The 227,801-nt window shown below is 72.3% G+C and carries 221 protein-coding genes, 2 tRNA genes and 3 pseudogenes; 141 read left to right on the plus strand and 85 right to left on the minus strand.

What is annotated here, in order from left to right:
- Positions 1–126 precede the first annotated feature (126 nt).
- From FIP57_RS04005 to FIP57_RS04015, 3 genes are all read left to right on the plus strand, one after another.
- On the plus strand, positions 127–1,104 hold the full coding sequence (locus FIP57_RS04005; protein WP_148572214.1) for a GNAT family N-acetyltransferase: 978 nt from the start codon (positions 127–129) through the stop codon (positions 1,102–1,104).
- 26 nt (positions 1,105–1,130) lie between these two features.
- Positions 1,131–2,153 (plus strand): YihY/virulence factor BrkB family protein, encoded by a 1,023-nt coding sequence (locus FIP57_RS04010; protein ID WP_148572216.1) that lies wholly within the window; start codon positions 1,131–1,133, stop codon positions 2,151–2,153.
- A gap of 83 nt (positions 2,154–2,236) precedes the next feature.
- Positions 2,237–2,863, plus strand: coding sequence for a DUF5701 family protein (locus FIP57_RS04015; protein WP_148572218.1), 627 nt, complete (start codon positions 2,237–2,239; stop codon positions 2,861–2,863).
- A gap of 201 nt (positions 2,864–3,064) precedes the next feature.
- Here FIP57_RS04015 and FIP57_RS04025 read toward each other — a convergent pair whose 3' ends face one another.
- A complete protein-coding gene (locus FIP57_RS04025) occupies positions 3,065–4,063 on the minus strand; it encodes a YihY/virulence factor BrkB family protein (protein ID WP_148572220.1) in 999 nt (332 codons plus the stop codon).
- Between the two features lie 55 nt (positions 4,064–4,118).
- On the opposite strand from FIP57_RS04025, the gene FIP57_RS23050 reads away from it, so the two are divergent.
- Entirely contained in the window at positions 4,119–4,283 is a 165-nt protein-coding gene (locus tag FIP57_RS23050) for a hypothetical protein (protein WP_162529673.1), read from the plus strand.
- A 9-nt stretch (positions 4,284–4,292) separates the two neighbouring features.
- Here FIP57_RS23050 and map read toward each other — a convergent pair whose 3' ends face one another.
- Positions 4,293–5,060 (minus strand): type I methionyl aminopeptidase, encoded by a 768-nt coding sequence (gene map, locus FIP57_RS04030; protein WP_148572222.1) that lies wholly within the window; start codon positions 5,058–5,060, stop codon positions 4,293–4,295.
- A 192-nt stretch (positions 5,061–5,252) separates the two neighbouring features.
- Here map and FIP57_RS04035 point away from each other — a divergent pair, with 192 nt between their 5' ends.
- Positions 5,253–6,290 carry an LLM class F420-dependent oxidoreductase gene (locus FIP57_RS04035; protein ID WP_148572223.1) on the plus strand — a complete coding sequence of 346 codons (1,038 nt, stop codon included), beginning with the start codon at positions 5,253–5,255 and terminating at the stop codon, positions 6,288–6,290.
- 21 nt (positions 6,291–6,311) lie between these two features.
- Here FIP57_RS04035 and FIP57_RS04040 read toward each other — a convergent pair whose 3' ends face one another.
- On the minus strand, positions 6,312–7,874 hold the full coding sequence (locus FIP57_RS04040) for a phospholipase D family protein (protein ID WP_238993266.1): 1,563 nt from the start codon (positions 7,872–7,874) through the stop codon (positions 6,312–6,314).
- Positions 7,875–8,244: 370 nt separating this feature from the next.
- On the opposite strand from FIP57_RS04040, the gene FIP57_RS23940 reads away from it, so the two are divergent.
- The 3 genes from FIP57_RS23940 to FIP57_RS04055 are packed head-to-tail and all read left to right on the plus strand — an operon-like array spanning position 8,245 to position 10,642.
- Positions 8,245–8,718, plus strand: a complete 474-nt coding sequence (locus FIP57_RS23940; protein ID WP_238993267.1) for an AMP-binding enzyme — start codon at positions 8,245–8,247, stop codon at positions 8,716–8,718.
- 42 nt (positions 8,719–8,760) lie between these two features.
- Complete coding sequence (locus FIP57_RS04050) at positions 8,761–9,003, plus strand: hypothetical protein (protein ID WP_148572227.1); 243 nt, start codon at positions 8,761–8,763, stop codon at positions 9,001–9,003.
- A 49-nt stretch (positions 9,004–9,052) separates the two neighbouring features.
- Entirely contained in the window at positions 9,053–10,642 is a 1,590-nt protein-coding gene (locus FIP57_RS04055) for an LLM class flavin-dependent oxidoreductase (RefSeq protein WP_148572230.1), read from the plus strand.
- A 15-nt stretch (positions 10,643–10,657) separates the two neighbouring features.
- On the opposite strand, the gene FIP57_RS04060 is transcribed toward FIP57_RS04055, so the two are convergent.
- On the minus strand, positions 10,658–11,182 hold the full coding sequence (locus tag FIP57_RS04060) for a crotonase/enoyl-CoA hydratase family protein (RefSeq protein WP_338039890.1): 525 nt from the start codon (positions 11,180–11,182) through the stop codon (positions 10,658–10,660).
- Between the two features lie 150 nt (positions 11,183–11,332).
- On the opposite strand from FIP57_RS04060, the gene FIP57_RS23550 reads away from it, so the two are divergent.
- Positions 11,333–11,605, plus strand: coding sequence for a hypothetical protein (locus tag FIP57_RS23550; RefSeq protein ID WP_203231090.1), 273 nt, complete (start codon positions 11,333–11,335; stop codon positions 11,603–11,605).
- A 3-nt stretch (positions 11,606–11,608) separates the two neighbouring features.
- Here the strand turns inward: FIP57_RS23550 and FIP57_RS04070 are convergent, their stop codons facing one another.
- The gene (locus FIP57_RS04070; protein ID WP_148572232.1) at positions 11,609–12,130 is read right to left on the minus strand and encodes a gamma carbonic anhydrase family protein; all 522 of its coding nucleotides are present in this window, start codon (positions 12,128–12,130) and stop codon (positions 11,609–11,611) included.
- 49 nt (positions 12,131–12,179) lie between these two features.
- Between FIP57_RS04070 and FIP57_RS04075 the strand changes: the two genes are divergently transcribed.
- On the plus strand, positions 12,180–13,205 hold the full coding sequence (locus tag FIP57_RS04075; protein ID WP_148572233.1) for an NADPH:quinone reductase: 1,026 nt from the start codon (positions 12,180–12,182) through the stop codon (positions 13,203–13,205).
- A 45-nt stretch (positions 13,206–13,250) separates the two neighbouring features.
- On the opposite strand, the gene FIP57_RS23945 is transcribed toward FIP57_RS04075, so the two are convergent.
- Complete coding sequence (locus FIP57_RS23945) at positions 13,251–13,562, minus strand: hypothetical protein (RefSeq protein ID WP_238993268.1); 312 nt, start codon at positions 13,560–13,562, stop codon at positions 13,251–13,253.
- On the opposite strand from FIP57_RS23945, the gene FIP57_RS23950 reads away from it, so the two are divergent.
- A complete protein-coding gene (locus FIP57_RS23950; RefSeq protein ID WP_275266134.1) occupies positions 13,554–13,745 on the plus strand; it encodes a 2Fe-2S iron-sulfur cluster-binding protein in 192 nt (63 codons plus the stop codon). The genes FIP57_RS23945 and FIP57_RS23950 overlap by 9 nt on opposite strands.
- 6 nt (positions 13,746–13,751) lie before the next feature.
- Here the strand turns inward: FIP57_RS23950 and FIP57_RS04085 are convergent, their stop codons facing one another.
- The 3 genes from FIP57_RS04085 to FIP57_RS04095 all read right to left on the minus strand — a co-directional run bounded on the left by FIP57_RS04085 (position 13,752) and on the right by FIP57_RS04095 (position 16,673).
- Positions 13,752–15,158, minus strand: a complete 1,407-nt coding sequence (locus FIP57_RS04085; protein WP_203231045.1) for a WS/DGAT/MGAT family O-acyltransferase — start codon at positions 15,156–15,158, stop codon at positions 13,752–13,754.
- Between the two features lie 94 nt (positions 15,159–15,252).
- Entirely contained in the window at positions 15,253–15,909 is a 657-nt protein-coding gene (locus tag FIP57_RS04090; RefSeq protein ID WP_148572236.1) for an MBL fold metallo-hydrolase, read from the minus strand.
- A gap of 41 nt (positions 15,910–15,950) precedes the next feature.
- A complete protein-coding gene (locus tag FIP57_RS04095; RefSeq protein WP_162529674.1) occupies positions 15,951–16,673 on the minus strand; it encodes a maleylpyruvate isomerase family mycothiol-dependent enzyme in 723 nt (240 codons plus the stop codon).
- A 95-nt stretch (positions 16,674–16,768) separates the two neighbouring features.
- Here FIP57_RS04095 and uvrA point away from each other — a divergent pair, with 95 nt between their 5' ends.
- From uvrA to FIP57_RS04165, 13 genes are all read left to right on the plus strand, one after another.
- Complete coding sequence (gene uvrA / locus FIP57_RS04100; RefSeq protein WP_148572240.1) at positions 16,769–19,756, plus strand: excinuclease ABC subunit UvrA; 2,988 nt, start codon at positions 16,769–16,771, stop codon at positions 19,754–19,756.
- A 97-nt stretch (positions 19,757–19,853) separates the two neighbouring features.
- Positions 19,854–20,327 carry a Rieske (2Fe-2S) protein gene (locus FIP57_RS04105; protein WP_148572242.1) on the plus strand — a complete coding sequence of 158 codons (474 nt, stop codon included), beginning with the start codon at positions 19,854–19,856 and terminating at the stop codon, positions 20,325–20,327.
- A 24-nt stretch (positions 20,328–20,351) separates the two neighbouring features.
- Positions 20,352–20,741 carry an ankyrin repeat domain-containing protein gene (locus FIP57_RS04110; RefSeq protein ID WP_148572244.1) on the plus strand — a complete coding sequence of 130 codons (390 nt, stop codon included), beginning with the start codon at positions 20,352–20,354 and terminating at the stop codon, positions 20,739–20,741.
- 161 nt (positions 20,742–20,902) lie between these two features.
- Positions 20,903–22,273, plus strand: coding sequence for a fibronectin type III domain-containing protein (locus FIP57_RS23055; protein WP_162529675.1), 1,371 nt, complete (start codon positions 20,903–20,905; stop codon positions 22,271–22,273).
- A gap of 139 nt (positions 22,274–22,412) precedes the next feature.
- Positions 22,413–24,425, plus strand: a complete 2,013-nt coding sequence (uvrC, locus tag FIP57_RS04125; RefSeq protein WP_148572249.1) for an excinuclease ABC subunit UvrC — start codon at positions 22,413–22,415, stop codon at positions 24,423–24,425.
- Positions 24,426–24,428: 3 nt separating this feature from the next.
- Positions 24,429–25,319, plus strand: a complete 891-nt coding sequence (gene rapZ, locus FIP57_RS04130) for an RNase adapter RapZ (protein ID WP_148572250.1) — start codon at positions 24,429–24,431, stop codon at positions 25,317–25,319.
- Complete coding sequence (locus tag FIP57_RS04135; RefSeq protein ID WP_275266130.1) at positions 25,312–26,277, plus strand: gluconeogenesis factor YvcK family protein; 966 nt, start codon at positions 25,312–25,314, stop codon at positions 26,275–26,277. The genes rapZ and FIP57_RS04135 overlap by 8 nt, the downstream gene beginning before the upstream one ends.
- 120 nt (positions 26,278–26,397) lie before the next feature.
- A complete protein-coding gene (gene whiA, locus FIP57_RS04140; RefSeq protein ID WP_148572251.1) occupies positions 26,398–27,378 on the plus strand; it encodes a DNA-binding protein WhiA in 981 nt (326 codons plus the stop codon).
- 85 nt (positions 27,379–27,463) lie between these two features.
- Positions 27,464–28,459 (plus strand): type I glyceraldehyde-3-phosphate dehydrogenase, encoded by a 996-nt coding sequence (gene gap, locus FIP57_RS04145; RefSeq protein ID WP_148572252.1) that lies wholly within the window; start codon positions 27,464–27,466, stop codon positions 28,457–28,459.
- 19 nt (positions 28,460–28,478) lie between these two features.
- A complete protein-coding gene (locus tag FIP57_RS04150; RefSeq protein ID WP_148572253.1) occupies positions 28,479–29,669 on the plus strand; it encodes a phosphoglycerate kinase in 1,191 nt (396 codons plus the stop codon).
- 22 nt (positions 29,670–29,691) lie between these two features.
- Positions 29,692–30,486, plus strand: a complete 795-nt coding sequence (gene tpiA, locus FIP57_RS04155; protein ID WP_148572254.1) for a triose-phosphate isomerase — start codon at positions 29,692–29,694, stop codon at positions 30,484–30,486.
- A 48-nt stretch (positions 30,487–30,534) separates the two neighbouring features.
- Positions 30,535–30,777, plus strand: a complete 243-nt coding sequence (gene secG / locus FIP57_RS04160) for a preprotein translocase subunit SecG (protein ID WP_148572255.1) — start codon at positions 30,535–30,537, stop codon at positions 30,775–30,777.
- A 36-nt stretch (positions 30,778–30,813) separates the two neighbouring features.
- Positions 30,814–31,176, plus strand: a complete 363-nt coding sequence (locus FIP57_RS04165; protein ID WP_148572256.1) for an RNA polymerase-binding protein RbpA — start codon at positions 30,814–30,816, stop codon at positions 31,174–31,176.
- Positions 31,177–31,295: 119 nt separating this feature from the next.
- Here the strand turns inward: FIP57_RS04165 and FIP57_RS04170 are convergent, their stop codons facing one another.
- Positions 31,296–32,027: an AIM24 family protein gene (locus FIP57_RS04170; protein WP_148572257.1), complete on the minus strand. Its 732-nt coding sequence runs from the start codon at positions 32,025–32,027 to the stop codon at positions 31,296–31,298.
- Positions 32,028–32,150: 123 nt separating this feature from the next.
- On the opposite strand from FIP57_RS04170, the gene FIP57_RS04175 reads away from it, so the two are divergent.
- Positions 32,151–32,621 carry a hypothetical protein gene (locus FIP57_RS04175; protein WP_148572258.1) on the plus strand — a complete coding sequence of 157 codons (471 nt, stop codon included), beginning with the start codon at positions 32,151–32,153 and terminating at the stop codon, positions 32,619–32,621.
- A 3-nt stretch (positions 32,622–32,624) separates the two neighbouring features.
- On the opposite strand, the gene pgl is transcribed toward FIP57_RS04175, so the two are convergent.
- From pgl to tkt, 6 genes are all read right to left on the minus strand, one after another.
- A complete protein-coding gene (gene pgl / locus FIP57_RS04180; protein ID WP_148572259.1) occupies positions 32,625–33,353 on the minus strand; it encodes a 6-phosphogluconolactonase in 729 nt (242 codons plus the stop codon).
- Positions 33,350–34,273, minus strand: coding sequence for a glucose-6-phosphate dehydrogenase assembly protein OpcA (locus tag FIP57_RS04185; RefSeq protein ID WP_148572260.1), 924 nt, complete (start codon positions 34,271–34,273; stop codon positions 33,350–33,352). The genes pgl and FIP57_RS04185 overlap by 4 nt, the downstream gene beginning before the upstream one ends.
- A gap of 1 nt (position 34,274) precedes the next feature.
- Positions 34,275–35,795: a glucose-6-phosphate dehydrogenase gene (zwf, locus tag FIP57_RS04190; RefSeq protein ID WP_148572261.1), complete on the minus strand. Its 1,521-nt coding sequence runs from the start codon at positions 35,793–35,795 to the stop codon at positions 34,275–34,277.
- Complete coding sequence (locus FIP57_RS04195; RefSeq protein ID WP_148572262.1) at positions 35,792–37,438, minus strand: glucose-6-phosphate isomerase; 1,647 nt, start codon at positions 37,436–37,438, stop codon at positions 35,792–35,794. Before FIP57_RS04195 ends, zwf begins: the two co-directional genes overlap by 4 nt.
- Positions 37,435–38,580, minus strand: coding sequence for a transaldolase (gene tal, locus FIP57_RS04200; RefSeq protein WP_148572263.1), 1,146 nt, complete (start codon positions 38,578–38,580; stop codon positions 37,435–37,437). The genes FIP57_RS04195 and tal overlap by 4 nt, the downstream gene beginning before the upstream one ends.
- Before the next feature lie 93 nt (positions 38,581–38,673).
- Positions 38,674–40,773: a transketolase gene (gene tkt / locus FIP57_RS04205; RefSeq protein ID WP_148572264.1), complete on the minus strand. Its 2,100-nt coding sequence runs from the start codon at positions 40,771–40,773 to the stop codon at positions 38,674–38,676.
- A gap of 211 nt (positions 40,774–40,984) precedes the next feature.
- On the opposite strand from tkt, the gene FIP57_RS04210 reads away from it, so the two are divergent.
- A complete protein-coding gene (locus tag FIP57_RS04210; RefSeq protein WP_238993270.1) occupies positions 40,985–41,905 on the plus strand; it encodes a heme o synthase in 921 nt (306 codons plus the stop codon).
- Between the two features lie 67 nt (positions 41,906–41,972).
- On the opposite strand, the gene FIP57_RS04215 is transcribed toward FIP57_RS04210, so the two are convergent.
- Genes FIP57_RS04215 through FIP57_RS04225 form a run of 3 tightly spaced genes read right to left on the minus strand, consistent with a single transcriptional unit; the run spans position 41,973 to position 44,658 of the window.
- The gene (locus tag FIP57_RS04215) at positions 41,973–42,908 is read right to left on the minus strand and encodes a COX15/CtaA family protein (RefSeq protein ID WP_148572266.1); all 936 of its coding nucleotides are present in this window, start codon (positions 42,906–42,908) and stop codon (positions 41,973–41,975) included.
- A complete protein-coding gene (locus FIP57_RS04220; RefSeq protein ID WP_238993271.1) occupies positions 42,899–43,690 on the minus strand; it encodes an ABC transporter permease in 792 nt (263 codons plus the stop codon). The genes FIP57_RS04215 and FIP57_RS04220 overlap by 10 nt, the downstream gene beginning before the upstream one ends.
- On the minus strand, positions 43,687–44,658 hold the full coding sequence (locus FIP57_RS04225; RefSeq protein WP_238993272.1) for an ABC transporter ATP-binding protein: 972 nt from the start codon (positions 44,656–44,658) through the stop codon (positions 43,687–43,689). Before FIP57_RS04225 ends, FIP57_RS04220 begins: the two co-directional genes overlap by 4 nt.
- 113 nt (positions 44,659–44,771) lie before the next feature.
- Between FIP57_RS04225 and FIP57_RS04230 the strand changes: the two genes are divergently transcribed.
- From FIP57_RS04230 to FIP57_RS04275, 10 genes are all read left to right on the plus strand, one after another.
- Positions 44,772–45,515, plus strand: coding sequence for a helix-turn-helix transcriptional regulator (locus FIP57_RS04230; protein ID WP_238993273.1), 744 nt, complete (start codon positions 44,772–44,774; stop codon positions 45,513–45,515).
- Between the two features lie 35 nt (positions 45,516–45,550).
- A complete protein-coding gene (gene sufB, locus FIP57_RS04235) occupies positions 45,551–46,951 on the plus strand; it encodes a Fe-S cluster assembly protein SufB (protein WP_148572540.1) in 1,401 nt (466 codons plus the stop codon).
- A gap of 91 nt (positions 46,952–47,042) precedes the next feature.
- Positions 47,043–48,194, plus strand: coding sequence for a Fe-S cluster assembly protein SufD (gene sufD / locus FIP57_RS04240; protein ID WP_238993274.1), 1,152 nt, complete (start codon positions 47,043–47,045; stop codon positions 48,192–48,194).
- Positions 48,195–48,243: 49 nt separating this feature from the next.
- Entirely contained in the window at positions 48,244–48,576 is a 333-nt protein-coding gene (locus FIP57_RS04245) for a non-heme iron oxygenase ferredoxin subunit (protein WP_148572267.1), read from the plus strand.
- Between the two features lie 51 nt (positions 48,577–48,627).
- Complete coding sequence (gene sufC, locus FIP57_RS04250) at positions 48,628–49,404, plus strand: Fe-S cluster assembly ATPase SufC (RefSeq protein WP_148572268.1); 777 nt, start codon at positions 48,628–48,630, stop codon at positions 49,402–49,404.
- A 1-nt stretch (position 49,405) separates the two neighbouring features.
- Complete coding sequence (locus FIP57_RS04255) at positions 49,406–50,671, plus strand: cysteine desulfurase (protein ID WP_148572269.1); 1,266 nt, start codon at positions 49,406–49,408, stop codon at positions 50,669–50,671.
- Between the two features lie 2 nt (positions 50,672–50,673).
- Positions 50,674–51,153, plus strand: coding sequence for a Fe-S cluster assembly sulfur transfer protein SufU (gene sufU, locus FIP57_RS04260; protein ID WP_148572270.1), 480 nt, complete (start codon positions 50,674–50,676; stop codon positions 51,151–51,153).
- The gene (locus FIP57_RS04265; protein ID WP_148572271.1) at positions 51,150–51,515 is read left to right on the plus strand and encodes a metal-sulfur cluster assembly factor; all 366 of its coding nucleotides are present in this window, start codon (positions 51,150–51,152) and stop codon (positions 51,513–51,515) included. Before sufU ends, FIP57_RS04265 begins: the two co-directional genes overlap by 4 nt.
- Before the next feature lie 9 nt (positions 51,516–51,524).
- Positions 51,525–52,154, plus strand: coding sequence for an acVLRF1 family peptidyl-tRNA hydrolase (locus FIP57_RS04270; protein ID WP_162529676.1), 630 nt, complete (start codon positions 51,525–51,527; stop codon positions 52,152–52,154).
- 29 nt (positions 52,155–52,183) lie between these two features.
- Positions 52,184–52,642: a nitroreductase family deazaflavin-dependent oxidoreductase gene (locus FIP57_RS04275; RefSeq protein ID WP_148572272.1), complete on the plus strand. Its 459-nt coding sequence runs from the start codon at positions 52,184–52,186 to the stop codon at positions 52,640–52,642.
- Positions 52,643–52,669: 27 nt separating this feature from the next.
- Here the strand turns inward: FIP57_RS04275 and ypfJ are convergent, their stop codons facing one another.
- On the minus strand, positions 52,670–53,626 hold the full coding sequence (ypfJ, locus tag FIP57_RS04280) for a KPN_02809 family neutral zinc metallopeptidase (protein ID WP_148572273.1): 957 nt from the start codon (positions 53,624–53,626) through the stop codon (positions 52,670–52,672).
- A gap of 183 nt (positions 53,627–53,809) precedes the next feature.
- Here ypfJ and FIP57_RS04285 point away from each other — a divergent pair, with 183 nt between their 5' ends.
- From FIP57_RS04285 to FIP57_RS04310, 6 genes are all read left to right on the plus strand, one after another.
- Positions 53,810–55,408, plus strand: coding sequence for an ABC-F family ATP-binding cassette domain-containing protein (locus tag FIP57_RS04285; protein WP_148572274.1), 1,599 nt, complete (start codon positions 53,810–53,812; stop codon positions 55,406–55,408).
- Between the two features lie 140 nt (positions 55,409–55,548).
- Positions 55,549–57,417, plus strand: a complete 1,869-nt coding sequence (locus FIP57_RS04290; RefSeq protein WP_203231048.1) for an ABC transporter ATP-binding protein — start codon at positions 55,549–55,551, stop codon at positions 57,415–57,417.
- The gene (locus FIP57_RS04295; RefSeq protein ID WP_148572276.1) at positions 57,417–58,172 is read left to right on the plus strand and encodes an SDR family oxidoreductase; all 756 of its coding nucleotides are present in this window, start codon (positions 57,417–57,419) and stop codon (positions 58,170–58,172) included. The genes FIP57_RS04290 and FIP57_RS04295 overlap by 1 nt, the downstream gene beginning before the upstream one ends.
- A gap of 52 nt (positions 58,173–58,224) precedes the next feature.
- Positions 58,225–59,502 carry a PP2C family protein-serine/threonine phosphatase gene (locus FIP57_RS04300; protein ID WP_203231049.1) on the plus strand — a complete coding sequence of 426 codons (1,278 nt, stop codon included), beginning with the start codon at positions 58,225–58,227 and terminating at the stop codon, positions 59,500–59,502.
- A gap of 100 nt (positions 59,503–59,602) precedes the next feature.
- Entirely contained in the window at positions 59,603–60,070 is a 468-nt protein-coding gene (locus FIP57_RS04305; RefSeq protein ID WP_148572277.1) for an STAS domain-containing protein, read from the plus strand.
- Between the two features lie 58 nt (positions 60,071–60,128).
- Positions 60,129–61,865, plus strand: coding sequence for a DEAD/DEAH box helicase (locus FIP57_RS04310; protein ID WP_148572278.1), 1,737 nt, complete (start codon positions 60,129–60,131; stop codon positions 61,863–61,865).
- Positions 61,866–61,869: 4 nt separating this feature from the next.
- Here FIP57_RS04310 and FIP57_RS04315 read toward each other — a convergent pair whose 3' ends face one another.
- Positions 61,870–62,640: an SURF1 family cytochrome oxidase biogenesis protein gene (locus FIP57_RS04315; RefSeq protein ID WP_162529677.1), complete on the minus strand. Its 771-nt coding sequence runs from the start codon at positions 62,638–62,640 to the stop codon at positions 61,870–61,872.
- Between the two features lie 61 nt (positions 62,641–62,701).
- On the opposite strand from FIP57_RS04315, the gene moaA reads away from it, so the two are divergent.
- Positions 62,702–63,703 (plus strand): GTP 3',8-cyclase MoaA, encoded by a 1,002-nt coding sequence (gene moaA, locus FIP57_RS04320; RefSeq protein ID WP_420846677.1) that lies wholly within the window; start codon positions 62,702–62,704, stop codon positions 63,701–63,703.
- Positions 63,704–63,816: 113 nt separating this feature from the next.
- Here the strand turns inward: moaA and FIP57_RS04325 are convergent, their stop codons facing one another.
- Both FIP57_RS04325 and FIP57_RS04330 read right to left on the minus strand, forming a co-directional pair.
- Positions 63,817–64,014, minus strand: a complete 198-nt coding sequence (locus tag FIP57_RS04325) for a hypothetical protein (RefSeq protein WP_148572281.1) — start codon at positions 64,012–64,014, stop codon at positions 63,817–63,819.
- Entirely contained in the window at positions 64,011–64,316 is a 306-nt protein-coding gene (locus tag FIP57_RS04330) for a DUF3099 domain-containing protein (protein WP_148572282.1), read from the minus strand. The genes FIP57_RS04325 and FIP57_RS04330 overlap by 4 nt, the downstream gene beginning before the upstream one ends.
- 113 nt (positions 64,317–64,429) lie before the next feature.
- Here FIP57_RS04330 and FIP57_RS04335 point away from each other — a divergent pair, with 113 nt between their 5' ends.
- The 4 genes from FIP57_RS04335 (at position 64,430) to FIP57_RS04350 (ending at position 66,839) form a co-directional block, all read left to right on the plus strand.
- Positions 64,430–64,657: a dodecin gene (locus tag FIP57_RS04335; protein WP_148572283.1), complete on the plus strand. Its 228-nt coding sequence runs from the start codon at positions 64,430–64,432 to the stop codon at positions 64,655–64,657.
- 72 nt (positions 64,658–64,729) lie between these two features.
- Positions 64,730–65,434, plus strand: a complete 705-nt coding sequence (fabG, locus tag FIP57_RS04340) for a 3-oxoacyl-[acyl-carrier-protein] reductase (RefSeq protein ID WP_203231050.1) — start codon at positions 64,730–64,732, stop codon at positions 65,432–65,434.
- A gap of 50 nt (positions 65,435–65,484) precedes the next feature.
- Positions 65,485–66,255, plus strand: coding sequence for an enoyl-ACP reductase FabI (fabI, locus tag FIP57_RS04345; RefSeq protein WP_148572284.1), 771 nt, complete (start codon positions 65,485–65,487; stop codon positions 66,253–66,255).
- Between the two features lie 74 nt (positions 66,256–66,329).
- Positions 66,330–66,839, plus strand: coding sequence for a SixA phosphatase family protein (locus tag FIP57_RS04350; RefSeq protein ID WP_148572285.1), 510 nt, complete (start codon positions 66,330–66,332; stop codon positions 66,837–66,839).
- A gap of 6 nt (positions 66,840–66,845) precedes the next feature.
- On the opposite strand, the gene serB is transcribed toward FIP57_RS04350, so the two are convergent.
- Both serB and FIP57_RS04360 read right to left on the minus strand, forming a co-directional pair.
- On the minus strand, positions 66,846–68,108 hold the full coding sequence (gene serB / locus FIP57_RS04355) for a phosphoserine phosphatase SerB (RefSeq protein WP_148572286.1): 1,263 nt from the start codon (positions 68,106–68,108) through the stop codon (positions 66,846–66,848).
- A 13-nt stretch (positions 68,109–68,121) separates the two neighbouring features.
- The gene (locus tag FIP57_RS04360; protein WP_238993275.1) at positions 68,122–68,922 is read right to left on the minus strand and encodes a hypothetical protein; all 801 of its coding nucleotides are present in this window, start codon (positions 68,920–68,922) and stop codon (positions 68,122–68,124) included.
- Positions 68,923–69,022: 100 nt separating this feature from the next.
- Between FIP57_RS04360 and FIP57_RS04365 the strand changes: the two genes are divergently transcribed.
- The 4 genes from FIP57_RS04365 to FIP57_RS04380 are packed head-to-tail and all read left to right on the plus strand — an operon-like array spanning position 69,023 to position 72,249.
- Positions 69,023–69,829: an ABC transporter ATP-binding protein gene (locus FIP57_RS04365; RefSeq protein ID WP_148572287.1), complete on the plus strand. Its 807-nt coding sequence runs from the start codon at positions 69,023–69,025 to the stop codon at positions 69,827–69,829.
- A gap of 9 nt (positions 69,830–69,838) precedes the next feature.
- Positions 69,839–70,309 carry an NfeD family protein gene (locus FIP57_RS04370; protein WP_148572288.1) on the plus strand — a complete coding sequence of 157 codons (471 nt, stop codon included), beginning with the start codon at positions 69,839–69,841 and terminating at the stop codon, positions 70,307–70,309.
- A gap of 39 nt (positions 70,310–70,348) precedes the next feature.
- On the plus strand, positions 70,349–71,473 hold the full coding sequence (locus FIP57_RS04375) for an SPFH domain-containing protein (RefSeq protein ID WP_148572289.1): 1,125 nt from the start codon (positions 70,349–70,351) through the stop codon (positions 71,471–71,473).
- Positions 71,470–72,249, plus strand: a complete 780-nt coding sequence (locus FIP57_RS04380) for a sulfite exporter TauE/SafE family protein (RefSeq protein WP_148572290.1) — start codon at positions 71,470–71,472, stop codon at positions 72,247–72,249. Before FIP57_RS04375 ends, FIP57_RS04380 begins: the two co-directional genes overlap by 4 nt.
- Positions 72,250–72,266: 17 nt before the next feature.
- Here FIP57_RS04380 and FIP57_RS04385 read toward each other — a convergent pair whose 3' ends face one another.
- Positions 72,267–73,670, minus strand: coding sequence for a cation:dicarboxylate symporter family transporter (locus FIP57_RS04385; RefSeq protein ID WP_275266131.1), 1,404 nt, complete (start codon positions 73,668–73,670; stop codon positions 72,267–72,269).
- 61 nt (positions 73,671–73,731) lie between these two features.
- Positions 73,732–74,739, minus strand: coding sequence for an alpha/beta hydrolase (locus FIP57_RS04390; protein ID WP_148572291.1), 1,008 nt, complete (start codon positions 74,737–74,739; stop codon positions 73,732–73,734).
- Between the two features lie 54 nt (positions 74,740–74,793).
- On the opposite strand from FIP57_RS04390, the gene FIP57_RS04395 reads away from it, so the two are divergent.
- Complete coding sequence (locus FIP57_RS04395) at positions 74,794–75,288, plus strand: NUDIX domain-containing protein (protein WP_238993276.1); 495 nt, start codon at positions 74,794–74,796, stop codon at positions 75,286–75,288.
- Between the two features lie 34 nt (positions 75,289–75,322).
- Here FIP57_RS04395 and FIP57_RS04400 read toward each other — a convergent pair whose 3' ends face one another.
- Positions 75,323–75,853, minus strand: coding sequence for a YbhB/YbcL family Raf kinase inhibitor-like protein (locus tag FIP57_RS04400; RefSeq protein WP_148572292.1), 531 nt, complete (start codon positions 75,851–75,853; stop codon positions 75,323–75,325).
- Between the two features lie 146 nt (positions 75,854–75,999).
- Here FIP57_RS04400 and cobA point away from each other — a divergent pair, with 146 nt between their 5' ends.
- From cobA to FIP57_RS04415, 3 genes are all read left to right on the plus strand, one after another.
- A complete protein-coding gene (gene cobA, locus FIP57_RS04405; RefSeq protein WP_148572293.1) occupies positions 76,000–77,238 on the plus strand; it encodes a uroporphyrinogen-III C-methyltransferase in 1,239 nt (412 codons plus the stop codon).
- Complete coding sequence (locus tag FIP57_RS04410) at positions 77,238–78,044, plus strand: TrmH family RNA methyltransferase (protein WP_148572294.1); 807 nt, start codon at positions 77,238–77,240, stop codon at positions 78,042–78,044. Before cobA ends, FIP57_RS04410 begins: the two co-directional genes overlap by 1 nt.
- 62 nt (positions 78,045–78,106) lie before the next feature.
- Entirely contained in the window at positions 78,107–79,318 is a 1,212-nt protein-coding gene (locus FIP57_RS04415; protein ID WP_162529678.1) for an AI-2E family transporter, read from the plus strand.
- Here FIP57_RS04415 and def read toward each other — a convergent pair.
- Positions 79,270–79,887: a peptide deformylase gene (def, locus tag FIP57_RS04420; protein ID WP_148572296.1), complete on the minus strand. Its 618-nt coding sequence runs from the start codon at positions 79,885–79,887 to the stop codon at positions 79,270–79,272. The genes FIP57_RS04415 and def overlap by 49 nt on opposite strands.
- 88 nt (positions 79,888–79,975) lie before the next feature.
- Between def and FIP57_RS04425 the strand changes: the two genes are divergently transcribed.
- The 3 genes from FIP57_RS04425 to FIP57_RS04435 all read left to right on the plus strand — a co-directional run bounded on the left by FIP57_RS04425 (position 79,976) and on the right by FIP57_RS04435 (position 83,456).
- Entirely contained in the window at positions 79,976–81,322 is a 1,347-nt protein-coding gene (locus tag FIP57_RS04425) for an acyl-CoA dehydrogenase family protein (RefSeq protein ID WP_148572297.1), read from the plus strand.
- Complete coding sequence (locus FIP57_RS04430) at positions 81,322–82,530, plus strand: acyl-CoA dehydrogenase family protein (protein WP_148572298.1); 1,209 nt, start codon at positions 81,322–81,324, stop codon at positions 82,528–82,530. The genes FIP57_RS04425 and FIP57_RS04430 overlap by 1 nt, the downstream gene beginning before the upstream one ends.
- A 92-nt stretch (positions 82,531–82,622) precedes the next feature.
- A complete protein-coding gene (locus FIP57_RS04435) occupies positions 82,623–83,456 on the plus strand; it encodes an SDR family oxidoreductase (RefSeq protein WP_148572299.1) in 834 nt (277 codons plus the stop codon).
- A gap of 190 nt (positions 83,457–83,646) precedes the next feature.
- Here the strand turns inward: FIP57_RS04435 and galK are convergent, their stop codons facing one another.
- Entirely contained in the window at positions 83,647–84,765 is a 1,119-nt protein-coding gene (gene galK, locus FIP57_RS04440; protein WP_148572300.1) for a galactokinase, read from the minus strand.
- Between the two features lie 50 nt (positions 84,766–84,815).
- Here galK and FIP57_RS04445 point away from each other — a divergent pair, with 50 nt between their 5' ends.
- Positions 84,816–86,255 (plus strand): GuaB1 family IMP dehydrogenase-related protein, encoded by a 1,440-nt coding sequence (locus FIP57_RS04445; RefSeq protein ID WP_148572301.1) that lies wholly within the window; start codon positions 84,816–84,818, stop codon positions 86,253–86,255.
- A 4-nt stretch (positions 86,256–86,259) separates the two neighbouring features.
- Here the strand turns inward: FIP57_RS04445 and FIP57_RS04450 are convergent, their stop codons facing one another.
- On the minus strand, positions 86,260–86,997 hold the full coding sequence (locus FIP57_RS04450; RefSeq protein WP_238993305.1) for a LysR family transcriptional regulator substrate-binding protein: 738 nt from the start codon (positions 86,995–86,997) through the stop codon (positions 86,260–86,262).
- Positions 86,904–87,395, minus strand: a complete 492-nt coding sequence (locus FIP57_RS04455) for a nitroreductase family deazaflavin-dependent oxidoreductase (RefSeq protein ID WP_238993277.1) — start codon at positions 87,393–87,395, stop codon at positions 86,904–86,906. The genes FIP57_RS04450 and FIP57_RS04455 overlap by 94 nt, the downstream gene beginning before the upstream one ends.
- 55 nt (positions 87,396–87,450) lie before the next feature.
- Here FIP57_RS04455 and FIP57_RS04460 point away from each other — a divergent pair, with 55 nt between their 5' ends.
- On the plus strand, positions 87,451–88,956 hold the full coding sequence (locus FIP57_RS04460; RefSeq protein WP_148572302.1) for an FAD-dependent oxidoreductase: 1,506 nt from the start codon (positions 87,451–87,453) through the stop codon (positions 88,954–88,956).
- Here FIP57_RS04460 and FIP57_RS04465 read toward each other — a convergent pair.
- The 6 genes from FIP57_RS04465 to gdhA form a co-directional block, all read right to left on the minus strand.
- Positions 88,953–90,743 carry a selenocysteine-specific translation elongation factor gene (locus FIP57_RS04465; RefSeq protein ID WP_148572303.1) on the minus strand — a complete coding sequence of 597 codons (1,791 nt, stop codon included), beginning with the start codon at positions 90,741–90,743 and terminating at the stop codon, positions 88,953–88,955. The genes FIP57_RS04460 and FIP57_RS04465 overlap by 4 nt on opposite strands.
- Positions 90,744–90,754: 11 nt before the next feature.
- On the minus strand, positions 90,755–92,089 hold the full coding sequence (gene selA, locus FIP57_RS04470; protein WP_148572304.1) for an L-seryl-tRNA(Sec) selenium transferase: 1,335 nt from the start codon (positions 92,087–92,089) through the stop codon (positions 90,755–90,757).
- A gap of 10 nt (positions 92,090–92,099) precedes the next feature.
- A complete protein-coding gene (locus FIP57_RS04475) occupies positions 92,100–94,352 on the minus strand; it encodes a heavy metal translocating P-type ATPase (protein WP_148572305.1) in 2,253 nt (750 codons plus the stop codon).
- On the minus strand, positions 94,349–94,564 hold the full coding sequence (locus FIP57_RS04480) for a heavy-metal-associated domain-containing protein (protein WP_148572306.1): 216 nt from the start codon (positions 94,562–94,564) through the stop codon (positions 94,349–94,351). Before FIP57_RS04480 ends, FIP57_RS04475 begins: the two co-directional genes overlap by 4 nt.
- A gap of 71 nt (positions 94,565–94,635) precedes the next feature.
- On the minus strand, positions 94,636–96,309 hold the full coding sequence (locus FIP57_RS04485) for a hypothetical protein (protein ID WP_148572307.1): 1,674 nt from the start codon (positions 96,307–96,309) through the stop codon (positions 94,636–94,638).
- 65 nt (positions 96,310–96,374) lie between these two features.
- On the minus strand, positions 96,375–97,718 hold the full coding sequence (gene gdhA, locus FIP57_RS04490; protein ID WP_148572308.1) for an NADP-specific glutamate dehydrogenase: 1,344 nt from the start codon (positions 97,716–97,718) through the stop codon (positions 96,375–96,377).
- 107 nt (positions 97,719–97,825) lie between these two features.
- Here gdhA and FIP57_RS04495 point away from each other — a divergent pair, with 107 nt between their 5' ends.
- Entirely contained in the window at positions 97,826–99,070 is a 1,245-nt protein-coding gene (locus tag FIP57_RS04495) for a fatty acid desaturase family protein (RefSeq protein WP_148572309.1), read from the plus strand.
- A 27-nt stretch (positions 99,071–99,097) separates the two neighbouring features.
- Here FIP57_RS04495 and FIP57_RS04500 read toward each other — a convergent pair whose 3' ends face one another.
- The 13 genes from FIP57_RS04500 to FIP57_RS04550 all read right to left on the minus strand — a co-directional run bounded on the left by FIP57_RS04500 (position 99,098) and on the right by FIP57_RS04550 (position 111,691).
- The gene (locus FIP57_RS04500; protein ID WP_148572310.1) at positions 99,098–99,517 is read right to left on the minus strand and encodes a hypothetical protein; all 420 of its coding nucleotides are present in this window, start codon (positions 99,515–99,517) and stop codon (positions 99,098–99,100) included.
- A gap of 22 nt (positions 99,518–99,539) precedes the next feature.
- Positions 99,540–100,256, minus strand: a complete 717-nt coding sequence (locus FIP57_RS04505) for a DUF2652 domain-containing protein (RefSeq protein WP_148572311.1) — start codon at positions 100,254–100,256, stop codon at positions 99,540–99,542.
- A complete protein-coding gene (locus tag FIP57_RS23060) occupies positions 100,253–101,101 on the minus strand; it encodes a cyclic nucleotide-binding domain-containing protein (RefSeq protein ID WP_162529679.1) in 849 nt (282 codons plus the stop codon). The genes FIP57_RS04505 and FIP57_RS23060 overlap by 4 nt, the downstream gene beginning before the upstream one ends.
- Positions 100,999–101,937: an MFS transporter gene (locus FIP57_RS23065; RefSeq protein ID WP_162529680.1), complete on the minus strand. Its 939-nt coding sequence runs from the start codon at positions 101,935–101,937 to the stop codon at positions 100,999–101,001. Before FIP57_RS23065 ends, FIP57_RS23060 begins: the two co-directional genes overlap by 103 nt.
- A 56-nt stretch (positions 101,938–101,993) precedes the next feature.
- Positions 101,994–102,158, minus strand: a complete 165-nt coding sequence (locus FIP57_RS23070) for a hypothetical protein (protein ID WP_162529681.1) — start codon at positions 102,156–102,158, stop codon at positions 101,994–101,996.
- Positions 102,159–102,210: 52 nt separating this feature from the next.
- Positions 102,211–102,921, minus strand: a complete 711-nt coding sequence (locus FIP57_RS04515; protein ID WP_148572313.1) for a gamma-glutamyl-gamma-aminobutyrate hydrolase family protein — start codon at positions 102,919–102,921, stop codon at positions 102,211–102,213.
- Positions 102,922–102,928: 7 nt separating this feature from the next.
- A complete protein-coding gene (locus tag FIP57_RS04520; RefSeq protein WP_148572314.1) occupies positions 102,929–103,696 on the minus strand; it encodes a 3-oxoacyl-ACP reductase in 768 nt (255 codons plus the stop codon).
- A gap of 33 nt (positions 103,697–103,729) precedes the next feature.
- A complete protein-coding gene (locus tag FIP57_RS04525) occupies positions 103,730–105,091 on the minus strand; it encodes an aldehyde dehydrogenase family protein (RefSeq protein WP_148572315.1) in 1,362 nt (453 codons plus the stop codon).
- A gap of 23 nt (positions 105,092–105,114) precedes the next feature.
- Positions 105,115–106,479, minus strand: coding sequence for a glutamine synthetase family protein (locus FIP57_RS04530; RefSeq protein ID WP_148572316.1), 1,365 nt, complete (start codon positions 106,477–106,479; stop codon positions 105,115–105,117).
- A 43-nt stretch (positions 106,480–106,522) separates the two neighbouring features.
- Positions 106,523–107,278, minus strand: coding sequence for a FadR/GntR family transcriptional regulator (locus FIP57_RS04535; RefSeq protein WP_238993278.1), 756 nt, complete (start codon positions 107,276–107,278; stop codon positions 106,523–106,525).
- Positions 107,275–108,846, minus strand: a complete 1,572-nt coding sequence (locus tag FIP57_RS04540) for an amino acid permease (RefSeq protein ID WP_148572317.1) — start codon at positions 108,844–108,846, stop codon at positions 107,275–107,277. Before FIP57_RS04540 ends, FIP57_RS04535 begins: the two co-directional genes overlap by 4 nt.
- A gap of 160 nt (positions 108,847–109,006) precedes the next feature.
- Positions 109,007–110,560 (minus strand): peroxidase family protein, encoded by a 1,554-nt coding sequence (locus tag FIP57_RS04545; protein ID WP_148572318.1) that lies wholly within the window; start codon positions 110,558–110,560, stop codon positions 109,007–109,009.
- Positions 110,561–110,767: 207 nt separating this feature from the next.
- On the minus strand, positions 110,768–111,691 hold the full coding sequence (locus FIP57_RS04550; protein ID WP_148572319.1) for an NADP-dependent oxidoreductase: 924 nt from the start codon (positions 111,689–111,691) through the stop codon (positions 110,768–110,770).
- A gap of 222 nt (positions 111,692–111,913) precedes the next feature.
- On the opposite strand from FIP57_RS04550, the gene FIP57_RS04555 reads away from it, so the two are divergent.
- Entirely contained in the window at positions 111,914–112,936 is a 1,023-nt protein-coding gene (locus FIP57_RS04555; RefSeq protein ID WP_148572320.1) for a WD40 repeat domain-containing protein, read from the plus strand.
- A 70-nt stretch (positions 112,937–113,006) separates the two neighbouring features.
- Here the strand turns inward: FIP57_RS04555 and FIP57_RS04560 are convergent, their stop codons facing one another.
- Entirely contained in the window at positions 113,007–114,860 is a 1,854-nt protein-coding gene (locus FIP57_RS04560; RefSeq protein WP_148572321.1) for a putative bifunctional diguanylate cyclase/phosphodiesterase, read from the minus strand.
- Between the two features lie 101 nt (positions 114,861–114,961).
- Positions 114,962–115,056, minus strand: a tRNA-Sec gene (locus FIP57_RS04565).
- Between the two features lie 36 nt (positions 115,057–115,092).
- Here FIP57_RS04565 and selD point away from each other — a divergent pair.
- The 7 genes and pseudogenes from selD to FIP57_RS04600 all read left to right on the plus strand — a co-directional run.
- Positions 115,093–116,108 (plus strand): annotated as a pseudogene (selD, locus tag FIP57_RS04570) (selenide, water dikinase SelD); the annotation flags it as partial.
- A 56-nt stretch (positions 116,109–116,164) separates the two neighbouring features.
- Positions 116,165–116,728 carry a molybdopterin-binding domain-containing protein gene (locus tag FIP57_RS24605; protein ID WP_148572323.1) on the plus strand — a complete coding sequence of 188 codons (564 nt, stop codon included), beginning with the start codon at positions 116,165–116,167 and terminating at the stop codon, positions 116,726–116,728.
- Positions 116,729–116,740: 12 nt separating this feature from the next.
- Positions 116,741–119,554: pseudogene (gene fdh, locus FIP57_RS04580) on the plus strand (formate dehydrogenase); the annotation flags it as partial.
- A complete protein-coding gene (locus tag FIP57_RS04585; RefSeq protein WP_203231051.1) occupies positions 119,554–120,519 on the plus strand; it encodes a 4Fe-4S dicluster domain-containing protein in 966 nt (321 codons plus the stop codon). The pseudogene fdh and the gene FIP57_RS04585, both read left to right, overlap by 1 nt.
- Entirely contained in the window at positions 120,516–121,577 is a 1,062-nt protein-coding gene (nrfD, locus tag FIP57_RS04590) for an NrfD/PsrC family molybdoenzyme membrane anchor subunit (protein ID WP_203231052.1), read from the plus strand. Before FIP57_RS04585 ends, nrfD begins: the two co-directional genes overlap by 4 nt.
- A 112-nt stretch (positions 121,578–121,689) precedes the next feature.
- Positions 121,690–122,976, plus strand: a complete 1,287-nt coding sequence (locus tag FIP57_RS04595; RefSeq protein WP_203231053.1) for an L-lactate MFS transporter — start codon at positions 121,690–121,692, stop codon at positions 122,974–122,976.
- A gap of 50 nt (positions 122,977–123,026) precedes the next feature.
- Positions 123,027–123,440, plus strand: a complete 414-nt coding sequence (locus FIP57_RS04600; protein WP_148572326.1) for a pilus assembly protein CpaE — start codon at positions 123,027–123,029, stop codon at positions 123,438–123,440.
- On the opposite strand, the gene FIP57_RS04605 is transcribed toward FIP57_RS04600, so the two are convergent.
- Positions 123,428–124,321 carry a L,D-transpeptidase family protein gene (locus FIP57_RS04605; RefSeq protein WP_148572327.1) on the minus strand — a complete coding sequence of 298 codons (894 nt, stop codon included), beginning with the start codon at positions 124,319–124,321 and terminating at the stop codon, positions 123,428–123,430. The genes FIP57_RS04600 and FIP57_RS04605 overlap by 13 nt on opposite strands.
- Positions 124,322–124,441: 120 nt before the next feature.
- On the opposite strand from FIP57_RS04605, the gene FIP57_RS04610 reads away from it, so the two are divergent.
- The 9 genes from FIP57_RS04610 (at position 124,442) to FIP57_RS04650 (ending at position 134,493) form a co-directional block, all read left to right on the plus strand.
- Complete coding sequence (locus FIP57_RS04610; RefSeq protein WP_148572328.1) at positions 124,442–125,488, plus strand: FUSC family protein; 1,047 nt, start codon at positions 124,442–124,444, stop codon at positions 125,486–125,488.
- Between the two features lie 34 nt (positions 125,489–125,522).
- Positions 125,523–126,743: an MFS transporter gene (locus tag FIP57_RS04615; protein ID WP_203231054.1), complete on the plus strand. Its 1,221-nt coding sequence runs from the start codon at positions 125,523–125,525 to the stop codon at positions 126,741–126,743.
- 125 nt (positions 126,744–126,868) lie between these two features.
- Complete coding sequence (locus tag FIP57_RS04620) at positions 126,869–128,068, plus strand: fibronectin type III domain-containing protein (protein ID WP_148572329.1); 1,200 nt, start codon at positions 126,869–126,871, stop codon at positions 128,066–128,068.
- A 182-nt stretch (positions 128,069–128,250) separates the two neighbouring features.
- Entirely contained in the window at positions 128,251–128,670 is a 420-nt protein-coding gene (locus FIP57_RS04625) for a hypothetical protein (RefSeq protein WP_148572330.1), read from the plus strand.
- A gap of 159 nt (positions 128,671–128,829) precedes the next feature.
- Positions 128,830–130,050 (plus strand): excalibur calcium-binding domain-containing protein, encoded by a 1,221-nt coding sequence (locus FIP57_RS04630; RefSeq protein WP_148572331.1) that lies wholly within the window; start codon positions 128,830–128,832, stop codon positions 130,048–130,050.
- Positions 130,051–130,149: 99 nt separating this feature from the next.
- Entirely contained in the window at positions 130,150–130,500 is a 351-nt protein-coding gene (locus FIP57_RS04635; protein WP_148572332.1) for a hypothetical protein, read from the plus strand.
- A gap of 104 nt (positions 130,501–130,604) precedes the next feature.
- The gene (locus FIP57_RS04640; protein ID WP_148572333.1) at positions 130,605–131,168 is read left to right on the plus strand and encodes a hemerythrin domain-containing protein; all 564 of its coding nucleotides are present in this window, start codon (positions 130,605–130,607) and stop codon (positions 131,166–131,168) included.
- 131 nt (positions 131,169–131,299) lie between these two features.
- Positions 131,300–132,910: a M20/M25/M40 family metallo-hydrolase gene (locus FIP57_RS04645; RefSeq protein ID WP_148572334.1), complete on the plus strand. Its 1,611-nt coding sequence runs from the start codon at positions 131,300–131,302 to the stop codon at positions 132,908–132,910.
- A gap of 113 nt (positions 132,911–133,023) precedes the next feature.
- Positions 133,024–134,493: a gamma-glutamyltransferase gene (locus tag FIP57_RS04650; RefSeq protein ID WP_148572335.1), complete on the plus strand. Its 1,470-nt coding sequence runs from the start codon at positions 133,024–133,026 to the stop codon at positions 134,491–134,493.
- 16 nt (positions 134,494–134,509) lie between these two features.
- Here FIP57_RS04650 and FIP57_RS04655 read toward each other — a convergent pair whose 3' ends face one another.
- The 8 genes from FIP57_RS04655 to FIP57_RS04690 all read right to left on the minus strand — a co-directional run bounded on the left by FIP57_RS04655 (position 134,510) and on the right by FIP57_RS04690 (position 141,030).
- Positions 134,510–135,298 (minus strand): amino acid ABC transporter ATP-binding protein, encoded by a 789-nt coding sequence (locus FIP57_RS04655; protein WP_148572336.1) that lies wholly within the window; start codon positions 135,296–135,298, stop codon positions 134,510–134,512.
- Positions 135,285–135,956 carry an amino acid ABC transporter permease gene (locus FIP57_RS04660; protein ID WP_203231055.1) on the minus strand — a complete coding sequence of 224 codons (672 nt, stop codon included), beginning with the start codon at positions 135,954–135,956 and terminating at the stop codon, positions 135,285–135,287. Before FIP57_RS04660 ends, FIP57_RS04655 begins: the two co-directional genes overlap by 14 nt.
- Positions 135,957–135,994: 38 nt before the next feature.
- Positions 135,995–136,828: an amino acid ABC transporter substrate-binding protein gene (locus FIP57_RS04665; RefSeq protein WP_148572337.1), complete on the minus strand. Its 834-nt coding sequence runs from the start codon at positions 136,826–136,828 to the stop codon at positions 135,995–135,997.
- Between the two features lie 619 nt (positions 136,829–137,447).
- Positions 137,448–138,695 carry an NAD(P)/FAD-dependent oxidoreductase gene (locus tag FIP57_RS04675; RefSeq protein WP_148572338.1) on the minus strand — a complete coding sequence of 416 codons (1,248 nt, stop codon included), beginning with the start codon at positions 138,693–138,695 and terminating at the stop codon, positions 137,448–137,450.
- A 25-nt stretch (positions 138,696–138,720) separates the two neighbouring features.
- Positions 138,721–139,053, minus strand: coding sequence for a TraR/DksA C4-type zinc finger protein (locus FIP57_RS04680; RefSeq protein WP_148572339.1), 333 nt, complete (start codon positions 139,051–139,053; stop codon positions 138,721–138,723).
- A gap of 128 nt (positions 139,054–139,181) precedes the next feature.
- The gene (locus FIP57_RS23075) at positions 139,182–139,358 is read right to left on the minus strand and encodes a hypothetical protein (protein ID WP_162529682.1); all 177 of its coding nucleotides are present in this window, start codon (positions 139,356–139,358) and stop codon (positions 139,182–139,184) included.
- A gap of 47 nt (positions 139,359–139,405) precedes the next feature.
- The gene (locus FIP57_RS04685; protein WP_148572340.1) at positions 139,406–140,059 is read right to left on the minus strand and encodes a response regulator; all 654 of its coding nucleotides are present in this window, start codon (positions 140,057–140,059) and stop codon (positions 139,406–139,408) included.
- The gene (locus FIP57_RS04690) at positions 140,056–141,030 is read right to left on the minus strand and encodes a HAMP domain-containing sensor histidine kinase (RefSeq protein WP_238993279.1); all 975 of its coding nucleotides are present in this window, start codon (positions 141,028–141,030) and stop codon (positions 140,056–140,058) included. The genes FIP57_RS04685 and FIP57_RS04690 overlap by 4 nt, the downstream gene beginning before the upstream one ends.
- Before the next feature lie 105 nt (positions 141,031–141,135).
- Here FIP57_RS04690 and FIP57_RS23080 point away from each other — a divergent pair, with 105 nt between their 5' ends.
- The 5 genes from FIP57_RS23080 (at position 141,136) to FIP57_RS04710 (ending at position 146,603) form a co-directional block, all read left to right on the plus strand.
- Positions 141,136–141,288: a hypothetical protein gene (locus tag FIP57_RS23080; protein WP_162529683.1), complete on the plus strand. Its 153-nt coding sequence runs from the start codon at positions 141,136–141,138 to the stop codon at positions 141,286–141,288.
- Entirely contained in the window at positions 141,285–142,922 is a 1,638-nt protein-coding gene (locus FIP57_RS04695) for a potassium/proton antiporter (protein ID WP_148572341.1), read from the plus strand. The genes FIP57_RS23080 and FIP57_RS04695 overlap by 4 nt, the downstream gene beginning before the upstream one ends.
- 59 nt (positions 142,923–142,981) lie before the next feature.
- Entirely contained in the window at positions 142,982–143,437 is a 456-nt protein-coding gene (locus tag FIP57_RS04700; protein WP_203231056.1) for a Fur family transcriptional regulator, read from the plus strand.
- A 43-nt stretch (positions 143,438–143,480) separates the two neighbouring features.
- Positions 143,481–145,766, plus strand: a complete 2,286-nt coding sequence (gene katG, locus FIP57_RS04705; protein WP_148572342.1) for a catalase/peroxidase HPI — start codon at positions 143,481–143,483, stop codon at positions 145,764–145,766.
- A gap of 129 nt (positions 145,767–145,895) precedes the next feature.
- Positions 145,896–146,603: a DNA alkylation repair protein gene (locus FIP57_RS04710; RefSeq protein WP_148572343.1), complete on the plus strand. Its 708-nt coding sequence runs from the start codon at positions 145,896–145,898 to the stop codon at positions 146,601–146,603.
- A gap of 857 nt (positions 146,604–147,460) precedes the next feature.
- On the opposite strand, the gene FIP57_RS04715 is transcribed toward FIP57_RS04710, so the two are convergent.
- A complete protein-coding gene (locus tag FIP57_RS04715) occupies positions 147,461–148,045 on the minus strand; it encodes a hypothetical protein (protein ID WP_148572344.1) in 585 nt (194 codons plus the stop codon).
- 233 nt (positions 148,046–148,278) lie between these two features.
- Here FIP57_RS04715 and FIP57_RS23085 point away from each other — a divergent pair.
- The 10 genes and pseudogenes from FIP57_RS23085 to FIP57_RS04760 all read left to right on the plus strand — a co-directional run.
- Positions 148,279–148,788, plus strand: a pseudogene (locus tag FIP57_RS23085) (universal stress protein); the annotation flags it as partial.
- A complete protein-coding gene (locus tag FIP57_RS23555; protein ID WP_203231091.1) occupies positions 148,785–148,925 on the plus strand; it encodes a universal stress protein in 141 nt (46 codons plus the stop codon). The pseudogene FIP57_RS23085 and the gene FIP57_RS23555, both read left to right, overlap by 4 nt.
- A gap of 199 nt (positions 148,926–149,124) precedes the next feature.
- Positions 149,125–150,273: an ABC transporter ATP-binding protein gene (locus tag FIP57_RS04725; protein ID WP_148572346.1), complete on the plus strand. Its 1,149-nt coding sequence runs from the start codon at positions 149,125–149,127 to the stop codon at positions 150,271–150,273.
- A gap of 10 nt (positions 150,274–150,283) precedes the next feature.
- Entirely contained in the window at positions 150,284–151,408 is a 1,125-nt protein-coding gene (locus tag FIP57_RS04730; RefSeq protein ID WP_148572347.1) for an ABC transporter substrate-binding protein, read from the plus strand.
- Between the two features lie 30 nt (positions 151,409–151,438).
- Positions 151,439–152,296, plus strand: coding sequence for an ABC transporter permease (locus FIP57_RS04735; protein ID WP_148572348.1), 858 nt, complete (start codon positions 151,439–151,441; stop codon positions 152,294–152,296).
- A complete protein-coding gene (locus tag FIP57_RS04740; protein ID WP_203231057.1) occupies positions 152,293–153,288 on the plus strand; it encodes an ABC transporter permease in 996 nt (331 codons plus the stop codon). Before FIP57_RS04735 ends, FIP57_RS04740 begins: the two co-directional genes overlap by 4 nt.
- Positions 153,285–155,561: a propanediol/glycerol family dehydratase large subunit gene (locus tag FIP57_RS04745; RefSeq protein WP_148572349.1), complete on the plus strand. Its 2,277-nt coding sequence runs from the start codon at positions 153,285–153,287 to the stop codon at positions 155,559–155,561. Before FIP57_RS04740 ends, FIP57_RS04745 begins: the two co-directional genes overlap by 4 nt.
- Positions 155,558–155,917, plus strand: coding sequence for a diol dehydratase small subunit (locus FIP57_RS04750; protein WP_148572350.1), 360 nt, complete (start codon positions 155,558–155,560; stop codon positions 155,915–155,917). The genes FIP57_RS04745 and FIP57_RS04750 overlap by 4 nt, the downstream gene beginning before the upstream one ends.
- On the plus strand, positions 155,914–157,617 hold the full coding sequence (locus FIP57_RS04755; RefSeq protein ID WP_148572351.1) for a diol dehydratase reactivase ATPase-like domain-containing protein: 1,704 nt from the start codon (positions 155,914–155,916) through the stop codon (positions 157,615–157,617). The genes FIP57_RS04750 and FIP57_RS04755 overlap by 4 nt, the downstream gene beginning before the upstream one ends.
- A complete protein-coding gene (locus tag FIP57_RS04760; RefSeq protein ID WP_148572352.1) occupies positions 157,614–158,369 on the plus strand; it encodes an SDR family NAD(P)-dependent oxidoreductase in 756 nt (251 codons plus the stop codon). The genes FIP57_RS04755 and FIP57_RS04760 overlap by 4 nt, the downstream gene beginning before the upstream one ends.
- Positions 158,370–158,372: 3 nt before the next feature.
- Here the strand turns inward: FIP57_RS04760 and FIP57_RS04765 are convergent, their stop codons facing one another.
- Together FIP57_RS04765 and FIP57_RS04770 are read right to left on the minus strand one after the other, a co-directional pair.
- Positions 158,373–159,605, minus strand: a complete 1,233-nt coding sequence (locus FIP57_RS04765) for a PucR family transcriptional regulator (RefSeq protein WP_162529685.1) — start codon at positions 159,603–159,605, stop codon at positions 158,373–158,375.
- A gap of 96 nt (positions 159,606–159,701) precedes the next feature.
- Positions 159,702–159,785: transfer RNA gene (locus tag FIP57_RS04770), tRNA-Leu, on the minus strand.
- A 115-nt stretch (positions 159,786–159,900) separates the two neighbouring features.
- Here FIP57_RS04770 and FIP57_RS04775 point away from each other — a divergent pair.
- The 3 genes from FIP57_RS04775 to FIP57_RS04785 all read left to right on the plus strand — a co-directional run bounded on the left by FIP57_RS04775 (position 159,901) and on the right by FIP57_RS04785 (position 162,027).
- Positions 159,901–161,235, plus strand: a complete 1,335-nt coding sequence (locus FIP57_RS04775) for a M20/M25/M40 family metallo-hydrolase (RefSeq protein WP_148572354.1) — start codon at positions 159,901–159,903, stop codon at positions 161,233–161,235.
- Between the two features lie 3 nt (positions 161,236–161,238).
- Positions 161,239–161,664, plus strand: coding sequence for an alternative ribosome rescue aminoacyl-tRNA hydrolase ArfB (arfB, locus tag FIP57_RS04780; protein ID WP_148572355.1), 426 nt, complete (start codon positions 161,239–161,241; stop codon positions 161,662–161,664).
- A 120-nt stretch (positions 161,665–161,784) separates the two neighbouring features.
- A complete protein-coding gene (locus FIP57_RS04785; RefSeq protein ID WP_148572356.1) occupies positions 161,785–162,027 on the plus strand; it encodes a DUF5703 family protein in 243 nt (80 codons plus the stop codon).
- Between the two features lie 9 nt (positions 162,028–162,036).
- On the opposite strand, the gene FIP57_RS04790 is transcribed toward FIP57_RS04785, so the two are convergent.
- The gene (locus FIP57_RS04790) at positions 162,037–163,020 is read right to left on the minus strand and encodes an aldo/keto reductase (RefSeq protein WP_148572357.1); all 984 of its coding nucleotides are present in this window, start codon (positions 163,018–163,020) and stop codon (positions 162,037–162,039) included.
- 106 nt (positions 163,021–163,126) lie between these two features.
- On the opposite strand from FIP57_RS04790, the gene FIP57_RS04795 reads away from it, so the two are divergent.
- Positions 163,127–163,957 (plus strand): undecaprenyl-diphosphate phosphatase, encoded by an 831-nt coding sequence (locus FIP57_RS04795; protein WP_238993280.1) that lies wholly within the window; start codon positions 163,127–163,129, stop codon positions 163,955–163,957.
- Between the two features lies 1 nt (position 163,958).
- On the opposite strand, the gene FIP57_RS04800 is transcribed toward FIP57_RS04795, so the two are convergent.
- Positions 163,959–164,936 (minus strand): magnesium and cobalt transport protein CorA, encoded by a 978-nt coding sequence (locus tag FIP57_RS04800; protein ID WP_148572358.1) that lies wholly within the window; start codon positions 164,934–164,936, stop codon positions 163,959–163,961.
- Between the two features lie 38 nt (positions 164,937–164,974).
- Between FIP57_RS04800 and FIP57_RS04805 the strand changes: the two genes are divergently transcribed.
- From FIP57_RS04805 to FIP57_RS04815, 3 genes are read left to right on the plus strand one after another with little or no spacing between them, the layout of a single operon-like run.
- Positions 164,975–165,709: an MSMEG_4193 family putative phosphomutase gene (locus FIP57_RS04805; protein WP_148572359.1), complete on the plus strand. Its 735-nt coding sequence runs from the start codon at positions 164,975–164,977 to the stop codon at positions 165,707–165,709.
- A 9-nt stretch (positions 165,710–165,718) separates the two neighbouring features.
- Positions 165,719–166,291 (plus strand): DUF3090 domain-containing protein, encoded by a 573-nt coding sequence (locus FIP57_RS04810; RefSeq protein ID WP_148572360.1) that lies wholly within the window; start codon positions 165,719–165,721, stop codon positions 166,289–166,291.
- 40 nt (positions 166,292–166,331) lie between these two features.
- The gene (locus tag FIP57_RS04815; protein WP_238993281.1) at positions 166,332–167,153 is read left to right on the plus strand and encodes an SCO1664 family protein; all 822 of its coding nucleotides are present in this window, start codon (positions 166,332–166,334) and stop codon (positions 167,151–167,153) included.
- Here FIP57_RS04815 and FIP57_RS04820 read toward each other — a convergent pair.
- The gene (locus FIP57_RS04820; protein ID WP_238993282.1) at positions 167,150–168,106 is read right to left on the minus strand and encodes an NAD(P)/FAD-dependent oxidoreductase; all 957 of its coding nucleotides are present in this window, start codon (positions 168,104–168,106) and stop codon (positions 167,150–167,152) included. The genes FIP57_RS04815 and FIP57_RS04820 overlap by 4 nt on opposite strands.
- Positions 168,107–168,186: 80 nt before the next feature.
- On the opposite strand from FIP57_RS04820, the gene FIP57_RS04825 reads away from it, so the two are divergent.
- Positions 168,187–168,768, plus strand: a complete 582-nt coding sequence (locus tag FIP57_RS04825) for a helix-turn-helix domain-containing protein (RefSeq protein ID WP_148572362.1) — start codon at positions 168,187–168,189, stop codon at positions 168,766–168,768.
- Between the two features lie 23 nt (positions 168,769–168,791).
- Complete coding sequence (gene mshC / locus FIP57_RS04830) at positions 168,792–170,015, plus strand: cysteine--1-D-myo-inosityl 2-amino-2-deoxy-alpha-D-glucopyranoside ligase (protein WP_148572363.1); 1,224 nt, start codon at positions 168,792–168,794, stop codon at positions 170,013–170,015.
- A 7-nt stretch (positions 170,016–170,022) separates the two neighbouring features.
- Here mshC and FIP57_RS04835 read toward each other — a convergent pair whose 3' ends face one another.
- Positions 170,023–170,874: a PAC2 family protein gene (locus FIP57_RS04835; RefSeq protein ID WP_148572364.1), complete on the minus strand. Its 852-nt coding sequence runs from the start codon at positions 170,872–170,874 to the stop codon at positions 170,023–170,025.
- A 105-nt stretch (positions 170,875–170,979) separates the two neighbouring features.
- Here FIP57_RS04835 and metH point away from each other — a divergent pair, with 105 nt between their 5' ends.
- Positions 170,980–174,726 (plus strand): methionine synthase, encoded by a 3,747-nt coding sequence (gene metH, locus FIP57_RS04840; protein ID WP_148572365.1) that lies wholly within the window; start codon positions 170,980–170,982, stop codon positions 174,724–174,726.
- 41 nt (positions 174,727–174,767) lie between these two features.
- On the opposite strand, the gene FIP57_RS04845 is transcribed toward metH, so the two are convergent.
- Genes FIP57_RS04845 through FIP57_RS04855 form a run of 3 tightly spaced genes read right to left on the minus strand, consistent with a single transcriptional unit; the run spans position 174,768 to position 178,806 of the window.
- On the minus strand, positions 174,768–176,921 hold the full coding sequence (locus FIP57_RS04845) for an iron ABC transporter permease (protein WP_148572366.1): 2,154 nt from the start codon (positions 176,919–176,921) through the stop codon (positions 174,768–174,770).
- 23 nt (positions 176,922–176,944) lie between these two features.
- Positions 176,945–177,979, minus strand: a complete 1,035-nt coding sequence (locus FIP57_RS04850; protein ID WP_148572367.1) for an iron-siderophore ABC transporter substrate-binding protein — start codon at positions 177,977–177,979, stop codon at positions 176,945–176,947.
- Between the two features lie 29 nt (positions 177,980–178,008).
- Complete coding sequence (locus FIP57_RS04855) at positions 178,009–178,806, minus strand: ABC transporter ATP-binding protein (RefSeq protein WP_148572368.1); 798 nt, start codon at positions 178,804–178,806, stop codon at positions 178,009–178,011.
- A gap of 121 nt (positions 178,807–178,927) precedes the next feature.
- Between FIP57_RS04855 and FIP57_RS04860 the strand changes: the two genes are divergently transcribed.
- The 10 genes from FIP57_RS04860 to FIP57_RS04905 all read left to right on the plus strand — a co-directional run bounded on the left by FIP57_RS04860 (position 178,928) and on the right by FIP57_RS04905 (position 188,653).
- Positions 178,928–179,572 (plus strand): HAD family hydrolase, encoded by a 645-nt coding sequence (locus FIP57_RS04860; protein ID WP_275266135.1) that lies wholly within the window; start codon positions 178,928–178,930, stop codon positions 179,570–179,572.
- 131 nt (positions 179,573–179,703) lie between these two features.
- Positions 179,704–180,114 carry a hypothetical protein gene (locus FIP57_RS04865; RefSeq protein WP_148572370.1) on the plus strand — a complete coding sequence of 137 codons (411 nt, stop codon included), beginning with the start codon at positions 179,704–179,706 and terminating at the stop codon, positions 180,112–180,114.
- A gap of 74 nt (positions 180,115–180,188) precedes the next feature.
- Positions 180,189–181,475 carry a sensor histidine kinase gene (locus tag FIP57_RS04870; protein ID WP_148572371.1) on the plus strand — a complete coding sequence of 429 codons (1,287 nt, stop codon included), beginning with the start codon at positions 180,189–180,191 and terminating at the stop codon, positions 181,473–181,475.
- Positions 181,472–182,116, plus strand: coding sequence for a response regulator (locus FIP57_RS04875; RefSeq protein WP_148572372.1), 645 nt, complete (start codon positions 181,472–181,474; stop codon positions 182,114–182,116). The genes FIP57_RS04870 and FIP57_RS04875 overlap by 4 nt, the downstream gene beginning before the upstream one ends.
- Positions 182,117–182,268: 152 nt before the next feature.
- Entirely contained in the window at positions 182,269–183,882 is a 1,614-nt protein-coding gene (locus FIP57_RS04880) for an ABC transporter substrate-binding protein (protein ID WP_148572373.1), read from the plus strand.
- Positions 183,883–184,002: 120 nt separating this feature from the next.
- Positions 184,003–185,028: an ABC transporter permease gene (locus FIP57_RS04885; RefSeq protein WP_148572374.1), complete on the plus strand. Its 1,026-nt coding sequence runs from the start codon at positions 184,003–184,005 to the stop codon at positions 185,026–185,028.
- Entirely contained in the window at positions 185,028–185,999 is a 972-nt protein-coding gene (locus FIP57_RS04890) for an ABC transporter permease (protein WP_148572375.1), read from the plus strand. Before FIP57_RS04885 ends, FIP57_RS04890 begins: the two co-directional genes overlap by 1 nt.
- A 2-nt stretch (positions 186,000–186,001) precedes the next feature.
- Positions 186,002–187,051, plus strand: a complete 1,050-nt coding sequence (locus FIP57_RS04895) for an ABC transporter ATP-binding protein (protein WP_238993283.1) — start codon at positions 186,002–186,004, stop codon at positions 187,049–187,051.
- The gene (locus FIP57_RS04900; protein ID WP_148572377.1) at positions 187,035–188,369 is read left to right on the plus strand and encodes an ABC transporter ATP-binding protein; all 1,335 of its coding nucleotides are present in this window, start codon (positions 187,035–187,037) and stop codon (positions 188,367–188,369) included. Before FIP57_RS04895 ends, FIP57_RS04900 begins: the two co-directional genes overlap by 17 nt.
- Before the next feature lie 95 nt (positions 188,370–188,464).
- Positions 188,465–188,653: a hypothetical protein gene (locus tag FIP57_RS04905; protein WP_148572378.1), complete on the plus strand. Its 189-nt coding sequence runs from the start codon at positions 188,465–188,467 to the stop codon at positions 188,651–188,653.
- A 6-nt stretch (positions 188,654–188,659) separates the two neighbouring features.
- On the opposite strand, the gene FIP57_RS04910 is transcribed toward FIP57_RS04905, so the two are convergent.
- Positions 188,660–189,571, minus strand: coding sequence for a RecB family exonuclease (locus FIP57_RS04910; RefSeq protein WP_148572379.1), 912 nt, complete (start codon positions 189,569–189,571; stop codon positions 188,660–188,662).
- A gap of 85 nt (positions 189,572–189,656) precedes the next feature.
- On the opposite strand from FIP57_RS04910, the gene FIP57_RS04915 reads away from it, so the two are divergent.
- From FIP57_RS04915 to arc, 3 genes are all read left to right on the plus strand, one after another.
- A complete protein-coding gene (locus FIP57_RS04915; protein WP_238993284.1) occupies positions 189,657–190,805 on the plus strand; it encodes a site-2 protease family protein in 1,149 nt (382 codons plus the stop codon).
- A 31-nt stretch (positions 190,806–190,836) separates the two neighbouring features.
- Positions 190,837–191,823, plus strand: coding sequence for a tRNA (adenine-N1)-methyltransferase (locus FIP57_RS04920; protein WP_148572381.1), 987 nt, complete (start codon positions 190,837–190,839; stop codon positions 191,821–191,823).
- A 142-nt stretch (positions 191,824–191,965) separates the two neighbouring features.
- A complete protein-coding gene (arc, locus tag FIP57_RS04925; protein WP_148572382.1) occupies positions 191,966–193,720 on the plus strand; it encodes a proteasome ATPase in 1,755 nt (584 codons plus the stop codon).
- Positions 193,721–193,788: 68 nt separating this feature from the next.
- On the opposite strand, the gene FIP57_RS04930 is transcribed toward arc, so the two are convergent.
- The 4 genes from FIP57_RS04930 to FIP57_RS04945 form a co-directional block, all read right to left on the minus strand.
- Positions 193,789–194,139 carry a hypothetical protein gene (locus FIP57_RS04930; protein ID WP_148572383.1) on the minus strand — a complete coding sequence of 117 codons (351 nt, stop codon included), beginning with the start codon at positions 194,137–194,139 and terminating at the stop codon, positions 193,789–193,791.
- A gap of 95 nt (positions 194,140–194,234) precedes the next feature.
- Complete coding sequence (locus FIP57_RS04935; protein WP_148572384.1) at positions 194,235–194,696, minus strand: aminoacyl-tRNA deacylase; 462 nt, start codon at positions 194,694–194,696, stop codon at positions 194,235–194,237.
- Positions 194,689–195,315, minus strand: coding sequence for a class I SAM-dependent methyltransferase (locus tag FIP57_RS04940; protein WP_148572385.1), 627 nt, complete (start codon positions 195,313–195,315; stop codon positions 194,689–194,691). Before FIP57_RS04940 ends, FIP57_RS04935 begins: the two co-directional genes overlap by 8 nt.
- Positions 195,315–195,860 (minus strand): NUDIX hydrolase, encoded by a 546-nt coding sequence (locus tag FIP57_RS04945; RefSeq protein WP_238993285.1) that lies wholly within the window; start codon positions 195,858–195,860, stop codon positions 195,315–195,317. Before FIP57_RS04945 ends, FIP57_RS04940 begins: the two co-directional genes overlap by 1 nt.
- 55 nt (positions 195,861–195,915) lie before the next feature.
- Here FIP57_RS04945 and dop point away from each other — a divergent pair, with 55 nt between their 5' ends.
- The 7 genes from dop to FIP57_RS04975 all read left to right on the plus strand — a co-directional run bounded on the left by dop (position 195,916) and on the right by FIP57_RS04975 (position 201,726).
- Positions 195,916–197,427 carry a depupylase/deamidase Dop gene (gene dop, locus FIP57_RS04950; protein ID WP_148572387.1) on the plus strand — a complete coding sequence of 504 codons (1,512 nt, stop codon included), beginning with the start codon at positions 195,916–195,918 and terminating at the stop codon, positions 197,425–197,427.
- Between the two features lie 205 nt (positions 197,428–197,632).
- On the plus strand, positions 197,633–197,785 hold the full coding sequence (locus tag FIP57_RS23095; protein WP_162529686.1) for a hypothetical protein: 153 nt from the start codon (positions 197,633–197,635) through the stop codon (positions 197,783–197,785).
- 127 nt (positions 197,786–197,912) lie between these two features.
- Positions 197,913–198,110, plus strand: a complete 198-nt coding sequence (locus FIP57_RS04955) for a ubiquitin-like protein Pup (RefSeq protein WP_148572388.1) — start codon at positions 197,913–197,915, stop codon at positions 198,108–198,110.
- A 62-nt stretch (positions 198,111–198,172) separates the two neighbouring features.
- Positions 198,173–198,949: a proteasome subunit beta gene (gene prcB, locus FIP57_RS04960; protein WP_148572560.1), complete on the plus strand. Its 777-nt coding sequence runs from the start codon at positions 198,173–198,175 to the stop codon at positions 198,947–198,949.
- A gap of 37 nt (positions 198,950–198,986) precedes the next feature.
- Positions 198,987–199,766 (plus strand): proteasome subunit alpha, encoded by a 780-nt coding sequence (prcA, locus tag FIP57_RS04965; RefSeq protein ID WP_148572389.1) that lies wholly within the window; start codon positions 198,987–198,989, stop codon positions 199,764–199,766.
- Positions 199,766–200,305, plus strand: a complete 540-nt coding sequence (locus FIP57_RS04970; RefSeq protein ID WP_148572390.1) for an NUDIX hydrolase — start codon at positions 199,766–199,768, stop codon at positions 200,303–200,305. The genes prcA and FIP57_RS04970 overlap by 1 nt, the downstream gene beginning before the upstream one ends.
- Positions 200,306–200,325: 20 nt before the next feature.
- Positions 200,326–201,726, plus strand: a complete 1,401-nt coding sequence (locus tag FIP57_RS04975) for a CapA family protein (protein ID WP_148572391.1) — start codon at positions 200,326–200,328, stop codon at positions 201,724–201,726.
- On the opposite strand, the gene FIP57_RS04980 is transcribed toward FIP57_RS04975, so the two are convergent.
- The gene (locus FIP57_RS04980) at positions 201,713–202,702 is read right to left on the minus strand and encodes a M28 family peptidase (protein ID WP_238993287.1); all 990 of its coding nucleotides are present in this window, start codon (positions 202,700–202,702) and stop codon (positions 201,713–201,715) included. The genes FIP57_RS04975 and FIP57_RS04980 overlap by 14 nt on opposite strands.
- Positions 202,703–202,761: 59 nt before the next feature.
- Here FIP57_RS04980 and pafA point away from each other — a divergent pair, with 59 nt between their 5' ends.
- The 9 genes from pafA (at position 202,762) to FIP57_RS05025 (ending at position 212,226) form a co-directional block, all read left to right on the plus strand.
- Positions 202,762–204,123, plus strand: a complete 1,362-nt coding sequence (pafA, locus tag FIP57_RS04985; RefSeq protein WP_148572393.1) for a Pup--protein ligase — start codon at positions 202,762–202,764, stop codon at positions 204,121–204,123.
- Between the two features lie 98 nt (positions 204,124–204,221).
- Positions 204,222–205,181, plus strand: a complete 960-nt coding sequence (locus FIP57_RS04990; RefSeq protein WP_148572394.1) for an FKBP-type peptidyl-prolyl cis-trans isomerase — start codon at positions 204,222–204,224, stop codon at positions 205,179–205,181.
- A gap of 49 nt (positions 205,182–205,230) precedes the next feature.
- A complete protein-coding gene (locus FIP57_RS04995) occupies positions 205,231–206,202 on the plus strand; it encodes a helix-turn-helix transcriptional regulator (protein WP_148572395.1) in 972 nt (323 codons plus the stop codon).
- On the plus strand, positions 206,199–207,185 hold the full coding sequence (locus tag FIP57_RS05000; RefSeq protein WP_148572396.1) for a helix-turn-helix transcriptional regulator: 987 nt from the start codon (positions 206,199–206,201) through the stop codon (positions 207,183–207,185). The genes FIP57_RS04995 and FIP57_RS05000 overlap by 4 nt, the downstream gene beginning before the upstream one ends.
- A 106-nt stretch (positions 207,186–207,291) precedes the next feature.
- Positions 207,292–207,579 (plus strand): Sec-independent protein translocase subunit TatA, encoded by a 288-nt coding sequence (gene tatA, locus FIP57_RS05005; RefSeq protein ID WP_148572397.1) that lies wholly within the window; start codon positions 207,292–207,294, stop codon positions 207,577–207,579.
- A 61-nt stretch (positions 207,580–207,640) separates the two neighbouring features.
- Complete coding sequence (tatC, locus tag FIP57_RS05010; RefSeq protein WP_148572398.1) at positions 207,641–208,522, plus strand: twin-arginine translocase subunit TatC; 882 nt, start codon at positions 207,641–207,643, stop codon at positions 208,520–208,522.
- A complete protein-coding gene (locus tag FIP57_RS05015) occupies positions 208,522–208,899 on the plus strand; it encodes a hypothetical protein (protein WP_148572399.1) in 378 nt (125 codons plus the stop codon). Before tatC ends, FIP57_RS05015 begins: the two co-directional genes overlap by 1 nt.
- Positions 208,900–208,927: 28 nt before the next feature.
- Entirely contained in the window at positions 208,928–209,467 is a 540-nt protein-coding gene (locus FIP57_RS05020) for a hypothetical protein (RefSeq protein ID WP_203231058.1), read from the plus strand.
- Positions 209,464–212,226 (plus strand): DEAD/DEAH box helicase, encoded by a 2,763-nt coding sequence (locus FIP57_RS05025; protein ID WP_148572400.1) that lies wholly within the window; start codon positions 209,464–209,466, stop codon positions 212,224–212,226. Before FIP57_RS05020 ends, FIP57_RS05025 begins: the two co-directional genes overlap by 4 nt.
- A 5-nt stretch (positions 212,227–212,231) precedes the next feature.
- Here FIP57_RS05025 and FIP57_RS05030 read toward each other — a convergent pair whose 3' ends face one another.
- Both FIP57_RS05030 and FIP57_RS05035 read right to left on the minus strand, forming a co-directional pair.
- Positions 212,232–212,837 (minus strand): maleylpyruvate isomerase N-terminal domain-containing protein, encoded by a 606-nt coding sequence (locus tag FIP57_RS05030; RefSeq protein ID WP_203231059.1) that lies wholly within the window; start codon positions 212,835–212,837, stop codon positions 212,232–212,234.
- Positions 212,837–213,274: an Lrp/AsnC family transcriptional regulator gene (locus FIP57_RS05035; RefSeq protein WP_148572402.1), complete on the minus strand. Its 438-nt coding sequence runs from the start codon at positions 213,272–213,274 to the stop codon at positions 212,837–212,839. Before FIP57_RS05035 ends, FIP57_RS05030 begins: the two co-directional genes overlap by 1 nt.
- Positions 213,275–213,356: 82 nt before the next feature.
- Here FIP57_RS05035 and FIP57_RS05040 point away from each other — a divergent pair, with 82 nt between their 5' ends.
- Complete coding sequence (locus tag FIP57_RS05040) at positions 213,357–214,295, plus strand: 5'-3' exonuclease (RefSeq protein ID WP_338039889.1); 939 nt, start codon at positions 213,357–213,359, stop codon at positions 214,293–214,295.
- Here the strand turns inward: FIP57_RS05040 and FIP57_RS05045 are convergent.
- Entirely contained in the window at positions 214,292–215,710 is a 1,419-nt protein-coding gene (locus tag FIP57_RS05045; protein WP_238993288.1) for a KamA family radical SAM protein, read from the minus strand. The genes FIP57_RS05040 and FIP57_RS05045 overlap by 4 nt on opposite strands.
- A gap of 135 nt (positions 215,711–215,845) precedes the next feature.
- Here FIP57_RS05045 and kdd point away from each other — a divergent pair, with 135 nt between their 5' ends.
- The 7 genes from kdd to FIP57_RS05080 all read left to right on the plus strand — a co-directional run bounded on the left by kdd (position 215,846) and on the right by FIP57_RS05080 (position 223,033).
- On the plus strand, positions 215,846–216,916 hold the full coding sequence (gene kdd, locus FIP57_RS05050) for an L-erythro-3,5-diaminohexanoate dehydrogenase (RefSeq protein WP_203231060.1): 1,071 nt from the start codon (positions 215,846–215,848) through the stop codon (positions 216,914–216,916).
- Positions 216,913–218,505, plus strand: a complete 1,593-nt coding sequence (gene kamD, locus FIP57_RS05055) for a lysine 5,6-aminomutase subunit alpha (protein WP_148572403.1) — start codon at positions 216,913–216,915, stop codon at positions 218,503–218,505. Before kdd ends, kamD begins: the two co-directional genes overlap by 4 nt.
- Positions 218,502–219,293, plus strand: a complete 792-nt coding sequence (gene kamE / locus FIP57_RS05060) for a lysine 5,6-aminomutase subunit beta (protein ID WP_148572404.1) — start codon at positions 218,502–218,504, stop codon at positions 219,291–219,293. The genes kamD and kamE overlap by 4 nt, the downstream gene beginning before the upstream one ends.
- The gene (kal, locus tag FIP57_RS05065; protein WP_148572405.1) at positions 219,290–219,685 is read left to right on the plus strand and encodes a 3-aminobutyryl-CoA ammonia lyase; all 396 of its coding nucleotides are present in this window, start codon (positions 219,290–219,292) and stop codon (positions 219,683–219,685) included. Before kamE ends, kal begins: the two co-directional genes overlap by 4 nt.
- 440 nt (positions 219,686–220,125) lie before the next feature.
- Complete coding sequence (lnt, locus tag FIP57_RS05070; protein ID WP_148572406.1) at positions 220,126–221,736, plus strand: apolipoprotein N-acyltransferase; 1,611 nt, start codon at positions 220,126–220,128, stop codon at positions 221,734–221,736.
- A complete protein-coding gene (locus FIP57_RS05075; protein WP_238993289.1) occupies positions 221,733–222,515 on the plus strand; it encodes a polyprenol monophosphomannose synthase in 783 nt (260 codons plus the stop codon). The genes lnt and FIP57_RS05075 overlap by 4 nt, the downstream gene beginning before the upstream one ends.
- Positions 222,512–223,033 carry an FxsA family protein gene (locus tag FIP57_RS05080; protein ID WP_148572407.1) on the plus strand — a complete coding sequence of 174 codons (522 nt, stop codon included), beginning with the start codon at positions 222,512–222,514 and terminating at the stop codon, positions 223,031–223,033. Before FIP57_RS05075 ends, FIP57_RS05080 begins: the two co-directional genes overlap by 4 nt.
- Before the next feature lie 22 nt (positions 223,034–223,055).
- On the opposite strand, the gene FIP57_RS05085 is transcribed toward FIP57_RS05080, so the two are convergent.
- The 3 genes from FIP57_RS05085 to FIP57_RS05095 form a co-directional block, all read right to left on the minus strand.
- Positions 223,056–223,433 carry an RNA polymerase-binding protein RbpA gene (locus FIP57_RS05085; protein WP_148572408.1) on the minus strand — a complete coding sequence of 126 codons (378 nt, stop codon included), beginning with the start codon at positions 223,431–223,433 and terminating at the stop codon, positions 223,056–223,058.
- 252 nt (positions 223,434–223,685) lie between these two features.
- The gene (locus FIP57_RS05090; protein WP_148572409.1) at positions 223,686–225,023 is read right to left on the minus strand and encodes an MFS transporter; all 1,338 of its coding nucleotides are present in this window, start codon (positions 225,021–225,023) and stop codon (positions 223,686–223,688) included.
- On the minus strand, positions 225,020–225,892 hold the full coding sequence (locus FIP57_RS05095) for a glycerophosphodiester phosphodiesterase family protein (RefSeq protein ID WP_238993290.1): 873 nt from the start codon (positions 225,890–225,892) through the stop codon (positions 225,020–225,022). The genes FIP57_RS05090 and FIP57_RS05095 overlap by 4 nt, the downstream gene beginning before the upstream one ends.
- A 41-nt stretch (positions 225,893–225,933) precedes the next feature.
- On the opposite strand from FIP57_RS05095, the gene FIP57_RS05100 reads away from it, so the two are divergent.
- Positions 225,934–226,209, plus strand: coding sequence for a TFIIB-type zinc ribbon-containing protein (locus tag FIP57_RS05100; RefSeq protein WP_148572410.1), 276 nt, complete (start codon positions 225,934–225,936; stop codon positions 226,207–226,209).
- A gap of 54 nt (positions 226,210–226,263) precedes the next feature.
- Here the strand turns inward: FIP57_RS05100 and FIP57_RS05105 are convergent, their stop codons facing one another.
- Positions 226,264–227,790, minus strand: a complete 1,527-nt coding sequence (locus tag FIP57_RS05105; protein ID WP_148572411.1) for a helix-turn-helix domain-containing protein — start codon at positions 227,788–227,790, stop codon at positions 226,264–226,266.
- Positions 227,791–227,801: the final 11 nt, after the last annotated feature.

Raw genomic sequence — 227,801 nt, forward strand, 5'->3', positions numbered from 1 at the left:
GGCTGCCGCCCCCCACCTAGCCGCGGCGCCGCGGGGCGGGGCGCCCGGCCCCCCCCGGGGCGCCACGTCCGGTCCACCGCCGAAAATCAGTTTGGCGCAGCGGGAGTGTGGGAGCACCCTGACCGCATGGACATCCGCCCGTTGGACCCCGACGACGCCGCCGCCGTCGCCGCGGCAGCGGGCGTGATCAGCGCGGCCGAGGCCGCCGACGCTCCGTGGCAGTGGCCGGTGACCCCCGAGCGGCTCCGCGGCGTCCTCCTCCACGGCTTCGACCTCGAGACGCCGACCCCGTTCCTCGGGTACGACGGTGAGCAGCCGGTGGCCTTCGGAGCGCTGCACCTCAGCGAGTGGGACAACCTCGACGTCGCCTGGTGGGAGGTGCAGGTCCACCCGGCACACCGCGGGACGGGCGTGGGGACCGCGATGCTCCGCCACCTCGAGAAGACCGGCGTCGAGGCAGGTCGCACCTCGTTCGGCTCCGAGGCGTGGGAGGGCAACCCCGGGGTGGCGTTCGCCCTCCGGCACGGCTACGAGCAGCGGAGCAGCGAGATCCTGCGCCGCCAGCACCTCGCCGAGCTCGACCTCGACGAGATCGACCGGCTCCACCGGGAGGCCGCCGAGGCAGGGCGCGACTACGAGCTGCTCCGGGTGTCGGCGGTGCCCGAGGACCTCCTCGAGCAGTTCGCCGAGCTCGCCGCCTCGATCAACGACGCCCCGCTCGACGACCTCGATCTCGAGGACGAGGTCTACGTGCCGCAACGGGTGCGCAACTACGAGGAGGCGTGCCGTCGGCGGGAGATGACCCTGTACCGCGTGGTCGCCCGCCACCGGGGGACCGGCGAGCTGGCCGGTCACACCGCCGTCGTGGTCGACCGGCTGGCCCCGACGATCGGCTACCAGCACGACACCTCGGTCGCGCGGAAGCACCGCGGCCACCGGCTCGGGCTCCTGCTGAAGGCCGAGCAGGTGCGGTGGCTCCTCGACGTCGAGCCGCAGCTTCGGACGGTCGACACCTGGAACGCCGAGTCGAACGACCACATGATCGCGGTCAACGAGGCGCTGGGCTACCGGTGGACGGCGCGCGAGCTGGCGTTCCAGAAGTAGGGCGCACGATCACGTAGCCTCACCGCGTGGCCCTGAACGTCCGGCGTGTGGACGAGTTCCAGCGTCGGCACCCGTTCATCGGCTTCCCGCTGGCGGTCGCGTACAAGTTCTTCGACGACCAGGGTCCCTACCTCGCCGCCATCCTCACCTACTACGCCTTCGTGGCGATCTTCCCGATCATGCTGATCGCCTCGTCGGTGCTCGGCTTCATCCTCCAGGGCGACGAGGAGCTCCAGGCCCAGCTGTTGGACTCGGCGCTCCGCCAGTTCCCGATCGTCGGCACCCAGCTCGGTCGGCCGGAGGGGCTGGAAGGAAGCACCGGCGCGGTCGTCATCGGTGCTCTCGCGGCCCTCTACGGCTTGCTCGGGCTGGGCCAGGCCGCGCAGCACGCCCTCAACGTTGTCTGGGCGGTCCCGCGCAACAGCCGGTTCAACCCGTTCGTCGGCCGGTGGCGCGGCTTCGTGTCGATGGCGCTCGCCGGGCTCGTGGTGGTGGCGGTGGCCACCGTCTCCGCCCTGAGCGGCAACCTGGGATCCCTCGGGTTCGAGGTCGACGCGCTGCTCCGCTGGATCGGCACCGTGCTCTCGGTGCTCCTGACGGCGGCCGTCCTCGCGCTGATGATGCGCTACACCACGGCGCACCGTCCGTCGTTCCGCACCAACCTGCCGGGAGCCCTCGTCATCGCCGTCCTCTGGCACGTCCTCCAGGTCGCGGGCGGGGAGTACGTCCGCCGGGTCGTCACCGCCGCCAGCGAGATGAACAGCGTCTTCGCGCTGGTGCTCGGCCTGGTCGCGCTGCTCTTCCTCGCCTCGTCGATGGCGGTGATCGGTCTGGAGGTGAGCGTGGTCCGCAACCAGCGGCTCTACCCCCGGGCGCTGCTCACCCCGTTCACCGACGCCGTCGACCTCACCGACGCCGACCGGCGGGCCTACGCGTCGTACGCCAAGGCCCAGCGCCACAAGGGGTTCGAGCGCGTCGAGGTCATCTTCGACGAGCGGGGGACGAAGCGACGTGCAGCCCCCGAGGAATCCGCCCCGCCCGGCCCCTGATCGGGCCGAGCTGCACGTCCGAGTGACCTCCCGGGTTGGCGCACGTGGGTAGCGTTGCTCGCCGATCACGCGGAGGAGGCAGCATGCAGGGTGCGGTGCGGGTCGACGTCCGGGTCAAGCAGCTCGCGGAGGCAGGTGTCGCCGGGCTCGCCGGCGTCCCGGAGGACGAGCTGGAGGCGATGGCCCACGGGCTCGAGGTCGCTGACGGCGACGTGCTGGCGGTGCACCCGTCGCTGGTGCCGGCCGGCGCGCTCGCCGGGCTGCTGCGGCTGGGGGAGAAGCCCGGGTTCGTGCTCGAGGACATGACCGACCTCGACGAGTTCGTGCCCGTCGAGGGGATGGTCGTGCCCGACCGTCCGCTCTACGTCGTCCGCGACGTGGCCCGCGGCGACGAGATGGCCAACTGGAGCCCCGACGAGGCGGCACCCGCGATCGCGGCCGCCGGTCGCTCGCCGCTGACCGTCAGCGAGGGGATCTCGTGGCTCCTCCAGCAGCCGGAGGCGCTCGAGAAGAACCGCTGCTTCATGACGATCGGCTCGCGCAAGCCGAAGGGCAAGGGGCTCGACACACGCGTGCCCGCGCTCTGGATCAGCGGCGGCACCGGGCGGGACGGCAAGGAGCGCCGGGGAGCGCCGAAGGTCGGCTGGTGCTGGGCCGGGAACCGGCACACCTGGCTGGGGTTCGCCTCGACCGCCGGTCGCGCCGGCTGACGTTCAGGCCAGCAGGGCGGAGCCGGCGCGGAGCCGGGCGGCGGCCTCGGTGACAACGCCGTCGACGAGCTCTTCGCAGGTCGGCAGCGAGTCGAGGAGGCCGACGACACGCCCGTCGAAGAAGCCGCCAGCGGTGGGAGCCGGCCGAGGTCGGGCCGCAGTTCGCGAGCTGCTCGCGGAGGCGGTGCCCCCGGAGCCCGTCTACGGCGCTGGGTGAAGCCCCTGGTCGGGGACCTCGGTGCGGTGCGGGCGGCCAGGGTCGTCGTACACGGGGTCGGGGTGGCCGGCACGGCATGCCTCCAGCTGGGCGCACACGGCCGCCCCGTAGAAGAGCGCGACCGACGACAGCAGCGCCCAGAGCAGGAGGGCGAACACCCCTGCGAGCGGGCCGTAGATGTCGCCGAACGAGCCACTGAGCCGCACGTAGAGGGCCAGCCCAGCGGTGGCCGCCATCGCCAGCAGGACCGCGACACCTGACCCCAGCGCCAGCCAGCTCAGCGAGGGCTGCCTGCGGCGAGGCGCGTGGTCGAGCAGCACGGCGACGGTGGTCACCACGAGCACGATCCCGACCGGCCAGCGGGCGATCTCCCACCCGGTCTCCGTGGTGCCGCTCCAGCCGTACTCCTCCACCATCGCCTCCGCGAACGCGCCTCCGGCGACCAGGAGCAGGAATCCGAGCGCGACGGGTGCGGCGAGCAGCGCGGCCAGCACCGCGGCCCGGCCGTACTTCGCGGCAGCGGGCCGGTCCCTGCGGATGCCGTAGATCCGGTTGAGCCCGCGTTCGACCTGGGCCATCGCCGTCGTCATCGACAGCAGGGCGAAGGCGAGACCGAGCACGAGGGCGACCTCGCCGGCATCCTCGCTCGCATCGGCCCCGCCCAGTGCGCCGGCCAGGGCGTCCTGCTGCCCGCCGCCCGGGCTCACGGCCTGCACCGTGCTGGCGATCACCCGGGCCGGCTGCTCGGCGTCGACGTCGGCGGCGAGCCCGGTCAGCGCGAGCAGGAACGGCACGACCGCGAGGCACCCCTGGAGGGCGAGGGCCCGGCTGTTGGTGAACCCGTCGCCGTAGCGGAACCGGCGGAAGGAGTCGACCGCCAGACGCCGGATCCCCACCTTGGAGACCTCGTCCCACGCATCTTCGGCATCGAGCTCGTCACCGTCCATCTCGACGGTGACCGGGACGGTGCGCGCGGTGGTCATGGGCCAGCATGGCGCACCCGGCGCCGTCCCGAGCGGGTGAGGTCAGACCCGCTCGATGATCGTGCCGCTGGCCATGGCGCCGCCAGCGCACATCGTCACGAGCGCGTTGGTCCCAGCTGCGTTCGGGGGCCACGGGGCGCACTACTACATCGGCGCGAACCACCGGCTGCGCCACGCCTGGATCAACGGCATCAAGGTGCTCCGGGTCGACTACCGCTGACCCGGACGGTCAGTCGCGGGCGGTCAGGATCAGTGGTCCGTCCTCGGTGATCGCGACCGTGTGCTCCATGTGCGCACCGCGCGAGCCGTCGGCGCTGCGCAGGGTCCAGCCGTCGCGGTCGGTGTAGATCTTGTCGGTCGACTCGAGCAGCCAGGGCTCGATCGCGATGACCAGCCCGGGCTTGAGCGGGTAGCCCCGCCCGGCGCGCCCGTCGTTGGGGATGTGCGGGTCACCGTGCATCGTCCGCCCCACGCCGTGGCCACCGAACTGGGTGTTCACCGAGTAGCCCTCGGCCTTCGCGACCCCGGAGATCGCCGCGGAGATGTCACCGATCTTCTTGCCGGGCTGGGCGGCGGCGATGCCAGCCTCGAGGCACCGGGTCGTGACGTCGATCAGCCGGAGGTCCTCCTGCCGAGGTGTCCCGACCACCATCGAGATCGCCGAGTCGGCGACCCAGCCATCGACCGAGCAGGCGAAGTCGAGGCTCAGCAGGTCGCCGTCCTCGAGCACGTAGTCGTGCGGGAGGCCGTGGAGCACCGCGTCGTTCACCGACGTGCAGATCACCTTGCCGAACGGGCTCGCCCCGAACGACGGGTGGTAGTCGATGTAGCAGGACTCCGCACCGCGGTCGCGGATCATCTGGTGGGCCAGCTCGTCGATCTCGAGGAGATTCATTCCGACGTCGACCTTCCCGGCCAACGTGGTGAGCACCTCGGCGACGAAGCGCCCCGCGGGACGCATCTGCTGGATCTCGGTGGGGGTACGTAGCTCGATCATGAGGAGGCCAGGCTACCGGGCCGCCCGGGCCCGCCCGGTCAGACCGGCTTGTCGGCCCCCACGGCCCACGTCGCGAGGACTGCGACCCGCCCCCGTAGGCGTGGCCGAGCGCCTTCCGGGCGTCCGGCGCCTGGTGGCAAGGGTCGTGGAGGTCCCAGCAGCCCCAGCGGGGCCCGTGGCAGGGTGGCGGCCATGAAACTGGGACTGCAGCTCGGGTACTGGGGCGCGCAGCCGCCGCAGGGCGTCGGAGAGCTGGTCGCTGCCGCCGAGGAGTCCGGCTGGGACGCCGTGTTCACCGCCGAGGCGTGGGGGAGCGACGCGTTCACGCCGCTCGCCTGGTGGGGACGCGAGACCAGCCGGCTGCGGCTCGGGACCTCGATCGTCCAGATGTCCGGACGCACCCCCACCTCGATCGCCATGCACGCGCTGACCCTCGACCACCTCTCCGGTGGCCGGGTGGTCCTCGGCATGGGCGTCTCGGGGCCGCAGGTGGTGGAGGGGTGGTACGGCCAGCCCTTCGCCAAGCCGCTGGCCCGTACCCGCGAGGTGGTCGAGATCATCCGCAAGGTCCTCGCGCGCGAGGAGCCGGTGACGGCTCCCGGCCCGCACCACCCGCTGCCGTACGACGGCGCGGGCGCGGTCGGCCTCGGCAAGCCGCTGAAGTCGATCGTCCACCCGCTCCGCGCGGACCTGCCGATCTGGCTCGGCGCCGAGGGGCCGAAGAACGTCGCCCAGACCGCAGAGATCGCCGACGGGTGGATCCCGATCTTCTACTCACCGGCCAGCGCGGAGATGTACCGGCCGTGGCTCGACGAGGGGTTCGCGCGGCCGGGGGCGCGTCAAACGCGGGAGACCTTCGAGATCGCCGCGACCTGCCACCTCGAGGTCACCGACGACCCGGCCGCCGCCCTCGAGGCGCTGAAGCCCGTGACGGCCCTGTACATGGGCGGGATGGGCGCCAAGGAGCAGAACTTCCACAAGAACGTCTTCGACCGGATGGGCTACGCCGACGTCACCGAGCAGGTCCAGGAGCTCTACCTCGCCGGCCGCCGGGACGAGGCCGCGGCGCTGGTGCCCGACCGGCTCGTCGACGAGCTGCACGTCGTCGGTGACCCCGGGAAGGTCCGCGAGCGGATCGCCCAGTGGGAGGAGTCGGGGGTCACGACCCTGCTGCTGAGCTGTCGCTCGGCCGACGAGGTGCGCCGGGTGTCCGAGGTCGTCCTGGGCTGAGCCCGTCACCGCCGAGCGCCGTCAGTACCGGCCGCGGAGCCGGAGCCGCCACGGGCGGCCGTCCGGGTCGTGCAGCGCGAGGTACGGCGCCAGCGCGGCCACCCCCGCAACCGGACCGAGCTCGGGCGGCACGAGGCGGCGCAACCTTCCCGGCGGTCGGGCCCCGACGCGGCCGGACGAGTGCCACTCGTCGAGCGCCGCCGCGCTCCGCGCGAAGGCCCGGAACATGGCGGCAGGGTCGACGTCGGGGTCCGGCCGGCCGAGGTGCTCGGCGGCGAGTCGCAGCCGCAGGTCACGGGCGAAGGTGCCCGCCTCGTCGACCACGGCGGCGCTCAGCTCCGAGTCGTGGGTCCAGGAACGGCGGTTGAAGTTGTCGGAGCCGATCGTCGCCCACGTGTCGTCGACGATGCAGGTCTTGGAGTGCACGTAGACCGGTGTCCCCGCAGGGTTCTCGATCCCGTAGAACGCGACGCGTCCGGGTGCCGCCCGCATCATCTCGAGCATCGCCCGGCGGCGGCCGAGAAGCTCCGGCGGGCGCGCGAAGGAGCCCTCGACGTCGGGGTGCAGGGGCAGCACCGCCACGACCAGCAGCTCCGGGTGCTCCCGGAGCGTCCGGGTGAAGACGTCGCCGACGTGGTGGCCCCAGAGGTACTGGTCCTCGACGTAGACCAGGCGGCGGGCGCTGAGCAGCGCCTTGGAGTAGCCGCGGGCGACGCTGCGCTCGCCACCCGGCGCGAACGGGTAGTCGGGGCGGAACCGCAGGTTCGGGTAGGTCCGCAGCAGCTGGACCGCGTGGGTGCCGCCCTCGACTGGAGGTGGGGGCGGCCACTGCTCGGGCATCGGGTCGGGGCGGAGGTCGAGGCCGCGGACCCGGTCCCGCAGCCGGTGGACCGGGTTGCGGCTCAGGGGCGCCGGGTCCTCCCACCTCTCCCGGAAGACCGTCTCGACGTCGTGCACCGCAGGTCCGCTGATCGCCGCCTGGACGTCGTGCCAGGGCGGGGTCGGCATGTACTCCGACGCCATCGCGAAGACCTGGGGATCGCCACGGTGCTCGGCGTCGTCGCGGCGGGAGTGGCACAGGTCGATCCCGCCGACGTAGGCCACGTCGCGGCCCGGGTCGTCGCGGTGCCGGATGACCAGGAGCTTCTGGTGGTGCGAACCGCCCACGCGGACCCGCATGTCGAGCAGCACCTCGGCCCCGTGGCGCTGCAGCGTGCGCCCGAGCAGTCTGTTCTCGTCGGCGGTCATGCCGAACCCGTCCCAGTGCGAGCGCCAGACCAGCCCGCGCACGTCCACACCGCGCTCGTCGGCGCGGGCGAGGACGTCGGCGACCTCGCTGCCGGGCGCGTCGGTCAGCCGCTGGTCGGCGTCGCCCTGCCAGTCGGTGAAGAGGACCAGGTCTCCCGGCCGGGTCGCCTCGAGCCGCTCGTGGAGCTCGGCGAAGTACGTCGCGCCGTGCACCAGCGGGCGGACCAGGTTGCCGGTCGACCACGCCTGCTGCCCTGGGTGGCGGGCGTCGAGCCGGGTGCTCGGGTTGCCGCGCTCCTCCTCGGTGAGGAACCAGTGCGGCAGCGGACTCGTCACCCGCCCATCCTGCGCCTGTCCACCACGCTGGGCCGCCGTTGCCACGGGATAGAACACGTTCTAGTGTCGGGCCACGAACGCCCTCACCAGCGGCCCCCACCTCGGCCACCTGCTGGCCGGCGCGCTCGCGCGCCACCGAAACGACCCGGTGCTCCACGTCGAGGGGCAGGTGCTGACCGGGCAGGAGCTCGGCCGACGAGATCAGCCGCTACGTCGGGGCCTTCGAGTCGCTGGGGCTGGGTACGGGCAGCGCGGTCGGGATGCTCGCGCTCAACCGTCCCGAGGTGCTCAGCGTGATCGGGGCGGGGCAGATGACGGGGCTCCGGCGGACGGCGCTCCACCGCTGGGGTCGATCGACGACCACGCCCACGTGCTCGCCGACGGCTACCGGCAGCTCCCCGACGCGACCGCCGAGACGTCCCGCGACGGCTGGCTGCGGACCGGCGACGTGGCCCGGGCCGACGAGGACGGGTTCTGGTACCTCGTCGACCGCACCAAGGACATGATCGTCACCGGCGGCTTCAACGTCTTCCCGCGAGAGGTCGAGGACGTGGTCGCCGAGCACCCGGCGGTCGCGCAGGTCGGCGTCGTCGGCGTCCCCGACGAGAAGTGGGGCGCGGCGGCGACGGCGGTGGTCGTGCTCCGCCAGGGGCACCCCCGGGACGAGGCCTCGGTCGCCACCCTGACCGCCGAGATCCAGGCCGTGGTCAAGGAGCGAAAGGGATCGGTGCAGGCGCCGAAGCAGGTCGTCGTCACCGAGTCGCTGCCGCTCACGGCTTTGGGGAAGCCGGACAAGAAAGCCCTGCGGGCAGTGTTCTGGGAGGACCGCTCCCGCGCCGTCTGACCGGCTCGTGTCGGGTGCGGCCCGATCGGGTAGGGGACCGGCATGACGATCCCGGACCCAGACGCAGACTTCGTGCAGCAGGTCCTCGCCTCCGCACGGCGGCTCCTCGACGCCGAGGGCACCCCGCCGGAGGTCACCGACCTGCAGATCGCCGACGACACCGGCCTCGAGCTCCCCACCGTGCGTGCCGTGCTCCTCGCCGAGGAGGGCAAGCGGGTGACGATGAACCGCTCGGAGGTGGAGGACGAGCCCTGGGTGGTCGGCCGGGCCGAGCCCCTCGGGTGATCCTGGCTCGGGCGTGGCACCCTTGAAGCAACAACTTCAAGGAGACGCGATGCCCGACCTCGGCCACGACCTGCTGTTCGGCACCTTCCTGACGCCGCGGGCCGACGAGCCCGACCGCGTGGTCGCGCTCGCCCAGCTGACGGAGCAGGCCGGTCTCGACCTCGTCACGGTCCAGGACCACCCCTACCAGGCGCGGTTCCTCGACACCTGGACGCTGCTCTCCGTGATCGCCGCCCGAACCACCACCGTGCGGGTCGCCCCCAACGTCGCCAACCTGCCGCTGCGGACACCGGCCGTGCTGGCCCGGAGCGCTGCGAGCCTCGACCTGCTCACCGGCGGGCGGATCGAGCTCGGCCTCGGCGCGGGGGCCTTCTGGGACGCGATCGCGGCGATGGGCGGTCCACGGCGGACACCGGCCGAGAGCGTCGAGGCCCTCGAGGAGGCCATCGCGGTGATCCGGGGCGTGTGGGACACCAGCGGCCGGTCGGTGCGCGTCGAGGGCACCCACTACACGGTCAAGGGGGTGCACCCGGGCCCGGCGCCGGCGCACGACGTCGGCATCTGGGTCGGCGCTTACAAGCCGCGGATGCTGCGGCTCACCGGGCGGCTGGCCGACGGGTGGCTGCCGAGCAGCTCGTACGCCGGCCCCGAGACGCTGCCGGGGATGACCGACGTGCTCGAGGAGGCCGCCCACGCAGCCGGCCGTGAACCGAAGGACGTGCGGCGGCTCTACAACGTCGACGGCCGGTTCCAGCAGCGGTCCGCCGGCTTCCTCCAGGGGCCGCCCGAGCAGTGGGCGGAGCAGCTCGCCGAGCTGACCCTCACGGTCGGCACCAGCACCTTCATCCTCGCCGGCGACGACCCCGACGCCATCCGGCGCTTCGGCGCCGAGGTCGCGCCCGCGGTCCGTGAGCTCGTCGAGTCCGCAAGGGCGGTCGAGCCTGTCGAGACCACCGAGCCTGTCCAGGCCGCACGGGTGGTCGAGCCTGTCGAGACCACCGCTCCCGACGAGGTGGTCTCGACAGGCTCGGCCGACGTGAGCGCCTTCCCCGTCGCCCCCACACCCGACGACGGAACGCGGCTCAGCGAGCGGACGGTCTGGGACGAGAGCACCCGTCCGACCGGGCCGGCGCCGGATCCCGACCGCAGCTACACCCCGCACGAGCAGGCCGCGGGGCAGCACCTCGTCGACGTCCACGACCACCTCCGCCAGGAGCTGGCCCAGCTCCGCGACCTGGTCCAGCAGGTGGCGGCCGGCGACGCCGACCCGGGGGTCGCCCGGTCGCACATCGCCACGATGACGATCCGTCAGAACCGGTGGACGGTCGGGGCCTACTGCGCGTCGTACTGCCGGGTGGTGACGACGCACCACACGATCGAGGACCGCAGCATGTTCCCGCACCTGCGCCGCGCCGACCCGCGGCTCGCGCCGGTGATCGACCGGCTCGAGGAGGAGCACCACGCGATCCACGACGTGCTCGAGGAGGTCGACCGCGCGCTCGTCTCGTTCGTCGCGGGTCCCGAGGGGGTGCGGACCGTGCAGGGAGCGGTCGACCTGCTCAGCGACACGCTGCTGTCGCACCTGTCCTACGAGGAGCGTGAGCTCGTCGAGCCGCTCGCGCGGCTCGGGTTCGCCTGAGCCCGCCGCGCAGGGTCAGCGCCCCTGGAACTCCGGCTTCCGCTTCTCCATGAACGCCTCCGGGCCCTCCTTGGCGTCGGCGCTGGCGAAGACCCGGGCCCCGACCTCGGCGTCGGCCTTCCAGCAGTCGTCCTCGTGGAGCCCCTCGCTGTCGCGGATCGTGCGCAGCACCGCCTGCACGGCGAGTGGGCCGTTGGCGGCGATCGCCTCCGCGATCTCGAGCGCCTTCTCCAGCGCCGTGCCGTCGGGCACCACGTGGCCGACCAGCCCCAGCTGCTTGGCCTCGTCGGCGCGGACGTGCCGACCGGTCAGCAGCAGCTCCGCCGCCACCGTGTAGGGGATCTGGCGGGGGAGCCGCACCGCCGAGCCGCTCAGCGGGTAGAGCCCCCACCGGACCTCGGAGACGCCGAACCGCGCGCTCTGGCCGGCCACCCGGATGTCGGTGGCCTGCAGGATCTCGGTGCCGCCGGCGATCGCCGGACCCTCGACCGCCGCGACGAGCGGCTTCGTGAGCCGGAACCCCTTGAGCAGGGACTTGATCCGCGACGGGTCGAACCGCCATCCTCGAACTTCTCGCGCTGGGGTGGCTCTCGGTCATCGCCGAGAGGTCCGCCCCCGCGCAGAACGCACCCCCGGCGCCGGTGAGCACCGCGACCCGGATCCTCGTTCACGCGGTCCCAGGCGTCGCTCATGATCGCGAGCATCTCGCCGGAGAGGGCGTTGCGCTTCTCGGGCCGGTTCATCGTCACCACGAGCGTGTGGCCGACCTGCTCGACGAAGGCGTGCGGCTCGGGCATCGGGACCCTCCTGCGGTCCGGTCCGGAGCGGACCGTGATCTCGATGCCGGTCGGCCAGATCGTCGGGTCGATGAGCTCGGTACGTCCGGTCGCCGCGGTCATGGCCGACCTGGTCACCGGCTTCGAGGACACGGTCGCGCGGCTCGACAAGCTCCGCAGCGCCTGAGGCTCACAGCTCGGCGATGCCGCGCTTGTGCAGCTGCGCAAGCTGCCGGTAGCCGGCCGGGTTCGACCGCACCCACTCCTCGGTGGTGCCCGTCAGCGGGCCCCGCACCTTCGCCGGCTGCCCCATCGCGACCACCTCGTCGGGGAGCTCGGCGCCGGCGGTGACCAGCGACCCGGCGGCCACCAGGGTCCGGCGGCCGACCACGGCGTCGTCGAGCACCGTCGTCCCGTTGCCGACCAGCGCCTCTTCACCGATCGTCGCGCCGTGGACGACGCAGAGGTGGCCGATCGTGGCGCCGGGACCGATCTCGCAGCGGCCGCCGGGGCGCGCATGGAGCACGCTGCCGTCCTGCACGTTCGCACCTGCACGCACGACGATCGGGCCGGCATCACCGCGGAGCACGGCGTTGTACCAGACCGAGGCCTCCTCCTCGACGGTGACGTCGCCGATCAGCACGGCGGTCGGGGCGACGAAGGCGGAGGGCGCGACGGTCGGGCTGGTGCCCTGGAACGAGTAGAGCGGCATGGCGGCACGCTAGCCGCACGTCTTCGCGGGCCCGGGCTACGGTCGCACCATGCGAGCGATCAGCTACTCCCGCACGGGATCCCCCGACGTCCTGGTCCTCGAGGACCGACCGGTGCCCGAGCCCGGACCCGGCGAGGTCCTCGTCCGCATCCACCGCTCCGGGGTCAACCCGACCGACTGGAAGTCGCGCCGCGGCGCGGAGCCCGGCACCCCCGTCGACCCGGCCCAGGTGCCCAACCAGGACGGGGCCGGCGTCGTCGAGGCGGTCGGTCAGGGGGTGCAGGAGACGTGGCTCGGGCAGCGGGTCTGGGTCTGGGAGGCGGCGTACGGACGGCCCGCCGGCGGCACCGCGCAGGAGTACGCCGCCGTGCCCGCCCGCCAGGTGGTGCTGCTCCCGGACCACGCGTCGTTCGACCTCGGCGCGGCGCTCGGGATCCCGTTCCTCACCGCGCACCGGTGCCTGACCGTCACCGAGGGCGGGCCGAGGCGGCTCGGCCCCGGGACGCTGCAGGGGCGCACGGTGCTCGTCTCCGGCGGGGCGGGTGCAGTGGGCAACGCGGCGATCCAGCTCGCCCGCTGGTCCGACGCCACCGTGCTGACCACGGTCTCCAGCCCCGAGAAGGCGCACCTGGCCGCGCGGGCGGGTGCGGACCACGTCATCGACTACAAGCGCCAGGACGTCGTCGCCGAGGTGCGCGCGATCGCCCCGCACGGCGTCGACACGATCGTCGAGGTGGCCGCCGCCGCAAATGCCGAGGTCGACGCCGGCGTGGTGGGGCAGCACGGCTCGGTCGCGGTGTACGCCGACGACGGTGGCGCGCCCCTCACCTTGCCGGTCCGCCCGCTGATGGTCCCCAACGCCCGCTGGCAGTTCGTGCTCGTCTACACCGCGCCGGACGGCTGGAAGGAGCAGGCTCTCCAGGACGTCTCGGCCGCGGTCCTCGACGAAGCGGTGGCCATCGGGGAGGAGGTCGGGCTCCCGGTGCACCACTACCCCCTCGAGCGCACGGCCGACGCGCACGCCGCCGTCGAGGGCGGAGCCGTCGGCAAGGTGCTGGTCGACGTCACCGACTGACGGCCTCTCGCCCGGTCATCGCGAAACGGGTGACGAACGACGTGTTCAGGCGCTCCTGGGCGGTCGTTCGTCACCCGTTGCCGGCGGGCGGCCGAGGCTCCTGGCGAGCCGGTGAGCACCGTCGTACTCATGGAGGGCGTTCGTGCCCTCCAGCCACAGGTCGGCCCGCGCGACCTCGTCACCGGCTGCGTCGAGGAGCACGTACTGCGGCTGCACCGCAATCCCGCAAGCCACGTGGAGGATCCGCGGCAGGGTCTCCCAGGGCGACTCCGATCGACCGTCGGCGAGCTCGAGGGCCTGGCGCAACGACGGAGCACCGCGTCGACGACGGGCCGCCGAGACCTGCAGCTGGTCCACGAAGCCGCAGCCCGTCACGCACGTGCAAGGCACTGCTCGGCCTGCGCCTGCATCGTGCTCGACGGCGAGGTCACGATGAAGGCCAACGACGTGCTCGACGACGACGACCTCGTCGACGGCGTCAGGCTCGCCTGCCAGTCGCTCCCGGTGACCGACACCGTGATGGTCACCTACTCCGGCTGAGCCGCCTCACGGCAGGCCCAGCGCCTCCTCGAGCTCCTGGAGCGCCTCGCCGCTGTAGACCGCGACGCGCTGCAGGTGAGGGAGGCTGTCGCGGCACCCGGTGAACCCGATGCAGAAGCAGTCGGCGTTGCTGATGCCGGTGATGTTGAGCGCCTGGCCGTGGAACAGCAGGGACAGCGGGTAGTACTCCTCCAGCCGCGAGCCGTTGTAGTAGCGGGGCTCCCGCAGCCCGGGCACGTTGGAGACCACCAGGTTCGCGTCCGGCGGGCCGAGGCCACCGACGCCGAGCACGGCCTGGCCGAGGAAGGGCCCCATCAGCACCGCGGTATAGGTGTCCATCAGCGTCGTGCCGGCCTCGGGCAGCCGGTCCTTCGCGGCGCGCGTGGACTCGTGGACCACGCGGATCCGATCGAGCGGGTCGGCGATGTCGGTGCCGAGCGAGGCGTAGAGGAAGGTGATCGAGTTGCCGACCCCCGCGCCGCCCTCGGGCCGCACCGACACCGGGACGTTCGCGGTGAGTGCCGTCGAGGGGAGCGCGCCGAGCTCGTCCAGGTAGCGGCGCAGGGCGCCACCGACGATCGCCAGGAAGACGTCGTTGATGCTGCCCTCGGCCGCCTTCGCCACGCGCTTGAGCCGGTCGACCTCGTAGATCTGGGTCGCGAAGCGGCGCGGCGCCTGGATCCGGACGTTGAGCGCCGAGCGGGGCGCCCGGAAGGGGACGGCCCGGTCCCCGACGTGGAGCCCGGTGGCCGACTCGGCGTACGTCTTGGCAAGCGAGCCGACGACGGAGCGGGCGCTGCGCACGATCGCGAAGGGGTCGAAGCCGTCGTCGAGCTTCTCCTCGCGCTTGCGGTCGAGGTGCGCCACCCCCGACTGGTCGGGGCCGCTGGTGCCGACCGCCCACGGCGGCAGCATGTCCCGGTCGTCCGGGTCGACCGAGAACATCCGCCGCGCCAGCCGGACACCCCCGACGCCGTCGATCTGCGAGTGGTGCACCTTCATGTAGAGCGACCACTTGCCGGGCTCGACACCCTCGATGACGTGGCACTCCCACAGCGGGTAGCGGCGGTCGAGCCGGCTCGTGTGCAGCCGGGAGACCAGCACGCCCAGCTCGCGCTGCCCGCCCGGGCTCGGCACGGCGGAGTGGCGCAGGTGGTAGTCGAGGTCGATCTCGTCGTCCGTGAGCTCACCCCAGCGGGGGAGCCCCGGCCCTCGCAGCACGTAGTTGAACGGCGGCCGGAAGGTGCGGACGGTCCGCCAGTGGTTGACCAGGTCCTCGAGGTAGCACTCGTCGGCGTCCTCCGGCATCGAGAACGTCGCCAGCATGCCGACGTGCATCGGGGTGCGCCGCGACTCCGCGAACAGCCACGCGGCGTCGTTGATCTTGAGGATCCTGCCGGGCAGTCCGAGCACGCTGCTCCTCCTGGGCTCGAGGGGCTCGCAGTCTCCTACCGCCCTGCGCTGCTCCGCAAACGACCGCAAACGACGCCGGGCCGTGCGAGTCAGGTCACCAGCCGCGGGCCTCCCACTCGGCGAGGTGCGGTCGCTCGGCGCCGAGCGTCGAGTCGTTGCCGTGGCCCGGGTAGAACCACGTCTCGTCCGGGAGCCGGTCGAAGATCTTGGTCGAGACGTCGCGGAACAACGACCGGAAGTTGTCGGCGTCGCCGAAGGTGTTGCCGACGCCGCCCGGGAAGAGGCTGTCACCGGTGAAGAGGTGGGGCGTGCCCGACGGGTCGTCGTACAGCAGCGCGATCGAGCCGGGCGTGTGGCCGACGAGGTGGATCACCTCGAGCGAGCAGGCCCCGACCTGGATCGTGTCCCCGTCGCGCACCGGGTGGGTGGTCGGCACCGGGATCCCCTCGACGTCGTCGGCGCCCGCGTAGGTGTCGGCGCCGGTGGCGGAGCAGACGTCGGCGAGCGCCTGCCAGTGGTCCCAGTGCTGGTGGGTGGTCACGATCGAGGCGAGCCCGCCCTCACCCACCAGGGCCATGATCCGGTCGGGCTCGGCAGCCGCGTCCACGAGGAGCTGCTGGTCGGTGCGGCGGCACCGCAGCAGGTAGGTGTTGTTGTCCATCTCGCCGACGGACATCTTGCTGATCATGAGCTCGGGGAGCTCGCGCACGTCGGACGGGCCGCCCTGGGTCACCTTGCCGTGGTACGTCATGCGAGGGTCATCTCCGCTCTCGTCTCCGGTCGTCTCCGGTCTCACCGCCACCGCCCGACCTCGGGCAGCGTGCCAGCAGAGCATGCCAGCCCGGTGCCGTCGCCCCGACCGAGGAGCCACCACACGAGGTCCGGCGCCGTCCCGCGGACCGTCGGTCCGTCGCTGCCGACCTCGATTCTGCGCTCGAGGTCCTCGGCTTCAAGCACGAGGTCCCAGCCGTCCGCGTCGAGCTCGCGCCGACGCCGCTCGAGGAGCAGCTCGAGGAAGGCGACGGGCCAGTCGCCGGGGGAGTAGCCCAGCCCGAGGTCGGCGTGGTGCACCTCGACCTCCACCCAGCGCAGCATCCCGACACGGGCGACCTTGAACTGCTGCGACCCGGGGGTCCGCGAGACGAGGGCCGCACCGCGGTCGGCCGGCAGGCCGCGGGCTGCGCGTTCGAACCGCGCCGACGAGGCCTCGGCGTCCTGCACCAGCTCTTCGACCGGCCGCCCGGCACCGGCCTCGACGTCGGCGTCGCGCTGCTCCTGCGAGGCGTACATGGGGCGCTCCTCGCCGGTCAGCGCCCAGTGCAGCAGGTTGCCGAGAGCGTCGGCGTTGCGGCTGACGTGGGTGACGACGTGGCCGCGCGTCCACCCCGGCAGCAGGGAGGGCGCCCGGGCCTCGGCGTCGGTCAGCGCGTGCAGGGTCGCCAGGTACCGTGAAGTGGCCACCACCGTCTCCTCGACGTAGGGCACGCCCGACGGCCCTCCGGTCCCAGCGGTCATGCGATCCATCCAACCCGGAGTGTCGGGCTTGTGCCAGAGCGGTGCCGTGGCGAACACTTGTTCGAACACAGACGACGACGGCAGGACACTCACCGGTGGCAGACCAGCTCATCATCCGCGGGGCGCGGGAGCACAACCTCAAGGACGTCTCGCTCGACCTGCCGCGCGACTCCCTCATCGTCTTCACCGGGCTCTCTGGCTCCGGCAAGTCGAGCCTCGCCTTCGACACGATCTTCGCCGAGGGCCAGCGGCGCTACGTCGAGTCGCTGTCGGCGTACGCCCGGCAGTTCCTCGGCCAGATGGACAAGCCCGACGTCGACTTCATCGAGGGGCTGTCGCCGGCGGTCTCGATCGACCAGAAGTCGACCTCGAAGAACCCCCGCTCCACGGTGGGCACGATCACCGAGGTCTACGACTACCTCCGGCTCCTCTACGCCCGGGCGGGCCGCCCGCACTGCCCGACGTGCGGCGAGCCGATCTCTCGGCAGACGCCGCAGCAGATCGTCGACCGCATCCTCCAGCTCGAGGAGGGCACCCGCTTCCAGGTGCTGGCCCCGGTGATCCGCGGCCGCAAGGGGGAGTACGTCGACCTCTTCCGCCAGCTCCAGACCCAGGGTTTCTCGCGCGTGCGGGTCGACGGCGAGACCCACCTGCTCACCGAGCCGCCGACGCTGGAGAAGCAGAAGAAGCACACGATCGAGGTCGTCGTCGACCGGCTGGCCGCGAAGGCGAGCGCCAAGCGCCGGCTCACCGACTCGGTCGAGACCGCGCTCAACCTCGCCGGCGGGCTCGTGGTCTTCGACTACGTCGACCTGCCGGCCGACGACCCCCACCGCGAGCAGCGGTTCTCGGAGCGGATGGCGTGCCCCAACGAGCACCCGATCGATACCGACGAGCTCGAGCCGCGGTCGTTCTCCTTCAACTCGCCCTTCGGTGCGTGCCCGGAGTGCCACGGCATCGGCACCCGGATGGAGGTCGACCCCGAGCTCGTCGTCACCGACCCGTCGGCCACCCTCGCCGAGGGCGCGGTGACCCCGTGGACGGGCGCGCACGTCGCCGACTTCTTCCAGCGGCTGCTCGGGGCGCTCGGCCAGGAGCTCGGGTTCGACCTCGACACCCCGTGGGAGAAGCTCCCGGCGAAGGCCCGCAAGTCGATCCTCGACGGCCACCCGACGAAGGTGCACGTCAAGCACCGCAACCGCTACGGCCGCGAGCGCTCCTACTACACCGCCTTCGAGGGGGTCCGCCCCTACATCGAGCGGCGCCACCGGGAGGCCGAGTCCGACACCAGCCGGGAGCGGTTCGAGGGCTACATGCGCGAGGTGCCGTGCCCGGTCTGCGAGGGGTCGCGGCTCAAGCCGGTGTCGATGGCGGTCACGATCGGCGGCCGCAACATTGCCGAGGTCTGTGCGATGTCGATCGACGAGACCTCGCAGTTCCTGCGCACGGTCGAGCTCTCGCCCCGTGAGCGGCAGATCGCCGAGCGGGTGCTCAAGGAGATCCAGGACCGGCTCCAGTTCCTCCTCGACGTCGGGCTCGACTACCTCTCGCTCAACCGCCCCTCGGGGTCGCTGTCGGGCGGCGAGGCGCAGCGGATCCGGCTCGCGACCCAGATCGGCGCCGGGCTCGTCGGCGTCCTCTACGTGCTCGACGAGCCCTCGATCGGGCTCCACCAGCGCGACAACCACCGGCTGATCGAGACGTTGCTGCGCCTCCGCGACCTCGGCAACACGCTGATCGTGGTCGAGCACGACGAGGACACGATCCGCATCGCCGACTGGGCGGTCGACATCGGTCCCGGCGCCGGCGAGCACGGCGGCCAGGTGGTCCACTGCGGCACCGTCGAGGAGCTGTTGAAGCACCCGGACTCGGAGACCGGGCTCTACCTCTCCGGCCGCAAGCAGATCCCCGTCCCGGAGGTGCGTCGGCCGCGGACCCCAGGCCGGGAGCTCAAGGTCGTCGGCGCCAAGGAGCACAACCTCAAGAACATCGACGTCTCGTTCCCGCTCGGCCAGTTCGTCGCCGTCACCGGGGTCAGCGGGTCCGGGAAGTCGACGCTGGTCAACGACATCCTCTACACCGCGCTCGCCAAGCAGATCTACAACGCCCGCACCGTCCCGGGCCGGCACCGCCGGATCGAGGGGCTGGAGAACGTCGACAAGGTGATCCACGTCGACCAGTCGCCGATCGGCCGCACCCCGCGCTCGAACCCGGCGACGTACACCGGGGTCTTCGACCACGTGCGCAAGCTCTTCGCCTCGACCCCCGAGGCGAAGATGCGCGGCTACCAGCAGGGGCGATTCTCGTTCAACGTCAAGGGCGGCCGCTGCGAGGCCTGCTCCGGCGACGGCACGATCAAGATCGAGATGAACTTCCTGCCGGACGTCTACGTCCCCTGCGAGGTCTGCCACGGCGCGCGGTACAACCGCGAGACGCTCGAGGTGCACTACAAGGGCAAGACGATCGCCGAGGTCCTCGACATGCCGATCGAGGAGGCCGTCGACTTCTTCGAGGCGGTCCCGTCGATCAGCCGCTACATGCGCACCCTGGTCGACGTCGGGCTCGGCTACGTCCGGCTCGGCCAGCCCGCCCCGACCCTCTCCGGCGGTGAGGCGCAGCGGGTGAAGCTCGCCACCGAGCTCCAGCGCCGCTCCACGGGGCGCACGATCTACGTGCTCGACGAGCCGACGACGGGGCTGCACTTCGAGGACATACGCAAGCTGCTGGTGGTGCTGAGCCGTCTCGTCGACCAGGGCAACAGCGTGCTGGTCATCGAGCACAACCTCGACGTGATCAAGACCGCCGACTGGATCATCGACATGGGTCCCGAGGGCGGCAACCGCGGCGGCACGGTCGTGGCCGAGGGGACGCCCGAGGAGGTCGCGGAGAACCCGGACAGCCACACCGGGCGGTTCCTCAAGCCGCTGCTCGAGGGCCAGCTGCGGACCACGTCGAGCCCCAACGGCAAGCCGCGCAAGGCCGCTGCCACGAAGAGCGCAAAGGGCACGACCGCGAAGCGGACGGCGGCGAAGAAGAGCGCATCGACCCGGCGCACGGTCGCCAAGGAGAAGGCCGGGCGCTGACCCGGCGCGGGGGTACTAGCACCATCGGACACCGGTTGCGAACCCCGGTTGTCACTAGGGTGGTCCTCGCCGACCGACGACGACCGTGAGGACAGCGATGACCGACCGAGACCTGACCCGACGCGCCTTCGGCAGCGCCGCCCTCCTCGGGGTGGCGGCACCCGTGCTCGCGGCGTGCGGTGAGGACGAGCCGTCCTCCACCAGCGGCTCGACGTCCTCCGGCACGCCGTCGGGGGACGGCTCCCCGAGCGGCGGCGGTGATGGAGGTGGTGGCGGCTCCGCAGCCGGCGGGCTGGTGGCCGCCGCCGACGTGCCGGTCGGGGGTGGCGTGGTCCTCCAGGACGAGGAGCTCGTCGTCACCCAGCCCAGCGAGGGCACCTTCAAGGGGTTCAGCGCGATCTGCACCCACCAGGGGTGCCTGGTCGCCGGCGTCGCCGACGGCGAGATCAGCTGCAACTGCCACGGCAGCGTCTTCTCCGCCGACGACGGCAGCGTCGTCAACGGCCCCGCGACGAGCGCTCTGGAGGAGGTCACCGTCAAGGTCGACGGCGACCAGGTCACCCGCGGCTGAGCCACCGCCGACTACGGTGGCGCGGTGACCGAGCACCTCACCCCCGACGAGCTGGCCTTCCTCCAGTCCGCCTTCGAGCTCGCCCGCGAGGGCGACACCGACCAGCTGGCGCAGTACGTCGACCAGGGGCTGCCGGTGAACCTCACCAACTCCGCCGGCGACACCCTGCTGATCCTCGCGGCCTACCACAAGCACGAGGAGCTGGTCCGGGCGCTGCTCGAGCGCGGTGCCGACCACGCCCGCGTCAACGACCGGGGCCAGACCGCGCTGGCGGCTGCCGTGTTCCGCCAGGACGCCGGCATCGTCAACGCCCTGCTCGATGCGGGCGCCGACCCGCAGCTGGGCCCGAAGTCGGCGGTCGCGATCGGCGAGCTCTTCGACCTCCCGGAGATGCTCGCGCTGCTGCGCCGGTGAGCCACAGCGGACTAGGCCACAAGACCTGAATCGGCGGGACTTTACGCCTAGGCGCAGGGTGACGTGAGTCATGTTTGGGTTTTTCGCGGCAATAGTCGCATTTGCCTCCGTAGCGTCATTTGGGTACCCCCTTCGACCCCCCTAGAAAGGGACGTTCACCCATGCGTTACCCGCACCTCGCAGCCGTCGGGCTCACGGCCATCGCAGCGATGTCCGTCGCCCTGCCCGCTGCTTCCGCGGCCGTCGCCCCCTCGGCGCCGGCGTCCTGTTCCGCCACGGCGACCGCCGGTGGAGGCCTTCGCGTCACCTGGACGCAGCCGACGTCGAGTGGGAGCTCGCGCGTTTCCGGCTACAAGATCGCCGAGCAGGGCTACGCGAAGCCCGTCGTCTCGGTGAAGGCCTCGGCCCGGTCCACGGTCTGGACCAAGAAGCTCCGTGACACCAAGGACATCCGGTTCACGGTGCGAGCGGTGAGTGCCGTCGGCAAGTCCAAGACCTGCACCACCGCGGCCCTCGGCGGGACGGCGGATCCCGCTGAGCCGGCCCCGGCGCCTGCTCCCGCCCCCGCCCCGGAGGCCCCTGCTCCCGGCACCTCCGAGCCCGCCTCGGAGGCCGCGGCGCTCCTGCCGTACACGGCGGAGTCGTTCTTCAAGTCGCGCGTCGACGGGGCCGACGTCCCCGTGGACGCCGCGCGCACCGCGTCGTTCCACGCCTTCATGCGCTCCCACCCCGACCAGGGCGGCGCCGGGATCACCTGGCCCAAGGTCAACATGAACGAGAAGTGGGCGATGAGCTACCACGTCGGGCGCGCAAGCGACCCCGTGTGGCGACTCAAGGGCGGCAACACCTCCGACCCCCGGCTCCGCATCCTGACCACCCAGGGGTTCCACATGGCCGACTCGGTGGCCGACTCGTTCCCCACCGGGGACCAGGACCGTCCGGGCGTGATGGTCGACCCCGTGTTCGGCTACACCGCGCAGTTCGCCGACGCCGTGCCGGACAAGGCGACCCGCACGATCACCGTCTCCAACGCGGGGATCATGTGGCACTCCTCGAACGGCCTCGACCACCGCAACCCCGTCAGCGACGACAGCCGCAACTTCTCCTCGCGTGGGCGGATCCTCGACGCAATGGTGATCCGGCGCGACGTGCTCGACCGTGCGATCGCCGAAGGAACGGGGCTCGGCCACGTCCTGCACCTGTTCTTCGTCGAGACGAGCACCGCGGACGGCTTCGCGCACCCCATGGTCGGTGACGAGAGCGAGAACTTCGGGTGGGGCGCGGAGGGCGAGCGCATCCGTATCAAGCCCGGTATCGACCTGGCTGCGCGCGGGCTCTCCGGCGCCTGCCTCGCGGTCGCCCGCACGATGCAGGAGAACGGCGCCTACATCGGCGACAACTCCGGCTCGGCCACCCAGATCAAAGCCTCGCAGCCCGCGGCCTACGCCGGGACGAACCTCGGCACGGATTGCATGAAGGGCAAGGTCTCGTTCGACGACTTCGAGGTCGTCAAGCTCGGCTGGAGCCGCTGAGGGCTCAGCCCCGGCCAGGGCGTCGCGCCTTCCTGCGGCCCCGTCGTCCGCTGCTCGCGGATGGCGGGGCCGTCTGCGTCACAGGTCCGGCGCCTTGCTGGCCCACGTCCCGTCGGAGGGCGCCCGTAGGGTTGAGGACGTGGCTGACCCCTCGACCTACCGACCGGCAACGGGGTCGATCCCGACCTCTCCGGGGGTCTACCGGTTCAAGGACGCCCGTGGCCGGGTGATCTACGTCGGCAAGGCGAAGAACCTGCGCGCCCGGCTCTCGTCGTACTTCCAGGACGTCGCCAACCTGCACCCGCGCACCGCGACGATGGTGACCACCGCGGCGGGCGTCGAGTGGACGGTCGTCGGCACCGAGGTCGAGGCGCTTCAGCTGGAGTACTCCTGGATCAAGGAGTTCGACCCGCGGTTCAACGTGAAGTACCGCGACGACAAGTCGTACCCGTGGCTGGCGGTGACCGTGGGGGAGGAGTTCCCTCGGGTGATGGTGGGGCGTGGCGCCAAGAAGAAGGGGGTCCGCTACTTCGGCCCCTACTCCCACGCGTGGGCGATCCGCGACACCGTCGACCAGCTGCTGCGGGTCTTCCCGATGCGCTCGTGCTCCAACGGCGTCTTCAAGCGCTCCGCGCAGGTCGGCCGCCCCTGCCTGCTCGGCTACATCGACAAGTGCGCCGCGCCGTGCGTCGGCCACGTCAGCGCGGAGGAGCACCGCGCGATCGTCGACGACTTCTGCGACTTCATGGCAGGCCAGACCGGCGGCTTCGTCCGGCGGATCGAGAAGGAGATGTACGCCGCCAGCGACGCCCTCGACTTCGAGAAGGCCGCCCGGCTCCGCGACGACCTGGGAGCCCTCAACCGGGCGCTGGAGAAGCAGGCGGTCGTCCTGGGCGATGGCACCGACGCCGACGTGGTCGCGTTCGAGGACGACCCGCTCGAGGTGGCCGTCCAGATCTTCCACGTCCGGGGCGGCCGGGTCCGCGGCCAGCGGGGCTGGGTCGCGGAGAAGACCGAGGACACCGACCTCGGCGGGCTCGTCGAGCGGTTCCTGCTCCAGCTCTACGCCGGCGAGTCGGGTGACGCCGTGCCCCGGGAGATCCTGGTGCCCGAGCTCCCGGAGCCCGACGACACCGAGGCGCTCGAGCAGCTCCTCACCGAGCTCCGCGGCAGCCGGGTCCGGCTACGAGTGCCGCAGCGCGGCGACAAGCGGGCGCTGATGGAGACCGTCCAGCGCAACGCCAAGCAGGCGATGGCGTTGCACAAGACCCGCCGCGCCTCCGACCTGACCACCCGCAACCAGGCCCTCGAGGCGATCCAGCAGGCGCTCGGCCTCCCCGAGGCGCCGCTGCGCATCGAGTGCTACGACATCTCCAACCTGCAGGGCACCGAGATCGTCGGGTCGATGGTCGTCTTCGAGGACGGGCTGGCCCGCAAGTCGGAGTACCGCCGCTTCGTCGTGCGGTCGCTCGAGGGGCAGAACGACGTCGGCGCGATGCACGAGGTGATCACCCGCCGGTTCCGCCGGCTGCTCGACGAGCGGGTCGAGCACCCCGACCTCGGCGTCACGGGCGACGGCACCACCGGGGCGGGCGAGGCGCCCGCCGAGGACACCGCCGGGCCGTTGCTCGTCGACCCCGACACCGGACGGGCGCGGAAGTTCTCCTACGCCCCGGGGCTGGTCGTGGTCGACGGCGGCCCGCCGCAGGTGGCGGCGGCCCAGCGGGCCCTCGACGAGCTCGGCATCGACGACGTCCCGGTGTGCGGGCTGGCCAAGCGGCTCGAGGAGATCTGGCTCCCGGGCCAGGAGGACCCGGTGATCCTGCCGCGGACCAGCGAGGCACTCTTCCTGCTGCAGCGGCTCCGCGACGAGGCGCACCGGTTCGCGATCACCCACCACCGGTCCCGGCGGTCGAAGAGCATGGTGGAGAGCGTCCTCGACGACGTCCCCGGGCTCGGCGAGGTGCGCCGCAAGGCGCTGCTCAAGAGGTTCGGGTCGCTGAAGAAGGTGCGGGCGGCCGGCGTCGACGAGATCGCGGCGGTGCCCGGCATCGGTCCCGGGACCGCGCAGGCGATCGTGGACGCGCTGGCGAAGCACGGCGCCAAGGGGCCGGCGAGTGTCAACATGGCCACCGGCGAGATCGAGGAGTAGACGATGGCGCAGGTCGTGGAGGAGGAGCGCGAGCTCGAGCACGGGGACCTCGTGGTGGTCACGGGGATGACCGGCGCCGGCCGGAGCACGGCGGCCAAGGAGCTCGAGGACCTCGGCTACTTCGTCGTCGACAACCTGCCGCCCGCGCTGGTCCGCGACGTCGTCCGGATGGTCGACGAGTCGCACGGCCCCGACCAGTCGATCGCGGTGGTCGTCGACGTACGGTCCGGCTCCTTCTTCGAGTCGCTCCGGGAGGTGCTCGCCGAGGGGGTGACCCACCGGCGCACCACGCTGCTCTTCCTGGAGGCCGACGACGACGTCCTGGTCCGCCGCCAGGAGGCCGCGCGACGTCCCCACCCGCTCCAGGCCGGGGGCCGGCTGCTCGACGGGCTCGCACAGGAGCGCAAGGTGATGTCCGACCTCCGTGGCCACGCCGACCTGGTCATCGACACCAGCGACCTCAACGTCCACCAGCTCACCGCCCGCATCGCCCGCGCCTTCGGCACCGAGGAGCGGCTCGCGCTCAAGGTCACCGTGGTGAGCTTCGGGTTCAAGTACGGCATCCCGGTCGACGCCGACTACGTCGCCGACATGAGGTTCCTGCCCAACCCGCACTGGGTGCCGGAGCTCCGCCCGCGCACCGGCCGCGAGCGCGACGTCTCCGACTACGTGATGTCACAGGCGGGGGCCGCTGAGTTCCTCGAGCGGTTCGTCCCGCTGGTGGTCGACGTCGGACGGGGTTACCTCCGCGAGGGCAAGCGGTTCATGACGGTCGCCGTGGGGTGCACCGGCGGCAAGCACCGGAGCGTCGCGATGGCGGAGGAGATCTGCCTCCGCCTCTCTGACCACGGACTCGACGCGAAGGCGACCCACCGTGACCTCGGACGTGAGTGAGCCGCCCGGACCGCTGTCCGCGCGAAAGGTGGTCGCCCTCGGCGGCGGCCACGGGCTCTCCGCCACGCTGTCCGCGATGCGCCGGGTCGTCGACGACCTGACCGCGGTGGTCACCGTCGCGGACAACGGCGGTTCGTCGGGGCGGCTGCGCCAGGAGTTCGGCTGCCTCCCGCCGGGCGACCTCCGGCAGGCGCTCGCCGCGCTGTGCGGCGACGAGGACTGGGGACGGACCTGGGCCAGCGTCCTCCAGCACCGCTTCGCCACCCGCGGCGACCTCGACCAGCACGCCCTCGGCAACCTCCTCATCGTCGCCCTCTGGGAGCTGCTCGGTGACCACGTCGACGGGTTGGACTGGGTCGCCCGCCTCCTCGGCGCGCACGGCCGGGTGCTGCCCATGGCGCAGGTGCCGCTCGACATCGTCGCGACCGTCGAGGGCGCGGACCCCACGCTGCCGGGCCGGCTGTCGGAGGTCCGCGGGCAGGTCGAGGTGGCGACCACGCCCGGCGCCGTCTCCGAGGTGATGCTCGACCCGCCCGACCCGCCGGCCTGCCCGGAGGCGGTGAAAGCCGTGGGGGAGGCCGACTGGGTCGTGCTCGGCCCGGGCTCCTGGTTCACCAGCGTCATCCCGCACCTGCTGATCCCGGAGCTCCGCCGGGCGCTCGAGTCCTCCCCGGCCCGGCGGCTGGTGGTGCTCAACCTCGCTCCTCAAGCCGGGGAGACCGAGGGGTTCTCGCCCGAGGCACACCTCGAGGTGCTCGCGGACCACGCTCCCGACCTGCGGCTCGACGTGGTCCTGGCGGACCGGGGGTGCGTCCCCGACGAGGCGGTGCTGCGCCGTACGGCCGGTCAGCTGGGGGCCCGGCTGGAACTCGCCGACGTGGCTCTCGGGGACGGCTCGGCCCGTCACGACCACGCCAAGCTGGCAGCCGCCTTTTCCCGTGTCCTGCAAGGGACGTAGGGTGGCCGGACCCTTTGACTGCTGCCCCCGCCCGTACGCCTCTCACCCCCTCCGGCGCGCGGTGCGCGCGGGCACAGGGGCAAGCGATGCGGGAGGCGCGGCAGTGACAGGATCGGACGCATGGCGATGACGGCACAGGTGAAGGCAGAACTCGCCAGCATCCCGGTCACGAAGACCTGCTGCCGCAAGGCCGAGGTCTCCTCGATGCTCCGGTTCGCCGGAGGGCTGCACATCGTCAGCGGCCAGATCGTCGTGGAGGCCGAGCTCGACACCGGCGCCGCCGCGCGCAGGCTGCGCCGGGACATCGCGGAGATCTACGGCCACGGCTCCGACGTGGTCATGGTCGCCGGGCACGGCATCCGCAAGAACAGCCGCTACGTCGTGCGGGTGGTCAAGGAGGGCGAGGCGCTGGCCCGTCAGACCGGCCTCCTCGACGGCCGCGGCCGACCCGTCCGGGGGCTGCCGCCGCAGGTCGTCTCCGGCGGCAACTGCGACGCGGTCGCCGCTTGGCGGGGCGCCTTCCTCGCCCACGGTTCGCTGACCGAGCCCGGCCGCTCCTCGGCCCTCGAGGTGACCTGCCCGGGGCCCGAGGCCGCGCTGGCGCTGGTCGGCGCCGCCCGCCGGCTCGGGATCAGCGCCAAGGCCCGCGAGGTCCGCGGGGTCGACCGCGTCGTGATCCGCGACGGGGACGCGATCGGCGAGCTGCTCACCCGGCTCGGCGCCCACGAGTCGTTGATGGCGTGGGAAGAGCGCCGGATGCGTCGCGAGGTGCGGGCCACCGCCAACCGGCTCGCGAACTTCGACGACGCGAACCTCCGCCGCTCCGCGCGTGCGGCGGTCGCCGCCGGGGCGCGCGTCGAGCGGGCCTTGGAGATCCTCGGCGACGAGGTGCCCGACCACCTCAAGCTCGCCGGGTCGCTGCGGCTCGAGCACAAGCAGGCTTCGCTCGAGGAGCTCGGCCAGCTCCACGACCCGGTCCTGACCAAGGACGCGATCGCCGGGCGGATCCGACGGCTCCTCGCGATGGCCGACAAGCGCGCCCAGGAGCTCGGCATCCCGGACACCGAGGCCAGCCTCACCCCGGACATGCTTGCCGAGTGAGACCGCTCGACCCGACGGGGGTAGGGTCGGAGCTGCCCGGCCGGCCCGGGACCGACCAGGAACTCACCTCCGGAGGAGACCCGTCTTGACCGTTCGCGTAGGCATCAACGGATTCGGCCGGATCGGCCGCAACTTCTTCCGCGCAGCCCTTGCCGCCGGCTCCGACATCGAGATCGTGGCGGTGAACGACCTCACCGACAACAAGACCCTCGCGACGCTGACGAAGTACGACTCCACGCTCGGTCGGCTGGCCCAGGAGGTCTCGTCCACCGACACCGAGATCACCGTGGGGGACAAGTCCTTCAAGGCGTTCGCCGAGCGCGACCCCGGTGCGCTGCCCTGGGGTGACCTCGGCGCCGACGTCGTCATCGAGTCGACCGGCTTCTTCACCGACGCTGAGAAGGCGAAGGCCCACCTCGCCGGTGGCGCGAAGAAGGTGATCATCTCCGCGCCGGCGAAGAACGAGGACGTCACCGTCGTGGTCGGCGTCAACGACGGCGACTACGACCCCGCCAGCCACAACATCATCTCGAACGCCTCCTGCACCACGAACTGCCTGGCGCCGATGGCCAAGGCCCTCAACGACGGGCTGGGCATCGAGCAGGGGCTGATGACGACGATCCACGCCTACACCGGCGACCAGAACCTGCTCGACGCCCCGCACAAGGACCTGCGTCGCGCGCGGGCGGCCGCGATCAACATCGTGCCGACCTCCACCGGCGCCGCGAAGGCCATCGGGCTCGTGCTGCCCCAGCTCAAGGGCAAGCTCGACGGCTACGCCCTCCGGGTGCCGACCCCGACCGGCTCGGCCACCGACCTCACCTTCACCGCCGCCCGGGAGACCAGCGTGGAGGAGGTCAACGAGATCGTCCGCGCCGCGGCCGACGGCAAGATCCTGCGCTACAGCGAGGACCCGATCGTCTCCACCGACATCACCACCGACCCGGCGTCCTGCATCTTCGACGCCCCGCTGACCAAGGTCATCGGCAACCAGGTCAAGGTCGTCGGCTGGTACGACAACGAGTGGGGCTACTCCAACCGGCTCGTGGACCTCGTCGAGCTCGTCGGCGGCTCCCTCTGACGCGGACGGGGACGCGACCGTGGTGACGATCGACGACCTCGGCGACCTCCGCGGCAAGCGGGTGCTCGTCCGCTCCGACCTCAACGTGCCGCTCGACGGCAGCACGATCACCGACGACGGGCGGATCCGGGCGAGCCTGCCGACGATCCGGCAGCTCCGCGACCAGGGCGCCCGGGTCGTCGTGACGGCGCACCTCGGGCGGCCCAAGGGGGCGCCGGACCCGAAGTACTCCCTCGCCCCGGTGGCCGAGCGGCTCGGCGAGCTCCTCGAGGACGCGGTGCTCTTCGCCTCCGACACGGTGGGCGAGAGCGCCCGGTCCACGGTGGACGCGCTCGCCGACGGCCAGGTGGCGGTGCTGGAGAACGTCCGGTTCAACGCCGGGGAGACCAGCAAGGACGACGCCGAGCGCCAGGCCTTCGCCGAACAGCTCGCCGCCCTCGCCGACGTCTTCGTGAGCGACGGCTTCGGCGTCGTGCACCGCAAGCAGGCGAGCGTGTACGACGTGGCGAAGCTGCTCCCGCACGCCATGGGCGGGCTGGTGGCGAGCGAGATCGAGGTGCTCCGGCGGCTGACCGAGGAGCCGGAGCGCCCCTACGTCGTCGTCCTCGGCGGCTCGAAGGTCTCCGACAAGCTCGGCGTCATCGACAACCTGCTCGGCAAGGCCGACCGGCTGCTGATCGGCGGGGGCATGGTGTTCACCTTCCTCAAGGCCCAGGGCCACGAGGTCGGCAGGAGCCTCCTCGAGGAGGACCAGCTCGACACCTGTCGCGAGTACCTCCAGCGGGCGGCGGACACCGGCGTGGAGATCGTCCTCCCCACCGACGTGGTCGTCGCGCCGGAGCTCTCCGCGGACGCGCAGCCGACCGTCGTACCCGTGGCGGAGATGCCGGCCGACCAGCTCGGGCTCGACATCGGCCCCGACTCGGCGAAAGCGTTCGCGGCGAAGGTCGCCGACGCCCGCACCGTCTTCTGGAACGGCCCGATGGGCGTCTTCGAGATCGACGCCTTCGCCGCGGGGACCCGCGCGGTCGCCCAGGCGCTGACCGAGGTCGACGGGCTCTCGGTGGTCGGCGGCGGTGACTCCGCGGCCGCCGTCCGGCAGCTCGGCTTCGACGAGGCGGCGTTCGGCCACATCTCCACCGGCGGCGGTGCCAGCCTCGAGTACCTCGAGGGACGCGCCCTGCCCGGCATTGACGTCCTCACCGACTGACCGACCCCAAGGAGACCCTTCGATGGCGTCCTCGCGCCTGCCCCTGATGGCCGGCAACTGGAAGATGAACCTCAACCACCAGGAAGCGGTCGTCCTGGTGCAGAAGCTGGCCGCCGCGCTTGCCGACAAGAAGCACGACTTCGGCAAGGCGGAGGTCGTGGTGCTGCCCCCGTTCACCGACCTGCGCACGGTGCAGACCTGCGTCGACGGCGACAAGCTCCCGATCAAGTACGGCGCCCAGGACGTCTCCGCCCAGGAGAGCGGCGCCTACACCGGCGAGGTCGCGGCGTCGATGCTCGCCAAGCTCGGCTGCTCCTACGTCGTGGTCGGCCACTCCGAGCGGCGCCAGTACCACGCCGAGACCGACGAGGTCGTGAACGCGAAGGCCAAGAAGGCGATCGAGCACGGCATGACGCCGATCGTCTGCGTCGGCGAAGGGCTCGAGGTCCGCAAGGAGGGGCGTCAGGTCGAGCACACCCTCGCCCAGGTCGAGGGGTCGCTCGCCGGGCTCACCGCCGAGCAGGTGGCGTCGCTGGTCGTCGCCTACGAGCCGGTGTGGGCGATCGGCACCGGCGAGGTGGCGACCCCCGACGACGCCCAGGAGGTCTGCGCCGCGATCCGCGGGAAGGTCGCCGAGGACTGGGGCCAGGAGGCCGCGGACGCCGTCCGGATCCAGTACGGCGGGTCGGTCAAGGCGGCCAACGTCGCCGGCATCATGGCGAAGGCCGACGTCGACGGCTGTTTGGTGGGGGGTGCCAGCCTGGACTACGAGGAGTTCGGTGGCATCTGCCGCTTCTACGACATGCCGACCCTCTGACCGTTCTGCATCCCGTCACGCCCGAGGCGTGGGTTAGGCTCTGACACCGTGATCATCACCCTCACCGTGCTGCTCGTGCTCACGAGCTTGCTGCTGACCCTGCTCGTCCTGCTCCACAAGGGGCGCGGCGGCGGGCTCTCCGACATGTTCGGCGGCGGCATGTCGAGCGGGCTCGGCGGCTCGTCGGTGGCGGAGCGCAACCTCGACCGGATCACCATCGGTGCCGGCGTCATCTGGTTCGCGTGCGTGGTGGCTCTCGGGCTGTTGTTGAAGATCGAGCACGGCGGCTGAGCCGGCTCGACACACCCTTGTTCAGAGGAGAGCAGAGTGGCAGCTGGCGGCGGGAGCGCGATCCGGGGGAGCCGGGTCGGAGCAGGACCGATGGGAGAGGCCGAGCGGGGTGAGGCCGCTCCACGCCAGCGCGTGGTGTACTTCTGCGCCCACCGGCACCAGTCCGAGATCGCCTTCGCGATGGACGCGGTGGTGCCGGACTCCTGGGACTGCCCGCGGTGCGGGCTGCCGGCCAGCCTCGACTCGGAGAACCCGCCTCCGCCCCCGAAGATCGAGCCCTACAAGACGCACCTCGCCTACGTGAAGGAGCGGCGCAGCGACGCGGAGGCCGCCGAGATCCTCGACGAGGCGCTCAAGACGCTGCGTGACCGGCGCAAGCGCGGCGAGATCATCTTCTGACCCTCCATCTCCCACCGGCCCAAAAACCCATGGTGCCCTAGGAAACTGGTGCTCCCCACAGGTCGTGGTCGATGGGGAGCACCAGAGTCCCATGGCACCATGGGAATCCGCGGCGAGGCTCAGCCGCCGAGCAGCCCGCCGAGGCCGCCGGACTTCTGCTGCTGGCCCTGCTGCTGGTGGCCGCCGTCGACCACCGACTCGCTGGGCTGGACGAGCACGTAGCCCTGGCCGCCGAACGCCATCTGCAGGAGCTCGCCGGTGCCACCGCGCACCAGGGACTTGATGCCGCCGGTGTCGACGCGGATGTCCATCGAGACGCCCGCGGTCCACATGACGACCGCCTCCGCGTCGGCGAAGGTCGGCGCGCTGGCCACGTCGAGCGCGACCGGGTCGCCCTTGGTCGTGAGCGCGACGTAACCGGTGCCGCGCAGTGCCACGTTGTAGAGCCCGCCGGTCATCGCCGCACCACGGGCCTGGACCCGGTGGATGTCCCACTCGATCGAGGAGGAGAACGCGAGGATGTTGTTGCCGTTGACCGAGATCGCGTCGTTCTCCAGGTAGATCACCTGGACCTCCGAGGCGAGGTCGGCGACGAACAGCTCACCCTGGCCGGTGCACTGCATCATGTCGACGCCCTCACCGGTCATCTGCTGCTTGAGCCACTTGCCGACGCCGCCGGAGCCCTTGTTCTCGAAGCGCACGTCGCCCTGGTAGGCGACCATCGAGCCGGTCTTCGCCCAGACCGGGCCGTAGCCCATCTGGATCTTCAGCATCTTCTTGTTCTGCAACGAGAACGGGTCCTGGGACGCGTTCTCCTTGTAGTCGCTGAACAACGAACCGTGGATGGCCATGGTCACCTTTTCTGTGGTCGTGTTGCCGTGGATCGTCCTGCCGTTCGGAAAGGAGCCCGCACATCGTGCCGTGATACGTTCCGCCGCAACAGCGGCCGAAGGGCCCGCGTTCGAGGAGGGTTCATGGGGTTCCTGGACAAGGCCAAGCAGGCTGCGAACGACCTGGCTGCCAAGGCGGACACCGCGCTCGCCGGCTCCGGGATGGGCGGTTCCGGGCTCAGCGCCGGCCCGTCGCCGGAGCGGTGCTTCCGCGACCTGGGGGTGCTGGCCTACCTCGAGGCGACCGGCCGCCAGGCCGACCCCGCCGAGCGTGAGCGGCTCCTCGGCGCGCTGCGCGAGGCCGAGTCGCGCGGGCCGCTGAACCTCCACCTCCAGACCGCCGCGCCCGCCCCGGGCACCGTCCCGCCGCCTCCGGGTGCCGCGGCCCAGGGCGCGCCCCCGCCCCCGCCCGGCGCTGCCGCGACGCCGCCGCCCCCGTCGCCGGGTGCGGTGATGCCCGCCCCGCCGGCCTCCGCACCGGTTCCCGAGGCCCCGGTCCAGCCGACGGCGCCGCCGCCCCCGCCGCCGTCCTGGGCTGCCGGCGACCAGGGCTGACGCTCAGCGCAGGAGCCTCGCGGCCGCCTCGTCGACGAACCAGGTCGTGGACTCGAGCCCTCGCGGGCCCGCGGACGGCGTCGTGTCGACCGGGGCACCGCCGACGGAGCGGGCTACGGCCTCGGCCTTGCCCTCGCCGGCGACCACGAACAGCACGTGCCGTGCCCGCCCGAGCGCCGTCATCCCCAGCGAGATGCGGGTCGGCGGCGGCTTGGGGGAGTCGGTGACGGGCAGGACGTACGCCGGGGAGTGAACCTCGGGACGGCCCGGGAAGAGCGACGCGCAGTGGCCGTCCGGGCCGATCCCGAGCATCAGCACCTCGAACCACGGCTCGTCGTCCGCCAGCGCGTCGACGACCGCCCGCAGCTCGGCGTCGTACGACGCGGCCGCCGCGGTCACGTCGGGGTGGCCGGCGTCGGAGGCCGGCATCTCGTGGACCTTCTCCGGGGGCAGCGGCACCCGGGAGAGCAGGTCCTGGCGGGCCTGCCCGGCGTTGCGCTCCTCGTCCGCTGCGGGGACGTAACGGTCGTCGCCCCACCAGAGCTCGACCCGGTTCCAGTCGACCGGCTCCTCGGCGAGCAGCGGGTGGACGGTGCGAGTGAGGGTGCCGCCGGTGAGGACCAGCCCGGCCGGGCGACCGGCGGGGGCGGCGGCGAGGAGCCTGGTCACCTCGGGCACGACCAGCCGGGCGACCTCCGCGTCGTCGGCGCCCCGCACGACCCGCTCGGTCATCCCGCGCCCTGGCTCCGCGCGGCGTCGCGGCGGAGCCGGCGCACGGTCGCGGCGTACACGTCGTCGGGGTCGAGCCGGCGCAGCTCCTCGGTGAGCAGCTCGACGATCCCGCGGCGCCGGAGCGCCACCGGACGGTCGGGCTGGCCGGGCACCGACAGGGTCGCGAGCCGACCGTCCTTGCGGCTGACCCGGATGTCGCCGGACCGCGTGGTGAGCACGACCTCGGTGATGCCGGGGCCGCGCGAACGCTTCCGGGTGACGGGTGCCTTGAGCCGGTCGGTGAGCCAGGCCCCGAGGAGGTCGGCGCTGGGGCTGACGTGCTCCGCGCTGACGCTGATCGCCCTGACCTTCTCCTCGACGTCGTCCATCGCCGTGGCGAGCAGCGCCCGCCAGGGGGTGATCCGCGTCCAGGCCAGGTCGGTGTTGCCGGGGGCGTAGCTGTGGCACTGGGTCAGCAACGCCTTCGACCTGGCCCGGGGAGCCTGCGCGGCGTCGGTGATCCGCCGGGAGCCCAGCCGACCCAGCGGGTCCGACGCCGGGTCCTCGGGGGCCGCCGTGGGCCACCAGACGACCACGGGAGAGTCGGGGAGCAGCAGCGGGAGGACCACCGACTCGGGGTGCTCGACGACCTCGCCGGTCAGCCGCATCAGCGCTCGCTCGCCAGTGGTGCCGGACCCGGCCTTGATGTCGGCGTCGATGCGGGACGGGCCCCGCTTCGAGCCCAGGATGACGCCCAGCCGGCGGGACGGGTGCTCCTTCGAGGCGTCGCGGGCGGCGTGCAGGGCGTCCTCGGCGACGTCCTCGGGGACGACGATCACCATCGTCATCACCATGTCCATCGCCGGGCTCCCGGCGGCGCGGCGCGCGTCGACGAAGGCAGCAGCCACCGCCGCGGCGTCGGTGTCCTCGAGGATGCTCATCTCAGGGTCGCCTCCAGGCGCGGCCGTCGCGGGCCAGCATCGCGTCGGACGACGCCGGTCCCCAGGTGCCGGCCGGGTAGAGCTCGGGCTTCCCGCGCTCCGCCCAGTGCTCCATGACCGGATCGAGGATCCGCCAGGACTGCTCGACCTCCTCGTGGCGCGGGAACAGCGGCGGCTCGCCGAGCAAGACGTCGAGGATCAGCCGTTCATACGCCTCGGGGGAGGCCTCGGTGAAGCTTCCGCCGTACGCGAAGTCCATGTTGACGTCGCGGATCTCCATGTGGGTGCCGGGGACCTTCGAGCCGAAGCGGAGCGTGACGCCCTCGTCGGGCTGCACGCGCACGACGAGCGCGTTCGCACCGAGCGTCTCGGTGGCCTCCCGCCGGAACGGCAGGTGCGGGGCGCGCTTGAACTGGATCGCCACCTCGGTGACCCTCCGGCCGAGCCGCTTGCCGGTGCGGAGGTAGAACGGCACGCCGGACCAGCGGCGGTTGTCCACCTCCAGCCGGAGAGCGGCGTACGTCTCGGTGCGGGAGTCCGCGGGGATGTCCGGCTCCTCGTGGTAGCCGGGCACCTTGACCCCGCCGGCCCACCCGGCGGCGTACTGCCCGCGCGCGGTCGCGCGGTCGAGCCGCCGGGGGAGCGTCACCGACTCCAGCACCTTGAGCTTCTCGATGCGCAGCGAGCGGGCGTCGAAGGAGGTGGGCTCCTCCATCGCGGTGAGGGCGAGGAGCTGGAGGAGGTGGTTTTGGATGACGTCGCGCGCCGCACCGATCCCGTCGTAGTAGCCGGCGCGTCCGCCGATGCCGATGTCCTCGGCCATCGTGATCTGCACGTGGTCGACGTAGTTGGAGTTCCAGAGCGGCTCGAACATCATGTTGGCGAACCGCATCGCCAGGATGTTCTGGACGGTCTCCTTGCCCAGGTAGTGGTCGATGCGGAACACCGACTCGGCGGGGAAGACCTCGCTGAGCACGTCGTTGAGCTCGCGCGCCGACGCGAGGTCGTGGCCGAACGGCTTCTCGATGACGACCCGGCGCCAGGTGCCCGGCCGCTCCTCGGCGAGGCCGTGCTTCTTGAGCTTGCCGATGACGTCGCCGAAGAAGCGGGGCGGGATCGAGAGGTAGAACGCGTGGTTGCCCCGGGTGCCGCGCAGCTCGTCGAGCTCGTGGATCGTCTGACGGAGCCGGTCGAACGCCTCGTCGTCGTCGAAGTTGCCGGGGACGAAGCGCACCCCCTCGGCGAGCTGGTCCCACACCTCCTCGCGGAACTCCGTGCGGGCGTGCTCCTTGACGGCGTCGTGGACGACCTGGGCGAAGTCCTGGTCCTCCCAGTCGCGGCGCGCGAACCCGACGAGCGAGAAGCCGGGCGGGAGCAGCCCCCGGTTGGCCAGGTCGTAGACCGCCGGCATCAGCTTCTTGCGCGCGAGGTCACCGGTGACCCCGAAGATCACCATGCCGCAGGGTCCCGCGACCGCCGGGAGCCGGCGGTCGTTGGGGTCCCGCAGCGGGTTGCGGCTCACGAGCCGGCCGGTCCGGGTCCCCCGAGCGCCTCGAGGAGCCGCTCCAGTCCGCTGCGCTGATCGGTCAGGTGGAGTCGGAGCACCGGCCGTCCCCGGTCGGCGAGCACCTGCGCGTCACCGGCGGCCTGCGCGGCGACGAGCGTCGCGAAGCCGAAGTCTCGACCCGGGATGTCGAGGTCCTCCGCCGGCTCGGCGGTCACCTGGAGGTAGACCCCGACTGGGGGACCGCCCTTGTGGAACTGGCCTGTCGAGTGGAGGAACCGCGGCCCCCAGCCGAAGGTCACCGGCCGCCGCGACCAGCGCGCGAGCGACTCGCGGACCTCCTCGAGGCGGGCGTGCTCGGTCCGGTCGAGGTACGCCATCACCGCGAGGTAGCCGCGCTCCTCGTCGACCTGGCCGAGCAGCCGGTCGACCGCCTTGGCCACCGTGGTGGCGCCGTCGCCGAGCCATGCGTCGTCACCGACCGTGCTGATCAGCACCGGGCCGTCGGCCGTGCCGGCCGCGCCGCCCTCGGGCGGGGACTCCAGCAGCGCCCGGGCGGCCTTTTTGGCGCTCTCCACGTCGGGCTGGTCGAAGGGGTTGATCCCGAGCAGCCGGCCGGCCACCGCGGTCGCGACCTCCCAGAGCAGGAGCTGGGCACCGAGGCTCCCGGCGACCTGCACGGCCGAGTCGCCCGCGGGGTCCGAGGACGCGTCGGCGACGTCCCCGACGAGCCGGACCACCGTGGCGTCGGCCGGGGGAGCGGTGACCTCCGGGGAGCCGGTGCCGCCGACCACCACGGGGAGGAGCCCGGTGCCGAGCTTCCCGGTGCTCTCGGCGATCAGCTGCTCGGCCCAGGCGGCGAAGCCGCCCAGCCCGGAGCCGTCGTCGACGAAGACGAGCTTGTCGCGGAGCGGGTCGGTGCCCCCGAGCGCGGCGCCGAGCCGGAGCCCGGGGTTGCCGTCGTCGTCGGCGGCAAGCAGGTCGGCCACCGACTCCGCCTCGTCGAGCAGCGCCTCCACGTCGGCGCCTGCCAACCCGCTCGGGACGAGGCCGAACGCGGTCAGCGCAGAGAAGCGTCCGCCGACCGAGGGGTCGGCGTTGACCACGCGGAACCCGGCGGCACGCGAGGCGTCGTCCAACGGGCTGCCGGGGTCGGTGACCACGACGATCCGGCCGGCGGCGTCGATCCCGGCCTCCCGGAAGGCCGCCTCGAACGCGCGGCGCTGGGAGTCGGTCTCCACCGTCGAGCCCGACTTGGAGCTGACCACCACGACGGTGCGCTCCAGGTCGGTGCCGACCGCGTCGCGGACCTGGTCGGGGTTGCTGGAGTCCAGCACCACGAGCGGCACGTCCGCGGTCGCGCAGATCACCTCGGGGGCGAGCGACGAGCCGCCCATGCCGCAGAGCACGACGCGGTCGAGCCCCTGCCCGGCCAGCTCGTCGCGGAGCGCGGCGATCTCGCCCACCAGCGGGCGGGAGCTGCGGTGCAGCCCGACCCAGCCCAGCCGCTTCGAGGCCTCGTCCTCGGCGTCCGGGCCCCAGAGAGTGGCGTCGCCGGCGAACAAACGGCTCGCGAACGAGCCCTCCACGAGCTCCGTCACGTGACGCGCGACCGCGTCGGCGGCAGCCCCGGTGGCGACCACCTCGAGGCTGCTCGTCACAGGGCGCCCTTCTCCGCGCTGGCCTTCATCTGCCCCTCGACGGTCTCGACCAGCTCGTTCCAGCTGGCCGCGAACTTGTCCACGCCCTCCTGCTCGAGGGTCTCGATGACGTCGTCGTACTCGATGCCGAGCCGTTCGAGCGCGGCCATCACCTCGCGGGCGTCGTCGTACTCGCCCCGGACCCGGTCGCCCTCGACCTCGCCGTGGTCGGCGAAGGCCTCCATCGTCTTCTCCGGCATGGTGTTGACCGTGCCGGCGGTGACGAGGTCGGTGACGTAGAGGGTGTCGGAGTAGTCGGGATTCTTGACACCGGTCGAGGCCCAGAGCGGTCGCTGCGGGTTGGCCCCGGCCTCGGCCAGCGCGGCGAACCGCTCGCTGCCGAAGACCTGCTCGTACTTCTCGAAGGCGAGCCGGGCGTTCGCCACCGCCGCCTTGCCGCGGAGGGCGAGCGCCTCGTCGGTGCCGATCTTCTCGAGCCGCTTGTCCACCTCGGTGTCGACGCGGGAGACGAAGAAGGAGGCGACCGAGTGGACCGTGGAGAGGTCGACGCCGGTGTTCTTGGCGTTCTCCAGGCCGGCGAGGTAGGCCTCCATGACCTGCTCGTAGCGGGCGAGCCCGAAGATCAGCGTGACGTTGACGCTGATCCCGTCGCCGATCGCCTCGGTGATCGCCGGCAGCCCCTCGTTGGTCGCCGGGATCTTGACCATGAGGTTGGGGCGGTCGACCTTGCGCCAGAGGGTGCGGGCCGCCTCGATGGTTCCCTCGGTGTCGAAGGCCAGCGCCGGCGCGACCTCGATCGACACCCGGCCGTCGGTGCCCCCGGACTTCTCGAAGACCTCCTCGAGCACGTCGCAGGCGTTGCGCACGTCGTCGGTGGTCAGCTCGGTGATGACGTCCTCGACGCCCGCGCCGCCTCGGGTGAGCCCGCCGACCTGGTCGTCGTAGCGCTCACCCTTCGCCAGGGCGGAGGCGAAGATCGTCGGGTTGGTGGTCACCCCGACGACGTGCCGGTCCGAGACCAGGCCGGCGAGGTTCCCGGTCTCGATGCGCTCCCGTGAGAGGTCGTCGAGCCAGATCGAGACGCCGGCGGCGGACAGCTCCGCGAGTCGGTCCCTGGCGCCGTTCGTGGCTGCTTCGGTCATGTTCCCCTCCGTGGTGCTGTGGTCGGACCGTGCCCGGAGGCACCCGGGACAAACGGTCGGAAACGGTGCGGTGGTGGTCTGCGGGTCTCCTCCTCAGGCGCCCGCGGCGCGGATGCTGTCCTCGGCCGCACTGACGACCGTGGCGGCGGTGAAGCCGAACTTCTCGAACAGCTCGGTGTACTGGGCGCTGGCGCCGTAGTGCTCCAGCGAGACGGTGCGGCCGGCGTCGCCGACGACGTCGCGCCACCCCTGGGCGACGGCGGCCTCGACGGAGACGCGCGCCCTGACCTGCGGCGGGAGGACGCTGTCGCGGTAGGACTGGTCCTGGGCGTCGAACCACTCCCGGCACGGCATCGAGACGACCCGGGCGGCGATGCCCTTCGCGGCCAGCTGCTCACGGGCCTCGACGGCGATCTGGACCTCGGAGCCGGTGGCGACGAGGACGACGTCGGGGGTGCCCTCGGTGTCGAGCAGCACGTAGGCGCCCCGGGCGACCCCGGAGGCGTCGGCCCAGTGCTGGCCGTCGACGTCGCCGCGCGGGAACGTCGGCAGGTTCTGCCGGCTCAGGCACAGCGCGTGGGGCCCGGTGGGGTTCTCGAGAACGGTGGCCCAGGCGGCGACGGTCTCGTTGGCGTCGGCCGGGCGTACGACGGACAGGCCGGGGATCGCGCGCAGGGCGGCGAGGTGCTCGACCGGCTGGTGGGTCGGGCCGTCCTCGCCGAGGCCGATCGAGTCGTGGGTCCACACGTAGGTGACCGGCAGCTGCATGATCGCCGCGAGCCGGACGGCGGGGCGCATGTAGTCGGAGAACACCAGGAAGGTCCCGCCGTACACCCGGGTGCCGCCGTGCAGGGCGATGCCGTTCATGACCGAGCCCATGGCGTGCTCGCGGATCCCGAAGTGGAGCACCCGGCCGTAGCGGTCGCCGCTGAACTCCTTCGTGGAGTGCTCGGACGGGAAGAACGACGGCTCGCCCTTGGGGGTGGTGTTGTTCGAGCCGGCGAGGTCGGCCGAGCCGCCCCACAGCTCGGGGAGCGCCGGCGCGATCTTGGTGAGCACCTCGCCGGACGCCTTGCGGGTCGCGACGCCCTTGGGGTCGGCCTCGAAGGTCGGCAGCGCGTCGCGCCAGCCGTCGGGGAGGGTACGGGTGGCGAGCCGGTCGAGGAGCGCCCTCCGCTCGGCGTTGGCCTCGGACCACCGCTCGAAGTCGCCCTGCCAGGCGTCGTGCGCGGCCTTGCCGCGCTGGACCAGCCCGCGCGTGTGGGCGATCACGTCGTCGTCGACCTGGAACTGCTGCTCGGGGTCGAACCCGAGCAGCTCCTTGGTGGCGGCCACCTCGGCCTCACCGAGCGCGGAGCCGTGGGCGGCACCGGTGTTCTGCGCGTTGGGGGCAGGCCAGGCGATGATCGTGCGGAGGTTGATGAAGCTCGGCCGGTCGGTGACCTCCTTGGCCGCCTGGATCGCGTCCCAGAGTGCCTGCACGTCCTCGGCGTACTCGGTGCCGCCGTTGGTCCAGTCGACGTCCTGCACGTGCCAGCCGTAGGCCTCGTAGCGCTTCGAGACGTCCTCGCTGAACGCGACCGCGGTGTCGTCCTCGATGCTGATCTTGTTGTCGTCGTAGATCACCACGAGGTTGCCGAGCTGCTGGTGGCCGGCGAGCGACGACGCCTCCGCCGAGACGCCCTCCTGCAGGTCGCCGTCGCTGCAGATGACGTAGACGTGGTGGTCGAAGACGCTCTCACGGTCGGGGGCGTCGGGGTCCAGGAGGCCACGCTCCCGGCGGGCCGCCATGGCCATGCCGACGGCGTTGGCGACGCCCTGGCCCAGGGGACCGGTGGTGGTCTCGACCCCCGCGGTGTGGCCGTGCTCGGGGTGGCCGGGGGTGCGGCTGCCCCAGGTGCGGAGCCGCTTGAGGTCGTCGACGTCCAACCCGAAGCCGCCCAGGTAGAGCTGGACGTAGAGGGTCAGGCTCGAGTGGCCGCACGACAGCACGAACCGGTCGCGGCCGATCCAGTCGGGGTCCGACGGGTCGTGGCGCATCACCTTCTGGAACAGCAGGTACGCCGCAGGGGCGAGGCTCATCGCCGTCCCCGGATGGCCGTTCCCCACCTTCTGCACCGAGTCCATCGCGAGGACTCGCGCGGTGTCGACCGCCTTGCGGTCCAGGTCAGTCCACTCCAGGGGTGTGCTCACGCCGTAGGGGTCCTCTCGTCGGTCGTCGTGTCGAGCCTACTTCCCGGTGGTGACCGGCGGCACGCCCGTCCGACGGGGTGCGCGGCTGCCCCGGCGGCCCACGGGGACTAGACTGCCCACCGTCGCGCCGGCCACCCTCGCGGGTGCCACCCGGGCGCGGTGGTCCCACCCCCGAGTGCTCGAGGACGTCGTGACGGCTGTCGAACCCCAGGTGAGCCTGCCTCTGCAGGCACCCTCCCGGCCTCGGCTCCGCGACGTGCTCTCCGCCTACGTCGGGCTGACCAAGCCGCGGATCATCGAGCTGCTCCTGCTCACCACCGTCCCGGTGATGTTCCTCGCCGAGCGCGGGGTGCCGGACGTCTGGCTGGTCGTCGCCACCGTCGTCGGCGGGACCTTCTCGGCCGGCAGCGCCAACGCGCTCAACTGCGTCTACGACCGCGACATCGACGAGCGGATGCGCCGCACCCGCCGCCGCGCCCTGCCGCGCCACGTCGTCACGCCACGGGCGGCGCTGGTCTTCGGCCTCGCCCTCGGGGTCGTCTCGACCGTCATGCTCGGCGTCTGGGTCAACTGGCTCTCGGCCGCGCTGGCCCTGGCCGCCAACGTCTTCTACGTCGTCGGCTACACGATCCTGCTCAAGCGGCGCACCAGCCAGAACATCGTCTGGGGCGGCGCCGCCGGTTGCTTCCCCGCCCTGATCGGTTGGACCGCGGTGACCGGCGAGCTCGCCTGGGCGCCGGTCGTGCTGTTCATGGTCGTCTTCTTCTGGACGCCCCCGCACTTCTGGGCGCTGGCGCTCCGCTACCGCGACGACTACGCCGCGGCGGACGTCCCGATGCTCCCGTCGGTGGCCCCCGCCGCGACGGTCGGCAAGCAGATCGCGGCGTACGCCTGGGTGACGGTGGCGACCTCGCTGCTGCTCTGGCCCGTCGCCGGCACCGGGTGGCTCTACCCGGTCGCCGCCGCGGTCCTGGGCGCCGCGTTCGTCGTGGAGGCCCACCTGCTCCACCGGCGCACCAAGCAGCCGGTCGCCGTGGCCGCCATGCGTCCGATGCGACTCTTCCACTGGTCGAACATGTACCTCTCGCTGCTCTTCCTCGCGGTCGCGCTGGACCCGCTGCTCACCCGCTGACCCACTCCGCCGACCCGGCGCATCCTGCCTGGCTCTGGATGCCGAACCGGCGCGTCGTCGTGCGGGGTCAGGCGGGGAGCGGAGCTGGTGTACGCCGGCGGGTGCCCAGCACCACCCAGGTCATCGCGGCGGCGAAGAGCGCGGAGCCCAGCAGGTGGAGCGCGACGAGGACGACCGGCAGGTCGGTGAAGTACTGCACGAAGCCGACGGTGCCCTGCGCCAGCTCGACGACGAGCAGCAGGGTGGCGGCGTCCCTCGCGCGCGGAGGCGCGTCGACCGCCCGCATCACGAGCACCGTCGCGATCGTGAGCCCGAGGACCAGGAAGACGAAGTCGGTGTGGAGCTGGCTCATCGCCCGCGGGTCGAGCCCGTTGCGGGGGGCGTCGACGTCGCCGGCGTGCGGGCCGCTGCCGGTCACGACGGTGCCGAGGTAGATCACGACCCAGCCGACCGCGAACAGCAGCCAGGTGAGCCACCGGACGGGCTCCGGGACGGTGGGTTCCGCAGGCCCGTCAGCCTCCCCGACGCGCTGCAGCAGCAGTACGGCGAGGCAGATCATCGCCATCGACACCACGAGGTGGAACGCGACCGTCCACGGGTTGAGGTCGGTGAGCACCGTGATGCCGCCGATTACCGCCTGGGCGGGGACGCCGAGGGCGAGCACGGCGGCCAGCCAGGTCAGCGAGCGGCGCCCGACCCTCCAGGCCACGACGAAGGTGGCGATCGCGACGGCGGCGATCAGGAACGTCACCAGCCGGTTGCCGAACTCGATGGCGGCGTGGATCGTCATCGCCCCGTGCGGGGTGAAGGACTCCTCGGTGCACCGCGGCCACGTCGGGCACCCCAGACCGCTGCCGGTGAGCCGGACGACGCCGCCGGTGACGACGATCAGCACGTTGACCACGAGGGTGGCCACCGCGAGGGGCCGGAGCCACCGCTCGGCGCGGGTCGGCTCGGGAGCCGTCTCTGCGGTCGCCGGTGGCAGGTCGTGGGTCACTCCCATGTGAACGTCCTCGCGGTGAGCAGGGTCCCGATCGCGGCCCAGGCGACGAGCACGAGGGCAGGACCGGAGGGGAAGGTGCCGTCGACCAGGGCTTCGCGGAGCCCCTCGCCGAGCGCGCCGGAGGGCAGCCAGCCGACCACGTCGGAGAACCGCCCGTAGGTCTCGGCGGGCACGAGCACGCCGCCCCCGGCGGCGAGCAGCAGGTAGACGAGGTTCGCCGCAGCCAGCGTGGCCTCCGCACGTAGCGCGCCGGCGACGAAGAGCCCCCAGGAGGCGAACGCCGCGGTGCCGAGGACGGCCACGACGAGGGCGCCGACGAGCGACCTCACCGAGAGCTCCGGGGACCAGTCGAGGAACAAGGCCGCGCCGCCCACGACCACCACCTGGAGCAGCTGGACCAGGAGCAGCGCCCCGACCTTGCCGAGGAGCAGCCCGTGACGGGGGAGCGGCGAGGAGCCGAGCCGCTTCAGCACGCCGTACCGACGCTCGAAGCCGGTCGCGATCGCGAGCGAGGTGAACGACGTGGACATCACCGCGAGGGCGACGACCCCCGGGGTGAGCTGATCGATCGGGGTGTGGGTCAGCGACAGGTCGAGGTAGCGGATCGCCGCCACGCCGCCGAAGAGCACGAGCAGGGGGATGACCAGCGCCAGCAGCAGCTGCTCGCCGTTGCGCAGCAGCAGCCGCGCCTCCATCCGGGTCTGCGCCAGCACCTGGTGGCCGAACGGCGCCGAGCCGGGGCGGGGCGCGAAGGTGCCCCCGGTCGTGGTGTCGAGGCTCACGCGGCCAGCCCTCGTCCGGTCAGCTCCAGGAAGACGTCCTCGAGGGTGCGCTGCCCGAGGCTCAGCGACTCCGGGAGGACGTCGACCTCCTCGCACCAGGCGGAGACCTTCCCGAGCGTGGTCGCGTCGGCCGGACCGGTGATCAGCATGCTGTAGGCGTTGACCTGGCTCACCTCGGTCTCCGGGCCCAGGACCCGCCGCAGCGACTCCGGGGCGTGGTCGGGGAAGGGCCGGGTGACGACGAGCTTGATCGTGCTGATCCCGGGGCCGCGGGTGAGCTCGAACGGCGACCCGCTGGCGATCATCCGGCCGTGGTCGATGATGTGGACGGTGTCGGCGAGCCGCTCGGCCTCGTCCATGTAGTGGGTGGTCAGCACGGTCGTGACCCCGTCGCCGCGCAGCTCCTCGAGGAGCGCCCAGGTGTCGCGGCGCGACTGCGGGTCCATCCCGGCGGTCGGCTCGTCGACGAAGAGCAGCTCGGGCCGCCCGACGACCGCCATCGCGAGCGACAGCCGCTGCTGCTGGCCCCCCGAGAGCCGGCGGTACGGCGTGCGCCCGCACTCGGCGAGCCCCAGCCGGTCGACCAGCATGGGCACCGGGAGCGGGTGGGCGTGGAGGGCGGCGATGTGCCGGAGCATCTCCTCGGCGCGGACCCCGGTCCAGGCGCCGCCGCTCTGCAGCATCACGCCGATTCGGGGGAGCAGGTGGCGCCGGTCGGCCTGCGGGTCGAGCCCGAGGACCCGGACGGTGCCCTGCTGGGCCTTGCGGTACCCCTCGCAGGTCTCCAGCGTGGTCGTCTTGCCGGCGCCGTTGGGGCCGAGGACTGCGGTGATCGAGCCCCGGGCGACCTCGAGGTCGAGCCCGTCGACCGCCACCTTGTCGCCGTACGCCATCCTGAGGCCGCGGATCTCGACCGCCGGAACGGTGCCCGAGGCGGCGCTCGAGGAGGATCGGGGCACGGCAGGCACCCCCTGAGTCTAGGTTCCGCCGCGTGGCCACCGCGCCGTGGCCCGGACGCCGCGAGACCGGGTTAGGGCAGCCTTATTTGAACGGCTCCGAGCATTAACGACACAATGGCGTTGTGGAAATCGACGCACTGGCTCACGTCCACGGGGAGGCGGGCACCGACGCCCCCACCCGTGAGCGGGTCGCGCGATCCATCCTGGAGCACGGTCCCAGCACGGCGGCGGACCTCGCCGAGCGGTTGGGGCTGACCCCCGCGGCGGTCCGCCGGCACCTCGACCACCTGGTCGAGACCGGGGCGGTCGAGCCCCGTGACCAGCGGCCGCGCGGCAACCGCGGTCGCGGGCGGCCGGCGAAGGCGTTCGCCCTCACCGAGGAGGGGCGCGACCAGTTCGAGCAGCACTACGACGACCTCGCGGCGCAGGCGCTGCGGTTCCTGCGCGAGACCGGGGGCGACGAGGCGGTCGCCGCCTTCGCGCGGAGCCGGCTCGAGGGGCTCGAGCAGCGGATCCTCGCGCTCCGCGAGGAGGAGCCCGATCTCACACCGTCCGAGGCCCTCGCCCGGGCGATGAACGAGGAAGGATTCGCGGCGTCGGTGCGTTCAGTACCCGTGGGGGAGCAGCTGTGCCAGCAGCACTGCCCCGTGGCGCACGTCGCTCACGAGTTCCCGCAGCTCTGCGAGGCCGAGACCGAGCTGATCTCGCGGGTCGTCGGACGCCACGTCCAGCGGCTCGCGACCATCGCGCACGGGGACGGGGTGTGCACCACGAGCATCCCCGCACCGCTGGCCGTACGACGATCCACCAGCACCACACCTGACCGAGCACGCACCACCGCAACCAACGAGAGGCGGTCCACCTGATGACCTCCACCGAAGCGCCGAACCTGATCGAGGCGATGAACCCCGAGCTCCAGGGGCTGGGGCGCTACGAGTACGGCTGGTCGGACCCGGACGTCGCGGGCGCCTCGGCGCAGCGCGGCCTCAACGAGGCCGTCGTCCGCGACATCTCGCAGCGCAAGAACGAGCCGCAGTGGATGCTCGACCTGCGGCTGAAGGGGCTCAAGCTCTTCGACCGCAAGCCGATGCCGCACTGGGGCGCGGAGCTCGACGACATCGACTTCGACAACATCAAGTACTTCGTCCGCTCCACCGAGAAGCAGGCGACGTCCTGGGACGAGCTGCCCGAGGACATCAAGAACACCTACGACAAGCTCGGCATCCCGGAGGCGGAGAAGCAGCGGCTGATCGCGGGTGTCGCGGCGCAGTACGAGTCCGAGGTCGTCTACCACAAGATCCGTGAGGACCTCGAGGAGCAGGGCGTCCTCTTCCTCGACACCGACACCGCGCTCAAGGAGCACGAGGAGCTCTTCAAGGAGTACTTCGGCACCGTGATCCCGGTGGGCGACAACAAGTTCTCCGCGCTCAACACCGCGGTGTGGTCCGGCGGCTCGTTCATCTACGTGCCGAAGGGCGTGCACGTCGAGATCCCGCTGCAGGCCTACTTCCGCATCAACACCGAGAACATGGGCCAGTTCGAGCGGACGCTGATCATCGTCGACGAGGACGCCTACGTGCACTACGTCGAGGGGTGCACCGCGCCGATCTACAAGACCGACTCGCTGCACTCCGCGGTCGTCGAGATCGTCGTGAAGAAGGGCGCGCGCTGCCGCTACACGACCATCCAGAACTGGTCGAACAACGTCTACAACCTGGTGACCAAGCGGGCCACGTGCGAGGCCGGCGCCACCATGGAGTGGGTCGACGGCAACATCGGCTCCAAGGTGACGATGAAGTACCCCGCCGTCTACCTCATGGGCGAGCACGCCCGCGGCGAGACGCTGTCGATCGCGTTCGCCGGCGAGGGGCAGCACCAGGACGCCGGCGCGAAGATGGTGCACGCGGCGCCGCACACCTCGAGCTCGATCATCAGCAAGTCGGTGGCGCGCGGCGGTGGCCGCACGTCGTACCGCGGGCTGGTGCAGGTCAACGAGGGCGCCCACCACTCGAAGTCGAACGTGCTCTGCGACGCGCTGCTCGTCGACACGATCAGCCGGTCGGACACCTACCCCTACGTCGACGTCCGCGAGGACGACGTCTCCATGGGCCACGAGGCCACGGTCTCGAAGGTGTCCGAGGACCAGCTCTTCTACCTCATGTCGCGCGGCATGGAGGAGGACGAGGCGATGGCGATGATCGTCCGCGGCTTCGTGGAGCCGATCGCCAAGGAGCTCCCGATGGAGTACGCCCTCGAGCTCAACCGCCTCATCGAGCTGCAGATGGAAGGCGCGGTCGGCTGACGCTGTCCGCTCCACCCCCTGCACGTGGTGACGTCTGCGCGAATCCAAGGAAAGAGAAGCATTTCAAGTGACTGTGACTGAGGCGCCGAACGTGGCGTCAGCCGTCGAGACCACGAAGGTGGCGTCGCACCTGCACGCCAACCCCTCGTACGACGTGGCCGACTTCCCCAAGCCCAACGGCCGTGAGGAGGTCTGGCGGTTCACCCCGGTCAAGCGGCTCGGCGGGCTGCTCGACGGCGAGCCGTCGGACAAGCACCTCGACATCGAGACGACGCTGCCCGAGGGGGTGACGCTGACCTCGATCTCCACCGAGGAGGCCCGTGACCTGGGTGAGCTGGCGCCGACCGACCGGCCCTCGGTGCTCGCGGTGGCCAACGCCGGGGGAGCGGTGCTCCTCGACGTGCCTGCCGACACCGAGGTCGACGAGCCGATCATCGTCCGGCTGCGCGGCTCCTCGGCCGACGACCTCGTCTGGGGCCACGTCGTGGTCCGGATCGGCCGGCACGCCAAGGCGTCGGTTGTGGTCGACCACAAGGGCAGCGCGCGGTACGCCGCGAACACCTCGATGCTCGTCGGTGACGGCGCCCAGCTCACGGTCGTCTCGCTGCAGGACTGGGACGACGACGCCGTGCACCTCGGCCGCGACGCGATCCGCGTCGGCCGGGACGCCACCGTCCGCCACTCCGCGATCAGCTTCGGCGGCCTCGTGCGGCTCAACGTCGAGGTGCAGTACGACGGTCCGGGCGGCTCGGCCGACCTCTATGGGCTCTACTTCGCCGACGCGGGGCAGCACCTCGAGCACCGGCTGTTCGCCGACCACACCGCCCCCCGCACCCGCAGCAACGTCGTCTACAAGGGCGCGCTGCAGGGCGAGGGCGCGCACACGGTCTGGATCGGCAACGTGCTGATCCGCAAGGTGGCCGAGGGGATCGAGACCTACGAGCAGAACCGCAACCTCGTCCTCACCGACGGGTGCCGCGCCGACTCGGTGCCGAACCTGGAGATCGAGACCGGCGAGATCGAGGGCGCGGGCCACGCGTCCACGACCGGGCGCTTCGACGACGAGCAGCTGTTCTACCTGCAGTCGCGCGGGATCGAGGAGGACGAGGCGCGGCGGCTGGTCGTGCACGGTTTCTTCAACGACATCATCCGCAAGATCGGCATCGAGGGGCTCGAGGAGCAGCTGATGGCGACCGTCGAGGCCGAGCTCGCGAAGAACGTCACCGGCAAGGAGATTCTGTGATCACCCCACGACGCTGCTCGCTGCGCTCGCACCGCCGCGGGGACCCCGAATGACCTTCACCCGGGCCTGCGGCGTCGCCGACCTCGAGGACGGCAAGCCGCTCGCGGCCACCGTCGACGGGGTCGACGTCGCGCTCGTCCGCGACGAGGGCACCGTCTACGCGATCCGCGACCGGTGCTCGCACGCCGAGATCCCGCTTTCCGAGGGGGACGTGGACGGCTGCCTCATCGAGTGCTGGCTGCACGGCTCCGCCTTCGACATGCGCGACGGGGAGCCGACGAGCCTGCCGGCGTTCGAGCCGGTGGCCGTCTACCCGGTCCGCATCGACGGCGACGACGTCCTGGTCGACGTCGCCAACCCCACCAACAACGTCACCGACTGACACAGAGCTACCGAGGTGGCCCCGAGGCCGCCGCGAGGAGAAGAGACACAGATGAGCACCCTGGAGATCCGCGACCTGCACGTGAGCGTGGACACCGAGGACGGCCCCAAGGAGATCCTGAAGGGCGTCACGCTGACCATCAACGAGGGCGAGACCCACGCGATCATGGGGCCCAACGGCTCCGGCAAGTCGACGCTGGCCTACTCGATCGCCGGCCACCCGAAGTACCAGGTGACCGGCGGCTCTGTCCTCCTCGACGGCGAGGACGTGCTGGAGATGTCCGTCGACGAGCGGGCGCGCGCGGGGCTGTTCCTCGCCATGCAGTACCCCGTCGAGGTCCCCGGCGTCTCGGTGTCGAACTTCCTCCGCACCGCCAAGACCGCGGTCTCCGGCGAGGCGCCGAAGCTGCGCACCTGGGTCAAGGACGTCAACGCCGCGATGGACCGCGTGCAGATGGACACCGCGATGGCGCAGCGCAGCGTCAACGAGGGGTTCTCCGGTGGTGAGAAGAAGCGCCACGAGATCGTCCAGCTCGAGCTGCTCGACCCGAAGGTCGCCGTCCTCGACGAGACCGACTCCGGGCTCGACATCGACGCGCTGCGCATCGTCTCGGAGGGCGTGAACCGCTTCAAGGAGAACGGCGACAAGGGCGTCCTGCTGATCACGCACTACACGCGGATCCTGCGCTACATCAAGCCCGACCACGTCCACGTCTTCGTCGACGGCCGGATCGCCGACGAGGGTGGGCCGGAGCTCGCCGACAAGCTCGAGGCCGAGGGCTACGCGTCGTACGTCAGTGGTGTCGCCGCCGCGGGGACCGGGGTCTGACATGCCCCGCAACCTGCCGGGCCTGCTCGACGGGCTCGAGCTGATCCGCCAGGACTTCCCGATCCTCGGCCGGACGATGGCCGACGGGCACCCGCTGGTCTACCTCGACAGCGCGAACACCTCGCAGAAGCCGCAGGTCGTGATCGACACGATGGTCGACCACCTCGAGCGGCACAACGCCAACGTCGCCCGCGCCGTGCACCAGCTCGGCGGCGAGGCGACCGAGGCCTACGAGGCCGGGCGCGAGAAGGTCGCGGCGTTCATCGGCGCCCAGCGCGACGAGGTGGTCTTCACCAAGAACGCCAGCGAGGCGCTCAACCTGGTGGCCAACACCCTCGCCTGGGCCGAGGGCGACCTCCGGGTCGGCCCCGGTGACGAGGTGCTGATCACCGAGATGGAGCACCACTCCAACATCGTGCCGTGGCAGCTCCTCACCGAGCGGACCGGTGCGACGCTGCGCTGGTTCGGGCTGACCGACGACGGTCGGCTCGACCTGTCGAACATCGACGAGCTGGTCAACGAGCGCACCAAGGTGGTCTCGCTGACCTGGGTGTCGAACATGCTGGGCACGATCAACCCGGTCCGCGAGATCGCCGACCGCGCGCACGCCGCCGGCGCCCTCGTGGTCGTCGACGCCTCGCAGGCCGTGCCGCAGATGCCGGTCGACGTGGTGGCCAGCGGCGCCGACCTCCTCGCGTTCACCGGCCACAAGGTCGTCGGGCCGACGGGGATCGGCGTGCTGTGGGGCTGCCGTGACGTGCTGGAGAAGCTGCCGCCGTTCCTCGGTGGTGGCGAGATGATCCGCACGGTCACCATGGAGCGCTCGACGTACGCCGACGTCCCGAGCAAGTTCGAGGCCGGCACCCCACCGATCGTCGAGGCGGTCGGGCTCGGTGCCGCGGTCGACTACCTCGGCCACGTGGGGATGGAGAACGTCCGCCGCCACGAGGAGGCCATCACCGGCTACCTGCTCGACGGGCTGTCGTCGGTGAAGGGCCTCTCGATCCTCGGCCCCAAGGACCCGCACGACCGCGGGGGAGCGGTGAGCTTCGAGCTCGACCAGGTGCACCCCCACGACGTGGCCCAGCTGCTCGACAGCCGCGGTGTCGCCGTGCGCGCGGGACACCACTGCACGAAGCCGGCCCACCAGCGGTACGGCGTCCAGGCCAGCGTCCGCGCGTCGTCGTACCTCTACACCACGCCGGAGGAGATCGACGCGCTCGTCGAGGGGTTGGAGTACACCAAGAAGTACTTCAGGGTGGACTGACGATGAGCGATCTCGACGCGATGTACCAGGAGATCATCCTGGACCACTACAAGAACCCCCACCACGCAGGGCTCCGCGAGCCCTACGAGGCGGAGGTGCACCACGTCAACCCGACGTGCGGCGACGAGGTGACGCTCCGCGTCCACCTCGACAGCACCGACGACGACGCCGTCATCGAGGACGTCTCCTACGACGCGCTGGGCTGCTCGATCTCCCAGGCGTCGGTGAGCGTGCTGACCGACCTGCTGATCGGCAAGAAGGTTAAGGAGGCGCTCGACGTCCACGAGGAGTTCCTGGCCCTCATGCAGGGCCGTGGCACCGTGGAGCCCGACGAGGACGTCCTGGAGGACGGCATCGCGTTCGCCGGGGTCGCGAAGTTCCCGGCCCGCGTGAAGTGCGCCCTGCTGGGATGGATGGCGTGGAAGGACGCGACCACGCAGGTGGTCGCGCGCACCGCAGGCCCGACCGAGGAGATGGCATGACCGACACCGACAAGCACGCGGACCTTCCCGAGGTGACCCCTGCTCCCGCCGGCTCCACGCTCACCGTGGAGGACGTCGAGGAGGCCATGAAGGACGTCGTCGACCCCGAGCTCGGGATCAACGTCGTCGACCTCGGGCTGCTCTACGGCGTCCACATCGACGGCTCCGACGTGACCCTCGACATGACGCTCACCTCGGCAGCGTGCCCGCTGACCGACGTCATCGAGGACCAGACCAACACCGCCCTGGAGGGGATGGCCGGCGACGTCGCCATCAACTGGGTCTGGATGCCGCCGTGGGGCCCGGACAAGATCACCGAGGACGGCCGCGAGATGCTGCGCGCCCTCGGCTTCAACGTCTGACCCACCCCGGTGGCCGAGGGACGGGAGCGGCTGCTCCTGCCCGCCTCCCGCGTCGAGCGGTGGTTCGAGAACTTCGAGTCCCGGCACGGCGGCGCGGCGTACGACACGGTCGGCGGTGGGCTGCGCGCCCTCGCCGCTGACGGCTCGACCGCCGTCGCCCGGCTCCCGTTCGACCAGGAGTACGGCGGTGTCCCGCTGCCGTCCGCCCTGGTGGGGGCCGTGACCGCCCCGGAGCGCTGGGGCGTCCTCCTGGTCCGCAAGGGCGGCTTCGCCGTCGCCCGGCTCACGGGCGGGACGCTCCAGGAGCACAAGGTCGGTCAGCGGCACGTGCAGGGGCGCACGAAGGCTGGCGGGCAGAGCCAGCAGCGGTTCGCACGCCGTCGCGACAACCAGGCCCGTGCCGCCTACGAGGCGGCTGCCGACCACGCGGCACGGGTGCTCGGGGCGCGGCTCGACGCGCTCGTGGTGGGCGGTGACCGCGGCGCCGTCGACGCGGTGCTCGACGACCCGCGCCTGGCCGGGGTGGCCGGTGCCCGCACCTCTCGGTGGCTGCCGGTCGCGGACCCGCGGCGGAGCGTGCTCGACGCGGCGGTCGCCGACGCCTGCGCGGTCGCCGTCGAGGTGGTCAACGCGGCATGACCCACCGCGCGAGGGGGAACCATGGCCCCATGGCACTTCAGGGAGAGTACGAGCCCAGCCCCTCGGACTGGGTCAGGAAGCAGGTCGAGACGTACGAGTCGTCCGGCGGCACGGAGGGCACGACCCTGCGGGGCGTCCCCGTCGTGGTCGTCACCTCGGTCGGCGCGAAGAGTGGGAAGCTCCGCAAGAACCCGGTGATGCGGGTCGAGCACGACGGCGCCTACGCGCTGGTCGCCTCGAAGGGTGGCGCCCCGGAGCACCCGAGCTGGTACGCCAACCTGGTCAAGAACCCGACCGTCGAGCTCCAGGACCACGCCGACAAGGCGACGTACACGGTCCGCGAGCTGCGCGGCGCGGAGCGGCAGACCTGGTGGGAGCGCGCGGTCGAGGTGTGGCCCGACTACGCGGACTACCAGAAGAAGACCGACCGCGAGATCCCGGTGTTCCTCGCGGAGCGCGCGGACTCCTCGGAGCAGCAGAGCGCCTGAGCGCCCGCCGTCCGGCTCACCCCGGTCTCACCCGGGGTAGAGCCGGTCGGCCTCCCAGGTGTCGCAGGCTCGGACGGTGCCCTTCTCGTAGCCGACGCTGAACCAGTACTCGCGGCCCGCCGCTGACCCGTGGGTCCACCGGTCGGAGTCGACGCGGCCGCCGCTGCGCTGCTGGATCCGGTCGTCGCCGACCGCCTGGGCGGCGTCGATCGCCTCCGCGATGTCCTGCTGGTCGAGGTCGAGGATCAGCACCTCGCCGTTCTCGTCCTCGGCGGTGGTGGCGTGCTTCGCCCACATCCCGCCGAGGCAGTCGGCCATCAGCTCGAGCCGGACGGCGTCGCTCTCCGGCCCCTGCTGGGTGCGGACCTTCCCCATGTAGCCGAGCAGGTTCTCGATGTGGTGGCCGTACTCGTGGGCCAGCACGTACGCCTCGGCGAAGTCACCGCCGCGGGCTCCGAGCTGCCCCTCGAGCATGTCCTGGAAGAAGGTGACGTCGAGGTAGACCTGCATGTCCCCGCGCACCGGGCAGTAGAACGGCCCGACGTCGGAGGTCGCGCCGCCGCAGCCGGTGTCGACGGATCCGGTGAACATCACGGTGTCGGCCTCGACGTACTGCGTCCCGGTCTGCTCGGGCAGGGTCTCGGCCCAGAACGACTGGATCGAGTTGACCACCGCGAGCCGCGCGCAGTCGGGGTTCTCGTTGGCGTCCTCCCCGGTCTCGCACTCGGTCAGCTCGCTCGACGAGACCGCTCCGCTTGCCGACCGCGCAGCGCCGGACTGGCCGCCGGTGCCGGTCCCGCCGCCCAGCATCCCGTCGAGCCCGCCGCTCAGGAACACGACCAGCAGGATCACGAGCAGCCCGCCGATGCCGCCGCCGGCCCGGCCCATCGGGATCGGGATGCCGCCGCGGCCCCCGCCGCTGCTGCCCCCACGACGCACCTGCACCTGGCTCCGGTCGAGCCTGGCCCGTGGGTTGAAGCGCATCCACCCTCCTTGGTCCGGCGGCCGTCGGCACGGCCGGGGGAACCCCTCTCCGAACAATGCCCCACGCGGTCGGAGTCACACCACGAGGCGGGGGCGGGCCCCGTAGGATGGCCGCCGTGATGCGCGCGGACTGACCGTGAGGGTCCCACGTCCCGCATCCCCGTTCTCGTCAGGAAGTCCCCCATGATCACCGTGCACGACCTCGAGGTGCGCGCCGGCGCCCGCCTGCTGATGGAGCACGTCTCCTTCCGCGTCGCCGCCGGCGACAAGGTCGGGCTCGTCGGCCGCAACGGGGCCGGCAAGACCACGATGACCCGCATCCTTGCCGGGGAGGGGCTGCCCGCCGCCGGGACCGTGCAGCGGACCGGTGAGATCGGCTACCTGCCGCAGGACCCCCGCACCAGCGACCCCGAGGTGCTCGCCCTCAACCGCATCCTCTCCGCGCGCGGCCTCGACGAGGCGCTGCTCAAGCTCCGCGAGGCCGAGGCGGAGATGGGGTCGGACGACCCGGCGGTGCGCGAGCGCGGGATGAAGAGGTACGAGCGGGCCGACGCCGCGCTCCACGCCGGCGGCGGTTACGCCGCGGAGGCCGAGGCCCGGCAGATCGCCTCCAGCCTGAACATCGAGGACCGCGTCCTCGACCAGCCGCTGCGCACCCTCTCCGGTGGCCAGCGGCGGCGCGTGGAGCTGGCCCGGATCCTCTTCTCCGGCGCGGAGACGCTGCTGCTCGACGAGCCGACCAACCACCTCGACGCCGACTCGATCGTCTGGCTGCGTGACTTCCTGCGCACCTTCAAGGGCGGGCTGGTGGTGATTAGCCACGACGTGGAGCTGCTTGAGGCGTGCGTCAACAAGGTCCTCCACCTCGACGCCAACCGGGCCGTGGTCGATGTCTACAACATGGGCTGGTCGGCGTACCTCACCCAGCGCGAGACCGACGAGCGGCGACGAAAGCGCGAGCGCGCGAACGCCGAGCGCAAGGCGTCGACGCTGATGGACCAGGCCAACAAGATGCGCGCGAAGGCGACGAAGGCCCAGGCGGCGCAGTCGATGATGAAGCGCGCCGAGCGGCTGATGCAGGGCGTGGAGGCGGAGCGGCAGGCCGACCGCGTCGCCCGGATCGCCTTCCCGAAGCCGGCGCCCTGCGGCAAGACGCCGCTCACCGCGACCGAGCTGTCGAAGTCCTACGGATCTCTCGAGGTCTTCACCGACGTCGACCTCGCGATCGACAAGGGGAGCCGGGTGGTCATCCTCGGGCTCAACGGCGCGGGGAAGACCACGCTGCTGCGGATCCTCGGCGGGCTCGACGAGCCCGACACGGGGGAGGTGCACCCGGGGCACGGGCTGAAGCTGGGCTACTACGCCCAGGAGCACGAGACGCTCGACACCTCGCGCACCGTGCTGGAGAACATGCGCTCCGCGGCCCCGCAGCTGACCGACACCGAGGCGCGCAGCGTGCTCGGGTCCTTCCTCTTCAGCGGCGACGACGCGATGAAGCCGGCCGGGGTGCTCTCCGGCGGCGAGAAGACCCGGCTCGCCCTGGCCGCCCTCGTCGTCTCGTCCGCGAACGTGCTGCTCCTCGACGAGCCGACCAACAACCTCGACCCCGCCTCGCGCGAGGAGGTGCTGGCGGCGATCCGCAGCTACGAGGGCGCGATCGTGCTCGTCACCCACGACGAGGGCGCCGTCACCGCCCTCGAGCCCGACCGGGTGCTGATCCTCCCCGACGGTGTCGAGGACCTCTGGAGCCAGGAGTACGCCGAGCTCGTCGCCCTGGCCTGAGCGACCCGTCCGGGCCGGTCGCTGCGTCGAACCGTCCTCGGCGGGAACAACTGTCGGTGGCCGGTGGTTGAGTGGTCAGCGTCACCCGGCGTGCAGTGGTCGGGTCAGGAGGTGCAGCAGCAGTGGCGATGGGTCAGGGCATGGGTCCCGTGTGGCGCCACATGCGCACCGACCGCAGTGCGGTCGCGGCCCCGCTGAAGCGCGAGACGCTGCGACGCGTGCTGTCGTTCGCGAAGCCGCACCGGCGTCCGATCAGCGTCTTCCTCGGCATCACGGTGCTCGACGCCGCGCTGGTCGTCGTCACGCCGCTGCTGGTGCAGCGCATCGTCGACGACGGCATCGCCCAGGGCGACACCCGGCTCGTCGCGATCCTCGCCGGGGCGATGGCGCTGGTGGCGGTCGTGGACGCCCTGCTCGCGGTGGGCTCCGGCCGGCTCTCCTCCCGCATCGGCGAGGGGCTGATCCTCGGCCTCCGCACCGCGGTCTTCGCCCACGTGCAACGGCTCTCGCTGGCGTTCTTCACCCGCACCCAGACCGGTGCGCTCGTCAGCCGGCTCAACAACGACGTGATCGGCGCCCAGCGGGCTTTCACCTCCACGTTGTCGAGCACCGTCTCCAACGCGATCGCCGTCGCGGTCGTCGGCGCCACGATGGCGGTCCTCAGCTGGCAGGTCACGCTGCTGTGCCTTCTGCTCTTCCCGCTGCTCTTCGTGGTCTCACGCTGGGTGGGCCAGCGGCTCGCCTCGCTCACCCGCGAGCAGATGGACGGCAACGCCGCCCTGGGCAACGCGATGACCGAGCGGTTCAACGTCGGCGGCGCGATGCTGCTCAAGCTGTTCGGCCGCCGCGACGTCGAGGACCGGCTCTTCACCGAGAAGGCCACTGTGGTCAAGGACCTCGGGGTGCGGATCGCCACCATCACCTCGGTGTTCCGGGCGACGCTGATGCTCGTCCCGGCGATGGCGACCGCGCTCGTCTACGGCGTCGGCGGCTGGCTGGTGGTCGAGGGGCGGCTGACCATCGGGACGCTGCTCGCGCTCGCCACCCTCCTGCTGCGGCTCCTCGGCCCGCTCCAGGGGCTCTCCAACGTGCGGGTCGACGTGATGACCGCGCTGGTCAGCTTCGAGCGGGTCTTCGAGGTCCTCGACCTCCCCACGACCGTGCCCGAGAAGCCGGAGGCGGTGGCCCTCCCGTCCGACGCCGCGACGCTGGAGTTCGACCGCGTGCGGTTCCGCTACCCGCGCGCGGACGAGGTCTCCCTGGCGAGCCTCGAGGTGGTCGCGCGCAACGAGACGAAGGTCCACCAGGACGTCCTGAAGGAGATCAGCTTCACCGCCGCGCCCGGCGAGATGGTCGCCCTCGTCGGCCCCTCCGGGGCAGGCAAGAGCACGATCACCCACCTGGTCGCGCGGCTCTACGACGTGACCGGTGGCGCCGTCCGCGTCGGCGGCGTCGACGTCCGCGACCTCACCCTGGAGTCCCTGGAGGAGGCGGTCGGCTACGTCACCCAGGACGCCTACATGTTCCACGACACCATCCGGGCCAACCTCCTCTACGCCCGCCCCGACGCCGACGACCGCCAGCTGTGGGCGGCGCTCGACGCCGCGCAGGTCCGCCGGCTCGTGGAGTCGCTTCCCGAGGGGCTCGACACCGTCGTCGGCGACCGTGGCTACCGGCTCTCCGGCGGGGAGCGGCAGCGGCTGGCGATCGCCCGGCTGCTGCTGAAGGCACCCCGGATCGTCGTCCTCGACGAGGCCACCGCCCACCTCGACTCGGAGTCGGAGCAGGCCGTGCAGCGGGCCCTCGACACCGCCCTCGAGGGGCGCACCTCCCTGGTCATCGCGCACCGGCTGTCAACCGTCCGCAACGCCGACCGGATCCTCGTCGTCGACGACGGGCGGATCGTTCAGTCCGGCACCCACCTCGAGCTCCTCGCGGAGGGCGGGCTCTACGCCCACCTCTACCGCACGCAGTTCACCGACGACCCCGAGCCGGCGGGGGCCTCCTGATGGACCTCGGGCTCCACGACCGCGTCTTCGTGGTGACCGGTGGCTCGCGCGGCATCGGACGGGCCACCGCCGACGCACTCGTCGCCGAGGGGGCCCGGGTGGTGCTCTCCGCGCGCACCCCCGAGTCGGTCGACACCGCCGTCGATGCCCTCGGCGACGCGGCTGTGGGCGTCGTCGCCGATCTTGCGGACCCGACGACGCCGCAGCGGCTGGTCGACACCGCCCACGAGCGGTTCGGCCGGCTCGACGGCGCGCTGTTGTCCGTCGGCGGCCCGCCCGCGGGCACCGTGCTCGAGACCTCCGACGAGACGTGGGTGAGAGCGTTCGAGACGGTCTTCCTCGGCACGCTCCGAGCCGCCCGCACCGTGACCGCCGCGCTCGGCGATGGCGGTTCGGTCGCGCTGGTGCTCTCCACCTCGGTCCGGTCACCGCTGGCCAACCTGGCGATCTCCAACGGGCTCCGCCCAGGGCTCGGGATGCTCGTCAAGACGCTGGCCGACGAGGTCGGACCGCGTGGGGTGCGGGTCAACGCCGTGCTGCCGGGGCGCATCGACACCGAGCGGCTCGTCGAGCTCGACGGTGCGACTCCCGACCCGGCCCGGACCCGTCGCGAGCACGAGGCCGGGATCCCGCTGCGCCGCTACGGGCAGCCGGAGGAGCTCGGGAGGGTCGCCGCGTTCCTGCTCTCGCCCGCTGCGTCGTACGTCACGGGGACGATGGTGCCGGTCGACGGCGGGGTGCACCGCACCCTCTGACGGGAGCGTTCACTCGGCTCCCTGCCCGGCGCACCCGGTACCGTGGCGCCGCGTGGGATCCTCTGACGACACCAGGACGCTCGCCATGGTCCGGACCTTCCTCGACCGCGTCCACTTCGCGACCCCCGGTCAGCTGGGTGAGGTCGTGCAGGAAGCCGCGCGGCAGGTCGGCTGGTCGGCGCGGCTGTACCTGGTCGACCACGAGCAGGAGCTGCTGGTCCCCGTCCCGGGGGCAGGGGCGGCGACGCTGCCCACGTTGGGCGTCGACACCACGCTGGCGGGGCGCGCCTTCCGCACCGTCGAACCCGTCGCCTCGCACGGGGACGAACCCAAGGTGTGGCTGCCGGTGGTCGACGGGGCGGAGCGGCTCGGCGTCCTGGACGTCACCCTGGCCGCGGGGGAGAGCCCGGATCACGAGCTGGTGCTCGACAGATGCCGCCTCTTCGGCCACCTCAGCGGCCACCTCGTCGTCGCCAAGCAACCCTACGGCGACGCCTTGGAACACCTCCGGCGCCAGCGGCCGCGGACCGTCGCGTCGGAGCTGCTGCACCAGCTGCTCCCGCCGCTGACCTTCGCATGCGAGGGGCTGGTGATCTCGGGGCTCCTGCAGCCGTACTACGACGTCGCCGCCGACGCCTTCGACTACAGCGTCGTCGACGACGTCGCCCACATCGCGATCCTGGACGCGACGGGTCACGACCTCGACGGCACCGTGCTTGCCGCCGTCGCGCTGTCCGCCTACCGCAACAGCCGCCGCCAGCGGCACGGCATGTTCACCAGTGCCACCGCGATGGACGCCCTGGTTGCCGAGCACGGCCGTGGCTGGCGGCTCGCGACCGGTGTCCTCGGTGAGCTCGACCTCGTCTCGGGGCGGTTCCGTTACCTCAACGCCGGCCACATCGCCCCGCTCCTGATGCGTCACGGCAAGGTCGTCAAGGAGCTCGAGGGTGGCCGCCGTCCGCTCTTCGGGATCGAGGAGAGCGAGGCCTCGATCGCGGAGGAGTGGCTCGAGCCCGGCGACCGGATCGTCTTCTACACCGACGGGATCACCGAAGCACGCACCCCTGACGGCACCTTCTTCGGGCTCAGGCGGCTCGTCGACCACCTTGAGCGGGCGGCCACGGCGGAGCTGCCGGCACCCGAGATGCTGAGGCGCATCAGTCACGACGTCCTCGCCCACCAAGGCGGGGTCCTCCGCGACGACGCCACGCTGCTCATCGCCGAATGGGCCACCGCGCGGGAGTACCACCTGGCGTCGGTGGGAGGCGACGTCGAGCCCGACGACATGACGCCGTCGGCGCCGGACGGCGGCACCGTCCCGCGCCGATAGGGGTTTGCGGATCTCGTCGTGTGGTACCACGAAGGAGTTCCGACCCTCCCGTCACGCAGCGGCGGCAACCCGGCCGGGGCACGGGTGAGGCAGGCGTCCGATGACGAGCGTTTCCCACGTCTTCCGCCAGACCGACGACGGGGTGCTGGTGGCACCGCCGGGCTGCGGCCTCCTGGCCGTGCCTGACTTCCTCGCGCTGGTCCAGCGATGTGCCGAGAGCGGCGGGCCGGTCGTGGTGGACCTCTCCGAGGTCCTCACGCTGGACATCGCGGCGTTCCGCTCGCTGGTGTGGGCGCGCCGCCACTGCCGCAGCCGTGGGGTGCACTTCGCCGTCGTCGAACCCCGCCCAGGCGTGCTGCGCAAGCAGGAAGAGGTCGTCCTGCGCGACCTGGTGCCCGTGTCCCGGGACCGGGCCGCGGCCACCGAGGCGGGGCCGCCCGCCCAACGGACCGGGGCCGAGCCCCTGTGCGTGGTTGCCGCGTGTGGGCGACCTGTCCATGCCGGTGGACGCTGCCTCCGGCACCACCAGAGGTGGTTGAGGTACCGGGCCGCCCTGCGCACCCCCTGATGGCGGCCAGGGGCCACCGACCACGTCGAGTGCACCCCCGTCACTAGGCTGGGTGACCATGGCCACCATCGACGCCCCCGACCAGCCGGCCACCCCGACCTTCGAGCAGCTCGGCGTCGACCGGCGGGTCCTCAAGGCCCTCCGGGACGTCGGCTACGAGTCGCCCTCTCCGATCCAGGCCGCGACGATCCCCGCGCTGCTCGAGGGACGCCACGTAGTCGGGCTCGCCCAGACGGGCACCGGGAAGACGGCGGCGTTCGCCGTCCCGATCCTCTCCCAGCTCGACCTCCGTCAGAAGGCGCCCCAGGCGCTGGTGCTGGCGCCGACCCGTGAGCTCGCCCTCCAGGTCTCGGAGGCGTTCGAGCGCTACGCCGCGCACCTCCCCGGGGTCCGCGTGCTCCCGGTCTACGGCGGCCAGGCGTACGGCGTGCAGCTCTCCGCCCTGCGCCGCGGCGTGCACGTGATCGTCGGCACCCCGGGCCGGATCATGGACCACCTGGAGAAGGGCACGCTCGACCTCACCCAGCTGCGGTTCCTGGTCCTCGACGAGGCCGACGAGATGCTCAAGATGGGGTTCCAGGAGGACGTCGAGACGATCCTCGCCGACACCCCCGAGGACAAGCACGTCGCGCTCTTCTCCGCGACGATGCCGGCGCAGATCCGCCGGATCTCGAAGAAGTACCTCAAGGACGCCGCCGAGATCACCGTCAAGAACCGGACCGTCACCGCGGCCGGCACGACCCAGCGCTACCTGCTCGTCTCCCACCAGCAGAAGCTCGACGCCCTCACCCGCGTGCTGGAGAGCGAGAACTTCGAGGGGATGATCGTCTTCGCCCGCACCAAGCAGGCCACCGAGGTGCTGGCCGAGCGGCTGCGGGCCCGGGGGTTCTCGGCGGCGGCGATCAACGGCGACATCGCGCAGGCGCAGCGCGAGCGCACCGTCAACCAGCTGCGTGACGGGCGGCTGGACATCCTGGTCGCTACCGACGTGGCCGCGCGCGGGCTCGACGTCGAGCGGATCAGCCACGTCGTGAACTTCGACATCCCGACCGACACCGAGTCCTACGTGCACCGCATCGGCCGCACGGGGCGCGCCGGTCGCACCGGCGACGCGATCTCCTTCGTCACGCCGCGCGAGCGCCACCTGCTGAAGGCGATCGAGAAGGCGACCCGGCAACCGCTGACGCAGATGCCGCTGCCGAGCATCGAGGACGTCAACGATGCACGGGTCGCGAAGTTCACCGACTCGATCACCGAGGCGCTCGGCTCGGACAAGGTCGCGTTCTTCCGGGACCTCGTGGCGACCTACGAGCAGGAGCGTGACGTGCCCGCGCTCGACATCGCCGCCGCGCTCGCGGTGATCGCGCAGGACGGCCGTCCGCTCCTCCTCGAGCCCGAGCCGGAACCCGCCAGGCCGACCCAGGGCCGCAAGGGGCGCGACGACCGGGAGGCGCCGGCCAAGCGCTCCACCGGGCCGCGGCGCCGCTCGAACGTGCCGATGGCCAGCTACACGATCGCGGTCGGCAAGCGCCACAAGGTCGAGCCACGGCAGATCGTCGGCGCGCTCGCGAACGAGGGCGGCCTCGGACGTGACGACTTCGGGTTGATCGACATCCGGGGGGACCACTCGGTCGTCGAGCTGCCGGCGTCGCTCCCGCCCGAGACGTGGCGGGCGCTGGAGTCGACGCGGATCTCCGGCAAGCTCATCGAGCTCACGGAGGTCGGCGCCGGTCGTCCGCCGGCACCCCAGCGGAAGAAGCCACGTCACAAGAAGGGGGAGCGGCCCCGGTCGTGACCGGTCAACGCCGCGCGGCCGGCGCCTCGGTCGCCTCGGTTGCGGCGCGCCGCCGCTGGTTCTTCCCGCGTCGCTCGTCCCAGACCAGGTAGGCGAACCCGAAGACCGCGAGCGCGCCGAAGAACCACCACTGGATGCCGTAGAAGAAGTGGGGCCCCTCGCCGAGGTCCGGGAGCTCGGGACGCACCACCTCGTCGGCCGGAGCCGGTGTCTCGCTCTCGGCGTCGACGAACCCGTCGTACACCGGGTAGTCGAGCGTCTTCCCGATCTCGTCGCTGGAGATCGCGCGGGTGGACCCGTCCTGCACCTCGATGCCGCGGCCGGAGGAGTCGGCGCGGACGAACCCCACCACCTCGACCTCGCCCGACGGCGGCTCGGGCAGCTCGTCCGGCACGTCACCGGTGTTGTCGGTCGGCACCCATCCCCGGTCGACCAGCACGGCCGCACCGGAGCCGGTGACGAGCGGGGTGACGAGGTCGACGCCGGCGTCGCCGTCCCTGGTCTGGTAGCGCACGATCACGGTCGCGGCAGCGTCGTACGTGCCCGTCGCGCGCACCCGCAACCACTCCCGGTCGTCGGGCACCGAGGCGTCGGTGGAGAGCACGTCGTCGACGGGGGCGGGGTCGGCCTCGAGGTTCCGCTCCGTCCAGGCGTTGCGCTGCTCGCGCTCGTCGAGCCGGTGGAACTGCCACTCGCCCAACCTGACGAACAGGAAGGCGAGCGCGCCGACGAAGAGGGCGAACAGCACCCAGCGGCGCGACAGCAGGAACCTCACCCTTGAAATCTAGGTGATGCGGACCAGCCGGACGTGCCCGCCCGCCACCTATGCTGGCGGGGTGCAGACCGACCAGCGGCTCGTCGACGGCTTCGGTCGGGTGGCGACGGACCTCCGGGTGTCGCTGACCGACCGGTGCAACCTGCGCTGCACCTATTGCATGCCCGAGGAGGGGCTCGACTGGCTGGCGAAGGAGTCGCTCCTCACCGACGACGAGATCGTGCGGCTGGTGCGCGTCGCGGTGACGATGCTGGGGGTACGGGAGGTGCGGTTCACCGGTGGTGAGCCGCTCGTACGCCGCGGGCTGGTCGACATCGTGCAACGGAGCGCCGAGCTCGACCCCCGCCCCGAGCTGTCGCTGACGACCAACGGTCTCGGGCTCGCCCGCACCGCCTCGGCCCTCGCCGCTGCGGGGCTCGACCGGGTCAACGTCAGCCTCGACACCGTCCGCCGTACCACCTTCCAGGAGCTCACCCGCCGCGACCGGCTCGACGACGTCGTCGCGGGGCTCGCGGCGGCCGACGCCGCCGGGCTCCGTCCGGTGAAGGTCAACGCGGTGCTGATGCGCGGGGTCAACGACGACCAGGCCGCGGAGCTGCTGGAGTGGTGCATCGCCCGCGGCTACCAGCTGCGGTTCATCGAGCAGATGCCGCTCGACGCGCAGCACGGCTGGAGCCGCGAGCAGATGGTGACCGCCGAGGAGATCCTGGGGCTGCTGTCCCAGCGGTTCGAGCTCACCGAGGCCGAGGAGCCCCGGGGGAGCGCACCCGCGGAGAAGTTCCTCGTCGACGGCGGCCCGGCCACCGTCGGGGTGATCGCGTCGGTGACGCGACCGTTCTGCGGCGACTGCGACCGGGTCCGGCTGACCGCCGACGGCCAGGTGCGCAACTGCCTGTTCGCCCGCGAGGAGTCCGACCTGCGCACGGCGCTGAGGGCCGGGGCGAGCGACGAGGAGCTGGCCTCCCGGTGGCGGGCCGCGGTGGCCCCCAAGCGAGCCGGTCACGGCATCGACGACGTCGCGTTCCTCCAGCCCAGCCGGCCGATGTCGGCGATCGGCGGGTAGGACGCGCCGACTCGGCACTTTTCAGGCGTGAAGATGCGACGACTCGGCACCCGTCAGGCGTGAAGACGCGACGACTCGGCGTGGATCGGGCGTGAAGATGCGACGGGTCGGCGTCAGGGGGCGAAGGGGCGCGTCTCCTTGAGGAAGCCGCGGACGCCGAGGAACGCCGACAGGGACTCGCGGTGCTCGTCGCAGGCGAGCCACTCCTTGCGCCGGTCGGGGGTGTGCACCTTCGGGTTGTTCCAGAGCAGCGTCCAGCGGGCGGCTGCCTGGCACCCCTTCGCCGAGCAGGTCGGGGAAAGGTCGCTCACGGGTTGAGAGGCCGGTCGGCCGGCCCGGTCCCGAGCGCGGGCAGGTCGGGACGGAAGTCGTCGGGGCCGCCGGGGTCCGGGTTGCGGGTGTTGGCCATCACCACGGCGACGTACGGGAGGAAGACGGCGCCGACCAGGAAGACCCACATGAGCCAGTGGCCCATGAACAGCACGGCGAGGATCACGCAGGCCGTGCGGATCGCCATGGAGACGAGGTAGCGGCGCTCCCGGCCGCGGATGTCCTCGCTCCGCGGGCGCGAGGCGGAGGTGATCCGCACCGAGTCGGGCTTGCGACGCCGCATGGGTGCCACGGTACGCCGCCCCACCAACGGCCCTGCACGGTGTGGCGGCCACGGGACTAGCCTCGGACCCGGACCGGCACGAGCCCGTGCCGACGACGGACCGGAGGACCCTCATGACCAACCGCACCTACCGCATCATCGAGATCGTCGGCACCTCCCCGGACGGCATCGACCAGGCGATCCGCAACGGCATCGAGCGAGCCGGGGCGACCCTGCGCCACGTCGACTGGTTCGAGGTCACGCAGGTGCGCGGCCAGGCGAAGGACGGCGCGGTCGAGCACTTCCAGGTCGGGCTCAAGGTCGGGTTCCGGCTCGAGGACGACGCGGAGCTCGACGACTGACGCCGTGCGGCTGATTTCGAGTACCCACGGGTAGCCCCTAGCGTCGGGCGGGAGTCGACGGAAGGGGTTCGCGTGGCACGTTCGGTGCTGGTCACGGGCGGCAACCGGGGGATCGGCAAGGCGATCGCGGAGGCGTTCGCCGCCGAGGGCGACTCGGTCGCCGTCACCTACCGCAGCGGTGAGCCCCCGGAGGGGTTCCTCGGCGTGCGGTGCGACGTCACCGACGCTGACGACGTGGACCGCGCGTTCGCCGAGGTCGAGGAGGCACAGGGCCCCGTCGAGGTGCTGGTGGCGAACGCCGGCATCACCAAGGACACGCTGCTGCTCCGGATGAGCGACGACGACTGGTCGGCGGTCCTGGACACGAACCTCACCGGCTCGTTCCGCGTCGCCAAGCGTGCTGCGAAGGGGATGCTGCGGCTGCGCCGCGGCCGCATCGTGCTGGTCTCCTCGGTCGTGGGGCTGCTCGGCTCGGCCGGCCAGGTCAACTATGCGGCGAGCAAGTCCGGGCTGGTCGGGATGGCCCGCTCCATCGCCCGCGAGCTCGGCAGCCGTTCGATCACCGCCAACGTGGTCGCGCCCGGGTTCGTCGAGACCGAGATGACCGCAGTGCTCCCCGAGGAGAAGAAGGCGGAGTACCTCGCTCAGATCCCGCTCGGCCGCTACGCCTCGGTCGAGGAGGTCGCCTCGACGGTCGTCTGGCTGGCCTCGCCCGGCGCGGCCTACATCACCGGCGCCGTGATCCCGGTCGACGGCGGCCTCGGCATGGGCCACTGACCAACCCGACCACCCCTGACGACCCCGCACGCACATCAGGAAGGAACGGCATGGGCATCCTCGAGGGCAAGCGGATCCTGGTGGCCGGCGTCACCATGGACAGCTCGATCGGCTTCGCGGTCGCACGCGTGGCCCAGGAGCAGGGCGCCACCGTCGTGGTCTCCAACTTCGGGCGCGCCCTGTCGATCACCAAGCGGATCGTCGGCCGGCTTCCCCAGCCGGCGCCGGTGATCGAGCTCGACGTCACCGACGAGTCGCACCTCGAGCGGCTGCCGGACGTCCTCCGCGAGCACGTCGACGGGCTCGACGGGGTGGTCCACTCGATCGCGTACGGCAACCCGGAGACGCTGCTCGGCGGCAAGTTCCTCGACGGGCCGTGGTCGGACGTCGCGCAGGCGGTCCAGGTCTCGGCGTACTCCCTGAAGTCGCTCACCACGGCCTGCCTGCCCCTGATGGGCGAGGGCGGATCGGTGGTCGGGATGACCTTCGACGCCACGGTCGCGTGGCCGGCGTACGACTGGATGGGGGTGGCGAAGGCCGGTCTGGAGTCCACCTCGCGCTACCTCGCCCGCGACCTCGGGCCGCGCGGCATCCGGGTCAACCTGGTCTCCGCCGGGCCGTTGAAGACGCTGGCCGCCAAGGCGATCCCCGGCTTCGAGGACCTCGAGTCCTCCTGGAAGGACCGGGCGCCGCTCGGCTGGGACGAGTCCGACCACGGACCCACCGCGCGCGGTGTCGTCGCCCTGCTGAGCGACTTCTTCCCGGCGACCACCGGCGAGATCGTCCACGTCGACGGCGGGTTCCACGCGATGGGGCTCTGAACCCCTGCGACGAGTGGTGATGCTCGGGTAGTTTCGACCTGATTGTCAGCCGGGACGGATCGTGGGGTGGCTGGGTGGGCGACGGGTCGAGGGTGCTCGTGGTGATGCGCCACGCCAAGGCCGAGCCGTACGCCGACGCCGACCGTGCCCGCCGGCTGACCGCGCGTGGCCGCAGCGACGCGACGACCGTCGGCGAGCAGCTCGCCGCGTGGGGGGTCGTCCCCGACCACGCCGTCGTCTCGGCCGCCGCCCGCACCGTCGAGACGTGGTCGCTGGTGAAGGAGCAACTCTCCGGGGACCCGACCGAAGAGGTCACCGAGGCGATGTACAACGCCTCGGCCGACGCCGCCCTCGAGACGCTGCGGCTGCTGCCCGACGAGCTCCGCACGGTCCTGCTCGTGGGCCACAACCCGTGCATCGCCTACCTCGCCACCGTCCTCCACGACGGGCAGGGCGACCCGGAGGCGCTGCGCCGGCTGCTGGCCGGGTTCCCACCGGCCGCGGCGGCGGTCCTCGAGCTGGACGGCGGCTGGGAGAGCCTCGCGGAGGGCGTCGCGCGGCTGACCCACGTGCACACCCCCTGATCCGCGCTAGAGCGGCGGGGCGGGGGTCACGAAGCCGGCCTCGGCGTCGGCGGCCTCGACCTCCTCGCGGGTGATGCCGAGCAGGTAGAGGATCGCGTCGAGGAACGGAACGTTCACCGACGTGTCCGCCGCTTCCTGGACCACGGGCTTGGCGTTGAAGGCGATCCCGAGCCCGGCGGCGCTGAGCATGTCGAGGTCGTTCGCGCCGTCCCCGACCGCCACCGTGGCAGCCTGCGAGACCCCGACCTCGGCGGCGAAGCGGCGCAGCGCCTCGGCCTTGCCGGCGCGATCCACCACCGCGCCCACGATCCGCCCGGTGAGCCGGCCGTCGACGACCTCGAGCTCGTTGGCGGCGGAGAAGTCGATGCCCAGGTCGTCGGCGAGCCGGTCGGTGACCTGGCTGAACCCGCCGGAGACGATCGCGAACCGGTAGCCGAGCCGCTTCAGGGTCCGCACCAGGGTGCGCGCCCCCTTGGTGAGCTGCAGCCCTTCGTAGACCCGGTCCAGGCACGCCGCGTCGAGCCCCTCGAGGAGCGCCACGCGCTGGCGCAGCGACGCCTCGAAGTCGATCTCGCCGCGCATCGCGGCCTCCGTCACCGCGGCCACCTCGCCCAGGCACCCGGCGTGCTCGGCGAGCATCTCGATGACCTCGCCCTGCACGAGGGTCGAGTCGACGTCCATCACGATCAGCCGCATCCCGTGGCGCAGCAGGTTCGCCGGCTGCACCGCGACGTCGACCTGCTGCCGGGCGGCCTCCTGGGCGAGCACCCGGCGCAACCGGTGCGGGGGCACGCCCGAGACGTGGAGGTCGATGGCGGTGACCGGGTAGCGGGCCATCCGCTCGATGCGGTCGATGTTCGCGCCGACGTCGGCGATGCGGCCGGTGATCGCGGAGACCGCCACCGTGGTCAGCGGGGCGCCCAGCACGGTCACGTGGCTGCGGCCGTCGCGACGGCTGCGGTTGTCGCCGTGCCCCTTCTCGACGAGCACCTCGAGCTCGAGCCCCTCGGCGACCTGCGTGACCGCGTCGCGGAGCTGCTTCCAGTGCCGGGGCGCCGTCACGAGCACGCCGAGCACGAGCCGACCGCGCAGGACGATCTGCTCGATGTCCAGCACCTCGACGCGGAAGCCGGCCAGGGTGCCGAAGACGCCGGCCGTCACGCCGGGCCGGTCGACCCCGGTGAAGGTGATGAGCAGGGTCTTCGGCGCTGCGTCGAAGGTGCCGTCGGTATCGACTCCGGTGTCGCGCGCGGTCTGCAGGGCGTCCATGACGCGACGAAGGCTAACGGTCGAAGGGGTGGCTGCAGGCAGCGACCACCGCTCGACGGGCGGCCCGGTCCAGCGGCAGCAGCGCCGCCCGCCTCCGGTCGGCCTCCGACGCCGTCACCGCTCCGCCATCGTCCTCGAGCGCCAGCTCGACGATCGTGCGGCACCGGGCGGCGAGCGCCAGCATCCGCTGCTGCCGGGCACCCGTCCCGGGCGGGACGGCGAGCGAGGTGGGGCGGCGCAGCGCCATCAGCTCGTCGGCGACCTCCGGCCGCCAGCGCCCCACGTCGAGGGCGGCGAGCTCGTCGGCCACCGCCGGGAGCGCCCGCCGGAGCCCGGTGTCGGCCTCGCCGAGGTCGGGGAGCTGGCGCCGGGAGCTCGCCGGCAGACAGCGCCAGACCACTCCGGCACCGGCGCGGAACGGCACCAGCCCGAGGTCGGCCCCGTCCAGCACCACCGCCTCGCCGACCTCCAGCGCCTCGCTGTTGAAGGCGGCGGGGCCGCCCAGCCCGAGCGGGTCACCGGGCTCCGGCAAGGCGAGCCCTGCGGCCGTGGCCCGTTCGGCGCGGAGCGCCCCGAGGGCCAGGATCAGCGGCACCGGCTCGTCGCGCCCGGGGAGCCCGACGACGTCGTGGGCGGCGTCGTCGCCGACCACGGCGTCGCGTGCCTCGTCGAGGCTGGCCGTGCCCGCGCACCAGGCGGAGAACCACAGCGCCAGCCGGGCGGAGTCGCCCAGCCCGACGGCGACGCCGGGACGTCCTGCCCCGCGGCCCGGCGACAGCGACCGTGCTCCGTGCGCGGCGTCGTCCTCGTCCACCCGACGAAGCCTACGCGGGGTCCACGCGGGGCCCTCGGGGGAGCCGCGGCCCCGTGTCGTAGGTTGGGTGCCCGCCGTCGAAGGAGGGGCCCCGCAAGCCATGGATCCGGTGCTGCAGTTCGCGGGCGTCACGGTGCGCCGCGGCGAGGCGACGCTCCTCGCCGACGTCGACTGGACCGTCGAGGAGGACGAGCGCTGGGTCATCCTCGGCCCGAACGGCGCCGGCAAGACGACGCTCGTGCAAGTCGCGTCCGCCCAGCTCCACCCGTCGGGCGGGGTCGCCGGGGTGCTCGGCGAGGTCCTCGGCGCCGTCGACGTCTTCGAGCTCCGCCCCCGCATCGGCCTGACCAGCGCCGCCATCGCCGAGCGCATCCCGCGTCAGGAGCGGGTCCACGACGTGGTCGTCTCCGCGTCGTACAGCGTGATCGGCCGGTGGCGCGAGCAGTACGACGAGCTCGACCACCAGCGGGCGGCGGAGCTGATGGCCGAGCTCGGCGTGGGCCGGCTGGCCGACCGCACGTTCGGCACCCTCAGCGAGGGGGAGCGCAAGCGGGTGCAGATCGCCCGGGCGCTGATGACCGACCCCGAGCTGCTGATCCTGGACGAGCCCGCCGCGGGGCTCGACCTCGGTGGCCGGGAGGACCTGGTCTCCACGCTGTCGGTGCTGGCCATGGACGGCGACGCTCCGGCGATCATCCTGGTCTCCCACCACGTCGAGGAGATCCCCCCGGGGTTCACCCACGTCCTGATGCTCCGCGAGGGGCGGGTCACCGCGGCAGGACCACTCGAGCACGTGATGACCGAGGAGAACCTCTCGGCGACCTTCGGGATGCCACTGGTGCTCAGCCACGAGGCGGGCCGATGGTCCGCGCGCCGGAGGGTCCGCCGCCGCCAGTCCGCCGACTAGGCTGCAGGTGTGAACGAGTTCTGGGACGGGCTGGGCGACAATGTCTGGGCGGTGTGGCTCGGGCTGTCGATCGTCCTGGGCGTCGCGGAGCTCGCGAGCCTCGACCTCGTCCTCCTCATGCTCGCCGCCGGCGCTCTCGGCGGCATGGTGACCGCACTGCTCGGCGCGGGCGTCGCGATCCAGGTGCTGGTCGCGGCTGCCACCGCGGTCGCGATGCTCGCCCTGGTGCGCCCTTCGATGGTCGCCCGGCTCCACAAGGGCCCCGACCTCAAGCACGGCCCCGCCGCCCTCATCGGGACGGAGGGGTTCGCGATCATGGAGATCACCGGCCGCTCGGGCCAGGTGAAGCTCGGCGGCGAGGTCTGGACGGCGCGCCCCTACAGCGAGGACGCCGTCATCCCGGCAGGCGCGAAGGTGCAGGTCTTCGAGATCCGCGGCGCCACGGCGTACGTCCACGAGGTCCCGGAGCTGGGGTCCTGACGTGGCCCACCGAACACCAACCAGAGAGGGGATCGCGCGATGACCGTCGTCGGAGTGCTGCTCATCCTGCTGCTCCTGCTCGTCGTCGTCGTGCTCGGCAGGACGGTCCGGATCGTCCCGCAGGCGCGCGCCGGCATCGTCGAGCGCTTCGGGAAGTACCGCACGACCCTGCCCGCCGGGCTCAACATCGTCGTGCCGTTCATCGACCGGGTGCGCTACATGATCGACCTCCGCGAGCAGGTCGTGTCGTTCCCGCCGCAGCCGGTGATCACCCAGGACAACCTGGTCGTGTCCATCGACACGGTGATCTACTTCCAGGTCACCGACGCGGTCTCGGCGACCTACGAGATCGCCAACTACATCCAGGCCGTCGAGCAGCTCACGATGACCACGCTCCGCAACATCGTCGGTGGCATGGACCTCGAGCAGACGCTGACCAGCCGCGAGGAGATCAACACGGGGCTGCGCACGGTCCTCGACGAGGCGACCGGCAAGTGGGGGATCCGGGTCAACCGCGTCGAGATCAAGGGGATCGACCCGCCGCCGTCGATCAAGGACGCGATGGAGAAGCAGATGCGCGCCGACCGCGACAAGCGCGCGATGGTGCTCTCGGCCGAGGGCCAGCGGCAGTCGGCGATCCTCACCGCCGAGGGCAACAAGCAGTCCGCGATCCTCAACGCCCAGGGTGAGCGCGAGGCCGCGATCCTCCGCGCCGAGGCCGAGCGGCAGTCCCGGATCCTGCGGGCCCAAGGTGAGGGCCAGGCGATCCAGACGGTGTTCCAGGCCATCCACGACGGCCAGCCGGACCAGTCGCTGCTCGCCTACCAGTACCTCCAGATGCTTCCGAAGATCGCCGAGGGCGACGCCAACAAGGTGTGGATCGTGCCGTCGGAGATCGGCCGGGCGCTCGAGGGCCTCGGGTCGTCGATCGGGCAGATCCCCGGGATCCCGAAGGACACCCCGGGGCCGAAGCGCCGCGTGGACATGGGCGAGCCCGTCGGCTCGGCGTTCTCCGCCGAGGACCTGCAGGCGTCGGCCGACGCGGCGGTCCAGGAGGCGATCGCCGAGGCGGAGTCCGCCGACCCGACCAGGGGCGCGCCGGGCCCGGGTGACATCGAGCCGACGACCGACGGCGACAGCGGCGGTCCGCTGCCGCCCCGGTGACGGTCTGGGAGCTCGTCGCCGTCGCGTTCGCGGGGGGAGCAGCCGGGTTCATCAACGCGGTGGCCGGCTCGGGGACGCTCGTCACGTTCCCGACGCTGCTCGCCTTCGGGGTGCCGCCGGTGACCGCGAACGTCTCCAACAACATCGGGCTGGTCCCGGGGTCGGTGAGCGGGGCCATCGGGTGGCGCCGCGAGCTGCGGGGCCAGAGGGCCCGCACGATCCGGCTCGCGTCGGCGTCCGCGGTCGGCGGGACCATCGGGGCGGTGCTGCTCCTGGTGCTGCCCGAGGACGCCTTCAGCGCGATCGTGCCGGCGCTGATCGGGCTCGGCGTGGTGCTGGTGGCACTCGGGCCACGGATCAATCGCCGGGTGGCTGCGGCGGCGTCGGGTGACGAGCCGCCGGCCGACCGCTGGTGGCTCTGGCCCGCGACGTCCGCTGCCGGCGTGTACGGCGGCTACTTCGGCGCCGCCCAGGGGATCATCCTGATCGCCGTCCTCGGGCTCGGCACCCATGACACCGTGCACCGCAACAACGCGCTGAAGAACGTGCTCTCCGGCATCGTCAACGGTATCGCCGCCGTGGTCTTCATCATCGTGGTGGCGGGCGGCTGGACCGACGCGGAGATCGACTGGGTGCTGGTGGGGCTGATCGCCTTCGGCTCGATCGTCGGCGCGCAGGTCGGGGCCAGGGTCGGACGCCGGATGCCCGCCGCGCTGATGCGCGGCTTCATCATCGTCGTCGGGCTGACGGCGCTGGTGGTCTTCCTCGTCCGCTAGCGCGCCCCGTCGACTCCTCAGTGGGGTGAGGCGGACGAGAGCGTGCTGCCCTCCTTCGCGACCTCCCGCTCCCGCGGCTCCCGGACCTCGGGCTCGTCGAGCATCGTGGCCTCGTCGAACGGCCGGTCGCCGGAGAGCACCGCGTCGAGCTGCCCGCGGTCGATGCCGCCGGTCCAGGTGCCGATCAGCAGCGTGGCCACCGAGTTCCCGGCGAAGTTGGTCAGCGCCCGGGCCTCGGACATGAAGCGGTCGATGCCCACGATCAGCCCGACGCCGTCGAGCAGCTCGGGGCGGTGCGACGACAGCCCGCCGGCCAGGGTGGCCAGCCCGGCGCCGGTGACGCCCGCCGCGCCCTTCGAGGCGATGATCATGAAGACCAGCAGCGAGATCTGCTCGCCGATGCTCAGCGGGTCGCCGAGCGCCTCGGCGATGAAGAGCGACGCCATGGTCAGGTAGATCGCGGTGCCGTCGAGGTTGAACGAGTAGCCGGTCGGCACGACGACGCCCACCGTCGTCTTGTCCACGCCGGCGTGCTCCATCTTCGCGATGACGCGGGGGAGGGCCGACTCCGACGAGGACGTCGACAGGATCAGCAGGAACTCGCGGCCGAGGTAGCGGAACAGGCTGAAGATGTTGACCCCGGCGACGAGCTTCAGCAGCAGCCCCAGCACCACGAACACGAACAGGGCGCAGGTGACGTAGAAGGCGATCATGATCATCGCCAGGCTCTGGAGCGCGTCGAGCCCGGTCTCGCCGACCACGGCCGCCATCGCGCCGAAGGCGCCCACCGGCGCGGCCCACATGATCATCGCGAGCACCCGGAACACCAGCCTCTGCAGGTGCTCGATGCCCCGGATGATCGGGGCCCCGGCGTCGCCCATCGTCTGGAGGGCGAAGCCGACGAGCAGCGCGACCAGCAGCGTCTGGAGCACCTCGCCGTCGGTCAGTGAGGAGAGCAGCGAGGTCGGGATGATCCCGAGGAGGAAATCGGTGGTGCTCTCCGACCCCCCGGCCTGCTCGGCGCCGGCCTTCGCGGTCTCCTCGTCGATGTTCAGCCCTTCGCCGGGCTGGATGAGGTTGCCGACGACGAGGCCGATGGCCAGCGCGATCGTCGACATCGCCAGGAAGTAGCCGAGGGCGAGCCCGCCGACCTTGCCGACGTGCGCGGCGCTCCGCACCGAGCCGACGCCCAGCACGATCGTGCAGAAGATGACCGGCGCGATCATCATCTTGATCAGCGCCACGAACGCCTCACCGATCGGCGCCAGCTTCGTCGCGAAGTCGGGCACGAAGAACCCGAGCGTGATGCCGAGCACCACGGCGACGATCACCGCGATGTAGAGGTAGTGGGTCCGGTCCTTGCGTTGCTCCTTGGCCATGTCCGGGCCGCCGTCGACCCCGGCCTGCTCGCGAGCTGCCATGACTCTCCCCATCGGTGGGTGCGATTCCTCCGGGGGCGATGCTTCCCGCTGCGGCGGCCTTTCAGTCGTCCCTGGGCTGGACCGGGCGCTCGACGAAGGCGTCCAACCACGCCCCGAGCTCCTCGAACGCGTGCTCCCGGACGGGCTTGCGCGACAGCGTCACGTCGTGGAGGGCACCAGGGACCCGGACGAGCGTGACGTGGGAGGCGAGCTTGTGGACCCACTTCGCCATCAGCTCGACGTCGAGGACGATGTCGCAGGAGGTGCAGAGGTCGTCCCAGCTCTTGGGGTGGGCGCTCCGGTCGGAGCTGAGCACCAGGGTGGGCACATCCAACCCCAGGCCGCGGTGGACGGTCGCGTGGCCCCGTCGTACGGCGCGGAGCCAGCCGGCGAAGACCGGCCAGCTCTCCAACGGCTTCCACGTCACGTCGTAGTCCCACTCGCCGGAGTGGTCCCGGTGGAGGCTGCGGCCGTAGAGCCCGGACACCGAGCGAGGGATCGACTGGTACGGACGGCGGAGCCCGACCTGGTCGATCGCCTTCGTGCCTGCCGTCCTCAGCCAGAAGCTGCCGTTGAGGTCGAGCCACGGGGAGTTGAGCACCAGCCCCCTCACCGGCGCCTCCGTGCGGTGCAGCCACAGCGACGCGATCAGCCCGCCCGTCGAGTGGCCGGTCACGACGACGTGGTCGTGGCCGTCCCGCCGGGTGATCAGCCGGAGGGCCAGGTCGAGCTCCTCGTCGTACTCCGCGAGGTCGAGGACGAAGTTGGGGGTCTGGTGGGGGCGCAGGGAGCGGCCGTACTTGCGCAGGTCGAGCGCGTAGAAGTCGTAACCACGCTCGACCCAGAAGTCCGCCGCCGGGGTCTGGAAGAAGTAGTCGCAGAAACCGTGCAGGTGGAGGACCGCGCGGCGGGAGCCGCGCTCCACCGTCGTGCGGCGGCTCACCAGCGTGGCGACCACCTCGCCCTCGCCGTCCGGCTCGAGCCGGAGCGTCTCGGCGACGTACGGCTCACCGAGCACGTCGACGGCGGGCTCCCCGACCTGGTCCCCGAACTCGCGCCCCGCTGCCATGGCGCCGATTCTGCACCACCCGCGGTGGCCGCAGGCACCGTGCACACTGGTGCCGTGACCGAGCCGTCGGTGCTGACCGACCCCGACCACCTGCTCCCGTGCCGTGAGCGCTCCTGCGACGTCGTCGGCATCTTCCTCGTCGACGTCCGCGGCTGGGTGCTGCTCCAGGAGCGCGACGAGCACGCCCCGGTCGCCGCGGAGCAGTGGGGGATCGTCGGTGGCCACGTGGACCCGAGCGAGGAGTGGCCGGCTGCGACCCGGCGCGAGCTGCTCGAGGAGACCGGGATCGTCCTCCCGGAGGGCGCGCTCACCCTCTGGTACGACGGCCACCAGACGCCGGAGTCGAAGAGCCGACCCGGACTGGTGAACCACTGGCAGGTGTGGTTCGCCCGGGTCGACCTCACCGACGACGACGTGGTGTGCGGGGAGGGCCGGCAGATCGTTTTCGTCGACCCCGCCCGGCTCGACGAGCTGGAGCTCGCCGAGTCGACGGCGTGGTTCCTCCCCAGGTTCCTCGCGTCCGACGAGTACGCCGCGCTGCTGCCCTGATCCAGTGCCGGCCCAGTGCCGGCCCAGTGCCGGCTCAGTGCTGGTAGGTCCCGTGGAGGATCGCACGGGCCGCGGTCTTGAACGCGAGGTTGAACGACACCACGGCCGGGCTGGTGTCGGAGTCGACGCCGAGCTTCTCCTCCTTCACCGCGTGGACGACGAAGAAGTAGCGGTGGACCTGGTCGCCGGGCGGGGGAGCGGCACCCATGAACGCCTTCGAGCCGCCGTCGTTGCGGCACATGAACGAGCCCTCCGGCAGCCCGGCACCGCCCTCGGCGCCCGCACCGGTGTCGAGCGAGGTCACCGACGCGGGGATGTCGCAGACCACCCAGTGCCAGAACCCGGACGGCGTCGGCGCGTCGGGGTCGAAGCAGGTCACCACGAAGCTCTTGGTGTCCTCGGGGAAGCCGGACCAGCTCAGCTGCGGGGAGGTGTTGCCCTTGTCGGCGACCTGGTCGTCCTTCAACGGTTGTCCGTCGGTGACGTCGGCGCTGGTCACCTCGAAGGACGGGACGGCGGGCAGGAGGTCGTAGGGGTTCGGGCTGACCGGTCGGTCGAGCGACATCGGCTCTCCTTCGCTGCGTTCGGGTCGGAGTTCGGGTCTCGTTGCGGTCGTCGCGGGTCGGGACCACCCTTCCCGGCGGCACCGACCCTATTCCGGTGGGTGGGCGTTGTCAGGGGACGCCCGGGCGGGCTGCTGACAATGGGTCGGTGACCGAGCACGCCTCGACCGAGGCCCCACCGCCGTACCCCTCCGCCCTCCGGCTCGCCGGACGGCGCGTGGTCGTGGTGGGTGGTGGCCAGGTCGCACAGCGGCGGGTGCCCGCCCTGCTGGCGGCCGGGGCCGACGTCGTCGTCGTCTCCCCGGAGGTCACCCCGGCGATCGAGGGGCTCGTCGGCGGCGGTGAGGTCACCTGGGTGCCGCGCGGCTTCGAGGCCGCCGACCTGGACGAGAGCTGGTACGTCGTCGCCGCCACCGACGTGCCCGAGGTCAACGCCGCGGTCAGCACGGCGGCCGAGGAGCGGCGCGTCTTCTGCGTCCGCGCCGACGACGCCGCCGAGGCGTCCGCGTGGACCCCGGCGGTCGGCAGGCACGCCGGCGTCACCGTCGCGGTGGTCAGCAACCGGGAGCCCCGGCGCTCGGCGGTGATCCGTGACCAGGTCATCGAGGGGCTCCGCGACGGGCGGCTGCCGGTGCGCCCGCACGAGAAGACGCCGGGCGTGGTGCTGGTCGGCGGCGGGCCGGGTGATCCGGAGCTGGCGACCGTGGCCGCGCGGCGGGCGCTCAGCGAGGCCGACGTCGTGGTCGCCGACCGGCTGGCCCCGCGTGAGCTGCTCAGCGAGCTCGCGCACGACGTCGAGCTGGTCGACGTGGCGAAGCTGCCCCGCGGCCGCTCGGCGGCCCAGGAGGAGATCAACCGGGTCATCGTGGAGCGCGCCCGTGAGGGCAAGCGCGTCGTGCGTTTCAAGGGTGGTGACAATTTCGTCTTCGGCCGCGGTTACGAGGAGGTGCAGGCGTGCGCCGAGGCGGGCGTGCCCTGCACGGTCGTCCCCGGCCTGACCTCCGCGATCTCCGTCCCGGCCCTCGCCGGCATCCCGGTGACGCACCGGGGCGTTGCCCACGAGTTCACGGTGATCTCCGGGCACCTGCCTCCGGACCACCCCGAGTCGCTGGTCGAGTGGGACAGCGTCGCGCGGATGCGCGGCACGGTGGTGCTGTTGATGGCGGTGCAGAACCTGCCGGCCATCGCGCGGCGCCTGGTCTCGGCGGGGCGCCCCGCGACCACGCCGCTCGCCGTCGTCACGGACGGCAGCATGCCGACGCAGCGCACCCTCTGGTCGACGCTCGAGCTGGTCGAGGAGGACCTCGTGCGCGACCCGGTGCGGCCGCCGGCGATCGTGGTGATCGGCGAGGTCGTGTCGGTGGCGAACCCGGCGCGGTACTCCTGATGGTCCACCTCGTCGAGATCGACGACCCGGCCGACCCGCGGCTCTCCGACTACCGGGACCTCCGCGACGTCCAGCTGCGGGAGCACCTGGAGAGCGAGCACGGGCTGTTCATCGCCGAGGGGGAGAAGGTCGTGCGCCGCGCGGTGGAGGCCGGCTTCGAGCCCCGTTCGTTCCTGATGGCGCCGCGGTGGCTCGACGGGCTGGCCGACGTCCTCGAGACCGGCGACGCGCCGGTCTACGTGGTGAGCGAGGCGCTGGCCGAACAGGTCACCGGCTTCCACGTGCACCGCGGCGCGCTCGCGTCGTTGCACCGCCGCCCGCTGCCCGGCCTGGTCTCGGTGCTCGACGGGGCGCGCACCGTGGTCGTGCTCGAGGACGTCGTCGACCACACCAACGTCGGTGCGTGCCTGCGCAGCGCGGCCGCCATGGGCGTCGACGCCGTGCTGCTGTCGCCCCGGTGCGCCGACCCGTTCTACCGACGGTCGATCAAGGTCGCGATGGGTGCCGCCTTCACGCTGCCCTGGACCCGCCTCGAGGGGTGGTACGACGCGGTCACCGAGCTGTCCGCCGCCGGCTTCACCACCGTGGCGCTGACGCCCGCCGGCGACTCGGTGGCGATCGAGGAGGCCGTGGCGGGCCAGGAACGGGTCGCGCTGCTGATGGGCACCGAGGGGCGTGGGCTCTCGGACCGCTGGATGACGACCGCCGACGTCCGTGCGGTGATCCCGATGGCCGAGGGGATCGACTCGCTCAACGTGGCCGCGGCGACCGCGGTGGCCTGCTACGTCGCGCGGGCACGCCGCTGATCGTCGGGCGTCACGGGCGTGCCGGGTCGATTGCCTCGTTGCGGTCAGGGCAAGGTGGTCCCGTGACCACGCAACCGCTGACGGGCCGACCCTCCCGCGAACGGGTCATCGGGCAGGGGCTCACCTGGCTCGCCTGGTGGAGCATCAAGTGGGTGGCGATCGCGGCGGGCGCGGTGCTTCTCGGGCTCGTGATCCGGGAGACGTGGACGATCCTGCTGCCGATCTTCCTGGCGCTGATCCTCACCTCGGTCCTGGAGCCGCTCTCCGGTCTCTTCGAGCGGTACACGAAGTTCCCGCCGGCACTGGCGGCCGCCGCGGCGCTGCTGACCGGGATCGGCGTGCTCGTCGGCAGCGCGGTGGCACTGGCCCCGAGCGTCGTGAGCCAGGCGGACGACATCGCGAAGGACGCCTCGAGCGGTCTGCAGGAGCTCCAGGAGTGGGTGCAGCGCAACGAGCTGGTCACCGAGGCGCAGATCGAGAACGGGATCCAGACGGCGCAGGAGCGGCTCACCAGCAGCGCCGACGCGATCGCCGGAGGTGTCCTGGGCGGCATCGGCGCCGTGGGCTCCGGGGTCGTCACCCTGGTCCTCACGCTCCTGCTGACGTTCTTCTTCCTCAAGGACGGCCGGAAGTTCCGGCCGTGGGTCCGGTCGTTGACCGGACCGCGCGCCGGGCCCCACGTCTCCGAGGTCCTCGGCCGGTCGTGGGGAACGCTCGGTGGCTTCATCCGCACCCAGGCGCTGGTCAGCCTCATCGACGCGGTCTTCATCGGCATCGGGCTGCTCGTCGTGGGCGTTCCGCTCGCGGTGCCGCTGGCGGTGCTCACCTTCTTCGGTGGCTTCGTCCCGATCGTCGGTGCGTTCGTGGTCGGCGCGATCGCCGTCCTCGTCGCGCTGGTGTCGGTCGGATGGGGCGGCGCGCTGGTCGTGCTCGCGATCATCGTCGGGGTGCAGCAGCTGGAGGGCAACGTGCTCCAGCCCTGGCTGCAGTCACGGGTGATGCAGCTGCACCCGGTCGTCGTGCTGCTCGCGGTGACGCTCGGCTCCACGCTGTTCGGCATCGTCGGCGCGTTCCTCGCGGTGCCCGTGGTGGCGGTCTTCGCGGTGCTGCTGCGCTACCTCAACGACGTCGTGACGGAGCAGAGCGCCCCCGTCGAGCCGGCCGAGTCGCCGGAGGGGGAGCCGCACGAGGCGGCGTACGAGAACACCGAGGAGACCGAGACGGGTCAGCTGGACCCGTCGGAGGAGGGCTCCGCCGGCCACCCCGGCGGGTAGTCCTCCGCCGCAGCCTCCATCTGCTTCGCCAGCTTCTTGTACGCGCGGCGGTTGAGCCGGTCCCCGAAGACCGTCCCCTTGCAGTGGTCGGTCTCGTGCTGGAGGCACCGCGCCAGGAGCCCCGTCCCGGCGTACCGGACCGGAGTGCCGTCGAGCCCCTGGCCGAGCACCTCGGCGTAGTCGGGGCGCGGGCACGACACGAAGGCGCCGGGGAAGGACAGGCACCCCTCCTCGCCGTCGTCGAGCCGCCGTTCCTTGCCCTCCGGCACGACCACCTCCGGGTTGCAGACCACACCCGTGTGGCGCACCCCCTCGTCGTCGGGGCAGTCGAAGACGAACACCTGGCGGTCCACACCGATCTGGCAGGCGGCGAGGCCGACCCCGTCGGCGGCGTACATCGTCGCGGTCATGTCCGCGACCAGCGCCCGCAGCTCGTCGTCGAACTCGGTCACCGGCTCGTTGACCCGGTGCATCACGTCGGTGCCCCAGCGGGTCATCGGCCGCACGGTCCCACCGGTGGGGAGGTCGCTGCTGGTGGGGGCGGACGGCTCGGGCGCGGAGGTCGACATGCGGTCAATCGTAGGAGGCGGCCCGATGTGACGCCGGTCTCACCGGTGCCGTGTGGCGCAGTGTGTAACTCAGAGTTACATTGGAGCCATGTCGACCACCACCTCGCACCGCCGGCGTGGCCTCGCCGCCACCGAGAAGGCCGACCCGATCGGCCTCGCCGTCGCCGCCCTCAACCGGCTCGCACAGAGCCCGGCCCTCGACCGGTTCGGGCTGCGCAGGACCGCCGAGAAGGCCGTCTACAGCGCGACGAAGTCGGGGTTCCGGACCGTCGGGGCGGTGAGCCGCCAGTTCGCCCGCGCGGGGTCCGGGCGGACGGGCAACCGCGTCGCGCCCGCCAAGGCAACGGGGGTCTTCGACCTCACGCCGAGCGAGGACGAGCAGATGCTCGTCGACGTCGTCACCGAGTACGCCGCCGAGGTGCTCCGCCCTGCCGCGGCCGACGCGGACGAGGCCTGCGAGCCGCCCGTCGACGTGCTGAAGGCCAGCCTGGAGATCGGCATCCCCATCCTGGGCGTTCCCGAGGAGCTGGGGGGGATCGCCGCCGAGCGGTCCGCCGTGGCCGGGACGCTGGTCGCCGAGGCGCTCGCGAAGGGCGACATGGGGCTCGCGCTCGCGGTGCTCGCCCCGGGCTCCGTCGCCACCGCGCTCTCGCTCTGGGGGAGCGAGGAGCAGCAGGCGACGTACCTCCCGGCCTTCACCGGGGACGACGTCCCCGCCGCCGCGGTGGCGCTCGCCGAGCCCCGGCCGCTCTTCGACCCGCTCTCGCTCCGCACCACCGCCACCCGCAAGGGCGACGGCTACGTGCTCTCCGGCGTCAAGTCCGGCGTGCCGCGCGGCGCCGACGCCGAGCTCTTCGTCGTCGGTGCCGAGCTCGACGGGAGCCCGCGCCTCTTCCTCGTCGAGTCGTCGAGCGCCGGGCTCTCCATCGAGACCGACCCGTCGATGGGCGTCCGGGCCGCCGGGGTCAGCCGGCTCGTGCTCGAGGACGTCGAGGTGGGGTCGATCGCGCTGCTCGGTGACGAGGCGACCTACGTCGAGGCAATCCGGCTGGCCCGGCTCGGTTGGTGCGCGCTCGCCGTCGGCACCGCCCAGGCGGTGCTCGACTACGTGGTCCCCTACGTCAACGAGCGGACCGCCTTCGGCGAACCGATCAGCAACCGCCAGTCGGTGGCGTTCATGGTCGCCAACATCGCGATCGAGCTCCAAGCGATGCGGCTGGTGACCTACAAGGCCGCCTCGCGCGCCGCCCAGGGCAAGCCCTTCGGCCGCGAGGTCGCGCTGGCCCGTCGCCTCTGCGCCGACAAGGCGATGCAGATCGGGCTGGACGGCGTGCAGCTGCTCGGCGGCCACGGGTTCGTCAAGGAGCACCCGGTGGAGCGGTGGTACCGCGACCTGCGGGCCGTCGGCGTCATGGAAGGAGGGGTCCTGGTCTGATGATCAACCTCGAGACACCCAGGAAGCACAAGGCGCTGGTCGGGCAGGCGCACCAGGTCGCGATGAACCTGCTGCGGCCGAACAGCCGCAAGTACGACAAGGCCGAGCACGAGTACCCGGTCGAGCTCGACATGCTCGCCGCGATGGTCGACGGGCTCTCCGAGTCCGGCGCCTCCGAGGGCGCCGGCGCTGCCGGCGTGAAGCGGGAGGACGCGACCGACGACGGCGTGCGCAACGGCGCCAACATGGCCTCGGTCCTCTCCATCCAGGAGATGTGCTGGGGCGACGTCGGGCTGCTGCTGTCGATGCCCCGCCAGGGGCTGGGCAACTCCGCGATCGCGTCGGTCGCCGACGCCGAGCAGCAGGAGCGGTTCAAGGGCGTCTGGGCGAGCATGGCGATCACCGAGCCGGGCGTCGGCTCGGACTCGGCGAACATCCGCACCACCGCCGTGCTCGACGGCGACGAGTACGTCATCAACGGCGAGAAGATCTTCGTGACCTCGGGGGAGCGGAGCGACGCCGTCGTCGTCTGGGCGACGCTCGACCGGTCGCTCGGCCGGGCGGCGATCAAGTCGTTCGTGGTCCCCAAGGGGACGCCGGGCATGACCGTCGAGCGGCTCGAGCACAAGCTCGGGATCAAGGCCTCCGACACCGCGACGATCCGGTTCGAGAACTGTCGGGTGCCGAGGGAGAACCTGCTCGGCTCCCCGGAGGTCGACACCAAGCAGGGGTTCGCCGGCGCGATGGCGACCTTCGACAACACCCGACCGCTCGTCGCCGCGATGGCCGTCGGGTGTGCGCGGGCCTCGCTCGAGCTGACCCGCCACCTCCTGGAGGGAGCCGGCGTGGTCATCGACCACGACCGGCCCGCCACGACGCAGTCCGCGGCGGCCGCGACGTACCTCCAGCTCGAGGCGGAGTGGGAGGCGGCCCACCTGCTGACCCTCCAGGCGGCGTGGATGGCCGACAACCGCAAGGCGAACTCCCTCGAGGCCTCGATGGCCAAGGCGAAGGCGGGGCGCGTCGGCAGCGAGATCACGCTCCGGTGCGTCGAGCTCGCCGGGACGGTCGGCTACAGCGAGCAGGACCTGCTGGAGAAGTGGGCGCGCGACTCCAAGATCCTCGACATCTTCGAGGGCACCCAGCAGATCCAGCAGCTGATCGTGGCGCGCCGGATCCTCGGGAAGAGCTCGGCCGAGCTGAAGTAGCCGGACCGCACGGGACCGGCCCTCCACGCCGCACGGGGGTGGCGTGGAGGGCCTCCCCGGAACAGGCACGGCCGGAGCCGCGTTGTCCCCGCATGACCACTCTCGGCATCACCGGTGCCACCGGCCACGTCGGCGGTCGCACCGCGCGGCTCCTCGCCGACGGCTCCCGGCCCGTGCGCCTCCTCGTCCGTGACCCGTCCCGGGCCCCCGACCTGCCGGGCGCCGAGGTCGCCACCGCGGTGTACGGCGACCCCGCCACCGTGGACGCGCTCCGCGGGCTCGACGTCGTGCTGATGGTCTCGGCCCACGAGTCCGACGACCGGGTCGCCGAGCACCGGACGTTCGTCGAGGCCGCCGTGGAGGCCGGGGTGCGCCACCTCGTCTACACCTCGTTCGTGGGCGCCTCCGACCGCACCGGCTTCCTGCTCGGGCGGGACCACGGCGCGACCGAGGGGATCATCAGGAGCAGCGGCCTGGCCTTCACGTTCCTCCGTGACAACTTCTACGCCGAGGTGTTCGCGGACTTCGGCGGCGAGGACCGCGTGATCCGGGGGCCTGCGGGCGACGGACGGGTCGCCGCGGTCTCCCGTCGCGACGTCGCCGAGGTCGCCGCGCTGGTCCTGCGCGACCCCGACGCGCACGCAGGGGCGGTCTACGACCTGACCGGGCCGGAGGCTCTCACCCTCCACGAGGTGGCGGCGGTGCTCGCCGACGTGACGGGACAGTCGCACTCCTACGTCGACGAGACGATGGACGAGGCACGGGCCAGCCGCGCGTCGTACGGTGCCCCGGACTGGCTCGTCGACGCCTGGATCAGCACCTACACCGCGATCCGCGACGGCGAACTCGAGGCGGTGAGCGACGACGTGCCCCGGCTCCTCGGCCGGCCCGCGACCTCGTTCGCGGAGGCGGTCGCGGCGCTGTAGCCGTCATGCGAGCGGCGCGGACGCTTCCCGCTGCTGCCACGCGCGGTTCACCCGGACGCCACCCCGCCGCGCCACGGTGGAGCCATGAGGATCCAGCTCGTCACCCTGTTCGGGCTCGCGACCTACCTGGTCTGGACGACGACGTTCGCCGGCGCGCTCGCCGGCGTCGTCCCGTTCCCGTGAGCCGCTCCTAGGACCGCCCGACCTCCACCACGGCGCCGTCTGACGCGGTGCCGTCGAGGAAGCCGGGCTCGGCCAGCCCTGCGTCGGCGAAGGCGGCGGTGACCGCGTCACGCACCGTGTCGCCCAGCCCCGCCGGCACCAGGGCGATGGCCGAACCGCCGAACCCGCCGCCGGTCATCCGCGCGCCGAGCGCACCCGCGTCGAGCGCAGCCTCCACCGCGACGTCGAGCTCGCGGCAGGAGACCTCGTAGTCGTCGCGCAGCGACGCGTGGGAGGCGGTCATCAGCCGGCCGAACCCCTGCCAGTCGCGGGCCTCGACGGCGTCGAGCGCCTGGCCCACCCGCACCTCCTCGGTGACGACGTGGCGGACGCGGCGCCGGACGACCGGGTCCAGCAGCCGCTCGACCGCGTCGGCACCTGCCGTCGCCAGCCTGGTGACGCCGAGCTCGGCGGCGGCTGCGTCGCAGGTGCGACGCCGGTCGGCGTACTCGCCACCGGCGTGCGAGTGCTCGGCCCGGGTGTCGATGACGAGCAGCTGGCCCTCCGGCTCCCAGGGGACGAGCCGGTGCGACCCTCCGGCGGGATCGACGACCAGGGCGTGGCCCGCCCGGGCGAAGACCACCGACGTCTGGTCGAGCGCGCCGGTCGGTGCGCCGACGTAGTCGTTCTCCGCGCGGACGGCGGCCGCCACCAGCTCCTCGCGCGACGGCGTCGCTCCGGCCGCGTCGGCGACGGCGAGCCCGGCCGCGCACTCGAGGGCAGCCGAGCTCGACAGCCCGGCCCCGAGCGGCACGCGGCCGTCGACCAGCACGTCGTAGCCGGTGCCGGCCAGCCCGAGGGCCTGCACCACCCCGACGACGTACGCCGCCCAGCCGCCGACGTCGGGCGCGTCGACGGCCACCTCCATCCGGTCCGGGGACTGCTCGCTCACCAGCACCAGCCGGCCGTCGGTGCGGGGCGCCACCGCCACGTAGGTGCGCACCGGGAGCCCGATCGGCAGCGACCGGCCCCCGTTGTAGTCGAGGTGCTCACCGATGAGGTTGACCCGCCCCGGGGCCGAGGCGACCGACTCGGGGTCGCGCCCGAAGGCGCGGCTGAAGGAGCTCATGACCGTCTCGACCACCATCGGGCCAGCGTAGGGGCGGGGGTGTCGGCGTCCCCGCCTACGCTTGTCGGGTGCAGTTCCTCGACGACGCGCGGATCCCGCCCTACGACCTGACCTACGACGACGTCTTCATGGTGCCGAGCCGCTCCTCGGTCGCCTCGCGCGACGACGTCGACCTCTCGACCTCCGACGGCACCGGCGCGACCCTGCCGCTCGTGGTCGCCAACATGACCGCGGTGTCCGGCCGGCGGATGGCCGAGACGGTCGCCCGGCGTGGCGGCATCGCGATCATCCCCCAGGACATCCCGGGGCCCGTCGTCGCCGAGGTGGTCGACTGGGTGAAGCGGCGCCACCTGCTGTTCGACACCGCGATCGTCCTCGACCCCCACCACACCGTGGCCGACGCGCTGGCACTGATCCCGAAGCGGTCGCACCGGGCGGCGGTCGTCGTCGACGACGGCCGCCCGGTGGGCGTGGTGACCGAGGACGACTGCCGCTCGGTCGACCGGTTCACCCAGGTGCACGAGGTGATGAGCAGCCACGTCAACACCCTGCCCGACGACATCACGCCCCGCGAGGCCTATGAGCGGCTCGACTCCGCACGCCGCCGGGTGGCCCCGGTCGTCGACGCGGACGGCCGGCTCGTCGGCGTCCTCACCCGCACGGCCGCCCTGCGGGCGTCGCTCTACACACCGGCGGTGGACGCCCACCGACGGCTGGTCGTCGGCGCCGCGGTCGGGGTCAACGGCGACGTCCTCGGGAAGGCCAAGGCGCTGCTGGCCACCGGTGTGGACTGCCTGGTCCTCGACACCGCCCACGGCCACCAGGACCGGATGCTCGAGGCGCTGCGCGCGGTGCGGGCGCTGGAGCCGGCGGTCCCCGTCGTGGCGGGCAACGTCGTCTCCGCGGCGGGCGTCCGCGACCTCGTCGAGGCGGGCGCGGACATCGTGAAGGTCGGCGTCGGCCCCGGGGCGATGTGCACCACGCGCATGATGACCGGCGTGGGCCGGCCGCAGTTCTCCGCCGTGCTCGAGTGCTCCCGGCAGGCCCGGGAGCTCGGCGCCCACGTCTGGGCCGACGGGGGAGTGCGTCACCCCCGTGACGTGGCCCTCGCGCTGGCCGCCGGGGCGAGCGCGGTGATGATCGGCTCCTGGTTCGCCGGCACCCACGAGTCGCCCGGTGACCTCCACGAGGACGCCGACGGCCGGCGCTACAAGGAGAGCTTCGGCATGGCGTCGGCGCGGGCGGTGCAGCGGCGGACCTCCGCCGAGTCGTCGTTCGACCGGGCCCGCAAGGGGCTCTACGAGGAGGGGATCTCCACCAGCCGGATGTACCTCGACCCCCAGCGTCCTGGCGTGGAGGACCTCATCGACGCGATCTGCGCCGGGGTGCGGTCTGCGTGCACCTACGCCGGGGCGCGCAACCTCGCGGAGTTCGAGGAGCGGGCGGTCGTCGGGTTCCAGTCGGCCGCCGGGTTCCACGAGGGGCGGCCGCTGCCGGCGGGCTGGTGACCGCTCAGCGCCGGCGCCCGCGAGGGTTCCGAGGTTGCCGGGGCCGCTGAGCCGACCGGGGCTTCCTGGGTTGCTTGGGCTGCCTGGGTCCCCCGGATGGCTCGGGCTGCTCGCCGCGGGAGCTGCGGGCCGTCCGTCCCCGCACCACGCCGACCAGCTCCTGGGTCAGCTCGTCGTCCCGCTCGACCAGCCAGGCCAGCGCGACCTGGGAACCCTCGACGCCGTCGACCGGCACCGCCACCACGTCGCGGCGGTGGTGGAGCCGGGCGACCGACATCGGGAGGACCACGACACCGGTGCCGCCCGCGACCGCCTCCACGGCCTCCTTCGCGGTCACCTCGGCGAGGGACCAGTGGTGCTCGTCGGCGAGCTCGGCGACGTCGATCGAATCGAACGCGGACACGACGTGGTCACGGGGGACCACGACGACCGGCTGCTCGACGTAGAGCGGCACCACGTGGAGCCCGGCAGGGTCGACGGGGAGCCGGACGAGGCTCATGTCCGCACGCCCCTCGTGCAGGACCTGCGTCTGCTCGACCTCCTCGACGAGGAGCGTCTCGAGCGGCTCGGGGCGACGCTCGCGCCACCGGCGTACCCACTTGTCGGGGGTGACCCCGGGGACGAACGCGACCCGCAGCCCGGCGGTGCTCAGCGTGGCTCCAGGACCACGACGGGGATCTCGCGCTCGGTCCAGGCCTGGTAGCTGGCGAAGTCCGCGTAGAGGTCGACCAGCATCGGCCAGAGCCGCTCGCGTTCGGCAGGCGTGACGACCCGCGCCCGCACCCGGCGGAGCTCGGGGCCGACCTGGACCTGGGTGTCGGGGTGCGGGAGCAGGTTGCGGTACCACTGCGGGTGTGTGGACATCCCGCCCTGCGAGGCCACGACGACCAGGTCGGGGCCGTCGGCGAGGTAGAGCAGCGGCACCGTGAAGCGGGTGCCGGAGCGACGGCCGACGTGGTCGAGGAGCAGCGTGGGCACGGGCTTGCGGAACCCGGCGCCGATGCGCCACTTCCCGCCGATCCGGCCGTTGGTGCGGCGGTAGAGCCAGACCTGCGCGCGTCCGCCGTGCTTCAGCACCTTCTTGACCACGGGGGCGTCGATCTGCGCCGGCCGTGGCTTGAGGCGGGGTTCCGTCGGCACCCCGCCATCCTGGCAGGGCGGCATACCGCGGACCGGCGCGGGTACGTCGGCGACCATGACCTCCCTCTGGCTCGACCGGCCCCTGGAGCAGCACGACGACGCGTTCCCCGACGACACCTTCGACGACGTCGTGGTCGGCGCCGGGCTCACCGGGCTCACCACCGCGGTGCTCCTGGCCCGCGCCGGACGGCGGGTCGGCGTTCTCGAGGCGCGCCACGTCGGTGCCGTCACCACCGGCCGCACGACCGCCAAGGTCAGCCTGCTGCAGGGCACGAAGCTGTCCGGCATCCTCCAGTCGCACCCCGAGAGCAAGGCTCGCGCCTACCTCGACGCCAACACCGAGGGGCTGGCTTGGCTGCGCCGGTTCTGCGCCGACCACGGCGTCGACGTCCAGCACCGCGACGCCGTGGTGTTCGCCCACGACACGAGCGAGATCAGGGCGGTGCGGTCCGAGCACGACGCCGCGAGGTCCGTCGGGCTCGACGTCCGGTGGGAGGACGACCTCGGGGTGCCGTTCCCGCACCACGGCGCCGTCGTCCTCGCCGACCAGCTCCAGCTCGACCCGGTGGAGCTCCTGCTCGCGCTCGTCGCCGAGCTCCGGGCGCACGGCGGGACGGTCCACGAGGGGCAGCGCGTCGTCACCGTCTCCCGGGCCGGCAAGCCCTGCCTGGTGCTGGAGACCGGCCGCCAGGTCTCGGCCGACAACGTGGTCCTGGCCACCGGCATCCCGGTGCTGGACCGGGCGATGACGTTCGCGAAGGTCGAGCCCAAGCGGTCGTACCTTCTCGCGTTCCGCGGGGTGCCGGCGCCCGAGGGGATGTACCTCTCCGCGGGCTCCTCGGCCCGCTCGGTCCGCGACGTCCCGACCCAGGACGGCACGCCGGCGTTCCTGGTCGGCGGCAGCGGCCACACGGTCGGCCGCACGCGCTCGGAGCGGCGCCACCTCGACGAGCTCCGGGAGTGGACCGCCGAGCACTTACCGGGGGCGGTGGAGACGCACGCCTGGTCGGCGCAGGACTACTCGCCGTACGACGGGCTGCCGCTGCTCGGAAAGCTGCCGCTCGGGCTCGGCCGCATCCACTACGCGACCGGCTACGACAAGTGGGGGATGACGAACGGGGTCGCGGCGTCGCTCGCGATCGCCGCCGAGCTGCTGGGCGGCGAGGCGCCCGGGTGGGCCCGCGCGTTGGACCGGCGCGTGCCGACCCCGCGCGCGGCGCTGCACGTCGGGATGCTCAACGCGGGGGTGGGGCTCGCCGAGACGACGTCCACGCTCGAGGCGATTACGTCCTCGCTGCCCGACGACGTCGAGGAGGGCACCGGCGTGGTCGGACGCGAGGGCGTCGTGCCGACCGGGGTGGCGAAGGTCGACGGCCGCACGTGCAAGGTGGCCGCGATCTGCACCCACGTCGGCGGCACGCTGCGGTGGAACGACGCCGAGCGGTCGTGGGACTGCCCGCTGCACGGCTCGCCGTTCGCCCCCGACGGCTCGGTGCTCGAGGGGCCGGCGACGCGACCGCTGCAGCGGCGCGACTCGGGCGAGGCGTCCGGCTCGGCCTAGGAGCCGCCCTTCCCGGTGACCGAGCGGCGGTCGTCGGGGTGGCGGTGGGTGTACCCGAGCCGGTCGAGGTGCTGCAGCAGCGGGAGCACCACCCGGCGGGTCGTGTCGAGCCGGCTCCGCGCCTCGCTGGTCGTGAACGGCTGGGGGAGCGCCCTGAGCTCCTCGACCGCCCGCCGGTCGGCCCCGGGGGCGAGCACGATGCCGTCGCCGAGGTGCAGCAGCCGCCCCGCCTTGGCGGCGGCGACGACGCCCCGGGGCTGGAGCCCGACCTCGCGGAGCCGGTCGGCGGTGGGCGCGAGGAACGGCCGCGCCTCCAGCTCCTCCAGGAGCCGGCCGACCGCTTCGCGCAGCGGCGCGGGGAGCGTGTCGGCCGGCGCCGTGCTCCGCGACGTCACCCGGCCGTCGACCACCCGCAGGGGCGGCGTCACGAGGGAGGCGACGAGCTGGGGCGACGGCAGCCCGAGCCGTTCGGCGAGCGAGACGAGGGTCAGGCCGGGACCGTCGTCGCCGTTGGAGGCCTCGTGCTCGGCGACGACCTCGCCGAGCCGCGCGCGCAGCCCGGCAGCCCGCCGGTCGCCGAGGAGCCAGCCGTCGGTGGGCCGGAGGTCGTGGGTGGGCACGCCGAGCGCCCGCAGGAGGTCGACGTGGACCAGCCCCCGTCGGGCGACCTCCGCAGCCGCGTCGGGCACGCCGGTGGCCGCACCCAGGTCGTCGGCCCGTGCCCGGGCGGCGCCGCGGCGCTCCAGCTTCGGGGGCGCGGGGTCGAGGACCGTCACGCCCCAGAGCAGCCGGCTCCCGGGATCGCGCAGCAGGGCCCGGTCACCGATCCGCAGCGGGAGCGCACGCTCCAGCGTCAGGCGGGCGAGCCCGTCGGTGGCACCACCCAGCGGCCGGAGGTACGCCGGGACCGCGACGCTGCCGACGTGGAGCAGCGGCCGGCGGGGTGGACCGGGGGACTCCTCGGACGTGGCGGCGGGGGTGAGCCGGACGTCGACCGCACCGGTGAAGTGCCACGCGTCGGGGGTGACCAGCACGTCGTGGCGCGCGAGACGGCCGCGCACGTCACCGCCGAGGTTGAGCGCCACCCGTGCCACGCCGGACACCTCCGGGGCGTCGCGGCCGAGGGACTGGACACCCCGCACACGGACGACCTCGCGGCCGTTGGTCAACCGGTCTCCGGTCGCGACGGTGCCGGCGGGCAGCGTGCCGGTCACCACGGTCCCGGCGCCGCGGACCGTGAACGCCCGGTCGACCCACAGCCGCACGTCGGCGTCGGGCTCCGGCTCCGGGAGCGCCCGGACCATCGCGACGAGCTCGGCGCGGAGCTCGTCGAGCCCGTCGCCGGTCCGGGCGCTCACCGCGACGACGGGGGAGCCGGCCAGGCCGGTGCGCGCGATCTCGGCGGCGGCGCGCGCGGCCATCGGCGCGGGGTCGGCGAGGTCGGACCGGGTGACGGCGACGACACCGTGGCGCACCCCGAGCGCGTCGAGCGCGGCCAGGTGCTCCGCGGCCTGCGGCATCCACGGGTCGTCGGCAGCGACCACCAGCAGCGCAGCGGGGACGGGACCGACGCCGGAGAGCATCGTGGCCACGAACCGCTCGTGGCCGGGCACGTCGACGAACGCGAGGACACCCGCACCGGGCAGCGTCGTCCAGGCGTAGCCGAGCTCGATCGACAGCCCGCGCGCGTGCTCCTCGGCGAGCCGGTCGGGGTCGGTGCCGGTCAGGGCCCGCACCAGCGTGCTCTTGCCGTGGTCGACGTGACCGGCGGTGGCGACGACGTGCACCTGCTCCGCCCTCAGCCCTCTCCGACGGCCTGGGACGCGACGGCCGCGGCCCGGCGTACCGCCTCGACGAGGGCGTCGTCGGCCTCCTCCGGGAGCGCCAGCAGGTCGAGCAGGAGCCGGCCTCGCTCGACGTGGCCGACGACCGGCAGCGTCCCGGTGCGCAGCGGCGCTGCCAGTGCTTCGGGCAGCACCACGGCGGCGCTCGGCAGCTCGACCTCGGGGGCACCGCCACCGCCGACCGCACCGGTGGACCGCTCCGCGGAGGCCGCCACGACCGGGGCCAGCCGGCCGGCGATCCCCTCCGCGCGGCGCAGCAGGACCGCGGCGTCGGTGTCGAGGGCCTCGAGGACCGGCGGCGTCGGCCCGGTCAGGGTCGCCTCGAGCGCGGCGAGGGTGAGCTTGTCGACCCGGAGGGCGCGGGCCAGCGGGTGGCGCCGCACCTGGTGGACGAGGTCGGCGCGGCCGAGCAGCAGGCCTGCCTGCGGTCCGCCGAGCAGCTTGTCGCCGGAGGCGGTCACGAGCGCCGCCCCGGCGCGGAGCGTGCGCGCCGCGTCGGGCTCGTCGGGGAGCCGCGGGTGCGGCGCCAGGAGCCCCGAGCCGATGTCGGCGACGACCGGGGCCGGGAGGGTCGCGAGCTCTTGCACCGGCACCGACGAGGTGAACCCGCGGACGACGAAGTTCGACGGGTGCACCTTGAGGACGAAGGCGGTCTCGTCGGTGATCGCAGCCTCGTAGTCGGACCGCCGCACCCGGTTGGTGGTGCCGACCTCGCGGAGGCGGGCGCCGACGGACTCCACGAGCTCCGGGATCCGGAACCCGTCGCCGATCTCCACCATCTCGCCGCGCGCGACGACCACCTCGCGCCCCTGCCCGAGCGCGCAGGCGACCAGCGCGAGGGCGGCGGCGCCGTTGTTGACCACGTGCACCGCGCCGGCGTCCGGCACCGCGGCGGCCAGCGCGTCGAGTGCCGACCTGCCCCGCCGGCCGCGTGCGCCGGTCTCCAGGTCGAGCTCGACGTCGGTGGCGCCGGCGGCGACCTCCATCGCGGCGACCGCGGCGGAGGACAGGGGCGCGCGGCCGAGGTTGGTGTGCACGACGACGCCGGTCGCGTTGAGCACCGGCCGCATGGCGGTCGCGGTGGCCGGCAGGGAGTCGAGCACGTCGTCGACCGCCGCGGTCGGCGGCACCTCGCCCGCGCGGCACCGGGCCAGGGAGGTCGTGACGGCGCGCTTCACGATGCGGTGGCCGAGCCTCCCGATCGCGTCCTGGAGCCGGGGGTCGGCGAGGACCGTGTCGGTCCGCGGCGTCGCGCGACGCGGGTCGGTCGTCGTCGGTCTGCCGTCCACGCCGGGCAGTCTAGGCAGCCGGTGCCGACACCGGCCGGAAGCGACGCAGCCGCAGGCTGTTGGTGACCACGAACACCGAGGAGAACGCCATCGCGGCGCCGGCCACAAGCGGGTTGAGGAACCCGAGCGCGGCCAGGGGCAGCGCGGCCACGTTGTAGGCGAACGCCCAGAACAGGTTGCCCTTGATGGTCGCGAGCGTGCGGCGCGAGAGGCGGACGGCGTCGACGGCCGCGCGGAGATCGCCCCGGACCAGCGTCAGGTCGGACGCCTCGATGGCCACGTCGGTCCCGGTGCCCATGCTGATGCCGAGCGAGGCCACCGCGAGCGCGGGGGCGTCGTTGGCGCCGTCGCCCACCATGGCGACCACTCGCCCCTCGTCGTGGAGGCGGCGCACCACGTCGACCTTCCCACCGGGTAGCACCTCGGCGACGACCTCGTCGATGCCGACCTCGGCGGCGACCGCCTCGGCAGCCCTGCGGTTGTCGCCGGTGACCAGCACCGGCCGCAGCCCGAGACCACGGAGCTCGGCGACCGCCTGCGCGCTGGTCGGCTTGACGGTGTCGGAGACGACGAAGAGCCCCCGCGCGACGCCGTCCCACCCGGCTGCCACCACGGTGCGTCCGGCGATCTCGGCAGCGGCGCGGGCGGCCTCGAGCCCGGCCGGGAGGGGCATCGCCCACTCCTCGGCCAACCATCGCGGTCGGCCCGCCACGACCTCGTGGCCGTCGACCTTCCCGGAGACCCCGAGCCCGGACGTCGACACGAACGCATCGGGTGCGGGCAGGGTCGTCCGGGCGGCCGCACCGTCGGCGACCGCGCGGGCGACCGGGTGCTCCGAGGTGTGCTCGAGTGCGCCTGCGAGCCGGAGCAGCTCCTCCGTCTCCACCCCGTCGGCGGCCACCACGTCGACGAGCGCCATCCGGCCGGTCGTGACGGTCCCGGTCTTGTCCAGGAGGACCGTGTCGACCACCCGGGTGGACTCGAGGATCTCGGGCCCCTTGATCAGCACCCCCAGCTGGGCGCCGCGCCCGGTGCCGACCAGCAGCGCCGTGGGCGTCGCGAGGCCGAGCGCGCACGGGCAGGCGATGATCAGGACGGCGACCGCCGCGGTGAACGCCGCGGTCGCGCTGTGCCCGGTGACCAGCCACCCCACGAGGGTCGCCGCGGCGAGCAGCAGGACGACCGGCACGAAGACCCCGGACACGCGGTCGGCGAGCCGCTGCACGGCCGCCTTCCCGCTCTGCGCCTCCTCCACCAGCCGCGCCATCTGCGCCAGCCTCGTGTCGGCGCCGACGCGGGTGGCGCGCACGACGAGCCGGCCCCCGGCGTTGACGGTGGCCCCGACGACCGGGTCGCCCGGCCCGACCTCCACCGGCACCGGCTCGCCGGTCAGCATCGACGCGTCGACCGCCGACGTGCCGCTCTCGACCACACCGTCGGTGGCGACCTTCTCGCCGGGGCGCACCAGGAACCGGTCGCCGACGACGAGCCGGTCGGCGGAAAGCCGCTCCTCCTGCTCCCCGTCCGGCGTGCGCCGGAGCACGGTGACGTCCTTCGCGCCCATCCCGAGCAGCGCCCGCAGCGCCGCACCGGACTCGCGCTTCGCGCGGGCCTCGAAGTACCTGCCCGCGAGCAGGAAGGTCGTGACCGCCGCGGCGACCTCGAGGTAGAGGTCCGGCTGCCCGCCGCCGCGGGACGGCAGCAGCTCCAGCTCCATCCGCATGCCCGGCATGCCCGCGTCGGTGAACAGCAGGGCCCCCAGCGACCAGAGGTACGCCGCCGAGACGCCGAGCGAGACCAGGGTGTCCATGGTCGCGGCGGCATGGCGGGCGTTGACGAACGCCGCGCGGTGGAACGGCCACGCGCCCCAGACGGCGACGGGGGAGGCGAGCGTGAGCGCCACCCACTGCCAGTTGTCGAACTGGAGGGGCGGCACCATCGAGAGCAGCAGGACGGGGACCGTCAGAAGCGCGGAGACCACCAGCCGCTGCCGCCAGACGTCGGCCTCCGTCGGCGCGGCGACGTCCGGCTCGGGCTGCGCCGGGGACGGCACGGTGGCGCGGTAGCCCGTCGCCTCGACCACTGCGACCAGCTGCTCAGGGGTCACGGTGGGCGGGTAGGAGACCCGCGCCCTTTCCGTGGCGTAGTTGACGGTGGCGACGACGCCGTCGACCTTGTTGAGCTTCTTCTCGATGCGTGCGGCGCAGGCCGCGCAGGTCATCCCCGCGATGTCGAGCTCGACGTCCGCGTGTCCCTCGGTCATGCCAACCGGTAGTCCCCGGCCTCGTCGAGGGCGGTCGCGACCTGCTCGTCGGCGAGCGGGGCGGCGCTGGTCACCTGCACGGTCGACGTGCCGCCGGCCACGAGGTCGACCTCGACGCCGGAGACGCCCTCGAGGGCGCTCAGCTCCTCGGTGACGGCGCGGGCGCAGTGGCCGCAGGTCATCCCGGTCACGCGGTAGGTCGAGGTGGTCACGTGGTTCTCCTCCTGCACGGGGTGTACGGCCGCCACGATACCCCGCCGGGGTACCTGGCCCAAGGTGGTCGTCAGGGCTCGACCGGCTCGCCGTCGACGATCGGCAGCCCGACGTCGGTGCGCTCGCTGAGGTCGCACACCCCCTCGGGGCTGCACGAGAGGGTGGCGAACCCGGTCTGCAGCCCCGTCGCGGTGTCGAAGTACTGCAGCCGGGCAGTCATCGGCTTCAGCGGGATCGAGACGGGGGTGCTGAACCGGTTGAACGTCGGGCTCTCCTCCATGCCGCCCGAGGTGCCGAGCTGGTCCACCACGGTCCAGGTCACGTCGCCACCGTCGGTGTTCCACACCACCCACGGCCCCTCGGGGTCGTGCAGGTGGCCGACGTTCACGGTCCCCGGCGGCACGTCGTCGATGCCGTCGTCGTACGGCGTGGTGCGGCTGCCGCCCTCGAGCTGCCGCACCGGTGTCAGGGTCTCCAGGCCGAGGAATCCGGCGGCGGCCGAGGGCTGGTGGAACAGGGCGATGCCGGGCTCGTCCTCGTCGACCTCGTCCCGCACGGCCTGGCCGAGCTCCTGCTGGGTGAGGTCGGACTCGCTGCTGACCAGCGCCCCGAAGAGCGCCTTGTGCTCGACGTCGTTGGCGCCCGTGACGCGCAGCCCCGCCACCTCCTCGGTGGTCAGGTCCGGCACGATCATCCCGGCGTCCTCCATCTGCTGGGCGGTGGTCTCGGAGTCGTGGTCGCCGGCGATGGCCACCGTCGGCAGCTCGCCGCCGACGGCCGCCTCCTTCTGGACGAAGTCCTGCTCGGCGACGGTGCCGTTGGAGGTGATGTCTCCGGAGATGGTCCGCATCGCGACGGCGTCCTCGTCCAGCCGCTCGAGGAGCGCCTCGACCAGGGCGGTCCGGACCGAGGTGCCGACGTAGCCGCCCTGGGGGTCCGCCTCCGCCAGGACGACGACCTCGCCCTCGCGCGGCTCGAGCTCGGCCCCGCGGCGATCGAGCGCCTCCCGGAAGCTGGCCTCGGTGTCGGCCTCGAACTCGGCGGTGCGCTCGGCGATCCGCTGGGTGTTCTTCTCGATGAAGGGCCGGACCTGCCGCGCCACCTCCAGCGTCTCGGGGTCGCTGAACCGCAGCCCGGGGAGGTCGAGGAACGCGTAGCCGGGCGGCGCGTCCTGCTCGGCCTCCCACCGCTGGAAGAGCACGAAGGCGCTGCCCGTCGAGACCACCAGGGCGCCGGCGACCACCCCGGCGGTCACCATGCGCTGCCGGGCCGGGTGGCGCTCGACGGCCCGCCTCGACTTCCACCGCGGCTGGAACAGCAGGATCAGCGCGCCCCCGGCCAGCGACAGCACGACCGTGCTGCCGACGACCCGGTCGGTGATGTCGTCGCGGAACTTCGCGGCGTACGACGCGACGGCCGCGTCGGGGTCCTGCACGAACTGCAGGTTGGCGCGGATGAAGCTCGGGTCGACGTACGACGCGAGGGTGCCGCCGGCCTGCGGGGGACCGGTGACCCGGGCCCGCACGCCGAACCCCCACGGGCCGGTCTCGTGCCAGTAGAGGTCGCCCAGCACCCCCGTCTGGAGGGTGGAGCGCCCGTCGTGGGAGAGCGACATCTGGACCGGCAGCGTGCCCACCGCGTCGCGGAAGGTCGCGCGCTCGACGGCCTGCTCGACGACGAGGGGGAGCAGCACGACCGCGACCGTGACCGTGACCAGGAGGTACCGCCCGACCCACCGCAGCACGGTGGCCGTCCTCGGTCCGCCCAGGCTCGGCACCCTGACCAGCGTCGGCCTCCTCCGGTCGTCCCTCAGATCACGCCCATGGCCAGCATGGCGTCCGCGACCCGCGTGAAGCCGGCGATGTTCGCCCCGAGGACGTAGTCGCCCGGCGCGCCGTACTCCTCGGCGGTCTCCGCGCAGCTGTGGTGGATGTCGCGCATGATCTCCGCGAGCCGGGCCTCGGTGTGCTCGGCGGTCCAGGAGTCGCGGGAGGCGTTCTGCTGCATCTCGAGCGCGCTCGTCGCGACGCCACCGGCGTTGGCGGCCTTGCCCGGCGCGAAGAGCACGCCGGCCTCCTTGAACGCCTTGATCCCGCCCGGCGTGGTCGGCATGTTCGCGCCCTCGGCGACGATGCGCACGCCGTTCTTCACCAGCGAGACCGCATCCTGCTCGCTCAGCTCGTTCTCGGTGGCGCAGGGGAGCGCGACGTCGCACGGGACGTCCCAGATCGATCCGTTCGAGGTGAGGGGGACGTCACGCGCCTCGGCGTACTCCGAGAGCCGCGCGCGGCGGTCCTCCTTGACCTCCTTGAGCAGCGCGAGGTCGATGCCGTCCTCGTCGACGACGAAGCCGCTGGAGTCCGAGCAGGCCACGACCGTGCCGCCGAGGTCGTGGACCTTCTCGATGGCGTAGATCGCGACGTTGCCGGAGCCCGAGACCACGACGCGCTTGCCGTCGAAGGAGTCGCCGTGGCTGCGGAGCACCTCGTCGACGAAGAAGACCGTGCCGTAGCCGGTCGCCTCCTTGCGGACCCGCGAGCCGCCCCAGGTGATCCCCTTGCCGGTGAGCACGCCGGACTCGTACTTGTTCGTCAGCCGCTTGTAGTGGCCGAAGAGGTAGCCGAGCTCGCGGCCACCGACGCCGATGTCGCCCGCCGGGACGTCGGTGTACTCACCGATGTGGCGGTGGAGCTCGGTCATCATCGACTGGCAGAACCGCATGACCTCGGCGTCGGAGCGCCCCTTGGGGTCGAAGTCCGAGCCGCCCTTCGCGCCGCCGATCGGCATGCCGGTCAGCGAGTTCTTGAAGATCTGCTCGAAGCCGAGGAACTTCACGATGCCGAGGTAGACGCTGGGGTGGAACCGCAGCCCGCCCTTGTAGGGGCCGAGCGCGGAGTTGAACTGCACCCGGAAGCCGCGGTTGATCTGGACCGTGCCGGAGTCGTCGACCCAGGGGACCCGGAAGATGATCTGCCGCTCCGGCTCACAGATCCGCTGGATGATCGACGCCTCGAGGTACTCCGGGTGCTTCTCGACGACCGGCCCGAGGCTGTCGAAGACCTCGCGGACCGCCTGGTGGAACTCCAGCTCACCGGCGTTGCGACGCAGCACCTCGTCGAAGATCGACTGCAGCTGGGGGTTGAGCGTGGACACGCGGGGATACCTCCGGGAATTGCGGGTGCGGCGCCGGGTGGGCCGTCGACGAGCCTATCCGCACCCCTGGTGCGCGTGGCTCACCGAGGAACGGGCACAGTGTCGTCGTGACCGCGATCGAGAAGAAGCCGGTGAGCCAGGTGGCGCACCTCACCGACCAGGACGTCGACGACATCGGACGGGAGCTGGACTCCATCCGTGCCTCCGTCCTGGACAGCCGGGGCGAGCGTGACGCGGCCTACATCCGCAAGGTGATCGAGATCCAGCGCAAGCTCGAGCTCACCGGCCGTGTGGTGCTCCTCCTGGGCAGCCGCAACCGCGTCGCCTGGGCGGTCGGGACGGCCTGCCTGGCGATGTCGAAGAGCCTCGACAACATGGAGATCGGTCACAACGTCCTGCACGGCCAGTGGGACTGGATGCGCGACCCCAAGATCCACTCGACCACCTGGGACTGGGACCACCCGTCGCCGCCGGAGCAGTGGAAGCGGGCCCACAACGTCCAGCACCACACGTACACGAACATCCTCGGCGAGGACAACGACCTCGGCTACGGGATCATGCGGGTCGACGAGGACCAGCCGTGGAAGCCGCGCTTCCTGGTCCAGCCGCTGTGGAACTTCGTCAACGCCTGCATGTTCGAGTTCGGCATCGCGACCTACGACATCGAGCTCGGTGCCCACCTGCGCGAGAAGAAGGGGTTCACCCCCGAGCTGCGCTCCCGGGTCGGCGCGACCCTGCGCAAGGCCTCGAAGCAGGTGCTCAAGGACTACGTCGTGCACCCCGCGCTCAGCGGCCGGTCATGGCGGAGCACGCTCACCGCGAACGCCACGGCGAACGTGCTCCGCAACCTCTGGAGCCACTCGGTCATCATGTGCGGCCACTTCCCGGAGGGCGTCGAGACCTTCGAGCAGCCGGCGCTCGACGAGCACGAGACCCGCGGGCAGTGGTACCTGCGGCAGATGCTCGGGTCGGCCAACATCTCCGGCAGCCGCACGATGCACCTGATGACCGGCAACCTCTCGCACCAGATCGAGCACCACCTGTTCCCTGACCTGCCGAGCAACCGGTACTACGAGATCGCGCCGCAGGTGCGCGCCCTGTTCCAGCGCTACGGGCTCACCTACAACGCCCGGCCGCTCGTGCGGCAGGTCGGCAGCGCCTGGCACAAGGTGGTCCGGCTCTCCCTGCCGAACGGCTGGCTCGAGGAGACCTCGCTCGCCAACCTGCCCCGCCAGCTCGCGAAGCTGGTCGGCGCCGGCAGCGGCCCCGAGAAGGTCGCGGAAGTGACCGCGCACGTGCGGCGCGCAGCGGTGCCGCGGGTCGCCGACCCGGTGCCCGCCCTCGCCGGCTGACGGGTTGCGGTCGCCCGGGGGCGAACGTCACCAGGGGCGGTACCGCACGGTGAACCGCGCTCCGAGCTCGTCCTGGAGCCGCCGAGCAAGCGCTCGCGCGCGGCGGTCGAGCTGCTCGTATGCCTCCGGCGTGCGTCGGCTCGGCGCGGCGTCCACCGCGTCCATCTCCTCGCCCCAGCGGGTGAGCTCCTCGATGAGCGGGGCGCTCAACCCCAAGGCATCGCGGAGCCACGCCGGCTCCTCGGGCAGCAGGCCGGTCTCGTCCCACAACGGCACCCGGACGCCGTAGTCCCACATGAGTCGGATCTCGGTGCCCTGGACCGTGGGGCTCTCCGCCTCGACCTCGTCCGCGTCCGCCGGCCGCTCCGCCGACCAGTACGCGCCGTGCGGGAAGTCGCCGAGGTGCGGCGGAGGGAGCCCGTCGTCCCCGGCGTCATGGCTCGTCACCCGTCGGATCCCACCACACGCGTCAGCTGGTGGCGACCCGGTGGCGCCGGCGCCGCAGCCCGAGCATGTAAGGCACGCCGGTGCCGGCGACCGACAACGTCCGGCCGACCCGCCCACGCAGCGACGGGCCGGGGAGCGGGGGAGCGGAGCGCTGCAGGTCTGCGACGTCGAGGACGTAGGAGCGCGCCCGCCCGACCCCTTCCAGCTCCTGCTCGACCTCCTGCACCGGACCGCGCGACGGGCTGGCGCTGCTCCGGTAGAGCTCTTCGGACAGGAGCACGTATTCCGGCACGGTGACCGGGTTCTTCAGCAGCCGGTGCACGTGGATGACGTCGATGCCCACCAGCTTGGTGCGCTTCCTGATGGTCTGTGTGGCCACGTCGCCCACGTGCGCGACGAACTTGAGCTTCAGCGCCTCCGCCTCGTTGCACCCCTTGCACGGGCACAGGTTGCGCGCGACGTACTGCCGCTCGGCATGGAAGGCTCGGTGCATCTGCGTCGCGGCCTGCAACGTGAGGGCGACCACCGAGTCCCCGTCCATCCGGTCCGCCCGGTGTGCGACGAACGCCCCGTCGCCCTCGATCTCCACGAGGTCGAACTCGGGCACGGCGTCGACCACGGAGCTGAGGAGCCGTGCGGTGTTGACCTCGGCGTGCGCCAGGCTCATGCGGTGCGTCCGCATGTAGTCGGTGTAGCCCCGCATGTCCGCGATCAGGAGCAGCGTGCGCGTCTGGCTCATTGCGGCGCCTCCTCGACGTCGTCGTGCGGCCTGAAGCGGCTCAGTGCCGACTCGACCGCGGTTCCCGCCTTGAGCGCGCTCGGGGTGAAGCCCAGGACCAGCGGCAGGAACTGCTCCGAGCGCAACGCCTGCAGCTGGAGGTCCCCGACGGCGCGCACCCCCGCGGTCCGCCGGCTCCGCCGGAGCAGCGCGATCTCACCGAACCCCTCACCCGGTCCGAGTGTGGTGACGTCGCAGCCGTCACCGACCACGACCGCCTCCCCGGCCTCGATCACGTAGTAGCGGTCGCCGACGTCACCCTGCTCGAACACGTAACGGCCGGCGGGCACGGCGACCGGTTCGAGCCCCCGCGCCAGCCGCTCGATGGCAGGGAGCGGGAGCGCCTTCAGCATCGCCACCTCCTGCAGCAGTGCGATGTCGCGGTCGCGGACGTCGACAGCCCGGTCCATCCGGCGCAACCGACCCCACGCGGCCGCCGCCAGGACGGGACACAGGAGCCCGACGAGGACCAGCGAGGGCCGCAGCCCCGCCTGCTCGACGAGGACCGACGCCGCGAGCGCCCCGATGCCCACGAACAGCGCGACGACGCTCTCGAGGACACCGAAGACGCGGGCCAGCACCTCGTCCGGCGCCAACCTCGCCAGCAGCGTGAAACCACCGAGATCGATCAGGGCGTTGCCGACGCCGACGAACGCGAGGACCACCAGGGCGGCGAGCTCGGCCGGGACGACGCCGACCACGGTCACCGGCAGGCCGTAGAGGGCGATGCCGAGGGCGAACCACGCCCCCAGCCGCCGGGTGTCGGCGAGCAGCGAGGCGGCGATCGAGCCGAGCACGGCGCCCACGCCGATCGCCGCGGAGAGCACCCCCACCCCTGGGTCCCCGGTGCCGAGGAGGTCGATCGCGACACCACGGTGAGGACGGTCAGCGCGCCCCGGGTCCACGACTGGGCCGCCGCCAAGAGCATGATCACCGCCAGGTCCCGGTCGAGTCCCACGGCGCGGAGCCCCTCGACGGCAGCGCGGACCAGCTGCGCCTCGCCCGGTGACGACGGACGAGGTGGGGCGTCGTACCGCAACCGGAGCAGGAGGAGCGCCGACCAGAACGACGCGGCGGCCGCGACCGCGAACACCCCCGTGACCCCCGCGGAGGCCAGCAGCACGGCGGCCAGCAACGGCCCGACCAGCGTGGCCAGTGAGTCCAGCAGTCCCCGGACGACGTTCGCGCTGGCGAGCTCGTGCCCCGAGCCGCACAGCGACGGCAGCAGCGCCGAGTGCGCCGGGCGGAACAGCGTGGCCGCCATGGTCGAGAGCACCGCGAGCACGTAGACGACGGTCGTCGGACCATCGGCGCCCACCACCACTGCCGCCGCACCGGTGGCCATGCCGCGCAGCACCGAGACGAGGACGAGGACGCGCTCCCGGCGTCCCCGGTCTGCCACCGGGGCGAGCAGTGGTGCCAGGAGGGCGGCGGGGACCATGCGGAGGAGCCCGACGACCCCGACCGCGGCCGCCCCGCCGTCGCGGTAGGCGACGATGCCCAGGCCGACCGTGAACGCCCACTCCGCGGTCCAGGCCCCGAGGAAGCTCAGCTGGGCGCGCCGCAGCTCCGGGTTGCGGGCGTTGCTCGTGAAGGCAGCGGCCGCCGTACCCAGTCGCGCTCGGCCAGTCGGTCCGGCCACCTGGTGATCTAACCGCGCATCGACCCCGGGCGACCCGGGCCGAAGGTCGCGCGTTGTCAGATGCCGGCAGCGCCGGGGTGGACGTCCTTGATGCCCTCCCGCTGGCGCTCCACATGGGCCGACGCCCGCTCGTCGCGCAGGGCGTCACGCTGGCAGGCCCGCTCGTACCGCGCCACGCGCCAGCGGCGCGCCACCGTCCTCAGCCGTTCCAGCAGCGCCATGGCCGTGCCTCCTGTGCGTCCGGGCTGGTCGTCAGTATGCGGTCACCGGCGGTCAGGTGCCAGCGGTCGCGGCCTGGACCAACCCCCGGAAGAGCCCCGCGTCGGCGGCCATCTCCGGGTGCCACTGGACCGCCACGCAGAACCGGTCGCCCCGTTGCTCCATCGCCTCGAGCAACCCGTCCTCGGCCCAGGCGACGGCGTCGTACCCCGGGTGCTCGCTCACCGCCTGGTGGTGGTGGCAGCGGACCTCGAGCCGGTCGGAGGCGACCAGCCGTGAAAGGTGCGAGCCCGGCCGGACGCGGACCTCGACGTCGCCGTACACGCCGGGCTCGGGGTTGTGCGCCGTGGTGCCGACCAGGTCCGGGACGTGCTGGTGGAGCCGTCCGCCGGCGGCGACGGCCATCACCTGCATCCCGCGGCAGATCCCGAGCAGCGGGAGCCCGGCCTTCCCGGCGGCCTCGACCAGGGCGAGGTCCCATGCGTCGCGGTCGTCCCGCCACGTGGTCGTCCGCTCGTGCCTCTCCTCGCCGTACCGCTCGGGAGAGATGTCCGCACCGCCGGAGACGACGAGCCCGTCGAGCCGGCTCACCACGGTCTCGGCGTCCTCCACGCGCGACGACGCGGGCAGCAGGACGGGAAGCCCACCTGCCTCCTCGATCGCCCAGCCGTAGACGGAGGGAAGCAGGTCGGCCTTCACCTCCGACCACACGCTCCAGGTCGCGTCCTCGCGGTAGGCGGTCAGCCCGATCAGCGGTGCACCCACGGCACCCTCACAGCGGCGTCACGTAGGCGCCCGAGATCCCGCCGTCGACGAGGAAGGTGGAGGCGGTGATGAACGAGGACTCGTCGGAGGCCAGGAACAGCACGGCGTTCGCCATCTCCTCGGGCTCGCCGAACCGCCCCATCGGGACGTGCACCAGCCGCCGTGCCGCCCGCTCCTCGTCCTTCGCGAACAGCTCCTGCAGGAGCGGCGTGTTGACCGGGCCCGGACACAGCGCGTTGACGCGCACCCCCTGGCGGGCGAACTGCACCCCCAGCTCGCGGCTCATCGACAGCACGCCACCCTTCGAGGCGGAGTAGGAGATCTGCGACGTCGCCGCGCCCATCACCGCGACGAACGACGCGGTGTTGATGATCGACCCCTTGCCCTGCTCGAGCATGTAGGGGAGTGCGGCCTTGCAGCACAGGTAGACGCTGGTGAGGTTGACCTCCTGCACCCGGCGCCACGCCTCGAGGTCGGTGTCGAGGATCGAGTCGTCCTCCGGCGGCGAGATCCCTGCGTTGTTGAACGCGATGTCGACGGAGCCGTAGGTGTCCTTCGCGGTGGCGAACAGCGCGTCCACCTGCTCCTTGTCGGTGACGTCGACGTGCACGTAGGTGAGCCCGGCCTCCTCCGCGAGCGTCTTGCCCTTCGCGTCGTCGACGTCGCCGACGACGACCTGCGCGCCCTCCTCGAGGAAGCGGCGCACCGTCGCGAGCCCGATGCCCGAGCATCCTCCGGTGATGACCGCGACCTTGCCGTCGAGGCGTCCTGCCATTGTGTTCGTTCTCCTTCGTGGATGGGTGCGCGGTCAGTCCTGCGCGATGAAGACGTTCTTCTCCTCGGTGAACGCGTTCGGTGCGTCCGGACCGAGCTCGCGGCCGAGACCGCTCTGCTTGAAGCCGCCGAACGGCGTCCAGTAGCGGACCGACGAGTGCGAGTTGACGCTGAGGTTCCCGGCCTGCACGCCACGCGAGACGCGCAGCGCCCGCCCGAGGTCACGGGTGTAGATCGAGCCGGAGAGGCCGTACTCCGTGTCGTTCGCCAGGGCGAGGGCCTCCTCCTCGGTGTCGAACGGCATCACTGCGACCACCGGGCCGAAGACCTCCTCACGCCAGACCGGCTGCGCGGTGTCGGAGGCGAGCACCACGGTCGGCGGCACCCAGAACCCGTCCCCGTCGGGGGCGTCCCCGGTGAACGCGACCTCGACGTCCTCCAGGTAGCCGGTCACCGTCTCCTTCTGCTTCGCCGAGATCAGCGGCCCCATCTCGCTGTCGGGGTCCGCGGGGTCGATGACCCGCATCGCGCGGACCGCTCGCTCCATCCGCTCGAGGAACTCGTCGTGCGCCGAGCGCTGCACGAGGATCCGCGACCGGGCGCAGCAGTCCTGCCCGGCGTTGTCGAAGACGGCGTACGGCGCCGCAGCAGCCGCCTTGTCGAGGTCGGCGTCGGCGAACACGATGTTGGCCGACTTGCCCCCGAGCTCGAGGGTCACCCGCTTCACCTGCTCGGCGCAGCCGGCCATGATCCGCTTCCCGACCGCGGTCGAGCCCGTGAAGCACACCTTCCGCACGGCCGGGTGGGTGACGAACCGCTCGCCGACGACGGATCCCTTGCCGGGGACCACCGTCAGCACCCCTTCGGGGAGCCCGGCCTCGAGCGCCAGCTCGCCGATGCGGATCGCGGTCAGCGGGGTGAGCTCGGCCGGCTTGAGCACGACGGTGTTGCCCGCAGCCAGCGCGGGGGCGAATCCCCACCCGGCGATCGGCATGGGGAAGTTCCACGGCACGATCACGCCGACCACGCCGAGCGGCTCGTGGAACGTCACGTCGACGCCCCCGGCGACGGGGATCTGCCGGCCGAACAGCCGCTCGGGAGCCGCAGAGTAGTAGTTCAGGACGTCGCGGACGTTGCCGGCCTCCCACCGCGCGTTGCCCAGCGTGTGGCCGGCGTTGCGCACCTCGAGGTCGGCGAGCTCGTCGACGTGCTCGTCCACGACGGCCGCGAACCGGCGCAGCAGCCGCGCGCGCTCACCCGGCGCGACGTCGCGCCAGGCCGGGAAGGCGTCGGCGGCCCGCTCGATGAGCAGGTCGGTCTCCTCGAGCGTCGCCTCCGCGACCTCGGTGACCGGCTGCCCGGTGGCGGGGTTGAGGACGGTGTAGCTGGTGGACATGGTTCCTTTCCGGGGGTTGCTGCTCAGAGCCGTTCGAAGCCCCGTCGCCGCTCCCAGTCGGTGACGGCACTGCGGAACGCCTCGAGCTCGACGTCCGCCATGTTCGTGTAGTGGGCCACGACCTCGTCCCCCAGGGCCGCCCGCACCACCTTCGAGGAGGCGAACGCCTCCCTCGCCTGGGCGAGCGTCTGCGGCACCTTCGGCAGGTCCGTGGCGTAGGCGTTGCCCTCGACGGGTGCGCCGAGCTCCAGCTCGTTCTCCACGCCGTAGAGGCCTCCGGCCATCATGGCGGCCAGCGCCAGGTAGGGGTTCACGTCGCCGCCGGGCACCCGGTTCTCCATCCGGGCCGCGGGACCGCGACCGACCAGCCGGACCGCACAGGTCCGGTTGTCCTCGCCCCAGGCTATCGTGGTCGGGGCGAAGGAGGCGTCGGCGAACCGCTTGTAGGAGTTGATGTTCGGCGCGTACAGCAGGGTGAAGTCCGCCATCGTCTCCAGCACGCCGGCGACGAAGCTGTCGTAGAGCGGGGTGCGGGCGTCCTTCTCGTCGTCCCAGAAGGGGATCGAGCCGTCGGGCCCGCGCAGCGAGAGGTGGATGTGGCAGGAGCTGCCCTCCCGCTCGTCGAACTTCGCCATGAAGGTGATCGACTTGCCGTGCTGGACGGCGATCTCCTTGGCTACGGTCTTGTAGACCGCATGGTTGTCGGCCGTCACCACCACGTCGTCGTAGAGGAAGCCGATCTCGTGCTGGCCGAGGTTGCACTCACCCTTGGCGCCCTCGACGTTCGCGCCGGCGGCGTACATCGTGTTGCGGATGTCGCGCAGCAGCGGCTCGATACGCGAGGTGCCGAGGATCGAGTAGTCGACGTTGTACTGGTTCGACGGCGTCAGGCCGGTGTAGCCGAGGTCGTGGGCGCGCTCGTAGGTGTCGTCGAACACCATGAACTCGAGCTCGGTGCCGGCCACCGCGACGTACCCGAGCTCCGCGGCGCGCTCGACCTGCTTGCGCAGGATCTGGCGCGGCGACTCCACGACCGGACGGCCGTCGGGCCACGCGAGGTCGCACTGGACCATCGCGGTCGCGGGGAGGTGGGGGAGCAGCCGCACGGTGTCGAGATCGAGCACGAACTCCATGTCGCCGTAGCCGCGCTCCCACGAGGTGATCGCGTAGCCGGGGACGGTGTTCATGTCGACGTCGACGCCGAGCAGGTAGTTGCACCCCTCGGTGCCGTGGCCGAGCACCTCGTCGAGGAAGTAGCGACCGTGCAGCCGCTTGCCCTGGAGCCGTCCCTGCATGTCGGTGAAGGCCACGACGACGGTGTCGAGCTCACCCGCCTCGATCCTGGTCGTCAGCTCCTCGACGGAGAGGTGCCGGTCGTTGCGCGTCATGAGGTCCTTTCGGGTGGGTGCTCGGCGTGCGGCTGTCGGCGCCCTAGGCCAGGAGGCCACGGAGCAGCGCCGCCGTGTCGTCGCAGTGCTGCTCCATGCTGCGCCTCGCTCTGGCTTGGTCGCCGGCGAGGACGGCGGTGACGATGGCGTGGTGCTGGGCGGTGGAGTGCTGGATGTTGCGGGGGAGGACGGGGATCGCCTGGAGCATGTCGTGCAGGCACGCCTGCACCTGGGTCACCGCCTCGATGGTGCGGGGCGACCCGGTCACGCTGGCGAGCGCGAGGTGGAGCCGCGAGTCGGCCTGGCGGTGCGCCGCGGTGTCACCTGCCTTGTCGGCGGCGTCGACCTCGTGGAGCGCGGTGGTCAGCAGCATCCGCTGGGCTGCGGTCAGCTCCCGGCCCGCGGCTGTCCAGCAGGCGCCCGGCTCGACGATGCGACGGAAGTCCAGGCAGTCGAGCCGTTCCTCGCGGTGCGTCGCCAGCCCGCTGGCGGCTGCGGGCGCGGGCGCCACCGGCTCGTAGCTGACGACGCTGCCTCCGCCCCGCCCACGCGTGGTGCGTAGCATCCCGGCCTGCCGGAGGGCTGCGATCGCCTCGCGGACCGTCGCCCTCGACACCGTGAGCCGCTCCGCGAGCTCGCGCTCCGGGGGAAGCACCGAGCCGCGCGGGTAGACCCCCAGCCGGATCGCCGTGCCGAGCTGCTCGACGCAGGCCTCGAACGCGTGGGTGCGCACCGGGCGCAGCACCAGGTCGCCCAGGTCGGCGCCGTGGTGCGGGACGGTCACGGTCGCACCGCTCACTCGTCCTCCGCGAGGATCTCGGCGCGGGACTCGTCCGCGCCCTCCTCCTTGAAGATCTCGTCGAGGTCCCTCGTCGTGTACTCGTCCTTGGCGCCGTGCATGAAGTGGTGCCGGCCGCCGACGTACCACGAGACCGTGGCGAAGATCAGCACCGCGAACACCGCGACCGGCGAGTAGTTGAACGTGTCGACGTTGATCGGCCGGGACGGCGGCAGGACGAAGAGGATGCAGATGAACGCCACCCACACCACGGCGATCCAGCCGATCGGCTTGCTCCAGCTGCCGAGGTTCCACGGACCGACCTCGTAGTCGGGCTTGCGCAGCCGCAGGAACACCGGCACCACGTAGGCGATGTAGAGCCCGATGACCGCGATCGAGGTCACCGCCAGGTAAGCCGTCGTGTTGAAGAGCGCCGGGGACGCCAGGATGATCGAGAGCGTCACGCAGAACCAGATGGAGTTCGTCGGCGTGCCGGTGCGGGGGTTGACCTTCTTCCAGATCTGCGAGCCCGGGAGCGCGTTGTCGCGCGAGAACGCGTAGGACATCCGCGAGTTCGCGGTCACCGACGCCATGCCGCAGAAGAACTGGGCGACGCACACGATGAAGAGCAGGAACTGCGCCATCGTCGTGTTGTCGAGCGCGTCGAGGAAGATCTGCGCCGGCGGGAGGCCGGTGTCGGTGGCGGCCAGCGCGGTCAGCCCCGCCTCGGAACGGTCGGGGATCGCGGCGGTGATCGAGTAGAGCAGGATGAAGCCACCGATCACCGAGACCAGCACGCTCATCACGATGCCGCGCGGGGCGCTGCGGGAGGCGTCCTTGGTCTCCTCCGCCACGTGCGCCGAGGCGTCGTACCCGGTGTAGGTGTACTGGGCCATCAGCAGGCCCATGAGGAAGACGTAGACCCCGGCGGTCCACCCGGTCTCGTTGTGCCAACCGGTCAGGGTCCAGCCGACGGACTGGTGGTTCTCGGGCAGTGCCCACAGCACCACCACGATGACCGCGACGCCGACCACGTGCCACCACGCGGAGACGTTCGACAGCAGGCTCACCAGGTTCACGCCGAACGCGTTGAGCAGGGCGTGCACCAGGATGATCGCGACGAAGAGCAGGAAGGTCTTCTGCGCGGTCACGTCGACGTCCCAGGTGAGGTCGGCGAAGGCCATCCACGTGGTCGCGCACCCGAAGTCGATCGCGGCGGTGACCGCGATCTCGCCGAGGAAGTTGAACCACCCGACGTACCACGCCCAGACGCGCTTGTTCTTCCGCGCCAGCTGGCCCGCCCAGTAGTACAGCCCGCCCGCGGTCGGGTAGCTCGAGCACACCTCGGCCATCGCGAGCGCGACGCACAGGACGAAGGCGCCGACGAGCGCCCAGCCGAGCACGATCGTCGACGGCCCGCCCGCGCGCAGCGCGATCCCGTAGGAGGTGATGCAGCCGGCAAGGATCGAGATGATCGAGAACGAGACGGCGAAATTGGAGAAGCCGCTCATCCCCCGGTGGAGCTCCTGGGTGTACCCCAGCTCGGCGAGCCGCTTGGCGTCGGCGTCCTCGTGGTCGGTCGTGCTCATCGGCAGCTCCCTGCTCGCGGTCCGGACCCTGTCCGCCGACGCGAGTCGGCTGTCGCGCAGTCAATCGCCGGAGCATCATGCTGTCAATGGCATGACCCCAGACCATTGCCGCGTGTCGCGCCGCGTGCGCGGCATCGCGTCGGCGGGAGGGTGGCCCGCGTCAGGGAGTCGCCGTGACGCCCAGTCCGTGGCCGGCCGCCTCCAGCAGCTGCGGCATCCCGAAAGAGCCGTCCTCCGCCGTGCGGAGGAACGGCCGCCACGCGGGGTCGTTCCGCAGGTACGACGACGGGTCGCGGGTGAGCAGCCCGAGGAACACCTCCGCGACGATCCGGCCCCCCACCGGACCGAGGTGCTTGCCCCCGGCGCGCACCTTCGCCTCGCGCAGGACGTAGTACCAGAGCGGCGCAGGACCGCCACCCGGCAGCTCCAGCTCGTCGTCGGTGAGCACCTGCTCGCCCATCGCGCAGGCCACGTCCTGCCCGGACGGCAACGCGAGCCGCGCACCGCGGGTCAGGTTGCGGTCGATGAGCGAGGGCCGGTCACCACCGATCTCGACCGGCAGCTTGGCCAGCGGGTTCGCGAGCTTGGTGTCGATCAGCCGGGTGAACTGGATCGGCCCGTCGCCCTCGCCCTCGACCTCGAAGAAGCGGCGCCACTCGATGGTCCAGCCCGGTGGCAGCCTGCGGAACCCGCCGAACTGCCGCAGCACCTTGTCCGGGTCGGAGGTGCTGCCCTCCTGGAACGTCGGCACGTCCTGGACGAGCGTGTTGAGCGAGTAGCGGCCGCGGATCTGCGAGTGGCCGAAGCGGTACGCCGCGACGGAGAACTCCACCGGCATGTACGGCGCGCTCGACCGGACCTGGTAGTACCGGGCGTCGACCCGGGGGACCGGGCTGCTCTCGTCGAGCACCGAGGCGAGCATCTCGTCGCCGACGGTCCGCCGGAGGAAGTCGTGGACGACGACCCACTGGTAGTGCCAGCGGACGATCCGTTGGGCCGCCTCGAAGACGGTCTCGCTGCCGCGGCGCAGCCCCGCATCCGCGCGTACCAGCTCGACGACGGCGTTGTGGAGCTTGAGCATCGTGAGCTGGAGCTGCCCGACGAAGGTGTTCTCGTCGTTGCGGGGGTCGCCGATCAGCGCGGTGTCCTGCTCGTTGCGGGGCAGGTCGTCCTCGTCGTCGTGGTGCCCGATGAGAAACATGTCCTCGCGGCCGGGACGCTTGTCGTAGAGGAACGGGTCGTCGGCCGGGCCGCGGCCGTAGAGGCAGTCGAGGTCGAACCTCGGCGACCGGAAGCTCGTGAGCGCGTCCGGGTCGTGCTGGCGGACCAGGCTCGAGGCCGGGTCGAAGGTGAGGTCGTGGTCGATGAACTGACCGAGGTAGGTGTAGCCGGCCGGGATGGTGTCGTTGTTCAGCGTCGGGTCTGCCGCGGCCTGGTCCTCGGTCATCACGGCGGTGATCTCCGCGATCCGCTCGGGGCTCGGCACGAAGGGCGGGAGCCGGAACATCCGGCCGAACCTGCCCTCGAAGAGCTGCGAGACGGGGAGGTAGGCGAGGCCGCGCTGCTCGTAGCCGTGGCCCCGGGCCGGTCGGTGCGGCGTGCCGAAGCCGCTGGCCGAGGCCGCCTGGTTGACGAGCTGTTCGGGCGGGCGGCGGTCGCGCTGCTCGGTGGTCTGCGTGGGCACGGCGGTGCCCGGGTCGATGGTGCTGCTCATCGCACTGCTCCAGAGATCTGGGTGGCGGTTCGTTCGTCGGACCCGGACCGGGAGGGTCCCCGGTCGGGACATCGCGTCCGGTGCGTGAACGCCTCGGTGCAGGCAGCCGGGTCCGTGACGCCCGGCCGTCGTGGGAACACCGCCATGCTGTGCCGCCGGGCGGCTCCGTGCAATGGCCCGGACAGCCCATGCAGCGCCGCGGGTCACTCAGACGGTGACGACGATCTTCCCCGCGGTGTGCCCCTGCTCGGAGGAGCGGTGCGCCTCGGCGATCTGGTCCAACGGGTAGGTCTCGACCACGTCGACCCGCAGCCGGCCGTCGTCCGTGAGGGCGGCGAGCGCGTCGAGGTGGTCGCGCTCGGGGCGGACGAAGACGTAGCGCCCGCCGAGCCCGAGGACGGTGTCCGGGTCGATCACCGACGCGATCCGGGCGGGGTCGCCGACCTGGCGGGGGGCGTCCTCCAGCGCGTCGCCGCCGATCAGGTCGACCACGGCGTCGGCGGGCGCGGAGAGCTGCTTGCTGACCGGCCCTGCGGTGTAGTCGACGACCTCGCTGCACCCGAGCTCGCGGAGCGCGTCGTGGTTGCGGAGGCTCGCGGTCCCGATCACGACGGCGCCTCGCGCCACCCCGATCTGCACGGCGAAGCGGCCCACGCCGCCGGCGGCCGCGTGCACGAGGAGCCGCTCCCCGGGCTGCACGTCGAGCGCCTCCACGACGCACTGGTACGCCGTGAGCCCGGCGAGCGGGACCCCGGCTGCCTCCTCGAACGACAGGCTGCGTGGCTTGCGGGTCACCGTGCGCTGGGGCGCGGGAACGAGCTCGGCCGCGGTGCCCCAGCAGACGTCGTCGCGCCGCACGTACCCGTAGACCTCGTCGCCCGGTCGCAGACCGGTGATGACGGCCGGGCCGATGGCCTCGACGACGCCGGCGACGTCCCAGCCCGGGACGATCGGGAGGTGGTGCGGGTAGGCGCCCTGGAGGTACCCCTGGCGGATCTTCCAGTCGACCGGGTTCACGCTGGTGGCGCGGGTCCGGACGAGCACGGTGTCGGGGCCGACCGGCGGGTCGGGGTGCTCCCGGACCTCCAGGACCCCTGCGTCGCCGTACTCCTCGTAGACCGCTGCGCGCACGGGCTCCTCCTCCTGGTCGGGACGTCAGGGACGGCCGGATCCGGCCCAGGAGGCCGTGTACCCGGGGGACCATCGCCCTAACATCGCGCGACCGTCCTGTGCCGTGCCGTGGCCGCTGCTCGCGCGCCGGTAGCGTCCCGCCGGGCGGCAGGGAGCCGCTGTCATTCGGGGTGCTCCGCCGTCGTCACGGCTCGGGAGCACGGGGTGCGAGAGGTCGTCACGATGAGAGCCGTTGCTGTGCTGTGCCTGCTGCTGACCACGTCGCTCGCGGCGTGCGGCGACGAGGAGGAGCCGGCGTCGTCCGGGGCCGGCGGCACCACCGCGGCCGAAGCCGAGGTCCCGGCGGTCGAGCCGTGGACCGCGTCCGCGGCGCCCACGCTGACGGTCTCGGTGGAGATCCCGGAGCAGTCGAACTACGTGTACGCGCTGGACTTCGCCCCGGACGGCAGCCGGTTCGCGTCCGGTGACGCGGACGGGGCGGTCCGCACCTGGAGCAGCGACGGCGAGGAGCTCGCCACCCTCGAAGGGCACGAGGGCGCGGTCAACCACGTGGACCACTCGCCTGACGGCGCGCTGCTGGCCTCGGCCGGCGCCGACGGCACCGCGCGAGTCTGGGACGTCGAGAGCGGCGAGGTCACCGTCGTCGAGGGCGCCGAGGACGAGGTCCGATCGGTGGCGTTCTCTCCCGACGGCGAGCTCCTCGCGACCGCCTCGTGGGACGAGGTCGGCGTGCGCGTCTACACGGCCGATGGGGAGCTGGTCGAGGAGCTGCCGTCCGAGGGTTCCGCGGAGTCGCTGGCGTTCTCGCCGGACGGCTCGGTCGTCGCGGTCGGCGGCTCCGGCGGCTACCTCGAGCTCTTCGAGACCGACGGTTGGACGCGCACCCACCACGCCGAGGGCGCCGGTGGCGGCATCTCCGACCTGGCGTTCTCGCCCGACGGCACGACGCTGTACGGCGCCACCAACGAGTCGACGGTCGAGGTGTGGTCGGTGGAGGACGGCTCGCCCGTGGCATCGCTCGGCAACTACAACAACTACGTCCGCGGGGTCGAGGTGTCGCCGGACGGTTCCCTTCTCGCGTCGGGCGCGCTCGACGGCACCGTGCGGGTGCACGCGACCGACGGTCACGAGGTCGTCGCCGACCAGCCGAACATGGGCGGCGTCAACGAGCTCGCGTTCTCGCCGACCGAACCGCTGCTCGTGACCAGTGACGGCCAGCGGATCACCGGCTACACGGTCGGGTGACGGCTCGGGTGACGGCCAGCGTCAGCTGCAGGGTCAGTTGCAGGGGCAGCTGCAGGGGCAGCTGCAGGGGTCAGCTGCGGGGTCGCGTCGCGAACCCCGCGGCGAGCCGGCCGCTGAGCTCGGTCGCCGGTTGCGGGCGGGCCAGGTGGTACCCCTGCCCGTAGCGGCAGCCGAGCGCCAGCAGCGCCTCCCGGGCGGAGTCGTCCTCGATGCCCTCGATGACGATGTCGCGGCCGATCCGGTCGCCGAGGTGCATCAGCGAGGAGACGATCGGCCCGATGGTGTCGCTGGTGAAGAGCCGGCTCGTGAAGGTCCGGTCGACCTTGATGATGTCGGCCGGCAGCTGCACCAGCCGCGCCAGCGACGAGTGGCCGGTGCCGTAGTCGTCGATCGCGAACCGGCAACCGAAGGTGTCGCGCAGCGCCGTCAGCGTGGCCACCGCGACCTGGGTGTGGGTCAGCGCCTCGGTCTCGGTGATCTCGAGCACCAGCCGGTCCCCGGCGATCCCGCTGTCCGCCAGCGCGACTCGGATGCGCTCCGCGAGCTCAGGGTGGCCCAGCTCGCCGGGGGACAGGTTGACGAACACCTGCCCCGGGGCGGCGTCCGGAACCTCGGCGTCCCAGGTGGCCAGCTGCGCGCAGGCGGTTCGGAGCACCCATCCTCCGACGTCCACGATGAGGTCGGTGCCCTCGAGCGCCTCGATGAACTCGCCCGCGGCGAGCAACCCCCGCTCGGGGTGGCGCCACCGCAGCAGCGCCTCGACGCCGTGCAGCGTCCCGTCCGCGAGCCCCATGATCGGCTGGTAGTGCAGCTCGAGCTGGTCCCGGCTCAGCGCGGCGCTCAGGTCGGCGCGCAGCTGTTGCCGCCCGGTGACGGCGGCGTACGTGGTCGGGTCGAAGACCGCGTAGCGCCCACCGCCGGCGCGCTTGGCCTGGTACATCGCGGCGTCCGCGTGGCTGATCAGCGTGTCCGCCGAGGTGGTCGCGTCCGCGGTGGTCACCACCCCGATGCTCGCCGTGCAGAGCTTCCCGGTGAGCCGGGACGCCCGGGCCGCCTCGGTGATCGCGGCCAGCGCGCGGTCGGCGACCTGCTCGGCCGCCTGCGGGCGGGACAGCTCGGGGAGCAGGACGACGAACTCGTCGCCCCCGACCCGGGACACCACGTCGGTGGGGCGCACGGTCCGGCGCAGCGAGTCGGCGCTGGCGCGGATCAGCTCGTCGCCGGCGGGGTGGCCGTGGGTGTCGTTGACGTACTTCAGCCCGTCGAGGTCGACGAACAGCAGCCCGACGTGGCCGCCGTGCCGCTGCACCCCGGCCAGCGCACGGGTGACGTGGTCCACCAGCACCCACCGGCGGGGTAGGTCGGTGAGCTGGTCGTACATCGCCCGGTGGGAGAGCTCGAGCTGCGCGACCCGGAGCGCGTCGCGGTCGTCGGCGAGGACCAGGTAGCCGGCCGCGACATGCGCCAGCGCCTGTCCGGTCGCCATCTCCTCCTCGCCGAGCGCGCCCAGCCCCGCACGGTAGAGCGTGAGCGCGCCCCAGACCCGTCCGCGGGCCCGCAGCGGGAACGCCGTCACGGCGCGGAGCCCGGCGTGCGCCGCACGCTCGCGGTAGGGGAGGGGCCACCGGTCGACGGCCGTGACGTCCGGGACGTCCACCGGCTCGCCGTGGCGGCAGGTGTCGATACACGGCCCGGCCTCCTGCAGCTCCTGGAGCCGGTCGAGCTCCTCGACCGACCCGGTCGTGCCCTGGACGAACCGCATCCGTCCGGAGCCGTCCACCACCGAGATGCCGGCGCCGTCGACGTCGAGGACCCGTGGGACCACCGAGAGGAGGACCTTCGCGGCGTCGACGACCGTGAAGTCGTCGTTGACGAGCGACGCCAGGTCGTGGAGGACCGTGGTCAGTCGTCGCTGGAGGACCATGCCCCTCTCCCTACGCCGGCCCCCGGAGAACCGTCACCAGCCTGATGCCCACCGGCCGGGATTCCAAGCCTCCTGGCCGCGGGCGAGCAGCGGGGTGGTCGTGGCGGAGGCGGACGGGAATCGAACCCGCCGGACCCGGATGCCGGGCCCCTACGGTTTTGAGGACCGCGCCCGTCACCAGACGAGGTACGCCTCCGCGGGACAACCTAGCCGAGGGCCGTAGGTTGAGCGTGTGACCACCACGGAAGAGCTGCGCCTCACCCAGTACGCCGCCGGTGGCGGCTGCGCCTGCAAAGTCCCACCAGGGGAGCTGGAACGGGTGCTCTCCGGACTCGACGCGGGTCGTGCCGGCGGCGACCTGCTGGTCGGGCTCGACGACGGCGACGACGCGGCCGCGGTCCGGATCGACGGCGAACGCGCGGTGATCGCCACCGCCGACTTCTTCACGCCGGTCGTCGACGACCCCTACGAGTGGGGGCGGATCGCGGCGGCCAACGCGCTCTCCGACGTCTACGCGATGGGCGGCACGCCACTGGTCGCCGTGAACCTCCTCGCCTGGCCCCGTGACCTGGTGCCCTTCGACGTCGCCGCCGAGGTCCTGCGCGGAGGGGCCGAGCGGTGCGCGGCGGCGGCGACCCACCTCGCCGGCGGTCACAGCATCGACGACCGGGAGCCGAAGTACGGCCTCGCCGTCACGGGGATGGGCCACCCCGACCGGCTGCTCCGCAACGACGCCGGCCGCCCCGGCGTACCGCTGACGCTGACGAAGCCGCTCGGGCTCGGCATCCTCAACAACCGGCACAAGGCCACCGGAGAGCTCTTCGAGGAGGCCGTCGCCACGATGACCGCGCTCAACAAGGAGGCCTCGGAGGCGGCCGTCGCCGCCGGCCACCGGTGCGCCACCGACGTCACCGGCTTCGGGCTCCTCGGTCACCTGCACAAGCTCGCTCGCGCCAGCGGCGTGACGGCGGTCGTCGACGCGGCCGCGGTGCCCTACGTCGACGGTGCGCGGCAATCGCTGGCCGACGGGTTCGTCCCGGGCGGGAGCCGGCGCAACCTCGACTGGGTGCGACCGCACCTCGCCTCCTCGCTCGACGAGGACGAGCTGCTCCTCCTCGCCGACGCCCAGACCTCCGGAGGACTGCTCGTGGCCGGGGAGCTTCCCGGTCACCCGGTCGTCGGCGAGCTCGTGCCGGCGGGGGAGACGACACTCGTCGTGCGCTGACGGTTGCGGGTGCTTCCGTTGGGTACGACGGGCTGTGTAGCGTCCGTGGTCCGGACCACGTTCTCGGGAGGAGGAGTCGATGGGCAGGTCGTTCCTCGGGTGGCCGGTGCTCCGTCAGCTCAGCGGTCGCGACCCACTGGGGCGTGGCCCCGCCGTCCGCTCCGCGCGCACCGACTCGATATCACCGCGCATCGCCACCGCCGACCGCGTCGCCAAGAGCGTCTGCCCCTACTGCGCCGTCGGCTGCGGCCAGAAGGTCTTCGTCAAGGACGAGAGGGTCATCCAGATCGAGGGTGACCCGGACAGCCCCGTCTCGCGCGGGCGGCTCTGCCCGAAGGGCTCGGCCAGCAAGAACCTCGTCACCAGCTCGATGCGGCAGACGAAGGTGCGCTACCGCCGTCCCTACGCCACGGAGTGGGAGGACCTCGACCTCGACGTCGCGATGAACATGATCGCCGACCGGGTCGTGAAGGCACGCAACGACACCTGGCAGGACATCGACGCCGACGGCCGCAAGGTCCGTCGCACCCTGGGGATCGCGAGCCTGGGTGGCGCCACGCTGGACAACGAGGAGAACTACCTCATCAAGAAGCTGTTCACCGCGATGGGCGCGATCCAGATCGAGAACCAGGCGCGCATTTGACACTCCGCCACCGTCCCCGGTCTGGGGACCAGCTTCGGGCGCGGCGGCGCCACCGGGTTCCAGCAGGACCTCGCCAACGCTGACTGCATCGTCATCCAGGGCTCGAACATGGCCGAGGCCCACCCCGTCGGGTTCCAGTGGGTGATGGAGGCGAAGAAGCGCGGCGCGAAGATCATCCACGTCGACCCGCGGTTCACCCGGACCAGTGCGCACGCCGACAAGTTCGTGCCGATCCGCGTGGGCACCGACATCGCGTTCCTCGGCGGGATCGTCAACTACGTCCTGCAGAACGGGCTGGAGTTCCGCGACTACGTGGTCGCCTACACCAACGCGGCTTCGATCGTCAGCGACGAGTACGTCGACGCCGAGGAGCTCGACGGGCTGTTCTCCGGGTTCGACCCGGAGACCCGCACCTACGAGACCGGCAGCTGGCAGTACGAGCGGCAGGAGGCGGAGGGGAGCGCCCGCGAGGACCACGACGTCCAGCGCGAGACCGCCAGTGCGATGCAGCACGAGACGCACGGCATCAGCGTGGACGGCGAGGTGCTCCGCGACGAGACCCTCCAGCACCCGCGCTGCGTCTACCAGATCCTCAAGCGGCACTACGCCCGCTACACCCCGGAGATGGTGGCCGAGACGTGCGGCGTGGACCCCGAGGACTTCCTCGAGGTGTGCCGCGCCTGGACCGAGAACTCCGGCCGCGAGCGCACCACCGCGCTGGTCTACAGCGTCGGCTGGACCCAGCACAGCGTCGGCGTGCAGTACATCCGCACCGGCGCGATCCTCCAGCTCCTGCTCGGCAACATGGGCCGCCCGGGGGGCGGCATCTTGGCGCTCCGCGGCCACGCGAGCATCCAGGGCTCGACCGACATCCCGACGCTGTTCAACCTGCTGCCGGGCTACCTGCCGATGCCCAACGCGGAGCAGCACACCTCGCTGCAGGAGTGGGTGGACGCGGTCCGCAAGCCGGGGTCGAAGGGGTTCTGGTCGAAGGCCGGCGCCTACGGCATCAACCTGCTCAAGGCCTACTGGGGCGACAAGGCGACGCCGGAGAACGACTTCTGCTTCGACTACCTGCCGAAGATCACCGGAGACCACGGCACCTACCGCACCGTGCTCGACATGATCGACGGCAAGGTCAAGGGGTACTTCCTGCTCGGCCAGAACCCCGCCGTCGGTTCCGCGCACGGCCGCGCGCAGCGGCTGGGGATGGCCAACCTCGACTGGCTCGTCGTCCGCGACCTGTTCGAGATCGAGAGCGCCACGTTCTGGAAGAACGCCCCGGAGATCGAGACCGGCGAGATCGTCCCCGAGGAGTGCCGCACCGAGGTCTTCCTGATGCCGGCCGCCTCCCACGTGGAGAAGGAAGGGACCTTCACGCAGACCCAGCGGATGCTGCAGTGGCGCGAGAAGGCCGTCGAGGCACCGGGCGACTGCCGTTCGGAGCTCTGGTTCTTCTACCACCTCGGCCGGATGGTCCGGGACCGGCTGAAGGACTCCACGCTGGAGCGCGACCGCCCGATCCTCGACCTCAACTGGGACTACCCGACGCACGGCGAGCACGCCGAGCCGTCCGCCGAGGACGTCCTCAAGGAGATCAACGGCTACGAGGTGGCGACCGGCCGGCCGCTGTCGACCTTCATGGAGATGAAGGACGACGGCTCGACGCTGGGCGGCTGCTGGATCTACACCGGTGTCTTCAAGGACGGCGTCAACCAGGCCGCCCGCCGCAAGCCCGGCAGCGAGCAGGACTGGGTCGCCGGCGAATGGGGCTGGGCCTGGCCCGCCAACCGGCGGATCCTCTACAACCGCGCGTCGGCAGACCCGTCGGGCAAGCCGTGGAGCGACCGGAAGGCCTACGTCTGGTGGGACCCGGACAAGGGCGAGAACGGCGAGTGGACCGGCTACGACGTGCCGGACTTCGAGAAGACCAAGCCGCCGACGTACCGGCCCCCGCACGGCGCCGATGGCGTCGCCGGGCTGGCCGGTGACGACCCTTTCATCATGCAGGGCGACGGAAAGGGCGCGCTGTACGTCCCGCAGGGGCTGATCGACGGGCCGCTGCCGACCCACTACGAGCCGGTGGAGTCGCCGTTCCGCAACCCGGTGTACGGGCAGCAGGGCAACCCCACCCGCAAGGAGTACCAGCGCGAGGACAACCGGCTGAACCCGAGCCCGCGCGAGGGGCACAGCGACGTGTTCCCGTTCGTGTTCACCACCAGCCGGCTGACCGAGCACCACACGGCCGGCGGGATGAGCCGCTACCTCGAGTACCTCTCCGAGCTCCAGCCCGAGATGTTCGTCGAGGTCTCGCCGGCGCTCGCCGCGGAGCGCGGCCTCGAGCACTCCGGCTGGGCGACGATCGTCACCGCACGGTCGGCGATCGAGGCGCGCGTCCTCGTCACCGACCGGCTCCGCCCGCTGCGCGTCGAGGGGCGCACGGTCCACCAGGTCTGGATGCCATACCACTGGGGCCCCGGCGGCCTGGTGTCCGGCGACTCGACCAACGACCTGTTCGGCATCTCGCTGGACCCCAACGTGCTCATCCAGGAGAGCAAGGTCGGCACCTGCGACGTGCGCCCCGGGCGCCGCCCGACGGGCAAGGCGCTGCTCGAGCTGGTGCAGGGGTACCGCGACCGGTCCGGCGTCGTCGAGGGGCAGTACGCCGGTGTCGTCACCACCGGCCCCGGGGCGGACGGCATCCACGAGGGTGACCCGACCGGCGAGGGACCGAGCGGCATGAGCCGGCGCAACGGCCACTCGGGCGACCGCGCCGAGGGCCAGGACGAGCCCGGCAGCGACGACGCAGCACCGGAGGGAAGCTGATGGTGTTTCGCAAGAACAGCCTCTACGGGCCGGTGGACCCGGCGGCGGAGACCGGCTACGACCCGCACCCGCCGCGCAAGGGGTTCTTCACCGACACCAGCGTCTGCATCGGGTGCAAGGCGTGCGAGGTCGCCTGCAAGGAGTGGAACGAGGTCCCCGACGACGGGTTCGGGATGCTCGGGATGTCCTACGACAACACCGGCAACCTCAACGCGAACACCTGGCGCCACGTGGCGTTCATCGAGCAGCCGCGACGCAGTGGCAGCCCGGAGGCGGCCGACGGCGGCATGGCACGGGCGAAGGCACCACCGGTCGAGCTCGGGATGCCGGCGATGGGGCCCGACTCCGACGGCGCCACCGACACCGGCCACGACAAGCCCGACTTCCGCTGGCTGATGTCCTCCGACGTATGCAAGCACTGCACCCACGCGGCCTGCCTCGACGTCTGCCCGACCGGCTCCCTGTTCCGCACCGAGTTCGGCACGGTCGTCGTCCAGGACGACATCTGCAACGGTTGCGGCTACTGCGTCGCGGCCTGCCCCTACGGCGTGATCGAGCGGCGGCGCGGGCCGGAGGGCGCCAAGAACGTCGGCATCGCGCAGAAGTGCACGCTCTGCTACGACCGGCTGACGGTGGGGGAGAAGCCCGCCTGCGCCAAGGCGTGCCCCACCGAGTCGATCCAGTTCGGCGACGTCGAGGAGCTGCGCGAGCGCGCGAACGAGCGGGTCGCGCAGCTGCACGAGCGCGGAGTCATGGACGCGCGGCTCTACGGCAACGACCCCGAGGACGGGGTCGGGGGCACCGGCGCCTTCTTCCTGCTCCTCGACGAACCGGAGGTCTACGGGCTGCCGCCCGACCCGGTCGTCACGACCCGCGACCTTCCGCAGATGTTCAACCGAGCGACGGCCGCGGGGCTGGCGCTGCTCGCCGGCGCGGTCGTCTCCTTCCTGGGGAGACGTTCGTGAAGAGCTCCGAGCGCGACCAGCGGCTGCCGGGCTCCGAGGCCACCGCACCGGGCGGTGGCGAGCCGATGCGCCGCCGTGGGGCCTCCGACTTCTCGATGGTCGAGCCGGCGGAGTTCACCTCCTACTACGGCCGCAACATCGTCAAGCCCGCGCCGTGGGAGGCAGACATCCCGGCGTACCTCTTCTCGGGCGGGGTGGCCGCCGGCTCGTCGCTCCTGGCGGCCGGCGCCAGCATCACCGGCCGCGACGGGCTACGACGGACCGGCCGGCTCGGCGCGATCGTCGCGCTGGGGTTCAGCATGGCTGCGCTGGTGCACGACCTCGGACGTCCGTCACGGTTCCTCAACATGCTGCGCACGGTGAAGCTGACGTCGCCGATGTCGGTGGGCACGTGGATCCTCTCGACGTACGGCCCCTTCGCGGCGATCGCCGCGGCGGCGGAGCTCGCCGGGCTGCTGCCCGAGGGGGCGACGCCCTCGCGGCTCCGAGGCCCCTTGAAGCTGCTGAGGTGGGTTGGCCGTCCGGCGGGGCTGGTGGCGGGGGTCACCGCCCCGCCGGTGGCGGCCTACACCGCGGTGCTGCTCTCCGACACCGCGACGCCGTCGTGGCACGAGGCCTACCGCGAGCTGCCCTTCGTCTTCTGCGGCTCCGCAGCCGCCGCGTCCGGCGGGCTCGGGATGATCGGCGCTCCGGTCGCCGAGGCCGGCCCGGCACGGACGTTCGCGCTCGGTGGCGCGCTCGTCGAGCTCGCGATGGAGCACCGCATGGAGCAGTCGATGGGGCTGACCGCCGAGCCGCTCCACCACGGCAAGGCCGGGCGGCTCATGAAGGCCGCCAAGGCGCTCACCGTCGTCGGCGCCGTCGGCACCCTGCTCGCCGGCCGCAGCCGCGCCGCGGCCGTGGCCTCCGGCGCCGCCCTGCTCGCCGGCTCGGCCTGCACCCGCTTCGGGGTCTTCGAGGCGGGTATGGAATCCGCACGCGACCCGAAGTACGTCGTCGTCCCGCAGCGCGAACGCATCGCGCGGGAAGGGCCCACCAGGTACGTCGAGAAACAGTAGCCCTGTCGCAGGGCTGCGAGGAGGCATCCGCACCATGTCGTCCAGCTCAGCGTCGTCCAGCTCAGCGTCATCCAGCTCAGCGTCGTCCAGCTCAGCGTCGTCCAGCTCAGCGTTGTCCGGCACATCCTCGTCCGGCACACCCACGTCCGGCTCGACCGGCAACCGCTGGTTGCTCGTCGGCGGGGGGTTGCTGCTCCAGTTCTCCATCGGCGCCGTCTATGCATGGAGCGTCTTCTCCAAGGCTTTGCAGGACGAGGAGAAGGCGCCGGACTGGGCGCTGTCGAAGGTCGAGGCGTCGCTGCCGTTCACGATCACGATCGCGATGATCTTCGTCGGCACCTACATCGGCGGCCGCATCCAGGACAAGCGCGGTCCGCGGGTCGTCGCGCTGGCCGGCGGCATCATCTACGCCATCGGCATCATCCTCGCGTCGTTCTCGCGCGGCGATGACCAGCTCTGGCTCCTCATCGCCGGCTACGGCGTCATCAGCGGCTTCGGGCTCGGCGTCGCCTACATCGTCCCGATCGCGATGCTCCAGAAGTGGTTCCCTGACAAGAAAGGGCTGATCACCGGGCTCGCCGTCGGTGGCTTCGGCTTCGGCGCCGTGCTGACCTCGCCGGTCGCCCAGTGGTTGATCTCCAAGGACCCTGCGCAACCGACGAAGTCGTTCCTGTGGCTGGGCCTCGCCTACCTGGTGATGTCGCTGGCCGGTGCCGCGATCTTCCGCAACCCGCCGGAGGGGTACACCGTGCCCGGCTACGAGTCGGCCACGGGCGGTGGCGAGGGCGCCAAGGAGTTCTCGCAGGGTGAGGCGCTGCGGACCCCGCAGTGGTACCTCCTGACGGCCATCCTGACGCTGAACGTCAGCGCAGGCATCGCTCTGATCTCGGTGGCCGCCGGCAGCGCAGAGGGGATCGCCGGCTACAGCAGCGCCGCGGCGGCCACCGCGGTCGGTGTCCTCGCGATCTTCAACGGCGGCGGCCGGATCGTGTGGGCCGCGGCCTCCGACTACATCGGCCGGATGCCGTCGTTCGCCGCGATGCTGGCGCTGCAGGGCGTGTGCCTGCTGATCCTCCCGCACGCCGGCAACGTCGCGCTCTGGTTCGTCCTCGCGGCTGTCATCTACCTCTGCTACGGCGGAGGCTTCGGCACCATGCCGGCCACCGCCGGCGACTTCTTCGGTGTCAAGAACGCCGGCGCCATCTACGGGCTGATGCTCATCGGGTGGAGCCTCGGCGGCGTGATCGGCCCGATCCTGATCTCGTCCCTGCTCGGCGAGGACGACAACTACACGCTCGCCTACACGGTGATGGGGATCATCGCGCTGGCGTCCGTCGCGCTCACGCTCATCACACGGATCCCGAAGGAGCGCAAGGAGGCCGCCACCGTCAGCTCCTGACGCTCGAGTGTTGAGCGGCTCGGCGAACAGGGGGCGTGCAGACTGGAGCGGTGATCTCCCTCGAGCTCGCCCTGCGGCTGCGCCGGGCCGGGCTGCCCTGGACCCCGGTGGCCGGCGACCGGTTCGTCGTGCCCGACCGCGACATGGACGACGAGGTGTTCGTCGTCAGCGACATGGTGGTGGAGGTGCACGACCTGCCCACCGGCCGGCTGCTCGGGTTCAACGGCACCACCGAGTGGGCGCTCGACAGCATCATGGCCCGCGACGTGGTGTGGCTGCCGCGCGAGGACCAGCTCCGCACGCTGCTCGGTGACGCCTTCGTGTCGCTCGAGGCGCGTCCCGGCGGCTTCGTGGTCACCGTCGACCACGAAGGTCGCCAGGAGCGGCACATCGACATCGACGCGGAGTGCGCCTACGCCCGTGCCGTCCTGGCGACGCTGGGTCCACCCGGTCACGACCAGTAGACGACCACCTTGTCGCCGAGCTGCACCTGGTCGTACAACGCCGCGATCTCGTCGTAGTCGCGGATGTTCACACAGCCGTGGGACCCCCCGCTGTAGCCGTTCGCGGCGAAGTCGGGGGAGTAGTGCACCGCCTGCCCGCCGGAGAAGAACATCGCGAACGGCATCGAGGTGTCGTAGAGCGTCGAGACGTGGTCCCGGCTCTTGCGGTAGACCGAGAACTCGCCCTCCCGCGTGGTGTAGCCGTTGCCGCCGAACCGCGCGTCCAGGCTGACCTGCACCTCGCCGTCGACGACCCACCGCAGGCTGTTGGTCGACTTGTCCACGCAGAGCACCCGTCCGCTCAGGCACCGGGGGTCGAGCGGGCTGCCCTCCGCCGGGTCGGGAGCGACGTTCGCCAGCTCGTCCGCGGTCGGCTCGGTGGTCATCTCCTCCAGCCGCGTGATCGTCCGCTGGTCGACCACCCCGGTGGACGGGAAGCCGCGCTTGGCCTGGAACCCGGCGACCGCGGCCTTCGTCTGCTCGCCGTAGTGGTCGGTGACGTCACCGGCGAACCAGGCGATCTGGCGGAGCCGAGCCTGGAGCTCGCGCACCTCCGGTCCCTCCGCGCCCGGCGCCAGCAGCACCGGCCCGCCCGGGTCGGGGGTGCGCTCCTCGCGCCGTTCCTCGCGCCGTTCCTCCCGTCGCTCGCCTTGCGGCTCGTCGTCCGGCTCGCTGCTGTGCCGGATGACGACCTGGGGCTCGACGGCCGCCGCCCTCGCGGGCTCCCGGTCGGCGAGGAGCTCCAGCGCGGCGTACGCCGAGGCGGCACCGGCCACCGTCGTCACCGCCATCGCCAGGGTCGTCACGACCGCCGCCCGTGCCCTGGTGCCTGTCCTGCGCATGATCCCCTCGTTCCACTCGGTCCTGTCGTGCACTAGACGCCGGGCCCCGCGTCCGGGTTGCGTCGAGGACGCGTCCGGCCGGGAGACGATCGATCCCTGCGGGTTGGGGAGGATGCTGCCGTGGCTTCCCCTGCTCGTCCCGACGCCCGTACGGCGTGGGGGTTCCTGCACCTCGCACCGACCCCCGGCGCTCACCGGGTCGGGGTGCGCGCCGGGATCTCCGTCCTGGTCCCGCTTCTCGGGGTGCTGGTCGTCGAGCGACCCGAGTGGGCGCTCTACGCGACCTTCGGGGCGTTCACCTCGCTCTACGGGCGCAACCACGTGCACCTCTCACGCGCCGTGATGCAGCTCAGCGCCGGCGCAGCGCTCACCGCATCCGTGGCCGTCGGCGTGCTCGTGGGCTCCCTGGAGCAGCGGGCATGGGCCGCCGTCGCCGTGGGCGCCGTGGTGGCCGCGCTCGGGTCTGTGCTCGCCTCGGTGCAGGACTGGCACCCTCCGGGCCCCCTGTTCCTGGTCTTCGGCTTCGGCGCCGTGGCCTCGGTGCCGCACGAGGTGGGGGACGTCGTGGCGGCCGCGGGCGTCGCGGCCGCCAGCGCCGCGTTCTCGGTCGTCGTCGGCAACGTCGGGGCCGTGCTCCGCGGCCAACGCTCGCCGCACCGGCGGCGTGCCCGCGGACGGCTGGGTCCCGCCTGGACCGTGCAGCCGCTGCGGCAGGCGGCGGCGGTGGTCGCGGCAGGAGGGATCGCGACGGCGCTCGGCATCGGTCACCCCTACTGGGCGATGGTGGCCGCGTCCGCGCCGCTGACCGTCCGCGGGGTGGGCCACCAGCTGGTGCGGGCCGCCCACCGCGTCGTCGGCACCCTGCTCGGGCTGGTCTCGAGCGCCGCGCTCCTCGCGCTCCACCTCGACCCCGTGCCGACCGTGCTCGTGGTCGTCGTGCTGCAGGTCGTCACCGAGATGGTGGTCGGCCGCAACTACGGGGTGGCGATGGTCACGATCACGCCCATGGCGCTCCTCATGGGGCAGCTCGCGGCGCCACGCCCCGCAGGGGAGCTGCTCCTCGACCGCGGCGTGGAGACCGTCGTCGGCGCGGCCGTCGCGGTCCTCGTCGTCCTGGCCGGGCTGCGGCTCCGCGGTCGCCGTCCACGCGCGGTCGACGCGGAATAGTGGTCACGCTGCCGGGGTTGGGCCCACCGTGCCCGTGACCACCGCCCCCGACCGCGCGCCCAGCCGGGCCACCACCACCCACGTGACCCTCGCGATCCTCGCGCTGGCGACCGGCGGCTTCACGATCGGCACCACCGAGTTCGTGACGATGGGGCTGCTGCCCGAGATCGCCGAGGGCGTCGGGGTCTCGATCCCCGACGCCGGCCACCTGATCTCGGCGTACGCCGTCGGGGTGGTCGTCGGGGCTCCCGTGCTCGCCTTCCTGGGTGCCCGGCTGCCGAGGCGCGCGCTCCTGCTCGCCCTGATGGGCGGCTACACGGTGGCCAACGCCCTCAGCGCCGTCGCCGCGGGGTTCGGGCTCCTCACGCTGGGCCGGTTCGTCGCGGGGCTGCCGCACGGCGCCTACTTCGGCGTGGCGTCGCTCGTCGCCGCGGGCCTGGTCGAGCCGGCCCGCAAGGGGCGTGCGGTGGCCACGGTCATGCTCGGGCTGAGCGTCGCCAACGTGGTCGGCGTCCCCGCCGCGACCTGGATGGGCCAGCACCTCGGGTGGCGCTCGGCCTTTCTCGCCGTGGCCGTCCTGGGGATCGTCACCGCCCTGCTCGTGCTGGCTTTCGTGCCCTCCTCGCCGGGCGACCCGCACGCCAGCGGTCGGCGTGAGCTGTCGGCGTTCCTCAGCGCCCAGGTCTGGCTGACGCTGCTGGCCGGTGCGATCGGCTTCGGCGGGATGTTCGCCGTCTACACCTACATCGCGCCGACCATCACCCGCACCGGCGGGCTGGACTCGTCGGCGGTGCCGGTCTTCCTCCTGGCGTTCGGCACCGGCATGGTCGCCGGCACCTGGGTGGCCGGGCACCTGGCCGACTGGTCGGTCTTCCGCTCCCTGCTCGGCTCGGCGCTCGGCATGGGGCTGGTCCTGCTCCTGTTCGGGGCCGTCGCGCCGGCCGGCTGGTGGTCGCTGCCGGTCGCGTTCCTCGTCCCGGTGCTCGGCTCGGTCCTGGTGGTGAACCTCCAGCTGCGGCTGATGGACGTGGCCGGTGACGCGCAGACCTTGGGCGCCGCGATGAACCACGCCTCGCTCAACGTCGCGAACGCGCTCGGGGCGTGGCTGGGTGGCGCGGTGATCGCCGCCGGCTGGGGCTACCGGGCACCGGCGGTGGTGGGGGCCGCGCTCTCGCTCGCCGGCTTGCTGGTGCTGCTCGGCTCGGCGCTGCTCCACCGGCGTACGGCGGTCAGGACCTTCTCCGCCACGCCGTGACCTCCGGGACTTTCTCCTCCACATCCTGAGTCCTAGGGCTCGACTCCGCTCGCGGACCACGACTAGACCGCTTCGGCGGTCCTAGTGTGCGGGGAGCAGATCGCAGAACCAGGGGGTGCGTGCGAATGCTTCGCTCGACCACGACCATGCGGGAACCGCTCCGGGGAACGGTCGCACTGGCGGTGCTCCTTCTGGCGGCGGCGTTGCTGGGGCTCGTGGCCCCGGCTCCGGCGGCCGGCGCGCCGGGTTCGTCGAGCGTGGTGTCGGCGGAGAGGCCGAGGAAGGCGAGCACCAGCGCCTGGATGAGCGTCAACGCGGCGAAGCGGATCCCGGGCGAGAAGGTCAAGCTCAGCGCGCACGTCTACCCGGAGATGAGGCGCAAGGTCGTCGTCCAGCGCAAGCTCGGCAAGCGCGGCAAGTGGACCAACTTCGTGTCCGGGAGGACCACCGCCAAGGGCGAGCTGGCCCGGGAGTTCAAGGCAACCACCCAGGACGCCAGGTTCCGCGTCGTCGTGCCTGCTGCCAAGCGGGGGAGCACCCGCTACGCCGCTGCCCGCTCCAAGGTGCTGAAGGTCAAGTCGGTCGAGCAGGAGGCCCGACTGACGATGCGCGTCTCCAGCGGCGGCGAGCTGATCGAGGCGTCGGTGTGGGCGGCGCCGTTCCGCAAGAAGCGCCCGGTGCGGATCCAGGTGCTCAGCGACACCTGGCGCACGATCGCCGTCGGCGAGCTCGACGAGAAGGGCCAGGAGGAGTTCACCTTCCTCCGCGTGGCGAGCGGCGCCTACACGTTCCGCGCGGTGGTCCAGCAGTGGCGCGGGGCCCCCAAGGTCGTCTCGCCGCACCGCCGCATCGTGATCACGACGCCGCGCGACCGGACGCCTCCTCCGAAGCCCCAGAGCCTCCGCGCGGAGCCCGGCGACGGCTCGGTGGAGCTGGTGTGGAACAAGGTGGACGCGCGAGACTTCGCGGCCTACCTCGTCTACATGCGGTCGTCGGCCTCCTCGACATGGAACACCCTGGTCGTCGACAAGAACGTCGGCTACCTGCGGGTGACCAAGCTCGGCAACGGCACGAGGTACGAGTTCAAGGTCACCGCGGTCGACCGCTACGGCAACGAGTCGGGCTTCTCGAACACCGTCCGGGCCACGCCGAAGGGCTCCGCCACGCCTCCTCCGCCCGCCGGCCACGGAGGTGGCCCCGGCGGCGGCAGCAGTGGCGACGTCCCGATCTCGGTGCCCGGGCCCGGCAAGCCGGGCTCGATCCTCGACCAGTGGCTCGAGCTGTTCCCCTGGCTCCCGCTCCTGCCCTTCTGGCCCTACCCCTGACCTACCCCTGACCTGGCCCTGACCTCGCCCTGACCTGGCCCTGGTCCTGGTCGGGGCCTGCCGGCCCCAGGTCCGGGGAAGCATCGGGACGATGGGCCTGAAAGCCCCGCCTTAGGGCACGGGGGATAACCCGGGCGCCAGTCGTACGTTGTACGGGTACGCGCAGAGACAGGGGACATCACATGCGACGCGTTGTGGCAGCAGCATTGCTCTCGGGGGCCCTCGCGGCGCCGTTGACCATCGCGGGGTCGGCCCAGGCCGCCGACCGCGTCTGCGAGCGGCACAAAGGGCTGCGCACCTGCACGACCACCACGGTGACCACCGAGTGGAGCGGCGACCAGGGGCACGAGTACGGCACCGGCAACGACGGCGCTCTCGCGGCGCTCTGGTGCGTGCAGGACTGGCCGGGCCAGCCGCTCGTGGAGTACGAAGCCTTCGCCACCGACTACCTCGTGGAGACCACCACCACCAAGACCGTGGTGCGCCGGGTGAAGACCGGCAAGGTGGTCAGCCGCGAGGTCGAGAGGTCGCGGACGATCCTCGAGGCCCGCACCGGCGGCGAGGGTCAGGGCGCGAACATCACCTGTACCTACGGCGACTGAGCACCGTCTCCGTCGTACGCCGCTCAGGGCCACCGCTTGCGCAGGACCCTCGTCCTCCACAGGTCGGGGCCTAGGGCTTTACTTTGCGGCCGACACGTGACGTGACAATCGTGCGCCCCTAGGGTCGCGGCAAGCTAGCCACACCAGGGGGGCACGGGGATGCTTCGAACCACGCTGCCGGTACGCCGGCTCCACACACTGCCGGTCACCATCGCGCTCGCCGCCATGCTGACGGCGCTGCTCACGGTCCTCGCCGGGCCGCCCGCCTCCGCCGGGTCATGGGCGGACAAGGACTGCGCTGACTTCCCGAGCCAGAGGGCCGCGCAGCTCTTCTTCCTGAGGCAGGGAGGACCGGCTGTCGACCCGCATCGGTTGGACGCGGACGGGGACAACGTCGCATGCGACTCCAACCCGCCCCCGCGCTACGAGAAGCCGTTCCTGCCGGGGAAGCCCGGCAAGCCGAGCAAGCCGACCAGGCCGCGGAAACCGAAGCCGCCGAAGGTCATCGACTCCACGGCATCGCTCGTCGCGAGCCACGCGCAGCGGATCGCCGGTGAGCCGTTCACCCTCAAGGGGCGGGTGACACCCGCCGTGAAGCGCCGGGTCGTGCTCCAGGGCCGCCTCGTCGGCGGCCGCTGGCAGAAGCTGGTGACGGCGCAGACCTCCCGCAACGGCAGGATCGTGTTCACCGGCCGCGCCAGCGCGAAGGACGTCCGCTACCGCCTCGTGGTGCCTGCGTCGAAGAAGGGCAAGAAGCGGTACACCGCGACGAAGTCGCCGGTCCGGCTCATCGACACCGTCCGCCAGACCGTGACCCTCGAGGTGCCGACCAGCGTGGCCAACGGCACCGACGTCAACGCGGTCATCACCTCCACCCCGGCGCGGAGGAACCGCCCGGTCCTGCTCCAGGTCGAGCAGAACGGTTCGTGGACCGTGCTGAAGCGTGGCCGGCTCGACTCGGTCGGCGTCGCGACGCTGCGGTTCACCCGACCGACCGGCAGCTACGACCTGCGCGCTGTCGTCCAGAAGTACCGCGGCGCCGGCAAGGTGACCTCGGGGACGAGGACCATCGTGTTCCTCGCCGCTCCGGACACCACGCCCCCCGACGCACCGACCGGGCTCGACGCCCAGCCCGGCGACGGGTCGGCGACGCTGACATGGGAAGCGGTGGACGACGCCGTGGCCTACCGGGTGCGGTACCGCGAGTCCTCAGCCGCCGACTGGACCGACTGGCCGCAGGTCGCGGGCACGACGACCACGATCACCGGGCTCACCAACGACGTCGAGTACACCTTCGACGTGCGCGCGGTGGACGCGGCGAACAACGTGTCGGAGCCGTCCGAGACGGTCACCATCGTCCCGACCAACGCGACCGGATAACCGCGCATAACGGACATCCGTCCCATCCGCAACCGGTTCCACGAAACCTTTACCTTCCACCTGTTGGCCCGGCCTCACCTTCCCGGCGAGGATGCGCAGATGAGGGCTTGGGGGGGCGGGGCCGTCGCCGCAGCCGCTGCAGCCTTGGTGCTCAGCGGCTGCGGCGCGGACTCCGGGAGCACCGCCGCCCGGATCGCCGAGCGGGTCGGCTGCACCGGCTACGAGACCTCGAACGAGCAGATCTTCGTGACCGAGAGCGGCAGCTGCCGCATCGACGGGCGCACGGTCGAGCTCTACTACTTCGCCGACCGGGCGGCCCGCGACACCTACGTCGACATCGCGGCCGAGGAGGGTGGGCTCTACCTCGTCGGACCCGACTTCGCGGTCCAGGCCGACCGGTCGACGCTGGAGACGCTCCAGGCGCAGCACGGCTACGACCTGCGCGGCTGACCGAGCAGGGTGTTCCCCGTCTCATCGCGGCGGCCGGCGGTAGCGCCACCCAGCGGGTGGGTACCCAGACGTCGGAACGCGTTCTCCCGACGAAAGGAGCCCTCGTGGCCCCGACCGACACCCGCGACGTCGTCGACCTGCTCATCGACCAGCACCACCACATCCGGCAGCTGTTCGCCGCGGTGGACGAGGCTGGTGACGACACCGTCCGGCAGGCGGCCTTCGAGGAGCTGCGCCGCTTCCTCGCGGTCCACGAGACCGCCGAGGAGCTCGTCACCCACCCCATCGCGCGGATGACCGACGGTGGCAACGACGTCGTCGACGCCCGGCTCGAGGAGGAGACCGAGTCGAAGAAGCTGCTCGCCGAGCTCGACCGGATGTCGGTCACCGACCCCGACTTCGCGGGGAAGCTCGCCACCTTCAAGGCGGCCGTCTTCACCCATGCCGAGGCGGAGGAGCGCGAGGAGTTCCCGCTGCTGAGGGCCGGCACCGACCCGAAGCGGCTCGAGCGGATGGCCGCGGCCGTACGCGCGGCGGAGGCGATCGCCCCGACGCACCCGCACCCGGCAGTCGGCAGCTCGCTGACGACGAACCTGATGGCCGGGCCGCTCGCGTCGCTGCTCGACCGCACCCGGGATGCGGTGAAGGCGGCGCTCGCGAAGGGCTGAACGTCCCTTTCTGCACAAGGTGACGGATGCACGGATTCGCGCGTCCGCTTTCTTCCACGGTGGTGTGCCCCCGACCTAGGGTCCGGGGACACCGCCGGGCCGCCCGGGCCCGGGAGAAAGGGAAGCTTCCTGTGCGAACCAGACGCGCTTCGGCGCTGCTCACCGCAGCCGCCGTCTCCGCCGCTCTCGCCACCGCCGCCACGAACGTGCCGGCGAGCGCGGCTCCACCCAACGACACCGTCGACAAGCTGACCAAGGCGGTGAAGCTCCGCGGGGTGATGAACCACCTCGAGGCCTTCCAGCGGATCGCCGACAAGCACGGCGACCGCGCCGCGGGGCGCAAGGGCTACCGCAAGTCGGTCAACTACGTGGTCCGGAAGCTGGAGCGGGCGGGGTACGACCCGACCGTCCAGGAGTTCTCCTTCCCCTACGTCGAGGACAGCTCCGAGCTCGAACGGGTGAGCCCGCAGCCCCGGGTCTTCGGCGACCAGGACTTCTACCGCAACGTCTTCGAGCCGACCTTCCAGGGCGAGGCGGACGGTCCGATCACCCCCGTCGACGTGGTCGTGCCGATGGCGGCCGACGCGCCGGCGAACACGAGCACCAGCGGCTGCGAGGAGTCGGACTTCGACGACTTCACGCCGGGCGGCGTCGCGCTGATGCAGCGCGGCACCTGCGACTTCACGGTCAAGGCGCTCAACGCCCAGGAGGCCGGGGCCGTCGCCGCGGTCGTCATGAACGAGGGCCAGCCCGGCCGCACAGGGCTCATGGGGATGAGCGGTGACGGCACCGGGCTCACCATCCCGGTCGTGGCCGCGACGTACGACGCAGGGGTGGACCTCCACTCGACCCCCGGTGCCACCGTCCGGGTGCTCGTCGACTTCTTCGAGGAGGAGCGCACGAGCTGGAACGTCCTCGCCGAGACCAAGCGCGGCGACCGTGCCAACACGGTGATGGCCGGCGCGCACCTCGATGGCGTGCAGGACGGCGCGGGCATCAACGACAACGGCTCGGGCAGCGCCGCGCTGCTCGAGACCGCGATCCAGATGAAGAAGGTCAAGCCCGCCAACCGGGTGCGGTTCGCCTGGTGGGGTGCCGAGGAGGAGGGGCTCCTCGGGTCGGACCACTACGTGAGCCGGCTCAAGAAGCGGCAGATCGCCAACATCGCGCTCTACCTCAACTTCGACATGGTCGCGTCGCCGAACTTCACCTTCGGGATCTACGACGGCAACAACTCGTCGGGGACGGCCGAGCCCGGCTTCATCCCGAAGGGCTCGGCGCGGATCGAGAAGGTCTTCGAGAAGTTCTACGACAAGCGCGGGCTCCGCTACGAGGACTCGGAGTTCTCCGGTCGCTCCGACTACGGCCCGTTCATCGCGGTCGGCATCCCCGCCGGTGGCCTGTTCACCGGCGCGGAGGGCGTCAAGACCAAGCGCGAGGCCCGGCGGCACGGCGGTGTGGCCGGCGAGTCGTACGACCCCTGCTACCACTCCGCCTGCGACAACCTCACCGGCGCGGGGCAGGACCGGAAGCTCTACCGGCTGCTGAAGAAGGACTACCGGCTGGTCGGCAACGTCAACACCAAGGCGCTCGACGTCAACTCCGACGCCATCGCCACGGCGGTGCTGAAGTTCGCCCGTGACACCTCGCGGGTCCGGGTCGACCGGGCGCACGGCTCGTCGTCGCTCACGAGCAAGACGCTCGGCACCGGCCACGCGCACGGCAAGACCGCCCGCCGCTGAGCGGTCGGCACCCGCACGGCACGACACGGCGCAACACAACACAGCAAGCACCAGGTCCGACGGCGGCCGGGGAGTCCCCGGCCGCCGTCGGCCGTCCGGATACGGTGCTCGCCATGACCGACGTCGCGCTGGCCGCACCGAGCGAGGCGGCCGCCGACGCCGGGGAGCAGGTCGCCCGTGCGGGCGGCAACGCGGTCGACGCCGCGCTCGCGGCCGTCCTGGTCACGATGGTCAACGAGGTCGGGCTGGTCTCGCTCAGCTCCGGCGGCTTCGTCACCGTGCAGCCCGCTGGTGGCCGGCCCTACACGGTCGACGGCTGGATGGAGATGCCCGGCCGCGGCCGGCGGCTCGGTGGCGGCACGTGGGACATCCACACCGAGTACGGCGGCGGGGTCGACGTCACCATCGGCCCCGGCTCGGTCGCCTGCCACGGGTCCCTGCTGGCCCTGGAGGAGGCGCACCGGCGTGACGGGCGGGTGCCGTGGCACGAGGTCGTCGCGCCGGCCGTCGAGGTGGCGTGCGGCGGGTTCCGGCTCGGCTCGGCGTCGCGGTACTACCTCGAGTACGTCCACGACTCGATCTTCGGTTGGGACGACCTGAGCCGCGCCGCCGTCCACGACGAGCAGGGCGAGGTCACGACCGCGCCCCTCGTCGTCCCCGATCTGGTGGAGTCGCTGGAGCTCATCGCCGCCGAGGGCGCTGAGGTCATGCACACCGGAGAGCTGGGGCGGCTGATCGGGGAGGACGTCCTCGAGCGCGGCGGGATCCTCGGGCCGGACGACCTCGCGACGTACCGCCCGGTGGTCCGCCCCTCGCTGGCGACGCGGATCGGGGAGTGGACCCTCGCCACCACGCCGCCGCCGTCGGTCGGCGGCGTGTGCGTGGCCGCGATGCTGCGGCTGCTGGACGACCGTCCTCGCGACGGGTGGTCGCCCGACGACGTGGAGCACCTCGTGCGCGTCCAGCGCGCGGTGCTGGGCAACCGCCTGGAGGTGCTCGACGTCGCGGAGGACGTCGAGGCCGCGGCGCGCGCGTTCCTCGACCGTGTCGACCCCTCCACGCTCGGCGCGCTGGAGGCCGGCTCGACGGCGCACGTCTCGGCCGCCGACTCCGACGGCCGCGCGTGCGCGGTCACGGTGTCGTCCGGCTACTTCTCCGGGATGATCGCCAAGGGCACCGGGATCTGGCTCAACAACAGCCTCGGTGAGCAGGAGCTCAACGCGCGAGGGCTGCACACGCTCGCGCCCGGGACGCGGCTGCACTCCAACATGGCGCCGACCGTCGGGCGCCGCGGTGACGGCTCCGTCCTCGCGATCGGGTCACCCGGCGCGTCGCGCATCGCCACCGCGGTGGTGCAGGCGCTCGCGGGGTTCGTCAGCGGCGGACTCGGGCTCCAGGAGGCGATCCACCATCCGCGCGTCCACGTCGAGCACGCGCGACGTCCGCAGGAGGTCGTGCGGCGGGAGACCGAGCTGTCGATGTACTACGGCGGGGTCGGCGCGGCGCTGTCGCTGGCCGACGGCCACCTGGTCGCGGCGGCCGACCCGCGCCGGGACGGAGCAGTCCGCACCATCAAGGACTGACGGACGCGCGGACCGCTCAGAACCTCTGCTGGAGCCTGCGGACGAAGAGCCGGGTGCGGTCGTGCTGCGGCTCGCCGAGCACCTTGGCGGCAGGCCCGTGCTCCACGACGACACCGCCGTCCATGAAGACCACCTCGTCGGCGACCTCGCGGGCGAAGCCGAGCTCGTGGGTGACGAGCACCATCGTCCACCCCTCGTCGGAGAGCTCGCGGATGACGCCGAGCACCTCGCCGACAAGTTCGGGATCGAGCGCGGAGGTGGGCTCGTCGAAGAGCAGGACCTGCGGCCGCATCGCCAGCGCCCGGACGATCCCGACCCGCTGCTGCTGGCCACCGGAGAGCTGGAACGGGTAGGAGTCCCGCTTGTCGCTGAGCCCGACCCGGGCGAGGAGCCGTTCGGCCTCCTCGAGGGCCTCGTCGCGCGGCCGCCGCCGGACCTGCACGGGTCCTTCGACGACGTTCTCCAGCACGGTCATGTGCGGGAAGAGGTTGTAGTGCTGGAAGACCATCGCACTCCGGTCCCGCAGCGAGGCCAGGAGCCGCTTCGGAACGGGGCGGCTGAAGTCGACGGTCAGGTCGCTGCCGACCTGGATGACGCCCGCGTCGGGCACCTCCAGCACGTTCAGCGAGCGCAGCACCGTCGTCTTGCCCGAACCGGACGGGCCGACCAGGGCGACCACCTGCCCTCGCCGGACCGTGAGGTCGATCGAGCGGAGGACCTCGTGGTCGCCGAAGGCCTTCCGCAACCCGGTGACGGTCAGCAGGGGAGCACCGACGGCGGTGTGGTCCGAGTCAGTGCGCGACATAGCGGTCCAGCCTTCCCTCGAGCGCCGATTGTCCGACCGACAAGAACAGGCACAGCACCCAGTAGACGACCGCGGCCTCGACGTACAGCACCAGGAACTCCTGGCTGAACGCGGCGATCTCCTGCGCACGCCGGAAGAGCTCGGTCACCAGGATCAGCGAGGCCAGGGAAGTGTCCTTCACCAGGCTGATGAAGGTGTTCGACAGCGGTGGCACCGAGACCCGCGCGGCCTGGGGAAGGATGATCCGCCGCAGCGCGAGCCGGTTCGACATCCCGATCATGTGCGCCGCCTCCCACTGGCCCTTGGGCACCGAGAGGATCGCGGCGCGGATGATCTCCGCGGCGTAGCCGCCGACGTTGAGCGAGAACGCGATGATCGCGCTCGGCCAGGGGTCGAGCCGCACGCCGATGCTCGGGAGCCCGAAGAAGATCACGAACAGCTGCACCAGCAGCGGGGTGCCACGGATCACCGAGACGTAGGCGCGGCCGAGCCCGGAGAGCACCTTCACCCGGCTCAGCCGCGCGAGCGCGACCGCCATCGCCAGGACCAGTCCGGCGGCGAACGACGCGAGGGTCAGCGGGACGGTGCCGATCAGGGCGTACTTGACGATCGGCCACAGCGAGGTGCGGACCAGCTCCCAGTCGATGCCGCTCTCCATCGCGCTCCCGTCGTCGTGTGCTCAGCCGCCGGCGCGGATCAGCGCGAGACGTCCTCGCCGAAGTACTTCTCGGAGATCTTCGCGAGCGTGCCGTCCTCCTGGAGCTTCGCGAGCGCCTCGTCGACGGCGTCGACGAGCTCGTCGCTGCCCTTGCGGAACGCGACCGCGCTGCGCGACTCCTCGTCGGTCTCGACCGCGATCTCGAGCCCGGTGTCGCCCTCGGTGTTCTCGTAGTCGAGGTAGGTCAGCTTGTCGTTGATCGTCGCGTCGACGCGCTCCTGCTGGAGCAGGGTGACGGCCTGCGCCCAGCCCTCGACGTTCTGGATCTGTGCGCCGGCCTCCTCGGCGAGCTCGTACCAGTTGCTCGTGAGCGACTGCGCGGTCGTCTTGCCGGCGAGGTCCTCGAAGGAGCTGATGCTCGTGTCGCCCTCACGCACCACGACGACGCCGGGGCTCACGGTGTACGGCGTGGAGAACTGGTAGTCCTTCTCGCGCTCGGGGGTAATCGAGACCTGGTTGGCGATCGCGTCGAAGCGACCCGCGTCGAGCCCAGCGAAGATCGCGTCCCACTGGGTCTCCTCGAACTCCACCTCGACACCGAGCTCCTCGCCGACCGCGCGCATGACCTCGACGTCGTAGCCGGTGAGGTCACCGCTGCCGCCCTCGTGGAAGCTGAACGGCCGGTAGGTGCCCTCGGTGGCGACCGTGATCACACCCTCGTCCTTGATCTCCTGGAGCGAGGCGCCGCCGGCCTGCTCGTCGGACGAGCCGCCCTCGGAGTCCGAGCCGCAGCCGGCCAGGGCGAGGGTGGCGGCGGCGAGCGTCGCGACGGCGACGCGGCGGAAGGTGCGGGCGGAGGTGGTACGGCGCATGGGGAAGGTCCTGGTTCGGGAACGGGTCACACGGGATCAGCACCACCCGGGCGCAGGGTGTTCCGGGCCGCCCGTGCCAGGTGCGTCACACGGGTCACCTACCCGCCCGACCGCAGGGACAACCCGCGCCTACCCCCGCGCCGCTAGCGTGCGAGAACGCGTTCTAGTCGAGGGGGGCCGGATGGGCACCTACGTCGTGACGGGGGCTGCCCTCGGGATCGCCGCGGCCACCTCGGCGCTGCTCCGGGAGCGCGCGTCAACGGCGTCGTGCGTGCGCCGGGCTCGCCGGACTGACCGGCAGCGACAGCCGGCTGCTGGTCTCGGTGAACTACTTCGGCGCGGTCGACCTCGTCGAGGGGCTCCGCCCGGCGCTGGCGGCGGCGGCCGCTGCGGGCGAGCCGGCAGCGGTGATCCTGCTGTCGTCGAACTCCACGACCTGCCAACGACGAGGCGAGCCTGATGGTGGGCTCGGTGGTCCTCGTCGACAGCGGGACCGACGCCCTCCTGCACGGCCGGTGGCCGAAGGGCGTGTACGTGCCCGGGCCGGTCATGGCGCTCGCGTCGAAGACGATGCCGTTGGTGGCGCGCCTCCAGAGGCGCCGGAAGCGCGCCGGTGGGGTCAGCGCAGCGGGTCGAACGGCAGCAGCTCGGGAGGCGTCGTCCCGGTGACGATCCGCTCGGCCAGGAGCCGACCGGTGATCGGACCGAGCGCCACGCCCCACATGCCGTGGCCGCCGGCGGCGAAGACCCGGGGCGAGGCCGTGGCCCCCACGAGCGGCAGCCCGTCGGCGGTGCACGGACGGGAGCCCACCCACTCGTCGTGGCGCCGGTCGAGGTCCACCCCGCTGAGCAGCGGGCGTACGGCGCCGACGATCGCGTCGATCCGCCGCGGGTCGAGCGGCGCGTCGGGCGAGCGGAACTCCATCATCCCCGCGACCCGCAGCCGCGGCCCGTCCGCCGTCTCCAGGGGCGTGCAGGCGACGCGCTGCTTCGGGAAGTACACCGGTCCCTGGGGCAGCTGCTCGCACTCGACCGCGAAGCTGTAGCCCCGTCCGGCCTGCACCACCCGGCGGACCCCGTGGCGCCGGGCGAGCCGGCCGATCCAGGCGCCGGTGGCCAGCACCACGGCGTCGAACGTCCGCGGCCCGACCTCCTCGGACTCGACGAGGACCCCCTCGCCCATGTCCCGGACGTCGCGGACCGCCCTACCTTCGAGGAGCTCGCCGCCGCGGTCGTGCACCGCCCGGCCGAGGGCCGCGAGGTAGGCCGGTGGGTTGAGGTAGCGCTGGTCGTGGAGGCTGACTGCCGCACCGACCTCGGGCGAGAGCGCCGACTCGGCGGCGCGGGCCTCCTCGCCCGACAGCAGGGAGTACTTCACCTCCTGGCCGGCCGCCTGCAACCCGTGCAGCTCGTCGAGGAGCGTCTGCCGCTCCTCGACGGTGCGGAAGCACGCGAGGAACGGGTCGGCCGGCTCGGTGCGCGCCTGCACACCACCGTCCGCTAGCTCGTCGAACGCCGCCAGGGCGCGGCGGTTGATCGGCGCGTAGCCCCGCATGCCGAGCGCCCACCGCCGGTGGGTGCTGTGGCGGAGGAAGCCGGTCACGAACCGCAGGAGCTGCGGCTGGGGGCGGGGCGGCACGTAGACCGGCGAGTCGGGGCTCAGCACGGCCTTGATGCCGTAGCCCAGCACCGCCGGCTCCGGCAGGGGCGCGGTGAGCGCCGGCGTGAGCCAGCCGGCGTTGCCCCACGACGATCCGGCCGCGACGTGGCGGCGCTCGTAGACGGTGGCGTGCACCCCGTGCTGCTGCAGGAACCAGGCGGTGGACAGCCCCACCATCCCGCCGCCGACGATCGCGACCCTCTTCATGGCTGTGTTCCCTTTCTTGGTTCGGTCAGCTGCGCTCGCGACGGGCGCAGTCGGTGCAGCTGGTCGCCCACGGGCGCAGCTCGAGCCGCTCGGCGGTCACCTCGCCGCCGCAGCCGGTGCAGACGCCGTGCAACCCGGCCATCAGCCGCCGGCGAGAGGTGCGGATCTCCTCGAGGATCCTCAGGATCGAGTCGCGGTAGGCGACTCCCACGGCGTCGAGCGCGGTGTCGTCCAGGGCGCGCAGCTGCTGCACCCGAGCGGCCTCCAGGCGCGTGAGCTCCTCGTAGACGTCCAGCGGGACGGGTGCCCCGGAGGCCGGGGGTGTTGTGGTGGTGTCCGTGGTGGCGTGCGTGGTCATGGCAGTCCTTCGGTAGCCGACCGCGCTCGTGACGTGCGCCTCCCCGGACGCGGTCCGGGCGGCACGCGCGAGGCGGTGCAGAGGAGAGCCGACGCACCGGGTGCGGGTGGCGCCGGCAGGGGCTCGGTTCAGCCCGCTGCCGGCGGGGCGCGGTCGACGCTGCGGCACAGCACGTCGAGACCGCGGATGCCGCGGGCCTCCTCGCTCAGCTCCAGGGCGAGCAGGGCGGCGCCGGTCGGCACGTGGGAGGGCACGAGGGTGCGCTCGGGCGTCGCCCGCCGCTCCGCGACCATGGACCTCTCCATGCCGGTGACCATAGGCACCGCCCGGCCGAAAAGCGAACCGGCGTCGGTCATGGCTCGACGAGCCCTGCCCGGATGGCGTAGCGGGTGAGCTCCGTGCGGTCGCGCATGCCTAGCTTCGCCAGCACGTTGGCGCGATGACGCTCGACGGTCTTGAGCGAGATGTGCAGCGCCGCGGCGATCTCCTTGGACGACGACCCTTCCGCGATCAGCTTCACCACCTCGTCCTCGCGCGGCGTCAGCACCGCCTGCGGCAGCCGCTCGCCCCGCTTGATCCGGAGGAGCATGTCGCGGACCAGCGAGCTCATCACGCCGGCGTACAGGAACGGCTCGCCACGCACGGCCGCGTGGCAAGCGTCGACGAGGTCCTGGTCGGCAGCGGACTTCAGCACGTAGCCGGAGGCGCCGGCCTTCAGCGCCTCGAAGAAGTACTGCTCGTTGTCGTACATCGACAGCATCAGCATCCGCAGGTGCGGCTTGCGCCGGGCGATCTCGCGCGCCGCCTGGAGCCCCGTCATCCGCGGCATGGCGATGTCGAGGACGGCGAGGTCCACCTCGGCCGTCCGGGCCAGCTCGACGGCCTCGGCGCCGTCGGAGGCCTCGGCGACGACCTCGAGCCCGGGATCGGCGTCGAGGATCAGCCGTACGCCGCGGCGCACGAGCGCGTGGTCGTCGGCGAGCAGGATGCGGGTCGGCGCGCTCACGACTCCTCCACCGGTACGACGAGCACGACCTCGGTCCCCCCGCCCTCCTGCCTCCCGACGCGCAGGGAACCCCCGACCAGCAGGGCCCGCTCGCGCATCCCCTGGATCCCGGAGCCCTCCACGTGGCCGCCGGGCCTCGGCCCCCGGCCGTCGTCGGCCACCCGCAGCACCAGGGAGCCGCCGCGGCGGGTCAGCCCGAGATGCACCGACGTCGCGCGTGCGTGGCGGGCGACGTTGGTGAGCGCCTCCTGCGCCACGCGGTAGACGACGAGCTCGGTCTCGGGGCCGAGCGTCGGCAGCCCCGGGCCGAACCCCTTCGCCACCGGGATCCCCGCGGTCTCGGTGAGCTCGGTGGCCAGGCTCGCCAGGGAGTTCAGCAGTCCGAGGTCCTCCAGCAGCCCCGGCCGGAGCCGCTGGGAGATCCGGCGTACCTCCTCGAGCGCGGAGCGCGTCGTCTCCTGGAGCGTCTCGACGGTTGCGACCACCTCCGGGTCCGTGGCCCGGTCCCTGGCCTGCTTGAGCCCGAGCAGGACCACCGTCAGGCTCTGGCCGACCTCGTCGTGGAGTTCCTGGGCGATGCGCTGCCGTTCGGCCTCCTGCGCCGAGAGCGCGTGGGCGCGGGTGGCCGACCGCTCCCGCTCGAGCCGGTCGAGCATCTCGTTGAACCCCTCGACGAGTGCGGCTGCCGGCCCACGCCCCTGGTCGTCGAGCCGGAGACCGGGGGAGCGCAGGTCGATCTCGCGCATCGTCGCGGTCAGCCGGTCCAGGGGGCGGAGCAGCGACCGCAGCAGCACCGCGTTGACCCCCACGATGACCAGCAGCCCCACCGCGAGGACGGCTGCCTCGGTGGTCCGCACGCGTTGGGAGACGGTCGCGGGGGAGAAGGCGAGCACCAGGGTGCCGACCACGAAGACGAGGCCGTTGGTGAGCACGACGCGCCAGAAGAGCGGCATCGCGCGGGTCCAGGTCACCGGTCCAGCCTAGGGATCCGCGACCCCGGACCGCTGGCAGGCGGGCGCCCAAGATGGGTGGAGAACCCCATGTGTCGTCGCGGCGCGTGCCGTGAGGATCGGAGCATGAACCCGGTCATCGCATCGGCTCTGCTCGCCCTGGGTGCGTGCCTGGCGCTGGAGTCGCTGGCCGACGCGATCGGCGTGACGGTCCTCGACGTCGACCTCCAGGGCGTCGAGGTCCGCTCGGGTCCGGAGCTGCTGCGGTTGCTCCGATGACCCCGGCGGACCTCAACGTGGTCCTGCTCGTCGGGACCGGCGTCCTGCTCATCGGCGTCGGCGCGGTGCGCGTCTCCACGGGGCTCGGGCTGCCCAGCCTCTTGCTCTACCTGGCGATCGGGTTGGCCATCGGCGAGGCAGGGCTCGGTGTCGACTTCACCGACGCCGACCTGACCGCGACGCTCGGCAGCCTCGCGCTCGGCGTGATCCTCGCCGAGGGCGGCCTCACCACGGACTGGAAGGTGGTCCGTCCGGTGAGCCGGCTCGCCCTGGTGCTCGCGAGCCTGGGGGTCCTGGTCAGCGTCGCGGTGACCACGTCGCTGGCCTACCTGCTCCTCGACGTCGACCTGCGCACCGCCGTGCTGCTCGGCGCCGTCGTCTCCTCGACCGATGCCGCCGCGGTGTTCGCGGTGCTGCGCCAGATGCGGATCCTCCCGCGCACCCGCGCGGTGCTCGAGGCCGAGTCGGGGTTCAACGACCCGCCCGTGATCATCCTCGTGACGCTCGTGGTCTCCGACCAGTGGGACTCGCTCAACGCCGGCACCGTGGCCCTCGGGTTCCTTCAACAGCTGGTCATCGGCGCGGTGATCGGCGTCCTGGTGGCGAAGGTGGGCCGTTGGGTGCTCACCCGCACGGCGCTTCCGTCCACCGGCCTCTACCCGCTCTCGACGATGGCGTTCGCCCTGCTGGCCTACGGCATCGCGGGCGTGGCCGGTGGCAGCCCCTTCCTCGCGGTGTACGTCGCGGCGCTGGTGCTCGGCAACGCCGACCTCCCGCACCGCACCGCCACCCGGGGGTTCGCGGAGGGGCTCGCCTGGATGGCGCAGATCGGGCTGTTCGTGCTGCTGGGGCTGCTGGCCGCCCCCGAGCGGCTGGTCGACGCCCTCGTCCCGGCCCTCGTCGTCGGAGTCGCCCTCACCTTCGTGGCCCGCCCGCTGTCGGTCGTCATCTGCTCGGCCCCCTTCCGCGTCCCGTGGCGGGAGCAGGCCTTCATGTCGTGGGCGGGGCTGCGGGGCGCGGTCCCCATCGTGCTCGCGACGATGCCGATGAGCGCAGGGCTCGACGGCGCGCAGCGGGTCTTCGACGTGGTGTTCCTGCTGGTCGTGGTGTTCACGCTCGTGCAGGGCCCGACGCTGCCCTGGTTCGCCGACCGCACCGGCGTGGGAGCCCCGTCGCACACGAAGGAGCTGGCGATCGAGTTCGCCCCCTTCGAGGAGCTCAAGGCGACGATGCTCTCCCTCGACGTACCTCCGGGGTCACGGCTCGCCGGGGTGCACGTGAGCGAGCTGCGGCTCCCCGGCGACGCGGTGCTGTCGCTCGTCATGCGCGACAAGGTGCTCTTCGTGCCCGGTCCCGGCACGCAGCTGCGGACCGGGGACCACCTGTTGATCGCCGCGGGTGACACGCACCGGGCGGCCGCGGAGGAGCGGCTCCGCGAGATCAGCCGCGGCGGCCGGCTCGCCCGGTGGCACGCGGAGGACACGGCCCGTCCGTCTGGCCCCGGCGCCGGGACCGCGTCGGAGCGCCGCGGCCGCACCCGCCCGCCGGGGGAGGAGCACCGGACGGGCCGGCCGGGCGAGGACGCGCCGCACGGCTCCCGGGCCACCGACCCACGCCGAGACGCACTGGTCTGACGGGTCCGGACGGGCGAGTCAATCTTGACTCGTTCCAGAGAAAGCGGCATGCTGCCCCCATGACCACGCTGCCGGACGACCGCTCCGCCCTCCGTGGAGCGAACCTGCGCGTGACCCGTCCCCGACTGGCCGTTCTGGCTGCGCTCCGCGAGCACCCGCACGCCGACACCGACCAGGTCATCCAACACGTCCGTGCCGAGCTCGGCACGGTCTCGCACCAGGCGGTCTACGACGTGCTGCGCGCGCTCACCGAGGCGGGGCTGCTCCGCCGTATCCAGACGGCGGGTGCACCGGCCCGCTACGAGTCGCGGGTCGGCGACAACCACCACCACGTGATCTGCCGCTCCTGCGGCGCGATCGCCGACGTCGACTGCGCCGTCGGCCACGCCCCCTGTCTCACCGCCTCCGACGACCACGGCTTCACGGTCGACGAGGCGGAGGTCGTCTACTGGGGCACCTGCGCCGATTGCGCGGCCGCCCGCACGGACGGCACGACCGTGAGCACGAGCACCTGACCACCAGCACCATCCAGCCAACGCAACGTTCGGAAGGAAGCAGATGACCGAGGAGCAGGACAACAGCACGCCCGTCAGCCCCCAGGGGGTGGACCGCAAGGCGGAGGCTGGTTGCCCGGTGATGCACGACTCCGCTGCCGCGACCGGCAGCGAGAGCGAGAACCCGGCGATCGACTCGCCGACCCCGAAGACCGGTGGCCGCCCGCACAGCTTGAAGGACTGGTGGCCCAACATGCTCGACCTCTCGGTGCTGCACGCGCACTCACCGAAGGGCAACCCGCTGGGCGAGGACTTCGACTACGCCAAGGAGTTCGAGAAGCTCGACGTCGAGGAGCTCAAGCGCGACATCGTCGAGGTGCTCCACGACTCGCAGGACTGGTGGCCGGCGGACTTCGGCCACTACGGCGGACTGATGATCCGGATGAGCTGGCACGCCGCGGGCACCTACCGCATCTTCGACGGCCGTGGCGGCGCCGGTGACGGCTCCCAGCGGTTCGCGCCGCTCAACAGCTGGCCCGACAACGCCAACCTCGACAAGGCGCGCCGCCTGCTCTGGCCGGTGAAGAAGAAGTACGGCCAGAAGATCTCGTGGGCCGACCTGCTGGTGCTCGCCGGCAACGTGGCCCTCGAGGACATGGGCTTCGAGACCTTCGGCTTCGCCTTCGGCCGCGAGGACATCTGGGAGCCCGAGGAGATCTACTGGGGCCCCGAGGACAGCTGGCTCGGCGACGAGCGCTACACCGGCGACCGCGAGCTCGACGAGGTGCTCGGCGCCGTCCAGATGGGGCTCATCTACGTCAACCCAGAGGGCCCCAACGGCAACCCCGACCCGCTGGCGTCGGCGCGCGACATCCGCACCACCTTCGCCCGCATGGCGATGAACGACGAGGAGACCGTCGCGCTCATCGCCGGTGGCCACACCTTCGGCAAGACCCACGGCGCCGGTGACGCCGACCTCGTGGGCCCCGAGCCGGAGGGCGCACCGCTGGAGGAGCAGGGGCTCGGCTGGAAGAGCGCCTACGGCACCGGCAAGGGCAAGGACGCCATCACCTCGGGGCTCGAGGTCACCTGGACCTACCACCCGACCCGGTGGGACAACGAGTTCTTCCACATCCTGTTCGCCTACGAGTGGGAGCTGATGAAGTCCCCGGCCGGGGCGCACCAGTGGCGGCCGAAGAACGGCGCGGGCGCCGACATGGTCCCCGAGGCCCACGACCCCTCGAAGCGCCGTGAGCCGCGGATGCTCACCTCCGACCTCGCGCTCCGGTTCGACCCGGAGTACGAGAAGATCTCGCGGCGGTTCCTGGAGAACCCCGAGGAGTTCCGGCTCGCGTTCGCGAAGGCCTGGTACAAGCTGCTCCACCGCGACATGGGCCCCGTCACCCGCTACCTGGGCCCCTGGGTGCCCGAGGCGCAGCTGTGGCAGGACCCGGTGCCGCCGGTCGAGGGCCAGCTGGTCAGCGACGCCGACGTCGCCTCGCTGAAGGCGAAGGTGCTCGACTCCGGCCTGACGATCTCCGAGCTCGTCTCCACCGCGTGGGCGTCGGCCTCGAGCTTCCGCTCGACCGACAAGCGCGGCGGCGCGAACGGCGCCCGGATCCGGCTCGAGCCGCAGCGGAACTGGGCGGTCAACCAGCCGGAGCAGCTCGGCAAGGTGCTGGGCAAGCTGGAGCAGATCCAGCAGGAGTTCAACGCCGCCGGCGGCGCGACGATCTCGCTGGCCGACCTGATCGTGCTCGCCGGTTCGGCAGCGGTCGAGAAGGCCGCCAAGGACGCCGGCGTCGAGGTCACGGTGCCGTTCCACCCCGGCCGCACCGACGCCAGCCAGGAGCAGACCGACGTCGACTCGTTCCGGGTCCTCGAGCCGCGGGCCGACGGGTTCCGCAACTACCTGCGGTCGGGCGAGAAGCTCCAGCCGGAGGTCCTGCTGGTCGACCGCGCCTACATGCTCGACCTGACCGCTCCGGAGATGACGGTCCTCCTCGGCGGGCTCCGTGCGCTCGGCAACAACGTCGGTGGCGCCAAGCACGGTGTCCTCACCGACCGGCCGGGCGTCCTCACCAACGACTTCTTCGCCAACCTGCTGGCCCCGGGCACGCAGTGGAAGGCCTCGGAGTCGGAGGAGAACGTCTACGAGATCCGCGACCTCGCCACCGGCGAGCTGAAGTGGACCGCCACCGCGGTCGACCTGATCTTCGGCTCCAACTCGCAGCTGCGCGGCCTCGCCGAGGTCTACGCCAGCGACGACGCGAAGGAGAAGTTCGTCAACGACTTCGTCGCGGCCTGGACGAAGGTCATGGAGCTCGACCGGTTCGACCTGCACCGCTGACCGGACACGGTCTTCCGCACCACGTGACGAGCCCGGCCGTCCCTCAAGGGGCGGCCGGGCTCGCCGCGTCTCCACGGTGGTCGAGCCCGTGTCGGTGGTTGAGCCCGTCGAAACCACTACCGTGCCTCAGTGACCCCGGACGCCCGCGCACTGGTCGATGCGGTGCGCCGTGAGCTCGCAGCGGCGGCGGACCCGGTCAAGGCCCCGCAGATGCAGCGGTACATGAAGTCGGCGATGCCGTTCCGCGGCGTCAACGCCCCCGAGCTGCGGGCGATCTGCCGCCGCGTCTTCGCCGCACACCCGCTGCCGGACGAGGCGACGTGGCGCTCGGCCGTGCTCGCCCTGCACGACGACGCCGCCTACCGCGAGGAGCGGTACGCCGCGACCGAGCTCACCGGCCACCGGCTCTACCGCGCGCACCAGCACCCCGGTGTGCTCGACCTCTACCGCCACCAGGTGGTGACCGGCGCCTGGTGGGACCTGGTGGACCCGATCGCGTCGAACCGGGTGGGGCCGGTCCTGCGTGCCTTCCCGGCCGACGTCGTGCCGGTGCTCCGTGCGTGGGCCCGCGACGACGACCTGTGGCTCCGGCGCACGGCGGTGATCAGCCAGCTCGGCAGCAAGGGCGCGACCGACACCGAGGTGCTCCGCGACGTCCTCGAGCAGAACCTGCTCGGCTCGCGGCACGGCGACGACTTCTTCATCCGGAAGGCGGTCGGCTGGGCGCTCCGCCAGCACGCGCGGACCGACCCCGAATGGGTGCTGCACTTCGTGGCGGAGCACTCGGACCGGCTCTCGAACCTGTCGCGACGTGAGGCGCTGAAGCACCTGCCGTGACGTCAGCGCGGGTCTCGGCATCGACGAGGGGGCGCGCGAGCAACGGGCGGTACCACGCCAGCAGCAGGGCGACGAGGAGGGCGGAAAGCCCGCCGAACCCGAGGCGAGCCCGACCGAGGCGTCCGGGTCGTCCTCGACGAGCATGACGAGCGCCATGCAGAGCACCGAGGTCGAGAGGACCGCGTAGGCGGTCAGGAACGGGAGCATGAGCCGGCGCGACCAGGCCGCGCCGCGGAGCAGCCCGAGCGCGGTGGCGAGGGCCGCCGGCACGACGATGCCGAGGTCCATGAGCTTGACGAGCCAGAACGGGGTCGGGGCCGAGGCGTACTCCGTCATCGACGTCGGGTCCGCCCACGCGGTCAGCATGGTCGGCAGGTGCAGTCCGAGGACGAGGAAGGCCGCGACCAGGACCAGCACCCAGGCTGTGGCACGCTGCACGCGGCGGGCCGGGGCCGGGAGCCGATCGGCTGCCAGCCGCCACCCCAGGACCAGGAGGAGCTCACCGGCCAGGAACATCGCGAGCAGCAACGGGAAGAACCGTTCGACGTTGCCGGGGAGCCGGAGGTACTCCTGGCCGACGATGACCTGCGCGTAGGTGTAGACCACGTAGCCACCGAGCCCCGTGGCGAGCGGTGGTCCGGCCGCGTGGCGGCGCGCCAGCAGGAAGGCGGCGAGGACGGCCAGCGGCGCACCTACCGCGAGGGCGGCCAGGTCGCTGCCCGTCGCCTGGTTGAGCGTCGTGGGGGAGGTGCGGTACTCCAGCACCCCCACCCCGACCGGCCCCAGCAGAGGTGCGACGACGAGGCCGACGGCGAGCAGGGCGGTCACCACGACCAGGAGCCGTCGCCCGACAGCGCTCATGGTCGCCGTCCTTCAGAGCCGGCGTGGCTGCGCTCGGCACGCTTCTTGATGCCGAGAAGCATCCTGCGCTCCATGATCGCGTGCGGGGGCTCGACGACGTAAACGCCCCAGTCCTTGATGACCGGCGCCCGCGGTGCGGTGACCTCGAGCAGCGGAGCGGCGTGCCCCTCGGACATGACGACCGGGTCGTCCGTCGTCCGCTGCTGCCACTCATCGTGGATGCGGTCGGCACTGTGGAGGTCGCAGCCGGCGAGGTTCTCGAGCCAGTCGTAGGTGTAGAAGCCGCCTCGGTCCCGGCCGATCTGCACCAGCCACCGCCAGACCTCCTCGGCGGGAGCACGCACGGTGACGGCGCGGGTGGTGGTGAACAGGGGCGCCTTGTCGGCCTCCGGGTCGCCGGCCAGCACCCGGCTCCGCTCCTCGGTGGTGGAGCCCCACCGGCGCAGCCACGGGCGCACCAGACCGTGGTCGACGACGGGTGCGACGACGCCGGCCGCGGTCAGGACCTGGGCCGCGCGCCGTGCCCCCGGCGGCGCCTTCCTCTCCGAACGATCGGCGCCGGGGTCGACGAGTGCGGCCATCGCTCCTCCCTCCATCCCCTCCAGCCTCTGCACCGGTCGTCACCGGTCCCAGGGCCGAATGACACCTGGCAGGTGGCAGGTGGCATCCGGCCCTGTCTGCGCTGCTCGGTCGCGGTCACCGTGGGAGGAGGAGGTGAGGTCGATGTTCACGATCCGCAACCTCGGTGGCGTGTCCCTGCTGCTGGCCGGCACGACGTGGCTCTGGCTGACGCCCGCATTCGCGGGCCGCGAGCGAGGCGCGACGACGGAACCTGCCCGTGGCCCTCGTGCACGCGGTGGGCACGGCGCTGCCGCCGTGTCCGCCGAGCGTCCTGCTCACCTACCCGACGGTGGGGGAGGTCGCGCGCAGGATCGTCTCCGAGGCGGCCGACGACTACTCCGCGCTCAACGGCGTCCGCCCGGACGCCATGCTCGTGCGGCCCGGGAAGGCCGGCGCGGTCCTGTCGGGGCTCAGCGCCGACGCCGAGGTCGTGGTCGTGGGCCACCGGGACCTCGGCGCCCTGCGTCGGGTCGTGACGGCTTCGACGGCCGTCTCCGTGGCGGCGCACGCACGCTGTCCCCTGGTCGTCGTGCCCCGGCGCCGGGCGCCCGACGAGACACCGGCCAGCACCTGGGTGACGGTGGGCGTCCACGAGCAGCAGGCACCTCCCCAGGTTCTCGAGGCCGCCAAGCCGTTCCTGGCGGCCAGCGAGGTCGCGCACGTCGACGTCAGGCGCTGCAAGACTGGCCGGCCGAGGTGTTGACGAAGCTGTCGCGCGAATCCGCCCTGATGGTCGTGGGGCGCCGCGGTCACGCGGGTCCGCTGCCGCACCTGCTCGGCTCCATGGCGCGCACCCTCGTCCGCACCACGGAGTGCCCGCTCATGGTCGTCCCGGTCTGAGCCGCCGACGACGACATCCCCGCTAGACCGGTCGCGCCCGCCACACGCGTGGCTTGCACCACAGTGTTGGAAAGCGCCTGGCGCCGGACCGACAACCTGGTGGACCCCGGACCCGCCTTCTGGACCGGCCGGGAACGGCGCACACAGACTTCCCGCACCGGACGGCCGGCACACCCGGCCGCTGACGCGAGGAGGATCGTTGGGCGCGGTCGCCGTCGAAGCGGAGCGGACGCAGCAGCAGCTCCGCGTGGAGCGGCTCTCCAAGCACTACGGTGACGTACGCGCGGTCTCCGACGTCAGCTTCGTGCTCGAGCCAGGGACGTTCTTCGCGCTCCTCGGGCCGTCGGGCTGCGGCAAGACCACGCTGCTGAAGATGCTCGCCGGCTTCGAGACGCCGACGGCGGGCGAGATATTCCTGGGGGATCGGTCCATCGCGGACGATCCACCGTTCCGGCGCCCGCTCAACACGGTGTTCCAGCACTACGCGCTCTTCCCGCACATGGACGTGGCCAAGAACGTCGGCTACGCACTACGCCAGCAGAAGGAGCGGCCGGCCCGGTCGGAGATCCAGCGGCAGGTCGAGCGTGCCCTGCGCATGGTGCAGCTCGACCACCTCGCCCGCCGCCGCCCGCAGGAGCTGAGCGGTGGCCAGCAGCAGCGGGTGGCGCTCGCGCGCGCCCTGGTGGCCGGTCCCCGGGTGCTGCTGCTGGACGAGCCGCTGTCGGCTCTCGACGCCAAGCTGCGCGTCGACATGCAGAGCGAGCTCAAGTCGTTGCAGGGGCAGCTCGGCATCTCGTTCGTGTTCGTCACCCACGACCAGAGCGAGGCGCTGTCGATGGCGGACCGCATCGCCGTCATGCGCGACGGCCGGATCGTCCAGGACACCACGCCTCACGACCTCTACGACCGTCCCGTGGACTCCTGGGTCGCCGGGTTCATCGGGTCGAGCAACTTCATCCCGGGCAGCGTCTCGGCGGTCGGGCACGGCCGCGCCGAGGCGACCACGGCGTTCCAACGGCTCCGCGGGGTGCCGACGGTCGAGGAGCTGACCTCGGGGCAGTCGGTCCAGGTCGCGCTGCGACCGGAGCGGATCCGGATCTCGATGGACCCGCAGACGCCGCCACAGGTCGACGGTCCGGTGAGCCCCGGCACGGTGCAGGCCTTCAGCTTCCACGGGGACCAGATCGACTACACCGTCGCGACCCGTGACTTCGGCACCCTCAAGGTCCGGGTGCCGCTCACGGGGGAGGCCGACCGCGTCCTGGTGCGGGAGGCGGTCTCGGTGCAGATCGGCTGGAACGAGGACGACGCGCGGATCGTGCCCACCTGGGACGCGGACAACGGCTGAGGAGAACGCCATGCCACCCATGAACAACATCTCTCGTCGTGACCTGCTGCGGCTGCTCGGCTACGGCTCGCTGGCGTCCGCCGGCGTGGCCGGGTTCGCGGCGTGCTCGCCACCGGAGTCCGAGGGCACCGACTCGGGCTCGGGCGGGGGTGGCGGTGACGGCGAGCTCGGCAGCGAGCTGACGTTGGCGACCTGGCCCAACTACGACGACCCGGAGCTGCTCGAGAAGTTCCGCGAGGAGACGGGCGTGCGCGTGAACGTCCAGGTCTACGGCTCGACCGAAGAGATGGAGACCCTGCTCCGCGCCGGAAACTCCGGCATCGACATCGCCGTGCCCAGCCAGTACGCCATCCCGGGATGGATCTCGTCGAAGCTCATCCAGCCGCTGGACTACGACAAGATCGACGTGGACCTGTCCGGCTGGAACAAGGCCGTCGTCGACCAGGAGTTCGACCCGGGCAACGAGTACACGATCCCGAAGCACTGGGGCACGACCGGGATGATCTACTCCGAAGAGCTCGGCGAGGAGCCGACCACGTGGCGTGAGTTCTTCGAGCTCGCCGGGTCGCTCGACCGGCGCGCGACGATCGTCGACCACCAGATCTCCTCGATCGGCTCGGCAGCCGTGGCGCTCGGGCTCGACTTCAACGTCCAGGATCCCCAAGGGCTCTCCGAGGTCGCCGACTACCTGATCGGGATGAAGTCGAAGCTGTTCGCCATCAGCAGCGACGTGCAACCGGGGCTGCGCAACGGCGACAGCTGGCTCTCCATCGCCTGGACCGGCGACGGCGTCCAGGTCGTGCGCGACAACCCCACGTTCAAGTACGTCATCGCCAGCGACGGCGGCGAGATCTGGAGCGACAACTGGTCGGTGGCCGCCGACGCGCCGCACCCCGAGGCGGCGTGGGCGTTCCTCAAGTTCATCCACGAGCCCGAGAACGCCGCGGCGAACATCAACTTCACGCTGTACGCGCACGGTGACCCCGAGGTCAACGAGCTGGTCGACAAGGAGGTCGTCGACAACCCCGTGGTCTACCCGGACGACGACACGATCGCGCCGCTGTCCTTTGCGACCGCCGAGACCTACAACAGCCCGGACCGCGCGAAGACCTGGTCGCGGATCAAGTCCTCCTGACCTCGACGCACCCCTCGCAGGTAGCCACCCATGCCGAAGCTGATCCCGCGGGCCTCGACGCTGTCGACGGCACCGGCCGTCGCGTGGTTCGTGGTCTTCATGGTCGCCCCCCTGACGGTCCTCTTCGTCGTCTCCGTGGGGGTGCGAGGGCCTGACGGCGGGTACGCCGGCGGGTTCACCTTCGACAACTACCTCGAGCTGGGCAACCGGCTCGCGCCGATCTGGAACACCCTGAAGTTCAGCCTCCTGGGTACGGCGGTCACGTTGCTGGTCGCCTATCCGCTGGCCTACTACATCGCGGTCAAGGCCGGCCGCCGCAAGCTGGTCCTGCTCGCCCTCGTCATCGTGCCGTTCTGGACGAGCATGCTCATCCGGACCTACGCGTGGACGTTCCTGCTCGGCAGCAACGGCCTCCCCGCCGTGCTCCGCGAGTGGGGGGTCGTGGACGACCTGCGGCTGCTCAACACCCCCTTCGCGATCGTGCTGGGGATCGTCTACAACTACCTGCCCCTGATGCTGCTGCCGATCTACGTGGCGCTCGAGCGGCTCGACCCCTCGCTGCGGGCGGCGTCGAAGGACCTCGGGGCCGGTCGGCTGGCGACCTTCCGCCAGGTCACGTTGCCGCTCTCGGCCCCCGGCGTGGTGGGCGGCTGCCTCCTCGTCCTGATCCCGGTCATGGGGGAGTACCTCATCCCGGTCCTGCTCGGCGGAGGCCGCTCGTACTTCCTCGGCAACGCGCTCGCCGATCTCTTCCTGCAGAGCCGCAACTGGCCGTTGGGAGCGGCGCTGGCAGGCGCCTTCATCCTGCTGATGACCGCGATCCTGCTCGTCGGCACGGCCGTCGCCCGACGGCTGAGCGGTGCTGCCACGACGGGGAGCCCGGCATGAGCGCGGCGAGCAAGGTGCCCACCGCGATGCGCCGCCGGAAGCGCAGGGACGCCGTCGACCGGTCGCTGGCGGTCTACGCGGGGCTGGTCTACCTCTTCCTCTTCGTGCCGATCGTGATCGTGGTCCTCTTCAGCTTCAACTCCGGGCGCCACGTGACGCAGTTCGAAGGGTTCTCGATGACCTGGTACGACCAGGCCTGGAACGATCCGATGGTCCTCGAGGCGCTCAGCAACAGCCTGCAGATCGCGACGGCCTCGGCGGTGATCGCGACGGTGTTCGGGACGGCGGCTGCCCTGGCGGTGCGGCGGTTGTCACCCACCACCCAACGCGTGGTCGCGATCCTGACCTACCTCGCGGTCGTGATCCCGGCGATCGTCCTGGGACTCTCGATCCTGCTGGCGTTCGTGATGTTCGCCGACTGGGCGAACCCCTGGTTGGCCTACCTGTGGCCCGGCGACGACGCACCCGAGCTGGGCCTCGGCAAGCTGAGCGTGATCGCGGGCGAGTCGATCTTCGGCATCGCGCTGGTGATGACGGTGCTCCAGGCCCGGCTGGCGCAGATGGACGACAGCCTCGAACGTGCCAGCGCCGACCTCTACGCCACCCCGTGGCGCACGCTGCGGCAGGTGACGCTTCCGCAGCTGGGGTCGGCGATCTTCGGCGGGTTCGTCCTGGCGTTCACGTTCGCCTTCGACGACTTCATCATCGCGTTCTTCACCCGCGGACAGTCCCAGACCCTGCCGATCCTGCTCTTCTCCTCGATCCGGCGCGGGGTCAACCCGTCCATCAACGCGATCGCAACCGTCCTCGTCGTGGTGACGGTGCTGGCGCTGCTCCTGGCGTTGTTCTTCCTCACCCGCCGCACGCCCGGGGGTGCCGCACTTCCCTTGCTCGACGACACGTCGTCCGCGAGCCGCGAGGATCCCGCCGCTCCGGCAGCAGGCCCGGCCCGGACGCCGCAGGAGCGCACCGCGGAGAAGGTGAGCACATGACCAGCACCGAGCCTCGGTCCACGGAGGCGCGGAGCGCACCGATCCGCTCGCGACGCTTCGCCTTCATGGACCGCGGGAACGTCAACCTCGACGGCTTCGCCGAGCCGGACGCCGCGCTCGGCCTGACGGCGTTCGCCTCCCCGTTCGACCCGGAGCCCGAGATCGAGGTCCGCGACGGGGTCGTGGTCCGGATGGACGGTCGCGCAGCGGAGGAGTTCGACACCATCGACGCCTTCGTCGCCACGCACGGGATCGACGTCACGGTGGCCGAGGAGGCCATGGCGATCCCCGACCAGGAGCTCGCCCGCATGCTGGTGGACACCCGGGTGCCGCGCGAGGAGATCGTGCGGATCTCGGCGGGGCTGACCCCCGCCAAGATGTCGCGGGTCATGGCAGGGCTGCAGCCGGTCGAGCTCCAGTTCGCGATCACCAAGATGCGGGTCCGGGCGACACCGGCCAACCAGGCGCACGTCACCAACCGCATGGACGATCCGTTGCTGGTCGCGGCGGACGCCGCCACGGCCGTGGCGTTCGGGTTCCGTGAGCTCGAGGCGACGGTGCCGGTGCTGGCCGACGCGCCCGCCGTGGCGATGGCGCTGCTGATCGGCTCGCAGGTCCCCTCCGCCGGCGCCCTGACCCAGTGCTCCGTCGAGGAGGCGATGGAGCTGGAGATGGGGATGCGGGGGCTGGTCTCCTACGCCGAGACCGTGAGCCTCTACGGGACCGAGTCCGTCTTCCTCGACGGTGACGACACGCCTTGGTCGAAGGCGTTCTTGGTCTCGGCGTACGCCTCCCGCGGCATCAAGATGCGGGTCTCCAGCGGGGCCGGGGCCGAGGCGCTGATGGGCGAGGCGGAACGCCGGTCGATGTCGTACCTCGAGGCGCGTTGTGTGTCCCTGGCACGGGCCCTCGGCGCCCAGGGGGTGCAGAACGGTGGCATCGACGGCGCCAGCGTCGCCGCCTCGGTGCCGATGGGGGTGCGGGAGCTCCTCAGCGAGAACCTCATGGTGATGATGCGCAACCTCGAGTCGTGCTCGGGCAACGACACGCTCATGTCCGAGTCGCACGTCCGCCGCACCAGCCGCACGCTGCCGCTCTTCCTGGCCGGCTCGGACTTCATCTTCTCCGGCTTCGGCTCCATCCCGCGCTACGACAACATGTTCGGGCCCTCCAACTTCAACGCCGAGGACCTCGACGACTACCTGGTGATGCAGCGCGACTGGGGCGTCGACGGCGGCGCCCGCAGCGCCTCCGAGGAGGAAGTGCTGCGCCTGCGACGCCGTGCGGCCGAGGCCACGCGCGCGGTCTTCCGCCATCTCGGGCTCGCGGACTTCTCCGACGAGCACCTGGAGTCGGTGGTGACCGCCGAGGGCTCGAAGGACCTCGCGGAACCTCAGCCGCTCGGCGTGCTCCACGCGGCGCGGATGATCCACGAGCTCGGGCTCACGGCGCTCGACGTGGTCGCTGCGCTCGACGAGAGCGGGTTCACCGACGAGGCCGAGCGGGTGCTCGGGATGATGCGCGCCCGCGTCGAGGGCGACTACCTGCAGACGGCGGCGATCTTCGACGAGGAGATGCAGGTGCTGTCGGCCCTCACCGATCCCAACCACTACGCGGGGCCCGGCACCGGGTACCGCGCGCCGGCGGACCGGCAGGCGGAGATCGACTCGATCCGGCAGGCGAGGTCGGTGGCGGAGCTGGTCACCGAGCAGCGGGACCACGAGGTGCCGGGCGCGTTCGAGGAGCAGGGCACCGCCGCTCCTGGCACCCGGCCGGACGAGGTCGTCATCGGGGTCTCGCCGGCGCTCGGACGCACGCTGCACCGCACGCTCTCGGGGCTGACCGTCCACGAGGTGCTCGAGGAGCTCGCCGCAGGTCTCGAGGAGGAGGGGTGCAGCGCGCGCGTGGTCCGGGTGAACTCCAGCCTCGACCTCGGCTGGATCGGCCTCACCGCGGCGAGGCTGGCCGGCTCCGGGATCGGCCTCGGGCTCCAGGCCAAGGGCACGGCACTGATCCACCGGCGTGACCTGGCACCGCTGGCCAACCTCGAGCTGTTCTCGGTCGCCCCGCTGGTGACCCGGGAGATGTACCGCACGCTCGGGATCAACGCCGGCCGGCACGCCAAGGGCGCCACTCCGGAGCCGGTGCGCAACGCCTACAGCGACGAGGCGATCACCGCCCGCTACCACACCCGGGTCATCGCCATGATCACCAAGGAGCGCGAGCTGTGCGTGCCAGGGAAGCCCCCCACCGAGCTCCGGTGGCACCGGTGAAGCCCCACGCCCTGTCGGGCCGCCCCGTGGAGCAGCTCGACCTCGACCGGCTCCGCGACGGGGAGCTGGGCACCGAGGACATCCGGATCTCCGCCGAGACCCTGACGCACCAGGCCGAGCAGGCGGAGCGGGCGGGCAACCCGCAGCTCGCCGAGAGCCTGCGGCGCGGTGCCGAGATGACGGCACTCGGCGACGACGAGCTGATGCGGATGTACGACGCACTTCGTCCCCGGCGGAGCACGGTCGAGGAGCTGACCGTGCTCGCCGCCGACCTGGCCGACCGGGGGATGCCCCGCTGCGCGGCACTGGTGCGGGAGGCTGCCGAGATCTACGCCCGGCGCGGCCTGACGCCATGAGCAGCGGCTCCGGGGTGGTGGCGGGCATCGACATCGGGAACTCGACCACCGAGGTCGTCCTGCTCCGCCCCGGTCGCGGCGGCGGGGAGGTCGTCGCCCACAGCCGGTCGCTGACCCGCGGCGACAAGGGGAGCCCCGAGTCGGTGGAGGCGGCGGCCCGGCTCGTCCAGCGGCTCGCGCGGAACCACGACCTGAGGATCCGCCTCGCGGCGGTGGCGCCGCTCCGCGCCGTCCACACCGGCTGCCGCACCGTCCACGACCCGGCGCCCGACACCGCGCCGCTGCACGTGCTGACCGCCCGCGCCCCGACTGCTGCCGGTGACGCGGCCGCCGCCGGACGGCCGGTCCCGTTGGACCGGCTCGCCGACGAGCGCGCCGGCGGCGACGCGGTCGTCGTGCTCGCCGGCGAGGACCAGGGGTACCGCGAGGTGGCCGAGCGGGTGACCGCCTCGTTGCAGGCCGGTGTGCGGGTGGTGGGTGTGCTCACCGCGCGGGACGAGGCGGTGCTGGTGGCCAACCGACTCCGGGTCGCGGTCCCGGTGATCGACCAGGTGCCGGTCGCCCGGGCGCGTTCGGCCCTGCTGGTGGCGGTGGAGGCACGGCCGCTCGGCAGCCCGTTGACGCGGACGACCGACCCGTTCTGGCTGGCAGCGACGTTCTCGCTCGACGCGGCCTCCCCGGCGGTCCGCACGGTGGCGCGCAGCCTGGAGGACTCGTCGTACTCCGTCGTCGCGCTGCTCCCGGACGGCGACGTGGGCCCGGCTGCCACGACCGCGACGGAGGCGGAGCAGGAGCACGTGCACTGGGGCGACGGGACCGCCACGCCGCTGCGCCACGCACTTCCCAGGCTGCAGGCCGAACCTCCTGGTGCGGTGCGCGCACTCGGAACGGTTGCAGCCGACGACGTGTACGCCCTGCACCTGGACGAGGCCGCCACCGCAGCGAGCAGCAGGCGGGGGACCGTGCGGACGGACCGGGTGGTGACCGCCGTGCTCCGCCGGGACGGTGCTGCCACGGACCCCGCCACCTTGCTGGAGGAGCTCCTCGACACCGAGGTCCGGGTGGCGGGCTCGGAGGCGGGCGCCGGACGTGCCGGCGCCCTGTCGACCCCGGGAGCACCTGCGGACGCGGTCGTCGTGGACCTCGGCGGCGGCACCGTCGACGTCTCCGACGGCACGGAGCGCTGCGTCGTGGCCGGTGCGGGGGAGATGCTCACCCGGCTCACCACCGAGGCCCTCGGGGTGCCCAGCGGGACCGCCGAGCACGCCAAGCGCGGACCGGCGCTGCACGTGGTCGCGCCGCAGGTGGTGCTCGACGAGAAGGGCACCCGCACGTTCCTCGACAGCCCCGCCCCGGCGAGCGCCGCCGGCACGCTCTGCGTGCACGGCCCGGCCGGCCTGGTGCCCTTCGCCCGCACGCTCGGCCTCGGTGAGTGGCGGGCCTGGCGGCTGGCCGCCAAGCGGCTCTGCCTCGGGCGCAACGTCCGGCGGGCGCTCGCGGGGCTGACCACCGTGCCCGCGGGCCGCGACGTCGCCTTGGTGCTCGTCGGCGGTGCTGCGGGCGACGACGAGGTGGTCGCCGCCGTCACCGAGGTCCTGCCCGCCGCGGCCACCGTCGGCAGGGGCAACGTCGCCGGCTCCCTGGGGCACCGGTGTGCAGTAGCGTTCGGCCTCGCAGCAGGAGGGGATCGGTCCGCATGAGTCTTACCGCGCAGCTGCCCGAACGCATCCTCGTGACGGGGTGCGCAACCGGCATCGGCCACGCCGGGGCGCGCATGCTCGCCGAGGCCGGATGCCGCCTCGTCCTCCTGGACTACCAGGAGACCAGGTTGCTGCAGCTGGCGCGCGAGCTCGACGCCGTGGCGCTTCCCGTGGACGTGTCGGACCACCAGGCGTTCGCGGACGCCGTACGACGGGGGATCGAGGCCCTCGGCGGCATCGACGCGGCCTGGTCCAACGCGGGGGTGCAGCAGGGCGGCGACGTCGAGGAGGCCTCCGTGGAGGACTTCGACTACAGCTACGTCGTCAACGTGCGCGCCCACTTCATCCTCGCCAAGCAGGTCATCCCGCACCTGCGTGCGAACGGTGGCGGTCAGCTGCTCATCACGGCGTCGAACTCCGGCCTTCAGCCCGAGACGGCGCTGGTGCCCTACTCGGTGTCCAAGGGGGCCACGATCGCGCTCGCGCGGCAGCTCGCCCACGACCACGCCGGCGACGGGATCCGGGTCAACGCGCTGTGCCCCGGCTACGTCGACACCCCTTTCAACGCGGCGATCTGGCACCCCTTCGGCGGTCGCGAGGGGTTCCTCGAGCACGTCGCCGAGTACGTCCCCCTCGGCCGCATGGCCGACGCCGCCGAGGCGGCCAAGGTCGGCTGCTGGCTGCTGTCCGACGCGGCGACCTACATGACCGGGGCCAACGTCGTGGTCGACGGCGGCGAGCTCATCGGCTGAGCCTCACCTGGGCTCCGACGACGCGTCGTCGAGCAGCCGGTAGCGCTGGAGCCGGACGCAGGCCTGGAGGAAGAACCGGTCGGCGGGCTCCTTGAGGGAGAAGCCGGTCAGCTCCTCGATCTTGCGCAGCCGGTACATCAACGAGTGGCGGTTGAGGAAGAGCCGGCGGGCAGCCGCGCTGGTGTTGCAGGACTCGTCGAGGTAGACCTGCAGCGTCTCGAGCAGGTTGCGGCGGTTGTCCCGGTCGTAGCTCACCAGAGCGCCGACGGCCTCGTTGACCACGGTGCTGGTCAGCGGGCTCTGCGCCAGTGCCCCGAGGACGAACAACGACTCCAGCGACTGGCTGTCCACCCAGTCGTCCCGGTCGGCCATCATCTTGCGTGCCACCTCGACCGGACGGGGCTGGTCACCGTGGCCACGTTCGCCGGACCGCGCGTCGGCGACCACCCAGTGCATCGTCCTCTCACCGCTGCGTCGGCGCGCCTCGTCCAGGAGCTCGCGCAGCGACGGCCTGCCCTCGTGGCGCTCCTGCACCAGCAGGCACACGTCGGGGCGCTCGCACACCCGGACGGCCGGACGCTGGGCGTCGGTGAGCTCGGAGAGCGCCTGCATGAACCGCTCGTAGCCGCGCCGTCCGTCGGCGCTCTGCGAGGGGTGTCCCAGCGCCACCTCGACGTCGGCCGAGTCGGCGCGCATCGCCATCGCACGGGACAGCTCGGCGCTCATGTCGACCTCGGACGACCGCACCGGCACGGAGAGGTGCCGGAGCCCGCACACGGCGTCGTCGACCTGGCAGCCGGTGCGGAGCAACCTGGTCGTCACGACCCGGGTGACGTCGGCGAACGGCACCTCCCAGGGTAGGACCAGGAGCGGGAACTGCTCGGTGCGGGCCAGCTCGACGGCCGGGTCGAGGATGTCGGCCGGGGAGCTGCTGTGCGGCAGGCTCACGATCAGGGCGGCCGCGTCCGAACGGACCACCGCCTCGAGGAAGTCACGAGCGGCCTGGGTCGACGGAGCGACGGCGGTCGTCAGCACGAGATCGCCCGGCCGCACGAAGTCGTGCGCCGGCCAGTGCATCACCTGCACCCACCGGACGTGGCGGTAGGCGAGCCCCGCGCGCCCGGTGCGGACCTCGGCGACGTTGAGCGGCGGCATGCTGATGGCGTCCAGCACCGACAGCGTGCCGGCGCCGTTCTGCCACGACTGCACGCTGACCGCCTCCCGGGTGTGCCGCACACCCCAGCCGCGGGGGCGCCACAGGGGAGAAGGTACACGCGCCGGACGGACGTGGCCGCGCACACGACGGTCTGCTGGGAAGGACGAGTCCTGGAGTGTCCGAGGGGGGACTTGAACCCCCACCCCCTTTCGGGGACTAGCACCTCAAGCTAGCGCGTCTGCCTATTCCGCCACCCGGACGAGTGACCCTCGCCGTCCGGTGGGACGGGCGACGAGCGCGGCCGCAACTGTAGCAAAAGCTCCGGTCACCTCCCGCATCGGGGAGGGCGCCCGCCAGGGGTGTCACCATGGGGAGGTGACCGCTCCCGACGAAGCAGCAGACGAGCCCGGCCGCCGGTCGTACGACCCGTCCGCCGAGGTCGTCGAGCTCTGCCGCGACCTGATCCGGATCGACACCACCAACTACGGGGACGACACCGGGCCGGGGGAGCGGCAGGCCGCGGAGTACGTCGCCGAGCGGCTGGCCGAGGTCGGCATCGAGCCGATCATCCACGAGGCGCGGCCGGGTCGGACCAGCGTGCTCGCCCAGTGGGGCGGCACGACGGGCGACCCGCTGCTCCTCCACGGCCACCTGGACGTCGTGCCGGCCGAGGCGTCGGACTGGAAGGTCGACCCGTTCTCCGGCGAGATCCACGACGGCTGTGTCTGGGGCCGCGGCGCCGTCGACATGAAGGACTTCGACGCGATCCTGCTCGGCGTCGTGCGAGCGCGGACGCGGGCCGGTCTGCTGCCCGACCGCCCCGTCGTGCTTGCGTTCACCGCCGACGAGGAGGCGGGCGGCCACCACGGCGCCGAGTACCTCATCCGCGACCACCGCGACCTCCTCGAGCCGTGCACCGAGGCGATCGGCGAGGTCGGCGGCTTCAGCGTGACCGTCCGCGACCAGCGCATCTACCTCGTCCAGGCGGCCGAGAAGGGCATCGCGTGGATGCGGCTGACCGCCCACGGGCGCGCCGGCCACGGCTCCATGCGGAACACCGACAACGCCATCACCCGGCTCGCCGCGGCCGTCGCCCGCGTCGGCACCCACCGCTGGCCGGTCCGGCTCACGCCGTCGATGGAGGTGCTGCTCGCCGCCGTGGGCGAGCTGGCCGGCACCGAGGTGACCCCCGAGAACGCGGAGTCGGTCGTCGAGGAGTTCGGCCCCGCTGCCCGGATGCTGAGCGCCGTCCTGCGCAACACCGCCAACCCGACCGCGCTGCGGGCCGGCTACAAGGTCAACGTCGTGCCCGGCTCGGCCGAGGCGCTGGTCGACGGCCGGTTCCTCCCCGGCCACGAGGACGAGTTCTTCGCCACGATGGCCGAGCTGCTGGGGGAGGGCATCGAGGTCGACTACATCTCGCGCCAGGACGCGGTCGAGGCGCCGTACGACGGGCGGCTGGTCGACGCGATCAACCGCTCGTTGCTCGCCGAGGACCCCGACGCCATGGTCGCGCCGTACCTCATGTCCGGCGGCACCGACGGCAAGCACTGGGCCAAGCTCGGGATCAACTGCTACGGCTTCGCCCCGCTCCGGCTCCCGGCCGACCTCGACTTCACCGGCCTCTTCCACGGTGTCGACGAGCGGGTCCCGGTGGACGCGCTGGAGTTCGGCGCCCGGGTGTTCGACCGGTTCCTCGACGAGCTCTGAGCCGTGCGGGACGACCTGCTGGTCACCCGGACGCTGGTGGTCCCCGCCTCGGAGCTGTCCGAACGGTTCTCCCGTGCCTCCGGCCCGGGCGGGCAGGGCGTGAACACCACGGACAGCCGCGTCGAGCTCTCCTTCGACCTCGCCCGGTCCGCGGCGGTCCCCGAGCACCTGCGTGAGCGGATGCTCGCGCGGCTGGCGCACCGGACGGTCGACGGGGTCGTGACGGTCGTCGCCAGCCAGTACCGCCACCAGCGCGCCAACCGTCAGGCCGCCCGCGAGCGGCTCGCCCAGCTCCTCCGCGAGGCGGCCGCCCCACCGCCCCCGCGCCGGCGTCCGACCCGACCGACCCGGGGCTCCCAGGAACGGCGGCTGGCCGAGAAGAAGCGCCGCTCTGAGACCAAGCGGGGGCGGCAGGGCCGCTTCGAGTAGGAGCAGCGACCGCCCGGGGCGCGCCAGGCAGTTCCCACTGCACCCGATCGGTCCTCTGGAGGTGCAGTTCGAACTGAGTGGTCTCGACAAGCTCGACCACCCGGATGGCACCATGTCCGCATGTCTCGACCACCGCTGCACACCTCAGGGCGGCTCAACAGCTCACGGTCTGCAGCGGAGTACGAGTTCCAGCGGCTGACGATCTCGCGCGAGTTCTCCAAGAACGTCGTGACGAGAATGCTCGTCGAGCGGGCCGAGCACGGCGGGTGGGAGCTCGACCGGGTGCGGATCCTCCACGACGGCACCCGCAAGGTCGTGCTGCGGCGCAAGATCATCCGGCAGCGGCCGGCGTACGTCTTCTGAGGTCGGGCGCTACAGCGTCGACGACGACGGGTTCGGCCCCGACACGTCGTCCAGGGCGAGCCGGATCTCCTCCGGCAGCGTGCACTCCTCGACGGTGAGCGAGCCGCGCAGCTGCGCCGCGGTGCGGGCCCCGACGATCGCGGCGGTGACCCCCGGCCGGTCACGGACCCACGCCAGCGCCACCTCGAGCGGCGACCACTGCAGCCCGTCGGCCGCCCTGGCGACGGCTTCGACGATCCGCGAGCACCGCGGGTCGAGGTACGCCCCGACGTAGTCCCCGAAGTGCGGGGAGGCAGCGCGGGAGTCCGCGGGCGTGCCGGTGCGGTACTTCCCGGTCAGCACGCCCCGGCCGAGCGGCGACCAGGCGAGCACCCCGAGGCCGAGCGACTTCGCGCAGGGCACGATCTCGGGCTCGGCGTACCGGTTGAGCAGGGAGTACTCCACCTGCGTCGAGGCGATCGGGGCGCGCCCCGGCACCGCCTTCTGCCAGGTCGCCACCTGGGCCGTCTGCCAGCCGGAGTAGTTCGAGACGCCGACGTACGACGCCCGCCCGCTCGAGACCGCGGTGTCCAGCGCCGAGAGGGTCTCCTCCCACGGCGTCTCGTCGGACCAGGTGTGCACCTGCCAGAGGTCGACGTGGTCGGTGCCGAGCCGGCGCAGCGACTCGTCCAGGGTGCGGAGCAGGTTGCCGCGGGACACGTTCACGACCCGGGCCCGGCCGGGGCCGGTGCCACGGGCGCGGCGCACGCCGGCCTTCGTCGCGATCACCACGTCGTCGCGGTCGACGACGTCGCCGAGCAGCGAGCCGATGAGCTCCTCCGAGGCGCCGTCGCCGTAGCCGGCCGCGGTGTCGATGAGCGTGCCACCCGCCTCGACGAACGCCTTCAGCTGGTCGCGTGCCTCGTGCTCGTCGGTGTCACGCCCCCAGGTGAGGGTGCCGAGCCCGAGACGGGACACGGACAGCCCGGTGCGCCCGAGGTACCGCTGCTCCATGGGGCCACGGTAGTGGAGCGGCGCGCCGACCCGGCTCCGCCTCGCCGGGGCTCGTCCGGGCGTGCCCGCGCGGCGCACGACCGGACGCCTCGTAGGCTGACGCCCCGTGCTGGACTTCCTCAAGGCCGTCGTGCTGGGCCTCATCCAGGGACTCACCGAGTTCCTGCCGATCTCGAGCAGTGCCCACCTGCGGATCTTCCCGGAGTGGTTCGGCTGGGGCGACCCGGGTGCGGCGTTCACCGCCGTGATCCAGATCGGCACCGAGCTCGCGGTGCTCATCTACTTCCGCAAGGACATCTTCCGGATCGTCAACGGGTGGGTCCGGTCGCTCTACGACCCGTCCTGGCGCGGCCACGAGGACGCCCGGATGGGGTGGTACGTCATCGTCGGCTCGCTGCCGATCGTCATCCTCGGCGTGCTGCTCAAGGACGTCATCGAGAGCGACTTCCGCAGCCTCTGGATCATCGGTACCACCCTGATCGTCCTGGGCATCGTGCTCGGCATCGCCGACAAGATGGGCCGCAGCGACCGGACGATCCACCGGATGACCCTGCAGCACGCGATCTACCTCGGCATCGCCCAGGCCATGGCACTCATCCCGGGCGTCTCCCGGTCGGGCGCGACGATCAGCATGGGCCGGTTCCTGGGGTACGACCGGGAGGCCGCGACCCGTTTCGCCTTCCTGCTGGCGATCCCCGCGGTGGTCGGGGCCGGGATCTTCGAGCTCAAGGAGATCCCCGGCGGCCACAACGACTTCGGCGTGATGCCGACGCTGGTCGCGACCGTCGTGTCCTTCATCGTGGGCTACGCCGCCATCGCCTGGCTGCTGCGCTACGTGACCACGAAGTCGTACCTGCCGTTCGTGGTCTACCGGATCGCGCTCGGCTCGCTCACGCTCATCCTGGTGTGGCAGGGCGTGCTCGCCGCCGGCGGCTGAGTCACAACCAGCCGGAGCGCTTGAAGAGCCGGTAGAGCAGCACCGACGAGCCGACCATCAGCGCCAGCGCGAACGGGTAGCCGAGCTCCCACTCGAGCTCCGGCATGTGCACGAAGTTCATGCCGTAGATGCCGGCCACCAGCGTGCAGACACCGGCGATCGCCACCCAGGCCGAGATCTTCCGCATGTCCTCGTTCTGCTGCACCTGGATCCGTGCCAGGTGCGCCTCGAAGGCCGTCGACAGCAGGGAGTCGAGCGAGTCGACCACCTCGGCGACCCGGGAGACGTGGTCGGCGATGTCGCGGAAGAAGGTCCCCGACGCCTCGTGCAGGAAGGGGTACGACGTGACCGCGAACCGCTGCATCGGACCGCGCAACGGGTGCACCGCTCGTCGTACCTCCGCGATCTCCCGCTTGAGCACGTAGATCCGCTGCGAGTCCTGGGTGCGCTGCGGGGAGAAGACCGAGGCCTCCACCTCGTCGACGTCGGTCTCGAGCTCCGCGGCGACCTCCTCGTAGCCGTCGACGATCCGGTCGGCGACCGAGTAGACGACCGCGGAGGGGCCGTGCCCGTGCAGGTGGGGCCGGTCCTCGAGGTCGTGGCGGACGCTGGAGAGCTCGACCCCGGCGCCCTGCCGGACGGTGACGACGAAGTCGCTGCCGATGAACATCGCGACCTGCCCGGTCTCGACCTCGTCGCGCTCGTCGACGTACCAGAGGGTCTTCAGGACCACGAACAGCATGTCGTCGTAGGGCTCGACCTTCGGCCGCTGCCGCGGGGTCATCGCGTCCTCGACCGCGAGGTGGTGGAGCCCGAAGATCCGCGCCATCTCGGCCATCTGGCCGGCGTCCGGTTCGTGGAGCCCGACCCAGATGAAGTCGCCCTCGGCGCAGCTCGCCCGGAACCGCCCGAGGGCCCCGTCGTCCAGGGTCACGTCGTGGCGCTCGCCGCCGCTGTAGAGCGCGCTGTCCACGATCATGCAGGCCACCTTAGGGACGGATCTCTAGGGTGTGCGCCATGGCCACGGTCCTTCTGGTGCGGCACGGCCGCACCACCGCGAACAGCTCGGGGGTGCTGGCCGGCCGCAGCCCCGGCGTGCGGCTCGACGACGTCGGCACCGAGCAGGCGGCCCGGGTCGGCGACCGGCTGGCGAAGCTCGACCTCGCCGCCCTCGTGACGAGCCCCCTCGAACGGTGCCGGCAGACGGCGCGCGAGATCGCGGGGCGCCAGACCTCGGCGCCGAAGCCGCGCCGCGACAAGGGGATCGTCGAGGTCGACTACGGCGACTGGACGGGCGGCGAGCTCAAGAAGCTGGCCAAGGAGCCGCTGTGGAAGGTGGTCCAGGGCCACCCGTCGGCGGCGGTCTTCCCCGGCGGCGAGTCGATGGCCGCGATGGCGGCCCGCGCCGTGTCCGCGGTCCGGCGGCTCGACGCGGAGGTCGAGGCCGAGCACGGCCCGGACGCCGTCTGGGCCGCGGTCAGCCACGGCGACATCATCAAGGCCGTGCTCGCCGACGCCCTCGGCCTGCACCTCGACTCGTTCCAGCGGATCGTCGTGGACCCGGCCTCGGTGTCGGTGGTCAGGTACACCCCGGGCCGGCCGTTCGTCCTCATGACGAACACCTTCGACGGCGACCTCGGGTTCCTCCGGCCGCCCGCCAAGGGGCGTTCCCGGCGGAGCCGCCGCCCCGACAGCGACGCGGCGGTCGGGGGCGGCGCGGGGCCGGCGGGACGCCCCGGGTCGGCGGGTTAGGGTCGCTGCATGCCCGTCGTACACCGTTATGACTCGCCGGAGAGGTTCGTCGCCGGCACTGTCGGAGCCCCCGGGCAGCGCACGTTCTTCCTTCAGGCCCGCGACGGCGCCCGGCTGACCAGCGTCGCGCTCGAGAAGCAGCAGGTCTCCGTCCTCGCCGAGCGGATCGACGGGCTGCTCGACGAGCTGCTCAAGGCCGAGGGCGGGGCCGCGGTGGTGCCCGCGGTGACCCCCACCGCGATGGAGGACGTCGCGCCCCTGGACCAGCCGATCGAGGAGGAGTTCCGGGCCGGGACGATGACCCTGGCCTGGGACGGCGAGCACAACCGGATCGTGATCGAGGTCTTCGCGCTCGACGACAGCGACGACGGCGCCGACGAGGAGGCGCTCGTCGCGATGGGCGAGGAGCCGACGGCCGACGAGGTGCTGGTCGTCAGCCTGACCCCGGCCGCGGCCCGGGCGTTCTGCACCCGCGCCCAGGCCGTCGTGGCGGCCGGGCGGCCCTCCTGCCAGTTCTGCGGCGGCCCGATGGACCCCGACGGCCACCTCTGCCCGCGCGCGAACGGGTTCCGGCGGCGCTGACCCGGCGATGACCACGCCTTGACCACGCCATGACCACGCCATGACCATGCCGGAGCCCACCTCGACCCCCGCCTCCCGGCCGGGGAGCGCGGTGCTCGCCGACGGCGAGCTCGAGCTCGTGGGCCGCATCATGCCCGCCTCCAACGCCACCTTCCTCGCGGAGGCGGTCCTCGGCGAGGAGCGGGTGCGGTGCGTCTACAAGCCGGTGGCGGGGGAGCGGCCCCTGTGGGACTTCCCCGACGGCACGCTGGCCGCCCGTGAGCGCGCGGCGTACCTCGTCTCGCAGGCGCTGGGGTGGCAGGTCGTGCCGCTCACCCTCCTCCGCGACGGGCCGCACGGCCCCGGCATGGTGCAGCAGTGGTGCGAGCCCGACGAGTCGCTCGACCCGGTGGACATCTGCCGGCGGGGCGACGTCCCGGAGGGGTACCTCCGCGTCCTCGACGCCCAGGACGACAGCGGCGCCGCGGTCACGCTCGTCCACGAGGACACCGAGCCGCTGCGGCGGATGGCGGTGTTCGACGTGCTGGTCAACAACGCCGACCGCAAGGGCGGCCACGTGCTGGCGATGACCGACGGCCACCGCTACGGCGTCGACCACGGGGTCAGCTTCCACGTGGACAACAAGCTCCGCACCGTGCTCTGGGGGTGGGCGTCCGAGCGGCTCCGCCCGGAGGAGCGGGCCGCCGTCGAGGCGCTGCTCGCCGACCTCGAGCCGGGCGGCGGGCTGCGCGATCCTCTCTGCGCGCTTCTCGACGACGAGGAGGTCCAGGCCTTCGTACGCCGCTGCCGACGGCTGCTCGCGAAGGGCCGGATGCCCGAGCCGTCGGGCTCCTGGCCCGCGATCCCCTGGCCGGCGTTCTAGGCGCTGACCGCCCTTCGCCCCCGGACCGCCAGCTCGGTCTCCTCGGTCACGAGGTCGCCGTTGAGCTGCGCGGCCGCCCACGCTCCCGCCGCCGCAGCGCCGCCGACCTGTGCGGACAGGTCGCTCACGTTCCCGGCGGCGAACACCCCGGGCACCGCGGTCCGCCCGGTCGGGTCCGTCGGGACGTGCTCGCCGACCCCCGTCGGGTGCGGCTCGGTGCGGAGCCCCAGGTCGGCGAGGAAGCCGGCCCGGGCGACCATCCGGGGCGCCACCACCAGCGCCTGCAGCGTCACGGCGGAGCCGTCGTCGAGCCGCAGGGCCAGCCGGCCCCGGTCACGCTCGAGGGCCACCGCGGCGCCCTGGACGACCTCGATCCCGCGGGCGGCCAGCTGCTCGGCCTGCTCGGCGTCCGGCGGCACGGTGTGGGTCACGTAGGTCACGTCGTCGCTCCACTGCCGGAAGAGCAGCGCCTGGTGCACTGACTGCGGCCCGCTGCCGAGCACGCCGATCGCCTGGTCCTGCACCTCCCAGCCGTGGCAGTAGGGGCAGTGCAGCACGTCGTGCCCCCAGTGCTCGGCCACCCCGGGCACGTCCGGCAGCGCGTCCACCAGCCCGGTCGTCACCAGGAGCCGCCGGGCCCGGGTCGACCGGCCGTCCGCGAGGGTCACCACGAACCCGTCGTCGTCGCGGGCGGCGCCCGCCACGGAGCCCCGGACCACCTGGCCGCCGTAGCGCATCACCTCCTCACGCCCGCGCGCCAGCAGCTCGGCCGGGGGAGTGCCGTCGTGGCCGAGCAGCCCGTGCACCCCCTCCGCCGGCGCGTTGCGGGGCTCGCCGGCGTCCACGACGACCACCGACCGCCGGGCCCGTGCCAGCACCAGCGCGCCGTTCAGCCCGGCGGCGCCCCCTCCGACCACCACCACGTCGTACCTGTCCCTCAACTCGTCGGTCACCGTGACCACCTCCTGGCCCGAGCATCACCCTCAGACCGGACGAACGGCAAACCGCTTTGCGATGGTGGCAAACTCGCGGCATGGCTGACGACCTCGACCAGGCTCTCGCCAACGTCGGCGCCCGGCTCCGGTCGCTGCGCCAGCAGCGCGGCACGACCCTGTCCGACCTGGCCGCCCAGACCGGCATCTCGCTGAGCACGCTGTCCCGGCTCGAGTCGGGGGACCGCCGCCCGACGCTCGAGCTGCTGCTGCCGCTGGCCCGCGTGTACGGCGTCACGCTGGACGAGCTCGTCGACGCCCCGCCCACCGGCGACCCGCGGATCCACCTGCGTCCTGTCGACCGGCACGGGATGACGATGATCCCGCTCACCCGCCGGGCCGGGGGGATCCAGGCGTACAAGCTGGTGGTCCGGCCGTCGAGGCGGGAGCCGGAGCTGCAGACCCACGAAGGCTACGAGTGGCTCTACGTGCTCGACGGACGGCTGCGGGTGCTCCTCGCCGAGCACGACTTCGTGATGGCCCCCGGGGAGGCGGCGGAGTTCGACACCCGGGTGCCGCACTGGTTCGGGGCCGCCGACGACCAGCCGGTCGAGTTCCTCAGCCTCTTCGGCCGCCAGGGCGAGCGCGCACACCTGCGGGCCCGCCCGCGGACGCCGGGGTGAGAGCGCCTGGATAGGCTGCGCCCATGCGTGCGTGGCCTGCTCCGACGGTTCCGTCGCTCGAGCACCTCGGACGCGCCCCGGCCGTCCGGCTCCACGACACGGCGGCCCGCGAGCCGCGCACCCTGGAGCCGCTCGACGGCCCGGCCCGCCTCTACGTCTGCGGGATCACGCCGTACGACGCCACCCACATCGGCCACGCCGCGACCTACCTGGCGTTCGACCTCCTCAACCGGGCCTGGCGCGACGCGGGCCACGAGGTGCGCTACGTGCAGAACGTCACCGACGTCGACGACCCGCTGCTCGAGCGCGCGGACCGCGACGGCGAGGACTGGCGGGCGCTGGCCGACCGGGAGATCGAGCGGTTCCGCCGGGACTGCGAGGCGCTGCGGATCCTCCCGCCCGACGCCTACGTCGGCGTGGTCGAGGCGATCGACCTGGTCGTCGAGATGGTCGAGGCGCTCCGCGAAGCCGGCCACGCCTACGAGGTCGACGGCGACTGGTACTTCTCGGTCCGCTCCGACCCGTCCTTCGGCTCGGTCGGCCACTACTCCGAGGAGGAGATGCTGCGGCTCGCGGCCGAGCGCGGCGGCGACAACGACCGGCCCGGCAAGAAGGACCCGCTCGACTGCCTGCTGTGGCGGGGCGAGCGGCCCGGTGAGCCGTCCTGGCCGTCGCCGATGGGCGCCGGACGCCCCGGCTGGCACGTCGAGTGCAGCGCGATCGCGCGGGCCCACCTCGGCGACGCGATCGACGTGCAGGGCGGCGGCAGCGACCTGGTGTTCCCGCACCACGAGATGAGCGCGTCGGAGGCGCACGTCGCGCACCCTGGCAGCACGTTCGCGAAGAGCTACGTCCACGGCGGGATGGTCGCGTACCAGGGCGCGAAGATGTCCAAGTCGCTGGGCAACCTCGTCTTCGTCTCCAGGCTGCGCGAGGCGGGCGTCGACCCGGCGCACATCCGCCTGGCGATCGCCGCCCACCACTACCGCAGCGACTGGGAGTGGACCGACGACGACCTCCGGATCGCGGGGGAGCGGCTCGCCGCCTGGCGTCGGGCGCTGCCCACGGCCGGGCTCGACTCCGCGACCGCGCTCGTCGCCGACGTGCGGGCCGCGCTCGCCGACGACCTCGACGCGCCGCGGGCGCTCGAGCTCCTGGACGCGTGGGCGGCCGGCCCGGCGGGCGACGGGAGCGGCGCCGGTCTGGTCCGCGACCTCGTCGACGCCCGGCTCGGCGTCGCGCTCTAGCCGCCGCTCAGCCGTCCGGGTTCTCGCGCCGCTTCAGGTAGCGCTCGAACTCCCGGGCGATCGCCTCGCCGCTCGCCTCGGGCAGGTCGGCGGTGTCCCGGGTCTCCTCGAGCGCCCGCACGTAGTCGCCGATCTCCTCGTCCTCCGAGGCCAGCTCGTCGACGCCCCGCTCCCAGGCGCGCGCGTCCTCGGGGAGGTCCCCGAGCGGGATGCTGATCTCCAGCAGGTCCTCGAGCTGGCCCAGGAGCGCCAGCGTGGCCTTCGGGCACGGCGGCTGCGCGACGTAGTGCGGGACGGCGGCCCAGAACGACACCGCCGGCATGTCCGTGCGGACGCACGCGTCCTGGAACACCCCCACGATCCCGGTCGGTCCCTCGTAGTTGGACTGCTCCAGCTTGAGCCGGTCGGCGAGCTCCGGCTCGGTGGCGGTGCCGGACACCGGGATCGGGCGCGTGTGCGGGGTGTCGGCGAGCAGCGCCCCCAGTGTGACGACCATCTCAGCGCCGAGCTCGTCGGCGCCCGCGAGCAGCTCGGCGCAGAACTGGCGCCAGCGCATGTTCGGCTCGATGCCGCGGAGCAGGATCACGTCGCGGAGCGCCCCGGGCGGCGAGGCGACCGAGAGCTGGGTCGAGGGCCACGTGATGCGCCTCATGCCGTGCTCGTCGGTGCCGACCACCGGGCGGTTCATCTGGAAGTCGTAGAAGTCCTCCGGGTCGATGACGGCGGCCAGCTTCGCGTCCCACACCTCGAGCAGGTGGTCGACCACGCCCGACGCGGCGTCGGCGGCGTCGTTCCACCCCTCGAACGCCGCGATCAGCACGGGGGACCGGAGGGGACCCACTTCCTCGATCTCGATCACCTGTTCAGCCTATGCCGCGCCCGGCCACGATCCGGCTATTCGGAGGCCGTGCTCCGGCCGCCGCCTAGAGTGGGGACGTTCTGCCCGCCTACCCCGAAGGCCTCCGTGACCGACCAGACCACCGACCTCGTGCGCCCCGACGTCACCGAGGAGCTCACCGCCGCGTTCCGCGAGCGGATCCTCGTGCTCGACGGCGCCATGGGCACCGCCATCCAGCGGGACCGCCCTGACGAGGCAGGCTACCGCGGCGAGCGGTTCGCGGACTGGCCGTCCGACGTGCAGGGCAACAACGACCTGCTCACGATCACCCAGCCCGAGCTGGTCGCGACGATCCACCGCGAGTACCTCGACGCCGGCGCCGACATCATCGAGACCAACACGTTCAACGCGAACGCCGTCTCGCTGTCCGACTACGGCATGCAGGAGCTGGCCTACGAGCTGAACTACGAGGGCGCACGCCTGGCCCGCCGCGAGTGCGACGCCGCCACCGAGCGGACGCCGGACCGCCCGCGCTACGTGGCCGGCGCGCTCGGGCCCACGACCCGCACCGCGTCGATCTCGCCCGAGGTCAACGACCCGGGCGCCCGCAACGTCGGGTTCGTGCAGCTCGTCGAGGCGTACGGCGAGGCGGCGCGCGGGCTCGTCGACGGCGGCGCCGACCTGCTCGTCGTCGAGACGATCTTCGACACGCTCAACGCCAAGGCCGCGATCTTCGCCCTCGAGACGCTCTTCGAGGAGCGCGGTCGGCGCTGGCCGGTGATCATCTCCGGCACCATCACCGACGCCTCGGGCCGCACGCTGTCCGGCCAGACCACCGAGGCGTTCTGGCACTCGGTCCGCCACGTGGACCCGCTCGCCGTCGGGCTCAACTGCGCGCTTGGCGCCCGGGAGATGCGTCCGTACCTCGCCGAGCTGTCGCGCCTCGCCGACTGCTTCGTCTCCTGCTATCCCAACGCCGGGCTGCCCAACGCGTTCGGCGAGTACGACGAGGCGGCGGAGCAGACCGCCGAGGTCGTCGGCGAGTTCGCCCAGGCGGGGCTGGTCAACCTCGTCGGCGGCTGCTGCGGCACGACGCCGGACCACGTCGCCGCGATCGCCAAGGCGGTCACCGACGCGACCCCGCGCGTCCCCGCCACCGTGGAGCCCGCCTGCCGGCTGTCCGGGCTCGAGCCGTTGACCATCGACGCCGACTCGCTGTTCGTCAACGTCGGGGAGCGCACCAACATCACCGGCTCCGCACGGTTCCGCAACCTGATCAAGGCCGGCGACTACGACACCGCGCTCTCCGTCGCCCGTCAGCAGGTCGAGGCCGGCGCTCAGGTCATCGACGTCAACATGGACGAGGGGATGATCGACGGCGTCGCGGCGATGGACCGCTTCACCAAGCTCATCGCCGCCGAGCCCGACATCTCCCGGGTCCCGGTGATGGTCGACTCCTCGAAGTGGGAGGTCATCGAGGCCGGGCTCCGCAACCTGCAGGGCAAGTCGATCGTCAACTCCATCTCGCTGAAGGAGGGCGAGGAGAAGTTCCTCGCCCAGGCCCGGCTCTGCCGCAAGTACGGCGCCGCGGTCGTCGTGATGGCCTTCGACGAGGACGGCCAGGCCGACGACCTCGAGCGCCGCAAGGAGATCTGCGGCCGCGCCTACCGGCTGCTGACCGAGGAGGTCGGCTTCGACCCCCACGACCTGGTCTTCGACCCGAACGTCTTCGCGGTCGCGACGGGCATCGAGGAGCACGCCGGCTACGGGCTCGACTTCATCGAGGCGACCCGCTGGATCAAGCAGAACCTCTCCGGTGCGCTCGTCTCCGGCGGCATCTCGAACGTCTCGTTCTCCTTCCGCGGCAACAACGCGGTCCGCGAGGCGATCCACGCGGTGTTCCTGTTCCACGCCATCGCGGCGGGGCTCGACATGGGCATCGTCAACGCGGGCGTGCTCGGCAACTACGACGAGATCGACCCCGAGCTCCGCGACGCGATCGAGGACGTCGTCCTCAACCGGGCGGAGGACCCGCTGGCCGCGACCGAGCGGCTGCTCCAGCTCGCCGAGCGGTTCCGCGGCGACGGGGGAGCGGCGGGCGCGGCCGACGACGCCTGGCGGTCGCTGCCGGTCGAGGAGCGGATCACCCACGCGCTGGTGAAGGGGATCGACGCCCACGTCGAGGAGGACACCGAGGAGCTGCGCGCACTCATCGCGGAGCGCGGCGGCCGGCCGCTCGAGGTGATCGAGGGTCCGCTGATGGACGGCATGAACGTCGTCGGCGACCTGTTCGGCTCCGGCAAGATGTTCCTCCCGCAGGTGGTGAAGTCCGCCCGCGTGATGAAGAAGGCCGTCGCCTACCTGATCCCCTTCATCGAGGCCGAGAAGAAGCCAGGCGACGCCGAGCGCGCCAAGGGCAAAATTGTCATGGCGACAGTCAAGGGCGACGTCCACGACATCGGGAAGAACATCGTCGGTGTCGTGCTGCAGTGCAACAACTACGACGTCGTCGACCTCGGCGTGATGGTGCCGGCGCAGAAGATCCTCGACACCGCCCGCGAGGAGAAGGCCGACCTCATCGGGTTGTCGGGGCTGATCACGCCGTCGCTCGACGAGATGGTCGGCTTCGCCGCCGAGATGGAGCGGCAGGGGCTCGACATCCCGCTGCTGATCGGCGGCGCGACCACCTCGCGCGCGCACACCGCGGTCAAGGTCGACCCGAAGTACCACGGCCCGGTCGTCTGGGTGAAGGACGCCTCCCGCTCGGTCCCCGTCGCTTCCCAGCTGCTCTCCGACGAGCAGCGGCCCAAGCTGATGGAGACCGTGAAGGCCGACTTCGACTCGATCCGCGAGCGGCACAGCGCGCGCCAGACCGCCCGGGCCCTCACCTCGCTCGAGAAGGCGCGCGCCAACGCCTCGCCGATCGCGTGGGAGGGCTACCAGCCGCCGCGGCCGAACCTCGTCGGCCGCAAGGTGCTCGAGGGGTTCGACCTCACCGAGCTCCGTCCCTACATCGACTGGCAGCCGTTCTTCAACGCCTGGGAGATGAAGGGCCGGTTCCCCGACATCCTCAACAACCCGACGTCGGGGGAGGCCGCCCGCAAGCTCTACGACGACGCCCAGGAGATGCTCGACAAGGTGACCGCCGAGGGGTGGCTCACCGCGAACGGCGTGGTGGGGATCTTCCCGGCCAACCGCGTCGACGGCGAGGACCTCGAGGTCTACACCGACGAGACGCGGGCCGACGTACGGCTGCGGCTGCACCACCTGCGGCAACAGGGCGAGCAGCGCCACGGGCTCCCGCACCGCTCCCTCGCCGACTTCGTCGCGCCGAAGGACACCGGCATCGAGGACTGGGTCGGCGCCTTCGCGGTGACCGCCGGGCTCGGGGCCGCCGAGCGGATCTCGGAGTTCAAGGCGTCGCTCGACGACTACTCGGCGATCCTGCTGGAGTCGCTCGCCGACCGGCTCGCCGAGGCGTTCGCCGAGCGGCTCCACGAGCTGGTCCGCAAGGAGCTGTGGGGCTACGCGCCCGACGAGCAGCTCGACAACGTCGCGCTGATCAAGGAGCAGTACGACGGGATCCGGCCCGCACCCGGCTACCCCGCGTGCCCCGACCACACCGAGAAGGCGCTCCTGTGGGAGCTGCTCGACGTCGAGGCCGCCACCGGGATCCAGCTCACCGAGAGCATGGCGATGTGGCCGGGGGCCGCGGTCAGCGGCTTCTACTTCTCCCACCCGGACTCGCAGTACTTCACCCTCGGCCGCATCGGGCAGGACCAGGTCGCCGACTACGCCCGCCGCAAGGGGTGGACGTTGAAGGAGGCCGAGCGCTGGCTCTCGCCGAACCTCGGCTACGAGCCCGAGGACTGAGCCCGCGCCAGGGTGGTCGAGCCTGTCGAACCACCGGGTGGTCAGGCGCGCGAGCGCGCCAGCAGGAACACGAAGTACGGCGCACCGAGCAGCGCGACGACCAGCCCGGCCGGGATCTGCGCCGGGGCGATCGCCGTGCGCCCGACCGTGTCCGCGACCACCAGCAGCAGGGCGCCCACGAGCACCGCGACCGGGATCACCCGCACGCTGCGGGAGCCCACGAGCGCCCGGGCGATGTGCGGGGAGACCAGCCCCACGAAGCCGACCACCCCGACGGCGGACACCGCCATCGCGGTGAGCACCGCCGCGGTCAGCAGCACCAGGAGGCGGACCCGCTCGAGAGGGATCCCGACCACCCGGGGGGTGTCCTCGTCGAGGGCGAGGAGGTCGAGCTCGCGGCGGACCACGAGGGCCAGGGGGAGGGCGACGAGGAGGGCGAGGGCCACCGGGAGGACCTGCTCCCAGCTCCGCCCGTACGTCGAGCCGGACAGCCAGGTGTAGATCCGCGGCGTGTCCCAGGGGTTGGAGCGGACCAGCAGGAAGGTGCTGAGCGACACCGAGCCGTACCAGACACCGATGCCGATGAGCACCAGCCGCTCGGCGTCGAGCCCGCCCCGCCAGGCCAGGCCGTAGACGAGGCCGAAGGCGACCAGCGACCCGATCGTCGCCGCGAGCAGCATCGTCGAGGTGGCGGCCGCGGCGGTGGCGGTGCCGAAGCCGCTCGACAGGCCGGTCACCACGACGACGGCGCCGACACCGGCACCTCCGGTGATGCCGAGGATGCCGGGCTCGGCGAGCGGGTTGCGGCAGGTCGCCTGCACGATCGTCCCGGCGAGCGCCAGGGCGGCGCCGCCGAGCACCGCCGCGGCGACCCGCGGCGCGCGCTCGTCGAGGGCGAACTGCACCAGGGGGAGCCCCTCGCCGCTGAGCCACGCCACGATGTCGCCGGTGTAGAGCCACTGGTGGCCTGCGAGCAGCCCGACGACGACGGTGGACGCCGTCGCGAGGGCGCAGACCGTGAGCACGACGACGAAGCGGCCCCGGCCGCGCACGGTCACCGACGCGCCGGGGGGCCGACGGCTCGGACCGGCGTCGCGCCCGCCGCGCGCCAGCAGCACCATCACGACCGCGCCGGCGACCGTCGTGGTCACGCCGGTCGGGACGGACATCGCCTCGTCGGCGCCGACCGCGGCCCGGATGGTCACGTCGGCGAGCACCACCACCAGCGCACCGAGGAGCCCGGCGGTGGGCAGCAGCACGACGTGCCGGTGCACCGCGGGCACCAGCCTGCCCAGCAGCCGGGCGATGACCGGGGCGCAGAGCCCCACGAAGCCGATCGGCCCGGCCAGGGTTACCGAGCCCGCGGTGAGCAGCACCGCGAGCACGGTGCCGACCGCCCGCGTCGAGCGGGCCCGCACCCCGAGGACCGAGGCGGCGTCATCGCCGAGCGCGAGCAGGTCGAGCCGGCGGGAGAGCAGGAGGCCGCACCCGGTGGCCACCGCGACGACCGGCGCCGCCTGCAGGAAGGCGTCGATGTTCAGCTGGCTGAGCGACCCGCTGCCCCAGGCGAAGAGGCTGGTGGTCTCCTCCTGGAAGAGGATGAGCAACGTCGAGGTGCCGGACTGGAGAGCCAGCGCGACGGCGGAGCCGGCCAGGATCAACCGGGTCGTCGAGGTGCCGGCGCCGCCGGCCAGCGCCAGGACGAGCGCGGCGGCGGCGATGCCCCCGACGAAGGCGGTGAGCCCGGATGCCCACAGCGGCACCGCCAGCCCGAACGCGGCGACCACCGTGACCGCGAAGTACGCCCCGCCGGTGACCGCGAGCGTGTCGGGAGAGGCCAGCGCGTTGCGGGCCAGGGACTGGAGCAGGGCGCCGGCTACGCCCAGCGCGAAGCCGACGGCGATGCCGGCAGCCAGTCGGGGGATGCGGGAGCCGGTGAGGATCTCGGCCGTGGTCGCGGTCGCACCGTGCGTGTCCTCGCGCCCGAGCAGGAGGGCGACGAGGTCACCGGTCCCGACCCCCGAGGTGCCCTGGGTCAGGTGCCACAGGGCCGCCGCGAGCAGCGCGACCACGAGCGCCGCCAGGACGAGGAGCGCACCCCCGGTCCCGCCACGACGTGCGCCGGGCTCCGTCACCGCAGTGGTGACGGTGGCCGGCGCGGCGTCCGGGCGGGTGGCCGGGGGTGTCTGGGTCATCGGGGCGTCACCGGTTCAACAGGTCACTGGGTGAGCAGGTCCACGTAGGCGTCGAGCACCTGGGACGCCGACGACGGGCCGCCGAAGGTCCAGATCCCCTCCGGGAAGGCGTGGCTGCGTCCCTCGGCGACCGCCGGGATCGACTTCCAGACCTTGCTCTTCTCCAGCTCGGCGAACACGTCGCCGGCGGGGTCGACCGTGCCGGTGTGGAAGAAGGTGGCGTCGCCGACCTTGGTCATCCCCTCGATGTCGGTCTGGCCGAGGCCGTACGCCGGGTCGACCTCGCCCTCCCAGGCGTTGACGAGACCGAGCTCCTCGCCCAGCTCGCCCATCAGCGACCCCTGGCCGAACGGGCGGATCGCGACGTTGGCGCCGTCGACCCAGCCGTCGAAGTACACGAACTCCGTGCCTGCGACGTCGGTGTCCTCCAGGGCCGCCTTGGCCTCCTCGAGCTTCGCGTCGAGCTCGCCGAGCACCTCGTCGGCCCGCTCCTCGCGGCCGGTCGCCTGCGCGATCAGCTCGAAGGTGGCCCTCATGTTGCCGATCGGGTCGGCCGCGTCGGCGCCCTTGGTGGCAAGCACCGGCACGTCGTACTTCGCGAGCTGCTTGAGGATCTCGTCCTCGGCCGTGTACGCCTCGACGACGACGAGGTCCGGGTTGGTGCCGAACAGCGCCTCGAGGTTCGGCTCGCCGCGGGTGCCGACGTCCGTGGTGCCCTCGGGGAGCTCCTCGGAGGTGACCCACGTGGAGTACCCCTCGACGTCGGCCACCGCGACCGGGTTCACGCAGAGCGCCAGCAGGTCCTCGGTCTGCTGCCACTCGAGGACGGCGACCCGCTCGGCCGGGGCGTCCAGCTCGAGCTCACGGCCGTAGGAGTCGGTGAGGCTGACCGGCCCCTCCGAGGTCGCGACGTCGTCGCAGCCGGAGGAGGATGCGGCCTGCTGGGTGTCGTCGCCTCCCTGGTCGGCGGAGTCGTTCGTGGTGGTCGTCTGACCGCAGGCCGCCAGCGCCAGGGCGGCGGCAGGGACCAGGGCAGCAGCGATCGATCGTCGGATCATCTCTTCCTCGTGTGTGTGAAGGGTCGGCGTCAGCGCCGGAGGTGGTGCTTGCCACGTGGCTCGATCCGCACCCGCCCCGTGTCCGGGTCGCAGGTGGTCTCGATCGGCAGCCCGTAGACGTCGGTGAGGTGGTCCGCCGTGAGCACGTCGACGGGTACGCCCGCGGCGCGCACGCGGCCGTGGTGGAGCAGCACGACCCGGTCGGCCACCGCGGCGGCCTGGTTCAGGTCGTGGAGGACGACGCCGATCGCCGTCCCGTGGTGGTCGGCGAGGTCGCGGACGAGGTCGAGCGTCTCGACCTGGTAGCGCAGGTCGAGGTGGTTGGTGGGCTCGTCGAGCAGCAGCACCGAGGTGTCCTGCGCCAGGCAGCTGGCCAGCCAGACGCGCTGCAGCTCGCCGCCCGAGAGCTGGTCGACCGCGCGGTCGGCCATCGTCGTCGTCCCGGTCAGCTCCATCGCGTGCGCGATCGCGCCGCGGTCGGCGTCGGTCAACGCCGCGAAGCGGCGCCGGTGGGGGTGGCGGCCGAACGCCACCACGTCGTGGACGGTCAGCCCCGACGGGTGGGGGCGCGACTGCGAGAGCAGGGTGACCTGGCAGGCGAAGGCCTTCGCCGACAGCGGGGAGCTGTCCGCGCCCTCGAGCTCGACGGTGCCGGAGGTGACCGGGTGGAGCCGGGCGAGGGAGCGGAGGACCGTCGACTTGCCCGACCCGTTCGGGCCGATCAGTGCGGTGACGACACCCGCCTCCAGCCCAACCGAGACGCCGTGCACGACGGTGCTCCGCGGGTAGCCCAGGACGAGCTCGTGGCCGGCCAGAGCTGCTGTCATGGCGCAGAGGGTAGCCTAACTAAGGCTCCCCTAACAGAGGCGGTCCGCCTCCTCCTCCTAGGGTGGTCGGTGACTCCCGTCTCCTAGCACCACGGAGCCTGACCTGAGCACCGCACCCCCGCTGCCGGCCGCCGTCCTCTGGGACATGGACGGGACCCTCGTCGACACCGAGCCCTACTGGGTCGCGGTCGAGACCGGGCTCGTCGAGTCCCACGGCGGCACCTGGACGACCGAGCACGCGATGAACCTCGTCGGCAACGACCTCATGGACTCCGCGCGCTACATCCGGGAGCACGGCGGGGTGGACCTCACCCCCGAGGAGATCGTCGAGGAGCTCCTCGACGGGGTGGTCGGCCACATCTCGCGGCAGGTGCCGTGGCGCCCCGGCGCGCGGGAGCTGTTGGGCGGGCTGCGGTCGTCCGGCGTCCGGTGCGCCCTGGTCACGATGTCGTACGAGCGGTTCGTCGCACCGGTCCTCGCCGCCCTCCCGAAGGGCTCCTTCGACGTCGTGGTGACCGGCGACGCCGTCTCCCGGGGCAAGCCCCACCCCGAGCCGTACCTGCACGCCGCCCGGCTCCTCGGCGTCGACCCCGCGCAGTGCCTGGCGATCGAGGACTCCAACACCGGCGCCCGCTCCGCCGAGGCCGCCGGCTGCCTCGTCGTCGTGGTCGAGAACCACGTCCCCGTCGCCCCGGGCGAGCGCCGCGTCTTCCTCCCGACCCTCGACGGCGTCTCGCCGACCGACCTCGCCGCCCTGACCCCCTGAACCGCCGGGTCGGCGCTCATACCGCGACAGGACGGCCAGGTCGGCGTGGTCGTAGTACCGGCGGACAGTGGTGGGGCGCCCGCACCGCGACGCAGGGTTCCTCCACCAATCCACGACCACGGGAGGACACCATGACCACGAGGACGAGCCCCGGGCGGTTCGGCGCCCTCGCGCTGGCGGCCGCCGCCACCGCGCTGCCCCTGACGCTGCTCACCGCGGTGCCGGCATCGGCCAACGACGACGACGTCATCCGCCGCGGCGGCTGCAGCGGCGCCACGGACTGGAAGCTCAAGGCCAGCCCGGAGGACGGCCGGATCGAGGTCGAGGGCGAGATCGACAGCAACCGCAACGGCCAGGAGTGGCGGTGGCGGATGAAGCACAACGGCTCGCTGACCGCCAAGGGCACCAAGACCACCAGGGGCGCGAGCGGCTCGTTCGAGGTACGCCGGGTGGTGGTGGACCTCCGTGGCACCGACCGGCTCGTCTTCCGCGCGGTGGACAAGAGGAGCGGCGAGGTGTGCCGCGGGACCGTGCGGTTCTGACGCACGACGTGCGTCGGACCTCCCTCCCGGGGGCGCCCCCACGTCGATACTGGGGGCGTCCCCGAGGAGGTCCCGTGTCCGCGTTGCGCAGCCCCGTCGTGCTCTTCCTCGCCACGGGGCTGCTGGCGCTCGTCGTGATCGTGGTCGGCACCAACCAGCTGTCGTCCGACGCGGCCGCCGACGAGGCGGTCGCGGACGCACGGGCAACCTCGGAGCTGCTGGCCAAGTCGGTGGTCGAGCCCGGGATGCCGCGCGGGCTCGTGGCGCTCGACCCGGGTGCCATCGACCGCTTCGACCGGCAGGTCGGCCACCGCCTCTGGGTCACCGACGTCGACCGCGTGAAGATCTGGCGGGCCGACGGCACGATCCTCTGGTCGGACCAGCGTGAGCTCATCGGTGACCGGTTCCCGCTCGACGACGAGGCCCGCGAGGCGCTGGAGCAGGACAGCACGGTCGCCGAGATCTCGAACCTGCGGCGTCCGGAGAACCGGTACGAGTGGGGGAAGGGCGGGCTGCTCGAGGTCTACACCCGCATCGAGTCGCCCGAGAAGGAGCCGCTGCTCTTCGAGGTCTACTACTCGGCGGAGACGATCACCGACCGGCAGGACGACATCTTCTCGCAGTTCCGTCCGATCACCCTCACGGCACTCGGGCTCGTCGTGCTCGTCGCGACGGGGCTGCTCTGGGCCCTCACCGGACGGCTGCGTCGCTCGGGCGAGGAGCGCGAGCGGCTGCTCCAGGCAGCGGTCGACGCCTCCGACGCCGAACGGGTGCGGATCGCCCGCGACCTCCACGACGGCGTGGTCCAGGACCTCGCCGGCGCCACCTTCGCGGTCTCGGCGCTCGCCCGCTCGACCGAGCTCCCCGACCAGGCACGCGCCACCCTGGCCGGCGCGAGCCAGTCGCTGCGCGCCGGGATGCGCGGTCTGCGCTCGCTGATGGTGGAGATCTACCCACCCGACCTCGACGCCGACGGGCTGGCCGCGGCCCTCGACGACCTGCTCGCACCTGCGGCCGCGCAGGGCGTGACCGCCAGCGCCCGGGTCGCCGACGTCGGCGGCGCCAGCGACCACAGCATCGCGCTGGTCTGGCGGGTCGCCCAGGAGGCGGTGCGGAACGCACTGCGGCACAGCGGCGCGAGCAACCTCGACGTCGACGTCGCACGGGACGACGGCCGGCTGGTGCTCACGGTGACCGACGACGGCCGCGGGTTCGACCCGACCGAGGACCGGGAGCCCGGCCACTTCGGGCTGCGTGGCATGGGCGGCCTCATCGACGAGGCCGGCGGCCGGCTCGACGTACGCTCGGCGCCGGGCGCGGGCACGACGATCCGCCTCGAGGTGGACGGGGGCCACGGATGACCGACAGGACCGAGGACGGCTCGTTGCGCGTCGTGCTTGTCGACGACCACGCCGTGGTGCGCCGCGGTCTGGCCGAGCTGCTCGCCAGTGCCTCGGACATCGAGGTCGTCGGCACCGCCGGTGACGGCGAGGAGGCGCTCGGGGTCGTGGGGGAGACCCACCCCGACGTGGTGCTGATGGACCTGCAGATGCCGCGCACCGACGGTGTCGAGGCCACCCGTCGGCTCCTCGCGTCCGGCTTCGACACGCAGGTGCTGGTGCTCACGTCGTACAGCGACAGCGAGCGGATCCTGGCCGCGCTCGACGCGGGTGCGGTCGGCTACCTGCTCAAGGACGCCGATCCCGACGACGTCATCGAGGGGGTGCGCGCGGTGGCCCGCGGCGAGTCACCGTTGCACCCCAAGGCCGCCCGCGAGCTGCTGCTCGCCCGCAGCCGCCCCGCGGAGCCGAAGGCCGCGCTCACCCCGCGCGAGGCCGACGTGCTGCGCCTGGTCCGGCTGGGGCTGGCCAACAAGCAGATCGCGCGCCGGCTCGGGATCAGCGAGCGGACCGTCAAGGCCCACCTGACCTCCGCTTTCCAGCGGATCGGCGTGCAGGACCGCACGCAGGCGGCGCTCTGGGCCGAGCGCCACGGTCTCTGACCGATCGGCGGCGACACCGCAGGAAATCGTTGCCGATTCGCGACCTCACGGTGGCCGATCTCCTGCTGTCGGAGGGCTAGCGTGCCCACGTCCCTGCGCGGAACGGCCGGTCGGCCGCGGACCGTGCGATCCCCGAGGAGTGAGGTGTGAGGGTGAACCGCAGACGAAAGGTGCTGGCCCTGGCCGGCGCCGGTGTGCTGGTCGCATCGCTGGCCGCCTGTGGCGGCGACGACGGTGGCGACGGTGGCAGCGGCGGCGACGGGGGCGGCGGCGAGTCCTGGATCCTCGGCACGACCGAGTCGATCACCGCGATGGACCCGGCCGGCTCCTACGACATGGCGTCGTGGAACATGCAGTACTCCCTGTTCGAGCAGCTGCTGGTCACGCCTCCGGGCGAGAGCGAGCCGGTCGGCGACGCCGCGGAGTCGTGCGACTACGACGACTCGCAGACGATCACCTGCACGCTCCGCGAGGGGCTGACGTTCTCCAACGGCAACGAGCTGACCTCCTCCGACGTCAAGTTCTCCTTCGAGCGCAACATCACCATCGCCGACCCGAACGGCGCCTCGGTGCTGCTCGGCCAGCTGATGGACCCCGACGCCGAAGCGCAGACGATGCGCGAGGACGCCATCGAGACGCCGGACGACCGCACCGTGGTCTTCCACCTGAACTCGCCGGACACGACGTTCCTCAAGCTGCTGTCGACCGCGGTCACCTCCATCGTCGACGAGGAGACCTTCCCTGCCGACTCGCTGCTCGACGACGCCGACGTCGTCGGCTCCGGCCCCTACACCCTGAGCCAGTACAAGGCCGGCGAGCAGGCGGTCCTCGAGGCAAACGAGAGCTACGACGGTGAGCGCACGCCGCAGGCCGCCCAGGTGTTCGTGCAGTACTTCAGCGACTCCACGCCGCTGAAGGAGGCCATCGACACCGGCCAGATCGACATCGCCTGGCGGACCCTCAGCCCGACCGACCTCACCGACCTCCAGGAGAACGGCGAGGCCGAGGTCATCGAGGGCGAGGGCGCGGAGTTCCGCTACTGGGTCTTCCAGCTCGGGACGCCGACCGGCAAGGAGCTCGCGGTCCGCCAGGCCGTGGCCCAGCTCATCGACCGCGACACGATCGCGCAGGACGCCTACGACGGCACCGTCTCGCCGGCGTACTCCATCGTCCCGCCGGGCTTCACCGGCCAGAAGGACTCCTTCTCCGAGATGTACGGCGACGCGCCGGACGTCGACGCGGCGACGAAGACCCTCGCCGACGCCGGTGTGAAGACTCCGGTCGACATCACGCTCGGCTACACCCCGACCCACTACGGCCCCAACGCGGTCGACGAGGCGACGGAGCTGTCCGAGCAGCTGAAGGCGAGCGGGCTGTTCAACCCGAAGATCGAGCAGGCCGAGTGGGAGCAGTACCAGACCCTCTACAAGGAGAACGCCTACGACCTGTTCCAGCTCGGCTGGTACCCCGACATCCTGGACGCCGACAACTACCTGACCCCGTTCATCCGGGACGGCGGCTTCTACCAGAACAACTACTCCAGCGACGAGGTCAACGAGCTGCTGACCCAGGAGCTGGCCGAGACCGACGCCGACGCGCGGGCCGAGATCATCGGCCAGCTGCAGGACATCGTGGCGCGGGACGTGCCGCTCGTCCCGTCGTGGTTCGGCAAGAACATCGCCGTCGCGGGACCGGGGATGAGCGGCGTCGAGGAGACCCTCGACCCGACGTACATCTTCCGGCTCTGGGCGATCAGCAAGGGCTGACCCGCTCGGCGGGGCACCCCGCCGCACCGTCAACCCCAGGAGGGTCCGGGGCTCCGGCCCCGGGCCCTCTACCCACGTCACGCGCCCGCATCGGGCGCGTGAACCAGGGAAAGGAACCGCATGGCCTCCGCCGCACAGGGCTCGCTGCCGCGGTACGTCGTGCAGCGGCTGCTGCTGATGATCCCGATGATCTGGGTCGTCGTCACCGTGGTCTTCCTGCTGCTGCGCGTCGCTCCCGGCGACCCGGTCAGCGCCTCGGTGGGCGGCCGGCTCAGCGAGGAGGAGCTCGACCGGCGCCGCGAGGCGCTCGGCATCGACCGGCCGCTGTGGCAGCAGTACCTCGAGTACCTCGGCGACGTCGCCCGCTTCCGGTTCGGTGAATCCCTCTCCGACAACCGGCCGATCACCTCGATCATCATCGACAACGGTGGGGCCACGCTGACCCTGACCCTCGGCGCCTTCCTGGTGGCGCTCGTCATCGGCATCCCGCTCGGGCTGGTCGCCGGCCGACGCCGCGACTCGGCGGCCGACGTGGGGATCCGGCTCTTCGGGATCACCAGCTACGCGGTGCCCGTCTTCGTCACCGGTCTGGTGCTCGTGCTCCTCGCCGGTGGCACGGGGTGGCCGACGTACGACATCGCCTCGCCGATCACGAAGTTCCAGGTCGAGCCGGTCACCCACATCCTGCTGGTGGACGCGTTGATCGCCGGCGACATGGGTGCCGTCGGTGACGTGCTCCAGCACCACGTCCTACCCTGCCTGACGCTGGGGCTGTTGCTCTGCGGCGTCTTCATCCGGCTGGTGCGGGTCAACCTGCTGATGACGATGAAGGGCGACTACGTCGAGGCGGCCCGTGCCCGCGGCATCCCGGAGCGCTACGTGGTCCGGCGCCACGCCTTCCGCAACGCGCTGGTCCCGCTGATCACGGTGCTCGGCCTGCAGGTCGCGCTCACCCTGGCCGGGGCGATCCTGACCGAGCGGACCTTCAACTGGCCGGGGCTCGGCACCCAGCTCGTCGACTACCTCAATGCCCGTGACTATCCCGCGGTGCAGGGGCTGGTCACCTTCTTCGCGGTGATCGTCGTGGTCACCAGCCTGATCGTCGACATCGTCAACGCGCTCGTCGACCCGAGGGTGAGGTACTGATGCTCTCCCGGCTCCTCGGACCCATCCGCTCCACGACCGGCACTGCTCGGTGGCTGCTGGTCGCGGGCGTGGCGATCACCGGCGTCTTCGTGCTGATGGCGCTGCTCGCGCCGTGGATCACCCCGACCGACTTCGCGCAGCGCAGCGTCGACGGCGTCAAGCTCCCGAAGCTAGCCTCGCCGTCCGGCGAGCACTGGTTCGGCACCAACGACCAGTTCTACGACATCTTCTCGCGCGTCGTCTGGGGCGCCCGGACGGCGCTCACGGTGATCGTGCTGTCGGTGCTCTTCTCGCTGGTCATCGGCGTCGTGCTCGGCCTGGTGTCCGGCTACGTCGGCGGGTGGACCGACCGGCTGCTGGTCTTCCTCACCGACGCCCTCTACGCGTTCCCCAGCCTGCTGCTGGCGATCGTCTTCTCGTTCGTGCTCAGCAACGCGCTGGGTGGTGGCGTCGTCGCCGCCGCGCTGTCGCTCACCGTGGTCTACATCCCGCAGTACTTCCGGGTGGTCCGCAACACCACGGTCTCCGCGCGCGAGGCGACGTACGTCGAGGCGGCGCGGGCGATCGGCGCGAAGGACACCACGATCATGAGCCGCTACCTGTTCGGCAACGTCGTGCAGTCCGTCCCGGTCATCGGCACCCTGAACGCCGCCGACGCGCTCGCGACGCTGGCGGGGCTCGGGTTCCTGGGCTTCGGCATCCAGCCCAACGAGGCCGCCGAGTGGGGCTACGACATCGAGCGGGCGCTCGACGACGCCCAGGCCGGCGTGTGGTGGCCGGCGATCTTCCCCGGCGCGGCGATCGCGTTGCTGGTCATCGGGCTGACGCTGATCGGCGAGGGGCTCAACGAGACGGTCAACCCGGCGCTGCGGCGGCGCAGGCTCCAGGAGGTCGTCATGCCGGCCCGGGGGCTCGCCACCAGCGGCGTGGCCGCCGCGGGGACGGCCGACGGAACGGAGGGGGAGCGGTGAGCGTGCCCACGACAGCCAGCAGCGGACCGGTGGTCCGCGCCGAGGACGTCCGCGTCTGGTACGGCACCGAGCGCGGCCCGGTCCGCGCCGTCGACGGTGTCACGTTCGACCTGCGCCCGGGGGAGATCCTCGGGCTGGTGGGGGAGTCCGGCTGCGGCAAGTCGACGCTGGGTCGCGGGCTGCTCGGGCTGCTGCCCGACGGCGCGAAGATGGACGGCGCCCTGGAGTTCCGCGGCGAGAACCTGCTGACGCTCTCCAAGCGCGAGCTCGCCGAGCGGCGCGGGGTCGACCTCGGCATGATCTTCCAGGAGCCGCTGACCCGGCTGAACCCGCTGATGCGGATCAGCGAGCACTTCCGGGAGACGCTGCGGACCCACGAGCCGGGGCTCTCCAAGGCGGAGATGGACCGGCGCGCCCTCGACGTGCTGCGTCGGATGGGCATCCCGCCGACCCGCTACCGCTCGTACCCGCACGAGTTCTCCGGCGGGATGCGGCAGCGGCTGATGATCGCCCTCGCGCTGGTGCTCCGCCCGGCGTTCGTGGTCGCCGACGAGCCGACCACGGCCCTCGACGTGCTCGTCGAGGCGCAGATCATCCGGATCCTCCACGACCTCCGCCGCGAGTTCGAGACCTCGTTGCTGCTGATCACCCACAACCTCGGCATCGTCGCGGAGGCCTGCGACCGGGTCGCCGTGATGTACGCCGGAGAGATCGTGGAAATCGGCGACGCTCGCCAGGTCTTCAGCGACCCGCAGCACCCGTACACCCGCGAGCTGCTCCGGTCGACGATCTCGCTGTCCACCACCGGGCTGCACTACATCCCCGGGGCGCCGCCGGACCTCGTCGAGCCGCCACCGGCCTGCAAGTTCCACCCCCGGTGCCCGGACGCGATGCAGGTCTGCGCTACCCGGTGGCCGGCGCCCGTACAGCTTCCCGCCGGCTCGCGGGCGCAGTGCTGGGCCGCGGAGGAGCGCAACCGGCTGATCCGCCTGACCGAGGACGAGCGCCGCCCGCTCGAGCGAAGGGAGCTGTCCGTTGCCGACGAAGCCTGAGGCCACGGCGACCGCCGTCGCCAGCGACTCGCTCTTCGACGTCGAGGAGCTCGAGGTCCACTACGACCTGCGAGGTGGCTCGCTCGCCCGGCTGTTCGGCCGGGACACCGGCGTCGTCCGCGCCGTCGACGGGGTCTCCTTCCAGCTGCGCCGGGGCGAGGTCCTCGGGCTGGTGGGGGAGTCCGGCAGCGGCAAGACCACGCTGGGCCGTGCCCTCCTCGGACTCGTCCGGCCGACCTCCGGCGCCGTGCGCTACCACGCGGGGCAGGGGCCGGTCGACATCGCGACCTCCTCGAACCGTGAGCTTCGCGGGCTCCGACGCGAGCTCCAGATGGTCTTCCAGGACCCGAACGCCGCGCTGAACCCGTCGATGGACATCGAGACCGCGGTCGGCCACCCGCTGAAGATCCACGGGATCGCCAAGGGCGCGGAGCTGCGCCACCGGGTCGCCGACGCACTGGAGCGGGTCGGGCTGGCACCCGCCGAGAGGTACATGTCGAAGTACCCCTCCGACCTCTCCGGCGGCCAGAAGCAGCGCGCGGTGCTGGCGCGCGCGGTGATCCTCGGCCCCGAGCTGCTCGTCGCCGACGAGCCGATCTCGATGCTCGACATGAGCGTGCGGGCGAAGATCCTCGAGCTGATGCTCGGGCTCAAGGCAGACCTGGGGCTCACCTACGTCTACATCACCCACGACCTGGCGAGCGCGAAGTTCTTCTGCGACCGGGTCGCGATCATGTACCTCGGCCGGATCGTCGAGATCGGCCCGACCGACGAGATCTTCGCCTCGCCGAAGCACCCGTACACCAAGGCGCTGCTGGCCGCGATCCCCGAGCCCGACCCCGAGCGGATGGTGCCGCGCGACCTCCCGCGCGGCGAGATTCCGGACGCGGCGAAGCCGCCGATGGGGTGCCACTTCCACCCCCGTTGCCCGGAGGCCGTGGCGCAGTGCGGATGGGAGTCGCGCGACCTGCGCGTGCTGCTCGAGGAGCACTGGACGCGGCGCGACCCGGCGGCGTACGAGCGGGAAGGAGACCTGGTCGGCTCCCTCGACAAGCTCGACACCCCCGCGAAGGAGGCCACCCTCGGCACCGGGTCGTCCGCGGCCGAGGTGCACCAGCTGCTCGACCGGATCCGCGGCGAGGATCCGTCGGAACCGTTGTGGTCCGGCGTCGAGGAGGTCGTGGAAGGTCCGGACGGCGTCAGCGTGCGGTTCAAGGCAGGGGTCGACCCGGCTCTGCGGCAGTCGGACGGGGTCGAGGTGGCCTGCATCCACCACCCGGTGTCGGTGACGCTCGAGCCGGCACGCGGCGACGGCTGACTCGGCAGGTTCGCGTCGGCCACCGTCGTGCCGGGTTTGCCCCGGGGGTGCCCGGATACGGATGGGAAGGACGCACCCGCGACCGAGGAGTGACCGTGAGACTGCCGCACCGCCGCCCACTCGCCCTGGCCCTTGCCGCCGGGTTGCTGACCGCACCGCTCACCGCCTGCGGCGGAGACGTGGAGGGCGAGAGCGGGAGCGACGGCGACCAGACGCCGACCGCGCCGCCCACCGCCGACGACGGTGAGGGCGACGGCCAGACCGGGGAGCAGGACGACCCCTGATCCGCCTCAGGCGGTGTCCTCCGGCGCCAGCACCGGATCCGCGACCGCCTCGCGGGTGACCACCGGCAGCGGCGGCGGCGTCCCGCCGAACTCCGGGCACAGCGCCTGGTGGGAGCACCAGCCGCAGAGCGCCGTCCGGTTCGGTCGCCAGTCACCGGTCTCGGCGGCCCGGGTGATCGCCTTCCAGATCGCCTCGAGCTTCCGCTCCACCGCCCGCAGGTCCCGCTCCTCCGGCACGTAGCGGAGCACCTCGCTGTTGCCGAGGTACATCAGCTGCAGCAGGTCCGGGACCGTGCCGCGCAGCCGCCAGAGGACCAACGCGTAGAACTTCATCTGGAACAGCGCCTTGGCCTCGAAGAACGGGCTGGGCGACTTGCCGGATTTATAGTCCACCACCCTGACCTGGCCGGTCGGGGCGACGTCGAGCCGGTCGACGAACCCCCGCAGGAGCAGCTTGCTGTCCAGCAGCGTCTCGACGTACATCTCCCGCTCCGCGGGCTCGAGCCGGCGCGGGTCTTCGAGGGTGAAGTAGCGCTCCAGCGTCTCCCGGCAGGAGACCAGCCAGGGGCCGAGCTCGGCGTCGTCGGCGAACAGCGCCTCGAGCGACGGGTCCTCGGCGAGCAGCGCCTGCCACGCCGGCTCCAGCATCGCGGCGGCGCGGTCCGGGGTGCGGTCGGGGGCCGGCAGGTCGAAGAGGTCCTCGAGGACCTTGTGCACGACGGTCCCGCGGACCGCCTCGGGGGACGGCTCCTCGGGGAGCCGGTCGATCGTGCGGAACCGGTAGAGCAGCGGGCAGGACATGAAGTCGCCGGCGCGGCTGGGGGAGAGCGACCCGACCACGTCGACGCCGTCGACCACCCGGGCCCCGTCGGGCCTGCGTCCACCGGCCCGGACCTGCTCCACCACCACCTGCGCCATGCGGGTCAATCTAGGGGCGGCCGCCGACAGAACCGCGGTGCGGCACGGCGGGAGGGGCCGACTGCCGCTCGGATACCTTGGAGCCGTGGCGCACAGGACCGGGCTCGGAGCCCCTGCGGAGCACCGTGACCCCGGGACCCTCCGGATCGGGTCGATCGGCGGGGTCGACGTGCTCGTTCGCACCTCCTGGCTGCTCGTCGCGGCGCTGATCTCCTACGTGGTCGCCCCGCGGATCGAGGCCGAGGCGCCCGGGCTCGGCGCGCTGACGTACGTCGCCGGCCTGGCGTTCGCCGTCCTGCTGACGCTCAGCCTGCTGCTCCACGAGGTCTCCCACGCCCTGGTCGCCAAGCGCTACGGCATCCCGGTCCGCTCGATCACCCTGCACTTCATCGGCGGGGTCACCGCGGTCGACGGGGAGCCGGCGACGCCGAAGCAGGAGTTCTGGATCTCGTTCGTCGGCCCGGTCACCTCGCTCGGGATCGGCGGGGCCGCCCTGGCGCTCTACCCGATCACCCCCGACGGGCTGCTGAAGTTCGTGGTCGTCGGGCTCGCCGGGGCGAACCTCGTCGTCGGCGTCCTCAACCTGGTCCCCGGGATGCCGTTGGACGGCGGGCGGGTCCTGCGGTCGGTGGTGTGGAAGGTGACCGGCAGCCCCCACCGCGGCACCACCGTCTCGGGGTGGGCCGGCCGGGTCGTCGCCGTCCTCGCGCTGCTGGTCCCGGTGCTCCTCGTCGAGCTCGGCTACGAGGTGACCGTCCTCGACTACGTGATCGCCGGGATCTTCGGGTGGTTCCTCTGGTCGGCCGCCACCGCGGCGATCCAGTCGGGGCGGATCCGTGCCCGGCTCCCCGCCCTCCGGGCCCGTGAGCTGGCCCGCCGGGTGGTGGCCGCCGAGCCGGAGCTGCCGCTGTCCGAGGCCCACCGCCGGGCCACCGCCGCGCAGGCCGGCTCGATCATGACCCTCGACCACGCCGGTCGCCCCGCGGGGCTCGTCAACGAGGCTGCGCTCGCTGCCACACCCGAGGAGCGGCGCCCCTGGGTGCCGGTCAGCGCGGTCGCACGCACCCTCGAGGCGGGGCTGACGCTGCCGGCCGACATCTCCGGCGAGGAGCTGCTGCGGGCGATGCAGCGGACCCCCGCGACGGAGTACCTCCTCGTCGAGCCCGACGGCTCGGTCTTCGGCGTCCTCAGCACCGCCGACGTCGACCGGGCGTTCGCGGCGGCCACCGACTGAGCGGTGGCCGCGGCTTCCTAGACTGCCCGGCATGTCCGAGCAGACCCCTGCCCCCGTCCCGTCCACCCGGGACGACGACGTCGCACCCCAGGCATGGTCCGGAGTGCACCGGGGTCCGCTCCGGGAAGGTGAGTGGGTCCGGCTCACGGACGGCAAGGGGCGCCGGCACAACTTCCCGCTCGAGGCCGGCAAGAGGTTCTTCAGCAACAAGGGGCACCTCGACCACGACGAGCTGATCGGGCGCGAGGAGGGGTTCACCGTCACCTCGTCGAAGGGCGGCGAGTACCTGGTCTTCCGCCCGCTGCTCAACGAGTTCGTGGTCTCGATGCCGCGTGGCGCGGCGGTCGTCTACCCCAAGGACGCCGCCCAGATCGTGGCGATGGCCGACATCTTCCCCGGGGCCCGGGTCGTCGAGGCTGGGGTCGGCTCCGGCGCCCTGACCTGCTCGCTGCTCCGTGCGGTCGGGCCCACCGGCCGCGTCTCGTCGTACGAACGGCGCGAGGAGTTCGCCGACGTCGCCCGCCGCAACGTCACCCAGTTCTTCGGCGCGGCCCACCCGGCCTGGTCGCTCACCGTCGGCGACCTGGCCGAGGCGCTCCCCGGCAACGACGAGGACCGCCGCGTCGACCGGGTCGTGCTCGACATGCTCGCGCCGTGGGAGTGCGTCGACGTGGTCGCGGACGCGCTCGCGCCCGGCGGGATGGTGTGCGCCTACGTCGCCACCACCACCCAGCTCAGCCGCACGGTGGAGACGCTGCGCGCCCACGGCGGCTTCACCGAGCCCCAACCGTGGGAGACCCTGGTCCGCGACTGGCACGTCGAGGGGCTCGCGGTGCGCCCCAGCCACAGGATGAACGGCCACACCGGGTTCCTCGTGACCGCGCGCCGGATGGCGCCCGGCGCCCGCCCGCCGCGGAAGACACGCCGACCGGCTCCGGGCGCGTACGGCGTCGACTACGTCGGCCCGCGTCCCGACGACCTCCCGCCCCAGGTGGAGCAGGAGCCCTACCAGGACTGAGATGTGCCTGGGCCCCCGGTGCGTCCCACCTGTCGGATGCAAGGTCACGAGTCGGCGACACGAGGTGCGTCCACCTGTTCACACCTTTCTCCGTCCGAGTAGGTTGATATCTCGATACCCCCCTTGGTTGGAGGTGAGCCGCATGCCACTGTCCGCTAGCAGCTCCGGTGGGTCCGGCCGGACTCCGGAGGACCTGCAGGAGCAGGTCGCGTTCCTGGAGCACGAGGTGGACGAGCTCCGCCGCCGTCTCCTGGACACCCCGGGTTCCGCCCGCCACCTCGAGCAACGGCTCTCCGACACCCAGCGCTCGCTCGCCGCGGTGACCGCGCAGAACGAACGCCTCGCCCAGACCCTGCGCGAGGCGCGCGACCAGATCCTCACGCTGAAGGAAGAGGTAGACCGGCTGGCCCAGCCGCCGTCCGGGTTCGGCGTCTTCCTGCAGCGCAACGAGGACGACTCGATCGACGTGTTCACCGGCGGCCGGAAGCTCCGGGTGCAGGTCAGCCCGTCCGTCGACCTCAACTCGCTCCGCAAGGGGCAGGAGGTCATGCTCAACGAGGCGCTCAACGTCGTCGCCGCGCTCGCCTTCGAGACCGTCGGCGAGGTCGTGATGATGAAGGAGCTGCTCGAGGACGGGGAGCGCGCGCTCTGCATCGCCAACGCCGACGAGGAGCGGGTGGTCCGGCTCGCCGACACCCTCAAGGACCAGCCGCTCCGCGCGGGGGACAGCCTGCTGTTCGACAGCCGGTCCGGCTACGTCTACGAGCGGATCCCGAAGTCCGAGGTCGAGGAGCTGGTCCTCGAGGAGGTCCCGGACATCGCCTACGAGTCGATCGGTGGTCTCAAGGGGCAGATCGACCAGATCCGCGACGCCGTCGAGCTGCCGTACCTCTACCCGGACATGTTCCAGGAGCACGAGCTCAAGCCGCCGAAGGGCGTGCTGCTGTACGGCCCGCCCGGCTGCGGCAAGACGCTGATCGCCAAGGCGGTCGCGAACTCGCTGGCGAAGAAGGTCGCGGCGAAGACGGGCCAGGAGGGGAAGTCCTACTTCCTCAACATCAAGGGCCCCGAGCTGCTGAACAAGTACGTCGGCGAGACCGAGCGCCACATCCGCCTGGTGTTCCAACGGGCGCGCGAGAAGGCCAGCGACGGCTGCCCGGTGATCGTGTTCTTCGACGAGATGGACTCCTTGTTCCGCACCCGCGGCTCCGGGGTCTCCTCCGACGTGGAGAACACCATCGTCCCGCAGCTGCTCAGCGAGATCGACGGCGTCGAGACGCTGGAGAACGTCCTGGTCATCGGTGCCTCGAACCGCGAGGACATGATCGACCCGGCGATCCTGCGCCCCGGCCGGCTCGACGTGAAGATCAAGATCGAGCGGCCGGACGCCGAGTCCGCGCGGGACATCTTCAGCAAGTACCTCACCGCGAACCTCCCGCTCCACGCCGACGACCTCGCGGAGTTCGGCGGCGACAAGGAGGCCTGCGTCGCCGGGATGATCCAGCGCACGGTCGAGCGGATGTACACCGAGTCCGAAGAGAACCGGTTCCTCGAGGTCACCTACGCCAACGGCGACAAGGAGGTCCTGTACTTCAAGGACTTCAACTCGGGCGCGATGATCCAGAACATCGTCGACCGGGCCAAGAAGATGGCGATCAAGGACCTCCTCGAGCACCAGCAGAAGGGGATCCGGGTCCAGCACCTCCTCCAGGCCTGCGTGGACGAGTTCAAGGAGAACGAGGACCTGCCGAACACCACCAACCCCGACGACTGGGCCCGCATCTCCGGCAAGAAGGGGGAGCGGATCGTCTTCATCCGCACGCTCATCACCGGCAAGCAGGGCACCGAGCCGGGGCGGTCGATCGACACGGTCTCCAACACCGGGCAGTACCTCTAGGTCCTCGCTCCCGACGCACGGACGGCTCCTCGCACCGGAGCACCGTCCGTGCGTCAGGGGCAGGCGCGTCAGTGGCGGCTCAGCCACGCCAGCCGCAGGGCGCGCTTCGTGTCGCCGAGCCCGTCGTACCAGACCCGGACCTCGGTGCGGCAGCGCACCCGCTGGAGGCGGCGGTCGTACTCGTCGCACTCGGCCCGCGCCTCGGAGTCCGTGGGCGGGGAGATCGAGCTCCCGTCGAAGTGGAAGACGGTGAAGCCGTCGAGCTTGTTGCCCTCGATCCGGGTGATCGTGTCCGGCGGCGGTGTCCAGAACGGTCTCGCCGCATCGGCAGGGGAGAGCGTCGCCGCGGTGAGGATGCCGGCCGCGGAGGACAGGGCGAGGAGGAGGGCGGCGCTCGCGCCGCGCTTGAGGATCGTCATGCGCCGGAACGTACGGGCGGCTTCGGCCACCGGCACCGGCTCGAGGCCGGACTGTGCAGGGAGCGGCGGGACCGCCGCCTGGGGAGACCGGACGGTCAGACGGGGTCGGTGACGTCGGCGACCGTCGCGCCGAGGGCGGCGACCAGCTCGCCGGCGTCGACGGTCAGCGCCACGCCGTGCGCCCCGCCGCCGACCGAGATGCGGCCCTCGAGCCTCGCGTCGGCGACCACCGGCCAGGGGTGGCTGCTGCCCAGCGGGGTGATCGTGCCGCGCTCGTAGCCGGTCACCGACAGCGCCACGTCCGCGCTCGGCATCGACATCCGGTTGACGCCGAGCAGCGCGCGGAGCTTCGGCCAGGAGATCTCGCGGTCGCCCGGGACGAGCACGAACCGGTAGTCGTCGTCGGAGAGCCGGACCACCAGCGTCTTCACCACCTGGCGCGGGTCGACGCCGCGGACGGCCGCGGCCTCCTCGAGCGAGCGCACCCTGCCGTGCCGGGTGACCTCGAAGGCCAGCCCCAGCTCCGTCGCCGCCGCGACCGCGGTCTCCTCAGCCACCGTGCACCGCCTTCCCGCGGTAGAGGTGGGCCATCGGCCGGGTGAACGCCGGGCCCGGGAGGTAGCCGGTGTGCAGGTCGCGCACCTCGAGCCCGGCCTCGCCGAGCAGCTCGGAGGGGTCCCGCGTCAGGTGGCACCCGCCGGCGACCCGGCGCTGCACCGGCTCCAGCCGCCGCTGCCAGGCGCGGACCCGGGGCGACGGCGCACGCCCGTGCTCGAGGAAGTGCACCTCGCCGCCCGTCCGGAGCACGCGGCGCAGCTCACCGAGCGCCGTCCGGACGTCCGCGACCGTGCAGAGCGTGAAGGTCACGAGCACGTGGTCCACCGACGCGTCGGGCTCCGCGAGCCGCTCGCCGGCGAGCCCCGACCTCACCACAGGCACCCCGCGGGCCTCGATCCGGGGCCGGGCCATCCGCCACGCACGGTCGTTCGGCTCGACGGCGGCCACCTCGCGGACCGTCGTCGGGTAGTGGGCGCAGTTCAGCCCGGAGCCGAAGCCGAGCTCGAGGACCCGGCCGGACAGCCCCGCGCAGGCGGCCGCGCGGTGGTCGGCCAGCTCCGGGATCCCGCAGGTCCGCTCGACCAGGTGCGGGACGACCCGCCGCTCCCACCAGCCCATCAGCGGAGCACCCCGGCGTAGTCGCCGACACCGTCGCGGGCCAGCCGCTCCAGCAGCGCGCGGGTGTCCGGGACGAACGGCCAGGACGGGTCGGCGAGCCGCGCGCCCAGCTCGTCGAGCGTCATCCAGCCACCCCAGACGACCTCGCCGTCGGCATGGGCCACCGGACCGTCGTACGTGACCTCGAAGGCGTGCGCCACGCAGCGGACCGTGTCGTCCTCGTAGCGGCCGACCCCGAGCGGACGCAGCGGCACGCCCGTGACGCCGAGCTCCTCCTCGAGCTCGCGCCGCGCCGAGCCCTCGGGCTCCTCGCCGGCTTGGCGGACCCCGCCGGCCGCCGCGTCGTACGCCGAGGGCTGCCAGTCCTTCTCCGCTGACCGCCGGTGCACGTAGATCCGGCCGTCCGGGTGGCGGACCAGCACGGCGGTGGAGGCGTGGCGGAGGTTCTCGGCCCGCATCCGGCTCCTCGGCGCGCTCCCGACGACCGCGCCGGCCTCGTCGACCAGCGCGACGTCCTCGTCCGGGGAGGCGGGAACGACGGCCACCACGCAGACGGTACTCGCCGCTCTCCGGGGCCGCCGGCAACGTAGGCTCGGGGCCATGAGCGTCCGGCGGATCATGGGCACGGAGACCGAGTACGGCATCTCGGTCCAGGGCCAGCCCACGGCGAACCCGATGGTGGCCTCCTCGCAGGTGGTCAACGCCTACGCCACCTCGACGCTGAAGGCACGGCGGGCCCGGTGGGACTTCGAGGAGGAGTCGCCCCTGCGCGACGCCCGCGGCTTCGACATGAGCCGCGAGGTCGCCGACCCCACCCAGCTCACCGACGAGGACCTCGGGCTGGCCAACGTCATCCTCACCAACGGCGCGCGGCTGTACGTCGACCACGCGCACCCGGAGTACTCCACCCCCGAGTGCACCAACCCCCGCGACGTCGTCAGGTGGGACAAGGCCGGCGAGCTCGTCATGCAGGACGCCTCGCGGTTCGCGGCGAACGTGCCGGGCAGCGCGCCGATCCTGCTCTACAAGAACAACACCGACAACAAGGGAGCGTCGTACGGCGCTCACGAGAACTACCTCATGCGCCGCTCGACGCCGTTCGTCGACATCGTGCGCCACCTGACGCCGTTCTTCGTCAGCCGCCAGGTGGTCGTCGGCGCCGGCCGCGTCGGGCGGGGACAGGACGGCCACGACCACGACTTCCAGGTCTCCCAGCGCGCCGACTTCTTCGAGGTCGAGGTGGGGCTGGAGACCACCCTCAAGCGGCCGATCATCAACACCCGCGACGAGCCGCACGCCGACCCGGAGAAGTACCGACGCCTCCACGTGATCATCGGCGACGCGAACCTGAGCGAGATCTCCACCTACCTCAAGGCGGGCACCACCTCGCTGGTGCTCGCGATGATCGAGGACGGCTTCATCAGCCGCGACCTCACCGTCGACCAGCCGGTGCGGGGGCTCCGGGCGGTCTCCCACGACCCCACGCTGCGCCACCTGCTCGAGCTCCGCGACGGCCGGAAGCTGACCGCGGTCCAGCTCCAGATGGAGTACCTCGACCTGGCCCGCAAGTTCGTCGAGGACCGCTACGGCGCCGACGCCGACGAGCAGACCCGCGACGTGCTGGCCCGCTGGGAGTCGGTGCTCACCCGGCTCGAGACCGACCCGATGCTCTGCGCGCGCGAGCTCGACTGGGTCGCCAAGCTCAAGCTGCTCAACCGCTACCGCGACCGCGACGGGCTCGACTGGTCCGACGCCAAGCTGCACCTCGTCGACCTGCAGTACTCCGACATCCGCCCCGGCCGCGGCCTCTACAACAAGCTGGTCGCGATGGGCCAGATGGACCGGCTGCTCACCGACGAGGAGATCCACGAGGCGGTGCACGTCCCGCCGGCCGACACCCGGGCGTACTTCCGTGGCCGCTGCCTCGAGCAGTACGCCGAGCAGATCGCCGCCGCCTCCTGGGACTCGGTGATCTTCGACCTGCCCGGCCGTGAGTCGCTGCAGCGAGTCCCCACCATCGACCCGATGCGGGGGAGCAAGGCGCACGTGGGGGAGCTCCTCGACCGCTGCACGACCGCCGAGGAGCTCTTCGAGGCGCTCACCCGCGGCTGACGCCCCTTCCGACCCCCTGTCCTCCGACCAGGCTCGTCGTGCCGGTGCGACCGGACCCCACGGGGACCGGCGGGCCGACCCCCCGGCCAGGTCCGCTCCTCTGCATGGCGGCGCACGACCCACGGTTTTCACGTCCCGTCGCCCGGGGCGGCGTACTTCGACGGCATCCCCACCGCGAGCCCGGCCCGACCGGGTCGTGGACCGGATGCGGTCGACACGGGCGAGGGCGCCGTACCTCCGCGGGCATCGGGGAAGCTCGACGCTGACCGCCCCGCCGTGGTCACGGCTGCTGGAGACGGCCGACGTCCTGCTCGCCCACCGCGACTGGCTGCGCGAGGACCGAGCGGCGTCCCGGTGATCTGCGAGATCGTCGGATCCCGCCCCACGACCGACGATCTCGCAGATCGGCGGTGCCCGAGGCGTCGGGGGCACGGCCGCGTGGGGCACGCGCTAGGTTTGCGGCAGGCGATCACGGGAGGCAAGCCATGGCGCAGGAGCAGAAGCAGCCCCGCAAGAGCACCGAGGACGAGGTCGAGGTCGAGGAGCTGCCGGAAGCCGACGTCGCGGAGCGCAAGGAGCAGCTCGACGAGGACATCGACGCGATCCTCGACGAGATCGACGACGTCCTCGAGAGCAACGCCGAGGACTTCGTGAAGTCGTTCATCCAGAAGGGTGGCCAGTGACCGGTTCTGCATGGGGCAACCGACTGCCGGAGGCGTTCCTGACCCCGGGCTCGTCGTCGTTCATGGACTTCCTCAGCCACCAGGCGCCTGAGCTGCTGCCGGGGCGCCGCGCGACGCCGACCGGCAACGCCGCCGACCTCGCGCCGCACGGCACGACGATCGTCGCGGCGACGTTCCCCGGTGGCGTGGTGATGGCCGGCGACCGGCGGGCGACCATGGGCAACGTCATCGCCCAGCGGGACATCGAGAAGGTGTTCCCCGCCGACGAGTACTCCTGCGTGGGCATCGCCGGCTCCGCAGGGCTCGCGGTCGAGATGGTGCGGCTGTTCCAGCTCGAGCTCGAGCACTACGAGAAGATCGAGGGCACCACGCTCTCGACCGACGGCAAGGCCAACCGGCTCGCCACGCTGATCCGCTCGAACCTCGGGATGGCGATGCAGGGGCTGGCGGTCGTGCCGCTCTTCGCCGGCTACGACCAGGCCGCCGGCCACGGCCGGATCTTCTCCTACGACGTCACCGGCGGCCGCTACGAGGAGACCGCGTTCCACTCGGTCGGCTCGGGCTCGCTGTTCGCCCGGGGCGCGCTGAAGAAGCTCTACCGCGACGACCTCGACGAGACCGGCTGCGTGACCGCGCTCGTCCAGGCGCTGTACGACGCCGCCGACGACGACTCGGCCACCGGCGGCCCCGACATGACGCGCCGGATCTTCCCGGTGGTCGCGGTGATCACCGACGACGGCTACCGCCGCCTGCCCGACGACGAGGTGGCCGGCATCGCCGACCAGGTCGTCGGCGCCCGGATGCAGCGTCCCGACGGTCCCGCCGCGTCGCTGACGTGACCGGCCCCCACCAGCACGACACAAGGAGCAGCCACCTGTGAGCATGCCGTTCTACGTCTCGCCCGAGCAGCTGATGAAGGACCGGGCGGACTTCGCGCGCAAGGGGATCGCGCGCGGGCGCAGCGTCGCGGTGCTGCAGTACGCCGACGGCATCCTGTTCGTCTCCGAGAACCCGTCGGCCGCGCTGCACAAGATCAGCGAGATCTACGACCGCATCGCCTTCGCCGCGGTGGGCCGCTACAACGAGTTCGAGAACCTCCGCATCGCCGGGGTCCGGCTCGCCGACATGCGGGGCTACTCCTACGACCGTCGCGACGTCACGGGCCGTGGGCTCGCGAACGCCTACGCCCAGACCCTCGGCGCGATCTTCTCCTCCGGCGGCGAGAAGCCCTACGAGGTGGAGCTGTTCGTCGGCGAGGTGGGCGACACCGCCGACGGCGACCAGATCTACCGGCTCACCTACGACGGCCAGGTGGCCGACGAGCAGGGGTTCGCCGCGATGGGCGGCTCGGCGGAGACGGTGACCAACCACATCAAGGAGCGGTACCGTCCCGGCGCCTCGCTCGAGGAGGCGCTCCGCTGGGCGGTCGAGGGGCTCGGCTCCACCGACGGCGGCCAGCCGCGGGAGATCCCGGTGACCTCTCTGGAGGTGGCGGTCCTCGACCGGACCCGAAGCCAGCAGCGCAAGTTCAAACGGCTCACCGACAGCCAGCTCGCCCGGCTGCTCGCCAAGGACGAGACGCCCGCGCCCGCGCCGGCAGCCACGGACGACACCCCGGTCGCACCACCCCGGGACCCGAGCGACCCGCTGGCCTGATGGCCGGCAGGGTGCACGCCTGGCGCCAGGTCGGCGAGGACCGGGTCCTCCACGACGGCCACCTCCGGGTGGTGGGCCGCACGTTCGAGATGCCCGACGGCCGCACGGCCGAGTGGGAGCTGCTCGGCCCGATCGAGAGCGTCGGGGTCCTGGCGCTGACCGACGACGGCTCGGTGGTCGCCGTCCACGAGTACCGCCCCGGCCCCGGCCGCGTCGTCCTCAACCTGCCGAGCGGGATGGTCGACCCCGGCGAGAGCCCGGCCGATGCCGCGGCCCGCGAGCTGACCGAGGAGACCGGCTGGGTCGCCGGGGGTGTCGAGGTGGTCGCCTCGTTCGCCGCCATGGCGCACGGGCTCTGGACCAAGCACGCCGTCGTCGCCCGCGGCTGCACCCCGACGGGCGAGCAGGCACTGGACGAGCTCGAACACATCGAGCCGGTGCTGCTCTCCGTCGACGACCTCCGCCGCGCGGCCCGGGCAGGGGAGATGGTCGGCACCGACCTGGTCTACCTCGCGCTCGACCACGCCGGGCTGCTCTGACCGTCGCCTACGGTGGCCGGATGAGGGGCTGGCGCGCCGTGCCGGCCGCGGTCGTCGGCTGCGGCCTCGTCCTCGCCGCCTGCACGACCGACGACGAGCCCACCACGGCTCGGGCGCCGACGGCCGGCGCGACCCCGTCCCCGAGCAGCACGCCCACGATCCCCGCTCCGGAGAAGGAGCAGCCCGTCGTGCTCGTCGTGCACGCCACCGACGACCGCACCTCGCTCAGCAGCCGGGCCGCCCGCGCCGCGCTCCGCGGTCGGCTCTCCTCGCTCCACACCTTGGCGGCCCCCGGCATGCCGGTGGGCCCCGACGTGCCGGTCAGCCCCGCGCGCACGGTCCTGCGCCGGGTGGAGCAGCGACCGGGCACCCTCGGGATCGTGCCGGCGACCGCCGTACGCCCGACCGTGAAACGGCTCCTCGTCGGCGGGATCGACCCGCTCCGCGACCCCGACGGCTACCCGCTCAGGGCGGAGGGGCCCGAGCCGCCGGACGCCACCACGCTGACCGTCGTCGGCGACGTGATGCTGACCAGGGGCGTGACCGACCCGCAGGGTGCGCTCGCCCCGCTGGCCGGCCGGCTGCGCCGCGCGGACGTGACGGTCGGCAACCTGGAGAGCACCCTGTCCACGGCAGGGGAGCCGCAGCAGGGCGGGGACTCGTTCGGCGGCAGCCCCGCGCTGATCGGCCCGCTGCGCCGCGCCGGGTTCGACGCCCTGTCGCTGGCGAACAACCACACCGGCGACTTCGAGGAGCAGGCGCTGCTGGAGACCGTGCGGCTCCTCCGTCGGGCCGGGCTGCGCCCCTTCGGCGCCGGCGACGACCTGCTCACCGCGCGCCGCCCCGCGGTCGTCGAGGTGGACGGCACGCGGTTCGGGTTCGTCGGGTTCAACGCGATCGGGGAGACCCCGATGGCTGCGACCGGTGTCCCGGGGGCCTTCGGCCTGCGGATGCCCCCGCGGACCGGCCCGCTGAACCGGGCGGACCTGAGGTTCGTCGAGGACCATGTCCGCGCCCTCGACCGCCGCGTCGACGTGCTGGTGGTGCTGCCGCACTGGGGGACGCAGTACACCCACCGTCCCGAGCCCGTGCAGCGGCTCGTCGCCCGGCGGCTCGTCGAGGCGGGTGCGGACCTCGTCGTCGGCGGCCACCCCCACTGGGTCCAGGGGCTCGACGTCCACCGTGGCACCGTCGTCGCCCACTCGCTCGGCAACTTCGTCTTCGACATGGACTTCATGGTCGAGACCCAGCAGGGGGTCGTGCTGGAGGCGACGTACTGGGGCGACGAGCTCAAGGCGGTCGACCTCGTGCCCTACCGGATGGACGCCTCGTTCGCCCCTCGACCGGCGTCCCCGGAGGAGGGACGGGAGATCCTGGCCGACGTCTGGTCGACCTCCACCGGCCCGTTCAGCGCGGGGTGAGCCAGGCGAGGACGGTGCGCGCGGCACGTTCGAGCTGGCGGCGGTCGACGACGGAGGGCACGTCTCCGGGCGAGTGGTAGCCGGCGTACGACGTGCTCCCGAGCCGCGCCCCGGGCAGCCCGGCCCGGACGAAGGACCAGTGGTCGCTCGCCCGGTTCCCGGTGCAGGGGACGGTCTCGACGCCGGCCCGGTCGGCGGCGTCGAGGAGCGCCGCACGCAGCGCATCCGCCGGCCCGGCGCTGCAGACCGGCAGCACGGAGCCGACACCGACCCGGTCGAGCGCGACCATCCCGCGCACGGCCTCACGCTCCGCTCCGGACAGCGAGGCGACGTAGTGGCGCGAGCCGTAGTGGTGGTCGTCGTCGGTCGGCCCCCGCGGCTCCTCGGCGCCGAAGGCCACCAGCACCACCGGAAGCCGGGTGCGCCGGGCGGCCACCGCCTCCGCGACGGCGAGCAGCACGCCAACTCCCGACGCGTTGTCCTCGGCGCCCGGCGCCTGCGGGACGGTGTCGAGGTGGGCACCGACCACGAGGTGCGGCTCGTCGAGCCGGGTTCCTGGGAGGGTGGCCACCACGTTGAGCGAGCGGCCGGCCCGGACCGGGACGCCCCACGAGACACCTCCGGGGGCGTCGAACCGCTGCTTGTGCACGGCGTACCCCCACCCCTCCAGCTCCGCGGCGACCAGCTCCGCGGCACGGCGGAACTCCGGGCTCGTGCCGTGGCGCGGCCCGATGCCCCGGGCGAGCCGGAGGACGGTCGACCAGGCCGTGCCGACCCTGGCGTCGTCCGGGGAGAGCCGGTCGGGACGCACGACGGGCGGCGTCTCGACGCCCCGAGGGGAGGTGGAGGGCGTGGGCTCGCCCGGCGCCGTCCGCGCCGGCTCGGTCCGCTCCGGCTCGCCATCACCGCCGCCCGTGCAACCGGCCAGTGCACCGCCAGCGAGGAGGACGGAGACGACGGCTGCGGGAAGGCGCACGCCCCCATCCTGCCGCGCGGGAACGGCCACGCCGCCCGCCATGGGCATAGGCTGGCGACGTGGACCGCAGGATCTTCGGGATCGAGAACGAGTACGGCGTCACGTGCACGTTCAAGGGCCAGCGGCGCCTGTCGCCGGACGAGGTGGCGCGCTACCTGTTCCGCAAGGTGGTGTCCTGGGGCCGCAGCAGCAACGTCTTCCTCCGCAACGGGGCCCGGCTCTACCTCGACGTGGGGAGCCACCCGGAGTACGCCACCCCCGAGTGCGACGACATCGTCGACCTCGTCACCCACGACAAGGCGGGGGAGCGGGTCCTCGAGGGGCTGCTCGTCGACGCCGAGCGGCGGCTCCGCGACGAGGGGATCGACGGCGACGTCTACCTGTTCAAGAACAACACCGACTCCGCCGGCAACTCCTACGGCTGCCACGAGAACTACCTGGTCGGCCGGCACGGCGAGTTCGCCAAGCTCGCCGACGTGCTGATCCCGTTCCTGGTCACGCGCCAGGTGATCTGCGGGGCCGGCAAGGTCATCCAGACCCCGCGCGGGGCGATGTACTCCATCTCCCAGCGCGCCGAGCACATCTGGGAGGGCGTCAGCAGCGCCACCACCCGGAGCCGGCCGATCATCAACACCCGCGACGAGCCGCACGCCGACGCTGAGCGCTACCGCCGGCTCCATGTCATCGTCGGCGACTCGAACATGTCGGAGACCACCACGCTGCTCAAGGTCGCCTCCTGCGACCTGGTGCTCCGGATGATCGAGGAGGGCGTGGTGATGCGCGACCTCACGATGGAGAACCCGATCCGCGCTATCCGTGAGATCTCCCACGACATGACCGGCCGCCGCAAGGTCCGGCTCGCCAACGGCCGCGAGGCGAGCGCGCTGGAGATCCAGTCGGACTACCTCCAGCGGGCGCGCGACTTCGTCGACCGCCGCGAGCTGCACACCCCCGTCGTCGACCAGGCGCTCGACCTCTGGGAGCGCGGGCTCAAGGCCGTGGAGTCGGGGGACCTCGGGCTGGTCGAGCGCGAGATCGACTGGGTCATCAAGTGGAAGCTCATCGAGCGCTACCGCAGCCAGCACGGCCTCCCGCTCAGCCACGCCCGCATCGCCCAGCTCGACCTCGCCTACCACGACATCCACCGCGGCCGGGGGCTCTACTACCTGCTCGAGAAGCGCGGCGCGGTCGCCCGGGTGACCAACGACCTGCGGGTCTTCGAGGCGAAGTCGGTCCCGCCGCAGACCACGCGGGCCCGGCTGCGCGGGGAGTTCATCAAGCGGGCCCAGGAGCGCCGGCGAGACTTCACCGTCGACTGGGTGCACCTCAAGCTCAACGACCAGGCCCAGCGCACCGTGCTCTGCAAGGACCCGTTCCGGTCCCACGACGAGCGGGTCCACAAGCTCATCGAAGGCATGTGACCGACGCTCAGGAACCCCCCTGTGAGGTCACAGAGCCCTCTCAGGCCCAGCCGTTAGGGTGGCGGGCGTCCCACCCCCTTCTTCCCCGAGGTACCTGCATGCGTCGCCGTCGTCTCGCCTCCGCTCTCGTCGCGGTCCTGACCCTGACCGGAGTGGCCGCCTGCGGCGACGATTCCTCGGACGGCGGCTCGGGTTCGAGCAGCGGCGGCGGCTCGATCAGCGGGCTCACCGTCTCCGGCGACTTCGCGAAGGAGCCGAAGGTCGAGGTCGACGGGCTCGACGTCGAGGAGGCCGAGACCCAGTCGATCATCGACGGTGACGGCGAGGAGCTCGGCGACGACGGTGCCGCGATGACCCGGATCTTCATCGCCAAGGGGTCCGACGGCTCCAAGCTGGCCAGCAGCTACGAGGACGAGAACCCCTACAAGATGGTCGTCGCGGAGCAGCCGCCCGTCATCGCCGACGCCATCACCGGCGCCACCATCGGCAGCCGCATCGCGCTCGCGGTGCCCGCCAGCGAGCTGTACGGCGAGCAGGGAAACCCGCAGCTCGGGCTCGCCGCCGACGACGACGTCGTGGTGGTGTTCGACCTCGTCGAGGCCGTCGAGCCGCCGCTGGACGGCCCGGAGGGCAAGGAGGTCGACCCGCCGGCCGACGCCCCGAAGGCCGACACGGACGACGACGGCAACGTCGTCGGCATCGACTTCGCGGACGCCCCGAAGAACCCGCCGGCCAAGCTGCAGGTCATCACCCTGATCGAGGGCGAGGGCCCCGAGGTCAAGGAGGACGACCCGGTCACCGTCGACTACTTCGGCGCGGTCTGGGACGGCAAGGAAGCCTTCGACGAGTCCTACAGTCGCGGCACCCCGGCCTCCTTCCAGCTCTCCAAGGGCAGCCTGATCGACGGCTGGGTGCAGGGGCTCCAAGGCGTGCCGGTCGGCAGCCGGGTCATGCTGGTCATCCCGCCGAAGCTCGGCTACGGCGACCAGGAGCAGGAGGCGATCCCGGCCGGCTCGACGCTCGTGTTCGTCGTCGACGTCCTGCAGGCCGGCTCCTGAGCCGGGCAGGATGACGCTCGTCCCGTGAGAGCGGCCGGAAGGGGGAGTGGTGTCGGCGCGGAAGAGTGAGCGGCTGCTCAACCTGCTCATCGCGCTGCTCGTGTCCCGCACCTACGTCACCAAGCAGCGGCTCCGCCAGGTCATCCCGGACTACCGCGAGGCCGCCAGTGACGAGGCCTTCGAGAAGATGTTCGAGCGCGACAAGGAGGACCTCCGCGCGCTCGGCGTCCCCATCGAGATGGGCGGCCACGAGGCGCTGTTCGAGGACGAGCAGGGCTACCGCATCGTCCGCTCCGCGTTCGAGCTCCCCGAGATCACGCTGACCGCCGACGAGGCGGCGGTGATCGGGCTCGCGGCGCGCGTCTGGCAGCAGGCCGGGCTGGCGTCCGCGACCTCCGACGCCCTGATGAAGCTGAAGGCCGCCGGTGTCGAGGTCGACCGGGAGGCGCTCGACGTGGCGCACCCGCAGCTCGCCGCCGACGAGCCGTCGTTCGAGACGTTCTGGGAGGCGGTGACGCAACGCCGCCCGGTCACGTTCGGCTACCGCACCGGGACGGCGACCGAACCCGCGGTGCGGCGGCTCGAGCCGTGGGGGATCGTCTCCTACCGTGCCCGCTGGTACGTCGTGGGCCGCGACCTCGACCGCGGCGCCGAGCGGATGTTCCGGCTCTCCCGGGTCGTCGGCGAGGTGAGGTTCGCCGGTCCGGCCGGCTCCTTCACGGTGCCCGAGGGCACCGACATCCGCGAGCTCACCGGGATCCTGGCGCCGCCGTCGGAGGAACGCACCGCCGTCGTCGACGTACGCGCGGGCAAGGCGGTCGCCCTCCGCCACCGCGCCGTCTCGTCGGGGCCGGCGGCGCGGCCCGGCTGGGACCGGCTCGAGCTCCGGTTCGGGCGGCTCGACACCTTCACCGACGAGCTGCTCGGCTACGGCGCGGACCTCGTCGTGCAGGAGCCCCCCGAGCTGCGTGACGCGGTCGTCGAGCACCTCCGCGCGGTCGTCGAGCGGGTGACGGCGTGAGCAGCCGCCCGAGCCCCGGCGGCTCCCGCACCCAGGTCAACCGGCTGCTGGCGCTGGTGCCCTACCTCCAGGCGCGCGGCGAGGTGTCGGTGCAGGAGGCGGCGCGCGAGTTCGGCGTGACGCCGGGGACGATCCGGCGCGACATCAACGTGCTGCTCTTCTGCGGGCTCCCCGGGCTCGGCATGGGCGACCTCATCGACGTGGACTTTGACGCCCTCGAGGGCGAAGGGGTCATCCGGCTGTCGAACGCCGACTTCCTCGCCCGCCCCCTGCGGCTCGACAGCACGGAGGCGGCGGCCCTCGTGGTCGGGCTCCGGGCACTGCTCGAGGGCGGCCGTGAGGCGGAGCGCGAGGTGGTCGCCCGGGCGCTGCGCAAGATCGAGGAGGCCGCGGGCGAGGCCGCCGGCGTGGCGGCCCAGGTCGACATCAGGGTCGCCGAGGACCCTGACGAGCAGGCGCTCGGGTCGGTGCTGGGCCGGGCGGTCGCCGGGCGGCGCCAGGTGCGGCTCACCCACCGGTCGCCCACCCGTGACGAGGTCACGGTGCGCGTGGTGGACCCGATCGCGATCACGACCAGCGAGGGGCACAGCTACCTCGACGCCTGGTGCCACCTCGTGGAGGACCGCCGGCTGTTCCGGCTCGACCGGGTGGCCGACGCCGAGCTGCTCGACACGCCGGTGACCGAGCACGCCTCGGCGGAGCCGCTCGACCTCAGCGAGGGGATCTACCGGCCGTCGCCGGACGACCTGCTCGCGCGGCTCAGGGTGGCCCCGCAGGCCCGCTGGGTGACCGAGTACTTCCCGGTCGAGGAGGTGGCCGAGGAGCCCGACGGCAGCCTCCTGGTCAGCCTCCGCGTCGGCAACCCGGCCTGGCTCGTCCGGTTGGCCCTGCGGCTCGGCGGCCACGCCGTGGTGGTGGAGCCGGAGGAGCTCGCGGAGGCCGTCAGGCGCAGCGCGGAGGAGGCGCTGAGCAACTACGGGTGACCGTCCGACCCCCGGTTGCCGACCGGGGCGGGGAGCACGTGCGTACGATGGGCACGGCACGTCGGCAGCGGCCGGCGTACGCGTCGATGGTGAAGGACTGACTGACATGGGTTCGCTGGGTCCGACGGAGATCATCCTGATCGTGCTCGTCCTGGTGCTGCTCTTCGGCGCCAAGAAGCTCCCCGAGCTGGCGCGCGGCAGCGGCCGGGCCCTCCGCATCTTCAAGGCGGAGACCAAGGGGCTCATGGACGACGACGACACCAAGACCCCCGAGCAGCGCCAGATCGACTCCGAGCGGGTCGACCCGATGCGCCCCGACACGCCGCACGCCGTGCCGGAGAGCGAGACCCGTCCGCACGGGGACCCCGCTCCCTACCGCGACACCGAGCGCTGAGCAGCTCCTCACCGTTCACCCTCGCTGAGCCGACCCCTGCCCGCACGCTGGAGACGATCCGATGAGACTCGCCGGCGTCGCCACGCTGTTCCGCACGCCACCGGAGTCCGCGGTCGGCCCCGACGGCAAGATGGCGCTCGCCGACCACCTGCGTGAGCTGCGTGCCCGGCTGCTCCGCTCGGTGGTCGTGCTGGTGGTCGCGTTCGTCGTCGGGCTCTTCTTCTACGACCCCCTGCTCAACCTCGTCCTCGGCCCCTACGAGGACGCCAAGGAGCGGCTGGGGGACTCGGTCGAGACCAAGGCGTACATCAAGGGCGCGGCCGGTCCGCTGCTGCTGCAGCTGAAGCTCAGCGGGATCGCGGCGCTGATCGTGACCAGCCCGTTCTGGCTCTACCAGATCTGGGCGTTCATCCTCCCGGGGCTGCACCCCCACGAGCGGCGCTGGTCGCGGGTGTTCATGGCGATCGCCGGGCCGCTGTTCATGCTGGGCGTGGCCACCGGCTACTACGTGCTCCCCAAGGGGCTCGAGGTGCTGATCGGCTTCACCCCGGTGGAGCTGGAGAACCTGGTGGAGTTCGGGGAGTACTTCAGCTTCTTCACCCGGATGCTGCTGGTCTTCGGCGTGGCCTTCATGATCCCGCTGTTCGTGGTGATGCTGAACCTCGCGGGCGTGGTGTCCGGCAAGGCGCTGGGGGAGTACCGCGCCTGGATCATCCTCGGCACCTTCGTCTTCGCCGCCGCCGCGACGCCGTCCACCGACCCGTTCTCGATGCTGATGCTCGCCCTGCCGATGACGATCCTCTTCGTCGTCTCCGAGATCATCGCCCGGCTGGTCGACCGGCGTCGCGGCCGGGCGGCCGAGCAGTGGGACGACGACGAGGCCTCCGAGCTCGACCACACCGTCGAGCGGTTCACCGCCTCCGACCTCGACGAGGACGACTGATGGTCGCTCCGGTCGATCCGTTCGACCTCCCCGAGTGGCTGGGCGTCGAGGCGGTCACCTGGCGCGGGGGCACCAGCACCGACGGCCGCAGCCACCTGGTCCGGGGCACCCTCACCTCGGCGACTGCGGAGCTGCCCTGCGACGTGCTCGCCGGGGACCTCGCCTTCCCGCGGCCGGTGCTCGAGGAGCGGTGGCGGTGCGATGCGCACGCCGCGTGGCTCCGCGACGAGGTGCTGACGCTGGAGCAGGACGGCCGGCTGACGTTGGCGGCCCCCGGGAGCTCCGTCGACGCGGCGCTCGTGCTCGAGGCGGTCCGCCGGCTCGCGAAAGCGGTCGGCTCGGCGCCCGAGCGGTTCACCGTCGCGCTGCGCCTGTAAGGCGACCACCGCTGGCTAAGGTGACGAGGTGGCCCGGGAGATCGCTGTGCTGACGAACCCGACGGCCGGGAAGGGACGTGCGCTCCACGCCACCGCGGTCGACGACGCCGCCCGCTACTTCGGGGTGCCGCGCAAGGACCCGGACAACCTCGCCACCCTCGCCGAGCTGCGGGTCTTCCGCCCGATCCCGTATGTCCTGGGGCTGGACGGGAACAGCAAGAGCGTGGACGCAGTTCTGGTGGCGGTCGGGAACGGCCCGTCGTTCGGCGGCGGGCTCCGGATCACCGAGGGCGCGCGGCTCGACGACGGGCTGCTCGACGTGGTGGTGTTCCACGAGGTCGGCAAGGGCGACCTGCTCCCGGCCTACCCCAAGCTGCTCAGCGGCACCCACACCTCGCACCCCGCCTACGAGCACCACCGGGTGCGTGAGGTGACCGTGGCGGCGCCTGGCATCGTGGCTTACGCCGACGGCGAGCGGCTCGGCCCGCTGCCGGCGACGGTGACCGCCGAGCCCGCTGCGCTGCGCGTGCTCGTCGCCGACGACCCCGACCTGCGAGGAGCGCCATGAGCTCGCCGTCCGAGCGTTACGCCAAGTTCCGTGCCGAGCAGCACACCCCGGTGCTCGCCGACTTCCGGGCGCTCTACGACTTCCCCCTCGACGACTTCCAGGTCCGTGCCTGCGAGGTGCTGGAGGCCGGCGACAGCGTGCTCGTCGCCGCGCCGACCGGGTCCGGCAAGACGATCGTCGGCGAGTTCGCCGTCCACCTGGCGCTGGAGCAGGGGCGCAAGTGCTTCTACACCACGCCGATCAAGGCGCTGTCGAACCAGAAGTACAACGACCTGGTCCGCCGCTACGGCGCCGACAAGGTCGGGCTGCTCACCGGCGACAACTCGGTGAACGGCGAGGCGCCGGTGGTCGTGATGACCACCGAGGTCCTCCGCAACATGCTGTACGCCGGCTCGCACACGCTCTCCGGGCTCGGGTTCGTCGTGATGGACGAGGTGCACTACCTCGCCGACCGGATGCGCGGCGCGGTCTGGGAGGAGGTCATCATCCACCTCCCGGAGTCGGTGGCCGTGGTGTCGCTCAGCGCGACCGTCTCCAACGCCGAGGAGTTCGGCGAGTGGCTCTCCACCGTCCGGGGCGCGACCACCACGATCGTGGAGGAGACCCGGCCGGTCCCGCTCTACCAGCACATCATGGTGGGGCGCCGGCTCCACGACCTCTTCGAGGACGAGAGCGGGTTCGCCGGCCCCGACAGCCGCGTCAACCCCGAGCTCCTGCGGGTGGCTCGCGACGACTGGCGCTCCAGGCGCACCTCCGACCGGCAGAAGGGGCGCGGACAACGCGGCCGGACGCCACCGCGGGGCGGGCTCCCGACGCGGTTCGACGTGGTCGACCGGCTGGAGCGCGAGGGGCTGCTGCCGGCGATCTACTTCATCTTCAGCCGGGTCGGCTGCGACGCCGCCGTGCAGCAGTGCCTCAACGCGAACCTCCGGCTCACCACGCCGGAGGAGCGCGACGCGATCCGTGAGTACGTCGAGGAGCGGTGCCGGCACATCCCCGACCAGGACCTCCACGTCCTCGGCTACCACGACTTCCTGGAGGGGCTGACCCGCGGGATCGCTGCCCACCACGCCGGGATGCTGCCGACGTTCAAGGAGTGCGTCGAGGAGCTCTTCGCCGCGGGGCGGTGCCGGGTCGTGTTCGCCACCGAGACCCTCGCGCTCGGCATCAACATGCCGGCGAGGTCGGTGGTGATCGAGAAGCTGGTGAAGTGGAACGGCGACACCCACGCCGACATCACGCCGGGGGAGTACACCCAGCTCACCGGCCGCGCCGGTCGCCGCGGCATCGACGTCGAGGGCCACGGGGTGGTGCTGTGGAGCGCCGGCATGGACCCCAAGGCGGTGGCCGGGCTGGCGTCGACCCGGACGTATCCGCTCCGGTCCAGCTTCCGTCCGTCGTACAACATGGCGGTGAACCTGGTGAACCAGGTGGGCCGCACGACGGCGCGCGAGCTGCTGGAGTCGTCGTTCGCGCAATTCCAGGCCGACAAGGCGGTCGTCGGGATGGCGCGCGAGCTGCGGAAGGCCGAGGAGGGGCTCGCGGGGTACGCCGAGGCGGCGCAGTGCCACCTCGGCGACTTCATGGAGTACGCCGACCTCCGGCGTCGGCTCGGCGAGGCGGAGTCCGCGGCCTCTCGGGCCCGGAAGGCCGACCGTCGCAAGCAGGTCGCCGAGTCGCTGGAGGCGCTCCGCCCTGGCGACGTCATCGAGGTGCCGACGGGGAAGTACTCCGGCTTCGCGGTCGTCATCGACCCCGGCACCCGCGCGGACCGCGACGACCCCAGGCCCTACGTGCTCACCGAGGACCGGCACGCCCGGCGGCTCTCGCTCGTCGACTTCAACCGGCCCGCGACGCCGCTGACCCGGATGAAGGTGCCGCGGAACTTCAACGGCCGCAACGCCCAGTCCAGGCGAGAGCTGTCGATCCAGCTCGCGACGAGGCTCGGCCAGCTGGGGCCGCGGCCGAGCCGTCGTGGCGGCCGCCGGGGCGGGCCGGCGAGCGAGCCGGAGGAGCAGGAGATCTCCCGGCTCCGCAAGGAGATCCGGCAGCACCCGTGCCACGGCTGCGAGGACCGCGAGTCCCACGCCCGTTGGGCCGAGCGGCACCACAAGCTCGAGCGCGAGGTGGCCCGGATCCGCCGCCGCATCGAGTCGCGGACCAACACGATCGCGCGGCAGTTCGACCGGGTCTGCGACGTGCTGGCCTCGCTCGGCTACCTCTCCCCGGACGACCAGGTGACCGAGAACGGCCGCACGCTGATGCGGGTCTACACCGACATGGACCTGGTCGCGGCGGAGTGCCTCCGGGCCGGGCTGTGGCGCGGGCTGCCGCCCGCGGACCTGGCCGCGGCGCTCTCGGTCCTGGTGTTCGAGGCCCGGCGCTCCGACGACGCCACGTCGCCGCGACCGCCCCAGGGGCCGGTCCGCGAGGTCATCCGGGACATGGTGCGCATCTGGGCCGAGCTCGACGCCCTCGAGAAGGAGAACCGGCTCGAGTTCCTCCGCGAGCCGGACCTCGGGTTCGCCTGGGCGGCGCAGGCGTGGGCGAACGGCGCCACGCTGGACGAGGTGCTGACCGTGACCGACCTGGCCGCCGGCGACTTCGTGCGGTGGATGAAGCAGCTGCTCGACCTCGCCGGCCAGGTGGCCGACGCCGCGGGGGCCTCCCCGGACGGCGCGGAGCTGCGGGAGACCGCGCGGGCGACCGTGGACGCGCTGCGGCGCGGGGTGGTCGCCTACTCGTCGCTGTCGGAGTGAGCCCGTCAGAGGACGGAGAACGCCGGGCCGGGTCGCCCCGTCGCGGCCAGCAGCAGGTCGCCGGCCCGTCCACGCTCGACCGCGAGCGCGGCGACCAGCTCCAGGGCCTGGCGCGCCGCGCTGTCCGGCGGGGTCGGCGCGAGGCCGAGCGCCCGGCACAGGTCCGCCCCGTGCACGACCAGCTCGAAGGTCCGCGTCGGCAGGTAGTCGGCCAGCCGCATCCCGCCGGCGACGGTCGTCAGCATCTCGGCGCCGTCGTGGGTGCCGACGAACGCCACCACCCGGCCGGCGATCTCGGCAACGGCTGCGGCGGGGTCGTCGCCCAGCGCCGCACCTGCGTCCCGTCCCCGCTGCGCCACCTCGGGTCCCGCGGCGATGGCACTGGTGGCCACGTAGTAGGCGGTCGCGCTCGGCACGTCGACGGAGGCGGCCGGCTGCCCGAGGTAGCTCTCGACGGTCAGGAACGACCGGTTGGTGTGGCCCACCAGCGCCCGCACGTCCCACTCACCGAGGCCGGGCTCGCCCCACCGGTCACCGACCTGGCCGACCGTCGCGACGAACCACGCCGCGGCGTCGGCGAACCCGCGGAGCGAGTGGTCCCAGCGCGTCATCATCCGACCGGGCGGCCCTCGTAGGGCGTGGAGAGGACGATCGTGGTCCGGGTCGAGACGTTGGCAGCCGTGCGGATGCGGGCGAGGAGGTCCTCCAGGTCGGCCGGGGAGCCGACCCGGACCTTGAGGATGTAGGACTCGTCGCCGGCCACCGACCAGCAGGACTCGATCTCGGTCAGGTGGCGCAGCCGCTCCGGGGAGTCGTCCGGCTGCGAGGGGTCGATCGGCCTGATCGAGATGAACGCCGTCAGCGGCAGCCCGACCAGGTCGTAGTCGAGCACCGCGGCGTACGACTTGATCAACCCGCGGCCCTCGAGCCGCTTCACCCGCTGGTGCACCGCCGAGGTGGAGAGGCCGGTCGCCTTGCCGAGGTCGGTGAACGACATCCGGCCGTCCTCCGCCAGGAGGGTCAGGATCCGCCGGTCGATCTCTTCCACGGACCTGAGGTTAGCGACGACACCCGTCGGCAGGTCGGCCGGTCCCGGTTCGTCTCACGCTGTGCACGGATAGCCTGCCGTGGTGCCCACCCAGACCCCGAGGCTGATGCTCCTCGACACGGCGTCGTTGTACTTCCGCGCCTACTTCGGGGTGCCCGACTCGATCACCGCTCCCGACGGCACCCCGGTCAACGCGGTCCGCGGGCTGCTGGACTTCATCAGCCGGCTGGTGGGGGAGTACCGCCCGACGCACCTGGCCTGCTGCTGGGACAACGACTGGCGGCCGGCCTGGCGGGTCGAGCTGCTGCCGACGTACAAGGCGCACCGGGTCGTGGCCGAGCGCGCGACCGCGCCCGACGTCGAGGAGGTGCCCGACCCGCTCGAGGCGCAGGTGCCGGTGATCCTCGACGTGCTGGAGGCGTTCGGGATCGCGGTGGTCGGCGCGGACGGCTACGAGGCCGACGACGTGATCGGCACGCTCGCGACGAGCTCGACGATGCCCGTCGACGTCGTCACCGGCGACCGCGACCTCTTCCAGCTCGTCGACGACGCGCGCGAGGTCCGGGTGCTCTACGTCGCGCGGGGGGTCGGCAAGCACGAGCGGGTCACCGAGGAGGTCGTCCGCCAGAAGTACGGCGTGGAGGCCCGCCAGTACGCCGACTTCGCGACCCTGCGGGGCGACCCGTCCGACGGGCTGCCGGGGGTCCCGGGCGTGGGGGAGAAGACCGCCGCGTCCCTGCTCGCGAAGTGGGGTGACATGGCCGGGCTGCTCGCCGCGGCCGAGGACCCGTCGTCCGAGCTCGCGCCCGGACCGCGACGGAAGGTCAAGGACGCCTGGGACTACCTCGCCGTCGCGCCGACCGTGGTCAAGGTGGCCTGCGACATCGACCTCGGCGCCCCCGACCTCGCCCTCCCACTCACCCCGGACGACCCGGACCGACTGGTGGAGCTGTGCCGGCGGTGGGGGCTGGACAGCCCGGCCGGGCGGCTGGTCGAGACGCTGACGGCGCTGCGCAGCTAGGCGTGCGCGGCCCACCACTCCTGACCGGCGGCGGGGAGCGTGTGGATCGGGTCGTAGTACTCGTAGCGCCGATCGAGGGCCTCGGCGTCGGCGTGCTCGAGCGAGGTCCGGTAGTTCTTCGTCCAGTAGGAGATGCCGCGCTCCCGGTCGTACTCCTCGAGCTGGTGCACCCACCGCTTCCCGACGTACGGCACGTCGCAGACGATGCGCGGGGTGGCGAACCCGGGCAGGTAGCCCATGATGTCGTGCTGCAGCCGCTGCGCCTCGTCGACCGAGACCCGCCAGTGCTCGGAGGCGGGGATCATGTCGCACATGTAGAAGTAGTAGGGCATGATCTGCGCGCCGTCGAGGAGCGCGAAACAGAGGTCGAGCAGGGTGTCCCCGTCGGCGTTGACCCCGCCGAGCAGCACCCCCTGGTTGCGGACGTCGCGGACCCCGGCCTCGAGCGCCGCGGCCGTCGCCTTAGCGACGAGCGGGGTGACCGTGTTCGCGTGGTTGACGTGGGTGTGGATCGCCAGGCTGACCCCGCGGCTGCGCGCGAGGGTCGCCACCCGGCCGAGCCCCTCGACGACCTCGGGCTGGAGCCAGTGCTGGGGGAGCGCGGCGAACGCCTTCGTCGCCAGCCGGACGTCGCGGACGTTGTCGAGCTCGAGGAGCCGGGAGAGGAACGCCTCGAGCCGCGCCCACGGCAGGTTCGCCACGTCGCCGCCGGAGACCACGACGTCGCGGACCTCGGGGTGGGTCTGCAGGTAGCCCATCATCGAGCTCAGGCGGTCGGCCGGCTTGAGGTCGAAGCGCAGCTTCTCCACCGCCGGCGTCGAGTTGCCGACGAGGTCCATCCGGGTGCAGTGGCCGCAGTACTGCGGGCAGGTCGAGAGCAGCTCGGCGAGCACCTTGGTCGGGTAGCGGTGGGTCAGCCCCTCGGCCACCCACATCTCGTGCTCGTGCAGCGAGTCGCGGCTCGCGCGCGGGTGCGTCGGCCAGTCCGTGCGCCGGTCGGAGTGGACCGGCACCATGTAGCGGCGGATCGGGTCGGCGTAGAACGCCTCGGTGAACGAGCCGGGCCCGGACGGCTCGGCGGTCGGGACCATCGTGTTGAGCATCTGCGGCGGGACGAGCATCGACATCGTCGCGGTGCCGCGCTGGTCGCGCACCAGGTCGTCGTAGAACGCGTCGTCGAGCAGGTCGCCCATCACGGCGCGGAGCTGGTCGACGTTCTTCACGCAGTGCGCTCGCTGCCACTGAGCGGACTCCCACTCGGCGGCGGTCACCGACGCCCAGCCGGGGAACCGGGTCCAGTCCGGCTCGACGAGCTCGCGGCGGGAGTACTCGTAGGGCTGCACACGGCCAGCCGGTCCTTGGTTCCCGTGCTGCCCGTGCTGCGTGGCGTCGCGCCGTTCCACCGAGATCGTCATCGGTCCTCCTCGCGCCATGCGCGTCGGCTTGTCGGGGTTCCGGCTCTCTGCCAGAGTAGACACAGATTCTCCGGTACGTCGATGGGCGCGCCGCAAGTCTTCCGCTGCTGAGCCCGATGTGGAGGGGATCCCACGGTGACCGACCCGGCAACGAGCAGACCGTCCGACCCGGTGGGGCTCCACCGCGTCCTCGAACCGTCCGGCGTGCTGCCGCAGGCCGCCTGGCGGCTCGACGACCGCCCGGGGTTGTGGGCCGACGAGGTGCGGGTCCGCGTCGAACGGCTCAACCTCGACGCCGCGTCGTTCCGCCAGCTCGAAGAGGCCCACGACGGCGACGGCGACCGGGTCCGCGCTGCGGTGCTCGGGATCGTCGAGCAGCGTGGCAAGATGCACAACCCGGTCACCGGCTCCGGCGGGATGCTGATCGGCACCGTCGAGGAGGTCGGCCCGGAGTCCCCGCTCGGCCTCGCCGTCGGCGACCGGATCGCCACGCTCGTGTCCCTGAGCCTGACCCCGCTGCGGATCCACGACGGGCTCGCCCGGTGGGACGGCCGCAGCGAGCAGGTGCCCTGTGACGCCCACGCGATCCTGTTCGGCCGCTCGATCGCCGCACCGCTCCCGGAGGACCTGCCCGCCGAGCTGGCGCTGGCGGTCATGGACGTGTGCGGGGCACCAGCCCTGACCGGCCGGGTGGTCGGTCGCTACGAAGGCGCCACCGTCGCGGTGGTCGGCGGCGCGGGGAAGTCCGGCTCGCTCGCCCTCGCCGCGGCCCGCGAGGCCGGGGCCGCCACGACGATCGGCGTGGTCCCGCACGACGACGAGGCGGCGCTGCTGACCGAGGCCGGGCTGGCCGACCACGTCGTGGTCGCCGACGCCACCGACCCGGTGGCGCTGCGCACCGCCGTCCACGAGGTCGCGCCCGGCGGCGCGCACGTGACCGTGGTCTGCGTCGACGTGCCGGGTTGCGAGGGCGGCGCGATCCTCGCCACCCGCGAGGGCGGCACCGTGGTGTTCTTCTCCATGGCCACCTCCTTCACCGCCGCCGCCCTCGGCGCCGAGGGGCTCGCGGCCGACGTCACGATGCTGGTGGGGAACGGCTACGTCCCCGGCCACGCCGACCAGGCCCTGTCGTTGCTGCGCTCCCACGACGGGCTGCGCGCCCTGTTCGACCGCCGAATCGCCCGAGAGACCGCGGAGGTCCGATGACCGGCACCCAGCACACCCAGCAGACCGCCCACCTGCTGCCGCTCGACCCCGAGCTCGTCAGGCGGGCCCGGGCCCTGGCCGCGGAGGTCGGGGCGCCGATCGTCGACCTCGCCCGCCGGCACACCACGGTCAGCGTCGAGCGCGCCACGCTCCGTCTCGCCGGCCTCACCGGCGCGGACGCCGAGGGAAGCCCCTGGGTCAACCGGCTCGTCGACGCCGTCCGTGGGGAGGTCGGTCTCGAGCACGGCGTGACGCTGCCGGTGTGGGACGCGCTGGTGCGCGGGGAGGCCGAGGACCTCGCCACGCTGGCCCAGAAGGCGGCCGCCGGCTCGGTCCGGTTCCGGCTCCCGGAAGGGTCCGACGCGGAGCCGGCCCGCCGCGCCGCTCGTACCGCGCTCGAGCTGGGGATCGGCCGCATCGACGCCCGGCGCCGCGAGCGCGAGGCGCTGGTCGGCGAGCTCGGCGACCCGGAGCGGACGCCGTGGATCTACCTGATCGTCGCCACCGGCGACATCTACGAGGACATCCCGCAGGCCCAGGCCGCCGCCCGCGAGGGAGCCGACATCATCGCCGTGATCCGGTCGACGGGGCAGTCGCTGCTCGACTACGTGCCGGAGGGCGCCACCCGCGAGGGGTACGCCGGCACCTACGCGACGCAGGAGAACTTCCGGCTGATGCGGGCCGCCCTCGACGAGACCAGCCGCGAGCTCGGCCGCTACGTCCGGCTGACGAACTACGCCTCCGGGCTCTGCATGCCGGAGATCGCCGCGCTCGCCGGGCTCGAGCGGCTCGACATGATGCTGAACGACTCGATGTACGGGATCCTCTTCCGTGACATCAACCCGGTCCGCACCTTCGTCGACCAGCGGTTCAGCCGCCAGGTCCACGCCCGCGCCGGGATCATCATCAACACCGGCGAGGACAACTACCTCACCACGGCCGACGCGGTCGAGGCGGCGCACACCGTCACCACCAGCCAGCTCCTCAACGAGTTCTTCGCCAAGGAGGCCGGGTTGGAGGACTGGCAGCTCGGGCTGGGCCACGCGTTCGAGATCGACCCCGACGTCAAGGACTCCTTCCGGCTCGAGCTCGCCCACGCGCTGCTGGCCCGTCAGCTCTTCCCCGACGCGCCCTTGAAATGGATGCCGCCGACCCGGCACATGACCGGCGACGTGTTCCGCGGCTACCTGCTCGACGCGTTCTTCAACCTCGCCGGGATGCTGACCGGCCAGGGGATCCTCCTGGTCGGGATGATGACCGAGGGCGTCGTGACCCCGTGGCTCTCCGACCGCGACCTGGCGCTGCAGAACGTCCGCTACGTCCGCGACGCGGCGGGCGGGCTGGTCGAGGACTTCCGGCCGCCACCCGACGGGTTCATCGCCCGGCGGGCGCACCAGGTGCTGGGGGAGTCGGTCGAGCTGCTCGAGCGGATCCTGCGTCACGAGCACGGGCTGCTCGACTCGATCGCCGACGGCACCTTCGGGCTGATGCGCCGCCCGGCCGACGGCGGGCGCGGGCTCGACGGCGTGGTGGAGAAGGCCGACGGATACACCAACCCGGCCGCCGAGCTGCTGGAGGGAGACGGATGAGCGCGCTGATGCGCCCCTACGGGGACACGACCGGCGACGGGATGGTGCAGCTCTCCTTCACCCTCCCGATGCCTCACGGCAAGAAGGCCGAGGGCGCCGCCCAACAGCTGGCGCGCAAGATGGGCATCGAGCCGGCGATGGTGGTCCACGCCAAGCCGATCGGCCCGTCGTTCACCTTCTTCGTCGTCTACGGCTCGGTCTCCCACCTGGTCGACCTCGACGAGGTGAAGGTCGTCGAGCGCGAGTACCCGCTGCTCTCGCCGAAGGAGACGAACCTCGCGATCCGCACGCTGCTCCGTCGCCGCATGGTCGTGGTCGGCGCCTGCATCGGCACCGACGCCCACACGGTCGGCATCGACGCGATCCTCAACATCAAGGGTTTCGCCGGCGAGAAGGGGCTCGAGTACTACCGCGAGATCAAGGTGGTGAACCTCGGCGCCCAGGTCTCCGTCCCCGACCTGCTGGCCGCGGCCCGGGCCGAGCAGGCCGATGCGGTGCTCGTCTCCCAGGTCGTCACCCAGCGGGAGGCCCACCTGCGCAACACCCGGGAGCTGGCCACCGCCTTCCGCCAGGAGTGGGCGGAGGGGGAGGGGCCGGTGCTCGTCGTCGGCGGTCCCCGCTTCGACGAGGCGATGGCCGGCGAGCTCGGGGTCGACCGGGTGTTCGCCAAGGGCACCACCCCGGCCGACGTGGCGTCGTACCTCGTGCACGCGCTCGCCGCACGACGCGGGGTGGACCCGACCGCCCCGGCACCGGCGGCGGAGGAGCTGCAGGAGGAGCCGGCGTGAGCGGTCAGCCCGAGGTCGGCACCACCGTCATCCACCGGCGCTACGTGCCGTACTCCCACGCGCACTACGCGGGGGCGCTGGTCGACGGCGCCTACGGACTCGGCCTCTTCGGCGACGTGGCCACCGAGCTGTGCATCCGCACCGACGGCGACGAGGGGCTGTTCGCGTCGTACTCCGACGTCCAGTTCAAGGCGCCGGTGCGGGCCGGCGACTGCGTGGAGGTCACCGCGGAGCTGGTCGAGGCCGGCCGACGGTCGCGCACGATCGAGTTCCGGCTCCTCGTCGTGGCCCGAGGCAGGCCCGACCTGGCGGAGTCCGCCGCCGAGCTGCTCGACGAACCGGTCGTCGCGACGACCGCCCGCGGCGTGGTGGTCGTACCACCACGCGGCTGACCGCGGCGTGTCCCGGCGACACGCCGCCCCGGCACGAAATTCGCGGTGAACATCTGGTGTCGGGCGCCCCGCCGTTGACCTGCGAGTTCTCGACAACGCGCAGGTCAACGGCGTCTTGACTTCACCCTCCAGTTCTCGGCAGTCTGCCCGTCGTCCACCGAGCAGGCCGCAGTCGCGCACCGCGTCCGAGGTGGTTGCTGATCCTGGTCGAACCCCACGATCGAAGGAACGGCGACCGTCCGTCGCGGGGTCGCGTGGCGACGGGGTTGGAACACGGGAAGGGTCCGGCGCCCAGTAGACAACGGCGGGAGACTCACGCAGCCGGCGTGAGCACTGTCGGTCCGAAGGGTGCCGGGCCTTTTCCGCGTCCGCAGCCGGGTAGGTTGGCTTCCTTCCCAGGGAGCGGAGGAGCAGTGGACGCAGGACGCGCCGGACGGCGTGTGTCGGGGACCGTTCGGGTCCTCCTCGCCGTGTTCTCCGGCCTGGCCGCGGCCGCCGCGTTCGAGCCGCTCGGCTGGGTGGTGCTCCTGGTCCCCGCGGTCGCCGGGCTCTCGATCGCGGTGCACGGGCTGCGCGGGCGCCGCGCGTTCGGCACCGGGCTGCTCTTCGGGATGGCGTTCATGCTGGCGCTGCTGCCGTGGATCCAGGTCATCGGCGTCGACGCGTGGATCGGGCTGTCGTTCCTCGAGGCGCTCTTCCTCGGGCTGCTCGGCGTGCTCCTCGGCCGCGTGCAGCGGCTGCCCGCCTGGCCGCTGTGGGCGGCGTGCTGCTGGGTGCTCGCCGAGCTGCTCCGCTCGACGGTGCCGTGGGGCGGCTTCCCGTGGGGCCGGCTCGCCTTCGCCACCGTCGACACGCCGCTGGCGGCCGCGATGCCGTGGCTGGGAAGCTCCGGCACCTCCGCGCTGGTGGCGCTGCTCGGCACCACCCTGGCGTGGCTGCTCCTCGAGCGGCGCTGGCGCCGCCCGCGCGCCATGGTCGCCGCGGCCGTGGCGGTGCTGGTCGCCGCGACGCCGGCGCTCGCCGGGGCGGCCTCACCCGGCGCGGACGGCGACGACACCGTGCGGGTGGCCGCGGTCCAGGGCAACGTCCCCGGCAAGGGGATGGACGCCTTCGCCGAGCGGCGGGCGGTGCTCGACAACCACGTGCGCGCCACCCACGAGCTCGCCGCACGCATCGACGCCGGCACGACCGAGCGCCCCGACTTCGTGGTGTGGCCGGAGAACTCCACCGACATCGACCCGTTCGAGGACGCGTCGGTGGCCGAGGACATCCAGGGCGCCGTCGACGCCGTCGGGGTCCCGGTCCTCGTCGGCGCGATGGTCGGCGGCCCCGGACCGATCGACGTCCGCAACCAGGGGATCGTCTGGTCGCCCGGCACCGGGCCGGGGGAGAGCTACTCGAAGACCCACCCGGTGCCCTTCGGTGAGTACATCCCGCACCGCGCCCAGCTCGCCGAGCTCTTCGAGCGGCTCGACCAGATCCCGCGCGACATGGTGCCCGGCACCGAGCCCGGGCTGCTCGACCTCGCCGGCACCCCGGTGGGTGACGTGATCTGCTTCGAGGTCGCGTACGACGGGGTGGTGCACGACGTGGTCGACGGCGGCGCCGAGCTGCTCGTGGTGCAGACGAACAACGCCACCTACATGGACACCGGCCAGATCGAGCAGCAGTTCGCCACCGCCCGGCTCCGCGCCCTCGAGACCAGCCGCTGGGTCGTCGTGGTGGCCACCAACGGCGTCTCCGGGATCATCGCGCCCGACGGCTCGGTCGTGGACCGGGCGCCGGTGAAGGAGACCGCGGTCCTCGAGCGCGTGGTCCCGCTGCGCGACGTCCTCACCCCGGCGATGCGCTTCTCGCGCTGGTGGGAGCTGGGGCTGCTGCTCGTCGCAGCCGGTGCGGTGTCCGCGACGATCGCCCAGGACCGCCGGACCCGCCGCTCGGCCCGGCCCGCGCCGCCCGCCGCCACCGCGGACGCGGCCCCTGCGCCCGCACCCCAGCCCGAACCCCGGCCCGCGCCGGCCGACCCGGCGGCGGCAGGAGGCGGCCGTTGAGCGGGGTCCCGGGCCGGATGGTGATGGTGGTCCCGACCTACAACGAGGCCGCCAACCTCGCCTGGATCGTCGACCGGCTGCTCGCCGCAGCGCCCCAGACCCACGTGCTCGTCGTCGACGACGACTCCCCGGACGGCACCGGCGAGATCGCCGACCGGCTGGCGGCCGACGACCCCCGGGTCTCGGTGGTGCACCGCACGGAGAAGGCCGGGCTGGGGGCGGCGTACCTGCACGGCTTCGCGGTCGCCCTGGAGCGTGGCTACGACGTGGTCGGCGAGATGGACGCCGACGGCTCCCACCAGCCCGAGCAGCTCCACCGGCTCGTCGAGGCGCTCCGCGACGCCGACCTGGTGATCGGCGCCCGGTGGGTCCCCGGTGGGAGCGTGGTCAACTGGAGCCCGTTCCGCAAGGCGCTGTCGGTGGGCGGCAACCTCTACGCCCGGCTGCTCCTCGGGATCCCCGTCCGCGACGTCACCGCCGGGTTCCGGCTCTTCCGGGCCTCGACGCTCCGCACGATCGACCTGGGGGGCGTGCAGTCGGTCGGCTACTGCTTCCAGGCCGACCTCACGCTGCGCACCGTGCGGGCCGGCCTCCGCGTCGTCGAGGTGCCGATCGAGTTCCTCGAGCGCGAGCGCGGCGAGTCGAAGATGACCCGGGCGGTGGCCGCCGAGTCGCTGCGCCGGATCACCGTGTGGGGGTTGAAGGAGCGTCGCGCCCGGCTCGCCGCTCGGGTCGACGCCGTACGCTCGAGGGGGAGTGGGAGGAGTCGGTCACGATGAGACGACGGCTGCCGTGGTGGGTGCTGGCCCTGCTGTTCGTCGGGCTGCCCCTGCTCGAGATCTACCTGATCGTGCAGCTCGGGCAGGCGGTCGGTCCGTGGTGGACGATCTTCGTCCTGCTCGCCGCCGGCGCGCTGGGCTCGTGGTTGATGAAGCGCGAGGGCAGCCGGGCCTGGGCGGCCCTCCGCGAGGCGCTCGAGGCGCACCGGATGCCGGCCAAGGAGCTCGCCGACGGCGCGCTGATCCTGATCGGCGGCACGCTGCTGCTAACCCCGGGGTTCGTCTCCGACGTCGTCGGGCTGTTCTGCATCCTGCCGTTCACCCGGCCGGTCGCGCGGGCGCTGCTGACCGGGCTCGTCACCCGCAAGCTGGTCGCCCGGACCGTCGTGACCGGCCCGCACGGCGCGAGCCCGTTCGGCACCCACCCCGCGGGGTTCGGGGACCCGGGTGCGCGGACAGCACGACGCCCCGGTCACGCGGACGTGATCCGGGGCGAGGTCGTCGACGACGACCGCTGAGCCGTGGGGCCGGGCCCCGCCGTCAGGCGGAGCGGGACTTGCCGCTGCGGTGCAGGTGGGCGGGGCCGATCTCGCCGGAGCGGAGCAGCTCGAGCCGCTCGGCGAGGATCTCCTCGAGCTCCTTCTCCGAGCGCCGCTCGAGGAGCATGTCCCAGTGGGTGCGGGCGGGCTTCTCCGCCTTCGGCTCGGGGCGCTCGCCGTCACGCTTCAGCGCCTCGGCGCCGCAGCGCGGGCACTCCCAGAGCGCCGGCACCTCGGCCTCGGCCGCCATCGGGATGTCGAACTCGTGTCCCTGAGGGCATACGTAAGCAACGCGCTGGCGAGCCGCGAACTCGATCCCACGCTCGTCCTCGAAGCTCTGGCCACCCAGCCGCGCTCCGCGCAGTGTGCGCTCTGCCATGTCGAAACCCTCCGTCGTCCTTCTGTGTGTGGGCCCTCGTGAGGCCGTTCGTCGAGGCGCACGTCGCATCCGCTGCCGTGTAGGTGCACGGCGGCAGCGACGTCCTCCCGAGATTGCACAACGATCGGGAGGGCCCGGTTTGTTCCACCGCCGGCGCCTCGGATCCCAGGGTGCCCGATCCTGGCCGTCCTGACACCTTCGGGTCCCGCGCCAGGACACCGCCCGGGCGGCTTCGGACCGCTCCGGTCCGCCTCAGGCGATCGAGGGCGGGGTGTTCCCGGCCTCCCGGATGCCGCGCTGGGTGTCGACCTTGAGCAGCAGCGCACCGCCGATCACGAAGAACGCGATCAGCGCGAAGATCGACGGCCGGTAGGAGTCGGTGAGCTGGTAGACCAGCCCGAAGACCAGGGTCCCGAACCACGACGTGCCGCGCTCCATCGCGTGGTAGAAGCTGAAGTACTCCGCCTCGTAGCCCCGCGGGATCAGCATGCTGTAGTACGAGCGGGCCAGCGCCTGGGTGCCGCCGAGGACCAGCCCGATCGCCGCGCCGAGCAGCAGGAACGGCACCAGCTGCTGCTCCGGCACGAACAGCGCGACGGTGACGATCGTCATCCAGATCACGATCCCGCCGAGGATCACCGGCTTGGCGGAGAACCTCGCGGCCAGCCGGCCGAACGCCAGGGCGCCGAGCACCGCGACGAACTGCACCAGCAGGTAGGTCGCGAGGACCGTCGACTCCTCGAAGCCGAGCTCCTTCACGCCGTACGTCGAAGCGGAGGCGATCACCGTCTGGATGCCGTCGTTGAAGAAGAGGTAGGCGAGCAGGAACGTCAGCGTGACCGGGTAGCCGCGGACGTGGCGCAGCGTCGTGGCGAGCTGGCCGAAGCTCTGCCGGAGCAGCCCGCCCTCCACCGGCGCCACGTGGACCGGCTCACGGTTGCGCAGCCCGAGGAACGGGATGAAGGTGAACGCCGCCCACCAGATCGCCGCGGAGAGCATGCTCAGCCGCGCCGCGAGCGCGGTGTCGTCCATCACCGACAGCATCACGAAGTTGATCGCGAGCAGCAGCCCCCCGCCGGCGTAGCCCGCGGCCCAGCCGCGCGAGGAGACGCCGTCGCGCTCGTCCTCGGTGGAGATCGCGACCAGGATCGAGTCGTTGATCACCAGCGAGCTGCCGAAGAGCAGGTTGGCGACGAGGAACGTGACGGCGCCGAGCTCCCAGTTGTCGCCGGTGACGAAGAACAGCAGCGCCGCGACCGCCGCCCCCGACCAGGCGAACCCCGCGAGCAGCTGCTTCTTGCGCGGCGTGCGGTCGGCCCACGCGCCGATCAGGGGGAGGAGAACCGCGGAGACGATCGTGGAGAACGAGATGAGGTACGACGGCAGCGAGCCCGGGGCGACCGAGAGCCCCAGCACGCTGATCCGGTCGTCGACCGCCGCCTCCTCGGCGACCTCGATGAGGTACGGCGCGAACAGGACACCGGCGATCGTCGTGGCGAACGCGGAGTTGGCCCAGTCGTAGAAGTACCACGACCGGTGCTCGCGCCGACGGTTGATCGGCCCCAGGTCGGCGACCCCGGTGACGCTCATCGTGCTCCCTCCCACTCGCCCCGCTCGACGAGCACGTCGCGGAGGACGTCGGTCCGGTCGGTGATCAGCCCGTCCACGCCCAGGTCGAGCAGCCGCTCCATCTCAGCACGGTCGTCGACGGTCCAGACGTGGACATGCCGACCGATCGCGTGTGCCCTCGCGACGAACGCCTCGTCGACGACCGGCACGCGTTCGCGGAACCGCACCGGGACCTGGTAGACCAGCCCCGCGTCGCGCACCAGCGGCTGCAGCCGGTGGCCGGCGGGGACGAAGGCGTGCAGGCCGGCGGCGACGATGCCGCAGCTGGTGGCCAGGGGCACCGAGCTGCGCGCGGCGTAGCGGCGGCGGAAGCGGCGGAGCACCCGCTCGACGAAGGAGCCGATGCAGAGCCGCTCCTGCGCCCCGGTGCGGACGACCAGCTCGACCATCGGGTCGACGACCTCGGGTGACTTCAGGTCCACGTTGAATCGGGCGTGCGGGAACTCCTCGAGCAGGTCGACCAGCCGCGGGATCGGCTCCTTGCCGCCCACGAGCGCGCCGGCCACCTCGGCGTACGGCAGGTCGGTGAGGCGGCCGGGCAGCCCGGTGACCCGCTCGAGCTCCTCGTCGTGGAAGGCGACGACCTCTCCGTCCTTGGTCGCGTGCACGTCGGTCTCGAGGTAGCGGTAGCCGAGGCCGACCGCCGTCCGGAAGGCGTGCATGGTGTTCTCCAGCCCGACCACGTCGGGGTGGAGGGCACCGCCCCGGTGGGCCATGGCCACCACCGCCCCCTTCCGGTGCGGTTCGTCGAGGAACGGGAGCCCGGTGCGCGGCGCCGTCGGCGGGTTCGGCCGCCCGCGGCGGGCTGCCCCCCAGCGTGGCGTCGTCACGAGGCGCAGTATTGCCGACCACCGGAGGTAGCGTGGCTGCCATGGACGAGAACGCCGTGAACGAGATGCGGTGCCCCCGGTGTGCCGGTGCGATGGAGCCGCACGCCGTCGGCGACGTGAGGGTGAGCCGGTGCGTCGGCTGCGGCGGTGTCTTCCTCGACCGCAGCGAGCTCGGACTGCTCTCCGAGGCCGAGAACGACTGGCACCGCGGTGCGCACTCGCAGACCGAGCCGGTCCCGCGGATCACCGCCGGGATGACCGCCCCGCCGCCGGCACGCCCCCGCGCGCGCAGCTTCGTGGAGACCCTCTTCGGCTGAGGCCAGGGTTTCGAGGGCTCGACCACCATGGGTGGTCGAGCCCGTCGAAACCACTCAGAGGTCCCGGAATGTCTCGATCGAGGCGCCCAGGTGGTTGAGCCGGCTGGCGAGGTCCTCGTAGCCGCGGTTGATCACGTAGACCGAGCGGAGCACCGAGGTGCCCTTCGAGGCGAGCATCGCGAGCAGGATCACCACGGCCGGACGGAGCGCCGGCGGGCAGACGATCTCGGCGCCGGACCAGCGCGTCGGGCCCTCGATGCTGACCCGGTGCGGGTCGAGCAGCTGCACGCGCGCGCCGAGCCGGTTGAGCTCGGTGAGGTAGATCGCCCGGTTCTCGTAGACCCAGTCGTGGAGCAGCGTCTGCCCCTGGGCGACCGCCGCGATGACCGCGAAGAACGGCAGGTTGTCGATGTTGAGCCCGGGGAAGGGCATCGGATGGATCTTGTCGATGGGGGAGTGCAGGCAGGACACGTGGGTGGTCAGGTCGACCAGCCGGGTCTTGCCGTTCTCGGCGACGTACTCCTCGCTGCGGGTGTACTTGAACCCCATCTCCTCCAGCAGCGCCAGCTCGATCTCGAGGAACTCGATCGGCGCGCGGCGGATGGTGATCTCCGAGCTGGTGACGATGGCCGCCGCGAGCAGCGACATCGCCTCGATGGGGTCCTCCGAGGGCGCGTAGTCGACGTCGACGTCGATGTGCGGGCGGCCGTGCACGGTCAGCGTGGTGGTGCCGACGCCGTCGACGCGGACGCCGAGCCGCTCGAGGTAGAAGCAGAGGTCCTGGACCATGTAGTTCGAGCTGGCGTTGCGGATCACCGTCACGCCGTCGTGCAGGGCGGCCGCCATCAGGGCGTTCTCGGTGACGGTGTCGCCGCGCTCGGTGAGCACGATCGGGCGCGTCGGGTTGATCTTCGGGTCGACGGTCGCGTGGTAGAACCCCTCGGTCGCCTTCAGCTCCAGCCCGAACCGGCGGAGGGCGGTGAGGTGCGGCTCGACCGTGCGGGTGCCGAGGTCGCAGCCGCCGGCGTACGGCAGCTCGAACGCGGTCGCGCGGTGGAGCAGCGGCCCGAGGAACATGATCACCGAGCGGGTGCGGCGGGCCGCCTCCTCGTCGATGCGGGACAGGTCGAGCTCGGCCGGCGGGACGATCTCGAGGTCGCCCTCGCCGTTGAGCCAGCGGGTCTGCACGCCCAGGCTCGCCAGCACCTCGAGGAGCCGGTTGACCTCCTCGATGCGGGCGACCTTGCGCAGCGTCGTCCGGCCGCGGTTGAGGAGCGAGGCGCACAGCAGCGCGACGCCGGCGTTCTTCGAGGACTTGACGTCGATGCTGCCCGAGAGGGTCGTGGGGCCCGTCACCCGCAGGTGCGTCGGGGCGGCGCCCAGCGACACGATGTCGGAGTCCAGCGCCTCGCCGATGCGCGCGACCATGTCCAGCGTGATGTTCTGGTGCCCCCGTTCGATGCGGTTGACGGCGCTCTGGCTCGTGCCGAGAACGTCGGCGAGCTGCTGCTGCGTCCAGCCCCGGTGGGTGCGGGCGTCGCGGATGAGCTTGCCGATCCGGACCAGGTAGTCGTCTCTCACCTGCGCGACGT

The organism is Nocardioides caldifontis, assembly GCF_008087345.1.
Taxonomy (GTDB): Bacteria; Actinomycetota; Actinomycetes; order Propionibacteriales; family Nocardioidaceae; genus Marmoricola_A; species Marmoricola_A caldifontis.

Coding starts and splice junctions, on each gene's coding strand:
- kamD (WP_148572403.1), top strand. CDS start 216,913: ATGACCGGCACCCAGCACACCCAGCAGACCGCCCACCTGCTGCCGCTC.
- FIP57_RS04305 (WP_148572277.1), top strand. CDS start 59,603: ATGACGAGCGTTTCCCACGTCTTCCGCCAGACCGACGACGGGGTGCTG.
- FIP57_RS04265 (WP_148572271.1), top strand. CDS start 51,150: ATGACCGACACCGACAAGCACGCGGACCTTCCCGAGGTGACCCCTGCT.
- FIP57_RS04655 (WP_148572336.1), bottom strand. CDS start 135,298: ATGTCGCGCACTGACTCGGACCACACCGCCGTCGGTGCTCCCCTGCTG.
- FIP57_RS04365 (WP_148572287.1), top strand. CDS start 69,023: ATGGATCCGGTGCTGCAGTTCGCGGGCGTCACGGTGCGCCGCGGCGAG.
- FIP57_RS04755 (WP_148572351.1), top strand. CDS start 155,914: ATGAGCAGCGGCTCCGGGGTGGTGGCGGGCATCGACATCGGGAACTCG.
- FIP57_RS04815 (WP_238993281.1), top strand. CDS start 166,332: ATGACCATGCCGGAGCCCACCTCGACCCCCGCCTCCCGGCCGGGGAGC.
- FIP57_RS23075 (WP_162529682.1), bottom strand. CDS start 139,358: ATGGAGAGGTCCATGGTCGCGGAGCGGCGGGCGACGCCCGAGCGCACC.
- FIP57_RS04730 (WP_148572347.1), top strand. CDS start 150,284: ATGCCACCCATGAACAACATCTCTCGTCGTGACCTGCTGCGGCTGCTC.
- FIP57_RS05025 (WP_148572400.1), top strand. CDS start 209,464: ATGAGCTCGCCGTCCGAGCGTTACGCCAAGTTCCGTGCCGAGCAGCAC.
- FIP57_RS04695 (WP_148572341.1), top strand. CDS start 141,285: ATGACCCCGGCGGACCTCAACGTGGTCCTGCTCGTCGGGACCGGCGTC.
- FIP57_RS05015 (WP_148572399.1), top strand. CDS start 208,522: ATGGTCGCTCCGGTCGATCCGTTCGACCTCCCCGAGTGGCTGGGCGTC.
- FIP57_RS04790 (WP_148572357.1), bottom strand. CDS start 163,020: ATGGAGCAGCGGTACCTCGGGCGCACCGGGCTGTCCGTGTCCCGTCTC.
- FIP57_RS04825 (WP_148572362.1), top strand. CDS start 168,187: ATGGCTGACGACCTCGACCAGGCTCTCGCCAACGTCGGCGCCCGGCTC.
- FIP57_RS04955 (WP_148572388.1), top strand. CDS start 197,913: ATGGCGCAGGAGCAGAAGCAGCCCCGCAAGAGCACCGAGGACGAGGTC.
- FIP57_RS04555 (WP_148572320.1), top strand. CDS start 111,914: ATGAGAGCCGTTGCTGTGCTGTGCCTGCTGCTGACCACGTCGCTCGCG.
- FIP57_RS04090 (WP_148572236.1), bottom strand. CDS start 15,909: ATGACGTACCACGGCAAGGTGACCCAGGGCGGCCCGTCCGACGTGCGC.
- FIP57_RS04975 (WP_148572391.1), top strand. CDS start 200,326: ATGAGGGGCTGGCGCGCCGTGCCGGCCGCGGTCGTCGGCTGCGGCCTC.
- fabI (WP_148572284.1), top strand. CDS start 65,485: ATGGGCATCCTCGAGGGCAAGCGGATCCTGGTGGCCGGCGTCACCATG.
- FIP57_RS04940 (WP_148572385.1), bottom strand. CDS start 195,315: ATGGGCTGGTGGGAGCGGCGGGTCGTCCCGCACCTGGTCGAGCGGACC.
- FIP57_RS04970 (WP_148572390.1), top strand. CDS start 199,766: ATGGCCGGCAGGGTGCACGCCTGGCGCCAGGTCGGCGAGGACCGGGTC.
- tal (WP_148572263.1), bottom strand. CDS start 38,580: ATGACCGAAGCAGCCACGAACGGCGCCAGGGACCGACTCGCGGAGCTG.
- FIP57_RS04330 (WP_148572282.1), bottom strand. CDS start 64,316: ATGCGGCGTCGCAAGCCCGACTCGGTGCGGATCACCTCCGCCTCGCGC.
- FIP57_RS04295 (WP_148572276.1), top strand. CDS start 57,417: ATGGACCTCGGGCTCCACGACCGCGTCTTCGTGGTGACCGGTGGCTCG.
- FIP57_RS04375 (WP_148572289.1), top strand. CDS start 70,349: ATGACCGTCGTCGGAGTGCTGCTCATCCTGCTGCTCCTGCTCGTCGTC.
- FIP57_RS05045 (WP_238993288.1), bottom strand. CDS start 215,710: ATGACGATCTCGGTGGAACGGCGCGACGCCACGCAGCACGGGCAGCAC.
- FIP57_RS05085 (WP_148572408.1), bottom strand. CDS start 223,433: ATGGCAGAGCGCACACTGCGCGGAGCGCGGCTGGGTGGCCAGAGCTTC.
- FIP57_RS04785 (WP_148572356.1), top strand. CDS start 161,785: ATGTCTCGACCACCGCTGCACACCTCAGGGCGGCTCAACAGCTCACGG.
- FIP57_RS04390 (WP_148572291.1), bottom strand. CDS start 74,739: ATGGCAGCGGGGCGCGAGTTCGGGGACCAGGTCGGGGAGCCCGCCGTC.
- FIP57_RS04335 (WP_148572283.1), top strand. CDS start 64,430: ATGACCAACCGCACCTACCGCATCATCGAGATCGTCGGCACCTCCCCG.
- serB (WP_148572286.1), bottom strand. CDS start 68,108: ATGGACGCCCTGCAGACCGCGCGCGACACCGGAGTCGATACCGACGGC.
- tatC (WP_148572398.1), top strand. CDS start 207,641: ATGAGACTCGCCGGCGTCGCCACGCTGTTCCGCACGCCACCGGAGTCC.
- FIP57_RS04185 (WP_148572260.1), bottom strand. CDS start 34,273: ATGAGCATCCTCGAGGACACCGACGCCGCGGCGGTGGCTGCTGCCTTC.
- FIP57_RS04605 (WP_148572327.1), bottom strand. CDS start 124,321: ATGCGCAGGACAGGCACCAGGGCACGGGCGGCGGTCGTGACGACCCTG.
- FIP57_RS04740 (WP_203231057.1), top strand. CDS start 152,293: ATGAGCGCGGCGAGCAAGGTGCCCACCGCGATGCGCCGCCGGAAGCGC.
- FIP57_RS04410 (WP_148572294.1), top strand. CDS start 77,238: ATGGTCCACCTCGTCGAGATCGACGACCCGGCCGACCCGCGGCTCTCC.
- FIP57_RS04175 (WP_148572258.1), top strand. CDS start 32,151: ATGGGGTTCCTGGACAAGGCCAAGCAGGCTGCGAACGACCTGGCTGCC.
- FIP57_RS04025 (WP_148572220.1), bottom strand. CDS start 4,063: ATGACCACCGCGCGCACCGTCCCGGTCACCGTCGAGATGGACGGTGAC.
- FIP57_RS04885 (WP_148572374.1), top strand. CDS start 184,003: ATGGCCTCCGCCGCACAGGGCTCGCTGCCGCGGTACGTCGTGCAGCGG.
- FIP57_RS23095 (WP_162529686.1), top strand. CDS start 197,633: ATGCGGTCGACACGGGCGAGGGCGCCGTACCTCCGCGGGCATCGGGGA.
- FIP57_RS05090 (WP_148572409.1), bottom strand. CDS start 225,023: ATGAGCGTCACCGGGGTCGCCGACCTGGGGCCGATCAACCGTCGGCGC.
- FIP57_RS04435 (WP_148572299.1), top strand. CDS start 82,623: ATGACCACTCTCGGCATCACCGGTGCCACCGGCCACGTCGGCGGTCGC.
- FIP57_RS04475 (WP_148572305.1), bottom strand. CDS start 94,352: ATGACCGAGGGACACGCGGACGTCGAGCTCGACATCGCGGGGATGACC.
- FIP57_RS04525 (WP_148572315.1), bottom strand. CDS start 105,091: ATGTCCACCAGCTACACCGTCCTCAACCCCGCCACCGGGCAGCCGGTC.
- FIP57_RS04585 (WP_203231051.1), top strand. CDS start 119,554: ATGGTGTTTCGCAAGAACAGCCTCTACGGGCCGGTGGACCCGGCGGCG.
- FIP57_RS04910 (WP_148572379.1), bottom strand. CDS start 189,571: ATGGCGCAGGTGGTGGTGGAGCAGGTCCGGGCCGGTGGACGCAGGCCC.
- sufU (WP_148572270.1), top strand. CDS start 50,674: ATGAGCGATCTCGACGCGATGTACCAGGAGATCATCCTGGACCACTAC.
- FIP57_RS04095 (WP_162529674.1), bottom strand. CDS start 16,673: ATGACCGCTGGGACCGGAGGGCCGTCGGGCGTGCCCTACGTCGAGGAG.
- FIP57_RS04650 (WP_148572335.1), top strand. CDS start 133,024: ATGACCGACGTCGCGCTGGCCGCACCGAGCGAGGCGGCCGCCGACGCC.
- FIP57_RS23055 (WP_162529675.1), top strand. CDS start 20,903: ATGCGTTACCCGCACCTCGCAGCCGTCGGGCTCACGGCCATCGCAGCG.
- tpiA (WP_148572254.1), top strand. CDS start 29,692: ATGGCGTCCTCGCGCCTGCCCCTGATGGCCGGCAACTGGAAGATGAAC.
- FIP57_RS04990 (WP_148572394.1), top strand. CDS start 204,222: ATGCGTCGCCGTCGTCTCGCCTCCGCTCTCGTCGCGGTCCTGACCCTG.
- FIP57_RS04875 (WP_148572372.1), top strand. CDS start 181,472: ATGACCGACAGGACCGAGGACGGCTCGTTGCGCGTCGTGCTTGTCGAC.
- ypfJ (WP_148572273.1), bottom strand. CDS start 53,626: ATGCGCTTCAACCCACGGGCCAGGCTCGACCGGAGCCAGGTGCAGGTG.
- FIP57_RS04545 (WP_148572318.1), bottom strand. CDS start 110,560: ATGAGCAGCACCATCGACCCGGGCACCGCCGTGCCCACGCAGACCACC.
- FIP57_RS04620 (WP_148572329.1), top strand. CDS start 126,869: ATGCTTCGCTCGACCACGACCATGCGGGAACCGCTCCGGGGAACGGTC.
- FIP57_RS04560 (WP_148572321.1), bottom strand. CDS start 114,860: ATGGTCCTCCAGCGACGACTGACCACGGTCCTCCACGACCTGGCGTCG.
- FIP57_RS04015 (WP_148572218.1), top strand. CDS start 2,237: ATGCAGGGTGCGGTGCGGGTCGACGTCCGGGTCAAGCAGCTCGCGGAG.
- FIP57_RS23070 (WP_162529681.1), bottom strand. CDS start 102,158: ATGGCGCTGCTGGAACGGCTGAGGACGGTGGCGCGCCGCTGGCGCGTG.
- FIP57_RS04050 (WP_148572227.1), top strand. CDS start 8,761: ATGACGATCCCGGACCCAGACGCAGACTTCGTGCAGCAGGTCCTCGCC.
- FIP57_RS04760 (WP_148572352.1), top strand. CDS start 157,614: ATGAGTCTTACCGCGCAGCTGCCCGAACGCATCCTCGTGACGGGGTGC.
- katG (WP_148572342.1), top strand. CDS start 143,481: ATGACCGAGGAGCAGGACAACAGCACGCCCGTCAGCCCCCAGGGGGTG.
- pgl (WP_148572259.1), bottom strand. CDS start 33,353: ATGACCGAGCGGGTCGTGCGGGGCGCCGACGACGCGGAGGTCGCCCGG.
- FIP57_RS23050 (WP_162529673.1), top strand. CDS start 4,119: ATGATCGTGCCGCTGGCCATGGCGCCGCCAGCGCACATCGTCACGAGC.
- FIP57_RS05100 (WP_148572410.1), top strand. CDS start 225,934: ATGGACGAGAACGCCGTGAACGAGATGCGGTGCCCCCGGTGTGCCGGT.
- FIP57_RS04660 (WP_203231055.1), bottom strand. CDS start 135,956: ATGGAGAGCGGCATCGACTGGGAGCTGGTCCGCACCTCGCTGTGGCCG.
- FIP57_RS04070 (WP_148572232.1), bottom strand. CDS start 12,130: ATGCCGCTCTACTCGTTCCAGGGCACCAGCCCGACCGTCGCGCCCTCC.
- FIP57_RS04460 (WP_148572302.1), top strand. CDS start 87,451: ATGACCTCCCTCTGGCTCGACCGGCCCCTGGAGCAGCACGACGACGCG.
- galK (WP_148572300.1), bottom strand. CDS start 84,765: ATGGTGGTCGAGACGGTCATGAGCTCCTTCAGCCGCGCCTTCGGGCGC.
- FIP57_RS04675 (WP_148572338.1), bottom strand. CDS start 138,695: ATGAAGAGGGTCGCGATCGTCGGCGGCGGGATGGTGGGGCTGTCCACC.
- FIP57_RS04520 (WP_148572314.1), bottom strand. CDS start 103,696: ATGGCAGGACGCCTCGACGGCAAGGTCGCGGTCATCACCGGAGGATGC.
- FIP57_RS04665 (WP_148572337.1), bottom strand. CDS start 136,828: ATGCGCCGTACCACCTCCGCCCGCACCTTCCGCCGCGTCGCCGTCGCG.
- kamE (WP_148572404.1), top strand. CDS start 218,502: ATGAGCGCGCTGATGCGCCCCTACGGGGACACGACCGGCGACGGGATG.
- arc (WP_148572382.1), top strand. CDS start 191,966: ATGCCACTGTCCGCTAGCAGCTCCGGTGGGTCCGGCCGGACTCCGGAG.
- FIP57_RS04425 (WP_148572297.1), top strand. CDS start 79,976: ATGTCGACCACCACCTCGCACCGCCGGCGTGGCCTCGCCGCCACCGAG.
- FIP57_RS04385 (WP_275266131.1), bottom strand. CDS start 73,670: ATGGCAGCTCGCGAGCAGGCCGGGGTCGACGGCGGCCCGGACATGGCC.
- FIP57_RS23080 (WP_162529683.1), top strand. CDS start 141,136: ATGAACCCGGTCATCGCATCGGCTCTGCTCGCCCTGGGTGCGTGCCTG.
- FIP57_RS04215 (WP_148572266.1), bottom strand. CDS start 42,908: ATGGGAGTGACCCACGACCTGCCACCGGCGACCGCAGAGACGGCTCCC.
- FIP57_RS04245 (WP_148572267.1), top strand. CDS start 48,244: ATGACCTTCACCCGGGCCTGCGGCGTCGCCGACCTCGAGGACGGCAAG.
- FIP57_RS04630 (WP_148572331.1), top strand. CDS start 128,830: ATGCTTCGAACCACGCTGCCGGTACGCCGGCTCCACACACTGCCGGTC.
- FIP57_RS04505 (WP_148572311.1), bottom strand. CDS start 100,256: ATGAGCCAGACGCGCACGCTGCTCCTGATCGCGGACATGCGGGGCTAC.
- FIP57_RS04285 (WP_148572274.1), top strand. CDS start 53,810: ATGATCACCGTGCACGACCTCGAGGTGCGCGCCGGCGCCCGCCTGCTG.
- FIP57_RS04735 (WP_148572348.1), top strand. CDS start 151,439: ATGCCGAAGCTGATCCCGCGGGCCTCGACGCTGTCGACGGCACCGGCC.
- FIP57_RS04290 (WP_203231048.1), top strand. CDS start 55,549: ATGGGTCCCGTGTGGCGCCACATGCGCACCGACCGCAGTGCGGTCGCG.
- FIP57_RS04105 (WP_148572242.1), top strand. CDS start 19,854: ATGACCGACCGAGACCTGACCCGACGCGCCTTCGGCAGCGCCGCCCTC.
- FIP57_RS04430 (WP_148572298.1), top strand. CDS start 81,322: ATGATCAACCTCGAGACACCCAGGAAGCACAAGGCGCTGGTCGGGCAG.
- FIP57_RS04890 (WP_148572375.1), top strand. CDS start 185,028: ATGCTCTCCCGGCTCCTCGGACCCATCCGCTCCACGACCGGCACTGCT.
- sufC (WP_148572268.1), top strand. CDS start 48,628: ATGAGCACCCTGGAGATCCGCGACCTGCACGTGAGCGTGGACACCGAG.
- FIP57_RS05080 (WP_148572407.1), top strand. CDS start 222,512: ATGAGACGACGGCTGCCGTGGTGGGTGCTGGCCCTGCTGTTCGTCGGG.
- FIP57_RS04810 (WP_148572360.1), top strand. CDS start 165,719: ATGCCCGTCGTACACCGTTATGACTCGCCGGAGAGGTTCGTCGCCGGC.
- FIP57_RS04035 (WP_148572223.1), top strand. CDS start 5,253: ATGAAACTGGGACTGCAGCTCGGGTACTGGGGCGCGCAGCCGCCGCAG.
- FIP57_RS04005 (WP_148572214.1), top strand. CDS start 127: ATGGACATCCGCCCGTTGGACCCCGACGACGCCGCCGCCGTCGCCGCG.
- FIP57_RS04625 (WP_148572330.1), top strand. CDS start 128,251: ATGCGACGCGTTGTGGCAGCAGCATTGCTCTCGGGGGCCCTCGCGGCG.
- FIP57_RS04075 (WP_148572233.1), top strand. CDS start 12,180: ATGCGAGCGATCAGCTACTCCCGCACGGGATCCCCCGACGTCCTGGTC.
- FIP57_RS04920 (WP_148572381.1), top strand. CDS start 190,837: ATGTCCGAGCAGACCCCTGCCCCCGTCCCGTCCACCCGGGACGACGAC.
- FIP57_RS23550 (WP_203231090.1), top strand. CDS start 11,333: ATGATCGCGAGCATCTCGCCGGAGAGGGCGTTGCGCTTCTCGGGCCGG.
- FIP57_RS04745 (WP_148572349.1), top strand. CDS start 153,285: ATGACCAGCACCGAGCCTCGGTCCACGGAGGCGCGGAGCGCACCGATC.
- sufB (WP_148572540.1), top strand. CDS start 45,551: ATGAACCCCGAGCTCCAGGGGCTGGGGCGCTACGAGTACGGCTGGTCG.
- FIP57_RS04845 (WP_148572366.1), bottom strand. CDS start 176,921: ATGACCCAGACACCCCCGGCCACCCGCCCGGACGCCGCGCCGGCCACC.
- FIP57_RS04310 (WP_148572278.1), top strand. CDS start 60,129: ATGGCCACCATCGACGCCCCCGACCAGCCGGCCACCCCGACCTTCGAG.
- FIP57_RS04530 (WP_148572316.1), bottom strand. CDS start 106,479: ATGACGCGCAACGACCGGCACCTCTCCGTCGAGGAGCTGACGACCAGG.
- FIP57_RS04635 (WP_148572332.1), top strand. CDS start 130,150: ATGAGGGCTTGGGGGGGCGGGGCCGTCGCCGCAGCCGCTGCAGCCTTG.
- FIP57_RS04715 (WP_148572344.1), bottom strand. CDS start 148,045: ATGGCCGCACTCGTCGACCCCGGCGCCGATCGTTCGGAGAGGAAGGCG.
- mshC (WP_148572363.1), top strand. CDS start 168,792: ATGCGTGCGTGGCCTGCTCCGACGGTTCCGTCGCTCGAGCACCTCGGA.
- dop (WP_148572387.1), top strand. CDS start 195,916: ATGAGCGTCCGGCGGATCATGGGCACGGAGACCGAGTACGGCATCTCG.
- map (WP_148572222.1), bottom strand. CDS start 5,060: ATGATCGAGCTACGTACCCCCACCGAGATCCAGCAGATGCGTCCCGCG.
- whiA (WP_148572251.1), top strand. CDS start 26,398: ATGGCGATGACGGCACAGGTGAAGGCAGAACTCGCCAGCATCCCGGTC.
- FIP57_RS04855 (WP_148572368.1), bottom strand. CDS start 178,806: ATGACAGCAGCTCTGGCCGGCCACGAGCTCGTCCTGGGCTACCCGCGG.
- FIP57_RS04400 (WP_148572292.1), bottom strand. CDS start 75,853: ATGTCGCTCGACCGACCGGTCAGCCCGAACCCCTACGACCTCCTGCCC.
- FIP57_RS05030 (WP_203231059.1), bottom strand. CDS start 212,837: ATGACGCGCTGGGACCACTCGCTCCGCGGGTTCGCCGACGCCGCGGCG.
- FIP57_RS04700 (WP_203231056.1), top strand. CDS start 142,982: ATGACCACGCTGCCGGACGACCGCTCCGCCCTCCGTGGAGCGAACCTG.
- FIP57_RS04275 (WP_148572272.1), top strand. CDS start 52,184: ATGGCACTTCAGGGAGAGTACGAGCCCAGCCCCTCGGACTGGGTCAGG.
- FIP57_RS04255 (WP_148572269.1), top strand. CDS start 49,406: ATGCCCCGCAACCTGCCGGGCCTGCTCGACGGGCTCGAGCTGATCCGC.
- FIP57_RS04800 (WP_148572358.1), bottom strand. CDS start 164,936: ATGATCGTGGACAGCGCGCTCTACAGCGGCGGCGAGCGCCACGACGTG.
- FIP57_RS04805 (WP_148572359.1), top strand. CDS start 164,975: ATGGCCACGGTCCTTCTGGTGCGGCACGGCCGCACCACCGCGAACAGC.
- FIP57_RS04865 (WP_148572370.1), top strand. CDS start 179,704: ATGACCACGAGGACGAGCCCCGGGCGGTTCGGCGCCCTCGCGCTGGCG.
- FIP57_RS04850 (WP_148572367.1), bottom strand. CDS start 177,979: ATGATCCGACGATCGATCGCTGCTGCCCTGGTCCCTGCCGCCGCCCTG.
- FIP57_RS04055 (WP_148572230.1), top strand. CDS start 9,053: ATGCCCGACCTCGGCCACGACCTGCTGTTCGGCACCTTCCTGACGCCG.
- FIP57_RS04930 (WP_148572383.1), bottom strand. CDS start 194,139: ATGACGATCCTCAAGCGCGGCGCGAGCGCCGCCCTCCTCCTCGCCCTG.
- FIP57_RS04170 (WP_148572257.1), bottom strand. CDS start 32,027: ATGGCCATCCACGGTTCGTTGTTCAGCGACTACAAGGAGAACGCGTCC.
- FIP57_RS04540 (WP_148572317.1), bottom strand. CDS start 108,846: ATGAGCACGACCGACCACGAGGACGCCGACGCCAAGCGGCTCGCCGAG.
- FIP57_RS04680 (WP_148572339.1), bottom strand. CDS start 139,053: ATGACCACGCACGCCACCACGGACACCACCACAACACCCCCGGCCTCC.
- tatA (WP_148572397.1), top strand. CDS start 207,292: ATGGGTTCGCTGGGTCCGACGGAGATCATCCTGATCGTGCTCGTCCTG.
- rapZ (WP_148572250.1), top strand. CDS start 24,429: ATGGCGCAGGTCGTGGAGGAGGAGCGCGAGCTCGAGCACGGGGACCTC.
- FIP57_RS24605 (WP_148572323.1), top strand. CDS start 116,165: ATGGGCAGGTCGTTCCTCGGGTGGCCGGTGCTCCGTCAGCTCAGCGGT.
- prcB (WP_148572560.1), top strand. CDS start 198,173: ATGGACTTCCTCAGCCACCAGGCGCCTGAGCTGCTGCCGGGGCGCCGC.
- def (WP_148572296.1), bottom strand. CDS start 79,887: ATGTCGACCTCCGCGCCCGAGCCGTCCGCCCCCACCAGCAGCGACCTC.